Here is a 191,467-nt window from a genome sequence, read left to right as displayed (position 1 = left end):
CTGGATAGCTACGTACGGACGGGATAAGCGCTGAAAGCATCTAAGCGTGAAGCCCCCCTCAAGATGAGATTTCCCAGTAAGTAAGACCCCTTGAAGACGACGAGGTAGATAGGTTCGGGGTGGAAGCACGGCAACGTGTGGAGCTGACGAATACTAATCGGTCGAGGGCTTAACCAAATTCCCAAGAAAGTGAAGAGAAGCTTCGAAGCTGATTCCAAATACTTTCTCGGGGCCCGGAAACAAACCGGGAAGAACAAATAACCATTGCTCAACAACGCGCACGAGTTTCGTATCTAGTTTTCAAGGCGCAAGCCTTGAACAAGCTACACCGTTTGGTGATGATGGCGGAGGGGAACCACGCGTTCCCATCTCGAACACGACCGTTAAGCCCTCCAGCGTCGATGGTACTTGAACCGAAGGGTTCTGGGAGAGTAGAACGTCGCCAAGCAAAAAGCAGTTGATCTTACGCAGATCAGCTGCTTTTTTTATTGTTTAGGAAATGATGCGCAGCCATATCCTGTGGAAATCCGTGGTCTCCCCCGAAAGTAAAGTCTACCCATAGAACGATCCCAGAGGAATGGTTAGACGCCGATCCAGCCTAAGCTGGATGCGGACGGAATAAGCTTCAGAGCATCACGTCACTTTTGGGGGATTGGTTCTGTTTTCTATATTGTTAGTCACTGGCTAGATATTGCTTAAGCTATAGGGGAATACTATGGCAGAATAGCTTGATGGTATCTAAAACCCTTTCATTTCCTATAACTTTACAGGCGAATATGAAGATTCTTTTACGTTATGAAGATATGCTTGACACGAAAAATAGGCTTTTGATAAGATTGCAATTAATATCTACGGGCATTGAAGAATATGAAGGAGGACTAAGTTCGTGTGGAATGATAAGTTTGCCAAAGAGGGCTTGACGTTTGATGATGTTTTACTAGTACCGAGGAAGTCGGAAGTATTCGGGAAGGAGATCGACATCTCAACGCAGCTTACGGATAAAATCAAGATCAACATTCCTTTTATAAGCTCGGCAATGGACACCGTAACGGAGGCCGCATTAGCGATTGCGATCGCCAGAGAGGGCGGCATCGGGATCGTTCATAAGAATATGTCGATTGCGCAGCAGGCGGAAGAAGTAGATCGTGTAAAACGTTCGGAAAGCGGAGTAATTACGAATCCTTTTCATTTGACACCGGAACATCACGTATACGATGCGGAAGAATTGATGGCTAAGTATCGCATTTCGGGCGTGCCGATCTGTGACGAGAACAAGAAGCTGGTCGGTATCATTACAAACCGGGACTTACGCTTTGTCCACGACTACTCCATTAAGATCAAAGAGGTTATGACGAAGGAAGATCTCGTAACGGCACCGGTCGGAACAACGCTGCAGCAAGCCGAAGTTATTTTGCAGCAGCATAAGATTGAGAAGTTGCCTCTGGTGGACGAGCACAACACGCTTAAAGGGCTTATTACGATCAAGGATATCGAGAAAGCTATCCAGTTCCCTAACTCTGCAAAGGATGCTCACGGACGTCTTCTGGTCGGCGCTGCGGTAGGGGTCTCCAAAGACGTTATGGAACGTACAGCGGCCCTTGTGGAGGCCGGGGTAGATATGCTCGTCGTCGACTCTGCGCACGGACATCACATTAATATTTTGAACACGGTCAAAATGATCAGGGCGCAGTACCCGGATCTGCCGATTTGTGCAGGCAACGTTGCAACTGGAGATGGCACTCGCGATTTGATCGAAGCCGGGGCTTCCATGGTTAAGGTCGGCATCGGACCGGGTTCGATTTGTACGACACGGGTCATTGCGGGGATCGGCGTACCACAAATTACGGCTATTTATGATTGCGCCAGCGTGGCCAGAGAGTACAATGTGCCGGTTATCGCAGACGGCGGGATCAAGTATTCGGGGGATGTTACCAAAGCCATTGCGGCGGGCGCTAGCGCGGTTATGATTGGAAGCCTGTTCGCAGGTACGGATGAAAGCCCGGGCGAATCGGAAATTTATCAAGGGCGTAAATTTAAAGTGTATCGCGGCATGGGCTCTCTCGGTGCGATGAAGGAAGGCAGTAAAGACCGTTACTTCCAAGAAAACGAGAGCAAGCTGGTTCCGGAAGGCATCGAAGGCCGCGTCGCTTACAAAGGGCCTCTGGCGGATACGGTATACCAGCTTATCGGCGGTTTGCGTTCCGGTATGGGCTACTGCGGCGCTCATAATATTCCAGAGCTTATTAACGATACGGCGTTTATCCGGATTACGGGCGCGGGTTTGCGCGAGAGCCATCCTCACGATGTCCAAATTACGAAGGAAGCGCCAAACTATTCGCTTTAATGACTGCCACATATTGGAGACGAGGGCCCAGGGCCTTAGTCTTCTTTTTTTTGGCTGCAATGGTATGCTACAATGAAGAAACAAAAAGAATGGGAGAGTGAAAAAGTGAACAGGTTTTGGAAATGGGGAAAGCTTGCTTTAGCAGCCATGATTACAGTACAAATCGCAGTTTCCCCGCTAGTTGCGAATACGGCTCAAGCCGCAGAAGCGGATACGACGAATTTAGGTCTCACCGCCAAAGCGGCTGTCTTAATGGAAGCATCGACAGGACAAGTCCTGTACGCTCAAAATGAAAATACCGCTATGCCGCCTGCGAGTATGGCCAAAATGATGACGGAATACTTAGTTCTTGATAGCATTGCCAATAAAAAGATGGATTGGACCGATACGCTTACGATCAGCGATTACTCGGCTTTTTTATCGAATAATAAAGCATTGTCGGGCATTCCGAAAGCTGAGGGCGACCAGTATACCGTTCAGGATTTGTTCAATGCGGTGACGATTTATTCCGATAATGGAGCCGCGGTCGCTTTGGCGGAAAAAATTGCGGGGTCCGAAGAGCAGTTCGCGCAGCTGATGAATGAAACGGCTGCTAAGCTAGGCTTGTCCAAGGACGCTTACTTCATCAATACATCCGGCTTGGACCGGGTCGATCTGGGTAAATACGCGCCGGCTTCGCTGCCGGGAGAAACGGTTTTTACAGCTAAAGACGCGGCACTAATCGCATTTCATCTGCTTAATGACTACCCGGATATTCTTAAATTCTCGAGCATTCCGTCGAAGAAATTCAGACCTACGGATGCCAATGCGATGGTGAACTGGAACTGGATGCTGGAAGGCAACAAAGATAATGTGAATTTTAAAAAGTTTGTTTACCAAGGGCTTGACGGATTAAAAACGGGCCATACCGATAAGGCCGGCTTTTGCTTTACGGGCACTGCGATTCGTAACGATACGAGATTAATCGCCGTCGTTATGAATTCGAGCACCAGAGATAACAGCTTCTTTGACACAAAGAAACTGCTCGACTTCGGCTATTCGAACTTTGAAAAGAAGGAAGTCGTCAAGGCGGATACCGCAGTAGAATCATTGCCGACCGTTCCGCTCAAAAAAGGTACGAATACAGAGATTCCTGTAGTTACAGGCGAAAGCTTGTCATTGCTCGTTAAAAAAGGTACGCCGGATACGGCATTCGTAAAAACGGCAGAAGGCAGATCCGATTTGGTCGCTCCGATTACGAAGGGCCAAGAAGTTGGCACCATGACGGTTACTTTTGAAAATAAACCGTATACTATTAAATTAGTAGCGGCTAATGACGAGGAGAAGGGAAGCTGGTTCCGCTTGTTTTTCCGGGCGATCAAAAACTTCTTCGTCGATATGATCGGAGGCGCCAAAAAGGGGTAAAATCCTGGGCGGACCGGTTGTATATTCCGGATGGTTCATGTAAAATAATTGCTTAGTTAGTTTGTCGCATTTTGCGTATCGTGTGTTGATTATAAGGGTTTTTAGGAGGAGTCGGGAAATGGAAACAGGAACATCGCGCGTCAAAAAAGGTATGGCGGAAATGCAAAAAGGCGGCGTCATCATGGACGTCATGAACGCTGAGCAAGCAAGAATCGCGGAAGCGGCCGGAGCATCGGCGGTTATGGCATTGGAACGGGTGCCTTCGGATATTCGCGCGGCAGGCGGCGTAGCCCGTATGGCTGATCCTACGGTTATGGAAGAGGTTATGAAGGCCGTTTCGGTTCCGGTTATGGCTAAAGCCCGTATCGGTCATTTCGTGGAAGCCAAGATCCTTGAAGCGATGGGCGTAGATTACATCGACGAGAGCGAAGTATTGACTCCGGCCGATGAAGTGTTTCATATCAATAAAAGGGAGTTTACCGTTCCTTTCGTATGCGGAGCGAGAGATTTGGGCGAGGCGCTGCGCAGAATCGGAGAAGGCGCGTCGATGATCCGTACTAAAGGCGAACCTGGAACTGGCAATATCGTAGAAGCCGTTCGTCATATGCGGATGATGGTTGGGCAAATTAAAAAGGTGCAAGCGATGTCCAAGGACGAGCTGATGGCGGAAGCTAAAAACTTGGGCGCTCCGTACGAGTTGCTGCTGCAAGTTCACGAAACAGGCAAATTGCCAGTCGTTAACTTCGCTGCCGGCGGCGTAGCGACTCCTGCCGATGCGGCTCTGATGATGCATCTAGGTTCGGACGGTGTGTTCGTAGGTTCCGGTATTTTCAAATCGGACAACCCTGAGAAATTTGCCAAGGCGATCGTAGAAGCGACTACGCATTATACGGATTACGCTTTGATTGCGGAAATCTCCAAAAACTTGGGCACGCCGATGAAGGGAATTGAAATTTCCAAGCTGAATGCAACGGAGCGTATGCAGGAACGCGGCTGGTAATCGGCGCGGGCAGAAGGTGAACAAACCATGAAAATCGGAGTATTGGCCCTTCAAGGCGCCGTAGCGGAGCATATTCGCTTGATCGAGAAGGCAGGCGCCGAGGGTGTTATCGTTAAGAAAAAAGAACAGCTGGATGAAGTCGACGGGATGATTATTCCTGGCGGAGAAAGCACGACGATCGGGAAGCTGATGCGAAGGTTCGATTTTATCGAAGCGCTGCGCGGCTTTCATCGGCAGAGCAAGCCGATTTTCGGCACCTGCGCCGGACTGATTGTTATAGCCAAGGAAATCATCGGCGAACCGGAAGCTCATCTTGGTTTGATGGATATGAAAGTATCGCGCAATGCATTCGGACGCCAGCGGGAGAGCTTTGAGACGAACTTGGCTGTCAAAGGTGTGGCCGACGATGTCCGGGCCGTGTTTATCCGCGCTCCGCTTATTGACGAAGTCGGAGAAGGCGTTGAGGTATTGTCAACGTACCGAGATCAAATCGTTGCGGCTCGTCAGGGAAGCTTGCTTGCAGCCTCCTTCCATCCGGAATTGACCGATGATGAGCGCATGCACGCTTACTTTCTAGATATGGTACGTGAAGCGAGGTAGGAGGGGTCCCCTTGTTAGATATAAAATTGCTGCGTAATGATTTGCAGCGCGTAGAGCAGGCGATGAATCATCGCGGCAAAACGCTCGAAGATATAAGCCGGTTTACAAGCCTTGACACGAAGCGAAGAGAACTTCTGCAGGAGGTCGAGCAGCTGAAAAACCGGAGGAATGTCGTTTCCCAAGAAGTAGCCGCTCTGAAGAAGGCGAAGCAAGACGCCGATGCCCTGATTGAGGAAATGAAAGGCGTAGGCGACCGGATTAAAGTGCTTGACGATGAAATTCGGGTGCTTGAAACCGAGCTGAACGGCATCATACTGGCGATTCCAAACATTCCCCATGAAAGTGTTCCCGTAGGCAAGTCGGAGGAGGAAAACGTGGAAATCCGCCGTACGGGCGAGCCGCGGCAATTTTCCTTTGAGCCTAAAGCCCATTGGGATCTCGGACAAGAGCTTGGCATTCTCGATTTCGAGGCGGCGGCGAAGGTCACGGGTTCGCGTTTCGTGTTTTATAAAGGACTGGGCGCCCGCTTAGAGCGCGCCTTGATCAATTTCATGATGGATCTTCACAGCGATCATCACGGGTATGAAGAAATGCTGCCGCCGCAGATCGTAAACCGCGATAGCCTTACCGGTACGGGCCAGCTCCCGAAGTTTGAAGAGGACGTGTTCAAGCTGTCTGGAGAGGGCATTGATTACTTCCTGATTCCGACGGCGGAAGTGCCGGTAACCAACTACTATCGGGACGATATTTTGTCGATAGACGATCTGCCGAAGTATTTCGCGGCCTTCAGCGCCTGCTTCCGCTCAGAAGCCGGTTCTGCTGGAAGAGATACCCGCGGTTTGATCCGTCAGCATCAATTCAACAAAGTGGAGCTGGTGAAGCTGACACTTCCCGAGAATTCCTATGAGGAGCTCGAGAAGCTGACGGCGGACGCGGAGAAGGTGCTTCAGCTTCTGAAGCTGCCGTATCGCGTTCTTACGCTCTGTACGGGCGATCTGGGCTTCTCCTCGGCGAAGACGTATGATTTGGAAGTATGGCTGCCTAGCAGCGGCACGTACCGCGAGATTTCCTCGTGCAGCAACTTCGAGGACTTCCAGGCGCGCCGCGCGAACATTAGATTCCGCCGCGACACCAAGGCGAAGCCGGAATTCGTGCATACGTTGAACGGTTCAGGCTTGGCGCTGGGGCGTACGGTTGCCGCCATTTTGGAGAACTATCAGCAGGAGGATGGAAGCGTCCTGATTCCTGAAGTGCTTCGTCCGTACATGGGCAATTTGGAGAAGATCAGCAAAAAATAGAGCTTGATAAAGCCTGTTCAAGTGTGATACAATCCAATTTGTCACCCGGAGAGGTGGTCGAGTGGTTTAAGGCAGCGGTCTTGAAAACCGCCGTGTCTTTGCGGGCACCGTGGGTTCGAATCCCACCCTCTCCGCCATTCTTAGACGAATGTTGCGAAGTACATATTGTTGTTGTATATAAAGCTGCTGTATCCTTTAGAGGATGCCGCAGCTTTTTTGCGTTTTTTTAAATGAAATGCCGTGATTCGCAGCTTTTCTTCCCGCCGAGCGCTTACGGACTTCCGGGTTTTCTTGGGCATGGCGGCGTACAGCAGTTCCTTTTTTTGCTTATGACAATGCGCATAAAGAGGGAGGCGTAATCGCACCTTAAACATGTGGAGGTGTTGATAAGATGGTTAAGACAGATACGCTGACAGTAGACCAGCAGCAGCTGGCGGCAGCTTGGTCGAGAACGTTGCCTACCGTGCTGAACGAATCGGATCGGGCGGAGGTACTGGCAGATGAAGCGGAATCGAACGTGCTTCGCATTCATATTGCTACGGCCGCGCACTCGAATTATAGCTTTGACTTTAAATGTACGTATGTGGATTCCCGAGAAGTGCAAGTGGAGCTGGTCGATGTGGAATGCGACGGCCGTAACGTAGACGAACGCACGACGATCATTCAAACGCTTATCGATGATTACGTCCGTCATATTCATGAATGCGCTCAGCAGCTTCACGCTGTAACGAAGTGACAGATAAGCAACGGAGGGATAGGCTGTGACGAAAAATAAGAGCAGTGTAGATAAAAATCTGCAAAATGTGGTCAAAGATCTCGACCAGACTGCGGTAAACAGTCATCATGCGCAGCAGCTGCAGCAGCAAACGAATGACCGCCGCCACCAAGATGCACTGAATCATGACGAACCTATGCAAACTCCGGAAGCGACTTTATCGAATAAAGCAACGAATTAAAGGGAGGTTTAACCTATGCCTAAAGATATTGCTCAGCCTGTCAACCCTCCAAGCGGACAAAAACAACGCAGCGAGGCGAACCATCAGCCGACGGAGCCTTTGTCCGGTTCGAAAAAAGTAAAGCAGGCCAATCATTCCAGGCACAATAACGGCGAAGGCTGAATATAATCGAATATCGTGCGGCGACAGCTCCTTCAGTCTTCTGCAGGGAGCTGTCGTTTTTATATTACGGATTTTTCGCAGACAAATAGTGGAAACACTCAACGACCAGCTGCTGCGCAGCTTCTTCGTCGCCGGCGTATCCGTATAGTGACCCCCTAACGTTAATTGTTCGCATACATCGTCAAGCATTGAGCAAATGGAAATCGTAAATTCATCGAATACAATAAAAAATAGCTTGTTATCATCGAACACGCTGTCCCACACCTCATTCCTGGCATTCTCATCATTTTAGCACGAAGGAAATAAAATGGAAACTGATTTTGCTTATGAAATGTGAAGATGGCGTATTACTTCCTTAGGGTGACCGTGTATGAGGAACGGTCACTTTCCCTCCCTGCTGCGTACAATGGTAGCATAACGGGAGGCGAAGCAGTATGGTCATATTAAAAACACCGGAAGAGATCGCATATATTCGCAAAGCGGGACGCATATTGGCTCGCTGCCATCAACAAATCGCGCAAATGATTCGGCCCGGAATGACAACGCTGGAGATTAACGATTTTGCCGAGCAGTTTTTGGTACAAAACGGCGCCAAACAGGTAACCAAAGGCTACAAAGGATTCCCTTATGCGACATGCGCGTCGATCAACGATGTTATCGCTCACGGATTTCCCAACAGCACCCCTTTACGCGGCGGGGATATTGTCAAAATCGATATCGTATGCAGCGTCGACGGATGGATCGCCGATTCGGCCCGGACTTATGCCGTCGGCAAGCTGTCTCCCGATGCGGAGAAGCTGGTCAGAGTGACGAAAGAATGCCTCGATCTGGCGATTCCTAAGGCGGTAGCAGGGGCGAGAATCGGGGATGTGATGCATGTCGTGCAGAAGCATGCGGAAGGAGCAGGCTTCTCCGTCGTCCGCGATCTGGTAGGGCATGGCGTCGGACGGTCGCTGCATGAAGAGCCTACCTTCCCCCATGTCGGGACGCCGGGGAAAGGCTTTAAGCTGAAGGAAGGGATGGTCATTACGATCGAGCCGATGATCAATGCCGGCGGCTATGAAATGTTCGTGGAAATGGACGGGTGGACGGCGCGCACATGGGACGGTTCCTTGTCCGCTCAGTTCGAGCATACCGTAGCGATTACCAAGGAGGGGCCCGTTATTTTGACGGAGTTGTAGGTCGGAATTCGGTGAAAAGGCTCGAGACGGCCTTTTTTCCCGCATCGAACTATGGTATAATAAGATTTACCGCGCGCCCGTAGCTCAGCAGGATAGAGCGACAGTTTCCTAAACTGCAGGTCGTACGTTCGAATCGTATCGGGCGCGCCATTTTCACAAAACGATGATGTTTATAACAAATCTTCTGCATATGCAGGGGTTTTTTTTGTTGTTTAGGAAATGATGCGTAGCAATTTCCTGTGGATATCCGGGTGCTCCCCCAAAAGTAATGTCTCTACCCATAGAACGATCCCAGGGGAAGGGTTAGACGCCGATCCGGCTTAGGCTGGATGCGGACGGAATAAGCTTCGGAGCATCACGTCACTTTTGGGGGATTTGTTCTTATACAATGGAATCCAATTCTACATATTCGGCCGTTATCGTCATAGCTGCCGCTGCCGTAGGACGTTATGTATATATAATCCAAAGGGTCAAGAGGAGGGCTTAACATGAACATTGCTTTTATCGTATTTGATCGAATGACGACGCTCGATTTTTACGGTTTCTTCGATGCCGTGACTAGACTTTCAAGAATTGACGGATATAAAGAGAAGATTACTTGGGATTTGTGCGCAACGACAAAAGAGGTTAAGGATGACCGGGGCGTCACGATTAGCGTTAACAAAACGAGCCCGGATCTTGCCGAATACGATATGATTTTCATTCCCGGCGGCATGCCCACGAGACAGCTTAGGAACGATCCAGAATTTATCGCCTGGCTGCAGACGGCTAGCGATTCCGCTATGAAGGTATCCGTATGTACCGGGGCGCTGTTGCTTGGAGCGGCAGGCTGGCTGGAGGATAAGCGTGCCACTACCAATCCTACGGCGTACGAGCTGCTTGAGCCTTACTGCAAGGAGGTAGCGCGCAGCCGTATCGTCAAGGACGGTAACATGATCACTGGGGGAGGCGTCGCCGCTTCAATCGATGTCGGATTGTTCCTCGTGGAACTTCTAGCCGGAGCAGAGGTTGCGAAGGGCATTCAGCAGTCGATGGATTATCCTTATTACCGCACAGGCGTACCGAATGGCGATGGCGATTACACGGTTTAAAAGAGAAAAAATACGATAGGACCCGTTGATGAAGCTGCCCTTCCGGCAGTTTTTTTCAATGTGCGAAATTTTTTTGAAAACAAGTGCAGTGGTTTGGCGGATACATCCGTCTATTAGTAAGGAGAGGAGGGGGAGAACATCTCAGAGGAAACGGAATGGATTGAACGCATATTGGCCGGCGATGTGCAGTCATTTCGCTTCATTATGGACAAATACAATCCGTATTTGTTCCAAGTTGCGTTTTCGGTGCTGCGCTCAACTAAGGACGCAGAAGATGTGACGCAGGAAGCGCTGTTGAAGATTTATGCTTCTCTCCCTCAATATAAGCATCAAGGCTTTAAGACGTGGATTACCCGAATTACCGTGAACAAAGCCATTGATTATAAACGGGCATTGGAGCGTAAACGGGAGCAGTTGACGGACGAGCCGGAGCTGCTGCTTCCGGACGACTCCGCGAACACGGTAGAGGATGAAGTGTTGTATAAACAGAGACAGCAGCGGGTTCGGGAATGTCTGGATGATTTGCCGGATAATTACCGCGATGTGCTGGTTGCATTTTATATTGAGGACAAGAGCTATCAACAAATTGCAGTAGAGCAAGGAGTTACCTTGAAGACGGTGGAATCGAAGCTGTATCGCGCCAAGCACTGGATTCGCAAGCATTGGAAAGAGGAGGAGTGGGGATGAATCATTATACGATTCAGCAGTGGAGCCGATATGTAAGGCAGCAGCTATCGGCGGATGAGCAGCTGCAATATGAAGCGCACCTGGGCTCATGCGACCAGTGTCTTGAGCGGTATATGCAATGTCTGGACGCGTCCGGAGAAGAGCTGCCGGAGCTGCCGAATTCAGCTTCCGTCACGATCTCCGAATCGGTTATGCGGCAAATCGGCAAGGAAGAGGCTCTTTTAACCGAGCCTGTCGAGGTTCGGCAGCGGCGCCCCAAAACGCCGGCGTTCTTCCGGCATCCGCTGTTCCATTATATGGTAGCTGCGGTTATAACGATTCTGTTGATGGGAACCGGAGCCTTCCAATCGTTAGCAGACCGAATCGGAAAGGCTGAAACGAACGTGGAAGCGGCGGGAATGCTGCAGGAATCATCGCGGCCTTCCGTATCCCACCAGATTATGGATAAAACCATCGGTATGCTGGATGCGATCCAGCCTAAACAGGACAAAGGGGGAACACGATAATGCAACCTAAAAATCCGATGACAGCGCTGCTGTTATCTTTCATCCCCGGAATGGGACACTTATACTTGAATCGGATCGTACGGGCTGTGCTGTACGGCTTCGGTTTTTTCGGGCCGGTTCTGCTGATGTTCCTGCTCGTTATTACGGGGAAATACCGATATAACGGGGAGTTTTTAGCTTTTCTGCTGGTGGTGGCGCTGTTGGTAGGGCTGATTAATATGATCGATATGGTCATTACGTTGGTCAGAGGCCGCATGGAGCCGCTGGCAACCAATACGCATGCGGCGTATTATACGGGAGATACCAGGGCGACGGTCATTCAGCCCAAAGATAACGACCGATTTCTGACCATTCTGTTATCGTTTATTCCGGGTCTCGGCCATTTTCATCTGGGGTTGATGCAGCGCGGGCTCGCCTTCCTCATTGCATTCTTCGGAAGTTTAGCGATGGTATTTTTCATTGCGATTCTTACGCATAGAGAGGGATTTCTAGCTTTCCTCGCCATCCTGCCGATCATCTGGCTGTACTCCATGTTCGATTGCATTCAGCAGCTCAATCGCAAGCAGCGGGGCGAGGCGCTGATCGATCAAACGTTCTTTGACGATTTCCAGGACAGCCGCGAGGACGGGCGTAAAAGCAAAATGATCGCGACCTTCCTCTCCATCGTTCCCGGAGCAGGGCATATGTACCTTGGTCTGCAAAAACGCGGCTTGCAGCTGATGGCGGCCTTCCTGCTATGCGTGTACATTATGGATGTGCTGCGGTTATCGATTTTTCTGTTCCTGATCCCTATTTTGTGGTTTTACAGCTTTTTCGATGCGCTGCAGCTGATATCCAAGCAAGACCGCGAGGAGCTTAAAGATATTCCGTTCGTCGATTGGCTGATTAATCATCAGAAATGGGTCGGCATTATTTTGCTGGTGCTCGGCGCTTATTACTTGCTGGACGAAGTGCTGCTAAGCGCGCTGGACCGGATGTTTCCGAAGGAACGGATTTCGATGCTGTTCCATCAATATTTCCAAACGTTCCTTGTATCCGTTATTTTGATCGGCGGAGGACTTCGCTTACTGCTGGGAAGCAAAAATAAAAGGAGCTGAAACGATGAAAAAATGGCGCGTAGGAACGCTGTCGATGGGAATATCCCTCATTTTATTAGGCTGCATTTTGTTTGCTTCCCAGTGGAAGGGGCTGGAGGCATTCGATACGTTTATTACGTGGTGGCCGCTGATTTTGGTGCTGCTCGGATTGGAGATTATCGTCTACTTAAGCTTTTCCCGCAAGGAAGAAAGCCGCATTCATTACGATATGATGAGTTTGTTTTTCGTAGGGATGCTGTGCGTCGGCTGTCTCGGTTTTACACTTCTTACGTCCGTAGGTCTTGTTGGGGAAGTGCGCTCCATGCTGGGGGCCAAGGAGGAAACCCGCGATCTTCCGCCCGTTAAGGAAGCGCTTGGGGATAGCGTGAAAAAAGTGGTAGTCCAGTCGGCCGATTCGAGAATCAAAATCGACAAGTCGTCCGTACGGGAGCTGCAGGTATTCGGTACGTTCCGGGAGCGGCTGAAGGCGGGCGAGACATCTCATCCTCTGCAAAAGGAGCAGGTTGTTTCGGTACATACGGCGGGAGAAACGATGTACGTACAGATTAAGCCGCTTCCAACGGAACAAGGGCTGAATTCCTATTATCCTTGGATGACGGTGACGGTAGTGCTGCCCCAGGATGTGCAGGTCGAGCTTAGGGGAGCGGACAATCGCGTTATCTCATAAAAAGACGGATAGTCGCGGGGCCAAAGCGGTATCGCCGCAAAAAAAGAAGCAGGAGCCGGTTCAACCCGTGCTCCTGCTTTTATGCTTTACCCCGCAGACGGCGGAAAAATTGCGTCAGCATCGAGCTGCACTCTTCCTGGAGGACGCCGCTGACAACGTCGACGCGATGGTTAAACCGCTCTTCCTGCAGCAGGTTCATCAATGTGCCTGCGCAGCCAGCCTTGGGATCGGCGGTGCCGTAGATGACCTGCGGAATCCGGGCTTGGACGATCGCCCCGGCGCACATCGGGCAAGGCTCCAGCGTGACATACAGCCGGCAATCGAGCAGCCGCCACGCTTGCAGATAATTGCTGGCTTCCTTGATCGCGATAAGCTCGGCATGGGAGAGCGGGTCGCGCGACGTTTCGCGCAGATTATGCCCGCGGCCGATGATTCGATCCTGCCAGACGACGACGGCGCCGATAGGCACTTCGAGCAGCGCTTCGGCCTTGCGGGCTTCTTCAATGGCTGCGTTCATAAATGGAATATGTTCTTGCACACAGGCACCTCTTTTCTACGTTTTACTTATCCACAAAGCCCGCCAAACGAACAAATATTCGATTTGTTAACATGCTGTGGATAACATTGTGGATAACTTCAATATTGTTCACATTCCTCTGTAGAAACTGGGGATATCGCCTGCAATTCCCTTGAAATTTGGTAAAGGTCGCCTCTGTGCCAGAGAGAATAAAGGAACATTCAGCCGATAAATTTGCGCCGGATTTCTTCCGTCGGAACGATGCAGCTCTGCTCTCGTCCGGCTATAAGGTAACGGTGTTTGGCGACCCAGCGGTATAGGGCGTCGCGAAGCCGGGACGGGATGAAACTGAAGACTCCGAGCAGCGCCCAGCCGCCGCCCAATCGACGGCATATGCGTAGTACGGCGGAAGAGTGCGTGTAGACGTCCTCGCCGTCAAGCAATACGACGGAGTCCATATCCGCTGCGGAAAGCGCCGCTGAAGGCAGCAGAGAACGAGCCGCTTCGGATTGGAGCGGGGCAAAGCGGAAGCGATCGGCCCGGTCGTGCCGGATGAGAAATTTCACCCATCCGCTGCAAAAGCGGCATTCTCCATCGAACAAAACGATAAGGCGACCTTGCGTGAGGCTTTCCGCTGACGGGCGGATTCGGTTCGTATCCATACGATTCACCTTTTCTGTCATATAGCAATAGTTTAGGGAAGACAAACTGGCTTAGAAGCGGTAGCGTTCGCCTTTGTCCCTGGACTTCAACCTATTCGCGGGTTATCGATTTAAGAAATCGGAGACGGTGCCCGGCAAGAATCGTCTCGTATCCCAAATGCGTTCTGCTCTTATTATACCTGTATGTGTAGAATTCGTTAATCCTAATCGCAGGCAGTTGCCTGAATCAAGGCTGCCCTTGTATAATAAAAGGAATAGGTCTATGTTCCTAATGGGCTGTAGATGCATCGCACTAGAAGCAAATACTGATGTAGTCTGTTCGTCCATAGCAAACCTGCCGAAAGGCAGGGACGCAAAGCTACAGGGTCTAAGGTCCGTTGGGACTATGACAGCCTGGCCGCCGAATAAGGAAGGTATTATAAAGAATGCCCGGTGGTTGAAGGCGGTTTTCCGGAGACGGAGGAGGACGGTCTTTATTTGGGCTGCGATCTAGCGGACAAGCACAATGGCGCTGCATCAAACCGATATCATGTGAGCGAAAGGGGGATCTGTCATGTCATTAAAGCCGGCAGCAGCCAAAGCGGGCTACGATTACACCGGAGAGAAGTACAAAAGCCCTGCCGGCATTTTGCTGCACAGCCGGACGGCGGTGGAGAAGGATAATTTTATCTCGACCGGGGTGCTGTCCTATGCGGAAGGGGATATACTCGAGATCGAAATGTCGGAGTTCAAGCAGTTTGATTTGGGGGACTCCGTGAAAATCACGGTCTACTCGCCGGGCGGTATCTACACGTTCCAGTCCAGCGTGGTGGCCAAAGATCACGGCTCGCTAATGCTGATTAATCCGCCGCATAATCAGCGTCTTTTCGCCGAGAAGAGGGAGCATCCGCGGGTGGAGGTGGACGAGAACGGTCTTATCCACGCCGTGATCGGAACGGGAAGGCAGCAGCGGCGGGAGCTTGATCCTAAGTTGGCCATCCATCTGATGAATATTAGCGTCAGCGGCATCGGTTTTACCGTGCGGGAAGAGCTGGGGCTTGGAAATGCCGGGCAGATCGAAGTGGAACTGGAGCTTGGATTCGATTTGATCGGAAAGGCGGAGATCGTAAGGCAGGAGATGCTGGGGGAACGCCATTATTACGGCGCCCAATTTATCGACCTAAGCGGGGATAAATCGACTTCTTTGCGGGCGTACATCCTGCGAAAGCAAGTGGAAGCCTACTTCAGCCGCAAGCATGAGAACGCGGAGAAAAGATTGTTTAAATAGATGCTTCAGTCGTATGAAAAGCAGCCGATCCGCCGCCCGAGCGGGTCGGCTGCTTGTTGCATAGGAAAATGCGGACGGAATCAGCCTCGAAGCATCATGTCGCTTTTTCGGAGGAGGGGGTTCGCCTTCTGTTCGTCGCTTGCCAAATAAAATATGGAAAAGCGGCACAAAGGTGACAGAGACCCCATTTTTGCGATATAATAAATATTTAGGGATATTGAATAACGTTAACTAAGGAGTTGTCCTATACATGGCTTTAAAAGCGGGGATTGTGGGCCTGCCGAACGTTGGCAAATCCACTTTGTTTAATGCGATTACGCAAGCGGGCGCAGAGTCGGCGAATTACCCTTTTTGTACGATAGATCCGAACGTCGGTGTGGTGGAGGTTCCCGATGAGCGTCTTGTCAAGCTTACCGAGATCGTCGTTCCCAAGAATGTTGTGCCTACGGCGTTTGAATTCGTAGACATTGCGGGCTTGGTCAAAGGCGCAAGCCGCGGAGAAGGATTGGGCAACAAGTTTCTGGCGCATATCCGTGAAGTGGATGCGATCGTTCATGTGGTCAGATGCTTTCAGGATGAAAATATTACCCATGTCTCCGGGACGGTAAACCCGATCAGCGACATCGAAACGATTAACCTGGAGCTGATTCTGGCCGATGTGGAGTCGGTGGAGAAGCGCATTGACCGTTCCCGCAAAAACATGAAGGGCGGCGACAAAAAATACGCGGCCGAGGTGGAATGTCTGGAGCGGATCAAAGAGGCGCTGTACAACGACAAACCGGCGCGCAGCGTGGAGCTGAGCGACGAGGAGAAGCTGCTGATCCGCGATCTGCACTTGCTGACGATGAAGCCGATGCTGTATGCGGCCAATGTGAGCGAGGAGGAAGTGGCCGCGGCGGACGATAATCCGTTCGTGCAGCAGGTGCGCGAGTACGCAGCCAAGGAAGGCGCGGAAGTCGTGCCAATTAGCGCCAAGGTGGAATCGGAAATCGCCGAGCTGGAGGGCGAAGACAAGGCGATGTTCCTTGAGGAGCTCGGTCTTCAGGAATCGGGCTTGAACCGTCTGATCAAGGCCGCTTACAAGCTGCTCGGTTTGTATACGTATTTTACGGCCGGCGTGCAGGAAGTGCGCGCATGGACGATTCGCAGAGGAACCAAAGCGCCGCAAGCGGCCGGCGTCATTCACACCGACTTCGAGCGCGGGTTTATCCGTGCGGAGGTCGTCAGCTACGACGAGCTGGTGGCTGCCGGATCGATGAATGCGGCCAAGGAGAAGGGGCAGCTTCGGCTGGAAGGAAAAGAATACGTGGTGCAGGACGGAGATGTTATGCACTTCCGTTTTAACGTCTAAACTATATAATAACGGATATACAGGCATAAGGGGTGAATCAACATGTTGGACAGACTGCAATCGCTGGCGGACCGGTACGAGAAATTAAGCGAGCTGTTATGCGATCCGGACGTAACTAGCGATACGAAGAAGCTGCGGGAGTATTCCAAAGAGCAGTCCGATTTGCAGGAAGCTTATGAAGCTTACACGGAATATAAAAGCGTCGTTGAGCAGTATGATGCTGCGCGGGTCATGCAAAACGAGAAGCTGGACGATGAAATGCGCGAGCTTGTCAAAATGGAGCTGGAAGAGTTGACCCAGCGCAAGGAGGAGCTTGAGGAGCGCATTAAAATTTTGATGCTTCCCAAAGACCCTAACGACGATAAGAACGTCATTGTGGAGATTCGCGGCGCGGCGGGCGGAGACGAGGCGGCGTTGTTCGCATCGGACTTGTACCGGATGTACACGAAATACGCGGATATGCAGGGCTGGCGTACCGAGATTATGGATGTCAGCATGAACGATCTGGGCGGATTTAAAGAAATTATTTTTATGGTGAACGGCAAAGGGGCTTACAGCAAGCTGAAATTCGAGAGCGGCGCTCACCGGGTGCAGCGCATTCCGACGACCGAGTCGGGCGGACGCATTCATACGTCGACCTCAACGGTGGCTGTGCTGCCGGAGATGGAGGATATCGATATTGAAATTAACGATAACGATATTCGCGTCGATACGTTCTGCTCCAGCGGCGCCGGCGGACAGTCCGTCAATACGACGAAATCGGCCGTTCGCGTAACCCACGTTCCTACCGGAATCGTGGCGACATGCCAGGACGGGAAATCGCAGAACTCGAATAAAGAAAAGGCGCTGCAGGTGCTGCGCGCCCGGATTTTCGACAAGCTCCAGCAGGAAGAGATGTCCAAGTACGCCGGCGAGCGGAAAAGCAAAGTCGGTACGGGGGATCGCAGCGAACGGATTCGGACGTACAACTTCCCGCAAAGTCGTGTGACGGATCATCGGATCGGGCTTACGCTGCATCGTTTGGATGCCGTGCTGAACGGAGATATGGAAGAGATCGTGTCCGCGCTGACGATTGCCACGCAATCGGAGCTTATGGATAAAGGAGAACAAGCATAAACAGATGACCGTTGAACGGAAGCCTACTATTCGTGAAGCCTATGTGGAGGCTTCTTCTTTTTTACAGGGACATCGCGTGAATGAAGCGGCCAGCTGCGCGGAGCTGCTGCTGCAGCATCTGTTCGGGTGGAGCCGCAGCGAGCTGCTGCTGCGCTGGCAGGAATTGTTCCCCGTGGAACGGCTTGAGGAATGGCGCCAGCTGTTGGAACGCAAGGCTGCTGGGGAGCCCGTGCAGTATATTATCGGGGAGCAGGAGTTTTACGGGCTTCCCTTTACGGTGACTCCGGCCGTGCTGATTCCGCGGCCGGAGACGGAGCTGCTTGTCGAGCAGGTTGTGCTGCTCGGCAGGAAGCTGTGGTCCGACGGATCGGCGAGACATAAGAGGAATGATGTAGGGGCCGATCATGCAGAACGGGCGGCAGATCGGAAGCCGGATATGCGGCAGGCCGAAGGGGAACTGCGGCTGCAGCGGGGAGAGCCGCCGCTGGTGGCCGACATCGGCGCGGGGAGCGGGGCAATCGCCGTCACCTTGGCCGTACAATGTCCGGAGTGGCGCCTTATGAGCTCGGACATTTCGCCGGCCGCTCTGGCGATTGCCCGGGATAACGCCCGGCGCAACGGGGTTGAAGGGCGGGTCGCGTTCCTGGAGGGCGACCTGCTGAAGCCTTACATCGAGCAGGGGTTGCGCCTCGATGCGGTCGTGTCCAATCCGCCGTACATTCCGGAGGCGGATGAGGAGGGGCTGCAGCCGGAGGTACGGCTGTACGAGCCGCCTTCCGCGCTCTACGGCGGGAAGGACGGGCTGGAGCTGTACCGCCGTCTGATCGCGCAGCTGGCAGAGCTTGCGGCGATGCCTTCGCTCGTCGGCCTGGAGGTCGGCATGGGGCAGGCTTCCGCTGTGGCGCAAATGCTGTCCGCTGCGGCGAAATGGGATGAAGTTCGGATCATACCGGATTTGGCCGGAATCGACCGGCATGTGATTGCCGTTCGATATAACGAGCCTGAGATGCAGACAGGCTCGGTCGAGTGATTCATAAAGGATGCGATAGACGCGCGATCTGCGGCCGATCGGGGAGGCCGTTCGCTGCCGCAACCTGCCGGCTGTAGGCTCTCGGGCCGCTTTGTCATCGCGTATCTGGGAGTCTGTCCGATGAACGACGTAGAAGGTATATATGCAAAACGACAGTGATCATGCAGCGTTAGCGGCAAAAAAGGCAGTCAGTATTCTTCGCTATGCACAAAAGCAACTCCGTCGGACAGACTCCTAGCATCCTATCGATTTCGTATCCCAAAAAGATAGATTGCTAGGTTTAAACCCTCTTTAATCGGTTCATACTAATACTATGATACCGATTCGAGAGGGGTAATAATCATGGTGAAGCGGACTTCCAGACTGCGTTATTTTTATATCGTTTTTGCACTTATTCTATTAATCTCTTGTTGGGAAGCTCAGCGCAATAACGCTGTGGTCTACGCTTCGAATATGAACGGCGGGGCGGGGGAAGATCAGAAAGGTCTGATCCCTCAGGAATCGATTCGTCTGCGCATTCTGGCCAACTCTGATTCCCCCTCCGATCAATGGGTCAAACGCGAGGTTCGCGATGCGATCGTGGAGCAAATGAAGCAGTGGGTGACCGGTCCTCAAACCATTGACGAAGCGAGACAAACCGTTCGCGCCCATTTGCCGGAGCTCAGCGAGCTTGTCGGCGCCACGCTCAAGAAAAACGGTTTCTCCTACTCGTATCAAGTGGAGCTGGGCATCGTGCCGTTCCCGACCAAAATGTACGGCAACGAGGTGTATCCTGCCGGTGATTATGAGGCGCTTCGCGTATCGATCGGAAAAGCCGAAGGGCAAAATTGGTGGTGTGTGCTGTTCCCGCCGCTGTGCTTCGTCGACTCGGAAGTGATTGCGAAGAAAGAAGACGAAGTTCATGCGCAAGCGGTTCCGGCCGATTCCTCCGTTAAAGAAAAAGAAGCATCGGCAGGTCCTAGCGGTAAGACTGCAAGCGAAGCGAAGACGGCTGCAGTCAAGGAGTCTAAGGCCCATGCGTCTTCCGAATCGCAGGCTAAAGCGGCCGGGGGCCAACCGGTAGTTGCGGCGGTCGACGCCGAGCCGGTTCAACCGGAAATTCACTTCTTTCTGTGGGATTTATTGAAAAAGCTCGGCTCCCTGTTCGCTTGAACGATGATGAAACGGCGGCTGCGGAGCGAGAGACGCTGGAAAGCGGAAAATGCCGGGATGCGCGTAATTGCGCGTCCCATTCATAGATACGGCTTCTCGATGGATATGGTTTCCCGCCGGAGCGAATCGGCTTTGGAGCCTCCGGAGGAGCCCTCGGAAATAGGAAGATAATTGCGATAAGGATGGAATGAGGATGACGACGTACTGGAAAGTTGCAGCAGCGGATGGTCCGCGGCCGGAATGGCTTCAGGAAGCGGCCCAAGTGCTTCAGGAAGGCGGGACGGTCGCCTTTCCGACCGAAACCGTCTACGGGCTGGGAGCCGATGCGAGGCAAACCGCAGCCGTTGAACAAATCTTTGCGGCCAAAGGCAGGCCGTCCGATAACCCGCTGATCGTGCATATCGCCGACCGGTCTCAGCTGGAGGAGCTTGCGGCTTCCCCGGACGAGGCCGTTTCGCGTTTGCTCGACGCGTTCTGGCCCGGCCCCTTGACCGTCGTGCTGCCGGTCAAGCCCGGCGTTCTCTCCCCGCTGGTTACCGCGGGGCTGTCAACGGTCGGGGTGCGCATGCCCGACCACCCGGTCGCGCTGCGGCTGATCGCCGCCGCAGACTGCCCTGTCGCCGCGCCGAGCGCGAACCGCTCGGGCAGGCCCAGCCCAACACAGGCGTCGCATGTGTTGGAGGATCTCGGCGGCCGCATCGGCGGCATCGTCGACGGGGGACCGACCGGCGTCGGTCTGGAGTCGACGGTGGTGGAGTACGTGCCCGCAGCGCCTGAAGGCGAAGCCGGGGCGAGGGCTGGGGTACTCCACATCCTGCGGCCGGGTGGCGTTACCGCGGCGCAGCTGCGCGCCGCGCTGCCCGGCGTTACGGTGCGCGAGACGGCGCACCGGGAGGATGCCGCCGCGGCGCCGCGCGCGCCGGGGATGAAATACACGCACTACGCGCCGCGCGGCGTGATGACTCTCGTTCAGGGCGATGCGCCTGAACGGGTGCTCGCTCGCATCCAGCGCGAGCTCGATGCCGCCCGCGCGCGCGGGGAGCGTACCGGCGTCCTCACCTACCGTGAGCACGCCGGCGCTCTGCGCGCGGATCATGTGGTCGCCTGCGGCAGCCTCGGCGACCTGGAATCGGTGGCGCACGGCCTGTACGCCGCGCTGCGTGAGTTTGATGAAGTCGGCGCGGACTTCATTATGGCCGAAGCTTGCCTCGAGGAAGGTATCGGGGCCGCGATCATGAACCGGCTGCGCAAGGCTGCCGGAGATACGGTCATCCGCGTGTGAGGGAATTTATTTATTTTAATCTCTTAACTTGCTATCGTTAATCTTGCCATATAAGCAGGCGCAGCGATGGTTCTGCCGCGCATACGCTCCTGTTATGGAACATCTTCGGCCGCATCGCTTTGGCGCTGCGGTCCGAAGATGTTTTTTTCGTTGTTCAGGAAATGATGCGCAGCCATTTCCTGTGGAAATCCGGGTGCTGCCCCGAAAGTAAAGTCTACCCATAGAACGATCCCAGCGGGATGGTTAGACGCCGATCCAGCCTAGGCTGGATGCGGACGGAATAAGCTTCAGTGTATCACGTCACTTTTGGGGGATTTGTTCCTGCAATCATACGAGACGAGGTTACTATTGTTTCATTTCACCTTGCTGCACTCGCGCTGGCTTCTGTCCTCCCACAGATGCGGATATTTTCCGACGAAGCGGGAGATGCTTGTTGTCATAATGCTAATAAGGTCCGGAAGACAGCTGCGCGCATCTCTCCAGGGCAGGCTTTGTAAAGCAGGCGATCGGTTCCGGGAGGTCATTCAACGGAAACCAGCCTATGTCGCCGATAGCTTCCGGCTCCAAGTTACGGGCCGTGCCTTGGACGCCTTCGGCCTTGTAGATAATAGAGATCCAATGCTCGCCGTTATCCGGCCTTATCGTTTCGGCCGTGCACAGCATCGCCACGCGCTTCAGATCAAGACCGACTTCTTCGTTTACTTCGCGGAGGACGGCCTGCTCCAACGATTCATACAGCTCCAGCTTGCCTCCGGGGATGCTCCATGTTTCGGCTTCGGGATGTTTTTTGCGCAAAACCAGCAGCACCCGCCGCTCGGGATTTAGTATGACCGCGCCGACGCCGATGCGAGGGGATGAGATGCTCATAATCGGATTCCTCCTGCGATAAATGGGATGTAAGACTCATTCCGGCATTATATCACAACATCCCGATGCCCGGCTGGGCGCCCGAAGGCATGTTTCCCTACTCGTCCGCATATGTTGATTAGGAACGGGACAGGGGGTAAGGGGATATGGATTGGGCAACGCCGCTAATGCTGGGGCAATTCATTGCAATATTCATTATGGCTGTCGCCCTCGGGCTGGACGCGCTGTCGCTGGGCATAGGGATTGGCATGAAGGGCATACGGAAGCTGGATATTTTGAAGCTTAGCGTAGTGATCGCTTTGTTCCATATGCTCATGCCCCTGCTGGGGATGTTTATGGGGAGCTATGTCAGCTCGCTGCTCGGCGGCATAGCTACCAAGGCCGGCGGAGCCCTGCTCCTACTGCTTGGCGTACATATGGTATACAGCTCCCTAAAGGGAGAAGAGACGAGGTCGATCGATCACCGGACGCTATGGGGGATTACGCTGTTTGCGCTTAGCGTCAGCATCGATTCGTTCTCCGTCGGCGTATCGCTCGGCATGTTCGCCGGCGATATGGCGCTCACCGTGGTGATGTTCGGCACGGTCGGAGGGATGATGTCTATAATCGGCCTGCTGCTCGGCAGCAAAATGGGACGCTGGATAGGCGAATATGGGGAAGCCATGGGAGGCGTTATCCTGCTGGCTTTCGGCCTGCATTTTTTACTATAAGCTTGGATTTGCCAAAAATGGATGATCTCGCTGTCCCTATTTGCAGCGTTTTAAGGTACAATGATGTTAATGTACAATTTGAGAAAAAGGCAGGGAATCCCCATGAATCGAATCTTATTCGTTTGCACAGGCAATACCTGCCGCAGTCCGATGGCCGAAGGGATTCTTAGGAGGATGCTGGAGGAGCACGATTTGCGGCATATTGAAGTTCGCTCGGCCGGGGTTGCGGCATTCGACGGGTCGCCCGTGTCCAATCACGCCGCCTCGGTTTTAAAAGAAAAAGGCTTTGACGACAGCATCACCTCCAACGCTTTGACGAAGCCGCTAATGGAATGGGCCGATGTGATTTTGACGATGACTTCCGGCCATAAACAGCATGCGATCGGAAAATATCCGGAGCATATGGACAAAATTTTCACGCTGAAGGAGTTCGTCGAGGACGACCCGGGAGCGGCCGAGCGCATTGCCGAAATGGAGCGGCTGATTGCCGATCTTCAGGTTAAGCGCGCTTTGTCCCAGCAAGTTACGGACGAGGAGCGGGCGCGGATTTTAACGCTGGAACGCAGGCTGCCCGACTATGATATCGCCGACCCGTTCGGAGGCCCGTTATCGCTGTACCGCGAGTGCGCCGCCGAAATTGAAGGGGCGCTTGTCAAGCTGATTGCGAAGCTTAAAAATTAAACGCGCAGGTTCGCGCTTAGAGCCGTTTTAGGCTTTACAGGAAACGTCATTTCCGTTATGATAAGGGTACATGAACAGACCCGGTGTAACTGGCGACGAGTGGGAGTAACCACAGTGGAGCATCGGGGTATACGGCCGGTCGCCTGGGCAAAGAGCATCGTCGTGCTGATATCAGCACGCAGTATGCTCTTTTTTCGTGTTTCAGCCATATTTCGGGTATAATGAAGCTAACTATGGTTAGGAGGCTAAAGACACATGAAAATTGCAATGGGAGCAGACCACGCGGGAGTTCGTTTGAAGGATGAATTGATTGGGTTTATCGAATCGCTCGGGCATCAGGTCACCGATCTGGGCTGTAATTGTTCGGATTCCGTCGATTATCCGGATTATGCGATTGCGGTATGCGATCAAGTCGTTGCCGGCCAAGCGGACAAAGGGATTCTGATCTGCGGAACGGGGATCGGCATGACGATCGCCGCGAACAAGGTGCCGGGCATTCGCTGTGCGCTGGTTCACGACTTATTCTCCGCTAAAGCGACGCGAGAGCACAACGATACGAATGTGCTTGCGATGGGCGAGAGAGTGATCGGGCCGGGAGTCGCGCAGGAGATTGTGAAAATCTGGCTCGAAACCGAATTTTCGCAAGGGGAACGCCATCAAAACCGGATCAATAAAGTCAAAGCATTGGAAGACAAGTACGCGATTCATCCTTAAGCGGGCAGCTTGACAGGAAGAGGCGATGATCTTGAACAACAGCGAACATTCCGGTCTTGACGTATCAACAGGTTCCGACGCACTGGATTTTGGCGCGATTCGCGCTCCGATGGAACAAGCGCTTCGCGAGCTGGTCCGGGCGGGCGGCATTCAGCCGGGGCAAATTGTCGTGTTCGGGACAAGCACGAGCGAGGTGCTCGGCAAGCACATCGGCACATCCGGAACGGAGCGGGTTGCCGAGCAGTTGTTTGCCGCAATAGAGACGGTGCGTGCCGAATCCGGCTTTTACCCCGCGTTTCAATGCTGCGAGCATCTGAACCGCGCGCTGGTCGTGGAGCGGGCAGCGATGCGGGAGTATCGGCTGGAGCAGGTTGCGGTCGTACCGGTGCCCCGCGCCGGCGGTTCTATGGCGTCCTACGCTTTCAAGCATCTGAAGGACGCCTTGGTCGTGGAGACGATCGAAGCCCATGCCGGTATCGATATCGGCGGCACGCTGATCGGCATGCATCTGAAGCGGGTGGCGGTCCCTCTTAGACCGTCCATACGGATGATCGGTCAAGCGTATGTGCAGATGGCCTATACGCGTCCTAAGCTGATTGGCGGCGCTCGGGCCGTCTATACGGCGGAACCGGACGGCGAGGGGACGTGCTCCTGACCGCTTGCCGGCCGCCGGAGGAACGAATCGGTTTATAACATAAAAGGCAATACCTGCATGAACAGGATTCATTTTAAATCTATCTCATGATCATAAAGGAGGATTTATCCGTGGAACAATTACGCAAACAAGACCCGAAAATCGTCGAGGCTATGAATCTTGAAATTGGCCGCCAGCGCGATAAAATCGAACTGATCGCTTCCGAAAACTTTGTCAGCGAAGCCGTTATGCAAGCTATGGGCACCGTCCTGACGAACAAATATGCCGAAGGTTATCCGGGCAGACGCTACTACGGCGGCTGCGAATACGTCGACATCGTCGAAGAGATCGCACGCGACCGCGCTAAAGAATTGTTCGGCGCAGAACATGCGAACGTGCAGCCTCACTCCGGCGCGCAAGCGAACATGGCGGTTTATTTGGCTGCGCTGCAGCCCGGAGATACCGTGCTCGGCATGAACCTGGCGCACGGCGGCCATTTGACGCACGGCAGCCCGGTCAACGCTTCCGGTCTCTTGTACAACTTCGTCGCTTACGGCGTCAGAGAATCCGATTCCCGGATCGATTATGACGAAGTCCGCAAAGCGGCGTTCAAGCATAAGCCCCGCATGATCGTTGCCGGAGCGAGCGCTTATCCGCGTATGATCGACTTCGAAGCATTGGGCCAGATCGCTAACGATGTCGGTGCTCTCTTGATGGTCGATATGGCGCACATCGCCGGCCTTGTAGCGGCAGGCTTGCACCAGAATCCGGTTCCTTACGCTCATTTCGTCACGACGACGACGCACAAGACGCTGCGCGGTCCTCGCGGCGGTATGATCCTGTGCCGCAAGCCATGGGCGGCGGCTATCGATAAAGCGGTATTCCCGGGCACGCAAGGCGGACCGCTGATGCATACGATCGCGGCCAAAGCCGTATCGTTCGGCGAAGCGCTGCAGCCTGAGTTCAAAACGTATGCGCAAAACGTCGTCAACAACGCCAAAACGCTGGCCGAGTCGTTGATCGCCGAAGGCGTCGATCTCGTATCCGGCGGTACCGACAACCACTTGATGCTGATCGACCTGCGCAATTTGAACATTAGCGGTAAAGACGCCGAGCATCTGCTTGACGAAGTGGGCGTTACGGTCAACAAAAACGCGATTCCGTTCGATCCGGCGAAGCCGATGATCACAAGCGGTATCCGCGTGGGCACTCCGGCCGCTACATCCCGCGGCATGGATCAAGAAGCGATGAAGACGATCGCCAAAATTATCGCTTTGACTTTGAAAAATCCTGCCGATGCGGCAGTGCATGACAAAGCGCGCGGCATGGTTAAAGACTTGACCGCTCAATTCCCGCTGTATCCCGGACTTTCTTACTAACATTTAGCCTTGCACAGAGCCGGCGCCGCCGTTTGGTGGCCGTCGGCTCTTTTTTGTTGTCGCGGTCGACGCAAGCGGGCGCATTTCCGCGAAAAAAACAGCTTGTCGGGCAACCCGGTGCTTGTCCAACCCGGAGGCGGTCTAGTACAATGAATACCAGGACTTTACTTTCGTTTTGGAGGAGGAAGGCAACGGATGGATTCGGTACAAACCGCAGGTTACTTTGGGGAATTTGGGGGCAGTTTTATTCCTCCCGAGCTTCAAGAAGTGATGGATTATTTGACGGAGCAGTTCGAGAAATATAAGAACGATCCGGAGTTTGTTCAGGAGTTTCAATACTACTTGAGAGAATACGTCGGCCGGGAAAATCCGCTTACGTATGCCCAGCATTTGACGGAGAAGCTCGGCGGCGCGAAAATTTATTTAAAGCGCGAAGATTTGAACCATACCGGCTCGCATAAAATTAACAATGTGCTGGGACAAATTCTGCTTGCCAAGCGGATGGGCGCGAAGCGCATCATCGCGGAAACGGGAGCGGGCCAGCACGGGGTCGCTACGGCGACGGTATGCGCGATGTTCGATATGGATTGCACGATTTATATGGGTGCCGAGGACACGCGCCGCCAGGCTTTGAACGTATTTCGCATGGAGTTGCTGGGAGCGAAGGTGGTTGCCGTAGATAAAGGCCAAGGCAGACTGAAGGATGCGGTGGACGAGGCGCTGGGGGATCTGGTGCAAAACTACCGGAACACCTTCTATTTGCTAGGATCGGCCGTAGGTCCCCATCCGTTCCCGACGATGGTCAAGCATTTTCAATCGGTCATCAGCGAGGAATCCAAACGTCAAATTATGGAGAAGGAAGGCCGGCTGCCGACCGCCGTACTGGCCTGCGCCGGCGGCGGAAGCAACGCGATCGGCTCGTTCGCCCACTACATCGATGAACCGTCGGTTCGTTTGATCGGTGTGGAACCGGACCAGGCGCCGACGTTATCGGAAGGCGTTCCGGGCATTCTGCACGGCTTCAAATGCCTCGTGCTGCTCGATGAGAACGGCGAGCCGCGCAAAACCTACTCGATTGCGGCCGGGCTGGATTATCCGGGCATCGGGCCGGAGCACAGCCATTTGAAGACAAGCGGGCGCGCGGAATATTACACGGTAACGAACGAGGAAGTGCTGAACGCCTTCCAAGTGCTGTCCAAAACCGAAGGCATCATTCCGGCGCTGGAGAGCGCCCATGCCGTAGCCTATGCATTGAAGCTCGCTCCCGAGCTGAGCCGCGACGATATTCTGATCGTTAATCTGTCCGGCCGGGGAGACAAGGATGTGGAACAAGTGTTCCATATGCTGCAGAACCAGTAAGACGTCAATCCATAAGCCCCCTTTCCGCGGCGGTATGCTGTGCATTCGGCCGTCGGAAGGAGGCTTTTTTGCCGCGCGGGGGGGCTATTAGGCAGTTCAACGAACGAGACGGCAAAAATGACAACTTGTTAGGATAACGACTTGCAATTGTGGTATAATAGACAAGATTTGGCGTAAAGGGGACTTACTATGGGAAAAGTATTTGTATGCGATCATCCGCTAATCCAGCATAAGCTGACTTATATCCGGGATGCGTCGACCACCACCAAAGATTTTCGAGAACTTGTCGATGAAGTGGCCACCCTGATGGCTTACGAGATTACCAGAGACATTCCTTTGCAGAAGGTGCAGGTTCAGACGCCTGTAGCCACCGCAGAGTGCCGCGTCATCTCCGGGCGGATGCTAGGGCTGATTCCCATTTTGCGCGCGGGGCTTGGCATGGTAGACGGTATTTTGAAGCTCGTACCGGCGGCCAAAGTCGGCCATATCGGTCTGTACCGCGATCCGGATACGCTCGAGCCGGTAGAGTATTATGCGAAGCTGCCTACCGATGTTCAGGAGAGAGAACTGATTGTGATCGATCCGATGCTGGCCACCGGAGGCTCGGCGAATGCGGCGATCACCGCGCTGAAGAGCAGAAACTGCACGCAGATGAAGCTGATGTGCCTGATTGCGGCGCCGGAAGGCATCCAGGCCGTACAGAAAGCGCATCCGGATGTAGATATTTATGTGGCCGCCATCGACGATTATTTGGACGACCATGGGTACATTATCCCTGGGCTCGGCGATGCGGGCGACCGCTTGTTCGGAACAAAATAATATCGGAACGAAATCATTTAGGGGAACGAAACCTGAGGGGGAACCGGGCATGAGCAAGTTGAAAGTATTCACTATCTTCGGGACCAGACCCGAGGCGATCAAGATGGCTCCGCTCGTGCTGGAGCTGCAAAAGCATCCGGAACAGATCGAATCGCTCGTATGCGTGACGGCGCAGCACCGCGAGCTGCTCGATCAGGTGCTCGATACGTTCGGTATTAAGCCGGATTACGATCTGGACGTCATGAAAGACCGGCAGACGCTTAACGAGATCACGATTCGCGTACTGCAGGGGCTGGACCCCGTATTCCGCGAGGAAAAGCCGGATCTTGTGCTCGTGCACGGCGATACGCTGACGACCTTTTTGGCGAGCTATGCCGCCTTCATGCAGCAAATCAATGTGGGTCACGTAGAAGCGGGACTTCGCACATGGAACAAACTGTCGCCGTATCCGGAAGAGATGAACCGTCAGTTGACCGGCGTGCTGTCGGATCTTCATTTTGCTCCGACCGATCTGTCGGCGAGCAATTTGCGTAAGGAGAACAAGCCGGAGGCGTCCATCTTCATTACGGGCAATACCGTAACCGACGTATTCCAGTATACCGTGCGGGAAGATTTCCAGCATCCCGTGCTGGAGTGGGCGAAGGGCAAGCGTCTTATCCTGATGACCGCTCACCGCCGGGAAGCGCAGGGAGAGCCGCATCGGCAAATTTTCCGCGCCGTCCGCCGGATCGCCGACGAATTCGACGATATCGCGATCGTCTATCCGGTACACCCGAGCCCTGCCGTGAAGGAGCCGGCCCACGAGATGCTCGGAGACCATCCGCGCATTAAGCTGATTGATCCGTTAGACGTATTCGAGCTGCATAATCTGTATCCGCAAACCTACATGATTATGACCGATTCCGGCGGTCTTCAGGAAGAAGCCCCGTCCTTCGGCATCCCTGTGCTGGTACTGCGCGATACGACCGAGCGTCCCGAGGGAATCGATGCGGGCACGCTGGAGCTCGTAGGAACGAACGAAGAGAAGGTGTACGAGCGGGCCAAAGCGCTGCTCACCGACCGCGATTTGTATGAAAAAATGAGCCGGGCGGCGAATCCGTACGGGGACGGAAAAGCGTCGGAACGTATCGTTCAAGCCATCCTTTACCATTTCGGACGAGGCTCCGCAAGGCCTGAACCGTTTCAACCGTGACAATCTCATGACAAACGTTACAGCGTACAGTTACACTGTTTGGTTTGAAATCGCAAAAAACCTTGATACATCAAGGTTTTTGTGATTTTGATCACTGTTAGTTAACAAACTTCGGTAATTGACAAAAATGATACTGCTCCGATAAAATATACTAGGATTGATAAGGGTGGCTTATGAAAAACCAGCGATTTGATGATGATCCATGGCGCGCTGTAGCTTTAGTGAGTGCAATTGGTGCGGATTTAATCGTATGCATGTTGGCCGGTTACTGGATAGGCAATCTGCTCCGTGACTGGACCGGCGGCCAGTCGATCTGGTTGGTGGCCGGGATTATGTTTGGTTTTTTCGTAGGTGTTTTCAGTGTCATCCTCATACTTCGTAAGTACACAGGGGGCTCTAATGGATGATTTCTCTGCCCATCTGAAAACGGTTCAACGAATGACCATATTTTTTTTGTCCTTCTGCTTTATGGGATGGGCCGTTTTGCCTGCCTACCGCGTATACTTTGCCGGACTCATTCTCGGCACGGTCGTCAGCATGATCAACTCACGGTACTTGGCCTGGAAAATCGAGCAGTTGACCAAAGCGGTCGTGGAAAAATCGAACCGGAAAGTGAATTTGGGCTTCATTACCCGCGCTTCCGTTTCGCTGTTAGCCGTTTTAATGGCCTACAAGTATGAGCAGCAGGTTGCATTTTCGACAACGCTGGCAGGGTTATTTTTCGTACAGATGGCAACACTCCTATTGGGTATTATTTCTACTTTAAAGGCAAGGAAGAAGTAAAACATTATTTTGGGAAAGGGGTGAAACAAACTGCATGCATGAATTGCCCATTATTACATTAGGCGGTATCAGATTCGATTTGTCCGCGATCATCATGATCGTCGTAACCAGCTTGATCGTATTTATTTTGGCAAAAGTGGGCACCAGCCGCTTGTCCGTTGACAAACCGGGGAAAATGCAGAATTTTGTCGAGTGGATCGTTGAGTTCGTTCATGGATTGATTGCCAGCACAATGGATATGAAAAAAGGAAAGTCGTTCCTTATGCTCGGCATTACCTTGATCATGTTTATCTTCGTTGGCAATATGCTTGGTTTGCCGTTAGGGATTACAACGGAGGTAACTTCTCCGCTGCCGGGTCTTGGCATTACGGAGCAAGTGTTCAACGAGGCTCACGAGAAAGGTCAGCACCTTGCTATCGCTTGGTGGAAGTCGCCTACAGCTGACGTTGCCGTTACTATGGCTTTGGCTCTGATGGTTATCGTGATGTCCCATTACCTGGGCTTGACCCGCAACACGAAGCATTACCTGAAACACTATGTGGAACCGCATTGGGCGATGTTCCCGCTGAACGTGATCAAAGAGGTTTCCAAACTCTTGACGCTCGGCTTGCGGTTATTCGGTAACATTTATGCCGGCGAGGTTCTGATCGGCGTTATCTTGATGGCAGGACCGTTGGGAGTTATTCCGCTGATCGTATGGCAAGGGTTCTCCGTTTTCGTCGGTGCCATTCAGGCGTTCGTCTTTACCATTTTGACAATGGTATACTTGTCTCAGGCTATTGAGCACAAAGAAGATCACTAAATCAAACACAGTCTTTACTACAGGCTGATTGATCCAATAAAAAACATTTAACCATTTTGAGGAGGATTTTATCCATGGAATTTCTTGCAGCAGCAATTGCGATTGGTTTGGGTGCGCTTGGCGCAGGTATCGGTAACGGTTTGATCGTAGGTCGTGCAATCGAAGGTATTTCCCGTCAGCCAGAGCTTCGCGGTACGCTTCAAACGACAATGTTTATCGGGGTAGGTCTTGTCGAGGCATTGCCGGTTATCTCCCTCGTATTTGCGTTACTGTTCACTTTCGTATTGAAATAGTTCGATGGGCGGGGAAGCCTTGTAGCCTCCGCCTTCGTTTTGCCCATAGCAAGCTGTGCGTGGCCCTCTCGGGCTGAACAGTAACCAGTAAACCTCTCAGAAGGGAGTGACACTTAGATGAATTTTATTCCGTCTACGTTTATTATTCAGCTTATCGCGTTTCTGGTTCTTTACTTCCTGCTGAGCAAATATGCTTTCGGTCCTTTGTTCGGTATGATGGAAAAACGCAGAACGCATATCCAAGATCAAATTCAAAGCGCGGAACAAAACCGCAAAGAATCCGAACAACTGCTGAACGAGCAAAAAGAAGCGATTCAACAAGCTCGCAAAGAAGCTTACGATATGATCGAGCAGGCGAAAGTGACCAGCTCCAAGCAGGCGGATGAGATCATCCTGCAGGCTAAAAACGAAGCTACCCGCTTGAAAGACGAGGCGCTTCGCGATATCGAGAACGAGAAGAACAAGGCGATTGCCGCACTTCGCAGCCAAGTGAGCGCGATGTCCGTTATGATCGCATCGAAAATTATCGAAAAACAAATCGACGAGAAATCTCAAGAGCAGTTGGTTGAGCATTACCTGAAAGAGGTAGGAGGCAACCAATGAGCCAGGATACGATCGTAGCCAAAAGATATGCGAAAGCGCTGTTCGAGCTTGCGCAAGAGCAAAACTTGATCGCGCAGGTGGAAGAGGAGCTGCAGTCCGTAGCTGCGGTTCTGAGAGATAACGGCGATTTCGCGAAGCTTGTTAAGCATCCGGGAATCGGAGCCGAAGCGAAAGCGACGATGCTCAAGTCGATTTTTGAAGGCAAGCTGTCGGCAATTACGTTTAACACGCTGCTGCTTCTTGTCGAAAAGGGCAGAGAAGAGCTGCTGGACGCGCTGGCAACGTATTTTACGGCGATTGCAAGCGACGCGCTCGGTCAAGCGAAAGCTACCGTCTATACGCCGGTGGATTTGTCCGAAACGGAGCTTGGCAGCATCGCGGCAAAATTCAGCGCAGTGACAGGCAAACAAATCCGTGTCGAATCGGTTCTCGATAAAAGCTTGCTCGGCGGCATTCAAGTGCGCATCGGCGACCGTCTGTATGACGGAAGCTTGGCCGGCAAGCTTGAACGGTTGAAAAAAACGTTGAATCAATCTCAAGCACTGTAGATAGGGGTGAGGAAGTTTGAGTATCAAACCGGAAGAAATCAGCACGCTGATTAAGCAGCAGATTGAACAATATAAATCCGAAATCCAAGTCGTTGACGTTGGTACGGTGATTCAGGTTGGTGACGGTATCGCTCGCGCTCACGGCTTGGAGAACGCCATGGCGGGCGAATTGCTTGAGTTTCCTAACGGGGTACTGGGCTATGTGTTTAACCTCGAGGAAAGCAACGTAGGTATCGTTATTTTGGGGCCTTTCAAGGATATCCGCGAAGGCGACCAAGTCAAACGCACAGGCCGCATTATGGAAGTTCCCGTAGGGGAAGAACTGATCGGCCGCGTAGTAAATCCGCTGGGACAACCGGTCGACGGCAAAGGTCCTATCAATGCGTCGGCTTTCCGTCCTATTGAATCCCCGGCTCCAGGCGTTATGGCCCGTAAATCGGTTCATGAGCCTATGCAAACCGGTATTAAAGCGATCGACGCGATGATTCCTATCGGCCGCGGTCAGCGGGAATTGATTATCGGCGACCGTCAAACGGGTAAAACGGCGATTGCGATCGATACGATCATCAACCAAAAAGGCAACGGCGTAAAATGTATTTACGTTGCGATCGGCCAAAAGCAATCCACCGTCGTTAACGTAGTGGAAACACTGCGCAAAGCCGGCGCTATGGATTATACCATCGTCGTAACGGCAAGTGCTTCCGAGCCTGCTCCGATGCTGTGGCTTGCTCCTTTCGCAGGCTGCGCAATGGGCGAATATTTCATGTACAAAGGCGAGCACGTGCTGATCGTTTATGACGACTTGTCCAAACAAGCGGCTGCATACCGCGAGCTGTCCTTGCTGCTCCGCCGTCCTCCGGGTCGGGAAGCTTATCCGGGCGACGTTTTCTACCTGCACTCCCGTTTGCTCGAGCGTGCAGCTAAGCTGAGCGATGAGCTTGGCGCCGGATCGCTGACCGCGCTTCCGTTCATCGAAACGCAAGCCGGCGACGTATCCGCCTATATCCCAACGAACGTAATTTCGATTACGGACGGTCAGATCTTCCTTGAGTCCGACCTGTTCTACTCCGGTCAACGTCCGGCGGTTAACGTCGGTATCTCCGTATCCCGGGTAGGTAGCTCCGCTCAAATCAAAGCGATGAAAAAGGTTGCCGGTACGCTCAAAACCGACCTTGCCCAATACCGTGAGCTGGCTGCGTTCGCAGCGTTCGGTTCCGATTTGGACAAAGCGACCAAAAATCGTTTGGACCGCGGTCTGCGTACGCTGGAAATTTTGAAGCAGGGCGTTCACCAGCCGCTTCCGGTTGAGAAGCAAGTCGTTTCGATCTACACCGTCGTAAGAGGCCATCTGGACGATCTGCCGGTGCAAGACGTTCGCCGTTTCGAATCGGAATTCCTGGCGTTCCTCGAATCCAACCATGCCGGAGTCCTGCAAAATATCCGCGACACGAAAGATTTGACGTCGGATAACGAAAACGCATTGAAAGATGCGATTGCGCAGTTCAAAAAAGGATTCGCGCCATCCGCGTAGCATATAAAACCATCGGAGCTTCTCGGCTGAGAAGCTCGGTGTTCCATTATAAGTCTTTTAACAGGCTTTTCGAGTGAAGGCTTTCCTCCAGGCGGGGGAAGCTTCGAGAGAGAGGTGAACAGGCATGGCAAAAGGGATGCGCGAGATTAAGCGCGAGATTAAGTCCAAACAAAGCACGAAGCAGATTACCAAAGCGATGGAGATGGTCGCCGCTTCCCGTCTGAGAAGAGCGCAGGAGGCAGCGGAAGCAGCACGTCCTTATGCGGATAAGCTGAAGGAAGTGGTCGGAAGCATCGCTGCGGGAACGAAAGGCGTTAAGCATCCGATGCTGCAAAACCGCGAGGTAAAGAGAACCGGTTATTTGGTGGTAACCTCGGACCGCGGCTTGGCCGGCGGGTACAATGCGAACGTGCTTCGTAAAGTAATGGCTGAAATCAAAGAGAGACATAGTTCTCCGAGCGAGTACGCCGTCTTTGTCATCGGACGTAAAGGAAGAGATTTCTTTAACAAGCGCAACATTTCGATCGTTGAGGAAGTCGTAGGTCTTTCCGATTCGCCGACATTTGCAGACATAAGACCGGTTGCCGCCGCTGCAGTGAAGAATTTCGAGAACGGTTCTTACGACCAGTTATACCTGGTGTATAACAAGTTCGTGAATGCAATTACTCAAATACCGACAATGAAGCAGCTTCTGCCGATGGAAGATATGAGCGGAGCGGTAGTGTCCAACTACGAGTACGAGCCTTCTCCGGAGGGCGTGTTGGAAGTGCTTCTGCCTAAATATGCGGAAACGTTGATCTACAGCGCGGTTCTGGACGGTAAAGCGAGCGAGTTCGGCGCGAGAATGACCGCGATGAGCAACGCGACCAAGAACGCGACGAAGATGATCAGCGGATTGACCTTGTCTTATAACCGTGCGCGGCAGGCGGCGATCACTCAGGAAATCTCTGAGATCGTTGCGGGTGCGAACGCACAAGCATAGAACGGTTTGCAGTTGAGCGATAAATGAAGAACGGCTACGGCGACGCGAAGCTGCGAGCTGAGCGAAGCCGATGATATGAAGCAGCTTTTGTCCAAGGGCAGAGCTTTTAGGAGGGAAAACAGTGAGCAAAGGGCGCGTTGTGAATATCACAGGGCCGGTCGTCGACATTGAGTTCGAGCGTGGACACCTCCCTGAAATTTTAAATGCGATTAGAATCGAGAAAAAAGCGGAAAATTCAGGCGAACATGATATCAACCTGACAGTTGAAGCTGCTGTTCATCTGGGCGACAATCTGGTTCGCTGCGTTGCGATGTCTTCTACCGACGGTTTGGTTCGCGGTTTGGAAGCGGTCGATACCGGTGCGGCGATTACCGTTCCTGTCGGTGCGGCTACTCTGGGCCGTGTATTTAACGTATTGGGCAATCCGATCGACGGCGTGGACGAAGTGGACCGCGCATTGACCAGCCCGATCCATAAGGAAGCTCCGGCGTTCGACAATTTGTCGACGCAAGCGGAAATTCTGGAAACCGGGATCAAGGTTATCGATTTGATGGCTCCATACGCAAAAGGCGGTAAAATCGGTCTGTTCGGCGGTGCCGGCGTAGGTAAAACGGTAACGATGCAGGAGCTCATTCATAACATCGCTTCCGAGCACGGCGGTATTTCGGTATTCGCCGGCGTAGGCGAAAGAACTCGCGAAGGTAACGACTTGTACCACGAGATGAAAGAATCCGGCGTTATTTCCAAAACCGCAATGGTGTTCGGGCAAATGAACGAGCCTCCTGGCGCGCGTTTGCGCGTAGCTTTGACGGGCTTGACGATGGCGGAGTATTTCCGCGATGAAGAAGGCCGTGACGTTCTTTTGTTTATCGACAACATTTTCCGCTTTACCCAAGCGGGTTCCGAGGTATCCGCGCTTCTCGGCCGTATGCCTTCGGCGGTAGGTTACCAGCCGACGCTGGCAACCGAGATGGGTCAATTGCAAGAGCGTATCACTTCGACCAAAAAAGGTTCCGTTACGTCGATCCAAGCGATCTACGTGCCTGCGGATGACTATACTGACCCGGCTCCGGCTACGGCGTTCGCTCACTTGGACGCAACGACGAACTTGGAGCGTAACATTGCGGCGATGGGTATTTTCCCTGCGGTAGATCCACTCGCATCCTCTTCCCGTATTCTGACGCCGGAAATTCTTGGCGAAGAGCACTACAACGTAGCGCAAGGCGTTAAGAAAATTTTGCAGCGTTATAAAGAATTGCTTGATATCATTGCAATCCTTGGTATGGACGAGTTGTCCGACGACGATAAATTGGTCGTACTCCGCGCAAGACGGATTCAATTGTTCTTGTCCCAGCCGCTTCACGTGGCCGAGGCGTTCAACGGTATTCCTGGATTGTATGTGCCAGTTAAAGAAACGGTTCGCAGCTTTAAAGAAATTTTGGAAGGCAAGCATGACGATCTTCCGGAACCGGCTTTCCATAACGTAGGTACGATCGAGCAAGCGATCGAAAAAGCGAAAACATTGTAATATGACGTCGTTTAGGCATGAGCGATCATGCCTGAACGAGCCAATAAAGATACTGGTGTACTAGAGGCTGAAGAACGGGCTATGCTCGAATAGGCTCCGATTTATGCCTACGAAGTGGACTTTTCGTAAAGAAAGGTTCTTAGGAGGAATCCAAGTGAGTACTTTCCTGCTGGAAATTGTAACTCCCGAGCGTAAAGTGTTTGCTCAAGAGGTAAACATGATTATCGTCAAGGGCGTCGATGGAGAGCTTGGTATTCTGCCGAATCACATTCCTTTGGTTACTCCATTGAGAGTTGCGCCGGTTACCGTGAAGCAAAGCGGTAAAGATCATTATATTGCGGTGAACGGTGGCTTCATGGAAGTCCGCAAAGATAAGGTGGTTATTCTGGCGGAAAGCGCTGAGCTGCCGGAACAAATCGATATCGAGCGTGCCAAGGCGGCCAAGGAACGCGCGGAGAAACGTTTGGCGTCCAAAAAGGACCATTACGATTTCAAACGGGCGGAACTGGCTTTGCAAAAAGCATTGAATCGGATCGAGGTTTTTGGGAGAAAATAGAAGTTGGAACGAAAGAAATAGCGGAGGAACCGGGTTCCTTCGCTTTTTTTGTTATAGGAAATGATGCACAGCAATTCCTTTGGATATCCGGGGGCTCCCCCGAAAGTAATGTCTAACCATAGAACGATCCCGGGGGATTGGTTAGGCGCCGATCCAGCCGAAGCTGGATGCGGACGGAATAAGCTTCAGAGCATCACGTCACTTTTGGGGGATTTGTTTCTTACAGGAAATATTAGACACCCCAACAGGCATTTGATATAATTGCTTAGACATATATTAACAGAAGTGTTGTGCATGATAAGGTATCGTTAGATGAGTCTGCAGGGAAATTCATCTTGTTCGCGCTTACAATGGAAACAAGAACAGAACAAGCCCTCCTCGTTCAGCACGATGAGTCTGCACATGCTTGCTGGAGTACATACTTTCCAAAACGTAAATGGGAGGCGGATCGTTCACGATGTACATGAACAGTTACGTGGTCGTTGCGATTTTTCTCGTGCTTGGTGTGTTGCTTCCAATTGTAGCGCTTACAGTGGGACGATGGCTTCGCCCGAACAAGCCGGTGGAGGAGAAGTATACCACTTATGAAAGCGGTAATGAGCCTGTCGGCGAAAGCCATGTGCGCTTCAATATCCGCTATTATTTGTTTGCGCTGATGTTTGTTATTTTCGATGTGGAAACTGTATTTTTGTACCCATGGGCCGTTGCGTATAAGCAATTAGGCTTGTTTGCGCTTGTAGAGATGTGCATTTTTGTAGGGCTGCTTGTGGTTGGGTTAATCTACGCTTGGAAGAAGAAGGTGCTGCAATGGACTTCAATTTAGAGTCGATTTCCCCGGAAGAGAGACAAGAGCTGGATCGTAATGTATTTATGACGACATTGGAGCAAATCAAGGCATGGGCGCGAAGCAACTCGCTGTGGCCGCTAACGTTCGGTCTTGCCTGCTGCGCTATCGAGATGATGGGGACCGGGGCTTCCCACTACGACCTTGACCGGTTCGGCGTTATTTTCCGTACGTCGCCCAGACAGTCCGATGTGATGATCGTCGCCGGCACGGTGACGAAGAAGATGGCGCCGCTGCTGCGCCGCTTGTATGAGCAAATGCCGGAGCCGAAATGGGTGATTGCGATGGGCTCCTGTGCTACGGCGGGAGGTCCGTACGTCAAATCGTACGCGGTGGTCAAGGGCGTCGATCAGGTCGTGCCGGTCGACGTCTATATTCCCGGTTGTCCGCCGAATCCGGCGGCGCTGATCTATGGAATCAACAAGCTGCAGGAAAAGATCCGCTACGAGGCAAAAACCGGTAAGCAGGTGACGAATCGATGAGCGATGAACAGAAGAAGGATATGCTCCCGAAGGCGGACGAGGAAGCCGTGAAGCCGAAGGAGGGGGAGACGGCCGCCGAGGAAGCGAAGCCCGAGCCGGAGGCTCAAGCTTCGGAGCAGCCTGAATCCAAGGCGGCGGAAGCTGCCGAAGCGCAGGCGCAGGCTCCGCAGGAGCAGAAGCCGGCTGCAAGCGCCGAGACGCCGGAAGGAGCGGCCCCAGCGGCGGCGGCCAAGCCGGATGAACCCGGCGGCGAGGCAGGCACGGAAGCTTCCGCGAAGCCGGAAGCCACCCCGCGCCGGAGGGCCAGGGCGGCGGCCGATGCCGCCGATCCGGCTGATCCGGCTGATCCGGCTGCGGCGGCCCCCGGCAAGGAGCCGTCGGATGCTCCGGCCGCCGAACGGGCCGTTCCTTCGGACGCGGAGAAGGAAGCCAAAGCGAAGGCGGCGGCGGAAGCCCGCGCGGCCAGAGCGAACGCACGTGCCAAAAAGCCGGAGGGCGAAGAGGCTGCGCCTAAGCAGCCGTCTCCCAATCAGCCGCGGCTGGATCAATGGGTTGCCTTGTTGAAGGCGCAGCATGGCGATGCGGCGGTGGAGGAGGCTTTTGTTAACGAGAAGGACGGACATCTTCCTTATATAGTCATTAAAAGTGAACTGTGGCCCGCAGCGGCCGAACAGCTGAGGGACGACAGCGAGTTTCGTATGAACTATTTGCGCAACGTATCCGGCGTCGACCAAGAAACCCATATGGAGGTCGCTTATCATCTGCTCGCGCTGGATACGAAGCATGAAGTATGCATCAAGGTTAAGACGAACCGCGAAGCTCCGTCGATTCCTTCGGTGACGCCGATTTGGCCGACCGCCAATTGGAACGAACGCGAAATATACGATTTGCTGGGCATCGATTTCCCGGGACATCCGGATTTGAGAAGAATTATGATGGCCGACGATTGGGTGGGCCACCCGCTGCGCAAAGACTATGAACCGCTTGACCCGGAGGTGTAGAGTCTCTTGATTAGAACGGAAGAACTGCTGTTGAACGTAGGGCCTCAGCATCCAAGTACCCACGGGGTATTTCGGATCGTGGTTAAGCTCGATGGTGAAATTATAACCCACGCAGACCCGGTGATGGGCTATTTGCACAGAGGGACGGAGAAGCTCGCCGAAAATTTATCCTATACGCAAATTATTCCGTATACCGATCGAATGGATTACGTTTCGGCGATGACCAACAACTATGTGCTGGTTCACGCCGTGGAGAAGCTGATGCAGCTGGAAATTCCGGAACGGGCCGATTTCTTAAGGCTCATCGTGATGGAGCTGCAGCGGATTGCCAGTCATATGGTATGGTGGGGCACCTATTTGCTGGATATCGGGGCGATGAGCCCGTTTTTGTATGCATTCCGCGATCGGGAAATCATCATCAATTTGTTTAACGAGCTGTGCGGTGCGCGTCTGACTTATAACTACATGCGGGTCGGCGGCGTGAAATGGGACGCACCGGAGGGGTGGATCGAGAAGGTTCGCGATTTTATTCCTTATATGAGGGATAAGCTGGATGAGTACACCAATTTGGTCAGCGGCAACGAAATTTTTCTCGCCAGAATCAAGGGCATAGGCAAATACGATGCGGAGACGGCGATTGCCTACGGGCTGAGCGGAGCCAATCTGCGCTGTACGGGGGTCAATTGGGATCTTCGGAAGGACCAGCCTTACTGCTTGTACGACCGCTTCGAGTTCGACGTTCCCGTTGGGACGAACGGCGATTGCTACGACCGTTATTTAATCCGGTTTGAGGAGATGCGGCAGTCGCTGCGCATATTGGAGCAGGCCGTAGAGCAATTTCCTGCCGAGGGCGAGATTATGGGCAAGGTGCCTCGCGTTCTTCGCGCGCCCGAGGGCGAGGTTTACGCCCGAATCGAAGCGCCTCGCGGCGAGATCGGCTGTTATATCGTATCCAAGGGCAAGGATAAGCCGTATCGGCTGAAGTTCCGCAGACCGTCGTTCGTCAACCTGCAAATTCTTCCGAAGCTGCTCGTCGGCGAGACGATGACCAATTTGATCACAATACTCGGAGGCATCGATATTGTCGTCGGGGAGGTGGACTGCTAATGAGCAGTATATTGCATGAACCGCTCACGTGGACGAATTTTGCGATTTTTTGCGCTTGGGGCGTCGTATTGTTGCTTCTTGTTCTGGGCTTCGTTACGTATGCCATTTATTTCGAACGCAAGGTGATCGGCTGGATGCAGCTTCGGATCGGGCCGAACCGGGTAGGGCCGTTAGGGCTGCTGCAGACGGTGGCGGACGTATTCAAGCTGCTGATTAAGGAAGACACGATTCCGCGAAAGGCGGAACGGGAGCTGTTCATTCTCGCGCCCGTTATCACGTTCATTCCGGCTTTCGTCGTCATAGCGGTCATTCCGTATTCGGAGAAGCTGATCAGCACCGACTTGAACGTCGGCTTGCTGTTTTACGTGGCTTTGTCGGGCATTTCCACGATCGGCATCGTGCTCGGAGGCTGGGCTTCCAATAACAAATATGCGCTCCTCGGGGGCATGCGCTCCGCCGCGCAAATGATTAGCTATGAGATTCCGCTCGTCATCTCGGTTATCGGCATCATTATGATGACGGGCAGCTTGAATTTGAATGTGATTGCCGAGCATCAGGCAGGCGGCTTCTGGCATTGGAACTTCCTGCCGCAAATCATCGGCTTCGTCGTCTTCGTCATAGCGGGCGTATCCGAGCTGAACCGGACCCCTTTCGACCTTCCCGAAGCGGAGTCGGAGCTTGTGGCCGGGTATCACGTGGAGTACAGCGGCTTCCGGTTCGCGTTCTTCATGCTGGCGGAATATGTGTACGTCTTCGCCATCGCCGGACTGACGACGACTTTGTTTCTCGGAGGCTGGCAGTCGCCGTTTCCGTTCCTCGATTTTATCCCGGGGATCATCTGGTTTTTGCTGAAGTTCGCGTTCATCGTGTTTTTCCTGTTCTGGATTCGCGCCACGCTGCCGCGGATTCGGGTCGATCAGCTGATGGGGCTCGGCTGGAAGGTGCTGCTGCCGCTGGCGCTGATCAACATTTTCGTAACGGCGATTTACATGAGTATCGGGCCTGTGATGTCGGTTTACTTTTTTAAATAAACCATGATGCTTTGGAAAGGGTGAGAAATCATGAAAGGCATAGTCAAAGGTCTCGGCGTTACCCTGAAAAGCATGACGCAGAAAAAAGTGACCTATGCGTATCCCGACGTCCCCTTGGAGATGCCGGACCGGTTCAGAGGCATTCAGCATTTTGATCCTGACAAATGCATCGTCTGTAATCAATGCGCGCGCATTTGCCCGACGGAATGCATTACATTAACCGGCAAGCCGAACCCCGACCCCGAAAAAAAGGGCAAGGTGATCGACACGTACGATATTAACTTTGAAATCTGCATCTTGTGCGACCTGTGTACGGAAGTATGCCCGACCGAAGCGATCGTCATGACGAACAACTTTGAGCTGAGCGCATACAGCCGCGACGATTTGTTCAAAAATTTGCAGTGGCTGAACGAGAACAATGTGAATGTGCGCAAGGAGAACAATTCGGCGCTTCCGAAAGGAGGGGCGAAATAAGATGCTGGCCAATATTGCGGCGTTTCTGTCAAGCGGTGAAAATATCGCCTTCTTCATTTTTGCCCTGATGGCGATAGGCGGAGCGATTTTCATGATCAGCTTCAATAAGGTCGTCCACATGGTAGTTGCCTTGGCGCTGACGTTTATCAGCCTGGCCGGCTTGTACGTCATTCTGAATGCGGAGTTCGTCGCCTTCGTGCAGGTGCTCATTTACGCCGGAGCCATCTCGATTCTGATGATTTTCGGGATTATGATGACCAAGCATCAGGGCGAAGAAGAGGAGCCGAAGCGTCCGGTCTATAACACGCTGCTGTTTATCGGCGCGCTGGCGCTGTTCGGGATTCTCTTCTATGCGATCCAAAACGTGACGCTGCCCGGCGGCGAGTTCAAGGCGGCGGAGGACAACACGCTGGAGATCGGCAAGCTGCTGTTCCAACGGCATGTCATTCCGTTCGAGCTGATGTCGGTGCTCTTGACCGTAGCCTTCATCGGTGCGATCGTCGTGGCGAAGAGAGAGGAGGACTAAAAGCATGGCCGGATCGGCAACCCCATATTTGACTCTTGCTGCCATCCTGTTTTGTATCGGTTTGTACGGCGCTTTATCCAAAAAAAATGCGGTGATCGTGCTGCTCTCCATCGAGCTTATGCTCAATGCCGTCAATTTGAATCTCGTCGCCTTCTCCAAGCTGGGCGTTCAGCCTAGCCTGACGGGGCAAATTTTCTCGCTGTTTAACATTACGATAGCCGCGGCGGAGGCTGCGGTCGGCATAGCGATTTTGATTGCGTTTTACCGCAACAAAGGAACGACGGATGTCAACGAAATGGATTCGTTGAAACGATAGCTTGCGGGCGCGGGCTTACTCGGGAGCCCGAGGTAAGCTTGCTGACGCAAACTTGTAGGAGGAGGACATAAATTCATGATATCGGCCTACTCGCAGTATGCCTGGCTTATCCCGTTGTTTCCGCTGCTTTCGTTTCTGCTCCTGACGGCAGTAGGGCGTCAATTGAAAGAAGCGGGCGCTTATATCGGCATTGTTGCGGTTTTCGCTTCGTTTGTCGTGTCTCTGCTCATTTTCATCGAACGGCTGGGCGGGCAAATTGAAGATTATACGTGGAATAAGCTGCATTGGATCAATCTCGGTACGTTTTCCTTCAATATGGGATTTGAAGTGACCAATTTAAACGCGCTGATGCTCGTCATCGTGACGCTGGTCAGCTTGCTGGTCAATTTGTATTCCAAAGGGTATATGCACGGCGACGAGAGGATCAACGTATTTTTTGCATACATAGCCTTGTTTACGTTCTCTATGCTGGGGCTTGTCATTTCGGAAAATTTGCTGGAGCTGTATATATTTTGGGAGCTGGTGGGCGTATGTTCCTTCCTGCTGGTCGGCTTCTGGTACTTCAAGCCGGAAGCTCGCGCCGCAGCCAAAAAGGCTTTTATCGTGACAAGAATCGGCGATGTAGGTCTCTTGATCGCGATTTTGCTGCTGTTCTGGGCGATGCCGAATCATGCGCTAGACTTCACGTCCATTCATAATGCGTTCAGCAGCGGCAAAATATCCGGCGGCATGGCCACATGGATCGCCATCTTGATCTTTGTCGGAGCGGTCGGCAAATCCGGCCAGTTTCCGCTGCATACGTGGCTTCCTGACGCGATGGAAGGGCCGACGCCGATCAGTGCGCTGATCCATGCGGCGACAATGGTTGCGGCGGGCGTCTATCTGGTGGCGCGCACCTTCGACGTATTCCAGGCGTCTCCGGCGGCGCTGACGGTAGTTGCGTGTATAGGCGGGTTTACGGCGATTTTTGCAGCTACGATAGGGATTGCGCAAAACGATATTAAGCGGATACTTGCCTACTCCACCGTTAGTCAGCTTGGCTACATGATGATGGCGCTGGGGATCGGGACTTCGGTTGCTTACACGGCCGGGATTTTTCACTTTTTCACTCATGCGTTCTTTAAGGCGTTATTGTTCCTCGGCGCGGGCAGCGTCATTCACGCCGTGCATACGCAGGATATTCACGAGATGGGCGGCATCGGCCGGAAAATGAAAATAACGGCGTGGACGTTCGGCATCGGCGCGCTGGCGCTGTCAGGAATTCCTCCGTTCTCGGGCTTCTGGTCCAAAGACGCCATTCTTTCGGAAGCTTATGCGAATAGCCCGTTGCTGTTCTGGGTCGGCCTCATTGCCGCCTTCTTCACCGCCTTTTATATGTCGAGGCTGTTCTTCCTCGTCTTCTTGGGCAAACCGCGGCATCAGGAGAAGGTGCACGAGTCGCCGGCCAGCATGACGCTGCCGCTTGTCGTGTTGGCGGTATTGGCCGTTGTCGCAGGATTCGTGTTCACGCCGTTCAGCCCGTGGCTCGGCACTTGGCTGACCGGTCATGCGGAGGAAGAGCATGCGAACGCCGTCGTGATGATCTTGTCTACGGTGGTCGGATTGCTGGGGATCGGGCTCGGCTATTTGATCTATGTGAAGCAATCGATTCCGAGCGACGTCGTATCGAGCCGGGCGCCATGGCTATACCGGCTGCTCAACCGCAAATATTATATCGATGAGATTTATCAGGCGATCTTCGTCAGGTCTTTGAAGTTTCTCGGATTAATCTTAAATCTGTTCGACGAGTATGTCGTCGACGGCATCGTGAGGCTGGCTGCTTACTCGGTCGTCGGAATCGGGCGCGTCGGCTCCCGTCTCCAGAGCGGGCAGGTGCAGTCCTACGGGCTTGCGACTTTGCTCGGATTGCTCATTCTGGTGCTGGCTATAGCAGGAAGGAGGTTTATCCATGCAGGATAGCTTACATATTTTATCGCTGATAACCTTCTCGCCGCTGCTGGGCGTTCTGGTGCTGCTCTTCGTGCCGAAGCATCAAGGCCGCTGGATCAAGACCGTCGGAATTGCCGCGACCTTCATTCCGCTGATTTTGTCGGCATGGCTGTACGCGGTCTTCAATCACCAACTGGAGGGCATGCAGTTCAAGGAAGATTACAGCTGGATTCGAATACCGCTCAATCATGAAGCCCAGGGCTTGAATCAGATGACGTCGTTCTTTCTTGAATTCAAGTACACGATGGCGGTCGACGGGTTGTCGCTGCCGCTGGTATTCCTGACCGCACTGGTCGCTTCCATGGCGGCTCTGGCATCCATCTACATTAAGAAAAGATGGAAGTCGTATTACATTCTGTTCCTCCTGCTGGAAACCGGGATGTTCGGCGTCTTTATGGCGCAGGATTTGTTCTTGTTCTTCGTCTTCTTCGAGGTTACGCTGATTCCGGTGTTTTTCCTGATCGGCATATGGGGCTACATGGAACGCGAACGGGCGGCCAACAAATTTTTGTTGTATAACGGTTTGGGCTCGGCCATCATGCTTATCGCCTTTCTCATTCTTATTTGTACGGCGGGCTTCGGGCAAGTGTCCAACGATAGCGGGACATCGATCTTTTACAGCGGCGACTTAAGCGTCATTACAGGCCATCTGTTCCAAGGCGAAGGCTCCTACGTCAATCAGGGCGATTTGGAGGGCAACCCGTTCTTCTTAAGCGGGGCGATGAAATGGACCTTATTCATCATGCTGCTGGTGGCGTTCGGCATCAAGCTGCCGATTTTTCCGTTCCACACGTGGATGCTGCGGGTCCATACCGAAGCTCCTCCGTCTATCGTTATGATTCACTCCGGCATTTTGCTGAAAATGGGCGCTTACGGCTTGATCCGCTTCGGCGTACTGCTCTTTCCCGAGCAGGCGACGGCATGGGCCACGGTACTGGCGGTGCTGGGGGTTATCAATATTTTGTACGGGGCCGTGTTGGCTTTTGTGCAGAAGGATTTTAAGCTGGTGCTGGCTTATTCCAGTATTAGCCATATGGGCATCGTGCTGCTGGGGATCGCGGCCTTCAATACGGTAGGAATGAGCGGCGCCGTATTCCAGCTTGTCTCTCACGGCTTGATCTCGGCCCTCATGTTCCTGCTCGTAGGCGCCATCTACGAGAGGACGCAGACGACGATGCTGGACCAGCTCGGCGGGCTGGCCAAAAATGTGCCGTTTCTTTCCGGGATTTTGCTGCTGGCCGGGATGGCTTCGCTGGGCTTGCCGGGATTATCGGGATTCGTCAGCGAATTTCTCGCTTTCGTCGGTTTGTTCCAGACCGCCAAAATCATTACGGTCGTCGGGACGGTCGGCGTTATATTGACCGCTGTGTATGTCCTTCGGGGGGTTCTCAGCATGACCTACGGGCCGCCAGCGCTCCCGTCCGACAGTATGCGCGACGCTCGTCTGATGGAGGCCATTCCAATGGTCACTCTGGCTGCCTTTATCGTTGTGCTGGGCATTTATCCTGCGGTGCTGAGCGATCCGCTGCAACAAACCGTCAGCAGCTTCGATCAGTTCATTCAATCCGTAGTGAAGATAGGGGGTTAGACCGGTGGAACAACTACGTCTCCAATGGAGCGATCTCGGATACTTGGCACCGGAGCTGACTTTGGTTATTGCTGCGGTCATCTTATCGCTGCTCGATCTTCTGATGCCCAAGCAGACGAACCGGACGATTCTGGGTTGGTTATCGCTGGTCGGCATCGTCATCTCCGGCTTATTCGTCATCGGTTATTTGAATCCTGCCGAACCGAAGCAGCTGCTGGATTACAGCTATCGCATCGACGATTTCGCCGGTATCATGAAGCTGATTTTGCTCACAGGCGCAGGCCTCGTCACGTTCATGAGTCTCGGCACCGTGAAGGAAGAGGAAGTGCCGCATGTCGGCGAGTTTTATTACCTGCTTTTGCCGGCTACGCTCGGCGGGATGATTATGGCTTCCTCCGGCGATCTCATTACGCTGTACGTCGGTCTTGAGCTGCTCAGCATCACCTCGTACATATTGGTGGCGATGCGTAAGAAAGATCTGCGTTCGAACGAGGGATCGTTCAAGTATATTGTGCTGGGCGGGATTTCGTCGGCGATCATTTTGTATGGCATGTCCTTCCTGTACGGCATGAGCGGTTCCACCAGCATTGCCGAGATCAATACCGCGCTCGGGCAAAACGCGCAGGCGATGCTGCCGTTCCTATACGTCTCTTTTTTCCTGCTGCTCGCAGGCTTCGGGTTCAAAATAGCGGCGGCGCCATTCCATATGTGGGCGCCTGACGTCTACCAAGGAGCGCCGACCCCGGTAACGGCTTTTCTGGCCGTTGTATCTAAAGCGGCGGCCTTCGCTATATTGTTCCGAGTGCTGTATGGCATATTCGGAATCGGCTCGTTAATGGAATTGCCGTTCCATGGAGATATGCTGCTCGCGCTTATGGTTGTCGCAGCGGCGGCAATGATTCTCGGTAATTTCACCGCTCTTAGGCAAAATAACCTGAAACGGTTGCTGGCTTATTCGGGGATTGCCAACTCGGGTTATTTGCTGGTTCCCATTTCGACGCAATTTTCGATGGTGCATTATACGAACTTCGCAGAATTCGCCTTTTACTTGATTGCGTATTTGTTTATGAACATCGGCATATTCGCTCTGCTTATGATTATAGAGCGTTCCACGGGCGACGAATCGATCGGAGGTTTGGCGGGTTTGTACTACCGCGCGCCCGGAACGGCCGTAGCTGCCGTATTCCTGCTGCTGTCCTTGGCGGGATTGCCTTTGTCCGGCGGGTTCTTCGGGAAGCTGTTCATTATGCTGGGTACCTTGCAGACGCAGCATTACTGGTTAGCGGCGGTTATGATCGCCACGAGCGTAACTTCGTTTTACTATTACTTCGGGTTTATCCGTCAGATGTTCATGCGGACGGACTTCGAGTCCCGCGACGTCATCGTGCCCGTACCGCTGGGTATCACCCTGTGGTTATGCGCGGGTGCCAGCTTGCTGCTCGGGATCGTGCCGCAATGGGTGCTGGGCTGGATCGACCGGATATTTGCCTTGACGCAAGATTTGTTTTTCTTCAGCTAAGGCTGAGGCTTCTGAACATAAGTCCAATTGTCCTGCGGTTCAGGATGATTGGGCTTTTTTAATTGTTTAGGAAATGATGTGTGGATATCCGGGGGCTCCCCCGAAGGTAATGTCTACCCATATAACGATCCCAGAGGAATGGTTAGTAGGCTGGATGCGGACGGAATAAGCTTCAGAGCATCATGTCGCTTTTGGTGGATTTGTTCACAGGATTTATAAAATTTCGGGTTTCCCTGGGTAAGGAGAGAAGTGATAGCGGCCGCCTTCGAAATTCGTGTTGAAAGAGTCCGCCCAAAATACAAACGAAGCGCAGATTTAACGATAAATCTATAGAATGGAAGCTGTGAATTATTCATTTCGCTTAAAGCGGTCAAAACGGCCGAAAGTGATGCTAATATGCCTTATTTTAGGGCTAAAATTACATGACTGGGCTTGTGATAAATGGTACAATGAGAAGGCTTAAGAGCAGCTTAAAAAAACCTTAAACGACATTCAATAAAACTCCATCATTTGCTAGTTTGTTTTCAGAAAATACGGCAGGAAACCCACCCCCCTTATCGAATTAGTAAAGCTACTCCAATTAAGTAAAGAAGGAACCATGGACATGTTACATAAAACCGTTACTCGCCGATTCGTTCATTGGGTCATTGGTATTGTAATGCTGTTTGCCTTTGCCGGACAGGCGATGGGGGCGACGGCTAACGATCCGCTGGGAGAAAAGCAAAAATACTTAAATGAAATTCACATTGCGGATGCCTGGGATGTGACTCGAGGAAACCCGAATATTACAATAGCGATCGTCGATACGGGCGTCGATTTGAATCATCCCGATCTGAAGGGGAATCTGGTTCCGGGAGTCAATCTGATGAATCCGAAGCTGCCCCCTCAGGACGATAACGGGCACGGCACCAACGTGGCCGGCGTCGTCGCCGCTGTAACGAATAACGATCAAGGCGTCTCCGGCATTTTGTGGAATGCCAAGATTATGCCAATCAAGGCGCTGGAGGCCGACGGTTCCGGCGGAGAGGCTAAGCTCGGCGAAGGCATTCGTTATGCTATCGATCATGGCGCGAAAATTGTCGTATTGTCCTTGGGATTAAATAAATATTCGACATATATGAGCGATATCGTCAAGTATGCCGAGGAGAAGGGCGTACTGCTGGTGGCCGCTACGGGAAATGAAGGCAATCGGGTACGATATCCCGCCGCTTATTCTACGGTGCTCGCCGTAGGGGGGATGACGCCGGATCATATTGCGGATACCCGGTCCAATTCGGGTCCGGAGATCGACCTGGTCGCCCCCTGGGATGTGTTCACTACGGCGCTCGGCGGCACGTACGAATACAAGGACGGCACCTCGATGGCGGCTCCCCAAGTGGCGGCGGTCGCCGCGCTGGTCTGGAACAAATATCCCGACATGAAGCCTTACCAAATACGCCAGCTGCTGCGTCAAACTGCGGACGACCTGATGGTACCCGGATGGGACGCGGTCACCGGCTACGGACTGCTTAGGGCGGACCGTGCTTTGACCGAGACGCCGCTGCTCGACATGTATGAGCCGAACAACCGGAAAGATCAAGCGAAGGCGCTGTCCGTCAGCCAAATGATCGCAGCCTCGTTTACGGGCGGATCGGATCAGGACTGGTTTTATTTTGACGCTCCTTATGACGGTACGGTCAATCTGAATTTCGATCTGGAAGCGGGACAATCGGTGGACGTTCAGCATACGGATGCCAAAGGAACGTTTACCGGAGTAACCGCCGCTCCCGGGAAGCCTGTAGCGCTCAAAGTAAGCAAAGGGCGCAGTTATTTGCAGCTTCATTTGAGCGACCGTGGCAAGAAGGAAGAAGTGCCTTACAAGCTGACGACGTCCTTCGACATCTACGCCGATCAGTTTGAGGATAACGATAAACAGTACAAAGCTTACGTCATTCCTTCGCGAAGTCAGACGATCAAGGGCACATTCCATCAGATGAACGACCAGGATTGGTTTGAGTTCCCCGTGGAACAATCCGGTATGCTGACGATCCGTCTCAGCACGGATACGGCCAGGATCGACCCCGTATTATACGTGCAAAAGCAGGGAGAAAAGGGAGTTACGGTCGATGACGGCGGAGACGGGGTTACGGAGATGCTGGTACTGCCCGAGGTGTTTCCCGGCAGCTATTATATCCGCGTGAGCAACGTGAAGGAATATGCGTTTCCCGTAACGGGGGAGTACACGCTGGATATTGAATACGACGCCAAGCAGATTGATCCTAACGAGCCTAATAATAAATCGTATCAATCGACGACGATATCGCTGGATACGGAATATTCCGGCTTGATGGATAAGGCGGACGATATCGACTGGTTCCAGTTCCAGATTTCCGGCGACAGCTACGTTCAAACCGATATAACGGACATTCCGTCCGGCGTGACTATGTTTGCAAACTTATACGACGGAAGCATGAAGCCTGTCAGCAGCGGGGACGGTAAAACCGCGATTCAGCTGCATCAGCGGCTGCCTTCAGGCACGTATTATTTGAAGCTGACGGCGAGCGAGCCGTTCGATCGCGATCTGTATCAGCTGATCGTCCATGCCGAACCGCTGCTGGGCGGGTACAGCGACATTCAGAGCCACTGGGCGCAGGATAACATCCTTGAGTTGAGCGGCAAGCAGATCATTAACGGCTATGACGACTACACGTTCCGCCCGGATCTTCCGATTACCCGCGCGGAGGCGACGGCCATTTTAAGCCGGGCGTTTAAGCTCAGTAAGCAAAAAAACATTCAGTATAAGGATGTATCGCCTAGTCATTGGGCTTATGTGGATATTGCGCGAGCCGCGCAGAGCGGCATCGTTGACGGATATCCTGACCAAACGTTTGCTCCCGATCAGCCGGTTAGCCGGATGGAGATGACCTCCATGATTGCGCGAAGCATGAATAAATCGGGCAAAGTGCGAGGAGCGGTTCCTTTTACCGATGTGGATGACGATTATTGGGGCGTCGGCATCTTGAAGCAGATGAAAGCCGAAGGCTGGATTACCGGCTATGCCGACGGAAGCTTCAAGCCCGATCAGCAAGCGTCCCGAGCCGAGTTCGTCTCCATGCTGGCCCAAATTATGCCTTAATGTGAAAGCGAGGATTTGCTTGTGGATTATGTTGAAAAAATGAACAGCTCGATGGGGATGAACGGATTGTTGAACATTTTCATCGTTCTCATCTGCATCGTCTTTGCTTGGTGGGCGCTGCAGGAGCTTCATTTAGATAAAATATTGAAGAAACCGAAAAGCACGCAAAGCAAAGTGCTGCAAATATTGCTGGCCATTGCGCTTGGTTATCAAGTGGCGCGTTTTTTCATCGACTATTTTCTTTGGTCGACCTGGTTGTCGGGAATGTTTTAACCATGCATATTGCGGGCGGGCGCGCGGATTCGAGCGAAAATTGCTCAGCCGCGCTGCGTTCGCTTGCTAATGGTACGGCTTGCAGGAGTGGGGCGGCGATGTTAACCGTGCTTAAGAGGCTTCCTCCTGCTCCAAAAGGACACTACATAGCTTTATTCCGGCCGATTCGCGAATAACTGAGGTGAATTTTGTCAACAATGGATAGTACAACCGTTGCAAATCCCTGATTAGCTCCGAACAGTATCATGACCGGTTTTTCAAAAAATGAAAATTTACATGCTGAAGGTTCAATGCTAAACTAGTACAGTATGCAGTGAAAACAGCGCGGAGGGGGACCATGATGAGCAAAATTATCGTCCGCGGTGGCCAAAGATTATCGGGCAGAGTAAGGATTCACGGCGCGAAAAATGCCGTATTGCCGATTATCGCAGCCTCTATTTTAGGTACAGAAGGAGAAAGCGTCATTCACGACGCGCCTCCCTTGGACGACGTTATCGTTATAAATAAGGTACTGGAAAGTCTCGGTGTAAAAATCGAATATAAAGATGAAACCATACGTGTCAATGCGCGAAATATTACAACCTGCGAGGCGGCCTATGAATTGGTCCGGAAAATGCGGGCATCTTTTCTCGTTATGGGACCTTTATTGGCCCGGATGGGTCAGGCGAGAATTTCATTGCCGGGCGGATGCGCGATCGGCACCCGGCCGATTGATCAGCATCTCAAAGGCTTTGAGGCGATGGGAGCGGAAATTGAGCTTGGACAGGGCTTCATCGAAGCTAGAGTGTCCGGCCGGCTGAAGGGCGCCAAAGTGTATTTGGACGTTGCGAGCGTAGGCGCCACCGAGAATATTATGATGGCGGCCACGCTGGCGGAGGGCACGACGACGATTGAGAATGCGGCCAAGGAGCCGGAGATCGTCGATCTGGCGAACTATCTCAATGCCATGGGCGCCAAGATTCGCGGAGCCGGAACCGGGCTGATCCGGATCGACGGCGTAGAACGATTGCGCGGCGCTGTACATACGGTCATACCGGACCGGATTGAAGCAGGTACATATATGATTGCGGCGGCGATTACCGGCAGCGATTTGTACATCGAAGGGGCGATTGGCGACCATCTGCGTCCTGTTATATCCAAAATGCAGGAGATGGGCGTGCATATTACCGAGGATGAGAACGGGCTGCGCGTATATACGGACCGCCCCTTGCGGAGCGTTGACGTGAAGACGCTGCCGTATCCGGGCTTCCCGACGGATATGCAGTCGCAAATGATGGCGCTGCTGCTGACGGCGGATGGAACCAGCATCGTGACGGAAACCGTCTTCGAAAACCGTTTTATGCATGTGGAGCAATTTGTCAATATGAATGCTCAGATCAAAGTGGACGGGCGCGCTGCGGTCATTAGCGGAGGAACCAAGCTGCGCGGAGCCAAAGTGTGCGCAACCGACCTTAGAGCGGGAGCGGCGCTGGTTCTTGCGGCGTTGGCCGCCGAAGGAGAGACCGAGATTACCGGAATCCATCATATCGAGCGCGGCTATGTCGACATTGCGGCTAAGCTGCGAATGGTGGGAGCTGATGTTCAGATGGTTACCGCCGAGGCGGAAGAGCCGGAAGAACAGCCGATTTCGATTTTTGCGGTCAGTCCGAGTTTGGCATAACCCCTATACAATCAGCTTAAGCGAGGAGATTCTCTCAAACCAGGAGAGGGTCTCCTCTTTTCTCTTTCCGTGTTCTATTCTATTTTTTTCGCTCATAAGATGATGTTACCTGCAGTTGCTGCCAGGAGACATTCTAAGAGCGGACAGAATACGGAGGAAGAAGCTTAATGAACAAGAAGAAATGGATACGCCCGGCAGCCGCTTTTTTGTCCAGCTTTATTGCTGTGATCGTCATCGTGCCGGCAATTCTCGTAAAAACGACCGCCCCTTCCCAAGATCCGGTAGGCCAACCGTCCGCATCGGCATGGAGTCAGCTCCAAACTCAGGATGCATCCTCGCTCGTCGTTCCCGTATATCTGACGAAACAGAAGAAAGTAGAATCGATTCAATTGGAAGCTTATATCCGTGGAGTTCTTGCGGCGGAGATGCCGATCGAATTCGAGATTGAGGCGATGAAAGCGCAGGCTATGGCCGCCCGGACCTATATTGTCCACAGGGTAATAGAGCAGGATTTCAGCAATATGCCGGTGTCGGGCGCTTGGGTGACCGATACGATCGCCCATCAAGCTTATGTGACGGATGAAGAGCTGAAGGAGCGCTGGGGACCGGCCTATCAGACCAATTCGGACAAGCTGAACCGCGCGATCAGCGAAACTAGGGATTTGATACTGACGTATCAGCACAAGCCGATCGAAGCGACGTTCTTCTCTACCAGCAACGGGTACACGGAAAATTCGGAAGATTACTGGAACGACTATATTCCATACTTGCGCAGTGTTCCGAGCCCGTGGGATGTGAAGCTATCGCCGCGCTATAAGGATACGGTGACGATCTCGTACAAGGAGCTGCAGAGCAAGCTGGGCGTCCGCGGCGTCGTACCGGTCTCGGCCGGCGGCGGCAGCGGAGGACTGAAGGTGCTGGAAACTTCCCAAGGGCATCGCATCAAAAAGATAACGATCGGGAGCAAAACCTTCAGCGGACGAGAGGTTCGCGAAAAGCTAGGATTGGCATCCTCGCAATTCCAGTGGACATGGAAAGGAAACGATCTGCAAATTACGACTTTCGGATACGGGCATGGAGTAGGCATGAGTCAATGGGGAGCTAACGGGATGGCGATGGAGGGACGCAAGGCGGACGAAATCGTCAAGTACTTTTATACCGGAATCGAGATTGATAGAGCGTCGGTTCTATTGAACCGGAGGTAGCGCCGATTCCCCGGCGTTGCCCCGTGAAACGCAAACTATTATTTATTTGAAATATATGCAAAAAAAATAGATCGCCTCGCGTATAAAACTCGCAGCCGTGGCAACAATGAGTAGCGAGGTGATAAATCTATGAATGATCAAAAGAGAGATTTGCAAAACAATGAAGAAGCTCCTAAAACTAACGAGGGAGCGCAAACAAGTCCATCTTTTTCCTGGAGAAGACTACTGGCGAAAAAGTGGGTATTTCCCGCAACGTACATGGCAGCGGCGGCAATTATCTTAACGTTAATGTGGGTCTACCAGGATGCCGGAAAGTCGTCCACGGGCAATGAGCTCGGGATTGACAGCACCCCGTCTGCAACGGTAACCGACAATGTTATGAAGCCCGATGCCATGGCTGTCAATGGCAGCACCGAAACGATGCAATGGCCGTTTAAAGACCGCAGCGAATTGGAAGTCGTTCTCCCGTTCTTCGACAGCAAAGCTTCTAACGAAGTAAGACAGACGGCAATGGTCGAGTATGGCGACACCTTCACTCCGCATATGGGGATGGATTTCTCCCGGCCTGACAATCAAGCGTTCGACGTTATGGCCGCTATGAGCGGAAAAGTGACGGCTGTCGAGAAAAACCCCGTCGTCGGCAATTTGGTTGAAATTACGCATCCTAACGGATTGGTGACGGTATACCAAAGCTTGACCGACATCAAGGTGGCTAAAGACGCCGAGGTCAAAAAAGGCGATATCATCGCCAAAGCGGGACGCAACGAATTGGAGAAGGAGCAGGGCAACCACCTTCACTTCGAGGTTCGTCAAGGGGAGAACGGGCAAGCCGTCAATCCGGAGCAGTTCTTCACCGCTCAGTAATCGAAAATCGGCATATAGCTTACGGGGGCGCACAGACGCCCCCTTTTTTTGGCGGTTTGCCCGGCCCCAAGCGCTTGTCCTTGAAAATAATTGTGGCTTAATGGGCTTGTCACGCTTGGAAACAAAGAATATAAGTAAACGCCCCTCATATAATGTACCAAACTAACTCGAGTAGGGAGGCGAGGGGAGTGCACGATTACATTAAAGAGCGAACCATCAAAATCGGACGTTGCCTTGTGGAGACGAAGCACACGGTTCGCACGATCGCAAAAGAATTCGGCGTTTCCAAGAGTACGGTGCACAAGGATTTGACCGAGAGACTGCCCGAAATTAACCCGGATCTGGCCAATCAAGTAAAGCACATTCTGGAGTACCACAAGTCGATTCGTCACCTGCGCGGGGGGGAAGCCACGAAGATTAAATATCGGAAGACGCGAAACCCGAAATCGCAGGATAAACTGGTCACCGCGAAGTAAAATGGAATGGAATCCGAAACCGCTCCCTGTAACCGATCCGAACCGACAAATCGAAGCGACTCTTGTCGAAAAAACCGAATAAAAAAGAGGATTTTGAAAATAAATAGCGAATGTATTAAAGTAATGATTATAATAGAGGTGCCGCTTCTTTTTAAGGAATGGACGGTTTTGTTTAGGGAGGAACATTTCAATGTTAAGCAAGGATATTGGCATAGATCTGGGGACAGCGAACGTCCTTATTCATGTGAAGGGGCGCGGCGTTGTGCTGGATGAGCCGTCCGTCGTCGCCATTGAAAGCGATACGAAGCGGGTGCTGGCTGTCGGTGAGGAAGCGTTCCGTATGGTAGGCCGTACTCCCGGCAATATTGTGGCTATCCGCCCGCTTAAAGACGGCGTTATTGCCGACTTTGAAATTACGGAATTGATGCTTAAGCATTTCATCAATAAAGTGGGAGGAAAGCAGTGGTATAGCCATCCGAGAATTCTCATTTGCGCCCCCACCAATATAACGTCCGTGGAGCAAAAAGCCATTCGCGAAGCGGCGGAACGCAGCGGCGCGCGGGAGGTATTTCTGGAAGAGGAGCCTAAAGCTGCAGCGATCGGAGCGGGCATGGACATTTACCAGCCTAGCGGGAATATGGTCGTAGATATCGGCGGAGGGACGACAGATGTCGCTGTATTGTCGATGGGCGACATCGTCACCTCCTCTTCCATTAAAATCGCGGGGGACAAGTTCGATTCGGCCATTATGAAATACATCAAGAGCAAGTACAAGCTGTTGATTGGTGAACGCACTTCGGAAGACATTAAGGTCAAGATCGGCACGGTCTATCCGGACGGACGCAAGGAAACGATGGATATCCGCGGCAGAGATATGGTGAGCGGGCTGCCGCTTACGATTACCATCAACTCGAACGAGATTCAGGAAGCTTTGTGGGACCCGGTATCGTCGATCGTGGCTGCGGCCAAGTCGGTGCTGGAACGCACGCCGCCGGAGCTGTCGGCGGATATTATCGACCGCGGCGTCATCTTGACCGGCGGGGGGGCAATGCTGCACGGGATCGATCAATTGCTGGCGGACGAGCTCAAGGTTCCGGTTCTTATCGCCGAAGATCCGATGCACTGCGTGGTCAAAGGGACCGGTATTATGTTGGACAACCTGGATAAGGTATCGAAGCGCAAGTTTTAGCGGCGGCTGAAAAGGGTGGACGAATCAGCAATCGTTCCAAGTCAGAACATACGTCTGGGAGGTACTTTGTTCCATGCTAAGAGGTCTATATACCGCAGCTTCAGGAATGATCGCACAACAGCGCAGACACGACATCGTGACGAATAATATTGCCAATGTGAATACGCCCGGCTTCAAACAGGGGAATGCCATTAACCGGTCATTCCCCGAAATGCTGATTTCGCGTATCGGCAACGGCAAGGACGAGCCGGCTGCGGTGCCGGTCGGCCGTCTGAATACCGGAGTAATGGCCGAAGAGAACGTTTCCGTACATAAGCAGGGAGATATTCAAGAAACGAAAAATCCGTTTGACTTCGCTTTGGTGTCCGATATTCAGGTGCCGGGCGCGCAGTTCGACGCATCCGGCAAATACGTGGACGAGAACGGGCAGCGGATTGTGCAGCCCCAAGCCTTTTTCACAGTGCAAAATGCGGCGGGCGAGCAGCGTTACACGCTGGACGGCAAGTTCTCCGTCGATGTGAACGGACGTCTTATCTCAACGGATGGGGACTATGTGGTCGGGCGCGACGGGCAGCCGATCGTCCTGGTAGACCCGGTTTTTCAGACGCCGCTGACGGATTTCCGCATTACGGCTTCCGGCCAATTTACGAATGCTAACGGAGAAGAACTGCTGGACGCCAACAACCAGCCGGTAAGCCTTATGATCAGCCGGATCGAAGATCCGAACCAGCTGGTTCGCGAAGGCAACGGGTTGTATCATTTAAATGAAGGAACGGCAGGTCTGGCCCGGGTGATTGATCCGGCCGACCCTAACGATAGAGTGGAAGTGCGTCAAGGCTTCGTAGAACGGTCCAATGTCGATCCGACCCAATCGATGGTCGATATGATGTCGGCTCTGAGAGCCTATGAGGCGAATCAGAAGGTGATTCAGTTTTACGATAAGAGTATGGATAAAGCCGCCAACGAGGTTGGACGAGTCTAGCGCTTACGAAGTCAGTTTTGCTAAAGCAAAACTCTCAGGAGGAACCGCATGAACAATTCGATGATTAACTCATCCGTAACGATGCGCTCTTTGCAGCAAAAGCTGGATATGGTTGCGAACAATCTCGCCAACCTGAATACGGTAGGCTACAAGCGTCAGGACGCCTCGTTTCAGGATGTGCTGACCAGCGTAAAACAGCAGCCCGGCGGGTTTGAAAAGCAGGGACGGTTATCGCCGCTCGGTTACAACCAAGGCTGGGGCGCCAGACTGGTACAAGCCCAGCTGAATATGGCCCAAGGCTCTTTGAAACCTACCGGGGAGAGTCTGGATCTCGCAATCGAAGGAGATGGCCTCTTCGAGATTAATAATGTAGTTCGTGACGCCAATAACAGTCTGACTACTCAAACGGCCTGGACGCGCAACGGTTCCTTTCAGTTGAGCCAATCGACGGACCCTGCCGATCCGGATTTATTCTTGATGACCAAAGACGGTCAATATGTTATGGGAACCGATGACAGCCCGATTCGACTTCCAGCTAATTCCAGTGTGAACATCGAATCCGACGGAACGATTTTTGCCTCCGACGAAGCTGATAAATCCGCGGCTCCCATAGAAGTCGGTCAGATCAAGATGGTTCGTGTGCTGCGGCCTCAGCTGCTTCAGCAGCTAGGAGACAATATGTACAGTGTGCCGGCCAATGCGGCTAACCGTGAAGATATTTTGCAAACCGTAGATACTGGAAATAATGCTGTCGATCCGATCTCTGTTCGCCAAGGTTTTCTGGAGCAGTCGAACGTTACGCTGGCTGATGAAATGACCGATTTGCTGCAGGTACAAAAAGCATTTCAGTTAAATTCACGGGCTGTCTCCTCCTCGGATACGATGATGGGCATTGCGAACAATTTGCGCAACGGCTAAGCATCTTTTGAAGTGAGGTTGGTGAGCATGGCAGAAGCAGAAGGCAAGAAAGAACCGAAGGCAAAAAAGAAGAAGAAGCGTCCGGTCAAGAAATGGAAAAGAGTCGTTTTGTCCTTATGCAAATGGCTGGCTATTCCTGTTTCATGTCTGCTGGCCGTATCCATCGGGATGGTCATCGGATATGTGTATCTCGGCAAGCGTCCTTTGGATGAAGTATACGAAGTGGAAACATGGCGTCATATTTATGATTTGGTATTTTCTCAAACTTAAACGGATTATGCTGACTCCCTTGTACGGGAGTTTTATTTTTGCCTTAACAACGGTATAATGAAGGATGGAACGATGCGTATATTACACGGAGGGAGAGGCTTGTGACTACGTGCTGAATTTACCTAATCTGCTGACCGTATGCCGATTTTTACTAATTCCCGTGTATATAACCGTATTCGAATCCGGATACATGAAGACTTCTTTTTTGGTCTTGCTGGCTGCGGGGCTGACAGATGTGCTCGATGGCTATATTGCGCGCAAGAGAAAGCTTGTTACCCAGCTTGGCAGCATGCTTGACCCGCTCGCGGACAAGTCGATGATGATTACGGTCATTCTCTCTTTGGTATTTTCCGGTATGATTTCGTGGGAAGCGGCGGTGGCGATGTTTTTAAGGGATGCGGGGATGATTGTGGGTTCGGCGATATTCCATTTTCGGGGCAAGCGAACCGTTCCGGCCAACGCAATGGGCAAGCTGACGACCGTGTTGTACTACATAGCGATTTTGCTTATTATATTCCAACTTCCTTATGCGCATGCTTATTTATGGTTTGTGATCATCGTTTCGTTCATTACTTCCTTTATATACATATATCAGTTTAATAGTATAAACCGGGAAAAAAGCAGTCTTCGGACAAAGTCCGACAAAAGTTTTAACAAGGAATTATAACGCTGCGTACAAGAGAACTTGTATGTCTTCTCAAGGCGTGTTATTTTGTAACAAGGCTGTCTATTTTAATGAGAAAAGCGTAAAAAGAGCTTATGTCTAGGCCGGCCATCATCGGCAAATCTATACATAAGCTCCCTTATATCAACCTTCATTACTGCAGCTCATGAAGGGACAACTATAGTGTAAGTTGAATTCACCGTTTTTATACTAAACCGAGAAAGGAGCAACTTGACAGTGCTGGATGCCATGCAAATTCAAGAAATTATTCCGCATCGTTACCCGTTTTTACTTGTAGACCGAATTTTGGAGGTGGAGGCCGGGGTCAGAGCGGTCGGTCTTAAAAATGTGACCATTAACGAACCGTTTTTTGCAGGTCACTTTCCATCCTATCCGGTTATGCCGGGCGTGCTGATTGTGGAAGCTTTGGCTCAAGTGGGTACTGTAGCTATGCTTCAGGTCGAAGCGAACCGCGGCAAGCTGGGCTTCTTCGCCGGCATTGACGAGTTTCGGTTCCGCGGGCAGGTCGTTCCGGGGGATACGCTTACCTTGGAAGTGGAGATCACCCGACTTAAAGGGTCGATCGGCAAAGGACGGGCTACGGCGAAAGTCGGAGACAAAGTGGTAGCGGAAGGCACCTTGATGTTCGCTCTATCCGACCCGGCCAAAGATAAAAATTAAACACCTCCTTGACTGCAAGGATGCCAGTTACGGGCCAGTGTTCATATAAATCGTAAAACGATACATTTACCGAAGGAGATGGATTATGAGTACGCAAAACCGAGTGGAAGAACAATATAAACTGTGGTTGAACGATCCTGCCATCGATGAAAACACGAAAAATGAACTGAAATCCATTGCGGATCAGCCCAAAGAGATCGAAGACCGTTTTTACCGGGATCTTGAGTTTGGCACTGGAGGACTTCGCGGCGTCATCGGCGCCGGCACGAACCGCTTAAATCTATACACGGTAGCGAGGGCTACGCAAGGCTTGGCCCAATTCGTCAATAAATCGGGACATGCGAATCCTTCCGTTGTCATTGCTTACGACTCCCGCAACCAATCTCCCGAGTTTTCGCTGGAAGCAGCCAAAGTGCTGGCCGGCAACGGCATCAAGGCTTATGTATTCGAGTCGCTGCGCCCGACGCCGGAGCTTTCCTTCGCTGTAAGAGAACTTAAAGCTTCCGCGGGCATCGTCGTGACGGCAAGCCATAATCCGCCGGAGTATAACGGGTACAAGGTGTACGGAGCCGACGGCGGACAGCTGGTGCCGGAACAGGCCGAGCAGGTGATCAGCGAGATTCAGCAGGTGCAATCATTCGCCGATGTCAACCGGGCGACTCGCGCTCAAGCCGAAGGAGCGGGCTTGCTGGAGTGGATCGGCAAGGAGATCGACGAGCGTTACATACAGGCGGTAACTTCCGTCAGTTTGAATAAAGACGTCATCAGGGAAATGAGCGATGATTTCCGTATCGTTTACACGCCTCTGCATGGCGCCGGCAACTTGTCGGTGCGAGCCGTGCTGCAGGCAGTCGGCTTCAGCCAAGTGGACGTAGTGGCCGATCAGGAGCTGCCGGACGCCAAGTTCTCGACGGTCAAATCGCCGAATCCGGAGGAGAAGGAAGCCTTCACGCTGGCTATCCGTCAGGCCAAGGCTTCGAACGCCGACATTATTATCGGCACGGACCCGGACTGCGATAGAATGGGAGCGGTAGTGAAGGATGCAAGCGGCGAATATTTCGTGCTGACCGGCAACCAGTCCGGCGCCATTATGGTCGATTATTTGCTCGGCGCTTTGAAAGAGAGGGGACAGCTTCCTCAGAACGGCGTCGTCATCAAGACGATCGTGACGAGCGAGATGGGAGCGGCCATAGCCAAGCATTATGGCGCGGAAACGCTGAATACGCTGACGGGCTTCAAATACATCGGCGAGAAAATGACTCAATTCGAGACATCGAAGGAAGCGACTTTCTTGTTCGGCTATGAGGAAAGCTACGGTTATTTGGCCGGTAATTACGCCAGAGACAAGGACGCGGTCATTGCCGCTATGCTGATCAGCGAAGCAGCCGCTTATTACAAACATCAGGGCAAGACGCTGTACGAAGTATTGCAAGAGCTTTATGAGCGCCACGGTTATTTCTTGGAATCGCTGGAATCGCGGACGATGAAGGGAAAAGACGGCGTGGAACAGATTCAATCGATTATGCGCGACTGGCGCGAGAATCCGCCTGCTGAAGTGAACGGGCAGCAAGTCGTCAAGATAGAGGATTTCTCTCAAGGGCTGTACGGACTGCCCGTTGAAAACGTATTGAAATACACCTTGTCGGATAACTCGTGGTTTTGCCTGCGGCCATCCGGTACGGAGCCGAAGATTAAAGTATATTTTGCTGTCCGCGGTACTTCAGCGCAAGCAGCCTCCGACGCGATTCATGGACTGGTTAATGCCGTCATGAGCCGGGTTGACCAAAAATAGGTAGGAGTGAACGTGTTGACTGGGCGTTACTTGCACTGGAACCAACGTTGCATCAAATGGCTGTGGTGGCTGGTGATCCTCGGATTGCTGGCTTCCCTCCCTATAGCATATGAGAGAAACGAGACGGAACAAAAGACAGCGCGAAAAGTCGAATTTGTGTTCGACTACCGCGATTTGCTGGAGATTTCCGATTTGCAGACCGATCCGCAGCAGTTCGTGGCGACGCAGTTGAAAGAAATGAAGAGAGCGGGCGTCCAATCGATGGCCGTCTACGAAGCGACGCTGAGCGAGCTCAGGCTAAGCCGCCGTATTGAGGTGTTTTCCTCTCACGAGGCCACGGCGCTAACGCAAAGTCCGATCTCGCCGAACGAAAACTTTACGTATATTTTGTTTACGGATAAGGTGGCCCAGGACAAGCTTCAGCCGCTGATTACCCAGACGTTCGCGAGCCTCAATGTAAAGACGAGACCGTGGAGCTTTAAAAATCAAAACGGGATGATCATTGAGATGGGACTGGACGAGGCGAATATGAAGCCTATGGACCCCGATCCGATTACGCTGCAAATGCTCAAGGAACAGGGCTTTCAAATCGTCATGCGGATGTCGAACCGCAGACCGTTTGACGAAGCGCAGATGGACGCGCTGCTTGGACAGCTGCAGCAGCTTGGAGTCAAGCGGTTTATTGTGGACGGAGAGACCGTGCCGGGCTATGTAAGCGAGTCGAAACCGGAAAACCTCGAAGTCATGGCTGAGCTCATGAAGAAGCATCATATGGGGCTGGCCAATATCGAGCTGCAAAAGACGCAGCAAAAAGGCTTCAATCGATTGGCCAAGCTGCTCGATTATAACGTCGTCCGGCTTCACTCCTTTACGGAGAAGGACGGAGAGAAGCTAACCGAGAATTTAACCGATCAAGAGCTGGACGAACGGATTCAAGGTGTAGCCGACCGGTTCGTGCTCGCGGTCAAAGACCGCAATATCCGCATGGTGTTCTTAAATGCCAGAGCCGTCAAAAACTTAGATAAAGGCAAGATTTTAAATCCGCTCGATTCGATTCGCGAGAGCTTGAACGGCCCTGACGGGGCGATTCCGCGAATTAAAAACGCCGGCTATTCGATGGGAATCGCCGAACGGTTCTTCCCGTTCCATTCCGGCTGGCAGAAGGCGGCTAAAGTGGTGCTCTTCGTCGGGGCAGTAGCTTTAATCGCTTTGACGATAGCTTATTTTATCCCGGAGCTCGCCCTGTTCGTGTTTGTCATCGGCCTGATAGGGGCAGCCGGACTATACGTGCTGTCGCCGAACTTGTTCGCACAAGCTTTAGCTCTGGGGGCGGGTACTTGCGCTCCGACTTTGGCTACGATATTCGCTATTCGTACGGCCAGAGACAAGCTTCAATCCCGCACTGGATCGCGGCTCGGCTTTGCCATATGGCTGCTGGTGCGGACGGCGGCGATATCGGTTATCGGCGTATGCTTCATTGTCGGGCTGCTCAATCAGATTATTTATCCGCTGGTGATTGACCAATTCCGGGGAGTCAGCATTTTACATCTGCTTCCTATCGTTCTGGCGGCGCTGTACTGGCTGCTGTTCAACGAGAACTTGTCTCATCGCGATAAAATCGTCAAAGGCAAGAAGCTGCTGTCCTCTTATATTAGCGTTCTATGGGTTATCGGCGCCGCGGTGATCGTTGCTGCGGGCATGTATTACTTGTCGAGAACGGGTAATGAAGGGCAAGCTTCCGCATTCGAACGGCTGTTCCGGTCGTTTTTGGAGAATACGCTCGGCATCCGTCCGAGAACTAAGGAGTTTTTGATAGCCCATCCTTTGTTCCTGCTCGGAGCTTACCTCAGCTTTAAATACCGCAATGCGCTGCTGTTGATTTTGGTTGGCGTAGTCGGGCAGGCGTCGATTGTCGATACATTCGCCCATTTGCATACGCCGCTCATGATCTCGTCGATTCGGATCGTGTACGGCCTGTCGTTCGGGATTGTTATCGGCATCGGATACATTATCGTTTGGGAGATTGTCGTAAGGAGTTGGCGTCGTTGGACACCGTCGTTACTAAAAGAATAGTTTTATCGGGGTACTACGGTTTTGACAACAGCGGCGACGAAGCGGTACTGCAATCCATCCTGCTTGCTCTGGAGGAGCAAGGGCGCGAGAGCGGCATTCGTTTCGTGCCGATAGTGCTTTCGGCGAGCCCGGAGAAAACGAAGGCGACTTACGGAGTCGAAGCGGCGCATCGAATGAGGATCGGCGAAGTCATTCGCACGATCCGCGGCGCTGACGGCCTGATTAGCGGAGGCGGCAGCCTGCTGCAGGATGCGACCAGCGCGAAGACGATTCCTTATTACTTGGCGATACTCAAGATGGCTCAGCTATTCGGTAAACCGACCTTCATTTATTCCCAAGGAATCGGTCCGGTCCACCGGGGGATGTTCTTCGGATGGATTCGTTCGGTATTTAATAAAAGCAAGTACATCTCGGTGCGCGATAAGGAATCGAAAGAACTGCTGCTGAAGATGAAGGTCGCCAGAGAGATTGCCGTAGTGCCGGACCCCGTTATGGGGATGCCGCTGGGTTCTTACGCTTCACAAGGGGCCTCGGAGGCGGATCGCGGCGGATCGGCTTCGGATAAGCCGGTCGTCGGCGTTTCGGTGCGCTACTGGAATCAAGATCGTTCGGAGCTGAAGGGGCTGGCGGAAGCTTTGCGTACCGTTTTGGAGCGAAGCGAGGCCGTCATACGGTTCCTGCCGTTCCATTTGCCGTCTGATGCCGCCGCATCCGCCGAGATAATGGGATGGGTCGGCGGAGGCTTCGATTCAAGGATGACGGTGGCCGATCATATAACCCATCCGCAGCATATGCTCGCCGAAGTCGGCCGCTGCCGGCTGCTTCTCGGCATGCGGCTGCATTCGCTGATCTATGCGGCATCGCAGGAGGTGCCGCTGCTCGGGATATCTTACGATCCGAAAATCGATCAGTTTCTCAACCGGCTGCAAACTTCAGCCATTGCGAGCACGCAAACCGTCGATTCGGCGAAAGTAGCCGAGGAGATGCTGCGGCTGCTTGAGCGGCGCTCCGCATGGCAGGAAGAAAAGCGCGAACTGATTCACCGTTTGAAGGACGAGGCACAGAGACCCGCACATCAAATCGCATCATTTTTCATCAAAGGAAGGGGTTCCAAGTGACTATACCGAAAGTTTCGATATTCGGCGTACCGTTCTCCAAACTAAGTATGAAGGACACGGTAGCCCTGATTACCCGAATGATTGAATCCGGCAAGCCGCATCAGATTATAACGGCTAACCCGATTATGGTAATGTCGGCATTGGAAAACCCGGCTTATTTGAACATGATGAAGAGCGTGGACTTGATTGTGCCTGACGGCGCCGGCATCGTATGGGCGGCCAACTATATCGGGAATCCGGTTACCGAGCGCGTAGCGGGCTTTGATCTGTTACACCAGATGATGAGCCATGGCGAGAGCAAAGGCTGGAAAGTATTTTTATTAGGGGCATCGCCCGAAATTATCGAGGCGGCGGCCCTTCGGTTGAAAGAGCAATATCCTGCGTTGCAGCTCGTCGGTTATCGGGACGGATACTTTAAAACCGATGAAGATATGCAAGTCATCGAGAATATTCGGTCGCATCATCCGGACATCCTATTGGTAGGAAGATCGGCGGATACCCAGGAGCCTTGGATTGCCCAATATAAGGAACAGCTTCAGGTTCCGGTCATTATGGGAGTGGGTGGCAGCTTTGACGTATTGTCAGGCAAGCTGAAGCGGGCGCCGGCGTTGTTCCAGAAGCTTCGCTTGGAGTGGTTTTATCGGTTGCTGCAGGAGCCTTGGCGGTATAAACGAATGCTGGTCCTGCCGAAATTCGCAGCGAAAGTGATCCGCGAAAAAGAAAATGTACAGAAACCTTGAAAATCACTATGAAAACACCCGAAAAACCGCCTATTTTCCGTAAAATTGATGTGGTGCTGGGGTCTCAAACGGAGTATAATCTGTAGTGTTTGGGGTTTTTATAGATAAAAGGGGCTGTGAAGACAAAAATGAATGTTTTATACGGAATTGGTTTTGCTGTCGCATGCGTGATCGCCCTTCTTATGACGCCTTTGGTGAAAAAATTTGCTTTTTGGGTTGGCGCGGTTGACGCTCCTAATCATCGAAAGGTACATAGTCGCATCATGCCGAGGCTGGGCGGTTTGGCCATTTTTGTTGGATTTGTTGGAGCTTATTTCGTTATTTCGCCGGCCATTGACTCGCTTAACGGCGATGTGGCGATTGGATTGCTGGTAGGCGGAGCCATTATCGTGCTCGTCGGCGCGCTGGATGACAGGTTCGATTTGTCTCCGAAGGTCAAATTGCTGGGCCAAATTATTGCGGCTTGCGTGGTTGTGTATTCCGGGGTCGTCATCGACTTGGTGAATGTGCCGTTCGGGGATACGACGGTTTCACTGACTTGGCTAGCCGTTCCGCTTACGATTTTCTGGATTGTCGGCGTGACCAACGCAATTAACCTGATCGACGGACTGGACGGACTATCGGCGGGCGTATCGGGTATTGCAACAACGACCATTCTCGTATTGGCATTGATGATGGGCAATATTACAGTCGTTCTGCTTAGCGTTATTTTGCTTGGAAGCATCGTCGGCTTTCTGTTTTACAATTTTCACCCGGCCAAAATCTTTATGGGCGATTCTGGCGCGTTATTCCTCGGGTTTAGCTTGGCAACCTTGTCTATTTTAGGCTTCAAACAAGCTACGGTATTGTCGCTGTTGGTGCCGATCATGATTTTGGGCGTACCTTTGTCCGATACGTTCTTTGCGATTTTGCGCAGATGGGTGAACAACCTGCCGATTTCGAAGCCGGACAAAAGCCACCTGCATCACTGTTTGCTGCAGTTAGGCTTCAGCCATCGAATCACGGTGCTGATTATATACGGAGTCGCTTCTATTTTCGGAGTCGCCGCGGTGCTCTTATCCTATATGTCGGAGCAAGAAACGATATGGGGAATGGTGCTGCTGATCGTTGTACTGCTTGCCGTTATGGTATTGGGAGCTGAAGCGATAGGCATTATCAGTCAGACCAAGAAGCCTGTGCTGCAATTTTTTCAAAAAGTGAAGATGATGGTTAGCGCCCGTTCGCGCATGACCAAATAACTATAAAGATTACGAAAGTCCCGTTCCTGCTCGCTTAGGTTCGGGATTTTTTGTTGTGTCTATTTTCGGGATAAAACTAAATTTTTGGCGGCTTCAAACCGATAAATAAGAGTACATGACACTTTATATGGCGAAGAAGACAGACTTTTGCAATCCAAGGATGAGGGAGGAGTTTTTGACTATCGGCAGACAAGCGACAGCTTATAACCAATAAAACCAAGCATCATTACATAAGGAGGAACCACCCTTGAAACGACTAACTTACAAGTGGACGAGCTTGTCTATTGTGTTGGCGCTGCTGATCAGCTTGGTGGCACCTATCACGGCGTTTGCCGAGGTGACGCTAAGCATATCGAATTTGCAGTACCGCAATACGCAGGAACCGCCGGGAGCAAATGCAGCGGTAGACCAGTTCACGACTAACCCGATCACTGTCATCGCGGATGTTAACGGCATCTCCGATGAAGAGATGAGCAACATTTATTTTGAAGTCACAAATATGAGTACGGGCAAGTCTTTCGTAGACAAAACCAGCAAGCCTGTAAAATCGGGAAATAATCAGATTACATTTACTAATGTAAACTTGACTGAAGGCTTGAACAAAATTGTGCTGAGGTTCGATGGAACGGTCAATACCGCATCGGCGCCAAGTTGGGCGTACTATATTCCCGTTTCTACTATTAGTAATCTCTACATGAACGGCGATTCCATCGTTGACGGACAAATGTATCCTAAGAAAGCTCCTTATACCGGGGCTACGATTACAGGTGCAGCCGGCAATGCGACAAGCATTGAGGCATACTTGAACGGAGGCGCGACTTCCTACATACCTGCCAATTTTACACGCGGAACTTTTACCTATATTACGAACACCGGCAGGGTCAACGATATTAAGTTTGTTCCCGGAGATAACGATGTTACTTTCGTGTCTAAGAACAGCACGAATACCTATAACTTGGTCAAATCGTTTATTTACGATGACGGCAAGGCATTCGCCTATAATTCTTATATCGATTCAAAAAGCACGCCGTCGGCCGCACCGACGAAAAAACTCAGCGCGAGCCAGCATCCGACGCTTGAAAAAAGCTCGACAGTCGGCAATAACGTAACTTTCTCCACCTCACTGAAAACAACCAGAACCAGCGGAGTATCCGATTACGTATATGCCGACATTGAAATGGTGGGCACAGGCGGTGTGTACAAGCTTCGTTACAATTTTAACGATAAAAAGATGGCTTTCGTCGACCCGTCCAATCCCGGCGTTCTTAATGAAAACGAAACTCCGACCTTTGTGCCTGCATTGAATACGGTTAATGCAAATGTTACGGTCGATTCGTCGGGCGCATATGAAGTTCACAACATTCAGCTTGATTTGCCGATTAATAAAAGCCGCAGGTTTCAGCAAATCGATGTCACTTTCGTTCATAAAAATTTAATCGATACGACGAAGTCCAGCTTTACGTTTAACTTTGTCGATCAAGATGCTGCTTACGTGGACAAGGTGGAGCGCATTATCCCTAATGTAACGCCAAGCCCAGTATTAAACGAAACGGGCAATACCCAAATCACCGAATTCCCGGCAACGCTGCGAGTTACTGCGGTGAATGCATCGCAAGTGCTTGTGAAGCTAAATGGAAATGCCTATGACGACGGGAGTCACAGCGGGGGCATCTATCCTCTTACGGCAGGAACAACCGGGACGGCGGACATTATTTTGCAAGGAATACGCGACGGGGCTTCGACGCTTGAAGTGATTCCTTACGATGCCGCCTACGAATCAGTGCCTGCGGGAGCCAAGTCTTATGATCTTATCATCTCAGCAGCGCCTTATATTATTGTCGATAACATATTTGATGGTATGGTTGTGAAGAGTGCAACCGAAATTACATGTGCAGATCAAGGCGGGCCTTGTATTTCGGGTAGAGTAGTTAATTTGGGCTCCGGGGAAATGACCGTATCCATTAATAACAAAGTAGTTACCAATTCTGCTACCGCTTCCCCGATCACACTCGATCCGGCGACGGGGCGGTTCACCGTAAAAGTCGATGCCGCTGCTTACTTCGGCACGGACGACGGGCGCAAGCCGGTTCACTTTGAAATCTTTATCAACAACCAGAAAGTGACGGAAGCCAACTACGATATTTTTGTATTCAGCAATTTTTTACCGACTATTGTAAGCTTTGCCCCGGATTATGATCCGAAGGATGTTCGATTTAGCAAAGATACGCGGCCGGATACGTATTATACGACAGCCAATCAAATGAAAATCAGTGGTTCTGCGGCAAATGCCAGCTTATCTGTAACATATTTGAAACCGGGCAGCACATCGCCGGCTACAGTCAACATTTCCCCTGTAGCGGCTGGCGCGACGACAACGGTATTTCGTTCGGTAGACTCAATTTCGCTGAATGATTTCGGAACGTATACGTTCACCGTTACAGGTACGAACTCCAGCGGAGCTACGGTAAGCAAGTCGTTCTCCATAACTAGGGAACCTACGCCTTATCAAATCTTGGTTCCTACCTTGATTAAAAATGAAGACGGCAAAGATCAAGCCAACATTAATAAGAACTTCCAGAAGATCACGATTCTTGCTGAAAATGCGGACAGCGTATTGTTTGGCAAAGAGGAAGCTGTAAAAGAAACGGACCCTAATCAGCCGGGGATATATTATTATGAAGCAACGGGTTTAAAGCCGGGCAAAAATGAAATTAAGTTCACCGTCAACCGGTCTTCCGGTAAATTAAGCGGAAGCTTTATCCTTTATAATGTAGATACGCCCATTGAAGGCAACCAATACAAGGCGAAGTTGGCAAGCTCGTTCAAAGTGTTTAATGGCGATTTAGTGTTAACGTTCCCTAAGGACACGAAGCTCATGCGCAATGACAGAACGGCGGAAAAGCAGTATATATCGGCTGACCGAAAAATCCTGTTCGGCATTGCAAGCAATGACGACGGCCGTGTCGATAAGGAACTTGAGGATCGCAGCGGTAAGAACTTCTTGGTGGAAACGACGGGACGGTTCAAGCCTGCCAGTAAACGATTCTGGATCGACGGCGGTACGATTGAGGAAATATCGGCTCCAAATGAAGATTTGAAGCTGAAGGATGCTTTGGAAGGCAGCGGACGTTTGCCTAATGAGGCGTCGCAGTATAGTTCGTCGAACGACACTTTCTACAATCGTTACATTAAAGATATGGTTGTGCCTACCAAGCGGGGCAGCTTGACGTTGAAATACGATCCTAACATTAGAGACGACGCTTGGAAATACATTACCGTATTCCAATTCAATACGTTTGCCGATAATAACGGTGATCCTAACGTGGCCCGTCCGGAATGGAGAAATATCGGCGGAGTGATTGACCTGAAAAGTAACTCGATTACCGTACCTTTCGACTCTTTCGGGTATTATCAAGTTATGTATATGGATGACAGCTTCGACGACGTGACGAACCATTCATGGGCTCGCGATTTCCTGGATACTTTGTATTCCAAAGGAATTATGACGAATAAGGAAACGAGTCCGACCAAATTTTTGCCGGATGAGTCGATTACGCGCGGCGAATTCGTAACCATGCTCGTTAAAATCTTCAATATTCCTTTAGAAAACGAAGATACGAATATTATCGATAGCACCGATCCGAAATATGACGGAACCTTTAAAGACGTTCAAAGAGGCAATTATTTGACCGACTCTGCCGGCTTGTACGACTTCAAGCATATTGAAGCTGCGGCAAGAGCGGGAATCGTTCGGGGCAACAGCGACGGTTATTTCGGTCATCACGATGCCATCACAAGGCAGGACGCTGCGGTGATGATAGCTCGCGCGGCTGACTTGAAGATGAACAGCAATGATACTGCTGTGCTGGCTTCTTTGCAGAAATCATTTACCGATGCGGCCAGCATCGATTATTATGCGCGTTCTGCGGTTGAAGCGGCAACCAAGCAAGGCTTTATCGAAGGGATGCCGAATGTGCTTCTTGAAGGGCAAAAGAAACAAACGCTGCGCTTTGCTCCAAAAGATTATTTCTCCAGAGCGGAAGCTGCGGCAGTGGCGATTCGCGTATTGAAACAGCAAAAGAAAATACCGAAATAATAGCTTAAACCCCGCCGTGCGGCGGGGTTTTCTTCGTATCGCGACATTGGAAAATAATTCGTGATGACGTAGGTGATAGATCGTTGTATACTAAGTTTCGTAAGCGAGCGAGTATACGAAAGTGATGTACAAGATGATATACAAGCTCGAATCTTAGCATGGATACAGGCGTTGATAAATTTAAAAAAGTTTTTCAAAGCAGCGCAACTTTTTAAAGGGCTACGCGTTTAATACAGTGAACTAACAAAAAGGCATCAATAAAGGCCAGCATTTGTTGGATATTTTTCACAAAATACCCTCTTTACCTTAATAGTTTTGCAGTGTATAATGTATAAGGGTATGCGAGTCCCTAGCTCTACCAGTTTTATTGTTTACTAGTTTCTGCAATCCTATACGTTGCAGACCTTTATAATAATTAATTCGCTCAACTCTGGGAAGGGGGTGAATCGGCTAATGAGAGAATCGAGCTCTAATTTATTTAAACAAAACTCTCAACAACCGAAAGATATTCGAGGAGGAGAAAAAAAGGTTATGAAGAAAAGTTTATCTACAATCTTGTCCCTTGCTATGGCATTCTCGATGTTTTCTTCCGTAGCATTTGGGGAAGAAGCTGAAGCTGCTAAAACTTCCGCTGATTTCAGCGATTTGAAAGATCTTGACGCGGCTACTAAAGCTAAGTTTGACGCAATGATTTCCGCAGGAATTTTCGACGGCGTATCTGAAGGTACATTCGGCCTGAAAGACCAAATGAACCGCGCTCAGTTCGCTAAAGTTGCAGCTTTGGTTTTCAAACTGAAAGTTGACACTTCCTTGAAAACTTCCTCCTTCAACGATGTTAAAGCTGACGATCCTGCTAACGGATACGCTCTTCCTTACATCGAAGCGGTTAAAGCTGCCGGCATCACTGACGGCTACGCTGAAGGTGAATACAACCCAGCTGGTGAAGTAACTAAAGAACAACTGGCTGCTTTCTTGCTTCGCGGTCTGAAATTGGATAGCGACGCTAAAGCAACTCCAGGCGTTTCCGACAGCACAGTATCTGACTGGGCTAAAGGTTATGTAGCTCTGGCTCTTGAGAAAAAATTGTTGACTAACAACAGCGACGGCACATTTGGCGGTACTACTGCAGCTACTCGCGACCTGTTGGTGCTTGGCTCCTACGAAGCTAAACAACAATACAAACCTGACTTCAACGGTAAATACGCTATCGCATCCTTGAAAGCTACTGACGCTAAAGAGTTGACTCTTGAGCTGAACGGCGCTTTGAGTGCAGACGACGCGAAAAACCTGAAAATCGAAGTTAAGAAAGACGGCAACGTATTGTCTTCCGGTTACACTACGAAGTGGAACGATGACAGAACAACTGCTACTTTGACTTTCGATACGAAGTTCGTTGAAAACACATTCGACGTTACGATCAGCGGTCTGTCCAACATCGACGATACTGCTAAAACTTCTTCCGTAACAACTACGAAAGAAAAAGTAACGAAAATCGATTTCTTGACTGCATCCGATACACTTCCACTTGCAGTTGATAAAAACGGTGATCCACTCTACAGTGGTTATAAAGTTCGTATTGATTTCAAAGCAACGAACCAATACGGCAAGCAAGCTTCCTTCATCGCAAGCAATTTTGATATCCGCGTAAGTGACAGAGATGCTTCCATCACTTCGATCGCCGGTGCTCAAGCGTTCAACTTGACTGAAGGCAGCAAAACAGAAAGAAACGACAGATTGTCCATCACGATCCTGCACGAAGATAGCGGCGTTCAAGTGAACAAAATCTTCACTATCGGCGACGAGCCTATCGTGTCCAAAATCGAAGTTGGCGACCTGCTCAACTCTTCCGGCAATAAAGTTGACGCTGTTGAATCTAACAGCTACGCTTTCTTGGATCTGAAAGCATGGGATCAATACGGCTTGCGTGTTGAGAACAAAGGATTGCTGAACGATTCCGTAACTGTTTCGACTACAGATCGCGACCTTGAAATCGGCGACGACGACAAAGACGCATTCGTAGACGACGCAGTAGGCGATACAGCTGCTGACCTGAAATTGCGTTCCACTAACAACGAAGAGAAAACAGTCAACGTTAACATCTTCGCTCGTGGCGGACAATCGGTAAGCAAAGACATCAAGATCAAAGCTTCCAAAGTTCCTGCTACAGTGGAATTCGGTTCTTACAACTACACACTTGCTGAAGGCGATGTTCATACGCAAGATGAGTCTGTAGACAACAAATTCTATGTACCTTTGGTACTGAAAGATTCCAACGGCGATCTGTTGGATGCTGACGACATCGTTGACGCTTATGGCGACGGCAGAGATAAACTCGACATCCGTTCCTCCGGCGGTATCAACCTGGCAAGCAGCGAAATCGCTACTTCCGGTACTCATAAAGGTCAAATCGAAATCCAAGACGTTGACAGAAAAGGATCTGCATCCATTACTGTTACGTTGAGAGACTTCCCGAACCAAAAAGCAACTATGAACATTTCCGTCGGAGATGTGCGTGAAGCTCAAGAAATCAAGTTCTCCACTGCTCCTAAGAAACAAATGGTTGCTGGTTCCAATGGCGCTGTAACCGATAATGAGCTGAAATTCAAAATCTACGACCAACAAGGCGCAGAAATGAAGTATATCAGCAAGGACTCCAAGTATGTAGACAACGGTTATTTTGTAAAACTGATCTATAGCGGTCCTAGCGGCGACACTAACACTTACCTTGCTTCCAAGCAAAAAGCTACTGACGGAAGCAATGCGGCTTATGGCAACAGAAAAGATGTCTTCTTGGCTTCTTCTTCTGAAGCAACTTACACTTCCAAGATCTATGATCTGAAGACTGCTCAAGAGTTGCTTGGTGCTAACGACTGGGATAACTTCTTTGACAAATCGTTCAAAGTTTACTCCAAAGAAGGTGCTGCTGAAGGTAGCTTCACAGTTAAAGCTGAATTGTATTCCTACGATATCAAGTTCAAAGATAGCTCTGACAAATATCTGGATGCCAACGCTAAACTGGTTGACTCCGTAAGCCAAACGATCGAAGTTATCGATCCTAAGAAAGCTCAAAACAAATTGACTTACGAAGCTTACTTGGATAAAGGCGTCAACAACACAATTCTTGCTGGCGATGATTATCTGAACCTGAATACTGTAGTTGATGCTGCTTACATGAGAGCTAACTATCCTAAATTGGGTAAAGAAATCAAGATCAGAGCGAAGAACAGTGGCGGTGAAGAAGTTAAACTTCCTACAAACATCGTTTCCGTTTCTTCCAGCAATCCAAGTGTTGCGAACATTGCTGATAAGAAATTCGTTTATGGTTTGGATGCAGGTACAGCCAAACTGAACGTAATCTTCGTTAATGCTAAGAACGAGCAACAAACTGCTCAAATCGAGCTGACTACGAAGAATGAAGGACCTTCTGTAGCTACGATCTCCCTGAAGAAAACAGGTAAAACAGCAACTGGCGCTGCTTCCTTGGTTAACAAATTCTTGTGGGATAAAGATCTGGCAGAAAAAATCACTGTGAAAGACCAATACGGTGATGAAATCGTGTCTGAAGGTGCACCTGGTTCCTTGAATGAAGAAAATGGTGCTAGTGACCAATACTTGCAAGGTCATGTTGGAATTCTTGGCTTGAGCTTCTATGTCAGCGATGTAGTAGCTTCTGGTACTGGTACAGCTACAGTTGATTCGAAAACTGGCCAAATCACGAAAGTTGATGGCGATGTATCCAGCTTCACAATCAACGTATTGGCACCAAGCGGTGTAACTGCATCCTTCGCAGTAACTGTTGGTTCTGCTAACTAATAAGCATTAAGAGAAGGCCCTTCGGGGTCTTCTTTTTTTTATTTAACTTAGCTATACTTAACATACATAACAATTTCTATACATAGAGGTGAAGCATGAATAAAACACGTACGAAAGTGGCCATAAGCACTTTGCTGTTGTGGGCGGCGACCATTGTCGGTGCTAATGCCGACAGCGGAAGCACATCGGTACAGCCGGGCTCAGTAGATGATCCTGTTATAACAAAGAGTTATTTTGACCAGAACATTAAACAGAAAATTGCGGACGAGCTTTCGAGTCAGTCCATTACCGAAGAGAAAGTACGTCAAATCATTAGTGCGGAGCTTGGAAAAAACGGCTCGGGCTCTACTACGCCTGCTCAGCCTGCTCCTGATGCTTCAACACCTTCCGAATCAAATGGGGGCTCAGAATTACAGGTTATTAAGCTTGAGCAAGGACAAATCTTATACGGCGGAGACGGAGCAGAAATCATTGTCCGTACCGGTAAAGTAACGGTAGTCAGCTCTGACGATAACGGAATTGCAGATGTAACTTCAGGTAAGGACATTGCAGCCGGCGCTGCGATAGAAAATAACCATTTGCTTATCATTCCAAGGGAAGGGCGCGGCATTAAGCCCGATCCGAAACAAAAGCAAGATATTTATGTTATGGTTCGCGGCAGCTACGTTTTGACCGATGCGAACGGAACGAAGATTACATCATAAATTTTACCCTTATTGACAACCGTTTATACGTTTGCCTCCAAAGCGCAAGGACATACTATCGTTACATCACATTTGGAGGTGGATCATATGGCTAAAGCGAATAAAGTGGTACCTGAAAGTAAACAAGCATTGGATCAGTTGAAGTATGAAATTGCTGCTGAACTTGGACTTCCTGTAGGCAAATCCATGGCTAATGCTAACGTTGAATTCGCCACAGAGCTCGGCGCTATTCCATCGGGATCGGTAAAGGAAGATTACTGGGGACATATCGCTTCCCGCGATGCCGGTGCCGTAGGCGGGGCCATAACAAGCCGCTTAATCCGTAAGGCAGAAGAGATGATGTTGAACCTGTAAGCGGATTGTTAATTTTTTGGGAACTCATGCAATATTATTGACAGTACTCGACAAATCCAGTAACATAACTACAAGAAGGTATGAATGAAACCTTTTCCTACGGGAAAAGGTTGATTTTTTGTATGTGTACTTTTTTATTAATGAATACTAGTTATAGGAGGTTGATTATATGTCTATTCCACGCGGTCGACGCCTATTCACATCGGAGTCGGTAACGGAAGGTCATCCGGATAAAATTTGCGACCAAATTTCCGATGCAGTTTTGGATGCGTTTCTTAAGAACGATCCTAACGCACGTGTAGCTTGCGAAGTTTCCGTTGCAACAGGCTTGGTATTGGTTATCGGTGAGATTACCAGCCAATCCGAATATGTGGACATTCAATCCATCGCACGTCAAACGATTCAAGATATCGGCTATACACGCGCCAAATTCGGATTTGATTCGAAAACTTGCGCTGTGCTCGTTTCCTTGAATGAACAATCGCCTGACATTGCGCAAGGGGTTAACAAAGCTCTGGAAGCACGCGAAGGGCAAATGACCGATGAAGAGATCGAAGCTATCGGCGCCGGTGACCAAGGGATGATGTTCGGTTTCGCGGTGAACGAAACGCCGGAATTGATGCCTCTTCCTATCTCAATCTCCCACCAGCTTTCCCGACGTTTGTCCGAAGTTCGTAAGAACGGTACGCTCGCTTATTTGCGTCCTGACGGTAAAACTCAGGTTACTGTTGAATATGACGGCGATACGCCAGTGCGCGTTGATACGATTGTCGTTTCTACGCAGCATAGTGAAGATATATCCTTGGAGCAAATCCAAGCGGACATCAAAGAGCATGTCATTAAACCAATCGTTCCCGAGAAGTTTCTCGATGAGAATACCAAATATTTCATTAACCCGACAGGCCGTTTCGTAATCGGCGGACCTCAAGGCGATGCAGGCTTAACCGGCCGTAAAATCATTGTCGATACGTACGGCGGCTACGCTCGTCACGGCGGCGGCGCATTCTCCGGTAAGGACCCGACAAAAGTTGACCGTTCCGGCGCTTACGCGGCTCGCTACGTAGCTAAAAACGTCGTTGCCGCAGGTCTTGCGGACAAATGCGAAGTTCAGCTTGCTTATGCAATCGGTGTCGCACAGCCGGTGTCGATTGCGGTCGACACGTTCGGAACGGGCAAAGTGTCGGAAGAGAAGCTGGTTTCCGTCATTCGCAAACATTTCGATCTGCGTCCGGCAGGCATTATCAAGCAGTTGGATCTCCGCAGACCGATCTACAAGCAAACGGCAGCTTACGGTCATTTCGGCCGCACGGATGTCGATCTTCCTTGGGAGCGTACGGACAAAGCCGAGCTTTTGAAGCGCGATGCGCTCGTTTAAATCTTTTTCACCGTATTGGAAAGTGAACGCGGTTGAACGTCTTTGAAACGACATCGATAGACGTTTTTCTCATAGCATTCGATACCAAAGCCTGGTTCTTTTATAGAGCCGGGCTATTTTTGTTCACAAAATGGCGAAACTTGTCCAAATTGTTCACGATTTCGCCTAGTAAAAACGTAACTTTTTCCATGTTAATAGAGTCTAAGTAAGAGGAGAGTGGGAATAGAAGGGAGAAACATAGGTGTGAGTAAGCATAAAGCTTGGATTAAGATGTCCTCTATTGTTTTATCTGCATTCATAGGTTTATCGCCTCTTATTACAACGGCTGAGGTATACGCGGCTTCGGAGCCGACGGTGACGATGACCGGCCAGGAAATTTTGACTTCCGGCGCCGTTATGAAAAAATACGTTTGGAAATCGACTCGCAGCAATAAAGAGATTACGACCAATGGCAATGTAATAGAAGTAGATTTGACGAATCCTAACGTAAAATTGGACGTGATGACAGGGACGAACGATCAATTTACGAAGAAGCAAAGCGTCCTTGGAATGGCTACCGAGACGAAGGCGGTTGCCGGCGTAAACGGCGACTTTTACAATACGCAGGCGGAAGGCGTTCCGATGGGGCCGGAGATCGAGAATGGCAGGCTGATGGCGACGCCGCCTTATTTGCCGGGCTTTTATTCGTTCGCTATCTCCAAGGACAATAAGCCGATCGTCGATTTGTTTACGTTCCAAGGGTCGGTAACGACCAAGGACGGGGCTAAATTCGCATTAGGCGGCATTAACAAAACGTATTATTGGTTCGAGCCCGGCGGAGAGCACAGCCACGTAGATGCCATGTTTATGTACACTAACGCATGGGGCCAATCGGACCGTTCGAACGACGGGGTGACGGTACCGACGGAAGTGCTCGTCCAGAAAGGCATTATTCAGAAAATTGCAGATAACACGACGATCGATATGATCGCTCCGCAGGACGGCTATATTTTGCGGGCTTCGGGAAAAGCGGCCGATTTTGTCCGGCAGCATATGAAGATCGGAGACCCGCTCAAGGCGGATTACGATATTTTACCGCAGGACTCTACCAAAACGTACGATACGAAAAATTTCAAAATGATGATCGGCGGCCATACCATTTTGGTAGACGGCGGCCAGCCGACCGATTTTTCCCGCGAAGTGGACAGTCTATGCTGCTATCGCTCAAGAACGGCGATCGGTTACTCTCAAGATGAAAAAACGGCTTATATCATTACCGTGGATAATAGCGGGGACAGCAAAGGCTTGAGCATGAAAGAGCTGCAGCAGTTTATGATCAAAGTCGGCGTCTGGAAAGGGATGAACCTGGACGGCGGAGGATCGACTCAGATGGTGGCCCGACCGCTTGGGGAGTTCAATCCGGTGCTTATCAATAAGACGGAGACAGGCATTCAACGTAAGGTCGTTAACGGAGTCGGCGTGTTCTCAACGGCGCCTCAGGGGGATGTTAAGGAGCTGTTCATTCAAGCGCCCGATTTTCTGTTTTTAAACGAACAGGCGCCGCTGAATTTTAAAGGCTACGACGAATACTATAATCCGATCGAATCGGGCAGCGTAACGGCCCAATGGTCTTCAGACAACGGAACGTTCAAGGATAATGTATTCACGCCGACGAAGCTGGGAATAGCCAAAGTAACGGCTGCGTCCGGAAAAGGAAGCCAGTCGGCCGAGATTCCGGTTGTAGGACGGAACGATCTGGCGGGACTTCAGATTGATGCCACCAATATTGCTCTATCGGAAGGCGGTTCTTATAAACTCCCGGTCATAGCAACGACCAAATCGGGCAAATCTCGCGAAGTGCCCCCGCAGCTCATTGATTGGGAAGTACTCGGCATGAAGGCTGAGGTTAAAGACGGCATCCTTACCGTGAATAGCTTGGCAGACGCCAAACAGCTTCAGCTTATCGCCCGTTATGACGGATACAGCACCATGCTGACGCTTCCGATCGGCAAAGACAGCGTATGGTACGATCTGGACCATAATGCGGTGTTGACGAACTCGGGTTCCAAACCGGAAGAAAGCGTTGCAGCATCCGTTTATATTCGTGAGAGCGCGGCAAAAAACAAATATTTGGAACTAAATTACGATTTTTCTAAAGCTACCGGAGAGAAGTGGGCCTACGCGAATATGGACACAGGCATCCAGATCGAAGGCCAGCCGCAGTTTATTAAGATGAAGGTGGACGGCGATGAAAGCCTGAACTCGCTCCGTACGGAAATTAAAGATAATAGCGGTAAAGTGTACTATGTTGAATTAGCCAAGAACATTAACTGGAAGGGCTGGAAGCAGGTTTCGGCCGATTTGTCCGATCTGGATCTCAAGTTCCCGATTGTTGTGAAGAGCGTATATGTATATAGCGAAAGCGTCGGTCAAGACGAACGCGCTACCGTAGGCAAGATCGGCATCGACGATATTACGTTCACTTACAAAGGCCAGCTCTCCGTGCCGTCGAACAATTCGGTTAAGCTGACGGTGAATAAAACGGCCGTTACGGTCAATAACAAAAATATGACGCTGGAACAGGCTCCCGTAATTGTCAGCGGAAATACGCTGATCCCCATCCGTTTTGTCACGGATGCATTGGGCGGTACCGTCCGCTGGGACGATAAAGAGCGCAAGGTTACGGTCATTCGCGGGGACAAGCTGATCGATCTATGGATCGACAATCCGGACCTGCTTGTGAACGGCAAACGGATTACGGCTGAGGTGGCTCCGAAGATTATGAATGACGTTACCGTCGTGCCGCTGCGTATTCTTTCGGAAAATATGGGCTGGAAAGTGACTTGGGATGAAAAGACGAAGCAGATCACATTGCAATAATTAGTTCCTATCTCCTCTTACAATCGACTATAAATATGGTACTATATTGCTAGGAGCCTGTCCGACAATCGGGTCGCACAGGCTCCTCATTTGGGAATTGTTGAAGAAGGAGCCCGACGTATGCAAGTGGACGCTTTAGACCGCATTATCAAAAATGCGATTGACGTCATGGAGAGCAGCAAATATCAGATCTTTGAAATTTGCGAAAATGTACGGTCAGAGCGCAATGCGCTGAACAACGAGCTGCAGCAAGTTATCGACGAAACGACTAAGACTATCGACATGGTCGATCATATTGAAATGGAATATCGGCGGGCGCGCATTCGGTTAACCGAGGTTAGCCGTGATTTTAAACGCTTTAAAGAGGATGACATTCGCACAGCCTATGAATTTGCCACCCAGATGCAAACCCAGCTCGCGATGTACAGGGAGAAAGAGCTTCACCTGAAGGCGAGAAGAGATGATCTGCAAAAAAGGATTAAAAATGTCGATAAACAATTGGAGAGGGCTGAAGCGGTCGTATCCCAGGTGAATGTAGTGCTGGAGTACCTGTCCGGCGATTTGAACCAGGTGACCCGCTTATTGGAATCGGCTAAAAACCGGCAGCTGCTCGGTTTGAAAATTATTTTGGCTCAAGAAGAAGAGCGCAAACGGATTGCCCGGGAAATACATGACGGGTTGGCGCAAACGATGGCTAACGTTGTACTCCGGACCGAAATTGCCGAACGAATGTTAACCAAGCAGGCCTATACGTCCGTAAAAGAAGAGCTTGTCGATCTGAAAGGTCAAGTCCGCGGCGGGATTGAAGAAGTTCGTAAAATCATATTCAATCTGCGGCCGATGGCGCTTGACGACCTGGGTGTTATTCCCGCTTTGCGCAAATTTGTGCAGGATTTTGAAGAAAAATCGCGGATTCGAACGCAGTTTGAATTCACCGGCAAAGATGCGAGGCTTCCTTCCGGAATGGAAGTAGCCATTTACCGGCTTGTTCAAGAGGCGTTCTCCAATGTAGTCAAGCACGCTCAGGCATCTCATGTGATGCTGGAGGTCACCTACCAGAAGCAAATGGTGAAAATTGTCGTTACCGACAACGGAGTCGGGTTTACCCTGGACAACATCGACAAGAAAATCGAAAAAGGAAGCCATTACGGCATTATTGGAATGCGCGAAAGAGTAGAACTGCTGGAGGGCCGTATAGAGATGCAGTCCGCCAAGGGGGCAGGAACGAAAATATCGATGCTGATACCCATCAAATTAGATTCGAAGGAGGAATAAATCATGGACATCACGGGAAATGCAAAGCGCAATATTAAGCTTGTTTTGGCGGATGATCATCAGCTGTTTCGCGAAGGGGTCAAACGCATTTTGAATATGGAAAACGATCTGGAGGTCGTTGGGGAGTGCGGCGACGGCATACAGGTCATTGAGCTGTGCAACGCCCTATCTCCAGACATCGTCTTAATGGACATTAATATGCCGATCGAGAACGGCGTCGTAGCGACGGAGAAGCTCAAGGACATTTTTCCCGATATCAAAGTCATTATATTGTCGATTCATGATGACGAGAGCTATGTGTTCGAAACGCTCCGCAAAGGGGCATCCGGTTATTTGCTGAAGGATATGGAGGCGGAGTCGCTAATCAACGCGATTCGTTCGGTCGTAGCCGGCCATGCGTATATTCACCCTAAAGTAACGGGCAAGCTCATTAATCAGCTGCGTAGAATGACCTATTTGGATGAAGTCGGCGTAGCCGGAAGCGGAATCGCGAAGGAAGCCGGAGTCAAATATGTACATTCCGACAACAGCCCGCTCACAAGGCGGGAAGCGGAAGTGCTGCGTCTTATGGCCGAAGGCAAAAGCAATAAAATGATCGGCGAGTTCTTATATATAAGCGAAAAGACGGTAAAAAACCACGTCAGCAGCATTTTGCAGAAGATGGAAGTCGATGACCGTACCCAAGCGGTAATTATCGCCATCAAAAACGGCTGGGTCACGCTCTAAAACAGGAACCAACCCAATCATTGCGGCATATACTGATCCTAAGGGAGGGAGCCGCGATGATGGTAGGGTTATTGTGGATTTTTGGCTGCTATGGCGCAAGTATTGCCTTGGTGCATTGGTGTTATCGGCGGCACCGGGATACGGGTCGGAATGTCACGCATGTTTTGCTGTTAACGCATAATAATCAAAATCAAGTCGAATGGTACATTCGTTCGCTGCTGTTTTTCTCGCGGCTCAAAGGCCGGGAGGTGCACGTGACCCTAGCCGACGAAGGATCAACGGACGATACGCTGGCTATCGCCGAACGGTTCCGTTTGGAATACCATTTGGACATTCGCAGGTTCAGCGATCTGGAGTCTTTGGATGATTGGATTCGCGAGCATGAGGAAAAGCAGGTGGTGATCGTTCGGCTTGGTCAACAAGACGGATTGGTAACCGCTTACAAAGCGATGTGAATAATCAATAGCTTCGGGGGGAACATGAAGGCTATTTTATATGCGGTGATTAGCGGCGATGCGGTCCGATGGCAAGCATCTTTGGATATTCAGGCAGATATGACGTTATGGTTCGGACGGTATCCGGGTTCGGTACGAATTCGGATGCTGGAGCCGGCCTTTTCATTCGGACAAGCCGTTATGCTTAGGGACAAGCTGAATGTGCTTCAATGGGCAGGCAAGGGAGGACTTGCGCCCGAGAGGTTTGTGAAAGCGGTGCGGGAGTGTGCCGAAGACACGCTTATCGGCAGAGACACGGTAAACCGGCTGCAGCCGGTCGATTGCAGCTACAGCCAGTGGCTTGCATATCGGCAGGCGCAAGGAGTGACGTTTCGTATCGACAGCGCCGAATTGGACAGGCTGGTTAGTCTCATGCAAGGCCGCAGCCTGCTAATGGATGAGGTGAAGCAGCTGATGGAGCATTATGGCTTATCGAATGCTTCCGCTGAGCCGCTTGCTTATGTACAGACGGCCTACTTGCTCGGGCTGCTCCGGCTGGATCAAGGAATATCGCTGCAGCAGAAATGCAGGCTTCGCTGGTGGGGCGGCAAACCAAGCTACCGCTGCCATCGCTGCGGGGGCGGAGCCGAGCATATGGTGTTTACGGAATGTATGTTTTGCGGAACGTCGTGCCCCTATTGCGAGCAATGCTTAACGATGGGACGATCCCGGTACTGCTCGGTTACGATAAGCTCGGCCGAGGGCCATCATGAACCAAGCGCTGCGGCAAAGGAACTGGCCGCCACCTCGGCAAGCACGGAGGAACCGCCCTTGGAGGCTTATTTAGCTCCGTGGGGGTTAAGCGAGATTCAGGCGGAAGCGTCGGGCGAAGCATTGCGATTTTTGAAAGGGAATGAATTACAAACGATCAATAAGAAGACAAATCAGCCTAAACAATTCCTGATTTGGGCGGTTACCGGGGCGGGAAAGACCGAGATGATCTTTCCGATGATCCAGTATACGGCGGCGCAAGGGAAGCGTGTCGTAGTGGCTACACCGAGGCGGGATGTGGTACTGGAGCTGAAGCCGCGATTGGAGAAGGCGTTCTCGCCTATCCCGGTCGTTACGTTATACGGGGGGAGCGAGCAGCGCTGGGACGCGGCTCCGATCACGATTGCGACAACCCATCAGCTGCTGCGGTTCGAGAGTGCATTTGACCTCGTCATCATCGATGAATTGGATGCCTTTCCTTACCACAATAATCCTATGCTTCAATATGCGGCGGAAAAAGTATGCAAGCCGGGCGGAGCGACCATTCTGCTGTCCGCAACGCCACCGTTACAGCTGCAAAAAGCGGCGAAGCGCGGCGCGCTGCCTCATGTAAAAGTCACGACCCGGTATCATCGTCATCCGCTGCCGGTTCCTGTGCTGCTTACGATGCCGCCTTTGCGTCAGCAGCTGGAGAAATCCGCGCTAGCGCCGGTGATTAAGCAGAAAATAGAAGCATCCTTACAGCGGGGAGCGCAAGTGTTCGTCTTTGTGCCGAAAATTCATATGGTAGAACCGCTGACGAAACTGCTTAGTTCTTCTTTTCCGCACGTTACAACCCAGGGAACCTCCTCCAAGGACGAACACCGGGGACAGAAGGTCATTGATTTTCGCGGCAGGAATACGCGGATTTTGGTGACGACGACGATATTGGAGCGCGGCGTCACGATCCCCAAATCGGATGTGCTGATTCTCGATGCAGGCGAGCCGATCTTCGATTCCGCCGCTTTGGTGCAAATGGCAGGGAGAGCGGGAAGATCCGCCGACGATCCGGCCGGGCATGTTTATTTTGCCGCGCAAGAGAAGACGCGCGCCCAAGTCGAAGCAGTCCGTCAGATCAAGAGCATGAACGCATTAGCCAGGAAGAAGGGCTATCTGCATGATAAAGGAGAGATCAAGCCTCATGGAAACTCGTCATAGGCTGTCATCCCGAATGCTGCAATGGCTTAAGCGATCGGTTACGCAAGCAGAGAGCCTGCTTTCTTCGAGACAGAGCTCTTGTATCGCTTGCGGCGCTCTATACAGCGGGGCGCGGGAGCTGCCTCTATGCGACGGCTGCGCTGCAGCGGTTCCGTGGATTTTGCAGGTGCAGTGCAGCCGGTGCGGACGCCCGGAGATATGTACGGATTGCAGCCGGCGGACGGATACGTATTTTGTGCAAAACCGCAGTGCTGTCAGCTACAGTCCTTTGATGAAGGAATGGCTGGCCATGTACAAATATCGCGGTCACGAAAAACTGCGCTCGCTGCTCGGCCGGATGCTGCTTCATGCTTATCATCTTCATAAAACGGCTGCACTCCAAGGGAGCTCTTCCGGAGCGACGCGGGAGTTGATCACCTATGTGCCGTTGAGCGGCGAGCGGAGGCTGGAGCGGGGCTTCAACCAGGCGCAGCAGCTTGCCGAGGATTTGGGCGGCAGCTTGTCCATTCCCGTGATTCCTCTGCTTGCGAGGGTCAGGCATACGGCTAAGCAAAGCTTCAAAACTCGCGGGGATCGGCTGGACGATTTGCAAGGCGTGTTTGCGCTGCTGCCCGAATCGCAAAAAGCGCTGCAAGATCTGCTCCATTTTTCCGATATTACCTTATATATAGTAGATGACGTTTATACGACCGGAAGCACCTTGAATGAGTGCGCAAGAACGGTTAAGGCTGAGCTCCCTAACGTAGCTGTCTACGGAATCGGGTGGGCGCGATGACGTATTTTGTCGGATGTTGGACAAAAATTCAGTGTACAAGCTCGCAGGAGTTGAGATAAACTAATCGTAAGAATATTCCTGTGATCAGTATGGGGGGGAGAGCAGGCATGAGTTTAAATGTAGACAATTGTCCGCGCTGCGGGAAAATTTATGTCAAAAACAACTTCAGTCTATGTGTGAATTGCATTAAAGAGATCGATCAGCAGTACGAGAAATGCTTGAACTATTTGCGAGAAAACCGTTCCTGCTATTTATATGAACTGAGCGAAGCGACGGGCGTCTCCATTAAACAGATTACGAAGTTTATCCGGGAAGGCCGCATTTCAATTGCAAATCATCCTAATATGTCCTACAACTGCGAGGTGTGCAACACCCCGATTCGGGTGCATACGATCTGCGACTCGTGCCGTCAGAAGCTGTCCAAGGAGGCCAGCAACATGCAGGAGGATGAGCAGCGCAAGCAGAAGCTTCAGAAGGAAGGAAATCATATGTCCTACAATATCCAGGACCGTTTGCGCGACCGGCATAACTGACGGTATTATCAAATTTAATGTGACGACTCCCGCTGCTAAAGCCAATGGGCTTCTCGGATCATCGGAACTCGTAACCTCGTCCCTCCTCGAAGGCTCCGTCCGAGCCTGGAGTTGTTGTTTGGTTATAAGACTTACCGCAATGCACGCATCAAAATATTGATCGCGGCATTCACATCACGGTCCAATGTTGTGCCGCAATGAGGGCAGCAATGCACACGTTCTGCTAGCGTTTTGTATACGATTTTGCTACATGTGGAGCAACATTGCGATGTATGACGCGGATCGAGCCGAACAACGTGACGACCGGCGCTTTCAGCCTTGTACGCCACGAATTGGACGAGTTGACTCCATCCTGCATCCGCAATACTTTTGGCCAACTGATGGTTTTTCAGCATTCCTTGCACATTCAAATCCTCGAAAGCGATGATGTCATAGTTGTTAACAAGAATCCGGCTGATTTGGTGCGCGTAATCTTTACGCTGATTAGCCACACGCTCATGCTGCCTTGCGAGCACCATGACCGTTTTCCGCCTGCGCTTTGAGCCGCGCTGCTTCCTGGACACCTCTTTTTGCTGCCGTCTAAGCTTTGCCTCGCTGTTTCGCAGATAGTTCGGTGCTGCAAATCGTTGTCCGTCCGAGGTTGCCGCCAAATGCTTGACTCCAAGGTCAACGCCAACACAGTGGTTCGCTTTTGGAAGCGGCTGCGCTTCAACTTCACAAGATAGGCAAACGTAGTACCGGCTGTTTTTAACGGTGACCGTACACGTTTTCATCGTCCCTTGCGGCTGCCGATGCAGTTTGATTCGTACACTTCCGATCTTGGATAGTTGGATATGCTTACCGCCAAGCGAAAATCCTGTTTGCGGATACGTGAACGAATCATAGCGGCTTCGCGTCTTAAAGCGCGGAAAACCGGCTTTTTCACCGTTCTTTACGCGGCGAAAAAACGATTGGTACGTTTTATCGAGCCGCCTGGCGACATCCTGCAGCACTTGAGAATGGACTTCTTTTAATGACGGAATGTACTGTTTACGATCGCTGAACGTGTTTGCTTGCTGCCTATATGTCAGCGATTTCCCTTCCATTTTGTACTTATGGATTCGTTCATCCAACAGGCGATTATAGAGCAACCGACAGCGTTCAATGGTGAATTGGATTTTTTCCTGTTGCTCTGCTGTTGGGTACAAACGGAATTTGTACGTTCTTATCATTGTGTTCACCCCCTGTGTCTATTATATCATAAAACGGGAACTAACGTTCGTTTTTTGATGCTTTTGAGCGGCTAACGCCACCCTGCGTCCGAAGGTCTTTTATCTGAATGCCTAAAGGCATGGATTTTATGACGTATTCTATAAACTTTCTGCATAACTCCACCGATAAATGTAATAACGCTTATTCGGTGGGGTTATTTTATATGATTGAATGAGGTGAGATCGATGAAGATAGATGGTACGAATCGGCTCGGCGGAGTCAATCCTTACGCGAAGTCTCAGGATGCTTATCATGCGGCGGTGTCCGGCAAAACCGGCAAAAAGAAAGATAAAGTAGAAATATCTAGCGAGGCGAAGGAACTATTGGAGACGCAAAATTCGGCGGCAGCGGAGAAGTCCAGAGAAAAAGTGGAAGCTTTGAAGGCATCGGTGGCAAGCGGTACTTATAAAGTCGATGCAAGAGCGCTGGCGGAGAAGCTGTTTCCTTTTATTAAATAATTCCTAACTTTATAGCGAAACAGGTGGATGAGCATGGCATTCGAAGCTTTACTGCAGACAATGACGGCGTTAAACGACATACATGAGAGTTTATTGGAACTGGGTGAACGGAAAAAGCAGGTGCTCATCCTGGGCGACATCGAATCCTTGATGCAGATCGTGTCCAAAGAAAACAAGCTGGTCAAGCAGATTGGAGAACTCGACCAGCAGCGGATCGACGCTATCGGTCAATTTATGATCGAGAAGGGATACAAGCCGAATCCGAAGGTGACGGTAAGCGATTTGACGAAAATTATTTTTAACGTCGAGGACAAGAAGCTGCTCTTGGGACAGCAGAAGCGGCTGCTCGGAACGATCAACAAGCTTCGCGAAATGAACAAGCTGAATCAGCAGCTGATTGAGCATTCGCTAGCTTTCGTAGATTACTCGCTGGATTTGATCGCGGGCCCTCCCGAGGACGAATACCGCTACCAGCATCCGCAGTCACAGACGTACGGGTCCAAGCGGCCGGGGCTTTTTGATACACGGGCATAAATCATTTGAAGTGTAACGGAGGGGATCAGAGTCATGCGCTCTACTTTCAGCGGATTAGAGATCGCCAAGCGCAGCTTATTTACGCAGCAGGCCGCCTTGACGACGACGGGGCATAATATTGCAAACGCCAACACGCAGGGGTACTCCCGCCAGGTTGTGAACATGGTGGCATCCCGGCCGATTGAATATCCGGGGCTGCAGAACAGCACGGTGCCCGGCCAAATGGGCCAGGGCGTCGAATTTGACAGCATCAAGCGTGTGCGGGAGAAATTCCTGGACAACCAATACCATAATGAGAACAAGAACTTGGGCGACTGGTCGGTGCGCCAGGATACGCTGGAAAAGCTGGAGGCTATCTTCAACGAGCCATCGGATACCGGGATTCGTCAGACGATCGAGGGCTTCTGGAACGCATGGCAGGAGCTGAGCAAGTCGCCGGAAAATACGACGGCGCGCGTGCTGGTGAAAGAGAAAGCTCTCGCCATGACCGACGCGTTTAACCAAACGTCCCGGCAATTGCAGGATCTCTCCAGCGATTTGACGGAAAACATCGAAGTCAAAGTAAAACAGATCAACCAATATACATCTCAAATCGCCGATTTGAACGAACAGATTTACCGGATCGAAGGCTTGGGCGACGACGCTAACGACCTTCGCGACCAGCGGGATTTGCTGATGGATAACTTGTCTCAGATCGTCAACATTTCCTATACGGAAGAAGATCAGGGCTACAATATAAAAATGGGCAATGTGCAGCTGGTCAGCGGCAACACCGTCGACACGACCTTTACTCGCGATACGCTCGAAGCCGCCGCGACGGCCAATAATCTGAACAGCGGCGAAGTGTATGGGATGATTCAGTCGCGCGATAATTACGTTGCCAACTACCAGTTCCAATTGGACAATATGCTGAAGGTGCTCGTCCAAGGCGACACCAAGGTGACGCTGCCGCAGGGCATGGTCGTGCCGGATGGGACGACGTTGACAGTTGTCAATTCGGACGGTACAACCGAGCAGAGAGCGTATAGCGGAACGATTGAACAGAGAACGCTCGGGGCCAATACCGATGTCGTGGTGCAGGGCTTCAACGGGCTTCATCAATTGGGATACTCGGCATCCAGCCCGCTGAAGAGCAACGTGCCGTTCTTTACCTTGAAGCCAGGCACGACGGAGGTCAACGCAGCCAACATTACGGTCAATCCCGCTATCGTCAGCGACGTGTCCAACATCTCCTCCTCGGCCAGAACGTATATCGACACGGACGGCGTGGAGAAGGTGGTCAAAGGGAATAACGACATGGCATTGCTATTGGCCGGCGTTAGGAATACGAAAGTGAACTTTGATCCGAGCACGTCAGGCAAGCCTATTTTGACCGACGGGACGTTCGATGAATTTTTCCGGTCCATTGTCGGCGAGCTGGGCGTTCAGAGCCAGGAAGCGGCCCGTCAGGCGACGAATCAGAAAATTCTCGTAGACCAGGTCGATTCGAGAAGGCAATCGGTTAGCGGCGTTTCTCTGGATGAAGAGATGGCCAATATGATTAAATTCCAGCATGCCTATAATGCCGCGGCCAGAGCGCTCACGACCTTCGACGAATGTCTGGATAAAGTGATCAACAGCATGGGTACGGTAGGACGCTAAACCGAAGGCGCTTCATACTATGGAAGTAGGTGACGATATACAATGACGATGAGAGTGACGCAGGGGATGCTTAATAACCAGCTGCTGCGCAATATTAATACGAACTTGAACCGGATGAACGAACACCAGAATCAGCTTTCGACGGGACGTAAAATTAACAAGCCTTCGGATGATCCGGTCGGCATCAGCTTCTCTTTGCGCTATCGCAGTGAAGTGTCGGCGAACGATCAGTATGAAAGCAATGTCGATGCCGCGATTTCCTGGCTCGATTATACCGATTCGATGCTGGGCCAAGCGAACAGCGTCATTCAGCGCGTGCGGGAGCTGGCGGTGAACGGCGCCAACGATACGAATCCGCAGCAGGCGCTGGACTCCATCAAGAGTGAGGTCGACCAGTTATACTCCCAGATGGTTACGATCGGAAACAGCCAGTTCAACGGCAAATATGTGTTCAACGGTCAAATGACGGATAAGGCGCCGTATACGGAAGAGACGGCTGCTACGGATAAGGTCGATACGTCGGATATTAACTTTGAGATCGGGACAGGCGTTCGCATCTCCGCGAATATTCCGGGGAATCAAGTATTCGGCGATGCCGACGATCCCGCTAATCCCGGTACGAACGACAACATTTTCAAAGTGCTGCAGGATTTGTCGGCCGCGCTTAGCAGCGGAGATACGGCAGGGGTCAGCACCATTATCGGCCGGATCGATACGCAAAACGATAAATTTCTGCAAGCTCGTGCGGACGTAGGGGCGAGAACGAACCGGATTGAGCTGGCGCAGTCCCGGTTGGAGGATATTAGCGTGAACCTGCAATCCCTTCAATCGAAAACGGAGGATGCAGATATGTCCGGAGTGATCACGAATTTGAAGACGGACGAGAACGTCTATCAGGCTTCCTTATCCGTCGGCGCCAAAATTATTAGCGCAAGCTTAGTCGATTTCTTGCGTTAGGAGGGGGCTAAGATGAGTATCTCCTCGGTTCCGCAGCTTCAGATCAGACAGCAATATGCGCAGATCGGTATCGATGCTGACATGGGACAGTGGGATATCGAGCAGCCCCGAGCGATCCAAGAGCTGACAACGACCCCGTCCAGGCTTGACATGCACACCCAGCCGGGGCAGTTGTCCATCGATAATAGCAAATGGCATGATGCGTTGGGATTCGGACCGAGTCTGGAGGCGTTCAGCCGGATTTACTCGGAATGCAAAAATATCGCTCTGCAGGGGATTGCCAAGATTGTCGAGGACGGCAACCGGATGGCGGCGATACAGACGGGCGAGAATGCATTCTCCGCGTTGGCCAAGGAGAGCACGAAGGACATCGATTTCTACGAATACATGTATATGGGGGATGCGTCGCTGGATAATATAGATATGAGCTATCAACCCGCGAAGGTAGATATTCAATACACGCCTGCTCATGTCGAACACCATGTGACGGTGAACCCGCCAAAAATCCACTACCAGCGGGGGAAGCTGGATATTTATATGAAGCAGTATGCTTCGGTGGAATTTATCCCGCCCTCGATCGACACGAAAAGGTAATAACTATATCATGAAGCTATAGCTGCTTAACGGCTATAGCTCGTTTTGTATTTATCAAAAGAAAGGACGTTGTGATCAATGCTGCTAGAAACTGCCATGTTGGGGCAAATTGGCTATGAAGAAGAGGATATTGTTACGTTTGCTAATGGCATCCCGGGATTCGAAGGATGCCGTCAATATATTGTCATCCGACAGGATGCGGAGGAGCCCATCGCTTATTTGCAATCGGTGGAGGAAGCGCGGCTTCATTTTCTGATGATCGACCCGTTCTATGTATGTAAAAAATATGAGTTTAAACTCGAAGAAGCGGACTTGGCCGAGCTGGAGATAGGTTCCGAAGAGCAGGTTCAAGTATGGTCGATTGTCACGGCCCATGAGGATGTGCAGGAGACGACGCTCAACCTGCTGGCGCCGATAATTATTAATCAGTACACAAGGAAGGGGAAACAAATTATTCTGCATAGCTCCCCTTACCGGACGAAGCATAAATTATCCGAGATGATGGCCGCGGTCGGCGGCAGCGGGGGGGCGTAGTCGATGCTCGTACTTTCGAGAAAACCGGGGGAATCGATCATGATCGGAGATCAGATCGAGATTATAGTGCTTGGCACCGAGGGAGATGCGGTGAAGATCGGCGTCGCGGCACCCAAGCAGCAGCAAATATTGCGTAAGGAGATCTACTCGGCTCTGAAGGAATCGAATGAAGAAGCGTCGGGTGCCGTCGCTAATTTGGAAACATTGAAGAAGTTGTTGAAAAAATTGTAAGATCCTCGCGAAAAAAATCAAAATTGCTATAAACTTTAGCCCGGTCTAGTTCGATATATATAGTAGAGCGAGAAGGAGGATAGGGCGGCCGACCTAGCTCCTCCTCTTCTCATAATAAGCTGCTCCACAAGGATGTGGGGTTACGAACTTCAAGGAGGAAGAAACATGATTATCAACCACAATATTGCGGCGCTCAACACACACCGCCAATTGTCCATCAACACAGCTAACACGAACAAAAACATCGAGAAATTGTCTTCCGGTCTTCGCATCAACCGCGCTGGCGACGATGCTGCAGGTCTGGCAATCTCCGAAAAAATGCGCGGCCAAATCCGCGGTTTGGACCAAGCTAGCCGCAACGCTCAAGACGGCATCTCTTTGATCCAAACAGCTGAGGGCGCATTGAACGAAACTCACAGCATCTTGCAACGTATGCGCGAATTGGCTACTCAATCCGCGAACGGAACGAACACGGATACTGACCGTAACGCACTGCAAGACGAAATGAACCAATTGACTTCTGAAATCAACCGTATCGGCAATACGACTGAGTTCAATACTCAAAAGTTGTTGAACGGCGGTATTGGTTCTGCTGACGGTGCTAAGATTTCTAAAGCTACTAGTGCTAAGCTTACTTCAGACACAGCTGTTACTGCTCCATCTATTGCAGGAGGAAAAATTACAGTTGACGGCACAACTTTTGATCTAACTGGTGTAGATCTAAGTGATGGTGCAACAACCCCAGCTTTTAATGGAGCTAATGCTGTAGCAAACTTAGGAAATGTAACAGCTGGTGGAGTTAAGCTTTCTGATTTGGTTGATATAACTGAGTCAGGTGGGATTTTTACATTTACTGCAAAGTCTTCTGGAGCAACTAGCAATATAGAATTTGATTCGGCTGGTGCTACTGCTCTTGGAATCACAGGAACAAATCCCAAATCGAATACAGGGTTGCCAACAACTGTCGAACGACATGGTATTGAAGGCGGAACAGCATTAGGTGATGGTGGTACTTCTAACACTATTACCGCAAACTCTACTTTTAAAGTAACTGTAGGTAGCGAAAGTGCAGTAACTGTTACTTTAAAAGAAGGAAAAACGTATGACACTGCAAACGCTGATACCAATGTTGCAAAAGCAGCCGCACAAGATTTGATTAAAGATTTGAATGCTGCATTACAAGAAGCAGGGCTTTCAGATAAAGTAACTGCTTCACTTTCTGCAGATAATAAAGTTCAGTTTATTTCAGAAACCGGCAAGGATATTAAACTTGAAGAAGGAACTGGAGCAGTATTGAACGCTATTGGCGTTGATGCTGCTAATGATACGGTTGGAAATATCGAACAAGTCGTGGGACCTGGTGCACAAGGTTCTGGCTTCTCCACTAAATTCCAAATCGGTGCGAACTCTGGTCAATCGATGTCCTTGACAATCGGCGACATGCGTTCCGCAGCTCTTGGAATCACCGGTAATGCTGGTCAAGCTGGCTTTACTAAAGAAAATACGGTTACTAATGGCACTAACGATGTAAAAGCTGAAGCAGCTCTTGACATTTCCACTAAAGAAGGCGCTTCTGCTGCAATCAAAGTGCTTGATAGCGCAATTAATAAAGTATCCAGCGAGCGTTCCAAACTGGGTGCTGTTCAAAACCGTTTGGAGCATACGATCAACAACTTGGGAACTTCCTCCGAGAACTTGACGGCTGCTGAATCCCGTATCCGTGACGTTGATATGGCGAAAGAAATGATGGAGCAAACGAAAAACAATATCTTGGCTCAAGCTGCACAAGCTATGTTGGCGCAAGCGAACCAACAACCGCAAGGCGTTCTTCAATTGCTTCGTTAATCTTAACGGTTTACAAGAAGATCCTAGATTCCCTAGGATCTTTTTGTTTTCTTTAGAAGAAAACTAGATTAATTCTTATTTTTCACATTCCCCCTAAACTAAACCTCTCTTCCTTCCGATACTAATAGTAATAGATGCCAAGTGGAGGTCGGTATGATGGACATTTCGCTCAAGAATTCGGCAGGAGGAACGACGCCTCAATCCTATCCTGCATTCCCTAGCACGGCTAAGACCGCGGGTGACCGCGGCGAGATCAAGATGGTAGAGGCTACGGAAACATCGGCGGCGGCATTGGATAAAGAAGCGGCCAAGCAAGAATTGATGAAATCCGTCGATGCATTGAACAAGCTGATGCAGCCGAATAATACGCACTTAAGCTTCGTTCTTCATGAGAAATTGCATGAATACTACGTGCAAATTGTCGACAATAAGACGGAGGAAGTCGTAAAGGAAATTCCGTCCAAAAAGATTCTCGACATGGTTGCTGAGATGAAAAGCAAAATCGGATTACTAATCGATGAGAAAAGGTAGGTGGATTGAATGGCTAGTACGACAAGTTCAACCTCCATTCGCATGAGCGGATTGGTCTCCGGTCTGGATACGGATTCTATCGTCAAAAACTTGATGAAGGCGGAGAGTGCTCCGTTAAATAAATTGTTGCAAAAGAAACAAACCGAAGAATGGCAGCGCGACCAGTATAGAGAGATGAACGCTCTTTTATTAGATTTAAGAAGCGCTACGTCGAATATGAAGCTGCAAGGAACGTTTCAGAAAAAAGTAATGGCATCTAATGATGAATCTGTCGCTACGGCCAAACAGAAAGGATTTCCTTCCGCCTCTACTTATAATGTAAATGTAACGAAACTTCCGAAGGCGGCAGAGGCGGCATCCGTTAAATTCACTACCAAACTCGCAGATGGATCTGAGAAAATGGGAAAAGACTTCACTATTACTCTCAGCTCGGTTGACCCCAATGCATCAAGTGACCCGGATGATTCCGAAGATGGCGATACTACTTCTACTGTTGGACAACCGGTAGCAATTAAAATAAGTGCAGAAGATACGATTGCTGATGTCATAGCAAGAATTAACGCTGTTTCTGCACAGACTGGAATCAAAGCAAATTATCTTGAGGACGATAAATCAATTACTTTGACCAATAATGCAGCTGCTGGTAATTCGGCAATATACGTTGGCACAAGTGATCCTGACACTGCAAGTAAGCTTGGTATTATTAAGGGAAATACGGTTGATGGTTGGGATGAGGACTCAAATGTTTTTTCCAAGGCAGGAAAAGCTGCTGAACCAGGCAGTGTCAAAATCAACGGCATTACCTACAATGTCGCCAGCTCAACCTTTACTTTTGACGGAATTGAGTTTAACCTCAAAAAAGAGGGACTCGCAAAGATTAATGTGAAGCAAGACGAGGACGCCATTTTTAACGCTATTAAAACGTATGTAGACAAGTACAATGACGTCATAGATAAGCTAAACAGCAAAATCAGCGAAACCAAGTATAGAGATTATCAGCCTCTCCTGGATGAAGAGAAACAAGCGATGACCGACAAGCAGGTCGAGCAGTGGGAAGATAAGGCCAAGAGCGGCCTGCTGCGGCAGGACCCGATCCTCTCGGGGCTGCTCTCGCAAATGCGGACGGCGCTAAGCTCCGATGTCGCGGGGACCGGTGACGACAAGCACAATAACTTGAGCGAAATCGGAATTACGACGGGCTCCTATTATGAGAACGGGAAGCTGTATATCGACGAAACGAAGCTGCGTCAGGCGATATCCGAGAACGGTACGGCCGTGATGGATTTGTTTACAAAAACGAGCACGTCCACGGACTCCGCAACTAAATATAGCGAAAGCGGACTGGCGCAGCGTCTATACGATCAGATTAATAATGCCATGACCAAGATCACGGATAAAGCGGGGAGCGCCGCTGCGTTAACGGATAATAGCGTATTGGGTAAGGACTTGACGAGTATTGCCAAACAAATTTCAGACTGGCAAGCTCGGCTGCAGGACATCGAGGACCGTTATTGGAAGAAGTTTACCGCGATGGAGACGGCAATGAGCAAGGCAAATTCCCAAAGCAGTTGGCTGACGCAACAGTTAGGATAAACGAGCTAAGAAATATAAGGGGCGATCAATCATGATTACAGCTGCTCAGAAATATCAAAACAATCAAGTGACTACGGCGACTCCTGGAGAATTGACTCTCATGCTCTACAACGGGGCAATCAAGTTTATTAAGCAGGCCAGGTCGTCTCTGGCGGAGAAACAATGGGAGAAGGCGAACCAGTCGAGTCTGCGCGTACAGGATATTATTAGCGAGCTTATGATTACGTTAGACCGCTCTTACCCCATCTCGGAGCAGTTAATGCTAATGTACGATTATATGAACCGCCGGATGATAGAAGCTAATATCCAAAAGGACGAATCGATTCTGGATGAGATGGAAGGGCTGTTCGTACAGTTCCGGGACACTTGGAAGGAAGCTATTCTTTTATCCAAACAAAAAGCGTAGAAGGAGAGGAGACTTTTGACCGCAACTTTTGCCTCTCCGGATACATTGTTGAATGAATTGCTGGAATGCACTTTGCAGCTGCAGAAACGATTGTTGGAGGATGCCGAACCGGAGGAATGGAACGATCTTCTGGAGCATCGCCAGAGTGTCATAGAGCGTCTTGACGAGCTGCTTGGAGCGGGAATCGCCTTTTCGGAGGAACAGAAGATTCGCTACCTTCAACCGGCGGCTGAGGCCGACAGGAACATTTTGTCTATGATGACCCGTAAGAAAATGAAGCTGGGGGCCGACATGGCCAATCTGCAGAAGAGCAAGACGGTACATGATCAGTATGGCGGATACGGCAGCTCGCCTTCTGCGTATGGTGCATTTTTTGATAAACGCAAATGAGTAAGGCGTAAGTTTCGTCAAAAAGAAATGAAAAATCCCTCTTGTGAATAAAACGAGAGGGATTTTTGTAGTTTTGCACAAAACATGTGGACAATGTGCATAACTTTGTGGATAAGTCGGTGGAAAATGTCGAAAAACCGCGCAGCCATGCGGTTTTTCTTTGTGCATACATTATTAACGGGATGTTAATACTCGAATTTTCAAAATATTTTGCTAACATGCGTGGATATAATTGACATCCGAGAGGGAGGGGTGATATATTCGAATTGTGAGTACGCTCTCACAGTTATTTGATAATGAAGGGAATGTTTTACATGCAAGGTAAAGTGAAATGGTTTAACGCAGAAAAAGGATACGGTTTCATTGAGCGTGAAGACGGCGGAGACGTATTTGTGCACTTCTCGGCCATTCAAACCGAAGGATTCAAAACGCTGGAAGAAGGCCAAGCGGTTGAATTCGATATCGTGGAAGGCGCACGCGGTCCACAAGCGGCTAACGTTATCAAGCTATAATCATCCGGTCCCAAGCGGCCTTGCATAGATGGTTATCGATTACAATTAGCAGCGACGGCACCTTGGAGAGATCCAAGGTGTTTTTTTGTATTCAGAAGTTCCTGGCAGCCATGAAGGATTAATGGAAAACGAAGCGGCTGGACAAGAGTGCCAACAGCGGGCAGCCCGCGAGTGCCGTGGCATTTGTCACAACTTCACTAAATTGTTAGAAAATTTTGAAAAATTGTCGAGAAACATGAAGGATTTTTGAAGGTCGATGTGGAATATAGTATACTAGGTATATGAAAGGAGGAGAAGTACAATGAAATTCAACATTCGCGGAGAACGCATCGAGGTTACCGAGGCATTAAAAGTATATGTTGAGAAAAAGCTGAGCAAGCTGGAAAGGTACTTTGAAGCTCCCCCTACAACCGAAGCTTACGTCACTTTAAATGTGGTGAAAGGCTTGCAATCCGTCGAGGTGACGATCCCGCTGACCGGCGTCATGCTGAGAGCGGAGGAAAAAAGCAACGATATGTACGCATCCATCGACCTTGTGATCGATAAACTGGAGCGGCAAATCCGCAAACATAAAACAAGGGTGAACCGCAAGATCCGTCAAGAAGGCGGAGTCAAGGATATGTTCAGAATGGACACGCCGGTGCTGGCCGAGGACGAGGACGATTATGAACTCGTGAGAACCAAGCAGTTTACGCTGAAGCCGATGGATATCGACGAAGCGATCCTTCAAATGAATATGGTTGGCCACAGTTTCTTTGTATTCGCGAACTCCAATACGGAACAGGTCAATGTAGTATATAAACGCAATGACGGTAAATACGGCTTGATCGAGCCGGCCAGATAATGGACGAATATCCGGGAGCTTGCCTGAAAAGGCAGGCTCTCTTCACGTATAAAGGAAAACATATGGCGTCATGATAATAATTGGACGCCCCCGCGGTTCTTGCGACTCGTGCCGCAAACTGCTACAATTTAAGGCAAACCGTTCTTAAAAAAGGGAGATGGGCCCATGTTAGGACTCGTTAAGAAAATATTTGGCGATTCAAACGAGCGTGAAGTGAAACGGCTGTGGAAAACGGTCGATGCGATTAATCAGCTGGAACCGTCTATCGAGGTCTTGTCCGATGAGGAATTGAAGAACAAGACGGTCGAATTCCGTCAACGTTTGGAAAACGGAGAAGATCTGGACGATCTGCTTCCAGAGGCGTTCGCCGTCGTGCGTGAGGCATCCAAGCGGGTGCTTGGCAAACGCCATTATGATGTACAGCTGATCGGGGGCATGGTGCTTCACGAAGGCCGTATCGCGGAGATGAGAACCGGGGAAGGGAAAACCCTGGTCGGCACCTTGCCGGTCTATCTGAACGCGCTGCTCGGCAAAGGCGTGCATGTAGTCACGGTCAATGATTATTTGGCTCAGCGGGACAGTGCGGAGATGGGCAGGATCTACGAATTTCTCGGCATGACCGTCGGCGTGAACCTGAATTCTCTGGAGCATGGACAGAAGCAGCATGCTTACGCGTGCGACGTTACCTACGGAACGAACAATGAGTTCGGCTTCGACTATTTGCGCGACAACATGGTCGTCTACAAAGAGCAGATGGTACAGCGGCCGCTGTATTTCGCCGTCATTGACGAGGTGGACTCGATCCTGGTGGATGAGGCCAGAACGCCGCTGATCATTTCCGGACAAGCCGCCAAGTCGACCGACCTGTATTATATGGCCGACCGCTTCGTCAGCAGATTGAAGGAAGAGGAAGATTATACGGTCGATGTGAAAATGCGTTCCGTCGCCTTGACGGAAGATGGGGTTGCGAAGGCGGAACAAACATTCGGCATCGAAAACTTGTTCGACCATGCGAATGTAACGTTAAACCATCATGTGACCCAGGCATTGAAAGCCCATGTCATTATGAAACGCGACGTGGATTATGTCGTTCAGGATAATGAAATCATTATCGTCGACGAATTTACCGGCCGTTTGATGACGGGCCGCCGCTATAGCGAAGGGCTGCACCAGGCGATCGAGGCCAAAGAGCGTCTTGAGGTGCAGAACGAGTCGATGACGCTGGCGACCATTACGTTCCAGAACTATTTCCGGATGTACCGCAAGCTGTCGGGGATGACCGGTACGGCCAAAACCGAGGAAGAAGAATTCAAGAAAATTTACGGACTGGAAGTAATCGTCGTACCGACGAACCGCCCGATGATTCGCCAGGACTTGCCGGATGTCGTGTACAAATCGGTGAACAGCAAATTCCGTGCGGTTGTGGAAGAAATCGTCAAGCGCCATCAGGAGAAACAGCCGGTGCTGGTCGGTACCGTATCGATCGAGAACTCGGAGCGGCTCTCCGAGATGCTGAAGAAGAAAGGCGTCCAGCATAAGGTGCTGAATGCGAAATACCATGCGGAGGAAGCGGAGATCGTATCCCGTGCCGGTCAGGCGGGCTCCGTTACGATTGCCACCAACATGGCGGGACGCGGTACCGATATTATGCTCGGCGAAGGAGTTGCAGAGACCGGCGGGCTGCATATTATAGGTACGGAGCGGCATGAAAGCCGCCGGATCGATAACCAGCTGCGCGGCCGTGCGGGACGTCAAGGCGACCCGGGTTCTTCCCAATTCTATCTGTCGATGGAAGATGAGCTGATGCGCCGTTTCGGTGCGGAGAATATCATGGGTATGATGGATCGTCTCGGTTTCGAGGAAGATCAGCCGATCGAGAGCAAGCTGATCACCCGTGCCGTCGAATCCGCCCAGAAGCGGGTAGAAGGCAATAACTTCGACGTGCGGAAGGTCGTCCTTCAATATGACGACGTTATGAACCAGCAGCGTGAAATTATTTACAAGCAGCGCCGCGAGGTGCTGGAGTCCGATAATATCCGCGACATTACGCTCGGCATGATTATGCCTGTTGTCGAACGGATCGTCGAAGCACACTGCCCGGCCGATCTGGTTCCGGAAGAATGGGATTTGCAGGCGATCGTCGACTATGCCAACTCCACCTTCCTGCATGAGGGACAGATTACGGCGGAAGAGCTGTGGGGCAAGGAGAAGGAAGAGATCGCCCAATACATCAAGGATGCCGTACAGCGCATTTATGAAGAGCGCGAGAAAACGATCGGCGAAGAATTCATGCGCGAGTTCGAAAAGGTTGTCGTGCTGCGTGCGGTAGACTCCAAGTGGATGGACCATATCGATGCGATGGATCAGCTGCGCCAAGGGATTCACTTGCGTGCCTACGGCGGGACGGACCCTCTGCGCGAATACCAGTTTGAAGGCTTTGAGATGTTCCAGGAGATGATTCAGAGCATCCAGGAGGAAGTGGCTACGTACATTATGAAAGCCCACGTAGAAACGAATCTCGAGCGTCAGCCGGTGATCGAAGCGGATGCTGTCATTACGGACGGCGAGCCTGCGCCGAAGAAGCCGGTCGTGAACGATGAAGACCGGGTCGGACGCAACGACTTGTGCCCATGCGGCAGCGGCAAGAAGTATAAGCAATGTCATGGCGTTCAATAAGAACGGCATTGGAATAAAAGGATGAGCAGAGAAAGGGACGCCGGAATGATCCGGCCCCTTTTTTTGAACAATGAACTAATCTTGCAACGGGAAAATGAGGAGCGTGCTATCGGTGATGTTGGATCCAGAAGTGAAACAGGATTTACGAGAAACGGCCAAGAGATTGGCTGAGCTTAGGGGGTCTCTTTGACTTAGATCTGAAGCTCGAGCAAATCGCCAACTATGAGGAGAAAATGGCGGCTCCCGATTTTTGGGACGATAATGAGCAGGCTCAGAAATTGATCGGAGAGATGAATGCGATCAAAGGCAGTGTCGATGAGTTCCAGGCGCTTTCTTCCGAGTACGAAGATTTGGAAGTTATGGTGGAGCTGATGCAGGAGGATGAGGACGACAGCATGGCGGCCGACATCAAGCAGGGGATTTCGGCGCTGGTTGCCAAGCTGGAGAGCTTCGAGCTGCAGCTGCTGCTCAGTCAGCCTTACGACAAGCTGAACGCGATCCTGGAGCTTCACCCGGGAGCGGGCGGCACCGAATCCCAGGATTGGGCGGAGATGCTGCTGCGCATGTACCGCCGCTGGGCCGAGAAGCGTGACTTCAAAGTCGAGGTGCTCGATTACCTGCCGGGCGATGAAGCGGGCGTGAAGAGCGTTACGCTGCTGATTAAGGGGTACAATGCTTACGGCTATTTGAAGGCGGAGAAGGGCGTTCACCGGCTCGTACGGATCTCTCCGTTCGATGCCTCCGGAAGACGGCATACATCCTTTGTTTCCTGCGATGTGATGCCGGAGATCGACGACGATGTCGAAGTGGAAATCCGTACGGAGGATTTGAAGGTCGACACGTACCGTTCCAGCGGCGCGGGCGGCCAGCATATTAACACGACGGACTCCGCGGTGCGGATCACCCATATTCCTACGGGAGTCGTCGTAAGCTGCCAGACGGAGCGCTCCCAGATCAAAAACCGCGAGCGGGCGATGAAGATGCTCCGGTCGAAGCTGTATGAGAAGAAGATCGAGGAACAGATGAAGCAGCTGGCCGAAATCCGCGGCGAAGTATCCGATATCGCTTGGGGCAGCCAGATCCGCTCATATGTATTCCATCCTTACAGCATGGTCAAGGATCACCGGACATCGGCCGAGACGGGCAACGTCGGCGCGGTCATGGACGGCGACTTGGATATGTTCATCGACGCATACCTGAGACTGCAGATCAAATCGGACGCGGCGGAGTAAATTCCGGCCTCGTTCTGATAAATACCAACCATCAAGCAAATCCTACACATCATACCAAGTCATCACCAAAGCGGCCGACGGGAGGCGATAAGCTGACCGCAGCCTGCCGCATACGTGGATGGGCGGTAGCGACGGGTAGGATTTTTTTGTGCGGTTACGGAAGCATTGGCGAGAATGCACTGCACTTGGAACGGAGGGAATCATCATGCGCAGCAAAAAGAAAAAGCCGAGATCTCCTGCGGTCCGCAAGCTCGGGCCGGGTCATCGGGCGATGGAATATATACTTCTGGCTGCAGGGTCGCTGCTTATCGCCCTCAGCTTCAATATGTTTTTGAATCCGAATCAGGTCGCTTCCGGCGGCGTGTCGGGGATCAGTATTATTGTTCGGGAATTGTTCGCCATCGAGCCGGCGCTCACTCAGTGGGCGCTCAATATTCCTTTATTTTTGCTGGGAACCTGGTTTCTCGGCAAACAGTTCGGGCTCAAGACGGCCATCGGCTCGGTGCTGCTGCCGCTGCTGGTACTGCTGACCCGCAATCTTCCGCCGATGACAGATAATTTGCTGCTGGCCAGCATTTATGGAGGCATCTTGATCGGCGTCGGGCTCGGGCTCGTATTTAAAGGCAAGGGCTCGACCGGCGGGCTCGATTTGGCGGCACAGATGATCCACAAGCTGACGGGACTGAGCCTCGGATTATGCGTAGCGATGCTGGACGGCCTGGTCATTTTGACGGCGGGCATCGTGCTGTCTCCGGAAAAAGCGCTGTATGCGCTAATCGGCCTGTTCGTCACCAGCAAGACGATTAACGTCGTGCAGCTCGGGCTCAGCTATTCGAAGGTAGCCTTCATCATTTCGGCGCAGACGGAGCCGATCCGCGAGGCGATTCTGCATGAGCTGGACCGGGGATTGACGCAGCTGAACGCGACCGGAGGGTATACGGGGGAGAACCGGACGGTGCTGATGGTCGTTGTCGGCCAGAGCGAGGTGAGCCGGCTCAAGGCGCTGGTCAAATCGATCGACCCCGGCGCTTTCGTCATCTTGAGCGATACGAACGAGGTGCTCGGGGAAGGATTCAAAATTCATGGAGCGATATAGCAAGAAAGGCATTGAAATATCGCTTGGAATTAGGTACCATTTGGTTCGTATGATGTCAAGTAAGGAAGTCGTTTTCCGGTTGGCGGCTATTAGACCGGGCTCCGGCCCGGAAGAGCTCGGGAACGGAGGCTCGAACCTGTTTTTATTCAGCCTGAGCCGCATTTCGAAGCGGGGCGGGAGACAGGGCCCGAGCCGCGCCGCAGCGGCGGACAAGCCGGATAGATAAAGAAAATATGCATTGAATTATTATACTATAGAATGTATAATAATACATAGTTTTTCATGTGGAGGGAACGGATATGTCTAATAAGCTAAGAGCGGCAATTATCGGTGCAACGGGATACGGCGGAGTGGAGTTGATCAGGCTGCTGCTGGCGCATCCGAATGTGGAAATTTCCCAGGTGATTTCTTCATCCAGCGCGGGCACGCCGATTGCGGACGGCTATCCCCATTTGAATGAAATTATGGTCGGCACGCTGGACGGCATCGATGTCGAGCAGATGAAACAGAAATCGGACGTCGTGTTTCTCGCCACGCCTCACGGCGTAGCGGCGGCGCTTGCGCCGAAGCTGGTGGACGCGGGGCTGAAGGTCATCGACATTTCCGGCGATTTCCGTCTGAAGTCCGGTGAAGTATACGAGAAGTGGTATAAGCATAAACCGGCCGATCCGGCTTATGTTGAGAAAGCGGTGTACGGCTTGTCCGAGGTGTTCGGAGAAGAAGTCCGCGGGGCGGAATTCATCTCCAATCCGGGCTGCTTCCCTACGGCGACGCTGCTCGGATTGATTCCGCTGGTGAATAAAGGCTGGGCGGATTTGTCTTCGATTATTATCGACGCGAAGACCGGCGTATCGGGAGCGGGAAGGGGCCTTAGCCTGACCCATCATTATTCCGAAATCAACGAGAATTTCCTGGCTTATAAAGTAAACAAACATCAGCATACGCCGGAGATCGAGCAGGCGCTCGGACGCATTGCCGGAGAAGACGTCGTCGTTACGTTTACCACGCATTTGGCTCCGATGACGCGCGGGATTTTGTCCACGATCTATGTTAAGCTGAATGGGACGCATACTGAGGACGAAGTGATCGAAATGTACCGTCAATATTATGAGGGCCGCCGCTTCGTAAGGATTCGCGCTCAAGGCAAATGGCCGGCGACGAAAGAAGTATGGGGTTCCAACTACTGCGACATTGGGTTCTCGCTCGACGAGCGCACAGGCCGATTGACGATCGTTTCGGTGATCGACAATGTGGTCAAAGGGGCGGCCGGTCAGGCCATCCAAAACTTGAATTTGATGATGGGCTGGGAGGAAACGACCGGTTTGGCGATTTTCACGCCGGTATATCCGTAAAGAAGCCATGGGTGAGGAGAAGATGAAGGTGAAGGATCAATTTACAGTCGTGCCGGAGGGCTCGATTACGACGCCGCAGGGGTTTCGCGCGGGAGGCTTGCACTGCGGTCTGAAGAAAACGAATCGCTTCGATCTGGGCGTGATCGTCTGCGAGGTTCCGGCGAACGCGGCGGGCGTCTACACGCTGAATGCATTCCAAGCGGCGCCGCTGCGCGTGACGCAGGACAGCATCGCCGTCGACGGCAAGCTGCAGGCGATGCTCGTGAACAGCGGCAACGCCAACGCGTGCACGGGCCAGCAGGGCGAGGACGACGCGCGTTCGATGCGCGCGGCCGCAGCCAAGGCCTTCGGCGTAGCGGAGCACCACGTCGGCGTCACGTCGACGGGCGTGATCGGCGAGCTGCTGCCGATGCCCAAAGTATTGGGCGGCATCGAGAAGCTGCCGGCCGAGGTTAAGGCCGATGGCGGCGAAGACTTCTGCCAGGCGATCCTGACGACGGACCTCGTGCAGAAGATGACCTGCGTCCGTCTGTCGGTAGGCGGCAAGACGGTCCATATCGCCGGCGCGGCCAAAGGCTCCGGCATGATCCACCCGAACATGGCGACGATGCTCGGCTTCATGACGACGGATGCCAACATCGACAGCGCTCAGCTGCAGAAGCTGCTCGGCGGAGTTACGGACTCCACCTTCAATATGATTACGGTTGACGGCGATACGAGCACGAACGACATGGTCGTCGTGATGGCGAGCGGTCTGGCCGGCAACGATAGCCTGACGCCAGCTCACGAGGATTGGGCCGCGTTCGAAGCGGGCTTCCGGTTCGTCGGCGAATACTTGGCCAAGGCGATTGCCCGCGACGGCGAAGGCGCGACGAAGCTGATCGAGGTCAACGTAGCGGGAGCGCAGTCGCAAGAGGCGGCCCGCGCGATTGCCAAGACGGTCGTCGGCTCGAGCCTGGTGAAATCGGCATGCTTCGGAGCCGATGCGAACTGGGGCCGGATCATCGCGGCCGTGGGCCGCGCAGGCCAGCCCGTAAACACGGAAACGGTCGATGTTCGCATGGGCGATATCTCCGTATTGGAGCAGTCCCGCCCGGTCCGGTTCGACGAAGAACGCGCCGCCGAGTATTTGAAGGGCGAGCTCGTGCAAATTCACGTCAACCTGCATATGGGCAGCGAAACGGCTACGGCTTGGGGCTGCGACCTCACCTATGATTATGTACGCATTAACGCCGCTTACCGGACATAAACAACGCGCTTTCTCGCGCATAAACCGGCTGACGAATGGCCGAATAAAAAGTAAGGGGAACGAAGCATGAGTGCGATGTGTTTTGTGATGAAATGCGGCGGCAGCACGCTGGCGGCTTTGCCGGATTCATTTTTCAAAGATATGAAGCTGCTCCAGGATGAAGCGATTATTCCGGTCATTGTTCACGGCGGCGGGCCCGCCATCTCGTCCACGCTGGAGAAGCTCGGAATCGAGACGGAATTCGTGAACGGTCTGCGCCGGACGAACGAGGCGGTATTGGATGTCGTGGAGATGGTGCTGTCGGGCCAGATCAACAAGGAGATCGTCCGCAAAATTCAGCTGTCCGGCGCGCGCGCGATGGGGCTGTCCGGCGTGGACGGCCATTTGATTCAGGCCGAACCGGTAGCCAATAGCAACGAAGTCGGGCTGGTCGGAGATGTGACGCATGTTAACGCCGAGCTGATCCAGGGCATCGTGAAAATGGGCTATATGCCCGTTATTGCGCCGGTCGGCCTCGGGGCGGACGGAGGACAGCGATACAACATCAACGCGGATACGGCGGCAGGCGCGGTAGCGTCGCATTTGGGCGTCGAACGGATGATCGTCGTTACCGACGTTCCGGGCATCATGAACGGCGAGAAGCAGGTGCTGCCGTCCGTTACCGTGAAGCAAATCGATGAGATGATCGCGAGCGGGGAAATTTACGGAGGCATGATTCCTAAAGTACGCGCGGCGGTGCAGTGCATCCAGGGGAAAGTTCGCGAAGTGATTATCGTTAACGGCTCGGAGCCCGAGGTGCTGAGCAAGGTGATCAAGGGCGCCGCGATCGGAACGCGAATCGTAAAATAGACCGGTAACCATTGCCGCAGGGCAACCATTTTAACCAAAGGAGTGATTCAGCATGGGAGAAGGAGCTCAATCGTTATTTCCGAATTACGGGCGGTACCCGCTAGCATTTGTGAAGGGGGAAGGCAGCCGTCTGTGGGACGAGAACGGAAAGGAATACTTGGACCTGATGTGCGGTCTGGCCGTAACGAACCTCGGTCATGCGCCCAAGCAGGTGAAGGAGCGCCTGAAGGATCAGGTGGACCAGCTGTGGCATACGAGCAACCTGTTTCATATTCCGAATCAGGAAAAGCTCGCCAAGCTGCTGACCGATAACAGCTGCGGCGACGCCGTTTTCTTCTGCAACAGCGGTGCGGAGGCGAACGAAGCGGCAATCAAGCTGGCCCGCCGTTATTTCAGTAAAGTGCTGGGCAAGCCGGAGCAGTACGAAATCATCACCTTCCATCTGTCCTTCCATGGACGTACGCTGGCTACGCTGACAGCGACCGGACAGGATAAAGTGAAGGAAGGCTTCTCGCCGCTGCCTGAAGGCTTCGTATACGCTCCGTATAACGACGCGGAGGCGCTCGAGAAGACGATCGGACCGAAAACCTGCGCGATCATGCTGGAGATGGTGCAAGGGGAAGGCGGCGTAAACCGCGCGGAGCCTGCATTCGTCAAGAAAGTGGCGGAGCTGTGCGAGCAGCATGGACTGCTGCTGATTATCGACGAAATTCAAACCGGTGTCGGCCGTACGGGCAAAATGTTCGCTTACGAGCATTACGGCGTGGAGCCGGACATTTTTACCTTGGCGAAGGGGCTTGGAAGCGGCATGCCGATCGGCGCCATGGTAGGCAAGGAGAAGCTGCGCACGGCGTTCTCAGCCGGAAGCCACGGCTCCACCTTCGGAGGCAACTACTTGTCTACCGCTGCCGGGATCGCAACGATGGAAACGATGCTGGCGGAGAAGCTGCCTGAGCGCGCCGCCGAGCTCGGCGATTATATCGTAAGCACGCTGTCGGAGAAGCTGAAGGACAACCCGCTGGTGAAGGAAGTGCGCGGACTCGGCATGCTGATCGGCATTGAATGCGCGCAGCCGGTGGCCGACCTGATTGCGGCGATCCAGGATCAAGCGGTGCTCGTCGTATCCGCCGGCCCGAATGTCATTCGCCTGGCGCCGAGCCTCTTGATCTCCAAGGAAGATTTGGACCGCGGTCTGGACGTGGTCTGCACGGTGCTGAGCAAACAAGCGGCTGCCGCCGTTTAGGCGGCATCAATCAGCCGGAGAGGCGCGCCGCATGACCATAGGCGGGCGCAGTAACCGCGGCGATCCAAGCGAACCAAACCAGACCGGACCGGACGATAACCGGTTCAACATAAGCATAAGCATCGATTTCGAGGAAGGAGCGAGTACATTGGCAGGAACTAAGCAGCCTGTGTCTATCGATTTGAGAGGTCGGGATTTTCTGGCCATCGCCGATTACACACCGGAAGAGCTTCAATATTTGATCGATTTGGCCATTGAGCTGAAAAGAAAGCAAAAGGCGGGAGAAGTATACCAGCCGCTGAAAGGCAAAACGCTCGGTATGATTTTTGAAAAGGCGTCGACCCGTACGCGCGTATCGTTCGAAGTCGGAATGTACCAATTGGGCGGTCATGCGCTATTTTTGAGCAAAAACGATTTGCAAATCGGACGCGGGGAACCGATCTGGGATACGGCGCAGGTGATGTCGCGTTATTTGGACGGCATTATGATCCGTACTTATGAGCACCGCAAAGTGATCGACCTGGCTAGAGGCGCCACCGTGCCTGTGATCAACGGACTGACGGACCGCTCTCATCCGTGCCAGGCTTTGGCCGACTACCAGACGATTCTGGAGCATAAGGGCCGTCTGCGCGGCTTGAAGGTAGCTTACATCGGGGACGGCAACAATATGGTGCATTCGCTCATGATGGCCGCTGCGAAGCTCGGTGTCGATTTTGCTTCCGCTTCGCCGGTAGGCTACGAGCCCGACAAGGGGATCGTCGAGTCGACCAAGGAAGTGGCCGGACAGAACGGCGCCAAGCTGTACGTAGGCAATGATCCGAAGGAAGCGATCGCCGACGCCGATGTCGTCTACACGGACGTATGGGCGAGCATGGGCTTCGAGGCCGAGCAGAAGGAACGCGAGATTGCGTTCAAAAACTTCCAGGTCAATGAAGAGCTGACGCGCTATGCGAAAAAAGACTATCTGTTCATGCACTGCCTGCCGGCGCACCGCGGCGAAGAAGTAAGCGAAGGCGTCATCGACGGCGAGCATTCCATCATCTTCGATCAGGCGGAAAACCGTCTGCACGCGCAAAAAGCCATTATGGCAGCAACTATGTAAATTCGATTTGGATAAAGGAGACCGGGGAAACATGGCAAAGCAAAAAATCGTACTGGCCTATTCGGGCGGTTTGGATACATCGATCATTTTGAAATGGTTAAAAGAAACGTATGACGCGGAAATTATCGCGTTCACGGCCGATATCGGGCAAAAGGAAGAGCTGGACGGTCTTGAAGCGAAAGCTCTCGCTACCGGCGCATCCAAAATCTATATCGACGATCTGCGCGACGAGTTCGCCAAAGACTTCATCTTCCCGATGTTCCAAGCGGGAGCTTTGTACGAAGGCCAGTATTTGCTGGGCACGAGCATCGCCCGTCCGCTGATCGCCCAGCGTATGGTCGAGATCGCCCGCAAAGAGGGCGCTACAGCTATCGCACATGGCGCTACAGGCAAAGGAAACGACCAAGTGCGCTTTGAGCTGACGGTAGCGGCGCTCGCTCCTGAGCTTGACGTGATTGCGCCTTGGCGTCTGGATGAGTTCCGCGACACGTTCCCGGGACGCGCGGAAATGATCGCCTATGCCGAGAAGCACGGCATTCCGGTAACCGCTTCGGCGGCGAAGCCTTATTCCACGGACCGCAACCTGCTGCACATCAGCTTCGAGAGCGGCATGCTGGAAGATCCTTGGTTCGATCCGAGCGCGACGTCGAACAAAGATATGTTCGTGCTCAGCGTAGACCCTGAGGACGCTCCGGATCAAGCGGAATACGTGGAATTGAACTTTGAAAAAGGGAACTGCGTCGGCTTGAACGGCGACCTGATGAACCCGCTGCAGGTCATGGAGCGTCTGAACGAGCTCGGCGGCAAGCACGGCATCGGCCGCGTCGACATGGTAGAGAACCGCTTCGTCGGCATGAAGAGCCGCGGCGTGTACGAGACTCCGGGCGGAACGATCCTGTTCACGGCGCACCGCAAGATGGAGTCGCTGACGATGGACCGCGAGGTTATGAGTCTTCGCGATTCCCTGATCTCCCGTTACGCTACGCTCGTATACAACGGCTTCTGGTTCGCTCCGGAGCGTCTGGCTCTGCAAGCGCTCGTGGACGAAAGCCAGAAAAACGTAACCGGCACCGTGCGCTTGAAGCTGTACAAAGGCAATGTGATCGGCGCCGGCGTACAAAGCCCTGTGAGCTTGTACAACCCGGATATCGCCACGATGGAAGCCGATCCGACGCAAGCGTACAACCAAGGCGACGCCACCGGATTTATCCGTTTGAATGCGCTGCGTTTGAAAGTATCCTCCGGCGTTCAGCAAAACGCCAAAAAATAATACGTTCCGAAAGGCGGCTTACATAAGCGGTCTGACGGCGGAGCGGGCTTCTCTACGGACGGTTGACTCCACAGGGAAGCCCTGCATCGCGTTTACAGCCAAGAGAGGTTTAGAAAGGGGCAATCGCCGTGTCAAAGCTTTGGGGTGGACGATTTACGAAAAAAACGGATCAGCTGGTGGAAGAATATACGGCTTCCATTCTGTTCGATAAAGAGCTGGCCGAAGAAGATATTCAAGGCAGTCTTGCGCATGTCACGATGCTCGGCAAATGCGGGATTTTGCCGCTGGACGATGTGGAGAAAATCAAGGACGGCCTGCTTCATGTGCAGGGGATGATCCGCCGCGGCGAACTGGAGTTCTCCGTGAGCGACGAAGATATTCATATGAATATCGAGAAAGCGCTGATCGACGAGGTAGGCCCTGTCGGCGGCAAGCTGCATACCGGACGCAGCCGCAACGACCAGGTGGCGACGGATATGCATCTGTATTTGCGCAAGCGGGTCGTTGAGTTCGTCGGCTTGCTGAACAAGCTGCAGGAAGCGCTGATCGGGCAAGCGAAGCAAAATTTGGAGACGATCGTGCCGGGCTATACGCATTTGCAGCGCGCGCAGCCGATTTTGTTCGCCCATCATTTGATGGCTTACGTATCGATGTTCCAGCGCGATATCGAGCGGCTGCAGGATAGCTACAAGCGGATCAACGTGCTGCCTCTCGGAGCGGGAGCTTTGGCGGGGACGACGTTCCCGATCGACCGTCATTTCGTCGCCGGGCAGCTCGGGTTCGACGGCGTGTACGAGAATTCGCTCGATGCGGTCAGCGACCGCGACTTTATTATCGAGTTTCTGTCCAACGCGTCGATGATCATGATGCACTTGTCGCGGCTCAGCGAGGAGTTTATTCTATGGTCCAGCACCGAGTTTCATTTTATTGAGCTCGACGATGCATTCTGTACGGGCAGCAGCATTATGCCGCAGAAGAAAAATCCGGACGTGCCGGAGCTGGTTCGCGGTAAAACGGGCCGCGTCTACGGCAATCTGGTCGGTCTCTTGACCGTGCTCAAGTCGCTGCCGCTTGCCTACAACAAGGACATGCAGGAAGATAAGGAAGGCATGTTCGATACCGTGCGCACGCTGCAGGGCGCGCTTCAGCTGTACGCCCCGATGGTCAGCACGATGAAGGTGAACAAGGAGCGTATGCGTCGGGCGGTCAATCAGGATTTCTCGAACGCTACGGATATCGCCGACTATTTGGTCAACAAAGGGCTGCCGTTCCGTCAAGCGCATGAGGTGATCGGCAAGACGGTACTGTACTGCATCCAGAACGGCAAATTCCTGCTGGATTTGACGCTGGACGAGTTCCATCAATTTTCCAAGCTGTTCGAGCAGGACATCTACAAGGTGCTGCAGCCGGAGCAAGTGGTAAACGCCCGCAACGTTTACGGCGGAACGGCAAGCAATCAGGTGAGCGAAGCGATTGCGCGCGCTGAGGTTGTGTTCAATAAAACAAACGAATGGTTTGAGCAGTATTACAGCAAGAGCCACTAAACCTTTAAAAGGACCCGTTTCCGCAAAAGCGTTGCTTTGACGGAAGCGGGTTTTTGTATTGGCAGCGCATGAATATAAAAAAAATTTTAGATTCGAAACAATAGGTGCTTAATTTGCGTCTAAACCTCTGTAATAAATTCCAATTTATGGAGGTAACGATGAAAAAGAAACGCTATCCTTTACATGTGTTTACGGCACTGCTTACCTTATTGTTTCTAGGCACTTTATTGCCTGGGGTAAAAGCGGAGGCATCCGACGTTCAAGTGAACAGCTTGAGTCAGGCATTAAACTTTGCAACCCGGTATGTGGAGACCAAGTATCCTTACACTAAGGGAGAAACGATCGTTGAAGATTATCGTGAAATCGACAGAAGCGATGGGAAGTCGTATAACGTTTTTTTCAAACGTGTCATTCAAGGAACGGAATTTCCGGACAATAACATATTTCTAAGCATTGATACTTCAGGTAAAATTATGATGGAACAGATCAATTGGGATCGGAAATTGCAGCTCCCGTCATCAGGAGCGAAGATTTCAGAGGAAGCGGCTAAAGATGCATTTTTGAAGCAAATACAACCCCTCATTAGCTACAGAACTTCTGGCCAAGCGAGTCGAGGGGAAGCAAAGCAGCGTTATCTAGAGTACTGGATCAACCAGGATAATCGTATTGATGCTGAAACCGGTCAATTGCTCGGAGAGAAATCCGCAACCGCAGGTGAACCAGCCGCCATGAAAAAAGCGGAACCGCTCGAAACTCAAGGCACTCTCAAGACACAAACCGCCTCTTCAGCGAAGCCGCTTATTACTAAAGACGATGCGCTTCAGCGCGCCCTGTTGATGGTTAAGCCTCCACGTGGAGCCGGAGCTCCCAATATCTATACAAATGATGGAGGTATAAACGACTTTTTAAACGGACCTTTTTGGAATGTATTCTGGTCGTATTCTTCAAAGACATTTGAAACCGGGTATTGTCCCGCCAGAGTACAGTTGCAGCAAAGCACAGGTTTGCTTGTTGATTACTACAACGACTGCCCTATTGAAGGCGGCAGAGAAGTGAGCGAGAAAGAAGCGAAGCAGAAAGCATCTGACTTTATCAATCAGTTTGCATCGGATTACACTCAGGGTCTGGTGTTAAGCGACGTCCGCCTGGAAGCAAGCACGATTTCTTCGTTAGGAGGGGCTAGTCATTATACTTTCTTTTTTTTAAAACATACTAATGGGGGGACGGAACGCGGATCAATTGTGGTAAGTATTGATAAAGCTTCAGGAGAAGTGGCTTATTATACTAACACTTTATCAGAGCCTATGAATGAAGATCTGCAGCTTGATGAGACGAAACTGAAAGCTATGCTGGTAAACAAATTTGACCTGAAGCTGAGCTACGAAGCCGTTAAAGGCTCGGGATCCGGAGCGGAGGAGGAAGCTGTTGCAGCCGGCGATGTAAAACCCGTTTCATTGAAGCTTGTGTACAGACCTGTAGCAAAGAAAAGTTATATCGACTATTTCTTGGATGCGAAGGATGGAGTGTGGAGAAACTCGGTCACGGCGGAAGCCGTATTGGAAGAACAGTTACAATCGGGAAAATGAAACGCTCCATCGAATTGACCGTTACTTGCAACGTAAAAGGCCTCTCTAAATGTATTAGGGGGGCCTCTTTGCGTTGCGGTTGATTCGAAAAGGAGCACGCACCCGGTTAGCGGAACGTCGGCCCCTTTACTCCATCCTCGATAAGCGGAGCTTCTGGACGGCGGGTATTCGGCTCAATGGCCCCTCCGTCATTCGTTGCAATGATAGTAGGCTGCGCGGCATAGGTGTCGCGGGATACTCGTTCTCTGCTTACCTCAATACCGTTTTGCAATTTGATTCGGTACGTATCTACGACATAACCGGTTTTTCCTTTGCTGATGGTTTGTTTCCTTCCGTTAGGGAGAGTAGGGTTTAACACATATTTAATCGAAGGCTGCAGCTTCTCGATTGTAGTCGATTCTACGGCGTAGGTAACGTCGGCAGGCGTTTGGCCGAATAATTTTACCGTAATTCGCCGGTCATCGGTGTAGGTGCGGATCAGGATGTATTTTTCCGTATTGTTGCGGAATTTAAAGTTAATATGCCCGCTGGCAAAGGTGGCGTCCTGTCCTAGCGGAACATAGCTTACCGGCAGCGAGTGGTTGCGCCGCTCGACGATCTGCAGACCTGCCCGCAGCACCGCATTATACAGCGTGGAGGATACCTGGCAGATGCCTCCGCCAATACCGGGTACCAGCTTGCCGTTCAGAATGACCGGGGCTTCCTTGAAGCCGAATTTGGCTTCTGTCTGAGCGATATAGGCAGCGTAGTCGAAGGTTTCTCCCGGCTTTAATAATACATCTTGAATGGACTGAGCTGTGGAGCGTATATTGTGAATCCGGCCTTCTCCGTTTTGCGGGTAAGTGGTTGTGAATTCGCTGATTTTACGGTCGATGCCTTGGGCCTGAAGCATACTGATATTCAGTGCAGGCTCCTGCCTAATAAAAGGGAGCGCAATCAGAAACGGGGATTTGGCCACCGGAGTTACGGCGGGCGCGGCATCCTCCGGCTTCATTCCATGTACCGCCGATTGCGAAGACCCTTCTCCAAAAGGATAGTTTGCCAACTGCCGGCTATCCGCTGCGGCAGTCCAACCGATAGCGCCCATAGAGGGGAGAATGTGCTGCAGCTGATTCAGCAGTTCCGGTTCGTTGATCCGCATGACCGCTGTTTCAGGCACATAGCTGATCATATCGTTCGGGCCGATAATTCTTTGGGCATCTTCAGGCTGCTTGTTATACAGCTCCGGAAAACCGCGCATCAAAGCAGCGTGAAGCTTGGATGCATCAAAGGAAGCGGCAAGCGGCCATTCGGCATTTCGAATACGCCATCGGTAGACGGCCCTTTGAAATATCGAGCCGTTTTTTAACGGTTGAAGGCGATCGCTCACTTCCTGAAGGGGGAGCTCGAGTCCCAACTGTTCGAGCATCCAATCCGCAGGCTGTACCTGAACATCGGGACGCCTGCTTTCCATGCGGACCGTCTGCTGAAGAAGCAGCTTTTTTTTGTCCTCCAGCTGTCGTTCAAACTCGGCGATCGTAATCCCGCCAACCTCCCAATGATCTACGGTTAGCCCCGGGGGGAGCGTCCGCTGTGTGCCATACCAGACCATCGTTGCACAAGCAGCGCCTATGAACAGCAGTAAGCCTAACAGCATCCGCACCCAAAATATACGCTGAAGCGTCATCGTTTCGTCTCCTTTTGACCGTGGTTCCGTGTGTGACAAGTTCTGCTCGTACATCTTGATGTATATGCCGACAATCCGGAAAATTGCCTGCGGGGTTATTCGTGTTTTCAACAAAAAATGCTGGCGTAATTGTGAAAAAGTGTTGAAAATCTTTTACAAGTAAAGGATTTTACCCGTTTATGTCGAATGGATATAAGCTAGTGAACAATCAGGATGTGATACCGTGATAGAAATGCATGACGTATGGAAGACGTATCCCGATGGAAGCCAAGCCTTGCGGGGCATTAATGTCAAGGTGGACCGCAATGAGTTCTTATATGTCGTTGGCCCGTCGGGAGCAGGAAAATCGACATTTATGAAGCTGATCTATAGAGAAGAGAGACCGAGCAAGGGAAGTATTTTCGTCAACGGTTTTAATCTCGAAAAGCTGAAACAGCGCAAAATCCCTTATGTCAGGCGCAATATCGGCGTCATTTTTCAGGACTTCCGGCTGCTGCCGAAGCTAACCGTTTATGAAAATATCGCTTTTGCCATGGAAGTCATAGAGGCTCCCAAGAAATTGATCCGAAGGCGCGTTCAAGAGGTGCTGGAGCTCGTTCGGCTGCGGGACAAAGCAGGGTCTTTGCCTACGCAGTTATCCGGAGGCGAGCAGCAGCGGGTGGCGATTGCCAGAGCGATCGTGAACAATCCCGCCGTCATCATTGCCGATGAGCCGACGGGAAATCTCGACCCCGAAACGTCATGGGACATTATGAAGCTGATGGAGGAAATTAACTTCCGCGGCACCACGATCATTATGGCGACGCACAACAAGGAGATCGTTAATACGATGCGCAAGCGCGTTCTGGCTATTGAGAAGGGACAAATTGCCCGCGATGAAGTGAGGGGTGAATACGGCTATGAGGATTAGCACAGGCTTCCGCCACCTTCGGGAGGGCGGCAAAAATGTGATCCGCAATGGCTGGATGACATTCGCGTCGGTGAGCTCCATCGCCATATCGCTGTTTATTTTGGGCATTTTTTTGCTGCTCACGCTGAATGTCAATTATTTGGCCCAGCAGATCGAGCAGCAGGTTGAAATCAAGGTGTATCTCGACGTTAACACCCCGCAGGATCAGATAGCCCCGCTGCAAAGCGAAATTACTTCCATCCCGCAGGTTGCGGCAGTGACGTTCGTATCGAAGGATGAGGGACTGGAGTACCTTCGCGAGAAGCTCGGGGACAGCGGCAAGCAGCTGCTGGAAGGCTTTGACGGAGACAATAACCCGCTTAACGATTCCTTCACCGTAGAGGTGGTCGAGCCGAGACAGGTCGGGACGGTAGCGCAGCATATCAGCGATTTGAACAAGACGCAGCCGTCGAAGCCGATCTATCGGGTCAGCTACGGACAGGGTACCGTCGAGACGATGTTCAAAGTGACGGAGATCGTACGCAATATCGGGCTTATACTGGTGGCCGGGCTCGCCTTGACGGCGATGTTTCTGATTGCCAATACGATCAAGCTGACGATTGTGGCGCGGCGCCGCGAAATTGCGATCATGAAGCTGGTCGGAGCGACCAATTCGTTTATCCGGTGGCCGTTCTTCATCGAAGGGGCGATGCTCGGAATCGTAGGCTCGGTCATTCCGACCGGCATATTGCTGTATGCTTACTGGGAAATGATGAGCTTGACGCAGCTTGATCTGAGTCTGCTTATGATCAAGCTGCTGCCTTTTAACCAAATTTACGTAACGATGCCGTGCTTACTGCTGGGGATCGGGATATTGATAGGAATATTCGGGAGCACATTGTCGGTGCGCAAATTTTTACGCGTATAGAAGCCCGGTGAAACGTGGCCGCAGGCTGCGCATCAATAGCTGCGCTTCTAGGGGGCATAAATCAACAAACGCAGGGACAAGCCTGCAATAGTCCGGTAGGGGAGGAAACGAAAGTTGAAGAAGTCCGTTCTGTCACTGGTCGTTACCGCAGGTATGGCGGGCACGCTGCTCGTGCCGCAGCTATCCTTCGCTTTATCCGAATCGCAAAAGATTCAGCAGCAGCTGGATCAATTGAAAAAGCAGCAGTCCACTACCCAGCAAAAGGCCACCGATACGAAAAACGAGATAGGCAAGGTTCAAACGGAAAAGCAGCAAACGGAAGACGAAGTGAAAAGCTTGCAGAAGCAGATTGAAGCGGCGAATTTGAAGCTGAATGAACTCAACGACCAGATCGCTTCGACCAAGGACGATTTGAAGGAAAACGGCAAGCTGCTGGATGAAGTGAAGGAGCAAATCGCATCCAGAGACGCATTGCTCAAATCGCGGCTGCGGCTAATGTATATGAACGGTGTCGTCTCCTATGCCGATGTGCTGCTCAGCTCTACGAGCTTCAGCGATTTTTTGGACCGGATGAATGCCTTAAAGTCGATAGTGGCGCAAGACAAAGAAATATTGGAGGCCAATCAGCGAGACAGGGCGACCAAAGAGACGAAGCAGGCGCAGATTGAACAAGAGCTGAAGCAGGTCAGCGATTTGTACAGCCAGTCCGCTACCGTTCAAGCGAATCTGGTCGCCAAAGAGAAAGAGAAGGAAGTCAAGATTGCGAGCTTGAACCAGAAGGAGAAAGATCTGGAGAGCATCAGCGATGATCAGGAGCAGCAGCTGCTTCAGTATGCGCGCAAATCCGCCCAGCTCGCGGCCGACAAGCGTAAAGCGGCGGCAGCGGAGGAGGCTGCGGCGGCAGCCAAGGCGGCCCAGGCGGCGGCCAAAGGAAACAGCGGCGGCAGCAGTGGAGGAGGCGCCAAGGCGCCCTCAGGCACGTCTTCGGCTCCAGTCGCTACCGGCGGCGGCAAGTTCGGCTACCCGCTGGCTAAGACAGCGCCTATGTCGTCGGATTTCGGCTATCGGTCCGATCCGTTCACGGGCGTAAGAACGCTGCATAAAGGGATTGACCTGGCGGCTCCGAACGGAACCGATATACTGGCTGCCGGAGACGGAGACGTTATCGTCGCTTCCTGGTGGAGCGGCTATGGAAATACGGTCATTATCGACCATGGCAACGGGTACTGGACGCTGTACGGTCATATCCGCAATGGAGGCACCGTCGTAGAGAAAGGCGACCATGTCAAACGGGGACAAAAAATTGCGGAGGTCGGCTCGACCGGCGAATCGACGGGCAACCACGTGCATTTTGAGGTGCGTATAAACGAGTCTCCCGTCGATCCTAAACCATACTTGAAATAAACCGCTGTTAATAATTTCAAATAGCTTGTCATATACTACAAGGACGAGTTTTCATCCAGGCTTTAACAAAGGCGGTGTATGAAGGAACAATGACATTTAAGGGACGTACGGTTTTGGCATTTATTTTGCTGGCTATGTTCGCCAGCAGCATTATGACGCTGACGATCGTAAACCCGTCCATGCTGGCGGCGGTCGGCAAGGGCGGAGGGGCCGCACCCTCGGGCGGCAGTTTGACCTCAAAGGATCTGAGCAAAATATCGACGACGTATCAACTGATCGAGAACAAGTTTTTGAACCAGGTCGATCACGATAAAGTAGTCAATGGAGCGATCAACGGCATGCTTGCGACGCTCGATGACCCTTTTACCGTGTACATGGACCAAAATGAGGCCAAGCAGTTCGACGAGAGCATCACGTCATCGTTCCAAGGGATCGGAGCCGAGGTGTCTTCCGAGGACGGCAAAGTGACCATCGTCGCGCCGATCAAAGGCTCTCCTGCGGAGAAAGCGGGATTGCACGCCAAAGACGTGATCGTGTCGGTCAACGGCGAAAAGCTGGACGGGCTTACGTTGAACCAGGCGATTATGAAAATCCGCGGCCCCAAAGGAACGCAGGCGAAGCTGGAGATATTGCGCTCCGGAACGCAGGAGCCGATTCAAATGATTGTGGTTCGGGACGATATCGACGTGGAGACGGTCTATGCGGAAATGCTGCAAGGCAATATCGGCAAGATCGAAATTCGCCAGTTTTCGACCAATACCGCGAAGCGGTTCAAGGAGGAGCTGACATCTCTTGAAGCTAAAGGGATGAAAGGGCTGATCATCGACGTGCGCAACGATCCGGGCGGGCTGCTGCAGGCGGTTGTGGACATTGTCGAGCCGTTTGTGCCCAAAGGCAAGCCGATCGTGAAGATCGAGGACCGTCAAGGCAAGCAGGAGGACACTCCGTCGCAAGGAGCGGGCAAAAACTATCCGGTGGCCGTGCTTATGAACAAAGGCAGCGCGAGCGCCTCGGAAATTTTGGCGGGAGCTCTCCATGATTCGGCGGGCAGCAAGCTGGTCGGCGAGACCTCCTTCGGCAAAGGTACCGTTCAGGTGCCGTTCGAGAAAGAGATGGGCGACGGCAGCAATATTAAGATGACCGTGTACAAATGGCTGACGCCAAGCGGCACATGGATTCATAAAAAAGGAATTTCGCCGGATATCGCGGTAGATCAGCCGGATTATTTCAAGGTCGCTCCGCTGACCAAGAAAGCGACGCTAAAGCCGGATACGACAGGCGACGACATTAAGAATCTACAGATTATGCTATCCGGTCTCGGGCTGAATCCCGACCGTACGGACGGCTACTTCAGCGAGAAGACCGCGCAGGCGGTCAAAGCGTTCCAGCGGCAGCAGAATATCCCCGTAACCGGCGAAGTCGATACGGATACCGCGAATAGGCTGGAGAAAGCGATATTGAACGAAATCAAGGACCCGAAAAACGATTTGCAGCTGAAAGCGGCGGTTCAATATGTGCAATCCGTTATAAAATAAGCTTCTTCCCAAGTTTGGAAAAATGCGGGGATAGAAGGAGATTCGCCTTCAGGCGTCGAAAAGGTAACAAGGTTGGGAGACCAGCCTTCTTGCCTTTTTTTGTTTGCCAAGAACGATTATAAATGCGAAGGAGCAGCCCGATGACCGTATTGTTGGAAGTGGCAAAACAAGGGCTTCACGCCCTGTTCCAGTTGCTCATTCACCCGTTTTACTACATAGGTATCTTATTGATTGTTTTGCAGTACCGCCGGCAAATTATGTTCGAGCGCAAACTGTTTCACACCAAGCTCCATTCGCTGATTTCCGAGACGTGGCGGGCGCTCCTGTGGGGCTGGATCGGAGGCATTCTGGCTTCGGTGCTGATGGCGGCAGTAGGAGCGACTCTTACGGTCGATGCGGTGATTCTGCTGTGGATCGTATCGCTGGTATTCATTTTGTTCCGGGTGCGCTTTCTGTGTTGGGCGTATGCCATTGGAGCGATCGGTATCGTGCATGTGTTATTTCTCGCTATCCCCGCATTGGCCGATGCCGTGCCGCGGCAGCTGGCGGAGGCGGTAGCCGGTTTAAACATGCCGTCGCTCTTGGCGCTGGCAGCCGTTCTGCATCTGGTAGAGGCGGTACTGGTGAGGATACAGGGGACTCGGACGGCTACGCCGATGTTCTATGGAGGCAAACGGGGTAAAATTGTCGGCGGCTATCATCTCCAGGGATTTTGGCCGGTAGCGCTGTTTCTGCTCGTTCCCGTGCAGGGCGGCAGCGCGATAGCTCTGCCATGGACGCCGCTGCTCGGCGGCGACCTCTGGAGCGGCGGCTGGGCGATCGTCGGCTTTCCGGTCATGATCGGCTTTGCCGAAATGACGATGTCCAGACGCCCGCAGGAGAAGGTGCGGATGACTTCGCGCATGCTGATCGTCTACGCGCTGGCCGTTCTGCTGCTGGCGTTGTTGGCCTATCTGTGGCCGGTTCTGACGCTTGTCGCGTCGCTGCTGTGCATTCTGCTCCATGAAGCGCTGCTGTGGTACAGCCGCTATGACGAATCGCGGCGCAGCCCGATCTTCGTCCATGACGGCAGGGGGCTCAAGGTGCTGGGCGTACTGCCGGGCAGCGCGGCGGAAGAGCTCGGGATCGTGCCGGGCGAAATTTTGCATAAGGTGAACGGGTTTCCCGTGAAGACGAAGCAGGAGCTGCATCAGGCGATGCAGGTCAATTCGGCCTTTTGCAAGCTGGAGGTGCTTAATCTCGAAGGGGAGAGCAAGTTCCTCAAGCGCGCCATCTTCTCCGGGGAGCATCATCAGCTCGGCATTTTGCTGGCGCCCGATCAGGATGCGCTGTATTACGCGGAAGAGAAGCAGACGCATATTATCGCCTATATGAGGAAAAAACTGGTCGGCATTGCAAGCAAGCCTTCGGGAACGAAGCCGATGTAGGGCAGGCCGCCGAAGCGGAATAGCAAAAAAGCTGTCGGAATGTTCTCCGGCAGCTTTTCGTTTAGTCCTTATCGCGCAGCACGACGATTTCGACGCGGCGGTTTTTGGAGCGGTTCTCGGGCGTATCGTTATCGGCAACCGGGCGCGTATCGGCATAGCCGGTAGAGATGAACTTCTTCGGGTCCATCCCTTCGTTATAGACGAAGTAGCGGAGAACCGACAACGACCGTTCGTTGGACAAACCCCAGTTGTCCTTGTACAGCGAACCGGTAGCAAGCGGCAAATTATCCGTGTGTCCTTCGATACTGATCGTGGCATTCAGAGTAGGGAACAGGGTAGCGAGCTGGTTCAAGACCGGGTAAGCTTCCTTCTTAAGCTCGGCTTTGCCCAGGTCGAACAGGAATAAATCTTTCAGCGTAACGGCGACCCCTCGCGGCGTGTCGGCTGCGGATACTTGAGCCTGCAGATTTTGCTCCTCGATGTACATCTGAACTTTGGCGAGCAGGTCTTCGAGCTGCTTCTCGCGTTCCCGCTCTTCCTTTTCCTTCTTATCCTTCTCGTCGTCCTCGGTTTTCTCGCCGTCCCGCGCTTTAGCGGTACTTACTTGCCCGAGAACGCCTTGTCCTTGCGGCATGACGGTTTCCGCTTTTTTGAATTCGAAGCTGAGGGCCGAGGCCAGCACCTGATATTTCTCGTTATCGATCTTGCTCATGGCGTACATGATGACGAAAAAGATCAGCAGCAATGTGATCAAGTCGGCGTATGTGATCAGCCATCGTTCGTGATTTTCGTGATCCGCGTGCTTCTTAGTTTTCCTCGCCACCGTTATCACCTTCGCCTTCGGCTTTCTTATGGTCTTGGTGCAGGAAGGAGTTCAGCTTCTTCTTGATGAGCTGCGGATTTTCACCCGCCTGCAGCGCGAGGATGCCTTCCAGCATCAGTTCCATATCGGAAATCTGCTCTTTGCTGCGAATCTTGATTTTTTGCGCGATAGGCAAATAAATTACGTTGGCGGACGAGACGCCGTACAGCGTGGCCGTGAAGGCAACCGCAATAGCGGGCCCCAGCGTGCCCGGATCGGATAAGTTGCCCAGAACGTGAATCAGGCCCATAACCGTGCCGATGATCCCCATGGAAGGGGCGAAGCCGCCGGCCGCTTCGAATATTTTGGCCCAGCCTTCATGATGATGCTCCAGCGCATCCATTTCGAGCTCAAGGATTTGACGCGTCAGTTCGGGATCGGTGCCGTCGACGACCATCATCAGACCGTCTCGCAAAAATGTATTCGAATGTTCTTGCGCGCGCTGCTCCAGCGCCAGAACCCCTTCTCTTCTCGCAACGGTCGCCATGTCGACAAGCTCGTCGATAATCGCTCCAGGCTCTCTTTTGTTCTCTGTAAAAGCCATTTTGAGCGCTTTGCCGACTTCCTTCAGGCGGGACATCGGAAAGCTGATGCAGATCGCCCCGATGGTGCCTCCGAAAATAATCAGCATGGCGCTTGGCACGACGAGGGCCGACAGATGGCCGCCATCCCACATATAACCGCCCACCAAGGCTCCGAGGCCAATTACGAGACCTATAATCGTTGTCAAATCCACCTTTGTACCACCCCTAGTTCGAATAAATGATAAACGTATTTGCGTAAGGTCCCGTTCCTTCAGCGGCTGCAAAATACTAATATGAGGAAGCTTTAGGAGTTTGCAACAATAGCCGAAAAAAGGTATAATATATGGGAACAAACATTCCTATAGAGGAAAAAGTCGAACGGAGTCAACCTGCGTCGAGTGACGCATAGTATTTATCGGATACATTCAGGCAAAAGTTTATAGAAGGCGATCTTTTTCAATGGACGGGTGATGAAATGAACGAAGTGAGGATGAGTGACAAGCGCTTTGAGCTGGTCTCGGATTTTTCTCCGCAAGGAGATCAGCCGAAGGCGATCGAGCAGCTCGTGGCAGGCATACGGGCGGGGAAGAAGCATCAGACGCTGCTTGGAGCGACGGGTACGGGCAAGACCTTTACCGCCGCGCAGGTGATTGCCGCGCTGAACCGGCCGACGCTGCTGATAGCCCACAACAAGACGCTGGCCGCGCAGCTGTGCAGTGAATTGAAGGAGTTTTTCCCGAACAATGCGGTTGAATATTTCGTCAGTTATTACGATTACTATCAGCCGGAGGCGTATATTCCTTCGTCCGATACGTTTATTGAGAAGGATTCGAGCATCAACGACGAGATCGACAAGCTTCGCCACTCCGCGACCAGCTCGTTATTCGAGCGCCGCGACGTCATTATCGTGGCCAGCGTGTCTTGCATATACGGCTTGGGTTCGCCTACGGAATACCGCAATCTCGTGCTCTCGCTGCGCACGGGAATGGAGCGGCCGCGCAACGAGATCCTGCACCGGCTGATCGATATCCAATATCAGCGCAACGACATCAACTTCGTTCGCGGGACGTTCCGCGTTCGCGGCGACGTCGTCGAGATTTTCCCGGCATCGAACAGCGAACATGCCGTCAGGGTCGAGCTGTTCGGAGACGAAATCGAGCGGATTACGGAGATCGACGTGCTGACCGGGGAAATCCTCGGCGAGCGCGATCATATCGCGATTTTCCCGGCGTCTCACTTCGTAACCCATGAGGATACGATGAAGCGGGCGCTCGTGAACATCGAGCGCGAGCTGGAGGAACGGCTTGCGGAGCTGCGCGAGAACGGCAAGCTGCTGGAGGCTCAGCGGCTTGAACAGCGTACCCGTTATGACATCGAGATGATGCAGGAGATGGGATTCTGCTCCGGCATCGAGAACTATTCGGGACCGCTGACGTTCCGGGAGCGGGGAGCGACGCCTTATACGCTATTCGATTATTTCCCGGACGATATGCTGATCGTCATCGACGAATCGCATGCGACCATACCGCAGATCCGGGCGATGTACAACGGCGACCGGGCGCGGAAGGAAGTGCTCGTAGAGCACGGCTTCCGTCTTCCGTCGGCGATGGATAACCGGCCGCTGCGGTTTGAGGAGTTCGAGCGTAAGGTAACTCAGGCGCTGTTCATTTCGGCGACCCCGGGTCCTTACGAGATGGAGCATTGTCCGGAGATGGTCGAACAGATCATTCGTCCTACCGGCTTGCTCGACCCGATTATCGAGGTTCGTCCGACGAAAGGGCAGATCGATGACATGCTCGGGGAAATTCACGACCGCATCCGCAAGGATGAGCGGGTTCTCGTCACGACCCTGACGAAGAAGATGGCCGAAGATTTGACCGATTACTTGAAAGAGGTCGGCATTAAGGTTCGCTATCTGCATTCGGATATTAAGACGCTGGAGCGGATGCAAATTTTGCGGGAGCTCCGGCTCGGCACCTTCCACGTGCTGGTCGGGATCAACCTGCTCCGCGAAGGCCTCGATCTTCCGGAAGTATCGCTGGTGGCGATTCTCGATGCGGATAAGGAAGGCTTCCTGCGCGCGGAACGCTCGCTGATCCAAACGATAGGCCGCGCGGCTCGGAATGCGAGCGGACGGGTCATTATGTACGGCGACAAAATCACCGATTCGATGGATAAAGCGATTCGCGAGACCGAGCGCCGCCGCGGCATTCAGATAGCTTACAACGAGAAGCACGGCATCACGCCGCAGACGATCCAGAAAAAAGTGCGCGATGTGATCGAAGCCGTCAAGGTAGCGGAGCAAAAGGCGGACTACTTGACCGATATCAAGCAGACCAAGATGTCGAAGAAGGATCGGATGTCGATGATCGAACGCTTGGAGGCCGAGATGAAAGAAGCGGCCAAAAATTTGCAGTTTGAACGGGCCGCTGAGCTGCGCGATGCGGTCATGGAGTTAAAAGCCGAGCTGTAGAAACCCGGGTGAGAAAGCTGCGATCGCCAAGCGGGAGCAATCTGGAGAAGCCGTAATGTTCTCCTTTTTTTCCGGAAATCCGGGGTTGGGCAGCGATCGGATGATACTTGCTTTGACATACGCAGTCGGCGTTTTTCACCACGCTTTTAGTGGTTATAATGATGAGATGGGCACCCGCTTTAAGGCGGGTTGATAACGATAGATAATTCCGGGGCCGGATGTACTCCGTCCGGTTGAACGGGAAGCGAATCCGTCGGCTCTGGGAAACGAAGAAGGATGGTGGCAGGCAAGTGGCAAGAGACAATATTGTCATTAAAGGCGCGAGAGCGCACAATCTGAAAAATGTTGACGTAACGATACCGCGCGATCAGTTCGTCGTGCTGACGGGTCTCAGCGGTTCGGGTAAGTCATCGCTGGCGTTCGATACGATTTATGCGGAAGGGCAGCGCAGATACGTCGAGTCGTTGTCCGCCTACGCCCGGCAGTTTCTGGGACAGATGGATAAGCCGGACGTCGACTCTATCGAAGGCTTGTCGCCGGCCATCTCCATCGACCAGAAGACGACAAGCCGCAACCCGCGTTCCACGGTCGGAACGGTAACGGAAATTTATGATTATTTGCGCTTGCTGTTCGCCCGTATCGGGCGGCCGCATTGCCCCGAGCATAAGATCGAGATTACGTCGCAGACGGTCGAGCAGATGGTGGACCGGATTATGGAATATCCGGAGCGGACCCGCCTGCAAATTTTGGCCCCTATCGTTTCCGGTCGGAAGGGCGAGCATTCCAAGCTGCTTGCGGATATTCAGAAGCAAGGGTTTGTTCGTGTGCGCGTCAACGGGGAAGTGATGGACTTATCCGAGAAGATCGAGCTGGACAAGAACAAGAAGCATAGCATTGAAGTCGTCGTCGACCGTATCGTAGTGAAGGCCGACGTGCAGTCGCGGCTTGCCGATTCTCTCGAAACGGCGTTAAAGCTGGCGAGCGGCCGCGTCATCGTCGATGTGATGGAACAGGAGGAACTGCTATTCAGCCAAAATTTGGCCTGTCCGGAATGCGGCTTTAGCATAGAAGAGCTGGCGCCCAGAATGTTTTCCTTCAACAGCTCGTTCGGGGCTTGTCCGGAGTGCGACGGGCTCGGCAGCAAAATGATCGTCGATCCGGATCTGCTCGTTCCGAATCCGAAGCAATCGATTGAGGAGGGCGCATTCGAGGCATGGGCGGGCAGTACGTCCAATTATTATCCGCAGTTTCTCGCTGCTGTGTGCGAGCACTACGGGATTCCTCAGAACGTTCCGGTGTCCGAATTGACCTCCGAGCAGATGAAGAAGCTTTTGTACGGGACCGGCGGAGAGAAGGTGCGGTTCCGGTACGAGAACGATATGGGGCATAGGAAAGAAGCCATGGTTGCCTTCGAAGGCATTATTCCTAACCTTGAACGCCGGTATCGCGATACGTTCTCCGAAGGCATTCGCGAGCATATCGAATCGTATATGAGCTCCAAGCCTTGCGGCAAATGCAAAGGCCAACGGTTGAAACCGGAAACGCTGGCCGTAACGATTAATAGTAAAAATATCGCTCATGTGACGTCTCTGTCGATCGGGGACGCCCAGGAATGGGCCGAGACGCTGCAGCTGAACGATAGAGAGATGCAGATTGCGCATTTGATCTTGAAGGAAATCAAATCGCGGCTCGGTTTTCTCGTCAATGTCGGTTTGGATTATTTGACGATGCACCGGGCTGCCGGGACTTTGTCGGGGGGAGAGGCGCAGCGGATTCGCTTGGCCACGCAAATCGGCTCCAGCCTGATGGGAGTCCTCTACATTCTGGACGAGCCGAGCATCGGGCTGCATCAACGGGATAACGACCGCTTGATCAAGACGCTTGAACATATGCGCGATCTCGGCAACACCTTGATCGTTGTCGAGCACGACGAGGACACAATGCTGGCCGCCGACTACATTATCGACATCGGTCCGGGAGCCGGTATTCACGGAGGCAAGGTCGTAGCGCAAGGAACGCCGAAGGAGATTATGGAAGATCCGGAATCGTTAACCGGGCTGTATTTAAGCGGCAAGAGGTTTATTCCGGTAGCCGCCGAGCGACGCAAGCCGAACGGCAAATGGCTGGAAATTAAAGGGGCGAAGGAAAATAATCTGCGCAATGTCAGCGTTAAGATTCCGCTCGGCGTGTTCTCTTGCGTGACCGGCGTGTCCGGCTCGGGCAAAAGTACGCTAATTAACGAAATTTTGTATAAAACATTGGCCAAAGAATTGAACGGAGCCAAGGTGCGCCCCGGAGAATACCGCGATTTCGTCGGTCTGGAGCATGTCGATAAGGTTATCGATATCGATCAGTCGCCGATCGGACGGACTCCGCGTTCCAATCCCGCAACATACACGGGAGTGTTCGACGATATAAGGGACGTTTATTCGGCTACGAATGAAGCCAAGGTGCGCGGATACAAGAAGGGCCGCTTCAGCTTCAATGTGAAGGGCGGCCGCTGCGAAGCCTGCCGCGGGGATGGAATTATCAAGATCGAGATGCACTTTCTGCCCGACGTATACGTTCCGTGCGAAGTTTGCAAAGGCAAGCGCTATAACCGGGAGACGCTGGAGGTTCAATACAAAGGAAAAAATATTTCCGAAGTATTGGATATGACGATTGAGGATGCATGCGAGTTTTTCAAAAACATCCCGCGTATTCACCGCAAGCTTCAAACGCTGCTGGACGTAGGTCTGGGCTATATGAACCTCGGCCAGCCGGCGACGACGCTGTCGGGTGGGGAAGCGCAGCGCGTCAAGCTGGCAGCGGAGCTGTACCGGAGAAGCACTGGCAAGACGATCTATATTCTTGACGAGCCGACGACGGGTCTTCATATCGACGATATTGACCGGCTGTTGAAGGTGCTGCATCGTTTGGTCGAGAACGGCGATAGCGTGCTGGTCATCGAGCATAATCTCGATGTGATTAAAACGGCGGACTATTTGATCGATCTGGGACCCGAAGGCGGAAGCAAAGGCGGCACGATCGTAGCTACCGGTACGCCGGAGGAAGTAGTTAAAGTAGATGGATCGTATACCGGCCGCTACTTGAAGCCGATTTTGGAACGGGACCGGGCGAGATCCGAAGATTATGCGCAGCGACTGAAGCAGATGGAGAATGCCGTAGTGTAGCGGATGCCGGACTAAACCGAGCTTCATATGAATATACAACAGGGCTGCCTAAGTCGCATCTTAAGCAGTCCTGTTGGGCTCTCTCAACGGACAAGAGCCCGTCTCCACCGGGGTGGAAAGGGGCTCTTGTCCGTTTATCTATATAAGGACGTCACGTCGGTAGACGCTGTTCTCACGAGGCGAGAATGGAGGTCAATTTGTCCTGGAAAGCCGGAATGCCGACACGGTTGACGAATTGATTGAACGTCTCGTCTTCGCTGCGGTTTTCTTTATAATACAAGATCAATTGCGCAAGGACAGGGCCGACATTGTCGCCTTTCACGCGTCCTTTGAGCACTTGGTTAAATTGGGCTCCCGGTCCGAGAATACCGCCCACGGCGATATCAAAGGCATCGACCATGCCTTCCGGCGTTTTTACCAGCGCGCCTTGCAGGCCGATGTCGGCGATATGCTTCTGACCACAGGCATTCGGGCAGCCGATGAAGTGAATCCGTACCTCTTCGTCCAATTCAACGTTGGCATCCAAATATTCGGCTACGAGCACGGCTCTCTGCTTGGTTTCGACCACAGCCAGGTTGCAGAACTCGTTGCCGGTACAGGATACGGTACGGCTCATGAAATGGCTTGGATTCGGCGTCAAGCGCTCGAACACTTTCTCCGCCAGCGCAGCTTCCACTTTTTCCGTAGGAACGCCGGATAGAATAATGTTTTGGGATACGGTAGTACGAATGGTTCGGTTGCCGTACTCATCGGCGATGCGGGCAAGCTCGGTCAGCTCGTCCGAATCAAGACGTCCAACAGGAACGCTCAGGCCGATATAATTCAAGCCTTCCTGCTTTTGCGGATGAACCCCGTCGAAATAGGCGGCTTTCCAGCCGGCAATTTTATCTTCGCCGCGGGCAGGCATGTCGCCGATCAGCTCGATCAATTTTTCCTTAAACTTCTCTGGACCCCAGTCGGCGACAAGGAACTTCAGGCGGGCATGATGGCGCTTTTCGCGGTAGCCGTGATCGCGATAAATGGTTGTTACGCCAATCGCCACTTTTAACACGTCCTCAGGCTTTACGAACAAATCCAGCTGTTTAGCCAGATGAGGTTTGGCAGACAGGCCGCCGCCGACCCAGGCGTGGAAGCCGATCACGTCGACGCCGTCGATTACTTTGGTTGCCGGAGTAAAGGCCAAGCACTGAATTTCCGCGTGACCGGAGTTATAAATATTAGAAGAAATGGACATTTTATATTTACGTGGGAGGTTAGAGAAATCACGGTTCATCAAGAAGAAGTCGTTGACCTGATTGACGAGCTCCGTCGTATCCATCAGCTCATCTTTATCGATGCCGGCGAGCGGGTTCCCTACCACAGTGCGCGGGCAGTCGCCGCATGCTTCGTAGGAATACAACCCTACCGCTTCCAGACGTTTAAAGATGTCAGGTAAATGTTCGACACGCAGCCAATGGAATTGAATCGCTTGTCTCGTGGTCACATCGACCAGATTGCGCCCGTAATCTCTGGCAATATCGGCCATTGCGCGAGCTTGATCCGATGTCATGATCCCGGAATTGATGCGAACCCGCATCATAAAGTGGCCATCCTTCGGTTTTTGCTGATACACGCCGGCCCATTTGAAGCGATCCATATCTTCAGGCGTAATCGAGTCATATCCTTCATGAGCGTACTTCTCAATGATGGTACGGATCACGTCGAGGCCGTCTTTCTCCAGCTTCACCAGCTCGAATTTGTTGATCTTGGAAGGGTCGGCGGCCCAAATTGCTTCGTATGCCATGGTTAGTATTGCTCCTCCTTAACGGTAAATCCGATTGATTTAGTGTGAAAAAGATCTCCCTAATAGTATCACTTTTCAGATCATACGTAAATTGGAATTGCCCTACAGTAATATAAGGTTTAGTTATAGGTATTGAACAATTTGCTTATGATTGAAGACGTTTTTTTTCAAAGCTGTAGAATGGGGAAAAGCAAGGCAAAAAAGGCGAAAAATGTTGACAAACTTGTTACACTTCCTATTTATGGCTTGCACTTCATCACGAGTCAAGATAAGATAGAAATTAAGCATTTTTGTATACTGAAGGAGGTCTCTCGATGTTTTTGGCTGAAGAGGCAGCGCAAGCAGCGAGCAAATTTACCGGTTTTGACCCGTTTGTAATGTTGTTTACCATTGTCATTGCTATCGGCGTATTCCGTCTGTTGGTTTCGCCGAAAAAGAACCCATTTGCCATCGGCTTTAGCACGGTTAGCTTGATCGTGTTCCTGATTATGGATGTCGTAATGGTTATGAACTGGATGGATAAACTGTAACACGAGAACGGGATTGCAATAAGCCGTTTAGCTCATGCCGCAGGGATACATAAAAGAACGGAAGCCGCATGTCTAACGGTGAGTGCCAGATAAGGTCATTCGATGCCTTACGAGAATAAGCGGATCTCTAATGTGACAAAAAATGAAGCCCCAGACCGAGTGGTCTGAGGGCTTTTCGCTGTATGCCGACATGATGAGGGTACTATACCCACCACATTTCTCCAAGCGGCTCTTTGATCAGTACTTGCTCCAGGTTTTGGACGGCTTTGGTGAAGCCTTCCTCGACGGACATCAGACCGTCCTCATGCTCGATGCTGACCACATAATCGTAGCCGACCAGACGAAGCGCGCTGATAATATCCGCCCATGTTTTCAGATCGTGGCCAAAGCCGACGGTACGGAACTGCCAAGCGCGGTCCAGCATCGCCGTATAAGACTGCATATCGGTCAAGCCGTGCTTGTTTACATTGATCGGGTCAATCGTCGTATCCTTGGCATGGAAGTGGTGAATCGCACCGGCACGGCCCAAAATTTGCACCGCTTGAACCGGATCGATCCCTTGCCACCACATATGGCTTGGGTCCAGGTTCGCGCCGATCGCTTCTCCCGCGGCTTCACGCAGACGAAGTAGCGTAGCCGGAGTATGAACGGAGAAACCTCCATGCAGCTCCAGACCGATCTTCACGTTGTGGTCAGCTGCGAATTTGCCCGTTTCCGTCCAGTAAGGAATGACCTTGTTAGCCCACTGCCAGTCCAAAATTTCTTGGAAATCAGGCGGCCAAGGAGCGACAGGCCAGTTCGGATATTTGGCATCCTCATGGTCGCCAGGGCAGCCGGAGAAGGTGTTCACGACAGGCACTTCAAGCTTCTCGGCAAGCCGAATCGTCTTGAGGATCAGATCCTGGTGCTCCTGCGAGATCGCCTTTTGCGGATGCAGCGGATTGGCGTGGCAGCTCAAAGCGCTAATCATCAGACCGCGCGATTCGACGGCTTTCTTAAATGCTTTCAATGCTTGGTCGTCGGAAAGAAGCACATCCGGATTGCAATGTGCGTTGCCCGGATAACCGCCGGTGCCGATTTCAACTGCTTCCAAGCCTTTGGATGCAATATAGTCGAGCGCTTCTTCCAAAGGCTTCTGTCCGAATAATACCGTAAAAACTCCTAACTTCATGACGACACCTCCGAAAATATGTAAAATGTACGCGTGTACGCGATACTCCGATTATATCATTGTTTGCCCGCCGCTCCTAGTCCAAGTTGAGGACAGAGGCCGTGCATTTTGATCATAGGAAAAAAATAAACTTCGACAGGTTGTCTCGACAGAGTTCCCATTTCTTTGCACTCGCGATCCATTACAATAATAAGGGCGCCATAATCCATAGAAGAAAAGAGGTGCATAAAGCAGCCAAGTTGCAGCGATGTCGGTCGATCGCAGGATGTATAACTTTTTGAAGAGAGGGCGGATCAAATATGTATAACAAAGATACCCAAATCGTTGAAACGGTTTCCGGCCAATGGCTTCGTTTCCCAAATCACTTTAAAAAGTCCACATGCTTGGTCGAGTTGTCTAACCAAATTTCGCTAAATATCGATATGAAATCAGGCAACGTACACGTCCATAAAAAAGATCAGAACCAAGTGTACCAGCATATCGGCGACGTATTTATTTCGGCATCGAGCAGCAATCAAATTCAATGCAATATCATGCAGTCTCACAGCTTGGAACGTTCGGACTCTTTATTTTCCGGTTTTCAGCAAGGCGGCGGCGAAGCCGCAAAGGCGTTAGAAAAGGAGGAATCAGCTTGAGAATCCGGGTTAATGAGAAGGACATTCCGGTCACTTTCGTCTCAAGCGATCATAAGATGATTCCACAGCTCATACAGGCATTGAAAGCAACAAATGGGGTTGAGGGACAGGGCGGTACTTTTGATTTGACGGCTTTGGAACGAATTGAGGTTATCGGCACGGAGGCCTATTTGTATTCGAAGGAGAATTCAGGAAAGCGCTATCTGGCCCTATATTAAACAAAAAGAGTCTGTCGTTCCCGAAGAGAACGAGGACTCTTTTTTACACAGGCGGCGAAGCTGACTTTAGAAGGGCCAGTTCAGCAGACCGCGGTAAATTTTCAGCACCGTATCGGTACTGCCGCTATAGACGACGACGGAGACGGTTACTATCGCTTGCGTCAGCGCGCAGCGCCCGAGGAAGTAGGCACGGGACACTTTCTTCTTGTTCACCGTCGATTTGCCCAGCAGCGTTTCGATCGCAATGACAATACCGTGATATAGGCCGTAAAAAAAGTAGATCCAGCCGAAGCCGTGCCATAGGCCGATCAAGACCATAATCAGAATCGACAACCCTGCGCCCATCCAGCGTGTCGGAGCTTGGCGCGAGAAGAACATGAAGATATGATCGCGGAACCAGTCGCCGAGCGTCGCATGCCAATTGCGCCAAAATTGCGTAAGGGTGGGCGATTGGAACGGTTTTTTGAAGTTTTCCGGGATCGTATAGCCCATCAGACGGCCAAAGCCGACGGCGATGTCCGAATAACCGGAGAAATCGAAGAACAGCATGATATAGAACCAAATCATCAAAAAGATCGATTGCTGCGTATACAGCTCCTGATCCTGCACGTGATGGAAGATGTCGGTCATCCAGGTTACGATGACGAGCTTCTTGAACAGACCGAGAATAATCCGCTTGATGCCTTCCTCTACCTGGTCTGCGTTCACTCGGTAGGGCTTTTTGGTGTCGGCCATAAAATCGCGGAACTTCAGAATCGGACCGGAGGTGAACGTCGGCACGAACAGGATGTAGTTCATGTAATCCGTGATTTTGGCCTTGGCGTCCTTGCCGAAGAAGTAGGCGAAATAATGCGAGTCGATGACCTTGAGCACATTATAAATCAACGTCAGCGCGATGACGGCGTCAAACAAAGGATGCTCCGAAGCCTCCATACCTAGCAGCCGGATACCCGATACCGCCGCGACGTTGAGCACGATCAGGGCGATGAAGCCGCCTTTGCGCCACTTCTTCGTGTAGCACAGCCACAGGAAACAAATATAGTTGATCACCGTATACACGATATAAAAGAGAAAAAGCTTCTTGCTGAACAAGAGCAAGAAACAGAGGTTGAACGCCAGCAGCAAATAGCGCTTGTTATGCGGCCACCAACGGGTGAGAGCCAAAATAATGATCATGCCGATCATGGCCATAACCGCGTTCATGTTCATATAAAACATAGGTTTACTCCTTAGAAGTGTGGTGATTTATTCGCGGTCTGCGGTCGATAGAGGTTTCCGCTCGCTTTTTCACCACGCTTTTAAAGCTTCCCGCAGGAAGCTTGCAGCGTTAAAATCCTTCGTAAATAAAGATGCCTTTGCCGGTAAAATAGATCAGGACCATGATCAGCATCGCCGCATAGACGATCACTTCGATGATTTTGCGAGCGAAAGGAGCCATGCGTCAACCTCCTTCGTAAACACCGGTGCGCCTTCCTGACGGCTTAAGTGAACGAGATCGTGGAAATACTTCTTGTCGAAGCCTTGCAGTAAATCGAGCACAGGGACGTTGTACTTGGCCAGACGGTCGTTAACGGCCTGCTGCAGCGCAGGCATGTACCGCGGCAGCTCGTAAGCCTTGTTCCACGGCATCCAGATCACGCGCACCTGAAGGTTATGCTCTTTGGCGTAGGCCAGCACCCAATCCAGAGCGTCCAGATTCCCCTGAAAATCCTTCAGTGTCATCCAGCCGAAGCGCTGATCGTATTCCGCCCATTTCGTCTTCAGCTGATCGTCGGTTTGTTGGCCGAAATACAGCTCTTTATCGATCCAGCGCGGCTGATACGCCAGCGGATTCGTCTTGCTGAGCTCGACCGTCTCGGGAAAGCGCGTGCAGGCCTGCAGTTTTAAAGCATCCTGTATCAAGAAGCCTTGGTACAGCTGGCAGCCAAGCTCGGCTCCCGAATCCCGGAAATAATCGCGATACGTATACACATAAGGCTGGTACCAGGGCTTGAACCACTGGTAGGTCGGGTCCGTGTCGAGACTGTCGATCATCGTATGGACGTCGATCCCGATGACCAGCTCGCGGTCCACATGGTACAGCTGCCGCTCCAAAATCGGCTTCAGATCGGTCAGCTTGCCGTAGGACAGCCCCATCTCGACGAGCTTGGACTGGGACTGGTCTTCGATATACGCTCCGGTCACCGCCGAATTGCCGAAAAACACGGGGCCGTGATCCACCCAATCGTGGTGATAGAGCGTTTTGGTAAAGTCGTTCTTATAAAAGCGCCGCGACGTCACCATCGGGTCCCATAGACTGAGGAGTACATCCGACAGGACGAAGACGGCGATGAGCAGCAGCACGAAGCTGTTTTTACGCAGAAATGCGATCAGTTTCATAGGGAATCCACATCTTTTTTTAGTGTTAAAGGCCGGTTACAGCGATTTTTGCTGCCAAGCATGATACTGCTCGCGGAAAGCCTCGGGCCAGTCGGCCTCGTTCAGTCCGTATTGAGCGAGGAAAGCGAAAGCCCAGCGTTCGATGCCAAAGCCGACACAGCCGGTAACGGCGTTGCGCTTGCCCATTTTAATGTTAAAGGCGGTGCCGAACGTATTGCTGTGGAAATTGACCGAGCTGCAGGCGATCGATTTCTTCACATGCGGAATCGACAGACGAAGCTCGTATTTCATTTCTTGATTGCGCTGGAACGACGCTTTGGTTTGGAAATCGTTCGTGAAGAACGGATCGTTGGCGATCTCCATCATACAGTCTACATTCCATTCCACCGCAAGCTCCTTCAAGTACTCGATAGAACGAAGACGGTTCTCCTTAACGAATTCCGGCTTGCCGACGAAAATAATTTCGCGCATGCTGAAATCGAGCAAACGGCCGAAATCGGTATGGTTGCGCGACTCGAAGCGATGGCATTTGGAAATCGCCGTCACGATCATCCCGTCGCCTTCCAGCGTTTCGTTCTGAAGTCCTTCATAGCAGTGGTAGCAGGTCGAAGGGTTCATGGCGAACTTGGGCTTCGGCATGCTCGCGTTAAGGTCAAGCGGGCTATCCTGCTTCCAGCCGCCGGCATCGCGGATCGATTGGGAGAACGACTCGATAATGTCGAGATCTTCGCGCAAGTGCGTCAGAAAATGAATATGCTCGGGAAAAGAAGTGAAATGGTTCGTCTTGTTCAGCGTATCGCAGTGAATGACGGCCGGATACGACTCCTCCTGAATGCCGGAAAAGCGGCCCGCCACCTTCGTCATGAAGGAGTAATCGAGAAACCGCATCAGGCTGGAGAAAGGTTCGCGGAAAATAAACAAGCCAGGCTCCAGCACTTTAATGATTTTGCGCTCGACGAGCTCGGCGATAATGTCGCCTTCATAAGGCGTTTCCACTTTGTGCTCGAACAAGATGTTTTCTTTGAAGCCGAAGTCTCCTTGGGAAAATCGCTCGATCAGACGGCGCACATGCGCTTCTATCGCTGCGTTTCCTTTGACCGACTCATGGGTGATATAAATATGCTTGTCGTCAAGCCGGATGTCGCTGATCTGCTCGTCGATAAACGCGGCGGCGTACTTTAATTGTCCGTGCTGGCTGGAAGCCAATCCTTCCAGGGATACGACGCATTCCATAATTGATTACCTCGCAGTCTTGGTTTGAATGAAATCGGCGATTTCGCGCACCGTATTCAGCGAATACAGCATCAGATCCTGATTCGTTACTTGAATGCCGTACGTTTTCTCCAGGTGGGCGATGAGCGCCGTAGCGCCGATCGAATCGATGTAGCCGTAGTCGAACAAATGGACGTCTACCGTAAAATCGTCGTCGTCCGCTTCGATCTCGTAGCGGCTGCGGATATGCTCTTCCAGTTCTTGAAGCAAGTCTTGCATGGGAAGTTCCTCCTTGGATATGCAGTATATTAAAAAGCTTGCAGGCTTGCCTTACACTAGCTCGCCGTTCGCCTACTCGCCGCAAGCCGGCCCTTAAGCGAAGGGCGGCAGGGCGTGTAACGCGACAGATTCCCGCGAGCCTGAAGGAACAAGGCATTCGCGGGAATCTTCCGGTTTCGCAGAATGGGCTTAAGTTTCACGGACATCGCTGCCGGGCAGTTCCGTTCGCGAAAGCGTCGCATGAAAAGCATAGCGCGGATCAATCTTTAGGGCTGCGGACCGTGACGGTGACAGCGGCTCCGAAATGGGTTACCGTGTACACCTCGGTGCCGTCCTGATGATCGACTTGCAGCTGATCGCCTTCGATCGCAAGCGGCTGAGAGCTCCGCAATTGAACCTGCTGCATGCCGCCGGCTTGCAGCTCCAGCGTCCATCCGTCGTTCTGTTTATCCAGACGATAAGGCGTATTGGCGCGCAGCATGTGCAGCGAAGCCTCGCCTGTCCCCTCGCCGAAGCGAACCTTAGTTTTGCCCGGAACGCCGAGATACAGCTTATCCCCGCGCAGATCGGAGACGTCGGAGTCGGTGGTCATCGGGCGCTCCGCGTAGGCTTGTCCCCGTTCGATCGAAACGCCGAGCGTCCCTTTGTATTCCGCCGCTTGCGCCGGAACGCCGGTAGTATCGGGCTGAATCCGGATGGACGGGTCGGAATGGATGCCGATCAGCCGTTTCAGATGATCGAATACGACTTCGATCCACGGCCGGGACACCGTAACGCGGGTAGTCAACGTATTCAGGACGGAGCGGGCCATCTGCGGCTCGGTCATAAAGTTGTAGCCGTATTGATTGCGAATCTTATCGAGATATTGAACGAATTCGAGCAGCTCGCCGACCCGCGTAGGGAAATGATATTCGATATGCTCGAAATAATCGATCGGTAAATCCAGGTTAATGTACGATTGGAACAAGTCTTCCGTTGAATACTCGCCGAGCCGCAGCACCGGCGCAGGCGTACTGAGCAATAGCGGCGGATTGGACGGCTCGCTGGAGCCGGCGTCCGTCATCAGGAACGGAAAGCTCCAGTTATACTGAACGCCGAGACGCGGTTCGTTCGGAATGTTCGACGGGCGGAAGCCGAAGTTATACCAGACTTCCGCATTGCGTTCATTGTTCAGCGTCTGCGTACGGTCCGGATTGTTGATGCGCCATGTATGCTGGTTCGTCCCCGGCATGTTCCACGGAATGCCTAACGTCTTGAAGGACTTCTGCTGGAGCGCGATTTCTTCCTTCTCCTGCTCGTCGCTTGTGAAGTTATGGACAAACATATGCGGGAACAAATCCAGGTAATGATCCTTGTTATATTGGATAAACGCCTGCAGCTGCTCGGCATACGGGAATTTCGGATCGTCGACCGGGATCGCCATCCCGAATTCCAGCTGGCCGACGAGCAGGTCGTCTTTGCCGTCGTGATTCAAATCGTACCAGAGCGGTACGGAGTTATGTCCTCCGACGAGGGCGTGATTGCCGAGCTGGTTCACGGTGGCGCCTTCCAGCACGCCGGAAGGCTGCCACGTTCCGTCCGCCTGCTGCAAGTAAATGCGCAGGTCGCCCTCGACGTTGCCGACCACCAGGTCGGCCCGTCCGTCGCCGTTCATGTCGCGGATCGACGGCGCGGCGAATTTCGCGGGCAGCTTGAACAGCAAGCGCCCGGCTTCGAAGGCGACGGGCTCCCCGGCTGTGCCGGAGCCCGAGCCGGCGCCTGCGGCGCCGCCGCGGCCCGCTGCGCGCTGGCCGCGGTAGAGCGTCACACCGCCATCCGCATCCCCGACCACGAGGTCGGGCACGCCGTCGGCGGTGACGTCCCCCAGAGCCGGAGCCACGGGCGCCGCGGCTCGGATAGGCTTCCCGTCCGCGACGAGCGGGACGGGGCTTGCGAAGACGCCGCCGGCTTGGCCGTAGGCGACGGCGAGCGTGCCGTCGGCCAGGCCGAGGACCAGGTCCGGCCGGCCGTCGGCGTTCAGATCGTACGCGGCCACGCTCGCGTACGCGTCGGTCTTGAGCGGCTGACCGTTAGCCAGCCGCAGCGGCTCGCGCTTACCGAAGGCGTCGGGCGCCGTCAGGCCGGCGGGCAGCTCTTGCCCGCCGTAAGCGTCCGGCTGAGCCCCGCCGCTAAGGTAAGCGGAGATGGTGCCGTCGGCCGACCCGACGATCAGGTCGGGCCGCCCGTCGCCGTTCAGATCGGCAAGCGCCGGGTAAGCCCGGAACGGCTTGTCGACCGGGTCTCCGAGCGAACGATAGTCCGGGTACAGCGCGAGCCGGATCGGGTCGCCGTCCGCCATGACGCGGGTGCCGCTCGAATAAAACGAATTCGGCGTCTCTCCGTGAAAAGCCGGCTTATCATTCGTTCCTTCATTCAAGTGAACAACGAGCGATTCCTGCCATCGTCCCCAGTGGAACGACGAGCGGACGAGCGTGAAGGAAGGCACCTGATTGTACTTCTTCAGCAGCTCGGCCCATTGGATGCCCTCGCCGTCGCGGATCGCTTCAATCGCTTCGAAATGATTCTGATGCGACATTGCGGGCCGCCCGTACGGTCCCATCACCTTCTTCACGCTGTAGCCGAGCGTCTCCTTCGAGACGAAGGCGGCGTACTCGCTGCGCATCAGCGCGCCGGCCGCGGCGAACGTGAAGTGATAATAGGGCTCCAGCGGAAGCTGGTTGCGGTCGAAATAAAGCGCTCCGGAGACCGGCTTCTTGGCACCGTTCACCGCCGCGGCAAGCTTATCGAACCCGAGGCTCGGGTCCATACCGCTGCTCATGTCATAGCCGGTTATGTAATACCGGTTCGGCAGCAGGGCGCTGCTGAACAGCACGGTCCCTTTGCCGTAACGGTTCAGGGCATAAATCGCTTGTTCGCCGAGCGTGACCATCGGCTCGGCGGTAGAAGGAATCATGCCTTTTCCCCAGGAAAATTGCTGCAGATCGGCCGCGCCGTCATGGTTGATGTAGTTGTCCATGAACTGGCGGAACAGCTGCTGCATTCCCTGCAGGTTCAGCTCGACTTGGGGATAGGCGAAGGCTTCCCCGGCCGCACCGGCGGTCTTGCCTGAGCTTGCGGCAAGCTGGGCGGGCGGCGTCAAATCGACGAGCCGCTTCGCCCCGATGAAGTCGAGCGGGAAATCCGCGACCATGTTATTTTCAAGGAACAGATGCCCTCCCTGGGAGACGTAGCTTTGCAAGAGCTCGCGCTGCTTGTCCGTTAGCGTCTCATGCAAAGAAGGGTCAAGATAGACGGCTTCGTAGCCTTTCAGCTGACGCAGCGTCAGCTTGTCCAGATTGTGCCGTTCCAATTGCAGATTAGCGACTAGCGATTGTTCCAACTGGCCGTATGCAGCCGTATCGAAGCTGTCGCCGCTGCAGGCGTACAGCATGCGGACGGACAGCTCCTTATCGGAGACGGCCAGCCACGTTGCAAAGATCACGAGAATGCCGATAACGGCACCGGCGATCCGGCCTTTAGTCAATTTCAATAAAATCCCTCGATTATAAGCTTGATTGGACTACTTTGCAATTATAGCATGGATGGCGGGCTTTGTTAACTTTTGTCGGACAAGCTGACATGGGGTGGAACTTGGCAAATCAAGGACCGGAACACACAGGAATATGTTGATACGGCGGCAGGAAAATGAGTATGATTATGGAAAACGGCAATTGAGAGATCGGGGTGTTTCGCGGATGACCAGTCCTTCGGATAACGAAATTACTCCGGAAGAGGTGCGGCGTATAAAGATCCGCTTCTTCAAGGCGCTTCCTTTGTATATGGCAGTCCCTGTCCTGTTGGGGCTGTATTTCTCCTATGCGGCTGGTCCAGGCATCGATTGGAAGGCGTACGGACTCGGAGCCGCCGGTTGGACCGCCACGCTGATCCTGCGGGGGGCCGGTAGCGGCGATAGGGATGAAGCTGCTGTCTCCGGCTCGGGCGCAAGCTCTGGTAGTCGCTTCACCGGGGGTGCTTGAAGAGGGTGTGAGATGGGGGCTGCTCGCGGTAGCCGGAGCCCATATGCCATGGGCGGCGCTATCCATGGGCCAAGGCTGGGCTGCCATCGAGGTCGTGTACGTCATTGTCTCCGGGCAGGCGAAGTTTTCCCTAGATCCAGCCATGATGACGACCACAAGCTCACCATCATCATTTTCTTCTGATACATCATAGCTGAATATGCCAGTGAGATCGCCTGTCTTTTGTTCCCCAATCGAGGGATCATTTCGAATGGCCAGGATCGCATCGAAATAGGCGCGCTTTGGCGGTTTCTCAACGAGTTTTTTAAAATAGCGTTCTGCGGGGCCAAGATAGGTAATGGGAAGCATCTAATCCCCCGTTACATCGCCCCAAAATGCTTCCGTTTCGTCCACGCCATTGAAATTGCGAGCAGCCTCTCCGGATTCGGCAATTAAGTTTTTAACAGCAGCGTGTAGTTCGCTTTTCGGAATTGCCCTCGTTGATATTTGGAACTTCGGTTGGGAAAATGGAACCATCGTACCAGAATTGGGGTTTGAGTTGAGCACAGAATGCGGGCGGGACCGCCGATCGCCGCACCTCTCGCGGACGCCGCTCTTGGCTCCTTCAAGCTTCGAATTTCCTTTGAAAGCCCATGTTTAACCGGCGCGGCTGTGGGATAAGCTGGGCTTAACGGACGTTTCGCAGGCCCTCTGCCATTTGCTGGTTTTATTGGCCTTACCGGGGCTGTTTCTGGTACACTATATTAGTTGAAGCGATATGTTAAGAGAATCGGAATTGCATTCGGAGGAATGAACTTTATGAAGTTAAGCAAAGAGGGTATAGAGCTGCTCGCCCCGGCCGGCGATTGGGACTGTCTCAGAGCGGCTGTAGCCAACGGGGCGAATGCCGTCTTTTTCGGCGTTGAGAAGTTTAATGCGCGGGCCCGGGCGAACAATTTTCATACGGACGAGCTGCCTGATATTATGTCTTTTCTTCATCTGTACGGGGTGAAAGGATTTCTTACTTTCAATATATTGGTGTTCGAGGATGAGCTTGACGAAGCACGCAAGCTGATCGAAGCCTGTATTGACGCGGGGGTGGACGCGGTCATCGTGCAGGACCTGGGCTTGGTCAAGATGATTCGCGACATTTCCCCGGATTTCCCGATCCACGGCTCGACCCAGATGACGATCACTTCTCCGGAAGCGGTCGAGTTCACGAAGCCGTTCGATATCGAACGAGTGGTGCTCGGACGGGAAAATAATCTGAAGCAAATCAAGCAGATCGGCGACCAGGCGAAGCTGCCGATGGAAGTGTTCGTGCACGGCGCGCTGTGCGTCTCGTATTCGGGTCAATGTCTGACCTCGGAGATGTGGGGAGGCCGTTCGGCCAACCGCGGAGAATGCGCTCAAGCCTGTCGTTTGCCTTACGACCTGATGGTGGACGGCGTGCAGAAGCCGATGGGCGATATCGCCTACCTGCTGTCGCCGAAGGATTTGGCCGCGCTGGAGCTCGTTCCCGAGCTGATCGAAGCGGGAGTGACTTCGTTCAAGATCGAAGGCCGGCTTAAGAGTCCGGAGTATGTAGCGAATGTCGTAAGCAAGTACCGCAAGGCGATTGACCGCTACTTCGAAACCGGGCAGGCCAAGCCGACGAAGGAGGAGCTGCGCGAGCTGGAGCAGAGCTTTTCTCGCGGTTTCACCTACGGCTTTCTCAAAGGAACGAACAATAAGCAGTTGGTCGAGGGAACTTACCCGAAAAGCCGCGGCGTCTATGTAGGGCGCGTGAAGCAAATTTTGCGCGACGGCGTGCTCTGCGAGCTCGAAGCGCCGCTGAAGCGTGGGGACGGCATCTGCTTCGACGCCGGGGACCCGACGAAGAAGGAGGAAGGCGGCCGCGTATACGATATTCGCCGCAAAGGCGAGAAGCTGGAAGGCGAGGCGTACGGCGGCTTGATCGAGATCGTGCCCGGGCGCAATGACGTGAACCTGGGCAGAGTTCATGTCGGCGACCGGATCTGGAAGACGAACGACCCGCATCTGGACAAGCGGCTGCGCCAGACGTTCGAGACGGAGAAGCCTTACCGCACATTCCCGGTATCGATCCGCGTCACAGGCAAGCTGGGCGAGCCGCTTAAGAGCTGGTGGACCGACGGGCTAACCGGCCATACGGTCTATGTGGAGTCCGAGCTGCCGCTCGTGCAGGCGGAGAAGCGGCCGATGGACGCCGCGCTGTTCGAGGATCAGTTCGGCCGTCTGGGCGGGACGACGCTGGAGCTTGGAGAGCTTGACGTGCAGCTGGACGGGGCGCTGATCGTGCCGATGCGCGAACTGAACGGCATGCGCCGCAATGCTGCGGCGCAATTGGAGGAGGCGCGCCAAGCTCCGCGCTCGTATATTAAACGCCGCATAACCGCCATGGACGATGCGGCGCCGAAGAACGGCAAGCCGCAGGCTCCGCGGCTTACGGCGCTGTGCCGCAACCTGGAGCAGGTGCGCGCGGCCGCGCGGACGGACGTCGACATGATCTATGCCGACTTCGAATTTATCAAGCAGTTCCCCGCGGCGGTAGAGGCGGCCCGGGAGGCCGGCAAGCGGATCGCTCTGGCGACGCCGCGCATTCATATGCCGGGGGAAACCGGCTACTTTCGCAATATTATGAAGCTGCAGCCCGACGCGGTGCTCGTTCGCAATACGGGGGCTGTCTATTATTACATGAAATACCGTATGGAGCATCCTGAGGAACGTCATCCGGAACTGATCGGAGATTTTTCCTTAAATATAGCGAATCATAAGACAGCCGCTCTGTTCCTCGATGCAGGCTTAAGCAAAGTGACGCCTTCGTACGATCTGAACATTCAGCAGATGGTCGATCTGTTGGAGGTGGCCGATACTTCCAAGCTGGAGGTCGTCATTCATCAGCATATGCCGATGTTCCATACGGAGCACTGCGTGTACTGCACGTTTATGAGCGAGGGGACCGACTATACGAACTGCGGACGCCCGTGCGAAGAGCATCGCTTGTCGCTGCAGGACCGCGTCGGCATGTCTCATCCGGTGCGGGTCGACGAGGGCTGCCGCAATACGGTGTACAATGCCATCGAGCAATCCGGCGCCGAATATGTGCGCAACTTCCTCGACCTCGGGGTAGCCTCCTTCCGGGTGGAGTTTCTGGAGGAAACGCCGGATAAAGTGCTGGAAGTTATCGATTTGTATCAACGCGCTCTGCAGGGCACTATTAGCGGAACGCAGGTTTGGAAAAAGCTCAAAGCGACCAACCAACTGGGCGTTACCCGCGGGCAGTTAGTTAAATAACCGATTGTTTCGTCGGCTCACGCCGAATAATCATCCAGTCTGTCAAGCAGCCGCCGCATCGGTTTGATGCGAAGCCGGCTGCTTTTTTTCGTTGTTTGGCCATGATCGGCTATTTCCTGCGACCCAGCCTTCCGGAAGTGCCGTTTCAGGGAGGCGAACATTCTTTTGAAATTGGCGCGATCTTCTGCTACTATATACATAGATATACGATGCATAGAACAACGAGGTAAATGATTTTGAGATTGAATATGGAGGTGTCATCTCTGGCATGAGTGTCAACAAAGAGCTGCTGAAAGGCAGCACGGGCACGTTAATTTTGACGCTGCTGGAACAAACGGACCGTTACGGCTACGAATTGATCAAAGAGCTGGAGCGAAGCTCCGACGGAACGTTCGTACTCAAGGAAGGTACGCTGTATCCGATACTCCACGGGATGGAGGCGGAACGGTGGGTCGAGTCGTACTGGCGGCAGGCCGACGGCCGCAAACGCAAATATTACCGTCTGACGGATAGCGGGAAGCGGCAGCTTCAGGAGAAGAAGCAGGAATGGCGTTTGTTCCGCAACGCGGTAGACCGGGTGCTGGAGGAGGGACAAGGATGAACCGATTCGATAAACATCCTCTTATCGACGAGTATTTATCCGCCGTGTGCGACCGCGTCAAAGCTAGAGAGCTGCATAAGGAAATCCGGCAGGAGATGGCGGGCCACTTGGAAGAACTGATGAGCGCCAAGCAGGAAGAGGGCTTGGATGAGAAGGCGGCGGCGCAATGGGCGATTCGTCAGATGGGCGATCCCGAGGCGGTCGGCCGCGAGCTTAATAAAGTACATAAACCGCGTATTCCTTGGGGACTCGTCGGCTGGGTAGCCGTCCTGCTCATCATTTCGCTGGTGGCTATGTATGCGGTGGAGCTGGCATATACGGGCAACGAGGGCAATACTGCTCCTTCAGGGCATTTTTTGGTGAAAAAAGCTATGTTTATTGCGGCCGGTTTGCTGGCTATGACGGCGTTCCTGTTCTTTGATTACCGGAAGCTGCAGCATTATTCCTGGGCGATGTATGCGGGGACGCTGCTGGTTGCGCTTGCGACGATGGCATGGGGGCTTCAAGTCAACGGAACGAAGAGCTGGATTGTCGTCGGCCCTATGACCGTCGATTGGATGAGCGTGAGCCCGTTTCTGTTTATCGTGGCCGCCGCCGGATTGCTCCGTCATTGGGGAACGGACTTGAGGTCGCTGGCGCTGCAGCATTTGCTGTTCGTGTTTATTCCTGCAGTAGTGTACGTAATGGCCCCCTCCGTGTCGTCCTTATTGATTTACGCCGCGGCTTATTTGCTGCTTCTGTACACGGCGCGCCAAAGCCGGCTGGCTGTCGCTTCACAGGCGCTCGTCCTCGCGACGATGGGAGCTCTGTACAGCCTGTCTTCGCTCCATGGCAGAGGGCGCCTGGGCGCCTTTTTCGACCGATATGAAGATCCCCTGAATGCGGGGTACATGTACGTTCAAATCGATTCGGCGGTCCGTTCTGCCGGGTGGTGGGGTCACGGCTTCGCCGCCGTCAATACGAAGCTTCCTTATATTTATTCGGATACGCTGTTTACCTATCTGATCTACAGCATGGGATGGCTGGGGGGAGGCGTAGTCGTTACATGCGCCATCTGGTTCGCCATTCATCTCCTGCGTATGTTGTCCGTGGTGAGGGACGGGTACGGGAAGCTGCTGATCAGCGGGGTGTCCGGTTTGTTTATCGTTCAGTATATATGGGGCATCGGCATGTCGGTCGGCCTTCTTCCGATTCTGGGAGGAGTGACTCTGCCGTTTGTCAGCTACGGGGGGACTCATCTGATTGTAGAGCTGGCGGCGATGGGAATTCTGCTCAGCGTTTACCGGCGCAAGGATATGATTCGAATCCCTCAGTAGCTATGAGGCGAAGCAGCGACCTGCGGGTTGCTTGCAAAGCGGCGGGTTTTCTGTCAGAAAACTCACACAGCCTGCTATGCCGCCGGAGACATCGGAGAAAGAGCCGCATTTGCCGTCCGGATGATGACGTCGCAAGTAGAGTGAAAAGGCACAACCTGAGCGAATTTAAGGGTTGTGCTATTTTTTTGGCTGAACCGGCATTCGAAAGCTCCCGGTATTTTGAGGGTGTATTAAGCAAAATGTTTGGAAAATGTTAAGATTTGCATATACAATTTCTTCTTGTGCCAGCCGATAATAAATAAAGAGGAATAAAATAACAAGCAGCCCGCCTCTCGGGCGATGAAGCGGTTAAACATCTTGGGTCCGGCAGCTAGATCAACCATCCGTTCACGCTGGAGAACCGTTTTTGTATACATTTTATTCTTTTCTTGCAACAGTGCACAAAGCAAAACGATACGTAAATGACTTGACCGGAGGGAAGTAAGGAACTCATGATCGACATTCACTCACACTTGATTCCGGGCATAGATGACGGGGCGAAGGATATGGAGGAGTCTATCGCCATGGCGAGGGCTGCTGTCGAGGAGGGGATACATACGCTGATTGCTACTCCGCATCATGCCAACGGCAAATATGATAATCCCTGGAATCAGGTTGTACAAGCCGTTCGTGAAGTGAATGAGGCGCTTGAGACGCAGGGGATTCCGCTGACGGTGTTATCCGGGCAGGAAATTCGCGTTTACGACCGTTTATTGGAGGATCTTCATAACGACATAGCGGGTACGCTGCATTCCACACCATACATATTAATCGAATTTCCGACCCGGGAGATACCTAGAGAAACGGATTCGTTGTTTCACGAGCTGCGCGTCATGGGGTTGATTCCGGTCATTGCCCATCCGGAGAGAAACGTCGAGCTGGCCGAGAGCCCTTCCAAGCTGGAGCGGCTGATCCGCCAAGGCGCGCTCTCCCAGATTACGAGCCACTCGATTAACGGGCTGTTCGGCAAGAAAATACAGAAGCTATCGTTAGAGATGTGCAAGCATCATCTGGCGCATTTCATTGCTTCCGACGCCCATAATATGAAGTACAGGGCATTCGGATTGCGCGAAGCCTACGCGCTGCTGGCGAGACAATTGGGGGATCGTCTTGTACAGGGCTATATGGACAATGCGGAGAAGCTGGTTCGGGGCGAGGCGGTGCAAGTGCCGGAACCGGGCTGGCGAGAGAAGGCTTGGTGGAAGTTTTGGTAGTTTGGTAGGGTGTCATAATTTGCTAGAATTTCGTTGACAGCACGAATACGACCATGGTACTATAAGTTGGGTTATTTTACTATTTGTGTTTGAAGTTCTCAGCGAATACGGCCTATAGGAATGATATAGGCTTATTGGTCTTGGGGATAATAGGACTATTTTCCTAAAATTTCGTTAATATTTGATTACTAACCTTGAGGTGATGATAGAATGACGATGAAGAAGAAACTGGTAGTATCTACCGTAGCGGCGAGTTTAGTATTCAGTTCTCTGGCTGGACTGCCTGTCAGCACGAAGGGATTGCTGGAGAAGCTCGGCGTTGGAGCGGAGGTTGCGCAAGCGGCTGCTCCGGGATTGAATACGATTGTCAACGAATTGAACAAAGTGCACAGCTATGTGTGGACCGACGATGAGAAGGCTTCCATCAGCCAGGCCCGCGCTAAACTGAACGCTTTGGGCAACAATGCGGAAGACACTGCTCTTGTGAGCGAAGTGACAGCGAGAATCAACAGCAAGCTGAGCGCGGTGGAAGATCCGAGCGAATTCGATCAGTTGACGGATGCGAACATTCTGAAGCTGTTCAGCGCTCTTAACGTGTTCTTTAACGTTGAAGCGATAGAGGAAAATACGGAAGACGGCACCAGTCTTGCCGACGCTCTGGTTAGCAAGGAACTGCGTCCGGTGATCAAGCAGCTGGCTAAACTGGGCGGCAGCAGCAAGGACGACCTGTCGGTTCAAGATGCGGCGGACTTCGCGATTGCTGTCGAAGCGGCTCTGAAGGCTCAATTGGCCGATAAGGATTTCGACAATTTGGCGAAGCTGGCTACCGACGTACAAGCGATGAAAGATATTATCAAAGCAGCCGTAGACAGTGTTATGAACAACAAAGCGCTTAAATTCAGCACTGTGCTCAGTAATATAGGTATTACGGTGGACGATGTGGCAGCCGTTACGAATAAAATCGTCGCTGCAGTCGATCCGAAACGCGAAGCGGCTACGACCATTGCGCTGGCGCTGCTGCGTTCCGAAGCGAATACGACGTTCGCGAGAACAAGCGATTATATCGAAAACTCGCAAACGCAAAATTACCAATTCACGATTTTGGGCAAAACGTTGCCGAACATTTTGGTCTGGACCTCTTCTAACGCAAACATCGCGGTTGCGTATGTAGAAGACAGCGGCAAAATCAAGACGACGCAGACTGGAACGGGATCGGTAACAACGACGCTGGAAGGCAAAATCGTGGCTCCGGGAACGCTGCTGGACAATAAAGTATTGGTAAGACAAACGGTTACTTCTGCCTACAATCCGGTTAAGAACAATAACAATAAAGGCGGCGGCGGTGGAGGTGGCGGCGGTATCGTAACCAGCCCTGTGAATCAAGCCTCCAATAACGCGCAAAGCACTTTAAGCAGTATCAAGGATCAGCTGAAGAACGCATCTGAAGAGAAGCGCCAGCAACTCATAGAGCAAGCAAGAGCGGCCGTTGCCGAGACGATTGCTCAAATCACGCAAATCGATTTGTCCTCGTCGATTGCCGCAAACGGCGATAAAGGCGTGGCGAAGCTGGACACAGCCGCTCTGGTTCAACAAATTCAAGAAATCGCTGCCGAGAGCCAGAAGCTGTTCGATGCCTTGAAAGAGATCGATCCTGATGCTGCGCCTTCCAAGCTGGAGCTTACCTTGAATCTGGGCGATATTACCGTGAAGACGCTTGAGATTCCTTTGGCCAAAGAACTGCTTGCCGCAGCTAAAGATAATGGCATCGATAAAATCGCCGTAAGCATTAAAGGCGTTACGTTTGCGCTTGATCCTAGAACGTTCAGCGCGGATACGACGCTGACCATCGGCAAGAAAGATGCCGACGCAGCGACCAGTGTAACCCAGCTTCCGGTAGCATCTGGAGTGTTCGAATTCGAATTTAGTTCGAACGGCGCTGCAGTGACGAATTTCTCCAGTCCTGTCGAGGTTCGTCTGGCGGTTGCAGACCCTTCCAAGTTCGATACGGAGAAGCTGGTGCTCGCTAAGATCGTCGACGGCAAATTGGAGTTCTACGGCGGTAAATATAACGCTAAGGACAGACAATTCAACGGCAAAAGAAAATCCTTCTCGACCTATACGGTAGTTGAAAACAACGTCGTCTTCAATGACACGGCTTCGGTAAAAGCTTGGGCCGGACGCCAAATTGAAGTCGCTGCCGCTAAAGGCATTCTGGAAGGACGCGGCGATAACGAGTTTGTGCCTAACGGTACGGTAACTCGCGCCGAATTTGCGAAAATGATCGTCAAAACTTTCGGTCTTGAGGATGCGTCCGCAACTGAAAACTTTAGCGATGTGAACGACAACGATTGGTTCAAACCGTATGTTGCGGCAGCCGTGAAGAGCGGTCTGGTGAACGGAAGAGAAGAAGGCAAGTTCGATCCGAACGGTCAAATTACCCGTGCCGAAATGGCGACGATCGCGGCAAGAGCCTTGCAATCCGTGAATGGAGCGAAAGCGGCTTCCGATGTGGACGCTGCGCTGAAAGCCTTCACTGACGCCGATTCGATTCACGAATCTTTGAAAGCCGGTGTAGCTCTGTCCGTAGGAGAAGGAATTATTGTCGGTGAAGACAACAATAAATTCAATCCGAACGCTGACTCTACTCGCGCGCAAGCAGCTGTGGTCATTTATCGTCTGTTGAATAAATAAGCAGGGAACCGATGTAAACCTCCTCTTCTTTGCGGGGAGGTTTACAGTTTCTTTTTCCTACTTGGTGCCCGTAAGCCGATTTGACAAGACAAGATAGCTGCACGCTGTTTTCCGACGAATGGAGGTCAATAATGGAACTGGATCTGAAGGATTATATTAAGATCATCAAGAAGAGGATCTGGATAATCATTGCAATCGTATTGGTTTGCACCGTAGTGACCGGTGCGGCCAGTTATTTTTTCATACAGCCTGTCTATGAGGCGTCGACCAAGCTGATCGTGAACAAGTCGAACGAACGGCTCGGTCTGGATCAGGTCGACATTAACTCGATCAACTTGAATATCCGGCTGATTGATACTTACAAGGAAGTTATCAAGACGCCTCGCATTATGGATAAAGTAGTACAAGATTACCCTGAGTTTCAGTTGACGGCGGAAGAGCTGATCAAGAAGATCAAGGTTAGCTCGGTTAACAACACGCAGGTGATGACGGTAGTCGTCCAGGATCATTCCTACGAGAAAGCGGCCAACATCGTCAATGCGGTGTCCAAAGTGTTCCAGAGGGAGATTCCGTCCATTATGAAGGTGGATAACGTATCCCTCTTGAATGAAGCGCAAGTGAGCGAGAAGCCGGTGCCGGTGAAGCCGAATCCCAAGCTCAACATTGCGATCAGCTTTGTCGTATCCTTGATGGCGGCGGTAGGGCTCGCCTTCCTGCTCGACTATTTGGATGATTCCATCAAGACGGAAGAAGATGTCAAGGAATTCCTCGAGCTGCCGACGCTGGCGATGATCGCCCGTATCGAAGCCGACGATCTGATCAACCATAAATCTTCAACATCCCAGCAGCGACAGGCAGGTGAGACGACTCGTGTTACCGTCAACCAATAGCAGACCTATCATTACGCACGATAATCCGAAATCGCCGATCTCGGAAGCTTACCGGTCACTGAGAACGAACATTCAATTCTCGGCGATCGATGAGGAAATCCGGACGATTATGGTCACCTCGGCCGGGCCGGGCGAAGGGAAATCGACGACGATCACGAATCTTGCCGTAGCCTACGCTCAATCGGATATGCATGTTGTCCTTATCGATGCGGATCTTCGCAAGCCGACGATGCATCATACGTTTAACTTGAGCAATCGGGTCGGGTTGACGAACGCGCTGTCCTCCCGGGGTATGATCTCGGACGTAATACGGGAGACGAAAATTCCGAATTTGTCGGTTATCACCTCCGGGCCGATTCCGCCGAATCCTTCGGAGATGCTCGCTTCGAAACGGATGGGAGTATTGATCGAAGAGCTAAAAGAACAATACGATATGATCCTGATCGATACGCCGCCGGCTCTGGCGGTAACCGATGCCCAGATTGTAGCGTCCAAGAGCGACGGGGTTATCCTTGTCATCGACTCCGGTAAAGTGAAGCGGGAGATTGCGATGAAGGCCAAGGCGAACCTGGATTATGTGAAGGCGAGAATCTTGGGCGTTGTACTGAATAATATGAATCGCAAGAGCTCGGAATCGTATTATTACTACTATTACGGCAACAAAGAATAACGAAGAACGGATAACGGGGGATGAACATGGGCCAGGACAAGCGAATATCGCTGATGATTATCATAGACATACTTATCATATGGATGAGTATTCTCTCTTCATACTATATTCGTTTCGACGGGCGGATACCCCCCTCTTCCTGGCAGCAAGCCTTGTTATATTTGGCTGTTTCCTCCGTTATCTGTATTCTGTCCATGCGATTCTTTAAGCTGTATAACCGGGTGTGGCAATACGCCAGCGTAGGCGAGATGGTGACCATATTCAAGGCGGTAACCGTCGGTGTCTTCGTATCCTACGTCCTCCTCTATGCGTTCACCTTGCATAGAGTGCCTTATTCCATCTTATTGCGCAATTACGAAACGATGCTTTTGTTCATAGGAGGCTCGCGCTTTACATGGCGCGTCGTCCGAGACCGGATCGCGAAGCCGGTCAACCATCATAAGAAGGCGCTCATCATCGGCGCCGGCGATTGCGGTGTGCTGATTGCCAAAGAGATGATCAATACCTCGGATGCCGTGCTGTATCCGGTCGCATTCATCGACGATGATGCGAACAAGCAAAACCAGCGGATTTATAATCTCCCGGTAGTAGGCACGAGGGAGAACATAGCGGAAGTCGCCGAGCAAATGAACATCGACGAAATCATCATTGCGATTCCTTCGCTGAATCGCCAGGAAACGACCAAAATTATCGAAATTTGCAAGCAAACCAAAGCCAAGATGAAAATCATTCCCAAGATCAATTCCCTCATCGACGGATCGGTCACCGTTAAGGAAATTCGCGATGTCGAAGTGGAGGATCTGCTGGGCCGCGATCCGATCAGCGTCGATCTGGACGGAATCGCCAATTACGTAGAGCGCAAGACGATCCTGGTCACAGGGGCGGGCGGTTCCATCGGTTCCGAGCTGTGCCGGCAGATTGCGCCGTTCCATCCTAAGCAGCTGCTGCTGCTCGGACATGGAGAGAACAGTATTTACTTAATCGAGATGGAAATGAGACGGAGTTTTCCGGATCTTCATATAGAGACGATTATCGCAGATATTCAGGACCGGGAGCGGATCAACGAAGTGTTCGCCAAGTATCGGCCTGAAGTCGTATTCCATGCGGCGGCCCATAAGCATGTGCCGCTTATGGAGCGCAATCCTGCGGAAGCGGTAAAAAATAATGTATTCGGCACGAAGAACGTGGCTGAAGCGGCGGATCGCTACAGCTGTGAGCGATTCGTTCTTATTTCATCGGATAAAGCGGTGAACCCGACGAGCATTATGGGGACGACCAAGCGAATCGCCGAGATGGTCATTCAGTCGCTGGATAAGACGAGCAAGACGAAGTTCGTAGCGGTCCGGTTCGGCAATGTGCTCGGAAGTCGCGGCAGCGTCATCCCGTACTTCAAGGAGCAGATCGCAAGAGGCGGCCCGGTGACAGTAACGCACAAGGATATGATCCGTTACTTTATGACGATTCCAGAGGCTGTGCAGCTCGTTATTCAAGCCGGAGCCTTCGCCCAAGGCGGCGAGATCTTCATTCTGGACATGGGTGAGCCGGTTCGGATCGTTCAACTGGCGGAGGACCTGATCCGTTTGTCCGGATTCATCCCGTATGATGAGATTAACATCGAGTTCACGGGGATTCGCCCCGGCGAGAAGCTCTACGAAGAACTGCTTACAAGCGAGGAGGGCCTCGCCTCGACCAAGCACGACCGGATCTTCGTCGGTAAGCCGACCATCATCAATAAGTCCGAGCTGGAGATGGAGATCAAAGCGCTGGAGCGTGTCCTGCTGGAGGACCGCAGCCAGATTGAAGATGAACTGAAGCATATTGTCCCTACATTCCTTAATGTATCTTAAACTTCCGAGACCAATGGACAAGGTGGGTGAGCCTCATGAAAAAAGCGACCTATATCATACTTTTTCTTGTTGTCACTCTCGGTATCGGCGGATATGCGGCCTCGAATTACATCATTAGCTATTTTCTGCAAAGCATGATTTCTTCGGAAACGGCAACCATGCTGGAAGCTGCGGCAGGCAGCTCTGCACCTGAACAGGAATCCAAGGCCCCAGCCACTGAACAAGCCCAACAAACGAATAACCCGACTGCAGGCTCATCCTCCAAATCTGTTCCAACAGACCCCGGGGACGGGCCCGTTCAGCTTGAAGAGTCAGTCAAGCCCGGAGGTTCTGCGCAGGGTAAGCAGGAAACCAAGAGCGGCAGTTCCGAAAAGAGCGGACAGGAAACGGATTCGACCGAAGGGATGAAATATAGCCCCGAGGTTTCCTCGGATAAGGCAAAAACTGTGGAACAATCCATTACAGCCAAGGAAAAAGCGCAGATTTTATCCGTATTGATCAGAAAACTTAGCACGGACGAGCTGCAGCTATTCGTGAAGATGGCCAGCAACGGCATTTCCGTCGAAGAGAAGAAGGAAGCGAAGAAGATTATTCTGCAGAAACTAACGGAAGAAGAGTATGATCAACTGATCTCTATCGCGGCCAAGTACGGGTTAAGTCAAGGGAAGAGCTATAAGGAATCGAAGAAAGAGTGAACGGAATGAACAAGGGGGATATAGAGAGATGAAAGTAAGAAAAGCGATTATTCCAGCGGCGGGGTTAGGGACGAGGTTTCTGCCTGCGACCAAAGCGATGCCCAAGGAAATGCTGCCGATCGTCGACAAACCGACGATTCAATATATTGTAGAAGAAGCGGTCGAATCGGGAATTGAAGATATTATTATCGTGACGGGCAAGGGCAAGCGTGCGATCGAAGACCACTTCGATAACTCCTTCGAGCTGGAGCAGAACCTGTTGGAGAAGGGCAAGCTGGAGCTGCTGAATGAAGTTCAGAAATCGTCCAAAATGGTCGATATTCATTATATACGGCAGAAGGAAGCTAGAGGATTAGGACATGCCGTATGGTGCGCTCGGAAGTTCATCGGCAATGAACCGTTCGCTGTACTTCTCGGCGACGATATCGTCAAGGCGGAGAAGCCTTGCTTGAGACAAATGATCGAGCAGTACAACAAGTATAACTCTTCAATTATCGGCATCCAGCCGGTCGAGGCAACGGAAGTTTCCCGATATGGCATTGTAGACGGTTTCTCGTTGGAAGACCGCGTCTACCGAGTGAATAACCTGGTGGAGAAGCCGAAGCAAGAGGACGCCCCTTCGAACCTGGCCATTATGGGGCGGTACATTTTAAATCCTCGGATCTTTGAGATTTTGGAAAACCAGACCCCGGGTGCAGGTGGAGAGATCCAACTCACGGATGCCATTGCTGAACTGAATCGCATGGAAGCCGTCTTCGCCTATAACTTCGAAGGCATACGGTATGATGTCGGTGAGAAGCTTGGATTTATTAAGACGACGATTGAGTTTGCTTTAGATAGGACTGATTTACATCGAGAACTAATTGAATATCTTCATGAAGTACTTGATAAGGAAGTTATTAAAAAATATTAATAGTTATTAGATCTAAGTGTCCAATCTGGCTTATGGCTTTAAAAGGGGGAGGGAATAGTGTTGTATAAAAAGTATCTAAAGAGAATAGCAGATATTACAGCGTCTTTAGTAATGATGCCATTCCTGCTTCCCGTTATTGGTATATGTGCACTTCTTATAAAAATAGAAGACGGTGGCCCGGTATTTTATTGTGGTAAAAGATTGGGGAGAGATGGACGTATCTTCAAAATGTATAAATTACGTTCAATGCGTGTTAATGCCCCGGATTTACGAAATGCAGATGGCTCTACTTTTAATGCTGATGATGACCCAAGGTTAACTAGTATAGGTAAAATTGTTAGAAAGACCAGTCTTGATGAATTGCCGCAGTTATTTAATGTTCTGGTAGGGGATATGAGCTTTATAGGTCCTAGACCAGACTTGCCAGAGCATGTTAACTATTACGTGGATGATGAGGTGAGGAAATTAGAAGTGCTTCCTGGAATTACTGGGTATAACCAAGCTTACTATAGAAATTCTGCTGAATGGAAGCAGAGAATAAAAAATGATGTTTATTATATAGATAACATTTCAGTTGTCCTGGATATTAAAATCATTTTAGCAACTATTATTGGTATCTTTATGCGAAAGGGAGTTTACATAAGCGGTAGCGAAAGCGAAAGAGGTATAAATGGAAAACAATAGGGGTTTCGTTAATGAGTTATTTGGTAAGAATTTCGAGATCAATGAATTAGATTGGGATACTAACTACTTTGGTGTTAGATCAGCCAAGGTAGTGTTAAAAGATTGCGTGATTGAAGGCGAGCGAGAAGATATTATTGAGCATTTGAAACCATTTGATTTCGTTACGATATTAAATAATGGAAATAACAGCTCGAATAATATTTGGTTAGGGCGAGAAACTAATGCTTTTCTTACTGATGTTAATATTCAGTTTACAAAAGCTCTAAAGGAAAAACCAGTATGCGTAAGCGATATCGCAAAAGTATACCAAGGTTACCACAGAGATGAAGAATTGTTGGAAATCGCCCGTAATACCTTTGAATACTCGCGTTTTTTTAATGATCCATACTTGCCTAGCGATAAATCGAAAAATATCTATGTACATTGGGCCGCTAGTGCTTTTGATAACCCTAAAAGGTTTTTTACTATTATAAAAGTAAACGAAAAAACTGTGGGTTTTATTTTATTCTCAATGCGTTTTGAAGACCTAAGTGCTACGGTAGAACTAATAGCAGTTAATAGTGAATATAAAGGACAACATATCGGAAAAACATTAATATCCTGTTTTGAGTCGTATGTTTTTGATAATGGAATAAGGATGATAAAAGTAGGTACTCAATCTGATAATATGTTGGCTGCAGGTTTCTATACTTCGTGTGGGTTTAAATATAGTAAATCTAGTACGGTTTACCATTACTGGCCGAAGAAATAACTCTTTTATGGAGATGAAATTATGAACCTAGATAAAAGAAAAGAATTTTTGTCTTATTGCCTTCCTGATATTACCAGTTCCGAGATTAATGAAGTTATAAATACTTTGAAATCAGGTTGGTTGGCAAAAGGACCGAAGACGATAGAATTTGAGAAACGGTTTGCAGAGTATGTTGGCTCAAAATATGCAATAGGTATGAACTCTGCTACGGCAGCCCTTCATATTTCTTTGCTTGCAGCAGGGGTTGGGCCTGGGGATGAGGTTATTACCACTCCTATGACTTTTGCTGCTTCCGCCAATACAATAATTCATACTGGTGCCAAACCAGTGTTTGTTGATGTAGACCCAGAAACAGGCTGCATTGACCCAGATGAAATTACAAAGAACATAACCCCGCTTACAAAAGCAATTGTACCGGTTCATTACGCTGGGCAAGCTTGTGATCTTGATACTATATACGAAATATCTGAGAAGAACAATTTATTTGTTTCCGAGGATGCAGCTCACGGTTTGTACACCGAGTATAAAGGACGTATGATAGGTGATTGTCCTAAAGGGACGGTATCATACAGTTTTTATGCAACTAAAAACCTTGCAACGGGAGAAGGTGGCATGTTAGTTACGGATAATGAGGAAATAGCTAACAAGGCAAGGGTCCTAATAACACATGGTATGAGTAGAAATGCATGGAATCGTTACGCCAAGGGGGGCTCTTGGATGTATGATATACAGGAGCCCGGATATAAGTATAATATGTTTGACTTACAAGCAGCCTTAGGTTTGAAGCAACTGGAGCGTCTAAGCGAAATGCAAGAAAGACGAGAAGAGATTGCTGAAATATATAATGAAGCTTTTAAATGCTTAGACGGAATCGAAATTCCTAAAATATCCGAATACACAACAAATCATAGTTGGCATTTATATATTGTTAAAATTAACGGAGAACACGTTAATATTAGCAGAGATCAGTTCATTACAGAATTAGCTAATAGAAATGTTGGAACAAGCGTCCATTTTATTCCTTTACATTTAATGAGTGCTTACAGAGATCGGTATGGATATAAACTAGGGGACTTTCCAATTGCAGAGAAATGGTTTGAAAACATCGTTTCACTGCCATTATATCCGACAATGACAAATTCAGATGTGCAATATGTCATTGATGCGGTGAAAGATATAGTTACGAGATCTGCTTTAATGAAAGTTATATAGTTTAAAGAGGTGCAATTTTGAAATCTATTTGGCTGGTTAATCCTTATGGACCTATAGAAGGTGAAAATTGGAGAGATTATAGCTTTAATCAATTTGGAAAATACCTCTCCGAAAATGGCTACAAGGTTGTATGGTGGACATCAAATTTTGCCCACCATTTTAAGAAATTTAGATCAACGGGATGGAAGGATATCCAAGTAAACAACAATTACACGATAAGATTAGTCCCGACAACTAGCTATAAAAAAAACATGAGTTTCGGTAGGTTTATAAAAGATATAGTATTTGCATATAATGCGTATCAGGGTTTTTGTAAGCACAATAAACCGGACATCATTATTAGTGCTGATACACCACTAACAATGAGCTATCCGTCATTTTCATTTGCTAAAAAAAACAATGTACCAATTATTTACGATCAAATGGATTTATGGCCGGAATTTATTGAAAATGCAGTGGGTAAGAAGCTTGGTAATTTCTTGCATGCCCTTTTTTATCCCATATACTCTAGTAGAAGAAGGAATTATAATAAACTTGATGGTGTAGTAGCGTTGGGAAAAAATTACCTAAAAAAAACTTTTGAGATATCGGCATCGTTACAATCTAAGCCTCATGCTTTGATATACAATGGGATAGATGTAGAGGGGTTTAGAAGTAAAATGTTAAACGAGGTAGATGTAGTAGGATTACCAAAAACTAAGAGTCCAAATGAGGTTTGGTGCATTTTTGCTGGGACGCTAGGTCCATCTTACGATATTCAGGCTATTTTAGAATGCGCGAATAAACTGGATAAAGATGAAGAATATAAGCAAATATTTAAGTTTGTTATTGCAGGAAGTGGCCCATTAGAGGAAGTTGTAAAAGAAAATTCATTGAGGGTTAATAACTTGTATTATGTAGGGAAACTATTGCCAGAGCAATTAATTCCTATATACAATCTGTGTGATATAGGATTGGCTGCTTACTCGGAAATGTCGAATGTCGATATGCCTGATAAGTTTTATGATTACACTGCAGCTGGTCTTGCAATTATTAATTCTTTGAATGGGGAAATTCAAGAATATATTGATAAGTATATGGTCGGAGCAATGTATACACCAGGTCAATTTGAGAGCCTTACTGCAGCAATACTAAAAACTGTTGAAAAGAATGTGTTGGAACAGATGAAAAATAACTCATATAAGCTAGCTAAGAGCTTTGATAAAAAAGTACAGAGTAATAAACTAGTCGAAGTTATTAAGAAAGTTCTAAATGAAACCAAAGAGGTAGGGACTACATGAAAATACTGTATGTGACCTCGTCGTTTGATAAAAAAGGTTCTGCCAGTATTAGAAATGTATCATTAGTAAATGGGTTAGTAGAGAATGGAGTCAAAGTCGATGTGTTAACGCAATGCTGGCCTGATTATATGATTGATCACGATTTGAAAAGTAATATAAATGAAAGTGTTAATATATATTATGATTCAATTAAAGTGATTGATCTGTATTTTTCAAAGATTAAACCGGGGCAAGACGGGCGAGGACATGGAAGAAGGCTTTTATCAATTATTAAAAGTCTTGTTAAATATATATACTATTTCCCCGATATAGATAAAGAATGGATCACAAATTATAACCGTAGTATTGATTATAAAAGTTATGATTTGGTTGTTTCTTCATCTGACACGAAAACTTCCCATTTTGTTGCAAACAAAATCGTGAAAAATGAACACCGAGCTAAGTGGTTCCAAATCTGGGGGGACCCGTGGGTAGATGAAAAAGGAACTACTGGGGTTAGGAAGGTATTTGCTTATATCTTTGAAAAGTGGCTATTAAGAGAGGGAGATGAAATTTTGTATATTTCCCTTCCAACCTTGGAAGCTATGAAGAAAAAGTATTACAAATACTCTAGCAAAATGCATTACCTAAAAAGATCATATTTAGTTGAAATTAGAGGCAAGTGCGCTCCTAAACCAGACGAAGGATACACATTCTCTTATATCGGAACGGTTTATTACGGTAGGAATATAATGCCGCTAATTGAGGTAATTGATAAATATAATAATAAAAAAAATAAAAAAATAAGTTTAAATATTTATGGTACTTATAGTCACGAAGTTTTGGAAGCCTGTAGGAAGTATAGCAATATCAACTATTGTGGATATATAGAGTATAACAAAGTGGTAGAAGTTACATATAATTCTGATGTTTTAATATATATGGGGAATATGAAGGAAAGTCATCAAATACCTGGGAAATTATATGACTATTTTGGGACAGATAGAACTATCCTAGCACTAATGGAATCACTCGATAATCCCGTTTCAAAATTTATAGAACAGAGCAATAGATGTATTTTATTTGAAAACAATAAAGACTTAATTAATCTTGATGTAGTAGTCGAACAAGTGGAACAAAATAATCAGAGAGTTCTAAGTGAATACTCGAAAGAAGAAGTTGCAAAACACTTATTGGATGTATTTGAAAAATATAGAGATAATCTGTGATTGTAAGTTGCATTAGAATTTGTGAAAAATAAATTAGGCCAGAAGTGTGCCTAGTAGATATGTGGAAATAAGATGATAAAATGGTGATCATTATATGAAGGTTTTGATTCTAATTCCAAGTTTGCACGAAAAGGGACCCAATATTGTTGCAAAAAGTATACCACAATATTCGAGATGTGAGGAAATACAATATGTTTTTTTGTCGCTACGAAAAAATACTGAAGACTTATTAAACGTGTATAATAAGCAATTTTTGAATGTTACAGAATTGGATATGAGGAGTATACCGCTTCCAAAGGATATTAATAAACTAAAGAAAGTAATCCAAAATATAAACCCTGATGTTATCCATGCGCATACTTTTTGGCCCACTGTTTTATGTGGCTTTTTTATAAATGGTTATAAAAAAATTGTTACAATCCATAATAACCCAATCGAAGACTACACCTTTGAATATGGCAAGATAGCAGGTAGGATTATGACAATTATTTTTAAGACTGCCTTAAGAGCATATGATGTCTTAATTCCAATATCAAAATACGTGGGATCTGCTATAAAAGGGCATAAAAAAGCAAAAATTAAAGTTATTTATAATGGTATTGAAGACAGATATCAGTTAAATAGTACTATTGTTAATCATAACTCTTTGAATCTATTGACTATTTCAGTACTAAATAAGCGTAAGAATGTTATAAAAATACTCGAAATATTAAAATTGTTAAAAGAAAAGGATTTAAAAGTAAACTGTAAAATTGTTGGCGAAGGTGCGGAGTTAAGTGATCTAATCGAATTTTCGAGAAGAAATGGGCTAAACGAAATTGTGTCATTTGAGGGTAACATTCCGAGAGATTCGGTATTTGATTATATCAGGCAATCAGATGCGTTTATCTTCACATCAAAAAGTGAAGGTTTTGGTTTAGTGGTTGTTGAATCCCTTATGATGGGGAAGCCTGTGATTGTAAGCGATATTCCTGTTATGTGGGAAATCGTCGATAATAATGATGGTTTTATTCTTGAAACAGACTCACAATTTGTGGAGGCAATTAAAACTTTATTTAATATAAAATTAAGACAACAACTTTCTCAATCTGCTAGAGAAAAATATTTAAGAAATTTCACAATAGAAAAAATGGTAGACAGCTATGAAAAAATTTATTTGGAAAAGTAAAGGTAAATATGTATCATAAAAAAAACCAACTTTTTATTATAATAGCATTACTTTCATGTTTAATATTGTCCTCAATATTGTCATTCTCATTTGCTGTGTTTTTTTTACAGTCAATACTTCTAACGATAACTTTGCCGTTAATCCTAAAAAAAGATTCTAAAACAGCAAGGTTATATTCAATAGGAATTGTGATTTCACTAATATATATATATATTATTTATTCTGCTAATTTATTAGCCTATGGAAGCCCGTATTTTAATGGTGGTTCTGATGGCCTGGCTTTTGAAAGAAAAGGATTTCTTATTGTGAATTCCAATATATATAATCCTTCTCAATTGTTGGGGAATGTACTAGATCAATATGATAATGCGCCTTTTTTTAGTGTGTACATTGGCTTACTAATCAAATTTGGGGAATTATTTGATGGATATAGTACCTTTCTTCCAAGAATTATGAATGTTTATTTTCTGATCTGGATTTCAATGATATTCGAATATCTCTTAAAAAAACATGCTGGTTTTTCTGGGAAAAGACTTTATATAAGTATACTAATATTCTTAATCACTCCAAATATTCAATATTTAAATTCTGACGTTTTTCGGGACACATTCAATCTGTTCCAAATTTTCCTAATAATACTTTTGTTTGATCGAATTATACTAGTCAAGAATATTTTAAAAAAACTGTTTTATTTTATAATTGTATTTCTAGCAATGTATATTACTTTTTACACTAGAACAAATTCATTAGTGTTTGCTGCTGCAGGTACTTCTTTATTATTTCTGAACAAATTTAATCGGATCCTAAAAGTATTAATAATTTTTGTAACAGCTTCATTTTTAATGTTAATCAATTTTTCCGATAGTATTAAATTTGAATATTTTTATAATGTATATTCAGAACATTTACTAAGCAGCACAGACGGACTTAGCAGCTACATTTTCAAGCAGCCCTTATTTCCGTTTGGAATTATATTGAGGAGCTTATATGGACTGATTAATCCGTTTCCGAATTTTTTAGGTTTATTTAAAGTTCCAAATATGCTTTTGCTAGATATCGTATTATTATTTGTTTATTGTGGGGCTGTACTGCAGATAATTTTCATTCCTTTTTTATTAAAAAGGCTAGCAAGAATGGATTGGTTAGCACTATCTTTTGTTGTGAATTTTTTAGGTGTTGTAATCACAACGTTTACATTTAGACATGTTTTATTATACTATCCCTTTATGGTAGCTCTTATTGTTGATGAATTCATTTCATCTAAACAGACAACGAAATCACGTGTGTTATTTGTTTCTTTAACTATGACTGTTTTAATGGGGTTATTGTACATAGTATTAAAATTCTTTTAGATTACTGATCTTTTATGTAGTAAATTACCAATATCAAATTAATCGGCTCGTTATAAGCCCGAAAGGATTCATAAGGTTAAGATGAAAATATTAATCGTAAACTCCCATTTGAACGTTGGCGGGATCAGAAGTGCATGCTTAAATTTGCTTAGAAACATGGAAAACTCTGGTGTTGAAATCGATTTGTTTTTACTTAAAGTTGATGAGAATGCAATGAAGGATATGGAGAATATTAAAGGGGTAAATTTGAAAGAACCATATTTTTTAGTGAATACATTCTTCACTCCTTTTAGTGATTTGTGTAAAAAAGGGGGATTAATGGGTGTTTTTTTGAAAATAATTTTATTTGTAATAAAAAGCATTTTAGGAATACGAATGACTTTAATGTTAATTCTTAAACTATCTAGAAGGATAAGAGGATATGATGTAGCTATATCATTTTCAAATGATATTTGGAAAAATGGATTTGCAGGTGGAAGCAATGATTTTGTTCTAAAGAAGGTTGAGGCTAAACATAAAATTGCATGGATCCATAATGACCCATACCAACTTGGGTTTAATAAGAAAATATGCAAGAAGACTTATAGACATTTTGATTTTGTTGTAAATGTATCCAACTCCTGTAAAGAAAAATTTGATGAAATCGTACCTGAATATAAACTAAAGTCAAAAGTAGTTTATAACATGTTCAATGTTAATGAGATAAGGTTGAAATCGATGTTTAAAAATCCCTATGAGTTTGAAGGGCTTAAGTTTGTTACTGTGGCGAGAATTAATAATCAACAAAAGCGTATAGATAGAATAGTTAATACTTGTGTAAGATTAAAGAATGATGGTATTAGCAACTTCAAATGGTATATCGTGGGGGATGGTCCTGATTTATCATGGTTGAAAGAAGAAGCTGGGAAAAAAGGTGTTTCTGAAATTGTGGATTTTGTAGGGAGTAAAAGTAATCCATATCCTTATATTAAAAACGCGGATGCTTTGATTCAAACTTCTGAATATGAAGCTTACAGCATGGTGTTGCTTGAAGCCCTAACAATTTGTACACCAGTCGTTTCAACAAACTACGACTCTGCATGTGAGATAGTGAAAAATGGATATAACGGTATTATAACTGAAAATAGTACAAATGGTGTATATAATGCAGTCAGGGGAATTATTATAAATGATTTCGTTTTAAGGGAGTTGAGGGCCAATATTGAGAAAAAGGGAGTCGATAATGAAGTAGCATTTAAACAATTTATGGGTCTATTAAGTGAATAGTTTATGTTTTGCTATTGAGTTAAATGGATAAACCAAAACCCAATAACAGTTTAATTCTAGAGAAAATGTTTTAGAGGGAGGAGGATTATTTAAATGCCGGGATTTTACATAAGCACACATTTCTATAGTAATAAAGTAGATAATTATTATAATAATACCTGCATTAAAAATGAGATAAAGAATTCAAAATATATTATCAAAAGAAATACGTTAAATAAGTTTTTAGATGACAAGGTGTTTTGCGAAAATGATAAATATATTGTTATTATTGAAGGTGTAATTTTAAACAAATCTGAAATAATATCAAATTACAGTAGCGGTAATTTTTTTAATTCAATCATTAGTATGTTTGAAAACAAAGGTGAAGATTTTTTCAAGGATTTTAAAGGGAGTTTTTCCGGGGCTTTCCATAATAAAACTACTGATGAATGGATCATCTTCACAAACCAAATAGGCGATAATCAAGTTTTTTATTACTATGAAGGTGGTAATTTTATTGTAGGAAGCGAAGTAAATTATATTGTTGAAACACTTAATAAGGAAAATGTAAATTACAATGTAGATGAGCAAGCTATTTATTCCCTTTTAACTTACTCTTTTGTGATTGATGATCGAACTGTCATTAATGAGATAAAAAGAATTGATGCTGGCTCATATATAAAGATATCACCATATCATTTTCGAAAAAAAATATATTTTGAACTAACAACTAATAAGTATAACTTGCAAGATCTTGCAATGGATGATTTAGTTGATAAGTTAGATGAAATGTATGTGGATGCTGTCAGGCTAGAATACTTAAAGGATAGAGAGTATAATTATCAGCATCTAGTGGAATTAAGCGGTGGGTTGGATTCTAGAATGAATTTGTGGGTTGCTCATGAGTTAGGTTTTAATAACATATTAGCTATAACATACTCTAAATCAGGATATTTAGATGCGAGAATAGCTGAAAAGATAGCTTTAAAATTACAAAAAAATTGGTTTTTTAAATCTCTGGATGATCCTAACATTATATATGATATAGATGAAAATATTAGGATGAATTTTGGTCTGAACGGGTATTTCAATGTTACCAAGAGTAATGCAGCTTATAAAATTTTGAATTTTAATAATATAGGAATATGTCATACTGGGCAACTCGGGGATGTCATTGTAAGCTCTTATTTAAAAACAACTATTGATGCAAGGCCACATAAATTTAATTTTGCTGAGTCAACTAAATTAATAGATAGGCTTGACGTGAGTTTTCTAGAACAATATGACAGCGAAGAGATGTTTGCAATGAATGTACGAGGGTTTAGAGGTATATTGAACTCGCATTTAATTAGAAAAAATTATTTTGAAACAACATCTCCTTTCCTAGACATAGACTTTTTGGAATTTTGTATGAGTATACCACTAAAATATAGATTAAACCATAAGCTATATAAATATTGGTTGAAAAAAAAATATCCCGCAGCTTGTCAGTTTGTTTGGGAAAAGACGGGATTGAGGGTAAATGCAAATGATTTTGAAATATTTCTGCGTAGGTTAGTATCTCGTGGGCCAGATAAGCTAAAAAGGATGATGGGGATTAAAGTTAAGGCAAAAGCTAATACAATGAATCCCTATGATTTTTGGTATCATAACAACATAGAAATAAAAAAATTCATGGATGAATATTTTGAAAAAGAAATTGATGAATATGAGATAACTGATATGTTAAGAAAGGACATGCGTTTTCTATACAACTGTGGAAGTGCATTTGAGAAATCACAAGTTTTGACTGTTTTATCAGCACTTAAGCTTTACTTCAAACGATAGACAATATACGAAGGATTAAGATAGATCGGGATTGGGTTTTAATACGGATTCCTTTATTAACATCGAATGGTTAAGGACTCGTCATTTTGCTATTCTGCAGCCGGTGAATGGAGCAAATAAATGGTACGAAATATTAAAAAAATGAACATCAATTTTCTTTTAAGGACAGGTTTTTTGCATATTTTCTCATCACAAATTTTAAACGTGGTTCTCCAGTTCGCGACTTCAGTGGTTTTAATAAGAATATTATCTAAAGATGACTTTGGAAGCTGGCAGTATGCTTTAAATATATTAAGCTTTTTTCTTTTACTACAAGGGCTCGGGGTTGTTTCTGGCATACTCCAATATTCTAGTTCGGCAAATAATGAGGAAGAACGACAAGCCTTTTTTAAATATGGCTTAAAAATTGGCCTTTTTTTCAATTTTATAGTATGTTTATCAATTTTAATTTACACCATTTGGTTTGATTTACCAGTTAAAGGAAGTACTCAAATACTAAGATATTTATGTCTCGTACCGTTATTTTCCCTAACGTTTGATATTTTACAAATTTACTTTAGAGCTTCATTTAAAAATCAAAAGTTTTCTAGATTAAGTACACTTAATAGTATTGTCTTATTTATAGGGGCTGTGATAGGTGGGGAGTTGTTAGCACTAGATGGATTGGTGTTAGGTAGATATTTCGCTTATATAATTTGTATAATCTTGGGCATTGTTTATTTGGGTAAAGAATGCAAAAAGATTATAGAGGTAGGACAACTTGAGTTGTCCCAAAGAAGGGAGTTTTTGAAATACTCTATAGTATCTGCATTTAACAATTCTATATCATCGGTGGTATATTTGCTTGATACTTTTATGATTGGGTTAATAATTAAAGATCAATTAATAGTTGCGTCTTACAAGACAGCTACCTTAATACCCTTTGGATTAAACTTCATCCCGATGTCAATTATGATATATGCATATCCTTATTTCGCCAAAATGTCTTCTGAGAAAGATAGTTTAAAATATTATGTTTATAGAATCCAAAAATATCTTATTCTATTGAATGGCGTTATATCCCTGATTCTTATTGTATTTGCACCGCAAATTATTCAAATTATGTTTGGAAGCGATTATTCAGATTCAGTAACAGCTTTTAGAATTTTATCCATAGGATATTTTATTGCTGGAACATTTAGAATTCCTGCAGGAAATGTGCTAGCGAGTATAAAAAAAATAAGAATCAACTTTGTTCTGACCTTAATTAGTGGCGTAACCAACGTTATTTTAAACATTATTTTGATACCTCATTTCTCAAGTCTTGGTGCTGCAGTGGCTACAGTTAGTGTGTTTATACTCTCATCAATTATTGCAAATGGTTACTTGTTCTTTTATTTTAAGCGCCCAAATTTGGGGGTTCGATAATTAGGTGCTTTAAGTAATTTAAAAGTCTATCGCTGAGTAAACGGAAAGAGTTTAAAGCGATTTTTATTAAATATCAATAAATAAATATCATAATTCTTTGTAAGGCCGAGTTTGGAATAATTAAGCATGTAATAGAAGTAACACAACGACAAAATTTATCAAATTATTGGCATTTCAGAAGGGGATTTGCATGAAAATAAATGTTATAGGACTTGGTTATATTGGACTTCCAACAGCGCTCATGTTTGCCTCGAACGGAATGAGAATTGTAGGTACAGACTCTAATAATGACCTTATAATTAGATTAAACTTAGGTAAACTAACTTTTGATGAAAAAGGACTTGAAGAGCTATTTCAGCAAGCATTAGAACATCAGATCAGTTTTACCAATGAATATGAACCCTCGGAGATTTATATAATTGCTGTACCCACTCCTTATATTAAAAAAAGTAAACAGATAGATCCGAAGCATGTTATTTCTGCTGTTCAATCAGTTCTTAAAGTTGCTCCTCCTGGGGCTATAATTGTGATAGAGTCTACAGTCTCGCCTGGTACTATTGATCGGTATATCCGTCCGGTAATTAGGGAGTCTGGATTTGAAATCGGAAAGGATATACATCTTGCTCATGCTCCAGAACGAATCTTACCAGGTAATATGGTGTTTGAATTAACACACAATTCTCGAACAATTGGTTCAGATGATCAAACAATTGGAGAATGTCTAAAAAAAATATATTCAAGCTTTTGTAAAGCAGAAATTGTTGTTACTGATATCAAAACAGCAGAAATGACGAAAGTTGTTGAAAATACTTATCGTGATATTAACATAGCTTTTGCAAATGAACTTGCGAAAATTTGCAATCGAGATCACATGGATGTATACGAAATTATTAAAATAGCCAATAAGCATCCTCGCGTTAATATACTCCAACCGGGTCCAGGGGTTGGTGGACATTGTATTTCTGTTGATCCTTGGTTTTTAGTCGGTGATTATCCTGATTTAGTGAATATTATATTAACTGCAAGAAATATTAATGACGAAATGCCAGAATACGTTTTAAGAAGAATACGTGAGATAATGAAAGCAAACGGTATAAAAGATATTTCTCGAATCGGCCTTTATGGTCTTACATATAAGGAAGATGTGGAAGATACACGCGAAAGTCCAACCCTTCAACTTCTTGAGAAGATGGATGAGCATTTAGCTTTTGGTATTAAGTCATATGATCCTTTTATTCAATATACGATAGTTGAGAACCAGTATTTTGATTTTGATGATTTTTTAAGTGAAATAGATTTGATTGTGGTACTAGTGGCACATTCTCATATCAAAGAAAATTCTCATAAGTTAAAGAATAAAATTATATTCGATACAAGAAATACATTAAGCGTCCACGGTACCTATAAGTTATAGATTAGCAGTCGCTGAAACTACCTAACTGGTTTCTTAAATCAACTGATTTTAGCTTATTGAAAAAAATTAATGTTTGATAAAGTTAGTTTTCAAAGTTTTTGTATCATGTCCATAGATTAGATGCAACTAATTGTTTATTTAACTGCGGGTCTGTTAGTTGATTCTTTGTTCTTTTATTCCTTTGAGGAGAAGAGCAAAGTGATGCATGACTATCCTACATTATAAAGTACAATCCTCAAAAAGGTCCTGATCCTATGATCCAACTTAACAACATCATAAAACAACTAACCGAAGCAGGCGTGAAGGTTCCTATTCTGCAAAACATCAGCCTCACGGTCGAAAAAGGCGACTACATATCGATCATGGGGCCTTCGGGCTCCGGGAAATCGACGTTGATGAACATATTAGGTTCGCTGGATACGCCGACCTCCGGGGAGTACTTGTTCGAGGGCGTGAACGTCGGCAGGCTTCGCGGCGGGAAACTGGCGGACTTTCGAAACCGGAGGCTTGGGTTCGTGTTTCAGTCGTATATGCTGATTCCGCGGCTCAGCGTCCGGGACAATGTGGAGCTGCCTTTGCTGTATACGACCAAGAGTCGCAAGGAGAGGGAAGAGCGAATCCGTAGAGCGCTGGAACAGGTAGGGATGAGCCATAAGGCGAAGGAACGCACGATGAACCTGTCGGGCGGGCAGAAGCAGAAGGTCGCGATAGCCCGGGCTATCATTAACGACCCGGATCTGCTGCTGGCGGATGAGCCGAGCGGGAATTTGGATGTGCATTCGAAGGAAGACATTCTGCACATCTTCCAATCGCTCCATGATAGCGGGAAGACGATCGTCCTCGTTACGCATGATCCGGAAGTGGCGCAGAGGGCCGGACGGGTGCTGGTCTTAAGGAACGGCGAATGGGCGGCGGAGCGAGTGGAGGTGGGAGCGGGACAATGAGGCTGCTGAGGGTATTTGTCGTATCGCTTCGAGGTCTGTGGAGCTACCCGGTGCGAACGTGGCTGGCGGTGCTCGGGATCGCTATTAGCACGCTGTTGGTCGTCTTCCTGCTCTCCGTCCTGTTTAACTTCAAGGCGAGCTTGGTCGGGCAAGTGCAGAGCGTCGGCATGCAGCAGATTGCGGTGGTGCCGGGGAAGCTGCTGAACAGCGGGAAAAACATCGCTCAGACCAGTCTGTCCAGTCTGATGTCGTATACGTCGGTAGCCAGTACGCTGACCTATAAAGATTCGGAGGACGTAAGGCAGCAGATTCCGGAGGTGGTCGGCGCGGCGCCGCAAATCGAGACGATTACGTCGGTGAGAACGGCGAAGAAGAACGCCGAGACGATGTACACCGGGACGACGCCGGATTATGCGGATATGTTCTCGATGGAGCTGGAGGAGGGGCGGTTCTTTACGGAGCAGGAGGCGAAGGACGGGACGCCGGTTATTGTGCTTGGGCAATCCGTGAAGCAGCTTCTCTTCGCAGACGAGAGTCCGCTGGGTCAGACCGTGACGATCAAGGGCATCGCGTTTACGGTGATCGGCGTATTTAAGGAAAAGCAGCTGATCGGTTTTAACTTTGACGAACGGGCGTACATCGGCTACCAGATGGTAGCGGACACCGCCAATTTGCAGAATGCTTCGATGCTATTCTTCAAAGCGCAGTCTCCCGAAGGCTTGGAGGCCGTCCGGCAAAATATCGCGAAAGTGATCGCCAAAAATCACGGCGGCGTGCAGGATTTCGGCCTGATGGCGCCGGAAGGCGCGCTTCACGTCATCGATACGATCACCGATCTGGTGACGGCTATTGCCGTGGGGATTACGGGCATTTCGTTTCTCGTCGGGGGGCTCGGGATTATGAATGTTATGCTGCTGACGGTGAAGGAGCGAACCCGGGAGATCGGCATCCGCAAGGCGGTCGGCGCGAAGTGGTGGGATATTTTGCTGCAGTTTCTGGTGGAAGCGATGTATATTTGCGTGCTGGGCTGCGCGATCGGACTCGCTGGGGCTTACGGGCTGCTTCTGCTGCTGCATCGGATGTTTCCGGTTCTGTCATCGCAGTTTCCGGTCGAGATCGTGCTCGGGTGTCTGGCCTTTGCGGCTGTGCTAGGCCTGCTGTTTGGTATCCTGCCGGCCGCCAAGGCGCTGCGTATTAAGCCTATTGACGCTCTGCGCTATGAATAATGGAGGAGATTGCCGATGAAGAAGGAAGGGATCGCTGCCGCGGCGCTCATGACCATTCTGCTGCTGGCCGGATGCGAGTCCTCTCCATCCGCCGTTACGCAAGAGCCGCCGAAGGCATCGCCGGAGACAACCGTACCCCAAGCGACCGGACAGCCGAGCACGGAGGACAAGGAGAAGACGGTCAAGGAACCTGCTTCCGGCCGACAAGAAGAGGAATCGCAGCCGGCATCGCCTCCTGCTTCTTCTATAGAGGAGTCGGAGAAGCCTAAGTCGGCCGACGACTCGGATCATGCGGCGAAAGCCGAAACGGCGCAGCCTCCGGCAAACGGCGGTTCGTCCGGTACGACGCAGCCGCAGCCGGTCGATCCCGGAGATGAGGCCGCGGCTGATCAAGCTTCTGCCGCCGCGCAGCAGAAGGAAACTGTTCAGAAATATGAAGCTCAGCTGGAGAGGCTAAAGGCCGCTGATCTGGACAAGCTGAACGGCTTGTTCGATCAGGTAATCGCGGCGAGCCAGAACGGTCTATCCCGAACGGAGGTGTATAATCGGTTCGCTCAGCAAGCGGCCGCCATGGAAGAGGAAGCGCAGGCACAGGTCAACCAGGTGCTGCAGCAGCTCAAAGACGAGCTCACGACGCTTCAACTGTCCACGGAAAGTGTAAGTGAACTGCGCTCGGCCTATTATGCCGAGGTGAGCAAGGCGGAGAAGCAGCTCGCGGATAAACTGAAGGGCAGTGTAGAAAAGCGCTGAATCAGAAATTGAAAAAGAAGACGAAAAAAAGAGATACCCTAGGGTATCTCGCGTTAACGCAAGCCGCGTTTCTCGTACTGCTTGTCTTTCCAATAGCTTAGACCCATGAGCAGGACCATGATCGACGAAATCAGGAAGCTGTCCATCAGCATGTCGATCGCTCCTCGGGTCCGCGAAACGGGTAAGGAAGCGATTGCAGCCGGGCGCCGCCAAGTATACGGATCATATTCACGTTTTCCCCTTTTCTTAAGTGTGCACATAAGAAATTCGGACGAAGGCCGTTATTCGGTAGCTGGCTGGCATATCGCCTTGGCGATGAAGCCCCTGTAGCTTTGCGTCCTCACTTTTCAATGAGTTTGCCATTATCGTACGAACTATGTGAATACATCAAGTATAGCAAAATTGTATTGATTTCTACAAGATAGATAGCCTAGCCGAATAGACCTGGTTTACCGGTTCCCCGTAGTCGGATAGAACTATTCATCCTGCAAACATGGTATATAAAGTAAAACATTAGTAACATATGGGAGTAGAAGCGTTCTCATATGCTCATGGTTGAGATAAGAATGTCATAAAATTCGCTTGAGCGGTTTGCGCGATCTCTTGATGTACCAGCGTTTTTCTTCCAAGGAGTGCAGTAATTGAATTCCGAACAGTTCCAACGGGGTCCAAATTCGCTTGACATTGATCAACGGCATAGGGCTATGATCCTCCCCCTTAAGATTTTTATGGGAAATAAGTACTATTAAATAATATAACACGAAAATAACACAATTTGCGGTCATTTTCCGTATATAAAGGAGAATTTAGAAAATGTCAAAAAAATGGAAATTATTGTCTATTTCATCCACCTTGTTGGTGGGCTTGGTTAGTCCGGCTTATGCGGAGCAAACGCCTACGAATATTGAAGTCTATTATGCGCCGATCAAATATGTGTTCGACAGCGAGCAATTCGCGCCGCCGGCCGACCAGCAAGGGTTTATTTATGAAGGCAGCACGTACGTGCCGCTGCGGTTTATCTCGTATTCCCTGAACAAAGCCGTTCGCTGGGACGCCGACACTTACACGGTAACGGTGGAGGAGCCGAAGGCGGCGGATTTGACCGAAATTAACGAGTATAACATGAACACAAAGCTTAGAACCGATACGGCGAGCGAAAAGGTAGACGCTTCCGGGCTGCAGCCGACGGAATTAAGCGCGTATAAGGAAAAAGTAAATTATATTTTCGACGGAAAGAGCAAGGAAATCGGCGAAGATTTGCCGGGCTTTATTTATCAGGATTCGTTGTACGTACCGCTGCGTTTCTTCTCTGAAGCGGTAGGGAAGAAGATTGAATGGGACAAGGATACATACACGATAGCGGCAAGCAAGGTGGAGCAGCCTGCTAAGCCTCAGGAGCCAGCAGCGCAGGAACAAACGCAGACGAACGCGGAAACGCCTGCCACGACAACGCCAGCAGTAGGGGGAGGATCGGGCGGAGGCGGCGGAAGCAGCAGCTCCGGCGGTTCGTCGTCCGGCTCGACGGCCGCGGCGCAGGCGAATATCGAGAGCAAGCTGACTGCGCTGGAGAGCAGCTGCCGCAAAGCGTTAGAGCCGCTGGCCGACCAGTATTTCGATCCGTCCACGGATGACGATACCAGAGAGCAGCTGAAGCTCCAAGGGCTTATTAAGGTTGCGCAATGCGCGACGCAATTCGAAGGTATCATGAACGAAGCCAAGAGCGCAGGAATTAGCGCCGATCAAATTGAGAAATACAGAGCGCGCTTCGAACAAACTCAGGAAGATGCCAAAAATGCATTAATCCAGAAGTCTCATAAATAAGCATAAAGAGTTGGGAAGGTCCTCTTCGGAGGGCCTTTTTTTGCATTTAAAAAGAAGAAAAGCAGCAAGACACAATTTAGACACAAATTTTTAAGCTAATTTTCAGATTTGTTTAATCTGATATTATTGTTTGCTTTGTATATTGTTGGTGGTTAATCGTCTTTAAATATGGAAATGGCTTAAGTAGGCACAATTCGTTTCGAATGGGGGTATTCATGCGTGCTTGAGGTAAAGCAGGTAAGTAAACTGTACGAGAACCAAAGAGGGGTCCACAACATCGACTTCTCCATGAGCCGCGGCGAAATCGTAGGTTTTCTGGGCCCGAACGGCGCGGGGAAGACAACCACGATGCGGATGATAACCGGTTATCTGAATCCGACGATGGGATCGATTACGATCGACGGACTGTCGATGGCCAATCATCCGAAGAAAGCCAGACAGAAGATTGGCTACTTGCCGGAGACGCCGCCGCTCTATCCCGAGATGTCGGTGCAGGCGTATCTGGAGTTTATCGCCGATTTGCGCGGCATTCCGGTCAAGGAGCGCAAGCGCCGGATCGGCGAAGTAATCGAGCGGCTCGGTCTGCAGGGCCGGGAGAAGCAAATTATTCGCGGGCTGTCCAAAGGGTACAAGCAGCGGATGGGACTGGCCCAGGCCATCATCCACAATCCCGATCTGCTCGTGCTGGACGAGCCTACATCGGGCCTCGATCCGAAGCAGATTATCGAGATCCGCCAGCTGATTCGCGAGCTGGGCGAGAATCATACGGTGCTGCTGAGCACGCACATTTTGCCTGAGATCAACACGCTGTGCAACCGCGTCTTGATTATTAACCAAGGGCGCATCGTTATGGACGGACATCCGGATCAGCTCGGTCAATCGATGGGCGAGCGATTCGAAGTATCGCTCGAGATCAAGGGGCCGCGCCATGCCGTTCTGTCCGAGCTGCGCAGCCTGCCGAACATCGCCGGCGTGAAGCCGCTGGCGGACGAAAACGCTGCCATCGAGCCGGCAGCGGACATCCCGGCTGCGCTGGAGCCGCAGCCGGAAGAACTCGCGCCCGAGCAAGGCGCAGGCGCGGAAGCTTCGCAGGCTGAGCCGGCGGCGCAGCCTGCAGCGTCAGCAGCGGCCCAAGATAGCGGGCCGACGGTGAAGGTGCTCGTGTCCGCCAAGGACAACGCGGACATTCGCGAAGCGATCTTTTACCGCATGGCGGAGCTGAAGTATCCGATCCTCGGCATGAAGAAGGAAAGCCTCAGCCTCGAGGATATTTTCCTCAAGCTGACGACGAACGAAGAATCCGAAGCATCCGAGGCGGATGCCGATTCGGAAACAACCGAGGAGGAGGTGACTCCGAATGCGTAGAACCTGGGCCATATGCAAGAAAGAGCTGCAGATGTATTTTTACTCGCCGACCTCTTATGCGGCATTCGCGTTCTTTTTCCTGATCGTAGGCTACATGTTCAGCTCTAACTTTTTATATTCCTCGATGATCGACGTTCGCATGGTATCGAGTCCGGTGACGTTCCTATACTTGCTGGTCATCCCTCTTCTCACGATGCGTCTGGTCTCCGACGAATTGCGTCAAGGCACCGACGAGCTGCTGTTCACATCGCCGATCAGCATAACCGAAATCGTGATCGGCAAATATTTATCCTCTTTGGTCGTACAACTGCTTCTGGTTGGAGGATGCCTCTTGTATCCGCTGATCATGAGCTCTTACGGCAAGCTGGATCAGCCGGTCATGTGGCTGTCGTTCCTGAGCATGTTCTTGGTCGGAGCGGCAATGATGGCCATCGGCCTGTTCGCTTCTTCCTTGTCTGCGCATCAGATGGTGTCCGGGATTCTGGGCATTGCGATTCTGCTGGTGTTTTGGACGATCGATTGGCTGGGCGACACGGTGGGCGGCCGCATCAAAGACTATCTCGGCGTCTTCTCCATCGTCAGCAGGGCTAACAACCTGCAGAAGGGTGTTCTGAATTTCGCCGACGTGCTGTTCTATGTCACGCTGGCTATTGTGTTTATCGTATTAAGCATTCAGGTGCTCGAAAGAAAACGCTGGAGATAATCGGCTTGCCCCGGAATCCGGCGTGCAGGGCATGCGGCCCTCGTATCGAACCAGGTTCCAAAGGCGCAAAGCGAGAAGGGGGAAAGGCAATTGAACAAGTGGATTCGCGGTACGAACGCGGTTGTATTATCGCTTGCGGTGATCGGCATTTTTATCGTCCTGACGATCTTCCTGAACTCGACGAAAACCTTGCAGATCGACCTGACGCAAAACAAACAGTTTACGTTATCCGACCAAACGATTCAAACGCTGCAATCAATCGATAAAGAAGTGCATATTATCGCTCTGACCAGCTCGCAGACGCAGCCGGTAATGAATCGGGAAGTCGTCGACCTGGTACAGGAATACAAAAAGCGCAACAGCAAAATTATATTCGACCAGTACGATATGGAGAGCCATCCGGAGATTGCTCAAAAGTATGAAGTCGACCCGTCGGGCACACTCGTCATTGAGAGCGGCGGCCAAACGAAAACGATTTATTTTTATGATATGTTCGGTCAAGGCCAGTCCCAGACGGATTATCAGTTCAGCGGGGAACAGAAGGTGACCCAGGCGCTGGTCAACCTGAACGTCAAAGATAAGCTCAAAGTATACTTCCTATCCGGTCATAATGAAATTCCTTTGAGTCAAATGACGGTTTGGCAGAGCGCGCTGGAGAATGAGAACTATGAAGTCAAAGATCTGAACCTGCTGAAGGAAGGCAAAATTCCCGATGACGCCCAGGCGCTGTTCATTATCGGCGCGGATTCGGACCTTAGCGATAAAGAGGCAGAGGTTATCCAAGATTATGTCAAAGGCAACGGCAAGCTCTATGTTACGCTGGGCTTCGACCAGGACATGACGACCAAATGGAAAAATCTCGACGCCTTGGTAGCGCAGTTCGGCATTAAGGACCAGCATGCGGTAGCAGTCGATCCGAAGCAAAGCCGGCTTCTGACGCCGCTGACGATTATTCCGGAGTATGGCTATCACGATATTACGAAAAAGCTTCAGGATTACAATCTGGCCATGCTGCTCACGCTGGCGGTATCCTTGAATGCGGATCAGCCGGTAGACGACTATCCGGTCACGAACATCCTGAAGACCTCCGACCAGGCTTACGGAGAGACGGATTTAAACATGCTGGCTCAAGGCAAGTCAGCCAAGGACGATAAGGATGTCAAAGGTCCGCTCAATTTGGGATACGTCGTGGAAACGAAAGACAAGAAGCCGAAAGCCGTAGTATTGGGCGGCTCGACGTTCCTCCGGGATGACGTGATCGGGCAGCAGGGCAACCGAGACTTCGCCTTAAACAGCGTAGGCTGGCTTCAGGAGCAGAAGGATCAAGTGACGATTCGCCCTCGTGAGAATCAGATGCAGCCGGCCATGATTACCGGCGGACAGGCGCAAGCTATTTTCTACGGTACGGTCTTGTTATTCCCGTTACTCTTCCTCATCGTCGGCGGTACGATTTGGTGGAGGAGGAGAAAAGGATGAGACGGCTTATACCGACATTAATATTGGTTATTATTTGTGTGGGCGGCTTCTGGTACGCATCCAGTCAAGACTTCTTTAAGGAGAAGAAGGATACGCCTCCGCCGCTGGCTAAAGTAACCAAGACGGATGTAGCGAGCTATACGATCAAATCCGGCGACACCGAGATCGAGCTGCAGCAGAAGGACGGCAAATGGACGATGACCAAGCCGTCCGCGGTTCCGCTGAACGATTATACGGCGAACGGGTGGATCGATTCGTTCAATCTGCTGTCGAAAGAAGCGACTATCGACGCCGAGGGCAAGGATTTGGCCAAATTCGGGCTGGATAAACCGCAGCAGCAGTTTACTGTCAAGCTGAATAACGGCACCGAGCAGACGCTGAGCGTCGGCAATGCGATGCTCGTACAGGGCTTCGATTACGCGATGTTCAGCGGCTCGCCGGAAGTGTTCAAGCTGAGCGATTCTCAAGTGAAGTCGCTGGCCTTGGCACAGATGGATTTTATGGAAAAAAGCCCGATCAAGCTCGAATACGAGCAGGTTCGCGGCGTGAATGTGGAATGGCAAGGCGCCAAGTATACATTAACCAAGACGGATACGGACAAAAAGTCGTACGAAGCGAACTGGAAGCTGGGCGACAAGGAAGTGAAGGGTGCGGATGCGAGCCCGTACTTGGATAAAATTCAGTTCCTGTCCACCGATCAGCCGGCTAAGCCTGCGGGCGAGGTGAAGATAGACGCGCCGGAGCTGCGCATTGAGGTGAAGTCGGCGGATACGTCAGGCAAAGAGACGACGACGGTGTACCTTGGCAAAGTGCAGCAGGACAACGTTTGGATCGCCCAGCAGGACGGACAATGGGCGTACTCTCTGCCGGTAGCGACCGTGCAGGAGCTGGCCGACAAGTTTAAGGAGCCGCCTGAGCAGCCGGAACCTTCCCCGGCACCGTCTCCATCGCCTTCGCCTGCGGCTCAGCCGCAGCAATAACGATCGTTTTGAACATAGCTCATGAGCTCGGGTTGCCCGGGTTCATGGGCTTTTTGTGTATGAAGGCTATTTTTTCAAAAATGCGGCGGAAACGACTACATAGTTTTCCACATCCTGGGCAATCTAAAGATGTCAAAGACGAAAGGAGGACAAATCGATGTTTAATCAGCAGGGACAACAACAGCAGCAAGGAATGAACACGGTCAGCTCCAAAGAATTGTCGTACATAACGGATTGCTTGAAAAATGAGGAGCTGCTGGCCAAGCTGTCCGCTCATGGTTTGGCGGATTGCCAGTCTCCGCAGCTGAAGCAGCAATTGACGCAAATCGCTCAGGATCGCCTGGCGAATTCCGATCAGCTCTTAAGAACGCTGCAGCAGCATACGTATATGTCTCACTAATTATACAGGAGGTGTACTAACCCATGTATCAGCAAAATTATAATTCACAACAGCCGCTTCATCAGCATACGCCTCTGCAGGAGCAGGATTGGGGCAATCTGGTGCTCGCCGAGCTGAAGCGCGCCGCGCGCGAGTATACGACGGCGGCGCTGGAAGCGACGCATCCGGCTATTCGCCAAACGTTCCAAAGCTTGGCGCAAAGAACGATGCAGGATCAGGCGGAGCTGTTTACGGTACTGTCCCAAATGCACGGCTACGGCTCGGTCAAAATGGCCCAGCAGCAAGAAATTCAGCAGGATTTGCAGCAGCAAATCCAGAAAGTGGAGCAGCTGCAGTCGCTCGTGCAGCGGTCGATCCAGCAGGCTAACGCCGGGGCGGGCGTATACCAGCAGGCGGCGCAGACTTCTTACCAGGCATATCCGCAATACCAGCAGCAGCCGGTATATGCTTCTTACGAGCAGCCAAGCGGATTCTCCGGCTCGCAAACCGGAGGCTCCCTGACCGGATCTACAGCTTCGCAGTCGCAGCAGCAAACTTCCGGCGCTTACGGCCAGAGCTACGGCGCGGGCTATAACGCTCAAGGCTACTACGGTTCGCAAAGCGGTCAAGGTCAAAGCCAAGGCGCCTCGTACAGCTCGGCTTCCCATCCAAGCCAGTCGCAGCATTATTCGTTTGCTTCGGCGGGCGGTGCGTCCGATGGGTTCAATATGAATCAGAGCTCGACCTCGCAGAGCATCGCGAACGAGCTGACCGGGTCGATCCGCTCGGCGTCGAACGCTCAGGATTACAGCGCATCAAGCCGGGCGGGGCAAGAGAGCTTCTCTTCTGCCAAGTCGGCTGGCGGCCTAGGAAGCTTCGCCTCTTATTCGGGAGCGCAAGCGGCATCGTCCCGCGGCGGCAATAGCTTCGATTGGACCGACGATAACGACGGCGGCTCAGCCTCTGCGTCAGCGCTCGGAGCCGCCAATCGCGGCGGCAACAGCTACAATTGGACGGCCGACGACAATAATGGCGCGTCGTCCGGTTTGAACAGCACGAGATAAACGGGCAATCCGCCGGCGGCAGCAAGATGAGCTGCTGTCCGGCATGTCGGTTCGGAGTGCCTGCCCAACCCCTGCAGAGGTTCAGTATTGAAGCTGCAGGGGTTTTTGCGTTATGCGGGCGTCGCAAAGGGGAAAGCGATAAGGGTATAATGAGAGCGGCAGGCCATTTTTTCAAAAAAACGAGGTGTTACGATTGTATCGGATTCTGATTGTCGAAGACGATGACAAGATCGCCGGGATTTTGCAAGGCTATTTGCAAAAGTACGGTTACGAAGCGATAAGAACGACCGAGTTCGGCGACATCAAGCAGGCGTTCCTTAAACATCATCCGCAGCTTGTCCTGCTCGATATTAACCTCCCGCAGTACGACGGGTTCTACTGGTGCCGGCAAATTCGGACGGTATCGAACGCGCCGATCGTCTTCCTGTCCGCCAGAGTGGGCGAGATGGATCAAGTGATGGCGATTGAGAACGGAGGCGACGATTACATTACGAAGCCGTTTCATCTGGATGTCGTCATTGCCAAGGTGAAGGGCGTGCTTCGCCGCGCGTACGGAGAATATGCGGTTCCCGGGGCTGCGGCGCCGGAGCGGCTGGAGCTCGCAGGCCTCATCCTCGATGCGACGAGGAATACGATGGAGTGGGGGGGCGGCAAGGTCGAATTGTCCCGCAACGAATTCGTGCTGATGGACTGCCTCGCTAGGCATGCGGACCGGATCGTTACGCGGGAGACGCTGCTGGAAGCGCTGTGGGACGACATCGATTTCGTCGACGACAACACGCTGACCGTCAATGTCGCGCGGGTGCGCAAGAAGCTGGAGGAGCTCGGGATCGTGAAGGCGATCGAGACGATCCGCGGGCAGGGCTACAAGCTGGACACCGCCTGGGGGGATCGCTTATGAGCTGGAGAAGCTTTCTGCTCGACCGGATGGCGTACGTCACAGTGTATATCGCCAACATAGTTTTGGTCATGATCGTAATGGAACTGGCGCTGCTTCCGCAAGGGATGTCTCTTCAGAAGGGCAATATGCTGTATATCGCCGTGCTGGCGCTGGCAGGAGTTATGATTTTTCTTCTTATCGATTATGCGCGCCAGAGAGCTTACTTCGGCACCTTGAAGGCGATCCGCGGCCAATCCGAGCCGCTCGACCGGCTGGCCGGCCTGCCTGACGGAGTGACGCGTGAGCAGACGATGACGATGGAGCTGTTAAGACAGCTGTATGTCGGCTGTGAAGAGAAGATCGCTCATTACCGCAGACAGCAGGAGCATCATAACGTATTCGTGCGGCAGTGGGTTCACCAGATGAAGACGCCGGTCTCGGTCATCGATCTGTTGACCCAGCAAAGCGGCACGGGGGAGAGCGGCACGGCCGAGCCGGTGCTGCGCAGCATACAGGAGGAGAACGACCGGCTTGCTCACGGGCTGGATATGATGCTGCAGACGGCCCGCCTCGAGAAGTTCGCCGTGGACGTCCATATCCATCGGGTAGACTTGGAGAGAGTCGTTCGCGAAGTGATCAACGAGCATAAGCGAGCTTGCATCCGCCACGGCGTATTTCCCAAGCTGGTTGTGGAAGAGGAAGCGCGGTATGTGGAATCGGACGATAAGTGGCTCTCGGTGGCGGTCAGGCAGATCGTCTCCAATGCGCTGAAGTATTCGGGCGCAGCCGGAGACCGGGCGGGGGATGGGCCGGCGGGCAAGCGGCTCGATATTACGGTCGCGCGCGAAGACGGCGACGTCTGCGTCCGGTTTAGCGATAACGGTATCGGAATTGCGGAGCAGGATTTGCCGCGGGTATTCGATCCCTTTTTCACCGGAGAGAACGGCAGAAAGGTCGGGGAGTCTACCGGCATGGGACTTTATCTGGTCAAGGAGCTGTGCGACCGGCTCGGCCACCGGGTTCAGATCGCTTCCAAGGTCGGACGGGGCACGACCGTCACGCTGCGCTTCCCTCCCGCATCCGTACTCCACGATGTGCTGAAGCGTCCGATGTGACAACATTGTAAGATAAGCCTTCCCGATTGTAAGGTAAATCGATAGCAGCGTCCGTCCGGCTTTTTTATACTAAGGTCAGTGATTTCAGACGGATTTCTCGATGAATCCGCTTGAGGGAGGCAAGGCTAACATGGCAGTTTTGAAAACCGACAATTTATGCAAAACCTACGGCAGCAAAAACGGCAACGCCGTCTATAAAGCGCTGGAGCAGGTGTATCTCGAAGTGCAGGAAGGGGAATTCGTCGGCATTATGGGCCCGTCCGGCAGCGGGAAGACGACGCTGCTTAACTTGCTCGCTACGATCGACAAGCCCACCTCGGGCCACATCCAGATTAACGGAACGAACCCTAACGGATTGAATAATAAGGAGCTGGCGCTGTTCCGCCGCAGGCAGCTGGGCTTCATCTTCCAGGACTTTAACCTGCTGGAGACGCTTAGCCTGAAGGAGAACATCATATTGCCGCTTGTGCTGGAGAATAAGAAACCGGCCGAGATCGAACAGCGGGTGCAGGATATTGTCCGCACGCTGAACATCGCCCATTTGCTGGACAAACGAACCTATGAAGTGTCCGGAGGCCAGCAGCAGCGGGCCGCCATTGCCCGCGCAATGATCCATAACCCGGCGCTGCTGCTGGCCGACGAGCTGACTGGCAATCTGGATTCCAAGGCGGCCAAGGACGTGATGGAGTCGCTGAAGGAAATGAACGAGGAGCGGGGAGCCACGATTCTGATGGTGACGCACGACCCGTTCGCCGCGAGCTACTGCAAGCGAATCATTTTTATTAAAGACGGCCGTCTATTCAACGAAATCCGCAGGGGCGCGAGCCGGCAGTCGTTTTTCCAGCAAATTCTCGATGCGCTAAGCTATTTGGGAGGGGACTTCGATGACCTTTCGACAGCTCGCTCTTAAGAACATCCAGGGCAATTGGCACCGATATATCGCTTTTTTTCTAAGCAGCACCTTTTCGGTGATGATTTTTTACATCTATGCCTCCTTTATCTTCCATCCCGACGTAGTGAACGGAGCGATTCAGGCCGCCGACAAGGTTAGGCACGGGATGATCGCCTGCGAGTTTCTGATCGTAATGTTCTCGTTCTTCTTTGTGCTGTACGCCAGCTTCGCTTTTCTGAAAACGCGCAAGAAAGAAATCGGACTGCTCACGCTGCTCGGCATGACCCGCTCGCAGATCAACAAGCTCGTGCTTTATGAAAATGCGGCTATCGCTCTGCTCTCCATTGCGGCGGGCTGCACCTTGGGCACGTTGTTCTCAAAGCTGTTCTTTATGGCGCTCGCCGAGCTGCTTCAGGTCGATAATCCGATCCGGTTTCTGATCGTGCCGCAAGCGCTGCTTTACACCGCGGCGGGATTTTTTTTGCTGTTTCTGGCGATTACGCTGATTACGCTCATCGGCATGGGCCGCAACCAGGTGATCGAGCTGCTCAAGGCTTCCAAGCAGCCCAAGACGATGCCCGCCTCCTCCGGATGGCTGGCGGCCCTTGCCGTCGTTTGTCTGGGAACCGGCTACGGCATCGCCTACACGACGTCGGCCAACATGATTGTCCTCGTAATGCTGCCGGTCACGGGCCTGGTCGTTGTAGGCACTTATTTTCTGTTTACTCAAGCCAGCGTCGCGATATTGAAGCGGCTGCAGCGGATGCCGGGCTTTTACTACCGGAGTACGCGCCTTATTACGATTGCCCAGCTGGTGTTTAAAATGAAAGACAACGCCCGCATTCTATTCGTCGTATCGGTGCTTAGCGCAGTGATTTTGACGGCTTCCGGCTCCGTCTATATGTTCTATCAAGGGGCCCGAGAACAGCTGTTGGACACGTTTCCGCAAAGCATCGGCTACGCCGAGCCAGGCTCCGCAGTGACGCCTTCCATGCGGCCGGAGCAGGTGCAGCGGTCGCTTGCGGAGAGCGGAGTGCAGGTAACGGGTTCCATTGAAACGGTCGGGATTGTCGCCTCCGCCGAGCTGAACACGCCCGGCCCCCGGATGTCCAAGGTGCTTCTGCTGCCTGCGGATGTGTATAACGAAGCGGTGGAGCCGGCCAAAGGCGCAGGCCGGATCGCTATCGAGCCGGGCCACGGACTGTTCGTCAACCCGTATCGGGGGACGGAATTCGTTTATTTTAAAAAAGGAGACATACTGACGACGGCGGAAGGGGAACCGGGCGCAGGCTTGCAGATGGACGGGCAGATCAGCGGCGCTTTTCTCAACCTGCCGTATGAAACGAACCGCGTCGTGCTGATGAATGACGGCGATTTCCAAGCCCTCCTCACCGCAATGCCGGAGGAGAAGAAGCTAGCCTACGCGGGATATGAAATCGCGCCGTGGGAGCAGTCGGGAGCGGCGGTGAACGAGTTGAAAAGCCGGCTGACGAAAGCGCAGGCCGACCGGTTCAGCGATCGCGTCAGCTCGTATTTGGAGATGAAGCAGTTCAGCTCGTTGACGCTGTTCATCGGCGTGTTCATCAGCTTCTTATTTTTTATGGCGTCCGGCAGCATGCTCTACTTTAAGCTGTTCACCGAACTTCAGGACGATCAAGCGCAGTACAGATCGCTGACGCGAATCGGAGTGTCGATGCAGGAAATTCGTTCCATTACGAGCGCGCAGATCGGGATCATCTTCTTTATCCCCGTTCTTGTCGGCGGGGTGCACGCCGCGTTCGCCTATAAGGCGCTAAGCAATACGATGGCCTTCTCCGTATGGAAGTACGGCCTCCTGATCGTCTTGATTTACGCCGTCATGCAGCTGTTTTACTTCTTGCTGACGCGCCGCGCGTACATGAAGCAGATGAAGCGTTTATAATTTCAAAAGACACGGGAACATGAGTTCCTGTGTCTTTTTCTTTTTTTCGGCGGCAAAACGCGGGTAAAATGGTCCGGAAACGGATTTGACACGTTTTGCCCTGTAGCATAGACTAGCTGTAGAGAGGGTTAGACAGAGTACGTTTGGAAGCCGCCAAACAGAGAACGGAGGCAATACGTTGCATTGGGATTTTAGGCAATGGAACCATATTTTCAAGCTGGACCCGGACAAGGATATCTCGGACGAGCTTCTCGACAAGGTATGTCTTTCGGGCACGGACGCGATTATTGTAGGAGGCTCCTCAGGCGTCACGTTCGATAACACGGTCGATTTGCTGTCCCGCATTCGCCGTTACGAGGTACCCTGCGCGCTGGAAGTATCGGATCGGGAAGCGATTGTGCCGGGATTTGATTTCTTTTTCATTCCGATGGTGCTCAACTCCCGCAATCCGGAATGGATTATAGGCCAGCATCACCGGGCGCTGCGCGAATACGGAGCCGTTATGGACTGGAATCAGGTCGTCACGGAAGGGTACGTCATGTTGAACGAACAGTCTACGGCGGCGCGCATTACCGAAGCGGACACCGGGCTGGATGCGAAAGATACGGAAGCTTACGCCCGTCTGGCGGACCGGCTGCTTCGCTGCGGCATTTTCTATATGGAATACAGCGGCACGTTCGGCGATATGGCTCTGGTTGCGCGAATCCGCGAGGTATTGAAGGATGCGCGGCTGTTTTACGGCGGCGGCATCGACGACCCGGACAAGGCGTACCGGGCGGCGCAAGCGGCGCATACCGTCATTGTTGGCAATGCGATATACGAACAGCCGGAGCTTGCTCTTGCCACCGTGCAGGCGGTAAGGGAAGCCAGAGAAGCCGGCAATCGCGAGTAGAAAGGAACGATGAACACAATGAATGAAACCATCGATATATTTGCATCGATAGATACGCTGAACCCTCAGCAAAAGAAAGCCGTCGAAACCGTCGACGGGCCTTTGCTCATTATGGCCGGAGCGGGCAGCGGCAAGACCCGCGTGCTGACGCACCGGATCGCTTATTTGATCGCTACGCGCAAGGCGGCGCCGTGGAGCATTCTGGCCATCACCTTCACCAACAAAGCGGCCCGCGAAATGCAGGAGCGCGTCGGCAAGCTGGTCGGCCCGGGCGGTCAGGACATCTGGGTATCCACGTTCCACTCGATGTGCGTGCGCATCTTGCGCAGAGACATCTCCCGTATCGGTTTCTCCTCCAACTTCACGATTCTCGATTCGGGCGATCAGTTGTCCGTGGTCAAGAACTGCATGAAGGAGCTGAACATCGACTCCAAGAAATTCGAGCCCAAAGCGGTTCAAGCCGCCATCAGCACGGCCAAGAACGAGCTCAAGACGCCGGAGATGCTGGAGAACCTGATCGGCGATTATTTCGACGGTATTGTCGCCCGCGTCTTCAAGCTGTACCAGAAGAAGCTGAAGATGAACAACTCGCTCGACTTCGACGATTTGATTATGACGACGATTCAACTGTTTAAAGAAGTGCCGGAAGTGCTCGATTTCTACCAAAATAAATTCCAATATATCCATGTCGACGAATACCAGGATACGAACCGTGCGCAGTACATGCTCTGCCTGATGCTGGCGGACAAGCACAAGCGCATTTGCGTCGTAGGGGACAGCGACCAGTCGATTTACCGCTGGCGCGGCGCCGACATTACCAACATCCTCAATTTCGAGAAGGATTATCCTAACGCGACGACGATTTTGCTGGAGCAAAATTACCGTTCGACCTCGAATATTTTGAACGCGGCCAACAAGGTCATTGCCAACAATATGGGACGCAAAGCGAAAAATTTGTGGACCAGCAAAGACGAGGGCAGCAAAATTCGTCTGTATCAGGCGGATTCGGAACACGAAGAAGGGTATTTTATTACTAATGAAATTAATAAAAATGTAAAAGGCGGCAAACGTTTCAGCGATCACGCGATCTTGTATCGCACCAACGCCCAGTCCCGGGTTATAGAGGAAATTTTGATCAAATCGGACATTCCTTACCAGATTGTCGGCGGCATCAAGTTCTACGACCGCAAAGAGATCAAGGACATTCTCGCTTATTTGCGGCTGATTTCCAATCCGGACGACGATATCAGCTTTGCGCGCGTCGTCAATGTACCCAAGCGGGGCATCGGCGACACGACGGTGGACCGGCTGGGGGATGCCGCCGGCAGAAGAGGCATATCGCTGTTCGCTATGCTGGAGGGAGTGGACGGTTTGGAGATCGGTACCAAGGCGAAGCATGCCTTGTCCGATTTCCGAGAGATGATCGATAACCTGAACCGGATGGTCGAATATTTGTCGGTGACCGAGCTGACGGAAAAATTGCTTGAGCTGACCGGCTACCGCCTTGAGCTGCAGCGCGAGAAAACGATCGAATCGACGGCGCGGCTGGAAAACATCGACGAATTCCTGTCCGTGACGATGGACTTCGAGAAGCGCAACGAGGACAAATCGCTCGTTTCGTTCCTGACCGATCTGGCGCTGATCGCCGACATCGATTCGATGAATGACGCTGCCGAAGCGGCCGCGGATGCGAACGATTCCGTCGTGCTGATGACGATGCACAGCGCCAAAGGGCTGGAGTTTCCCGTCGTCTTCATCATCGGTATGGAAGAGGGCGTATTCCCGCACAGCCGCGCTTCCAACGACAACGAGGAGCTCGAAGAGGAGCGCCGCCTCGCCTATGTCGGCATTACGCGCGCGGAACAGGAGCTGTTCCTCACATGCGCCAGAATGCGCACGCTGTTCGGGCGCACGAATATGAACGCTCCGTCGCGGTTCTTGACGGAGATTCCGGAGGAGCTGCTCGAGGTGGCCTCCCCTGGCGGCACGATCGGCGGCCGCTCCGGCGGCTCCTGGGGCAGCCGCGAAGGGCGCTATGGCTCAAGCGGAAGCTTCGGCTCCTCGAGCGGCGGCTTCATGAGCTCGTCGCAAGCCGGCCGCGCCGCGGGATTCCGCCCGACGGCGGGCGGAGCGGGAGCCGCCGCTGCCGGAGCCGCGCGTCCTGCTCCGGTGGCCTCTGCCGCCGCCGGAGCGGCGAAGCCGGTGGGCGATTACAAGATGGGCGATAAAGTCGCCCACGGCAAGTGGGGCACCGGCGTCGTCGTAGCGATCAAAGGCTCCGGCGACGATACGGAGCTGCAGATCGCCTTCCCGGCGCCGGTCGGCGTCAAGCGATTGCTGGCCAAATTCGCTCCGATTACCAAGGAAGGCTAAACCGATTAGCCTGCCGACTTACGATTTCTATTTTTGGAGAGGACGGTTTTCTTTATATGACGGATGCTCTGCAGGCCATGAAAGCCCTCATCGAAGAAATCAATCATCACAACTACTTGTACTATACGCTCGATCAGCCCGGCATCGCCGATGCGGATTACGACAAGCTGTACGACAAGCTCGTAGCTATGGAGCGGGAGACCGGCATCGTGCTGCCCGATTCCCCTACAGGCCGGGTCGGCGACCAACTGCTCAAGGGCTTTGACGAGCATAAGCACAGAGCAAGGCTGTGGAGCCTTGATAAAGCGCAAAACCATGAGGACTTAACGGCCTGGCACACGCGCGCCGCCAAGCTGGTGAACGATTATAACACCCGCAACCCGGAGAATCCGCTCCCTCCGCTGTCTTTTGTCGTGGAGTTGAAATTCGACGGGCTGACTTTGAATTTGACCTATGAGCACGGGCGGCTCGTTCAGGCTGCTACCCGTGGCAACGGCGTTGTCGGCGAAGGTATCCTCGCTCAGGTCAAGACGATCAAGTCGGTTCCCCTGACGATCCCGTATACGGACGGAGTGATTGAGGTTCAGGGCGAAGGGATCATGAACCTGTCCGTGCTGGAGGCTTACAATCAGACGGCCGCGGAGCCGCTTAAGAACGCCCGGAATGCCGCGGCGGGCGCTCTGCGCAACCTGAACCCGAAAGTGACCGCAGAACGGAAATTAAACGCATATTTCTATAACATAGGCTATACCGACGGTTTAACGTTTGCCGATCATCGGGAGATGGTCGAGTTTTTGCGCGAGAACCGGTTCCGTATCAGCCCGTTCGTGCGCTACTTCGATTCTATCGAGGAAGTTGCTCAGGAACTGGACGCCGTCGTATCCATGCGCAACACATTCGATTTTCTGATCGATGGGCTGGTAGTCAAAGTCAGCGATATGCGCACCCGCGAGGCGCTCGGGTATACGGATAAATTTCCGCGCTGGGCCGTCGCATTCAAGTTCGAAGCGGAGGAAGCGATCACAACGCTGCAGTCGGTTTCATGGGAGGTCGGCCGCACCGGCAAGATCACTCCTGTCGCCAAGGTCGAACCGGTCGATATCGCCGGTGTGACGGTGCAGAACTGTACGCTGAACAATATCGGCGACATCGAGCGGAAAAACTTAAAGCATGCGCTCGGCAGCCAAGTGTACATTCGCCGCTCCAACGACGTCATCCCCGAAATATTGGGAAAAGTGACGGAGGAACAGGATGGCGAAGAGATCGTCTTTCCCGAGCAGTGCCCTTCCTGCGGCTCGCCGCTTGAGCTGAAGGGCGCTCACCTGTTCTGTCTGAACCGGCTGGAATGCCGTCCGCAGCTGATCGGCCGTATTACTCATTTCGCCTCGAGGGACGCGATGGATATCGAGACGTTCAGCATCATGACCGCGGAGCAGCTGTATCAGGAGCTGGGCGTGCGCGATCCGGCCGATTTGTACGGTTTGACCTTCGACGATCTGATCAAGCTGGAGCGCTTCGGCGAGAAGAAAGCGAACAACCTGCTGGCCGCCTTTGAAAAAAGCAAGCAGTGCGATCTCGCTTCCTTCCTGTTCGCGCTCGGCATTCCGAATACGGGTAAAACGACGACCAAGGTGCTGGCCGATCATTACCGCAGTCTGGATAAGCTGATGGAGGCGACGGCCGAAGAGCTGGTCCTATTACAGGATATCGGCGACATCGTGGCCGACAGCATCGTGAGCTTTTTCCGCGATCCGGTCATGCAGCGCAGCATCGAACGGCTGCTTCAAGCCGGAGTGAATCCGGTCAGCGAAGAAGCGCCGGTCATTATGAATGCAGAAAATCCATTTTTCGGTAAAACGATCGTGCTGACCGGAACGCTCTCTTCCATGAGCCGCGATGAAGCCGCTAAAAAGCTGGAAGCATTGGGCGCCAAAATCACCGGCAGCGTCTCCAAAAAGACGGATATTGTCGTTGCGGGAGAAAGCGCCGGCAGCAAGCTGACCAAGGCGCAGCAGCTAGGCATTCGCATCATTGACGACGAACAGGAGCTGCTTCAGCTGCTGAACGGATAAAGATAAGGGAAGAAGGCAAGCTGCTGCTTGCCTTCTTTGCTCTGAAAGGCGCAGTTTAAAGCGACGGTTGTTTAACACGTATCTTCGAAATGGCGCTCCAGGCGATGTCACTGGTTAATATTGCTTAGTCGATGAAAGGTCTTAGTTATGCTAACGCCTGCTTTGCATGTGGCATAAACATTATTTGGCGAATATTCGGCTTTTATAAAGGAACGAGGAGGCGTAAATCGGATGCTTCATATTGTTAATGGGGACGGATTCGGTTCGATCTTGCAGGCGAGCGGCATGGAAGGTGAGATTCTTGTTTGGCGGGAGTCGTTGTATGAAGGACCGATATCGGCAGACTTGACGAATGAGGCCGCATTGGAAGCTCGTCTTCGTTATTTTGCGGAACGGGGAGTGCCGGAAGCGCTGTTCCGGTCCTATACGAATTCCCAGGAAGAGGCGCTAAGGCTAATCGCCCAGCACGACAAAGTAATACTATGGTTTGAATACGATCTGTTCGATCAGTCGATGCTGATTTATTTGCTGATGCGACTGTGGCAATATCGCGAGATGTGGGCAGGAAAGACGCGTCTTTTTTTATTGTGCATAGATTCGTTTCCGGGAGTGCATCCTTTTAAAGGGCTTGGACAGCTGTCTTCGGACCAGGCACGCAGCTTGGCCGGCACATGGCAACCTATTACGGACGAACAGCTTGAGCTTGGCTCGCGGGCATGGCTTGCTTATGCGTCTCAGGATCCCCGCTCGGTTGTAGAGCTGCTGCATGAGGATACATCCGCCCTGCCGTTCGTATCCAGAGCAATGAAGCATCATCTTGAGCGGTTTCCATCTGTATCGAACGGCCTAAATAGGGTCGAGCAGCTCACGCTGGAGGCTGTGCATGGAGGTGCGACGCGTATTGATTCGCTTTTTCGCCAAATCTCGGAACAGACGCTTGATTATGGGATGGGCGACTTGCAGTACTGGGGGTATTTACGCTCGCTTAGCCAAGGACCATCTCCAATGATACGGATCGATGGACCGGAGCTTCCCCGTTATGATCAGAATGGCCCTATAAAGTTTGAGGCATGGTGTCTGACGATGACGGATTTTGGGGTCGAAGTGATGGCATCCGGGAAGGATGCAGTGCTTAGTAATGGTATCGACCGGTGGCTCGGCGGGGTGCATCTGCAGGGGAAACATGGGGTGTGGCGCTGGGACCCGGAGAGTCAGTCTCTGATCCGAAAAAAAGTTTAAAATAATAGTTGCATTCACTGCCCGGTTTGTGGTACATTACTTTTTGTCGCCGCTGACGGTCGCAAGATCGACAAGAGACGACAGCAACAAAAAGAAAATAAAAAAGAAGTTGCAAAAGGTTGTCCGATGTGATAAGATAAGATCTTGTCACGGTGAAACAAATGACAAATTAATGCAACGAAAGCTCTTTGAAAACTGAACAAATGATGTTGAACGCTAGCAGCAATACAATTGCAATTTTGAGCTTAAGACAAGCTCTGTTATAACGAAAGGTGCTTCGGCATCGGTCGTACTTTAATGGAGAGTTTGATCCTGGCTCAGGACGAACGCTGGCGGCGTGCCTAATACATGCAAGTCGAGCGGACTGTTCCTTCGGGAACAGTTAGCGGCGGACGGGTGAGTAACACGTAGGCAACCTGCCTGTAAGATCGGGATAACTATCGGAAACGATAGCTAAGACCGGATAGCTGGTCTTCTCGCATGAGGAGATCATGAAACACGGGGTAACCTGTGGCTTACGGATGGGCCTGCGGCGCATTAGCTAGTTGGTAGGGTAACGGCCTACCAAGGCGACGATGCGTAGCCGACCTGAGAGGGTGATCGGCCACACTGGGACTGAGACACGGCCCAGACTC

Annotated in this window: 168 protein-coding genes, 2 tRNA genes, 3 rRNA genes and 3 riboswitches; of the genes, 158 read left to right on the top strand and 15 right to left on the bottom strand. The window is 50.9% G+C overall.

Features of this window, described 5'->3' with window-relative positions; all coding sequences use genetic code 11:
• From N0M98_RS07755 to N0M98_RS07670, 18 genes are all read left to right on the top strand, one after another.
• A 23S ribosomal RNA gene (locus N0M98_RS07755) occupies positions 1–177 on the top strand; the annotation flags it as partial.
• 154 nt (positions 178–331) lie between these two features.
• Positions 332–448, top strand: a 5S ribosomal RNA gene (gene rrf, locus N0M98_RS07750).
• 438 nt (positions 449–886) lie between these two features.
• A complete protein-coding gene (gene guaB, locus N0M98_RS07745; protein WP_249860239.1) occupies positions 887–2,344 on the top strand; it encodes an IMP dehydrogenase in 1,458 nt (485 codons plus the stop codon).
• Positions 2,345–2,449: 105 nt separating this feature from the next.
• A complete protein-coding gene (locus tag N0M98_RS07740; protein ID WP_259617463.1) occupies positions 2,450–3,748 on the top strand; it encodes a D-alanyl-D-alanine carboxypeptidase family protein in 1,299 nt (432 codons plus the stop codon).
• 118 nt (positions 3,749–3,866) lie between these two features.
• Entirely contained in the window at positions 3,867–4,748 is an 882-nt protein-coding gene (pdxS, locus tag N0M98_RS07735) for a pyridoxal 5'-phosphate synthase lyase subunit PdxS (protein WP_249860237.1), read from the top strand.
• A gap of 27 nt (positions 4,749–4,775) precedes the next feature.
• Complete coding sequence (pdxT, locus tag N0M98_RS07730) at positions 4,776–5,348, top strand: pyridoxal 5'-phosphate synthase glutaminase subunit PdxT (protein WP_259617462.1); 573 nt, start codon at positions 4,776–4,778, stop codon at positions 5,346–5,348.
• Positions 5,349–5,359: 11 nt separating this feature from the next.
• A complete protein-coding gene (gene serS, locus N0M98_RS07725) occupies positions 5,360–6,646 on the top strand; it encodes a serine--tRNA ligase (RefSeq protein ID WP_249860235.1) in 1,287 nt (428 codons plus the stop codon).
• A 47-nt stretch (positions 6,647–6,693) separates the two neighbouring features.
• A tRNA-Ser gene (locus tag N0M98_RS07720) sits at positions 6,694–6,783 on the top strand.
• A gap of 254 nt (positions 6,784–7,037) precedes the next feature.
• Positions 7,038–7,382, top strand: a complete 345-nt coding sequence (locus tag N0M98_RS07715; RefSeq protein ID WP_259617461.1) for a hypothetical protein — start codon at positions 7,038–7,040, stop codon at positions 7,380–7,382.
• 25 nt (positions 7,383–7,407) lie between these two features.
• Positions 7,408–7,602 carry a hypothetical protein gene (locus N0M98_RS07710; protein ID WP_259617460.1) on the top strand — a complete coding sequence of 65 codons (195 nt, stop codon included), beginning with the start codon at positions 7,408–7,410 and terminating at the stop codon, positions 7,600–7,602.
• 15 nt (positions 7,603–7,617) lie between these two features.
• Entirely contained in the window at positions 7,618–7,764 is a 147-nt protein-coding gene (locus tag N0M98_RS07705) for a small acid-soluble spore protein P (protein WP_249860232.1), read from the top strand.
• 434 nt (positions 7,765–8,198) lie between these two features.
• Entirely contained in the window at positions 8,199–8,945 is a 747-nt protein-coding gene (gene map / locus N0M98_RS07700; protein WP_249860231.1) for a type I methionyl aminopeptidase, read from the top strand.
• Positions 8,946–9,018: 73 nt separating this feature from the next.
• Positions 9,019–9,095, top strand: a tRNA-Arg gene (locus tag N0M98_RS07695).
• Between the two features lie 338 nt (positions 9,096–9,433).
• Positions 9,434–10,036, top strand: coding sequence for a DJ-1/PfpI family protein (locus N0M98_RS07690; protein ID WP_259617459.1), 603 nt, complete (start codon positions 9,434–9,436; stop codon positions 10,034–10,036).
• 171 nt (positions 10,037–10,207) lie between these two features.
• A complete protein-coding gene (locus N0M98_RS07685; protein ID WP_259617458.1) occupies positions 10,208–10,723 on the top strand; it encodes an RNA polymerase sigma factor in 516 nt (171 codons plus the stop codon).
• Positions 10,720–11,229, top strand: a complete 510-nt coding sequence (locus N0M98_RS07680) for an anti-sigma factor (protein ID WP_259617457.1) — start codon at positions 10,720–10,722, stop codon at positions 11,227–11,229. The genes N0M98_RS07685 and N0M98_RS07680 overlap by 4 nt, the downstream gene beginning before the upstream one ends.
• Entirely contained in the window at positions 11,229–12,326 is a 1,098-nt protein-coding gene (locus N0M98_RS07675) for a hypothetical protein (RefSeq protein ID WP_259617456.1), read from the top strand. Before N0M98_RS07680 ends, N0M98_RS07675 begins: the two co-directional genes overlap by 1 nt.
• 4 nt (positions 12,327–12,330) lie before the next feature.
• A complete protein-coding gene (locus N0M98_RS07670; RefSeq protein WP_259617455.1) occupies positions 12,331–12,993 on the top strand; it encodes a LiaF transmembrane domain-containing protein in 663 nt (220 codons plus the stop codon).
• Positions 12,994–13,072: 79 nt separating this feature from the next.
• Here the strand turns inward: N0M98_RS07670 and tadA are convergent, their stop codons facing one another.
• Both tadA and N0M98_RS07660 read right to left on the bottom strand, forming a co-directional pair.
• Complete coding sequence (tadA, locus tag N0M98_RS07665) at positions 13,073–13,531, bottom strand: tRNA adenosine(34) deaminase TadA (RefSeq protein ID WP_349655151.1); 459 nt, start codon at positions 13,529–13,531, stop codon at positions 13,073–13,075.
• A 200-nt stretch (positions 13,532–13,731) separates the two neighbouring features.
• Positions 13,732–14,172: a thiol-disulfide oxidoreductase DCC family protein gene (locus N0M98_RS07660; protein ID WP_259617454.1), complete on the bottom strand. Its 441-nt coding sequence runs from the start codon at positions 14,170–14,172 to the stop codon at positions 13,732–13,734.
• Between the two features lie 317 nt (positions 14,173–14,489).
• Positions 14,490–14,577, top strand: a riboswitch (cyclic di-GMP riboswitch).
• A gap of 148 nt (positions 14,578–14,725) precedes the next feature.
• Between N0M98_RS07660 and N0M98_RS07655 the strand changes: the two genes are divergently transcribed.
• The 6 genes from N0M98_RS07655 (at position 14,726) to N0M98_RS07630 (ending at position 21,370) form a co-directional block, all read left to right on the top strand.
• Positions 14,726–15,439, top strand: coding sequence for a PilZ domain-containing protein (locus tag N0M98_RS07655; RefSeq protein WP_259617453.1), 714 nt, complete (start codon positions 14,726–14,728; stop codon positions 15,437–15,439).
• A gap of 250 nt (positions 15,440–15,689) precedes the next feature.
• Positions 15,690–16,790, top strand: a complete 1,101-nt coding sequence (gene ychF / locus N0M98_RS07650; protein WP_249860223.1) for a redox-regulated ATPase YchF — start codon at positions 15,690–15,692, stop codon at positions 16,788–16,790.
• Positions 16,791–16,832: 42 nt separating this feature from the next.
• Positions 16,833–17,906 (top strand): peptide chain release factor 1, encoded by a 1,074-nt coding sequence (gene prfA, locus N0M98_RS07645; protein WP_249860222.1) that lies wholly within the window; start codon positions 16,833–16,835, stop codon positions 17,904–17,906.
• A gap of 4 nt (positions 17,907–17,910) precedes the next feature.
• Positions 17,911–18,936 carry a N5-glutamine methyltransferase family protein gene (locus N0M98_RS07640; protein ID WP_259617452.1) on the top strand — a complete coding sequence of 342 codons (1,026 nt, stop codon included), beginning with the start codon at positions 17,911–17,913 and terminating at the stop codon, positions 18,934–18,936.
• 342 nt (positions 18,937–19,278) lie between these two features.
• Positions 19,279–20,088, top strand: a complete 810-nt coding sequence (gene spoIIR, locus N0M98_RS07635) for a stage II sporulation protein R (protein ID WP_259617451.1) — start codon at positions 19,279–19,281, stop codon at positions 20,086–20,088.
• Between the two features lie 193 nt (positions 20,089–20,281).
• Positions 20,282–21,370 (top strand): L-threonylcarbamoyladenylate synthase, encoded by a 1,089-nt coding sequence (locus N0M98_RS07630; RefSeq protein WP_259617450.1) that lies wholly within the window; start codon positions 20,282–20,284, stop codon positions 21,368–21,370.
• 444 nt (positions 21,371–21,814) lie between these two features.
• On the opposite strand, the gene N0M98_RS07625 is transcribed toward N0M98_RS07630, so the two are convergent.
• Positions 21,815–22,237, bottom strand: coding sequence for an NUDIX domain-containing protein (locus N0M98_RS07625; RefSeq protein WP_259617449.1), 423 nt, complete (start codon positions 22,235–22,237; stop codon positions 21,815–21,817).
• Positions 22,238–22,383: 146 nt separating this feature from the next.
• On the opposite strand from N0M98_RS07625, the gene N0M98_RS07620 reads away from it, so the two are divergent.
• From N0M98_RS07620 to N0M98_RS07335, 58 genes are all read left to right on the top strand, one after another.
• Positions 22,384–22,947 carry a manganese efflux pump MntP gene (locus N0M98_RS07620; protein ID WP_249860216.1) on the top strand — a complete coding sequence of 188 codons (564 nt, stop codon included), beginning with the start codon at positions 22,384–22,386 and terminating at the stop codon, positions 22,945–22,947.
• Between the two features lie 102 nt (positions 22,948–23,049).
• A complete protein-coding gene (locus N0M98_RS07615) occupies positions 23,050–23,628 on the top strand; it encodes a low molecular weight protein arginine phosphatase (RefSeq protein WP_259617448.1) in 579 nt (192 codons plus the stop codon).
• 75 nt (positions 23,629–23,703) lie between these two features.
• A riboswitch (ZMP/ZTP riboswitch) is annotated at positions 23,704–23,784 on the top strand.
• A gap of 99 nt (positions 23,785–23,883) precedes the next feature.
• Positions 23,884–24,342, top strand: a complete 459-nt coding sequence (rpiB, locus tag N0M98_RS07610; RefSeq protein ID WP_249860214.1) for a ribose 5-phosphate isomerase B — start codon at positions 23,884–23,886, stop codon at positions 24,340–24,342.
• Positions 24,343–24,367: 25 nt separating this feature from the next.
• Positions 24,368–24,997, top strand: coding sequence for a TIGR01440 family protein (locus N0M98_RS07605; protein WP_375295456.1), 630 nt, complete (start codon positions 24,368–24,370; stop codon positions 24,995–24,997).
• A 110-nt stretch (positions 24,998–25,107) separates the two neighbouring features.
• Positions 25,108–26,355, top strand: coding sequence for a serine hydroxymethyltransferase (gene glyA, locus N0M98_RS07600; RefSeq protein WP_249860213.1), 1,248 nt, complete (start codon positions 25,108–25,110; stop codon positions 26,353–26,355).
• A gap of 195 nt (positions 26,356–26,550) precedes the next feature.
• Positions 26,551–27,714, top strand: coding sequence for a tryptophan synthase subunit beta (gene trpB / locus N0M98_RS07595; RefSeq protein WP_249860212.1), 1,164 nt, complete (start codon positions 26,551–26,553; stop codon positions 27,712–27,714).
• A 189-nt stretch (positions 27,715–27,903) separates the two neighbouring features.
• Entirely contained in the window at positions 27,904–28,533 is a 630-nt protein-coding gene (upp, locus tag N0M98_RS07590) for a uracil phosphoribosyltransferase (protein WP_259617447.1), read from the top strand.
• Positions 28,534–28,582: 49 nt separating this feature from the next.
• A complete protein-coding gene (gene wecB / locus N0M98_RS07585; protein WP_249860210.1) occupies positions 28,583–29,725 on the top strand; it encodes a non-hydrolyzing UDP-N-acetylglucosamine 2-epimerase in 1,143 nt (380 codons plus the stop codon).
• A gap of 173 nt (positions 29,726–29,898) precedes the next feature.
• Positions 29,899–30,132, top strand: a complete 234-nt coding sequence (locus tag N0M98_RS07580) for an AtpZ/AtpI family protein (protein ID WP_249860209.1) — start codon at positions 29,899–29,901, stop codon at positions 30,130–30,132.
• Positions 30,125–30,508 carry an ATP synthase subunit I gene (locus N0M98_RS07575; RefSeq protein WP_249860208.1) on the top strand — a complete coding sequence of 128 codons (384 nt, stop codon included), beginning with the start codon at positions 30,125–30,127 and terminating at the stop codon, positions 30,506–30,508. The genes N0M98_RS07580 and N0M98_RS07575 overlap by 8 nt, the downstream gene beginning before the upstream one ends.
• Positions 30,509–30,542: 34 nt before the next feature.
• Positions 30,543–31,310, top strand: coding sequence for a F0F1 ATP synthase subunit A (gene atpB, locus N0M98_RS07570; RefSeq protein WP_249860207.1), 768 nt, complete (start codon positions 30,543–30,545; stop codon positions 31,308–31,310).
• A 74-nt stretch (positions 31,311–31,384) separates the two neighbouring features.
• Entirely contained in the window at positions 31,385–31,603 is a 219-nt protein-coding gene (gene atpE / locus N0M98_RS07565; protein WP_144847632.1) for a F0F1 ATP synthase subunit C, read from the top strand.
• Between the two features lie 117 nt (positions 31,604–31,720).
• Complete coding sequence (atpF, locus tag N0M98_RS07560) at positions 31,721–32,206, top strand: F0F1 ATP synthase subunit B (protein WP_249860206.1); 486 nt, start codon at positions 31,721–31,723, stop codon at positions 32,204–32,206.
• Entirely contained in the window at positions 32,203–32,754 is a 552-nt protein-coding gene (locus tag N0M98_RS07555; RefSeq protein ID WP_259617446.1) for a F0F1 ATP synthase subunit delta, read from the top strand. The genes atpF and N0M98_RS07555 overlap by 4 nt, the downstream gene beginning before the upstream one ends.
• Positions 32,755–32,770: 16 nt before the next feature.
• Complete coding sequence (atpA, locus tag N0M98_RS07550; protein ID WP_249860204.1) at positions 32,771–34,285, top strand: F0F1 ATP synthase subunit alpha; 1,515 nt, start codon at positions 32,771–32,773, stop codon at positions 34,283–34,285.
• Between the two features lie 124 nt (positions 34,286–34,409).
• Entirely contained in the window at positions 34,410–35,267 is an 858-nt protein-coding gene (gene atpG, locus N0M98_RS07545; RefSeq protein ID WP_249860203.1) for an ATP synthase F1 subunit gamma, read from the top strand.
• A 121-nt stretch (positions 35,268–35,388) separates the two neighbouring features.
• On the top strand, positions 35,389–36,795 hold the full coding sequence (gene atpD / locus N0M98_RS07540; RefSeq protein ID WP_249860202.1) for a F0F1 ATP synthase subunit beta: 1,407 nt from the start codon (positions 35,389–35,391) through the stop codon (positions 36,793–36,795).
• 154 nt (positions 36,796–36,949) lie between these two features.
• Positions 36,950–37,351 (top strand): F0F1 ATP synthase subunit epsilon, encoded by a 402-nt coding sequence (locus N0M98_RS07535; RefSeq protein WP_249866357.1) that lies wholly within the window; start codon positions 36,950–36,952, stop codon positions 37,349–37,351.
• Between the two features lie 457 nt (positions 37,352–37,808).
• Complete coding sequence (locus N0M98_RS07530) at positions 37,809–38,174, top strand: NADH-quinone oxidoreductase subunit A (RefSeq protein ID WP_249860201.1); 366 nt, start codon at positions 37,809–37,811, stop codon at positions 38,172–38,174.
• Positions 38,159–38,677, top strand: a complete 519-nt coding sequence (locus tag N0M98_RS07525) for a NuoB/complex I 20 kDa subunit family protein (protein WP_249860200.1) — start codon at positions 38,159–38,161, stop codon at positions 38,675–38,677. The genes N0M98_RS07530 and N0M98_RS07525 overlap by 16 nt, the downstream gene beginning before the upstream one ends.
• A complete protein-coding gene (locus N0M98_RS07520; protein WP_310943295.1) occupies positions 38,674–39,678 on the top strand; it encodes an NADH-quinone oxidoreductase subunit C in 1,005 nt (334 codons plus the stop codon). Before N0M98_RS07525 ends, N0M98_RS07520 begins: the two co-directional genes overlap by 4 nt.
• Positions 39,679–39,684: 6 nt before the next feature.
• Complete coding sequence (locus N0M98_RS07515; RefSeq protein WP_249860199.1) at positions 39,685–40,785, top strand: NADH-quinone oxidoreductase subunit D; 1,101 nt, start codon at positions 39,685–39,687, stop codon at positions 40,783–40,785.
• Complete coding sequence (nuoH, locus tag N0M98_RS07510; protein ID WP_249860198.1) at positions 40,785–41,816, top strand: NADH-quinone oxidoreductase subunit NuoH; 1,032 nt, start codon at positions 40,785–40,787, stop codon at positions 41,814–41,816. Before N0M98_RS07515 ends, nuoH begins: the two co-directional genes overlap by 1 nt.
• A 30-nt stretch (positions 41,817–41,846) precedes the next feature.
• On the top strand, positions 41,847–42,290 hold the full coding sequence (nuoI, locus tag N0M98_RS07505; RefSeq protein WP_249860197.1) for an NADH-quinone oxidoreductase subunit NuoI: 444 nt from the start codon (positions 41,847–41,849) through the stop codon (positions 42,288–42,290).
• Between the two features lies 1 nt (position 42,291).
• A complete protein-coding gene (locus tag N0M98_RS07500; RefSeq protein ID WP_259617445.1) occupies positions 42,292–42,816 on the top strand; it encodes an NADH-quinone oxidoreductase subunit J in 525 nt (174 codons plus the stop codon).
• 4 nt (positions 42,817–42,820) lie between these two features.
• A complete protein-coding gene (gene nuoK, locus N0M98_RS07495) occupies positions 42,821–43,132 on the top strand; it encodes an NADH-quinone oxidoreductase subunit NuoK (RefSeq protein WP_249860195.1) in 312 nt (103 codons plus the stop codon).
• A gap of 75 nt (positions 43,133–43,207) precedes the next feature.
• Positions 43,208–45,091, top strand: coding sequence for an NADH-quinone oxidoreductase subunit L (gene nuoL / locus N0M98_RS07490; RefSeq protein ID WP_259617444.1), 1,884 nt, complete (start codon positions 43,208–43,210; stop codon positions 45,089–45,091).
• A complete protein-coding gene (locus N0M98_RS07485) occupies positions 45,081–46,709 on the top strand; it encodes a complex I subunit 4 family protein (protein ID WP_259617443.1) in 1,629 nt (542 codons plus the stop codon). Before nuoL ends, N0M98_RS07485 begins: the two co-directional genes overlap by 11 nt.
• Positions 46,710–46,713: 4 nt before the next feature.
• Positions 46,714–48,228, top strand: a complete 1,515-nt coding sequence (locus N0M98_RS07480; protein ID WP_259617442.1) for an NADH-quinone oxidoreductase subunit N — start codon at positions 46,714–46,716, stop codon at positions 48,226–48,228.
• A 604-nt stretch (positions 48,229–48,832) separates the two neighbouring features.
• Positions 48,833–51,343: a S8 family serine peptidase gene (locus N0M98_RS07475; protein ID WP_259617441.1), complete on the top strand. Its 2,511-nt coding sequence runs from the start codon at positions 48,833–48,835 to the stop codon at positions 51,341–51,343.
• A 21-nt stretch (positions 51,344–51,364) separates the two neighbouring features.
• Positions 51,365–51,616, top strand: coding sequence for a DUF1146 family protein (locus tag N0M98_RS07470; RefSeq protein WP_249860190.1), 252 nt, complete (start codon positions 51,365–51,367; stop codon positions 51,614–51,616).
• A 340-nt stretch (positions 51,617–51,956) separates the two neighbouring features.
• Positions 51,957–53,276 carry a UDP-N-acetylglucosamine 1-carboxyvinyltransferase gene (gene murA, locus N0M98_RS07465; protein WP_249866355.1) on the top strand — a complete coding sequence of 440 codons (1,320 nt, stop codon included), beginning with the start codon at positions 51,957–51,959 and terminating at the stop codon, positions 53,274–53,276.
• A 167-nt stretch (positions 53,277–53,443) separates the two neighbouring features.
• Complete coding sequence (gene spoIID, locus N0M98_RS07460) at positions 53,444–54,481, top strand: stage II sporulation protein D (RefSeq protein ID WP_259617440.1); 1,038 nt, start codon at positions 53,444–53,446, stop codon at positions 54,479–54,481.
• 129 nt (positions 54,482–54,610) lie between these two features.
• A complete protein-coding gene (locus N0M98_RS07455; RefSeq protein WP_249860188.1) occupies positions 54,611–55,345 on the top strand; it encodes a M23 family metallopeptidase in 735 nt (244 codons plus the stop codon).
• A gap of 188 nt (positions 55,346–55,533) precedes the next feature.
• Complete coding sequence (spoIIID, locus tag N0M98_RS07450) at positions 55,534–55,821, top strand: sporulation transcriptional regulator SpoIIID (protein ID WP_249860187.1); 288 nt, start codon at positions 55,534–55,536, stop codon at positions 55,819–55,821.
• Positions 55,822–56,011: 190 nt separating this feature from the next.
• On the top strand, positions 56,012–57,010 hold the full coding sequence (locus N0M98_RS07445; RefSeq protein WP_259617439.1) for a rod shape-determining protein: 999 nt from the start codon (positions 56,012–56,014) through the stop codon (positions 57,008–57,010).
• Positions 57,011–57,083: 73 nt separating this feature from the next.
• A complete protein-coding gene (locus N0M98_RS07440; RefSeq protein WP_249860186.1) occupies positions 57,084–57,992 on the top strand; it encodes a flagellar hook-basal body protein in 909 nt (302 codons plus the stop codon).
• A 48-nt stretch (positions 57,993–58,040) separates the two neighbouring features.
• Positions 58,041–58,910: a flagellar hook-basal body protein gene (locus tag N0M98_RS07435; protein WP_259617438.1), complete on the top strand. Its 870-nt coding sequence runs from the start codon at positions 58,041–58,043 to the stop codon at positions 58,908–58,910.
• Positions 58,911–58,937: 27 nt separating this feature from the next.
• Positions 58,938–59,180 (top strand): DNA-directed RNA polymerase subunit beta, encoded by a 243-nt coding sequence (locus N0M98_RS07430; protein WP_249860184.1) that lies wholly within the window; start codon positions 58,938–58,940, stop codon positions 59,178–59,180.
• 109 nt (positions 59,181–59,289) lie between these two features.
• On the top strand, positions 59,290–59,847 hold the full coding sequence (locus N0M98_RS07425) for a CDP-alcohol phosphatidyltransferase family protein (protein ID WP_375295455.1): 558 nt from the start codon (positions 59,290–59,292) through the stop codon (positions 59,845–59,847).
• Positions 59,848–60,081: 234 nt separating this feature from the next.
• Positions 60,082–60,525: a 3-hydroxyacyl-ACP dehydratase FabZ gene (gene fabZ / locus N0M98_RS07420; RefSeq protein WP_249860183.1), complete on the top strand. Its 444-nt coding sequence runs from the start codon at positions 60,082–60,084 to the stop codon at positions 60,523–60,525.
• Between the two features lie 85 nt (positions 60,526–60,610).
• Positions 60,611–62,317, top strand: coding sequence for a phospho-sugar mutase (locus N0M98_RS07415; protein ID WP_259617437.1), 1,707 nt, complete (start codon positions 60,611–60,613; stop codon positions 62,315–62,317).
• Positions 62,318–62,332: 15 nt separating this feature from the next.
• Positions 62,333–64,390: a DUF5693 family protein gene (locus tag N0M98_RS07410; RefSeq protein ID WP_249860181.1), complete on the top strand. Its 2,058-nt coding sequence runs from the start codon at positions 62,333–62,335 to the stop codon at positions 64,388–64,390.
• A complete protein-coding gene (gene csaB / locus N0M98_RS07405; protein ID WP_259617436.1) occupies positions 64,363–65,508 on the top strand; it encodes a polysaccharide pyruvyl transferase CsaB in 1,146 nt (381 codons plus the stop codon). Before N0M98_RS07410 ends, csaB begins: the two co-directional genes overlap by 28 nt.
• Entirely contained in the window at positions 65,505–66,248 is a 744-nt protein-coding gene (locus N0M98_RS07400) for a WecB/TagA/CpsF family glycosyltransferase (protein WP_510823136.1), read from the top strand. The genes csaB and N0M98_RS07400 overlap by 4 nt, the downstream gene beginning before the upstream one ends.
• A gap of 128 nt (positions 66,249–66,376) precedes the next feature.
• On the top strand, positions 66,377–67,486 hold the full coding sequence (locus N0M98_RS07395) for an MraY family glycosyltransferase (protein WP_249860179.1): 1,110 nt from the start codon (positions 66,377–66,379) through the stop codon (positions 67,484–67,486).
• A gap of 247 nt (positions 67,487–67,733) precedes the next feature.
• Positions 67,734–71,582, top strand: coding sequence for an S-layer homology domain-containing protein (locus tag N0M98_RS07390; protein ID WP_259617435.1), 3,849 nt, complete (start codon positions 67,734–67,736; stop codon positions 71,580–71,582).
• Positions 71,583–72,035: 453 nt separating this feature from the next.
• Positions 72,036–75,395 carry an S-layer homology domain-containing protein gene (locus tag N0M98_RS07385; protein ID WP_259617434.1) on the top strand — a complete coding sequence of 1,120 codons (3,360 nt, stop codon included), beginning with the start codon at positions 72,036–72,038 and terminating at the stop codon, positions 75,393–75,395.
• A gap of 95 nt (positions 75,396–75,490) precedes the next feature.
• Positions 75,491–76,099: a hypothetical protein gene (locus N0M98_RS07380; protein ID WP_249860175.1), complete on the top strand. Its 609-nt coding sequence runs from the start codon at positions 75,491–75,493 to the stop codon at positions 76,097–76,099.
• An 87-nt stretch (positions 76,100–76,186) separates the two neighbouring features.
• Positions 76,187–76,453: an alpha/beta-type small acid-soluble spore protein gene (locus N0M98_RS07375; protein ID WP_249860174.1), complete on the top strand. Its 267-nt coding sequence runs from the start codon at positions 76,187–76,189 to the stop codon at positions 76,451–76,453.
• A gap of 169 nt (positions 76,454–76,622) precedes the next feature.
• Positions 76,623–77,828, top strand: a complete 1,206-nt coding sequence (gene metK, locus N0M98_RS07370) for a methionine adenosyltransferase (protein ID WP_249860173.1) — start codon at positions 76,623–76,625, stop codon at positions 77,826–77,828.
• Positions 77,829–78,071: 243 nt separating this feature from the next.
• On the top strand, positions 78,072–80,687 hold the full coding sequence (locus N0M98_RS07365; protein ID WP_259617433.1) for a stalk domain-containing protein: 2,616 nt from the start codon (positions 78,072–78,074) through the stop codon (positions 80,685–80,687).
• A gap of 120 nt (positions 80,688–80,807) precedes the next feature.
• On the top strand, positions 80,808–81,962 hold the full coding sequence (locus tag N0M98_RS07360) for a sensor histidine kinase (RefSeq protein ID WP_249860171.1): 1,155 nt from the start codon (positions 80,808–80,810) through the stop codon (positions 81,960–81,962).
• A 3-nt stretch (positions 81,963–81,965) separates the two neighbouring features.
• Complete coding sequence (locus N0M98_RS07355; RefSeq protein ID WP_249860170.1) at positions 81,966–82,688, top strand: response regulator; 723 nt, start codon at positions 81,966–81,968, stop codon at positions 82,686–82,688.
• Between the two features lie 56 nt (positions 82,689–82,744).
• Positions 82,745–83,143, top strand: a complete 399-nt coding sequence (locus N0M98_RS07350) for a glycosyltransferase family A protein (RefSeq protein ID WP_259617432.1) — start codon at positions 82,745–82,747, stop codon at positions 83,141–83,143.
• A gap of 24 nt (positions 83,144–83,167) precedes the next feature.
• Complete coding sequence (locus tag N0M98_RS07345) at positions 83,168–85,090, top strand: ATP-dependent helicase ComFA (RefSeq protein WP_259617431.1); 1,923 nt, start codon at positions 83,168–83,170, stop codon at positions 85,088–85,090.
• Entirely contained in the window at positions 85,074–85,865 is a 792-nt protein-coding gene (locus N0M98_RS07340) for a ComFC family protein (protein ID WP_259617430.1), read from the top strand. The genes N0M98_RS07345 and N0M98_RS07340 overlap by 17 nt, the downstream gene beginning before the upstream one ends.
• Before the next feature lie 107 nt (positions 85,866–85,972).
• A complete protein-coding gene (locus N0M98_RS07335) occupies positions 85,973–86,398 on the top strand; it encodes a flagellar protein (protein WP_259617429.1) in 426 nt (141 codons plus the stop codon).
• A 131-nt stretch (positions 86,399–86,529) separates the two neighbouring features.
• On the opposite strand, the gene N0M98_RS07330 is transcribed toward N0M98_RS07335, so the two are convergent.
• A complete protein-coding gene (locus N0M98_RS07330) occupies positions 86,530–87,609 on the bottom strand; it encodes an RNA-guided endonuclease InsQ/TnpB family protein (protein ID WP_259617428.1) in 1,080 nt (359 codons plus the stop codon).
• A gap of 225 nt (positions 87,610–87,834) precedes the next feature.
• Here N0M98_RS07330 and flgM point away from each other — a divergent pair, with 225 nt between their 5' ends.
• The 26 genes from flgM to N0M98_RS07200 all read left to right on the top strand — a co-directional run bounded on the left by flgM (position 87,835) and on the right by N0M98_RS07200 (position 113,918).
• Positions 87,835–88,107, top strand: coding sequence for a flagellar biosynthesis anti-sigma factor FlgM (gene flgM, locus N0M98_RS07325; protein ID WP_259617427.1), 273 nt, complete (start codon positions 87,835–87,837; stop codon positions 88,105–88,107).
• A gap of 33 nt (positions 88,108–88,140) precedes the next feature.
• Positions 88,141–88,641 carry a flagellar protein FlgN gene (locus N0M98_RS07320; protein ID WP_249860163.1) on the top strand — a complete coding sequence of 167 codons (501 nt, stop codon included), beginning with the start codon at positions 88,141–88,143 and terminating at the stop codon, positions 88,639–88,641.
• A gap of 33 nt (positions 88,642–88,674) precedes the next feature.
• Positions 88,675–90,282, top strand: coding sequence for a flagellar hook-associated protein FlgK (gene flgK, locus N0M98_RS07315; RefSeq protein ID WP_259617426.1), 1,608 nt, complete (start codon positions 88,675–88,677; stop codon positions 90,280–90,282).
• Between the two features lie 48 nt (positions 90,283–90,330).
• Complete coding sequence (gene flgL / locus N0M98_RS07310) at positions 90,331–91,239, top strand: flagellar hook-associated protein FlgL (protein ID WP_259617467.1); 909 nt, start codon at positions 90,331–90,333, stop codon at positions 91,237–91,239.
• Positions 91,240–91,251: 12 nt separating this feature from the next.
• A complete protein-coding gene (locus N0M98_RS07305; protein ID WP_259617425.1) occupies positions 91,252–91,833 on the top strand; it encodes a DUF6470 family protein in 582 nt (193 codons plus the stop codon).
• Positions 91,834–91,911: 78 nt separating this feature from the next.
• Positions 91,912–92,367: a flagellar assembly protein FliW gene (gene fliW / locus N0M98_RS07300; protein ID WP_259617424.1), complete on the top strand. Its 456-nt coding sequence runs from the start codon at positions 91,912–91,914 to the stop codon at positions 92,365–92,367.
• A gap of 3 nt (positions 92,368–92,370) precedes the next feature.
• Positions 92,371–92,598 carry a carbon storage regulator CsrA gene (csrA, locus tag N0M98_RS07295; protein ID WP_249860159.1) on the top strand — a complete coding sequence of 76 codons (228 nt, stop codon included), beginning with the start codon at positions 92,371–92,373 and terminating at the stop codon, positions 92,596–92,598.
• 165 nt (positions 92,599–92,763) lie between these two features.
• Complete coding sequence (locus N0M98_RS07290) at positions 92,764–94,443, top strand: flagellin N-terminal helical domain-containing protein (RefSeq protein ID WP_249860158.1); 1,680 nt, start codon at positions 92,764–92,766, stop codon at positions 94,441–94,443.
• Positions 94,444–94,596: 153 nt separating this feature from the next.
• Positions 94,597–94,974, top strand: a complete 378-nt coding sequence (gene flaG, locus N0M98_RS07285; RefSeq protein WP_249860157.1) for a flagellar protein FlaG — start codon at positions 94,597–94,599, stop codon at positions 94,972–94,974.
• A gap of 9 nt (positions 94,975–94,983) precedes the next feature.
• On the top strand, positions 94,984–96,567 hold the full coding sequence (fliD, locus tag N0M98_RS07280) for a flagellar filament capping protein FliD (protein WP_259617423.1): 1,584 nt from the start codon (positions 94,984–94,986) through the stop codon (positions 96,565–96,567).
• Positions 96,568–96,595: 28 nt separating this feature from the next.
• The gene (gene fliS / locus N0M98_RS07275; RefSeq protein WP_259617466.1) at positions 96,596–96,973 is read left to right on the top strand and encodes a flagellar export chaperone FliS; all 378 of its coding nucleotides are present in this window, start codon (positions 96,596–96,598) and stop codon (positions 96,971–96,973) included.
• Between the two features lie 15 nt (positions 96,974–96,988).
• Entirely contained in the window at positions 96,989–97,363 is a 375-nt protein-coding gene (fliT, locus tag N0M98_RS07270) for a flagellar protein FliT (RefSeq protein ID WP_259617422.1), read from the top strand.
• A gap of 314 nt (positions 97,364–97,677) precedes the next feature.
• Positions 97,678–97,875, top strand: a complete 198-nt coding sequence (locus N0M98_RS07265; RefSeq protein WP_239630459.1) for a cold shock domain-containing protein — start codon at positions 97,678–97,680, stop codon at positions 97,873–97,875.
• Between the two features lie 301 nt (positions 97,876–98,176).
• Entirely contained in the window at positions 98,177–98,719 is a 543-nt protein-coding gene (gene hpf / locus N0M98_RS07260) for a ribosome hibernation-promoting factor, HPF/YfiA family (protein ID WP_259617421.1), read from the top strand.
• 165 nt (positions 98,720–98,884) lie between these two features.
• Positions 98,885–101,395, top strand: coding sequence for a preprotein translocase subunit SecA (gene secA / locus N0M98_RS07255; protein WP_259617420.1), 2,511 nt, complete (start codon positions 98,885–98,887; stop codon positions 101,393–101,395).
• Between the two features lie 115 nt (positions 101,396–101,510).
• A protein-coding gene (gene prfB, locus N0M98_RS07250; RefSeq protein WP_249866350.1) for a peptide chain release factor 2 occupies positions 101,511–102,627 on the top strand; the annotation gives its coding sequence in 2 pieces (ribosomal slippage) (positions 101,511–101,582 and positions 101,584–102,627; 1,116 coding nt in all).
• 205 nt (positions 102,628–102,832) lie between these two features.
• Entirely contained in the window at positions 102,833–103,723 is an 891-nt protein-coding gene (locus tag N0M98_RS07245) for a YitT family protein (RefSeq protein WP_375295454.1), read from the top strand.
• A 79-nt stretch (positions 103,724–103,802) separates the two neighbouring features.
• A complete protein-coding gene (locus N0M98_RS07240) occupies positions 103,803–103,949 on the top strand; it encodes a hypothetical protein (RefSeq protein ID WP_259617419.1) in 147 nt (48 codons plus the stop codon).
• A gap of 73 nt (positions 103,950–104,022) precedes the next feature.
• Positions 104,023–105,075, top strand: coding sequence for an N-acetyl-gamma-glutamyl-phosphate reductase (gene argC / locus N0M98_RS07235; RefSeq protein ID WP_249860151.1), 1,053 nt, complete (start codon positions 104,023–104,025; stop codon positions 105,073–105,075).
• Between the two features lie 22 nt (positions 105,076–105,097).
• Positions 105,098–106,324 carry a bifunctional glutamate N-acetyltransferase/amino-acid acetyltransferase ArgJ gene (gene argJ, locus N0M98_RS07230; RefSeq protein WP_259617418.1) on the top strand — a complete coding sequence of 409 codons (1,227 nt, stop codon included), beginning with the start codon at positions 105,098–105,100 and terminating at the stop codon, positions 106,322–106,324.
• Positions 106,325–106,390: 66 nt separating this feature from the next.
• On the top strand, positions 106,391–107,173 hold the full coding sequence (gene argB / locus N0M98_RS07225) for an acetylglutamate kinase (protein ID WP_259617417.1): 783 nt from the start codon (positions 106,391–106,393) through the stop codon (positions 107,171–107,173).
• Positions 107,174–107,225: 52 nt separating this feature from the next.
• Positions 107,226–108,416 (top strand): acetylornithine transaminase, encoded by a 1,191-nt coding sequence (gene argD, locus N0M98_RS07220; protein WP_259617416.1) that lies wholly within the window; start codon positions 107,226–107,228, stop codon positions 108,414–108,416.
• A 148-nt stretch (positions 108,417–108,564) separates the two neighbouring features.
• On the top strand, positions 108,565–109,518 hold the full coding sequence (gene argF, locus N0M98_RS07215; RefSeq protein WP_259617464.1) for an ornithine carbamoyltransferase: 954 nt from the start codon (positions 108,565–108,567) through the stop codon (positions 109,516–109,518).
• 31 nt (positions 109,519–109,549) lie between these two features.
• A complete protein-coding gene (locus N0M98_RS07210) occupies positions 109,550–110,788 on the top strand; it encodes an argininosuccinate synthase (protein WP_259617415.1) in 1,239 nt (412 codons plus the stop codon).
• Positions 110,789–110,916: 128 nt separating this feature from the next.
• Positions 110,917–112,332 (top strand): argininosuccinate lyase, encoded by a 1,416-nt coding sequence (gene argH, locus N0M98_RS07205; RefSeq protein ID WP_259617414.1) that lies wholly within the window; start codon positions 110,917–110,919, stop codon positions 112,330–112,332.
• A gap of 158 nt (positions 112,333–112,490) precedes the next feature.
• Complete coding sequence (locus N0M98_RS07200) at positions 112,491–113,918, top strand: hypothetical protein (RefSeq protein WP_259617413.1); 1,428 nt, start codon at positions 112,491–112,493, stop codon at positions 113,916–113,918.
• Positions 113,919–114,024: 106 nt separating this feature from the next.
• Here N0M98_RS07200 and N0M98_RS07195 read toward each other — a convergent pair whose 3' ends face one another.
• A complete protein-coding gene (locus N0M98_RS07195; RefSeq protein WP_259617412.1) occupies positions 114,025–115,584 on the bottom strand; it encodes a VanW family protein in 1,560 nt (519 codons plus the stop codon).
• Positions 115,585–115,807: 223 nt separating this feature from the next.
• Here N0M98_RS07195 and ftsE point away from each other — a divergent pair, with 223 nt between their 5' ends.
• The 5 genes from ftsE (at position 115,808) to N0M98_RS07170 (ending at position 121,767) form a co-directional block, all read left to right on the top strand.
• Positions 115,808–116,494 carry a cell division ATP-binding protein FtsE gene (ftsE, locus tag N0M98_RS07190; RefSeq protein ID WP_249860144.1) on the top strand — a complete coding sequence of 229 codons (687 nt, stop codon included), beginning with the start codon at positions 115,808–115,810 and terminating at the stop codon, positions 116,492–116,494.
• Positions 116,484–117,401, top strand: a complete 918-nt coding sequence (gene ftsX, locus N0M98_RS07185) for a permease-like cell division protein FtsX (protein ID WP_259617411.1) — start codon at positions 116,484–116,486, stop codon at positions 117,399–117,401. The genes ftsE and ftsX overlap by 11 nt, the downstream gene beginning before the upstream one ends.
• A gap of 114 nt (positions 117,402–117,515) precedes the next feature.
• On the top strand, positions 117,516–118,805 hold the full coding sequence (locus N0M98_RS07180; protein ID WP_249860142.1) for a murein hydrolase activator EnvC family protein: 1,290 nt from the start codon (positions 117,516–117,518) through the stop codon (positions 118,803–118,805).
• An 89-nt stretch (positions 118,806–118,894) separates the two neighbouring features.
• Positions 118,895–120,340 carry a S41 family peptidase gene (locus N0M98_RS07175; RefSeq protein WP_249860141.1) on the top strand — a complete coding sequence of 482 codons (1,446 nt, stop codon included), beginning with the start codon at positions 118,895–118,897 and terminating at the stop codon, positions 120,338–120,340.
• A gap of 140 nt (positions 120,341–120,480) precedes the next feature.
• Entirely contained in the window at positions 120,481–121,767 is a 1,287-nt protein-coding gene (locus N0M98_RS07170) for a PDZ domain-containing protein (protein WP_249860140.1), read from the top strand.
• A 61-nt stretch (positions 121,768–121,828) separates the two neighbouring features.
• Here N0M98_RS07170 and N0M98_RS07165 read toward each other — a convergent pair whose 3' ends face one another.
• Entirely contained in the window at positions 121,829–122,590 is a 762-nt protein-coding gene (locus tag N0M98_RS07165) for a flagellar motor protein MotB (RefSeq protein ID WP_259617410.1), read from the bottom strand.
• Positions 122,574–123,365: a flagellar motor protein gene (locus tag N0M98_RS07160; RefSeq protein ID WP_249860138.1), complete on the bottom strand. Its 792-nt coding sequence runs from the start codon at positions 123,363–123,365 to the stop codon at positions 122,574–122,576. Before N0M98_RS07160 ends, N0M98_RS07165 begins: the two co-directional genes overlap by 17 nt.
• A 263-nt stretch (positions 123,366–123,628) precedes the next feature.
• Between N0M98_RS07160 and uvrB the strand changes: the two genes are divergently transcribed.
• Together uvrB and uvrA are read left to right on the top strand one after the other, a co-directional pair.
• Positions 123,629–125,626 carry an excinuclease ABC subunit UvrB gene (gene uvrB, locus N0M98_RS07155; RefSeq protein WP_249860137.1) on the top strand — a complete coding sequence of 666 codons (1,998 nt, stop codon included), beginning with the start codon at positions 123,629–123,631 and terminating at the stop codon, positions 125,624–125,626.
• A gap of 290 nt (positions 125,627–125,916) precedes the next feature.
• The gene (gene uvrA / locus N0M98_RS07150) at positions 125,917–128,799 is read left to right on the top strand and encodes an excinuclease ABC subunit UvrA (protein WP_259617409.1); all 2,883 of its coding nucleotides are present in this window, start codon (positions 125,917–125,919) and stop codon (positions 128,797–128,799) included.
• A 172-nt stretch (positions 128,800–128,971) separates the two neighbouring features.
• On the opposite strand, the gene N0M98_RS07145 is transcribed toward uvrA, so the two are convergent.
• Complete coding sequence (locus N0M98_RS07145) at positions 128,972–130,582, bottom strand: nitrite/sulfite reductase (RefSeq protein ID WP_259617408.1); 1,611 nt, start codon at positions 130,580–130,582, stop codon at positions 128,972–128,974.
• Between the two features lie 314 nt (positions 130,583–130,896).
• Here N0M98_RS07145 and N0M98_RS07140 point away from each other — a divergent pair, with 314 nt between their 5' ends.
• Complete coding sequence (locus N0M98_RS07140) at positions 130,897–131,112, top strand: hypothetical protein (RefSeq protein WP_249860134.1); 216 nt, start codon at positions 130,897–130,899, stop codon at positions 131,110–131,112.
• A 202-nt stretch (positions 131,113–131,314) separates the two neighbouring features.
• Here N0M98_RS07140 and N0M98_RS07135 read toward each other — a convergent pair whose 3' ends face one another.
• Positions 131,315–132,283: a sugar phosphate isomerase/epimerase family protein gene (locus N0M98_RS07135; protein WP_249860133.1), complete on the bottom strand. Its 969-nt coding sequence runs from the start codon at positions 132,281–132,283 to the stop codon at positions 131,315–131,317.
• Positions 132,284–132,582: 299 nt separating this feature from the next.
• Here N0M98_RS07135 and N0M98_RS07130 point away from each other — a divergent pair, with 299 nt between their 5' ends.
• Together N0M98_RS07130 and N0M98_RS07125 are read left to right on the top strand one after the other, a co-directional pair.
• Entirely contained in the window at positions 132,583–132,918 is a 336-nt protein-coding gene (locus N0M98_RS07130; protein ID WP_259617407.1) for a hypothetical protein, read from the top strand.
• Complete coding sequence (locus tag N0M98_RS07125; RefSeq protein ID WP_259617406.1) at positions 132,915–133,136, top strand: hypothetical protein; 222 nt, start codon at positions 132,915–132,917, stop codon at positions 133,134–133,136. Before N0M98_RS07130 ends, N0M98_RS07125 begins: the two co-directional genes overlap by 4 nt.
• Positions 133,137–133,202: 66 nt before the next feature.
• Here N0M98_RS07125 and N0M98_RS07120 read toward each other — a convergent pair whose 3' ends face one another.
• The 6 genes from N0M98_RS07120 to N0M98_RS07095 form a co-directional block, all read right to left on the bottom strand.
• Positions 133,203–134,354, bottom strand: a complete 1,152-nt coding sequence (locus N0M98_RS07120) for an MBOAT family O-acyltransferase (RefSeq protein WP_249860130.1) — start codon at positions 134,352–134,354, stop codon at positions 133,203–133,205.
• A 186-nt stretch (positions 134,355–134,540) separates the two neighbouring features.
• Positions 134,541–135,509 (bottom strand): SGNH/GDSL hydrolase family protein, encoded by a 969-nt coding sequence (locus N0M98_RS07115; protein WP_249866347.1) that lies wholly within the window; start codon positions 135,507–135,509, stop codon positions 134,541–134,543.
• Positions 135,510–135,551: 42 nt separating this feature from the next.
• Positions 135,552–136,748: a hypothetical protein gene (locus N0M98_RS07110; protein WP_249860129.1), complete on the bottom strand. Its 1,197-nt coding sequence runs from the start codon at positions 136,746–136,748 to the stop codon at positions 135,552–135,554.
• A 6-nt stretch (positions 136,749–136,754) separates the two neighbouring features.
• Complete coding sequence (locus N0M98_RS07105; protein ID WP_259617405.1) at positions 136,755–137,006, bottom strand: acyl carrier protein; 252 nt, start codon at positions 137,004–137,006, stop codon at positions 136,755–136,757.
• 259 nt (positions 137,007–137,265) lie between these two features.
• Positions 137,266–140,535, bottom strand: coding sequence for an FG-GAP repeat domain-containing protein (locus N0M98_RS07100; RefSeq protein ID WP_259617404.1), 3,270 nt, complete (start codon positions 140,533–140,535; stop codon positions 137,266–137,268).
• A 109-nt stretch (positions 140,536–140,644) separates the two neighbouring features.
• Entirely contained in the window at positions 140,645–141,370 is a 726-nt protein-coding gene (locus N0M98_RS07095) for a type II toxin-antitoxin system RelE/ParE family toxin (RefSeq protein ID WP_259617403.1), read from the bottom strand.
• A gap of 441 nt (positions 141,371–141,811) precedes the next feature.
• Here N0M98_RS07095 and N0M98_RS07090 point away from each other — a divergent pair, with 441 nt between their 5' ends.
• The 40 genes from N0M98_RS07090 to N0M98_RS06895 all read left to right on the top strand — a co-directional run.
• Positions 141,812–144,316, top strand: coding sequence for a U32 family peptidase (locus tag N0M98_RS07090; RefSeq protein ID WP_259617402.1), 2,505 nt, complete (start codon positions 141,812–141,814; stop codon positions 144,314–144,316).
• Positions 144,317–144,584: 268 nt separating this feature from the next.
• Entirely contained in the window at positions 144,585–144,917 is a 333-nt protein-coding gene (locus tag N0M98_RS07085; RefSeq protein ID WP_259617401.1) for a PadR family transcriptional regulator, read from the top strand.
• On the top strand, positions 144,914–146,233 hold the full coding sequence (locus N0M98_RS07080; RefSeq protein ID WP_259617400.1) for an FtsW/RodA/SpoVE family cell cycle protein: 1,320 nt from the start codon (positions 144,914–144,916) through the stop codon (positions 146,231–146,233). The genes N0M98_RS07085 and N0M98_RS07080 overlap by 4 nt, the downstream gene beginning before the upstream one ends.
• Positions 146,234–146,724: 491 nt before the next feature.
• Positions 146,725–147,486, top strand: coding sequence for a tyrosine-protein phosphatase (locus N0M98_RS07075; protein WP_259617399.1), 762 nt, complete (start codon positions 146,725–146,727; stop codon positions 147,484–147,486).
• A 216-nt stretch (positions 147,487–147,702) separates the two neighbouring features.
• The gene (locus N0M98_RS07070; protein WP_259617398.1) at positions 147,703–150,177 is read left to right on the top strand and encodes an S-layer homology domain-containing protein; all 2,475 of its coding nucleotides are present in this window, start codon (positions 147,703–147,705) and stop codon (positions 150,175–150,177) included.
• 131 nt (positions 150,178–150,308) lie between these two features.
• Complete coding sequence (locus tag N0M98_RS07065) at positions 150,309–151,067, top strand: YveK family protein (protein WP_249860120.1); 759 nt, start codon at positions 150,309–150,311, stop codon at positions 151,065–151,067.
• Positions 151,048–151,737, top strand: coding sequence for a CpsD/CapB family tyrosine-protein kinase (locus N0M98_RS07060; RefSeq protein WP_259617397.1), 690 nt, complete (start codon positions 151,048–151,050; stop codon positions 151,735–151,737). The genes N0M98_RS07065 and N0M98_RS07060 overlap by 20 nt, the downstream gene beginning before the upstream one ends.
• 26 nt (positions 151,738–151,763) lie before the next feature.
• Positions 151,764–153,584 carry a polysaccharide biosynthesis protein gene (locus N0M98_RS07055; protein ID WP_259617396.1) on the top strand — a complete coding sequence of 607 codons (1,821 nt, stop codon included), beginning with the start codon at positions 151,764–151,766 and terminating at the stop codon, positions 153,582–153,584.
• A 35-nt stretch (positions 153,585–153,619) separates the two neighbouring features.
• Positions 153,620–154,279: a hypothetical protein gene (locus N0M98_RS07050; RefSeq protein ID WP_259617395.1), complete on the top strand. Its 660-nt coding sequence runs from the start codon at positions 153,620–153,622 to the stop codon at positions 154,277–154,279.
• A 28-nt stretch (positions 154,280–154,307) separates the two neighbouring features.
• Positions 154,308–155,192, top strand: a complete 885-nt coding sequence (galU, locus tag N0M98_RS07045; protein ID WP_259617394.1) for a UTP--glucose-1-phosphate uridylyltransferase GalU — start codon at positions 154,308–154,310, stop codon at positions 155,190–155,192.
• 57 nt (positions 155,193–155,249) lie between these two features.
• On the top strand, positions 155,250–155,876 hold the full coding sequence (locus N0M98_RS07040) for a sugar transferase (RefSeq protein WP_375295453.1): 627 nt from the start codon (positions 155,250–155,252) through the stop codon (positions 155,874–155,876).
• Positions 155,863–156,627, top strand: coding sequence for a GNAT family N-acetyltransferase (locus N0M98_RS07035; protein ID WP_259617392.1), 765 nt, complete (start codon positions 155,863–155,865; stop codon positions 156,625–156,627). The genes N0M98_RS07040 and N0M98_RS07035 overlap by 14 nt, the downstream gene beginning before the upstream one ends.
• Positions 156,628–156,648: 21 nt before the next feature.
• On the top strand, positions 156,649–157,839 hold the full coding sequence (locus N0M98_RS07030; protein ID WP_259617391.1) for a DegT/DnrJ/EryC1/StrS family aminotransferase: 1,191 nt from the start codon (positions 156,649–156,651) through the stop codon (positions 157,837–157,839).
• Between the two features lie 17 nt (positions 157,840–157,856).
• Positions 157,857–159,119, top strand: coding sequence for a glycosyltransferase family 4 protein (locus N0M98_RS07025; protein WP_259617390.1), 1,263 nt, complete (start codon positions 157,857–157,859; stop codon positions 159,117–159,119).
• Positions 159,116–160,327: a glycosyltransferase family protein gene (locus N0M98_RS07020; RefSeq protein WP_259617389.1), complete on the top strand. Its 1,212-nt coding sequence runs from the start codon at positions 159,116–159,118 to the stop codon at positions 160,325–160,327. The genes N0M98_RS07025 and N0M98_RS07020 overlap by 4 nt, the downstream gene beginning before the upstream one ends.
• 94 nt (positions 160,328–160,421) lie before the next feature.
• Positions 160,422–161,495 (top strand): glycosyltransferase family 4 protein, encoded by a 1,074-nt coding sequence (locus tag N0M98_RS07015; protein WP_259617388.1) that lies wholly within the window; start codon positions 160,422–160,424, stop codon positions 161,493–161,495.
• An 8-nt stretch (positions 161,496–161,503) separates the two neighbouring features.
• Positions 161,504–162,847, top strand: a complete 1,344-nt coding sequence (locus tag N0M98_RS07010; protein WP_259617387.1) for a hypothetical protein — start codon at positions 161,504–161,506, stop codon at positions 162,845–162,847.
• Positions 162,848–162,928: 81 nt separating this feature from the next.
• Positions 162,929–164,113 carry a glycosyltransferase gene (locus N0M98_RS07005; protein WP_259617386.1) on the top strand — a complete coding sequence of 395 codons (1,185 nt, stop codon included), beginning with the start codon at positions 162,929–162,931 and terminating at the stop codon, positions 164,111–164,113.
• A gap of 93 nt (positions 164,114–164,206) precedes the next feature.
• Entirely contained in the window at positions 164,207–165,919 is a 1,713-nt protein-coding gene (locus N0M98_RS07000) for an asparagine synthase-related protein (protein WP_259617385.1), read from the top strand.
• Between the two features lie 120 nt (positions 165,920–166,039).
• Positions 166,040–167,326: an oligosaccharide flippase family protein gene (locus tag N0M98_RS06995; RefSeq protein ID WP_259617384.1), complete on the top strand. Its 1,287-nt coding sequence runs from the start codon at positions 166,040–166,042 to the stop codon at positions 167,324–167,326.
• A 190-nt stretch (positions 167,327–167,516) separates the two neighbouring features.
• Entirely contained in the window at positions 167,517–168,740 is a 1,224-nt protein-coding gene (locus N0M98_RS06990; protein ID WP_259617383.1) for a nucleotide sugar dehydrogenase, read from the top strand.
• Between the two features lie 254 nt (positions 168,741–168,994).
• Positions 168,995–169,684 (top strand): ABC transporter ATP-binding protein, encoded by a 690-nt coding sequence (locus N0M98_RS06985; RefSeq protein WP_259617382.1) that lies wholly within the window; start codon positions 168,995–168,997, stop codon positions 169,682–169,684.
• A complete protein-coding gene (locus tag N0M98_RS06980) occupies positions 169,681–170,910 on the top strand; it encodes an ABC transporter permease (RefSeq protein WP_259617381.1) in 1,230 nt (409 codons plus the stop codon). Before N0M98_RS06985 ends, N0M98_RS06980 begins: the two co-directional genes overlap by 4 nt.
• A 15-nt stretch (positions 170,911–170,925) precedes the next feature.
• Complete coding sequence (locus N0M98_RS06975) at positions 170,926–171,660, top strand: hypothetical protein (RefSeq protein WP_259617380.1); 735 nt, start codon at positions 170,926–170,928, stop codon at positions 171,658–171,660.
• Positions 171,661–171,944: 284 nt separating this feature from the next.
• Positions 171,945–172,031, bottom strand: a riboswitch (cyclic di-GMP riboswitch).
• A 442-nt stretch (positions 172,032–172,473) separates the two neighbouring features.
• On the top strand, positions 172,474–173,481 hold the full coding sequence (locus tag N0M98_RS06970; protein ID WP_259617379.1) for a copper amine oxidase N-terminal domain-containing protein: 1,008 nt from the start codon (positions 172,474–172,476) through the stop codon (positions 173,479–173,481).
• Positions 173,482–173,700: 219 nt separating this feature from the next.
• Entirely contained in the window at positions 173,701–174,846 is a 1,146-nt protein-coding gene (locus N0M98_RS06965; protein WP_259617378.1) for an ABC transporter ATP-binding protein, read from the top strand.
• Complete coding sequence (locus N0M98_RS06960) at positions 174,839–175,549, top strand: ABC transporter permease subunit (RefSeq protein ID WP_259617377.1); 711 nt, start codon at positions 174,839–174,841, stop codon at positions 175,547–175,549. The genes N0M98_RS06965 and N0M98_RS06960 overlap by 8 nt, the downstream gene beginning before the upstream one ends.
• 90 nt (positions 175,550–175,639) lie before the next feature.
• Positions 175,640–177,025, top strand: coding sequence for a GldG family protein (locus N0M98_RS06955; RefSeq protein WP_259617376.1), 1,386 nt, complete (start codon positions 175,640–175,642; stop codon positions 177,023–177,025).
• The gene (locus tag N0M98_RS06950; protein WP_259617375.1) at positions 177,022–178,005 is read left to right on the top strand and encodes a DUF4340 domain-containing protein; all 984 of its coding nucleotides are present in this window, start codon (positions 177,022–177,024) and stop codon (positions 178,003–178,005) included. The genes N0M98_RS06955 and N0M98_RS06950 overlap by 4 nt, the downstream gene beginning before the upstream one ends.
• Positions 178,006–178,162: 157 nt before the next feature.
• Positions 178,163–178,405, top strand: coding sequence for a hypothetical protein (locus tag N0M98_RS06945; RefSeq protein WP_249860096.1), 243 nt, complete (start codon positions 178,163–178,165; stop codon positions 178,403–178,405).
• Positions 178,406–178,428: 23 nt separating this feature from the next.
• Positions 178,429–179,448 (top strand): spore coat protein, encoded by a 1,020-nt coding sequence (locus tag N0M98_RS06940; RefSeq protein WP_259617374.1) that lies wholly within the window; start codon positions 178,429–178,431, stop codon positions 179,446–179,448.
• Positions 179,449–179,641: 193 nt separating this feature from the next.
• On the top strand, positions 179,642–180,349 hold the full coding sequence (locus N0M98_RS06935; protein ID WP_249866344.1) for a response regulator transcription factor: 708 nt from the start codon (positions 179,642–179,644) through the stop codon (positions 180,347–180,349).
• Entirely contained in the window at positions 180,346–181,443 is a 1,098-nt protein-coding gene (locus N0M98_RS06930; RefSeq protein ID WP_259617373.1) for a sensor histidine kinase, read from the top strand. Before N0M98_RS06935 ends, N0M98_RS06930 begins: the two co-directional genes overlap by 4 nt.
• A gap of 130 nt (positions 181,444–181,573) precedes the next feature.
• Positions 181,574–182,353, top strand: a complete 780-nt coding sequence (locus N0M98_RS06925; RefSeq protein ID WP_259617372.1) for an ABC transporter ATP-binding protein — start codon at positions 181,574–181,576, stop codon at positions 182,351–182,353.
• On the top strand, positions 182,328–184,256 hold the full coding sequence (locus tag N0M98_RS06920; RefSeq protein WP_259617371.1) for an FtsX-like permease family protein: 1,929 nt from the start codon (positions 182,328–182,330) through the stop codon (positions 184,254–184,256). The genes N0M98_RS06925 and N0M98_RS06920 overlap by 26 nt, the downstream gene beginning before the upstream one ends.
• A gap of 178 nt (positions 184,257–184,434) precedes the next feature.
• Entirely contained in the window at positions 184,435–185,148 is a 714-nt protein-coding gene (gene pcrB / locus N0M98_RS06915; RefSeq protein WP_259617370.1) for a heptaprenylglyceryl phosphate synthase, read from the top strand.
• 18 nt (positions 185,149–185,166) lie between these two features.
• Positions 185,167–187,521, top strand: a complete 2,355-nt coding sequence (gene pcrA / locus N0M98_RS06910; RefSeq protein WP_259617369.1) for a DNA helicase PcrA — start codon at positions 185,167–185,169, stop codon at positions 187,519–187,521.
• 56 nt (positions 187,522–187,577) lie between these two features.
• The gene (ligA, locus tag N0M98_RS06905; protein WP_249860090.1) at positions 187,578–189,593 is read left to right on the top strand and encodes an NAD-dependent DNA ligase LigA; all 2,016 of its coding nucleotides are present in this window, start codon (positions 187,578–187,580) and stop codon (positions 189,591–189,593) included.
• A gap of 231 nt (positions 189,594–189,824) precedes the next feature.
• Positions 189,825–190,832 carry a DUF1835 domain-containing protein gene (locus N0M98_RS06900; protein ID WP_259617368.1) on the top strand — a complete coding sequence of 336 codons (1,008 nt, stop codon included), beginning with the start codon at positions 189,825–189,827 and terminating at the stop codon, positions 190,830–190,832.
• A gap of 294 nt (positions 190,833–191,126) precedes the next feature.
• Positions 191,127–191,467, top strand: a 16S ribosomal RNA gene (locus N0M98_RS06895); the annotation flags it as partial.

The organism is Paenibacillus doosanensis, from assembly GCF_025060755.1.
Lineage (GTDB): Bacteria > Bacillota > Bacilli > Paenibacillales > NBRC-103111 > Paenibacillus_S > Paenibacillus_S doosanensis.
The sequence above is the reverse complement of the archived record's forward strand: the minus strand, read 5'-3'. Positions and strand labels throughout refer to the sequence as shown.

Coding starts and splice junctions, on each gene's coding strand:
- N0M98_RS07455 (WP_249860188.1), top strand. CDS start 54,611: ATGAATGATCAAAAGAGAGATTTGCAAAACAATGAAGAAGCTCCTAAA.
- N0M98_RS07555 (WP_259617446.1), top strand. CDS start 32,203: ATGAGCCAGGATACGATCGTAGCCAAAAGATATGCGAAAGCGCTGTTC.
- flgL (WP_259617467.1), top strand. CDS start 90,331: ATGAGAGTGACGCAGGGGATGCTTAATAACCAGCTGCTGCGCAATATT.
- N0M98_RS07605 (WP_375295456.1), top strand. CDS start 24,368: ATGATCTTGAACAACAGCGAACATTCCGGTCTTGACGTATCAACAGGT.
- N0M98_RS07120 (WP_249860130.1), bottom strand. CDS start 134,354: ATGTTTTATATGAACATGAACGCGGTTATGGCCATGATCGGCATGATC.
- pdxS (WP_249860237.1), top strand. CDS start 3,867: ATGGAAACAGGAACATCGCGCGTCAAAAAAGGTATGGCGGAAATGCAA.
- N0M98_RS07705 (WP_249860232.1), top strand. CDS start 7,618: ATGCCTAAAGATATTGCTCAGCCTGTCAACCCTCCAAGCGGACAAAAA.
- N0M98_RS07010 (WP_259617387.1), top strand. CDS start 161,504: ATGTATCATAAAAAAAACCAACTTTTTATTATAATAGCATTACTTTCA.
- secA (WP_259617420.1), top strand. CDS start 98,885: ATGTTAGGACTCGTTAAGAAAATATTTGGCGATTCAAACGAGCGTGAA.
- N0M98_RS06980 (WP_259617381.1), top strand. CDS start 169,681: ATGAGGCTGCTGAGGGTATTTGTCGTATCGCTTCGAGGTCTGTGGAGC.
- N0M98_RS07500 (WP_259617445.1), top strand. CDS start 42,292: ATGCTGGCCAATATTGCGGCGTTTCTGTCAAGCGGTGAAAATATCGCC.
- N0M98_RS07080 (WP_259617400.1), top strand. CDS start 144,914: ATGAACCGATTCGATAAACATCCTCTTATCGACGAGTATTTATCCGCC.
- N0M98_RS07715 (WP_259617461.1), top strand. CDS start 7,038: ATGGTTAAGACAGATACGCTGACAGTAGACCAGCAGCAGCTGGCGGCA.
- atpF (WP_249860206.1), top strand. CDS start 31,721: ATGAATTTTATTCCGTCTACGTTTATTATTCAGCTTATCGCGTTTCTG.
- argB (WP_259617417.1), top strand. CDS start 106,391: ATGAGTGCGATGTGTTTTGTGATGAAATGCGGCGGCAGCACGCTGGCG.
- wecB (WP_249860210.1), top strand. CDS start 28,583: ATGAGCAAGTTGAAAGTATTCACTATCTTCGGGACCAGACCCGAGGCG.
- N0M98_RS07035 (WP_259617392.1), top strand. CDS start 155,863: ATGGAAAACAATAGGGGTTTCGTTAATGAGTTATTTGGTAAGAATTTC.
- N0M98_RS07640 (WP_259617452.1), top strand. CDS start 17,911: ATGACCGTTGAACGGAAGCCTACTATTCGTGAAGCCTATGTGGAGGCT.
- N0M98_RS07680 (WP_259617457.1), top strand. CDS start 10,720: ATGAATCATTATACGATTCAGCAGTGGAGCCGATATGTAAGGCAGCAG.
- N0M98_RS07440 (WP_249860186.1), top strand. CDS start 57,084: ATGCTAAGAGGTCTATATACCGCAGCTTCAGGAATGATCGCACAACAG.
- N0M98_RS07135 (WP_249860133.1), bottom strand. CDS start 132,283: ATGAAGTTAGGAGTTTTTACGGTATTATTCGGACAGAAGCCTTTGGAA.
- N0M98_RS06950 (WP_259617375.1), top strand. CDS start 177,022: ATGAGACGGCTTATACCGACATTAATATTGGTTATTATTTGTGTGGGC.
- metK (WP_249860173.1), top strand. CDS start 76,623: ATGTCTATTCCACGCGGTCGACGCCTATTCACATCGGAGTCGGTAACG.
- N0M98_RS07085 (WP_259617401.1), top strand. CDS start 144,585: ATGAGTGTCAACAAAGAGCTGCTGAAAGGCAGCACGGGCACGTTAATT.
- N0M98_RS07575 (WP_249860208.1), top strand. CDS start 30,125: ATGGATGATTTCTCTGCCCATCTGAAAACGGTTCAACGAATGACCATA.
- N0M98_RS07445 (WP_259617439.1), top strand. CDS start 56,012: ATGTTAAGCAAGGATATTGGCATAGATCTGGGGACAGCGAACGTCCTT.
- N0M98_RS07105 (WP_259617405.1), bottom strand. CDS start 137,006: ATGCAAGACTTGCTTCAAGAACTGGAAGAGCATATCCGCAGCCGCTAC.
- nuoL (WP_259617444.1), top strand. CDS start 43,208: ATGATATCGGCCTACTCGCAGTATGCCTGGCTTATCCCGTTGTTTCCG.
- N0M98_RS07475 (WP_259617441.1), top strand. CDS start 48,833: ATGTTACATAAAACCGTTACTCGCCGATTCGTTCATTGGGTCATTGGT.
- fliD (WP_259617423.1), top strand. CDS start 94,984: ATGGCTAGTACGACAAGTTCAACCTCCATTCGCATGAGCGGATTGGTC.
- N0M98_RS07630 (WP_259617450.1), top strand. CDS start 20,282: ATGACGACGTACTGGAAAGTTGCAGCAGCGGATGGTCCGCGGCCGGAA.
- N0M98_RS07380 (WP_249860175.1), top strand. CDS start 75,491: ATGAATAAAACACGTACGAAAGTGGCCATAAGCACTTTGCTGTTGTGG.
- N0M98_RS07110 (WP_249860129.1), bottom strand. CDS start 136,748: ATGGAATGCGTCGTATCCCTGGAAGGATTGGCTTCCAGCCAGCACGGA.
- N0M98_RS07290 (WP_249860158.1), top strand. CDS start 92,764: ATGATTATCAACCACAATATTGCGGCGCTCAACACACACCGCCAATTG.
- N0M98_RS07320 (WP_249860163.1), top strand. CDS start 88,141: ATGGCATTCGAAGCTTTACTGCAGACAATGACGGCGTTAAACGACATA.
- N0M98_RS07435 (WP_259617438.1), top strand. CDS start 58,041: ATGAACAATTCGATGATTAACTCATCCGTAACGATGCGCTCTTTGCAG.
- N0M98_RS07415 (WP_259617437.1), top strand. CDS start 60,611: ATGAGTACGCAAAACCGAGTGGAAGAACAATATAAACTGTGGTTGAAC.
- N0M98_RS06920 (WP_259617371.1), top strand. CDS start 182,328: ATGACCTTTCGACAGCTCGCTCTTAAGAACATCCAGGGCAATTGGCAC.
- N0M98_RS07140 (WP_249860134.1), top strand. CDS start 130,897: ATGTTTTTGGCTGAAGAGGCAGCGCAAGCAGCGAGCAAATTTACCGGT.
- nuoI (WP_249860197.1), top strand. CDS start 41,847: ATGAAAGGCATAGTCAAAGGTCTCGGCGTTACCCTGAAAAGCATGACG.
- atpG (WP_249860203.1), top strand. CDS start 34,410: ATGGCAAAAGGGATGCGCGAGATTAAGCGCGAGATTAAGTCCAAACAA.
- N0M98_RS07350 (WP_259617432.1), top strand. CDS start 82,745: ATGATGGTAGGGTTATTGTGGATTTTTGGCTGCTATGGCGCAAGTATT.
- spoIID (WP_259617440.1), top strand. CDS start 53,444: ATGAACAAGAAGAAATGGATACGCCCGGCAGCCGCTTTTTTGTCCAGC.
- N0M98_RS06900 (WP_259617368.1), top strand. CDS start 189,825: ATGCTTCATATTGTTAATGGGGACGGATTCGGTTCGATCTTGCAGGCG.
- N0M98_RS07055 (WP_259617396.1), top strand. CDS start 151,764: ATGGGCCAGGACAAGCGAATATCGCTGATGATTATCATAGACATACTT.
- N0M98_RS07430 (WP_249860184.1), top strand. CDS start 58,938: ATGGCAGAAGCAGAAGGCAAGAAAGAACCGAAGGCAAAAAAGAAGAAG.
- N0M98_RS06940 (WP_259617374.1), top strand. CDS start 178,429: ATGTATCAGCAAAATTATAATTCACAACAGCCGCTTCATCAGCATACG.
- N0M98_RS06975 (WP_259617380.1), top strand. CDS start 170,926: ATGAAGAAGGAAGGGATCGCTGCCGCGGCGCTCATGACCATTCTGCTG.
- N0M98_RS06925 (WP_259617372.1), top strand. CDS start 181,574: ATGGCAGTTTTGAAAACCGACAATTTATGCAAAACCTACGGCAGCAAA.
- N0M98_RS07095 (WP_259617403.1), bottom strand. CDS start 141,370: ATGCTTCCCATTACCTATCTTGGCCCCGCAGAACGCTATTTTAAAAAA.
- N0M98_RS07670 (WP_259617455.1), top strand. CDS start 12,331: ATGAAAAAATGGCGCGTAGGAACGCTGTCGATGGGAATATCCCTCATT.
- N0M98_RS07000 (WP_259617385.1), top strand. CDS start 164,207: ATGCCGGGATTTTACATAAGCACACATTTCTATAGTAATAAAGTAGAT.
- N0M98_RS07615 (WP_259617448.1), top strand. CDS start 23,050: ATGAATCGAATCTTATTCGTTTGCACAGGCAATACCTGCCGCAGTCCG.
- N0M98_RS07660 (WP_259617454.1), bottom strand. CDS start 14,172: ATGGATACGAACCGAATCCGCCCGTCAGCGGAAAGCCTCACGCAAGGT.
- N0M98_RS07065 (WP_249860120.1), top strand. CDS start 150,309: ATGGAACTGGATCTGAAGGATTATATTAAGATCATCAAGAAGAGGATC.
- N0M98_RS06960 (WP_259617377.1), top strand. CDS start 174,839: ATGCGTAGAACCTGGGCCATATGCAAGAAAGAGCTGCAGATGTATTTT.
- fliW (WP_259617424.1), top strand. CDS start 91,912: ATGCTGCTAGAAACTGCCATGTTGGGGCAAATTGGCTATGAAGAAGAG.
- N0M98_RS07070 (WP_259617398.1), top strand. CDS start 147,703: ATGAAGAAGAAACTGGTAGTATCTACCGTAGCGGCGAGTTTAGTATTC.
- N0M98_RS07675 (WP_259617456.1), top strand. CDS start 11,229: ATGCAACCTAAAAATCCGATGACAGCGCTGCTGTTATCTTTCATCCCC.
- nuoH (WP_249860198.1), top strand. CDS start 40,785: ATGAGCAGTATATTGCATGAACCGCTCACGTGGACGAATTTTGCGATT.
- uvrB (WP_249860137.1), top strand. CDS start 123,629: ATGAACGAAGTGAGGATGAGTGACAAGCGCTTTGAGCTGGTCTCGGAT.
- ftsX (WP_259617411.1), top strand. CDS start 116,484: ATGAGGATTAGCACAGGCTTCCGCCACCTTCGGGAGGGCGGCAAAAAT.
- N0M98_RS07655 (WP_259617453.1), top strand. CDS start 14,726: ATGTCATTAAAGCCGGCAGCAGCCAAAGCGGGCTACGATTACACCGGA.
- N0M98_RS07360 (WP_249860171.1), top strand. CDS start 80,808: ATGCAAGTGGACGCTTTAGACCGCATTATCAAAAATGCGATTGACGTC.
- N0M98_RS07520 (WP_310943295.1), top strand. CDS start 38,674: ATGAGCGATGAACAGAAGAAGGATATGCTCCCGAAGGCGGACGAGGAA.
- N0M98_RS07375 (WP_249860174.1), top strand. CDS start 76,187: ATGGCTAAAGCGAATAAAGTGGTACCTGAAAGTAAACAAGCATTGGAT.
- N0M98_RS07175 (WP_249860141.1), top strand. CDS start 118,895: ATGACATTTAAGGGACGTACGGTTTTGGCATTTATTTTGCTGGCTATG.
- rpiB (WP_249860214.1), top strand. CDS start 23,884: ATGAAAATTGCAATGGGAGCAGACCACGCGGGAGTTCGTTTGAAGGAT.
- map (WP_249860231.1), top strand. CDS start 8,199: ATGGTCATATTAAAAACACCGGAAGAGATCGCATATATTCGCAAAGCG.
- N0M98_RS07050 (WP_259617395.1), top strand. CDS start 153,620: ATGAAAAAAGCGACCTATATCATACTTTTTCTTGTTGTCACTCTCGGT.
- N0M98_RS07530 (WP_249860201.1), top strand. CDS start 37,809: ATGTACATGAACAGTTACGTGGTCGTTGCGATTTTTCTCGTGCTTGGT.
- flgK (WP_259617426.1), top strand. CDS start 88,675: ATGCGCTCTACTTTCAGCGGATTAGAGATCGCCAAGCGCAGCTTATTT.
- N0M98_RS06945 (WP_249860096.1), top strand. CDS start 178,163: ATGTTTAATCAGCAGGGACAACAACAGCAGCAAGGAATGAACACGGTC.
- spoIIR (WP_259617451.1), top strand. CDS start 19,279: ATGGTGAAGCGGACTTCCAGACTGCGTTATTTTTATATCGTTTTTGCA.
- murA (WP_249866355.1), top strand. CDS start 51,957: ATGAGCAAAATTATCGTCCGCGGTGGCCAAAGATTATCGGGCAGAGTA.
- N0M98_RS07210 (WP_259617415.1), top strand. CDS start 109,550: ATGGCAAAGCAAAAAATCGTACTGGCCTATTCGGGCGGTTTGGATACA.
- argD (WP_259617416.1), top strand. CDS start 107,226: ATGGGAGAAGGAGCTCAATCGTTATTTCCGAATTACGGGCGGTACCCG.
- N0M98_RS07030 (WP_259617391.1), top strand. CDS start 156,649: ATGAACCTAGATAAAAGAAAAGAATTTTTGTCTTATTGCCTTCCTGAT.
- N0M98_RS07265 (WP_239630459.1), top strand. CDS start 97,678: ATGCAAGGTAAAGTGAAATGGTTTAACGCAGAAAAAGGATACGGTTTC.
- N0M98_RS07305 (WP_259617425.1), top strand. CDS start 91,252: ATGAGTATCTCCTCGGTTCCGCAGCTTCAGATCAGACAGCAATATGCG.
- N0M98_RS07245 (WP_375295454.1), top strand. CDS start 102,833: ATGCGCAGCAAAAAGAAAAAGCCGAGATCTCCTGCGGTCCGCAAGCTC.
- N0M98_RS06985 (WP_259617382.1), top strand. CDS start 168,995: ATGATCCAACTTAACAACATCATAAAACAACTAACCGAAGCAGGCGTG.
- atpB (WP_249860207.1), top strand. CDS start 30,543: ATGCATGAATTGCCCATTATTACATTAGGCGGTATCAGATTCGATTTG.
- N0M98_RS07625 (WP_259617449.1), bottom strand. CDS start 22,237: ATGAGCATCTCATCCCCTCGCATCGGCGTCGGCGCGGTCATACTAAAT.
- csrA (WP_249860159.1), top strand. CDS start 92,371: ATGCTCGTACTTTCGAGAAAACCGGGGGAATCGATCATGATCGGAGAT.
- flgM (WP_259617427.1), top strand. CDS start 87,835: ATGAAGATAGATGGTACGAATCGGCTCGGCGGAGTCAATCCTTACGCG.
- N0M98_RS06990 (WP_259617383.1), top strand. CDS start 167,517: ATGAAAATAAATGTTATAGGACTTGGTTATATTGGACTTCCAACAGCG.
- N0M98_RS07200 (WP_259617413.1), top strand. CDS start 112,491: ATGAAAAAGAAACGCTATCCTTTACATGTGTTTACGGCACTGCTTACC.
- nuoK (WP_249860195.1), top strand. CDS start 42,821: ATGGCCGGATCGGCAACCCCATATTTGACTCTTGCTGCCATCCTGTTT.
- N0M98_RS07330 (WP_259617428.1), bottom strand. CDS start 87,609: ATGATAAGAACGTACAAATTCCGTTTGTACCCAACAGCAGAGCAACAG.
- pdxT (WP_259617462.1), top strand. CDS start 4,776: ATGAAAATCGGAGTATTGGCCCTTCAAGGCGCCGTAGCGGAGCATATT.
- N0M98_RS07335 (WP_259617429.1), top strand. CDS start 85,973: ATGAGTTTAAATGTAGACAATTGTCCGCGCTGCGGGAAAATTTATGTC.
- atpE (WP_144847632.1), top strand. CDS start 31,385: ATGGAATTTCTTGCAGCAGCAATTGCGATTGGTTTGGGTGCGCTTGGC.
- prfA (WP_249860222.1), top strand. CDS start 16,833: ATGTTGGACAGACTGCAATCGCTGGCGGACCGGTACGAGAAATTAAGC.
- N0M98_RS07620 (WP_249860216.1), top strand. CDS start 22,384: ATGGATTGGGCAACGCCGCTAATGCTGGGGCAATTCATTGCAATATTC.
- upp (WP_259617447.1), top strand. CDS start 27,904: ATGGGAAAAGTATTTGTATGCGATCATCCGCTAATCCAGCATAAGCTG.
- N0M98_RS07525 (WP_249860200.1), top strand. CDS start 38,159: ATGGACTTCAATTTAGAGTCGATTTCCCCGGAAGAGAGACAAGAGCTG.
- N0M98_RS07690 (WP_259617459.1), top strand. CDS start 9,434: ATGAACATTGCTTTTATCGTATTTGATCGAATGACGACGCTCGATTTT.
- N0M98_RS06930 (WP_259617373.1), top strand. CDS start 180,346: ATGAGCTGGAGAAGCTTTCTGCTCGACCGGATGGCGTACGTCACAGTG.
- argC (WP_249860151.1), top strand. CDS start 104,023: ATGTCTAATAAGCTAAGAGCGGCAATTATCGGTGCAACGGGATACGGC.
- pcrA (WP_259617369.1), top strand. CDS start 185,167: ATGAATGAAACCATCGATATATTTGCATCGATAGATACGCTGAACCCT.
- N0M98_RS07195 (WP_259617412.1), bottom strand. CDS start 115,584: ATGACGCTTCAGCGTATATTTTGGGTGCGGATGCTGTTAGGCTTACTG.
- hpf (WP_259617421.1), top strand. CDS start 98,177: ATGAAATTCAACATTCGCGGAGAACGCATCGAGGTTACCGAGGCATTA.
- N0M98_RS07395 (WP_249860179.1), top strand. CDS start 66,377: ATGAATGTTTTATACGGAATTGGTTTTGCTGTCGCATGCGTGATCGCC.
- galU (WP_259617394.1), top strand. CDS start 154,308: ATGAAAGTAAGAAAAGCGATTATTCCAGCGGCGGGGTTAGGGACGAGG.
- trpB (WP_249860212.1), top strand. CDS start 26,551: ATGGATTCGGTACAAACCGCAGGTTACTTTGGGGAATTTGGGGGCAGT.
- argJ (WP_259617418.1), top strand. CDS start 105,098: ATGAAGGTGAAGGATCAATTTACAGTCGTGCCGGAGGGCTCGATTACG.
- N0M98_RS07130 (WP_259617407.1), top strand. CDS start 132,583: ATGTATAACAAAGATACCCAAATCGTTGAAACGGTTTCCGGCCAATGG.
- N0M98_RS07005 (WP_259617386.1), top strand. CDS start 162,929: ATGAAAATATTAATCGTAAACTCCCATTTGAACGTTGGCGGGATCAGA.
- N0M98_RS07075 (WP_259617399.1), top strand. CDS start 146,725: ATGATCGACATTCACTCACACTTGATTCCGGGCATAGATGACGGGGCG.
- N0M98_RS07355 (WP_249860170.1), top strand. CDS start 81,966: ATGGACATCACGGGAAATGCAAAGCGCAATATTAAGCTTGTTTTGGCG.
- N0M98_RS07020 (WP_259617389.1), top strand. CDS start 159,116: ATGAAAATACTGTATGTGACCTCGTCGTTTGATAAAAAAGGTTCTGCC.
- ligA (WP_249860090.1), top strand. CDS start 187,578: ATGACGGATGCTCTGCAGGCCATGAAAGCCCTCATCGAAGAAATCAAT.
- N0M98_RS07145 (WP_259617408.1), bottom strand. CDS start 130,582: ATGGCATACGAAGCAATTTGGGCCGCCGACCCTTCCAAGATCAACAAA.
- N0M98_RS06970 (WP_259617379.1), top strand. CDS start 172,474: ATGTCAAAAAAATGGAAATTATTGTCTATTTCATCCACCTTGTTGGTG.
- N0M98_RS07340 (WP_259617430.1), top strand. CDS start 85,074: ATGGAAACTCGTCATAGGCTGTCATCCCGAATGCTGCAATGGCTTAAG.
- flaG (WP_249860157.1), top strand. CDS start 94,597: ATGATGGACATTTCGCTCAAGAATTCGGCAGGAGGAACGACGCCTCAA.
- N0M98_RS07015 (WP_259617388.1), top strand. CDS start 160,422: ATGAAGGTTTTGATTCTAATTCCAAGTTTGCACGAAAAGGGACCCAAT.
- N0M98_RS07345 (WP_259617431.1), top strand. CDS start 83,168: ATGAAGGCTATTTTATATGCGGTGATTAGCGGCGATGCGGTCCGATGG.
- ychF (WP_249860223.1), top strand. CDS start 15,690: ATGGCTTTAAAAGCGGGGATTGTGGGCCTGCCGAACGTTGGCAAATCC.
- N0M98_RS07485 (WP_259617443.1), top strand. CDS start 45,081: ATGCAGGATAGCTTACATATTTTATCGCTGATAACCTTCTCGCCGCTG.
- N0M98_RS07170 (WP_249860140.1), top strand. CDS start 120,481: ATGACCGTATTGTTGGAAGTGGCAAAACAAGGGCTTCACGCCCTGTTC.
- N0M98_RS06995 (WP_259617384.1), top strand. CDS start 166,040: ATGGTACGAAATATTAAAAAAATGAACATCAATTTTCTTTTAAGGACA.
- N0M98_RS07580 (WP_249860209.1), top strand. CDS start 29,899: ATGAAAAACCAGCGATTTGATGATGATCCATGGCGCGCTGTAGCTTTA.
- N0M98_RS07090 (WP_259617402.1), top strand. CDS start 141,812: ATGAACTTTATGAAGTTAAGCAAAGAGGGTATAGAGCTGCTCGCCCCG.
- N0M98_RS07385 (WP_259617434.1), top strand. CDS start 72,036: ATGAGAGAATCGAGCTCTAATTTATTTAAACAAAACTCTCAACAACCG.